This is a genomic window from Candidatus Paracaedibacteraceae bacterium (genome assembly GCA_019636055.1).
Classification (GTDB): domain Bacteria; phylum Pseudomonadota; class Alphaproteobacteria; order Paracaedibacterales; family Paracaedibacteraceae; genus Paracaedibacter.
The window spans coordinates 519,043-730,068 of record JAHBYH010000001.1; the positions used below are offsets into that span (position 1 = coordinate 519,043).

The 211,026-nt window shown below is 42.1% G+C and carries 189 protein-coding genes, 5 tRNA genes and 2 other RNA genes (1 of these 196 only partly in view); 90 read left to right on the forward strand and 106 right to left on the reverse strand.

Annotated features, from left to right (window positions below; translation table 11 throughout):
• The 6 genes from KF820_02510 to KF820_02535 all read left to right on the forward strand — a co-directional run.
• Positions 1-2,550, forward strand: the 3' portion of a protein-coding gene (locus KF820_02510; protein ID MBX3457219.1) for a hypothetical protein. It extends 435 nt beyond the left edge of the window; only the last 2,550 of its 2,985 coding nucleotides appear in the window; its start codon lies off the left edge, out of view; it ends in the stop codon at positions 2,548-2,550.
• 80 nt (positions 2,551-2,630) lie between these two features.
• The gene (locus tag KF820_02515; GenBank protein ID MBX3457220.1) at positions 2,631-4,157 is read left to right on the forward strand and encodes an acyl-CoA carboxylase subunit beta; all 1,527 of its coding nucleotides are present in this window, start codon (positions 2,631-2,633) and stop codon (positions 4,155-4,157) included.
• A 12-nt stretch (positions 4,158-4,169) separates the two neighbouring features.
• Complete coding sequence (locus KF820_02520; GenBank protein MBX3457221.1) at positions 4,170-4,475, forward strand: 2TM domain-containing protein; 306 nt, start codon at positions 4,170-4,172, stop codon at positions 4,473-4,475.
• A gap of 136 nt (positions 4,476-4,611) precedes the next feature.
• Positions 4,612-6,477, forward strand: a complete 1,866-nt coding sequence (locus KF820_02525; protein ID MBX3457222.1) for an acetyl-CoA carboxylase biotin carboxylase subunit — start codon at positions 4,612-4,614, stop codon at positions 6,475-6,477.
• A 195-nt stretch (positions 6,478-6,672) separates the two neighbouring features.
• Positions 6,673-7,668 carry a tryptophan--tRNA ligase gene (gene trpS / locus KF820_02530; protein ID MBX3457223.1) on the forward strand — a complete coding sequence of 332 codons (996 nt, stop codon included), beginning with the start codon at positions 6,673-6,675 and terminating at the stop codon, positions 7,666-7,668.
• A gap of 159 nt (positions 7,669-7,827) precedes the next feature.
• The gene (locus KF820_02535) at positions 7,828-8,664 is read left to right on the forward strand and encodes a hypothetical protein (GenBank protein ID MBX3457224.1); all 837 of its coding nucleotides are present in this window, start codon (positions 7,828-7,830) and stop codon (positions 8,662-8,664) included.
• 74 nt (positions 8,665-8,738) lie between these two features.
• On the opposite strand, the gene KF820_02540 is transcribed toward KF820_02535, so the two are convergent.
• From KF820_02540 to recF, 9 genes are all read right to left on the reverse strand, one after another.
• Complete coding sequence (locus tag KF820_02540; GenBank protein MBX3457225.1) at positions 8,739-9,725, reverse strand: hypothetical protein; 987 nt, start codon at positions 9,723-9,725, stop codon at positions 8,739-8,741.
• A gap of 103 nt (positions 9,726-9,828) precedes the next feature.
• A complete protein-coding gene (locus KF820_02545; protein ID MBX3457226.1) occupies positions 9,829-10,665 on the reverse strand; it encodes a mechanosensitive ion channel in 837 nt (278 codons plus the stop codon).
• Complete coding sequence (locus tag KF820_02550) at positions 10,658-13,093, reverse strand: ATP-binding protein (protein ID MBX3457227.1); 2,436 nt, start codon at positions 13,091-13,093, stop codon at positions 10,658-10,660. The genes KF820_02545 and KF820_02550 overlap by 8 nt, the downstream gene beginning before the upstream one ends.
• A gap of 207 nt (positions 13,094-13,300) precedes the next feature.
• Entirely contained in the window at positions 13,301-15,229 is a 1,929-nt protein-coding gene (rpoD, locus tag KF820_02555) for an RNA polymerase sigma factor RpoD (GenBank protein MBX3457228.1), read from the reverse strand.
• 20 nt (positions 15,230-15,249) lie between these two features.
• The gene (gene dnaG / locus KF820_02560) at positions 15,250-17,031 is read right to left on the reverse strand and encodes a DNA primase (GenBank protein ID MBX3457229.1); all 1,782 of its coding nucleotides are present in this window, start codon (positions 17,029-17,031) and stop codon (positions 15,250-15,252) included.
• Complete coding sequence (locus tag KF820_02565; protein MBX3457230.1) at positions 17,018-17,908, reverse strand: folate-binding protein YgfZ; 891 nt, start codon at positions 17,906-17,908, stop codon at positions 17,018-17,020. The genes dnaG and KF820_02565 overlap by 14 nt, the downstream gene beginning before the upstream one ends.
• 11 nt (positions 17,909-17,919) lie before the next feature.
• On the reverse strand, positions 17,920-19,047 hold the full coding sequence (dnaN, locus tag KF820_02570; protein MBX3457231.1) for a DNA polymerase III subunit beta: 1,128 nt from the start codon (positions 19,045-19,047) through the stop codon (positions 17,920-17,922).
• Positions 19,048-19,051: 4 nt separating this feature from the next.
• Complete coding sequence (gene dnaA / locus KF820_02575; GenBank protein ID MBX3457232.1) at positions 19,052-20,452, reverse strand: chromosomal replication initiator protein DnaA; 1,401 nt, start codon at positions 20,450-20,452, stop codon at positions 19,052-19,054.
• A gap of 99 nt (positions 20,453-20,551) precedes the next feature.
• Positions 20,552-21,694, reverse strand: coding sequence for a DNA replication/repair protein RecF (recF, locus tag KF820_02580; protein MBX3457233.1), 1,143 nt, complete (start codon positions 21,692-21,694; stop codon positions 20,552-20,554).
• Between the two features lie 471 nt (positions 21,695-22,165).
• Here recF and KF820_02585 point away from each other — a divergent pair, with 471 nt between their 5' ends.
• Complete coding sequence (locus tag KF820_02585) at positions 22,166-23,389, forward strand: hypothetical protein (GenBank protein ID MBX3457234.1); 1,224 nt, start codon at positions 22,166-22,168, stop codon at positions 23,387-23,389.
• A gap of 16 nt (positions 23,390-23,405) precedes the next feature.
• Here the strand turns inward: KF820_02585 and trmB are convergent, their stop codons facing one another.
• Positions 23,406-24,086, reverse strand: a complete 681-nt coding sequence (gene trmB / locus KF820_02590) for a tRNA (guanosine(46)-N7)-methyltransferase TrmB (GenBank protein MBX3457235.1) — start codon at positions 24,084-24,086, stop codon at positions 23,406-23,408.
• 107 nt (positions 24,087-24,193) lie between these two features.
• On the opposite strand from trmB, the gene KF820_02595 reads away from it, so the two are divergent.
• Positions 24,194-25,450 carry an RsmB/NOP family class I SAM-dependent RNA methyltransferase gene (locus KF820_02595; protein ID MBX3457236.1) on the forward strand — a complete coding sequence of 419 codons (1,257 nt, stop codon included), beginning with the start codon at positions 24,194-24,196 and terminating at the stop codon, positions 25,448-25,450.
• On the opposite strand, the gene KF820_02600 is transcribed toward KF820_02595, so the two are convergent.
• Positions 25,437-26,009, reverse strand: coding sequence for a DedA family protein (locus KF820_02600; GenBank protein ID MBX3457237.1), 573 nt, complete (start codon positions 26,007-26,009; stop codon positions 25,437-25,439). The two genes, KF820_02595 and KF820_02600, sit on opposite strands and share 14 nt — an antisense overlap.
• Positions 26,010-26,103: 94 nt before the next feature.
• Positions 26,104-27,456, reverse strand: a complete 1,353-nt coding sequence (locus KF820_02605; GenBank protein MBX3457238.1) for a trypsin-like peptidase domain-containing protein — start codon at positions 27,454-27,456, stop codon at positions 26,104-26,106.
• 185 nt (positions 27,457-27,641) lie between these two features.
• On the opposite strand from KF820_02605, the gene KF820_02610 reads away from it, so the two are divergent.
• The 5 genes from KF820_02610 to KF820_02630 all read left to right on the forward strand — a co-directional run bounded on the left by KF820_02610 (position 27,642) and on the right by KF820_02630 (position 34,619).
• Positions 27,642-28,964 carry an MFS transporter gene (locus tag KF820_02610; GenBank protein MBX3457239.1) on the forward strand — a complete coding sequence of 441 codons (1,323 nt, stop codon included), beginning with the start codon at positions 27,642-27,644 and terminating at the stop codon, positions 28,962-28,964.
• A gap of 48 nt (positions 28,965-29,012) precedes the next feature.
• Positions 29,013-29,219, forward strand: a complete 207-nt coding sequence (locus tag KF820_02615) for a hypothetical protein (protein ID MBX3457240.1) — start codon at positions 29,013-29,015, stop codon at positions 29,217-29,219.
• Positions 29,220-29,377: 158 nt separating this feature from the next.
• On the forward strand, positions 29,378-30,736 hold the full coding sequence (locus tag KF820_02620; GenBank protein ID MBX3457241.1) for an efflux RND transporter periplasmic adaptor subunit: 1,359 nt from the start codon (positions 29,378-29,380) through the stop codon (positions 30,734-30,736).
• Positions 30,737-30,756: 20 nt separating this feature from the next.
• The gene (locus KF820_02625) at positions 30,757-33,831 is read left to right on the forward strand and encodes an efflux RND transporter permease subunit (protein ID MBX3457242.1); all 3,075 of its coding nucleotides are present in this window, start codon (positions 30,757-30,759) and stop codon (positions 33,829-33,831) included.
• An 8-nt stretch (positions 33,832-33,839) separates the two neighbouring features.
• Entirely contained in the window at positions 33,840-34,619 is a 780-nt protein-coding gene (locus KF820_02630; protein MBX3457243.1) for a methyltransferase domain-containing protein, read from the forward strand.
• Here the strand turns inward: KF820_02630 and KF820_02635 are convergent.
• Positions 34,599-34,907 (reverse strand): DUF167 domain-containing protein, encoded by a 309-nt coding sequence (locus tag KF820_02635; protein MBX3457244.1) that lies wholly within the window; start codon positions 34,905-34,907, stop codon positions 34,599-34,601. The genes KF820_02630 and KF820_02635 overlap by 21 nt on opposite strands.
• A 72-nt stretch (positions 34,908-34,979) precedes the next feature.
• Between KF820_02635 and KF820_02640 the strand changes: the two genes are divergently transcribed.
• A complete protein-coding gene (locus KF820_02640; protein ID MBX3457245.1) occupies positions 34,980-36,188 on the forward strand; it encodes an acyl-CoA dehydrogenase in 1,209 nt (402 codons plus the stop codon).
• Here KF820_02640 and KF820_02645 read toward each other — a convergent pair.
• Both KF820_02645 and KF820_02650 read right to left on the reverse strand, forming a co-directional pair.
• Complete coding sequence (locus KF820_02645) at positions 36,185-36,688, reverse strand: hypothetical protein (GenBank protein ID MBX3457246.1); 504 nt, start codon at positions 36,686-36,688, stop codon at positions 36,185-36,187. The two genes, KF820_02640 and KF820_02645, sit on opposite strands and share 4 nt — an antisense overlap.
• 9 nt (positions 36,689-36,697) lie before the next feature.
• Entirely contained in the window at positions 36,698-38,011 is a 1,314-nt protein-coding gene (locus tag KF820_02650; GenBank protein ID MBX3457247.1) for an amino acid carrier protein, read from the reverse strand.
• Positions 38,012-38,249: 238 nt separating this feature from the next.
• Between KF820_02650 and KF820_02655 the strand changes: the two genes are divergently transcribed.
• The gene (locus tag KF820_02655; GenBank protein ID MBX3457248.1) at positions 38,250-39,119 is read left to right on the forward strand and encodes a pirin family protein; all 870 of its coding nucleotides are present in this window, start codon (positions 38,250-38,252) and stop codon (positions 39,117-39,119) included.
• 5 nt (positions 39,120-39,124) lie between these two features.
• Here the strand turns inward: KF820_02655 and KF820_02660 are convergent, their stop codons facing one another.
• From KF820_02660 to ispH, 3 genes are all read right to left on the reverse strand, one after another.
• Entirely contained in the window at positions 39,125-39,712 is a 588-nt protein-coding gene (locus KF820_02660; protein ID MBX3457249.1) for a DUF2497 domain-containing protein, read from the reverse strand.
• Positions 39,713-39,731: 19 nt separating this feature from the next.
• Positions 39,732-41,471 (reverse strand): TolC family outer membrane protein, encoded by a 1,740-nt coding sequence (locus KF820_02665; protein MBX3457250.1) that lies wholly within the window; start codon positions 41,469-41,471, stop codon positions 39,732-39,734.
• Positions 41,472-41,580: 109 nt separating this feature from the next.
• Complete coding sequence (gene ispH, locus KF820_02670) at positions 41,581-42,522, reverse strand: 4-hydroxy-3-methylbut-2-enyl diphosphate reductase (GenBank protein ID MBX3457251.1); 942 nt, start codon at positions 42,520-42,522, stop codon at positions 41,581-41,583.
• 239 nt (positions 42,523-42,761) lie between these two features.
• Here ispH and KF820_02675 point away from each other — a divergent pair, with 239 nt between their 5' ends.
• Positions 42,762-43,808 (forward strand): rod shape-determining protein, encoded by a 1,047-nt coding sequence (locus KF820_02675; GenBank protein ID MBX3457252.1) that lies wholly within the window; start codon positions 42,762-42,764, stop codon positions 43,806-43,808.
• A 24-nt stretch (positions 43,809-43,832) separates the two neighbouring features.
• A complete protein-coding gene (gene mreC, locus KF820_02680) occupies positions 43,833-44,717 on the forward strand; it encodes a rod shape-determining protein MreC (GenBank protein ID MBX3457253.1) in 885 nt (294 codons plus the stop codon).
• Here mreC and KF820_02685 read toward each other — a convergent pair.
• From KF820_02685 to rph, 3 genes are read right to left on the reverse strand one after another with little or no spacing between them, the layout of a single operon-like run.
• Positions 44,695-45,099, reverse strand: coding sequence for a hypothetical protein (locus tag KF820_02685; GenBank protein MBX3457254.1), 405 nt, complete (start codon positions 45,097-45,099; stop codon positions 44,695-44,697). The genes mreC and KF820_02685 overlap by 23 nt on opposite strands.
• The gene (gene rdgB / locus KF820_02690; protein ID MBX3457255.1) at positions 45,099-45,701 is read right to left on the reverse strand and encodes an RdgB/HAM1 family non-canonical purine NTP pyrophosphatase; all 603 of its coding nucleotides are present in this window, start codon (positions 45,699-45,701) and stop codon (positions 45,099-45,101) included. The genes KF820_02685 and rdgB overlap by 1 nt, the downstream gene beginning before the upstream one ends.
• Positions 45,702-45,733: 32 nt before the next feature.
• On the reverse strand, positions 45,734-46,450 hold the full coding sequence (gene rph / locus KF820_02695) for a ribonuclease PH (protein ID MBX3457256.1): 717 nt from the start codon (positions 46,448-46,450) through the stop codon (positions 45,734-45,736).
• A 152-nt stretch (positions 46,451-46,602) separates the two neighbouring features.
• On the opposite strand from rph, the gene hrcA reads away from it, so the two are divergent.
• Positions 46,603-47,643, forward strand: coding sequence for a heat-inducible transcriptional repressor HrcA (hrcA, locus tag KF820_02700; protein MBX3457257.1), 1,041 nt, complete (start codon positions 46,603-46,605; stop codon positions 47,641-47,643).
• Between the two features lie 68 nt (positions 47,644-47,711).
• Here hrcA and KF820_02705 read toward each other — a convergent pair whose 3' ends face one another.
• Together KF820_02705 and KF820_02710 are read right to left on the reverse strand one after the other, a co-directional pair.
• Complete coding sequence (locus KF820_02705; GenBank protein MBX3457258.1) at positions 47,712-48,557, reverse strand: hypothetical protein; 846 nt, start codon at positions 48,555-48,557, stop codon at positions 47,712-47,714.
• 32 nt (positions 48,558-48,589) lie between these two features.
• A complete protein-coding gene (locus KF820_02710; GenBank protein MBX3457259.1) occupies positions 48,590-50,536 on the reverse strand; it encodes a hypothetical protein in 1,947 nt (648 codons plus the stop codon).
• A gap of 149 nt (positions 50,537-50,685) precedes the next feature.
• Here KF820_02710 and KF820_02715 point away from each other — a divergent pair, with 149 nt between their 5' ends.
• Positions 50,686-52,176 carry a CoA-acylating methylmalonate-semialdehyde dehydrogenase gene (locus KF820_02715; protein MBX3457260.1) on the forward strand — a complete coding sequence of 497 codons (1,491 nt, stop codon included), beginning with the start codon at positions 50,686-50,688 and terminating at the stop codon, positions 52,174-52,176.
• Between the two features lie 3 nt (positions 52,177-52,179).
• Positions 52,180-53,061, forward strand: coding sequence for a 3-hydroxyisobutyrate dehydrogenase (mmsB, locus tag KF820_02720; protein MBX3457261.1), 882 nt, complete (start codon positions 52,180-52,182; stop codon positions 53,059-53,061).
• Here the strand turns inward: mmsB and KF820_02725 are convergent.
• From KF820_02725 to dksA, 11 genes are all read right to left on the reverse strand, one after another.
• A complete protein-coding gene (locus KF820_02725; GenBank protein MBX3457262.1) occupies positions 53,029-53,619 on the reverse strand; it encodes a thermonuclease family protein in 591 nt (196 codons plus the stop codon). The genes mmsB and KF820_02725 overlap by 33 nt on opposite strands.
• A gap of 86 nt (positions 53,620-53,705) precedes the next feature.
• Complete coding sequence (locus KF820_02730; GenBank protein MBX3457263.1) at positions 53,706-54,209, reverse strand: CBS domain-containing protein; 504 nt, start codon at positions 54,207-54,209, stop codon at positions 53,706-53,708.
• A 60-nt stretch (positions 54,210-54,269) separates the two neighbouring features.
• Positions 54,270-55,067, reverse strand: a complete 798-nt coding sequence (locus tag KF820_02735) for an ABC transporter permease subunit (GenBank protein ID MBX3457264.1) — start codon at positions 55,065-55,067, stop codon at positions 54,270-54,272.
• Entirely contained in the window at positions 55,064-55,975 is a 912-nt protein-coding gene (locus KF820_02740; GenBank protein MBX3457265.1) for an ABC transporter permease subunit, read from the reverse strand. Before KF820_02740 ends, KF820_02735 begins: the two co-directional genes overlap by 4 nt.
• A complete protein-coding gene (gene potA / locus KF820_02745; GenBank protein ID MBX3457266.1) occupies positions 55,972-57,114 on the reverse strand; it encodes a polyamine ABC transporter ATP-binding protein in 1,143 nt (380 codons plus the stop codon). Before potA ends, KF820_02740 begins: the two co-directional genes overlap by 4 nt.
• Positions 57,115-57,124: 10 nt before the next feature.
• Positions 57,125-58,252: an extracellular solute-binding protein gene (locus KF820_02750; GenBank protein MBX3457267.1), complete on the reverse strand. Its 1,128-nt coding sequence runs from the start codon at positions 58,250-58,252 to the stop codon at positions 57,125-57,127.
• Positions 58,253-58,554: 302 nt separating this feature from the next.
• Positions 58,555-59,196: an ATP-dependent Clp endopeptidase proteolytic subunit ClpP gene (clpP, locus tag KF820_02755; GenBank protein ID MBX3457268.1), complete on the reverse strand. Its 642-nt coding sequence runs from the start codon at positions 59,194-59,196 to the stop codon at positions 58,555-58,557.
• Positions 59,197-59,198: 2 nt separating this feature from the next.
• Positions 59,199-60,623 (reverse strand): trigger factor, encoded by a 1,425-nt coding sequence (gene tig, locus KF820_02760; GenBank protein ID MBX3457269.1) that lies wholly within the window; start codon positions 60,621-60,623, stop codon positions 59,199-59,201.
• A 35-nt stretch (positions 60,624-60,658) separates the two neighbouring features.
• Positions 60,659-60,743 (reverse strand) — tRNA-Leu (locus KF820_02765).
• Positions 60,744-60,815: 72 nt separating this feature from the next.
• Positions 60,816-63,119, reverse strand: a complete 2,304-nt coding sequence (locus KF820_02770) for a PBP1A family penicillin-binding protein (protein MBX3457270.1) — start codon at positions 63,117-63,119, stop codon at positions 60,816-60,818.
• A gap of 193 nt (positions 63,120-63,312) precedes the next feature.
• Complete coding sequence (dksA, locus tag KF820_02775; GenBank protein MBX3457271.1) at positions 63,313-63,729, reverse strand: RNA polymerase-binding protein DksA; 417 nt, start codon at positions 63,727-63,729, stop codon at positions 63,313-63,315.
• 207 nt (positions 63,730-63,936) lie between these two features.
• On the opposite strand from dksA, the gene KF820_02780 reads away from it, so the two are divergent.
• Positions 63,937-64,422 (forward strand): hypothetical protein, encoded by a 486-nt coding sequence (locus KF820_02780; GenBank protein MBX3457272.1) that lies wholly within the window; start codon positions 63,937-63,939, stop codon positions 64,420-64,422.
• Here KF820_02780 and KF820_02785 read toward each other — a convergent pair.
• On the reverse strand, positions 64,419-65,246 hold the full coding sequence (locus KF820_02785; protein MBX3457273.1) for an AAA family ATPase: 828 nt from the start codon (positions 65,244-65,246) through the stop codon (positions 64,419-64,421). The genes KF820_02780 and KF820_02785 overlap by 4 nt on opposite strands.
• 210 nt (positions 65,247-65,456) lie before the next feature.
• Between KF820_02785 and tolQ the strand changes: the two genes are divergently transcribed.
• Genes tolQ through KF820_02810 form a run of 5 tightly spaced genes read left to right on the forward strand, consistent with a single transcriptional unit; the run spans position 65,457 to position 70,116 of the window.
• Positions 65,457-66,206, forward strand: coding sequence for a protein TolQ (gene tolQ / locus KF820_02790; protein ID MBX3457274.1), 750 nt, complete (start codon positions 65,457-65,459; stop codon positions 66,204-66,206).
• A gap of 1 nt (position 66,207) precedes the next feature.
• Positions 66,208-66,840, forward strand: coding sequence for a protein TolR (gene tolR / locus KF820_02795; protein ID MBX3457275.1), 633 nt, complete (start codon positions 66,208-66,210; stop codon positions 66,838-66,840).
• A 6-nt stretch (positions 66,841-66,846) separates the two neighbouring features.
• A complete protein-coding gene (locus KF820_02800) occupies positions 66,847-67,809 on the forward strand; it encodes a hypothetical protein (protein MBX3457276.1) in 963 nt (320 codons plus the stop codon).
• A 13-nt stretch (positions 67,810-67,822) separates the two neighbouring features.
• On the forward strand, positions 67,823-69,160 hold the full coding sequence (gene tolB, locus KF820_02805; GenBank protein MBX3457277.1) for a Tol-Pal system protein TolB: 1,338 nt from the start codon (positions 67,823-67,825) through the stop codon (positions 69,158-69,160).
• Positions 69,145-70,116: a trypsin-like serine protease gene (locus KF820_02810; protein ID MBX3457278.1), complete on the forward strand. Its 972-nt coding sequence runs from the start codon at positions 69,145-69,147 to the stop codon at positions 70,114-70,116. The genes tolB and KF820_02810 overlap by 16 nt, the downstream gene beginning before the upstream one ends.
• A 204-nt stretch (positions 70,117-70,320) precedes the next feature.
• Here the strand turns inward: KF820_02810 and KF820_02815 are convergent, their stop codons facing one another.
• Complete coding sequence (locus tag KF820_02815; GenBank protein MBX3457279.1) at positions 70,321-71,595, reverse strand: hypothetical protein; 1,275 nt, start codon at positions 71,593-71,595, stop codon at positions 70,321-70,323.
• 161 nt (positions 71,596-71,756) lie between these two features.
• Here KF820_02815 and KF820_02820 point away from each other — a divergent pair, with 161 nt between their 5' ends.
• Complete coding sequence (locus tag KF820_02820) at positions 71,757-72,668, forward strand: hypothetical protein (GenBank protein MBX3457280.1); 912 nt, start codon at positions 71,757-71,759, stop codon at positions 72,666-72,668.
• 58 nt (positions 72,669-72,726) lie between these two features.
• The gene (locus KF820_02825; protein MBX3457281.1) at positions 72,727-75,054 is read left to right on the forward strand and encodes an AAA family ATPase; all 2,328 of its coding nucleotides are present in this window, start codon (positions 72,727-72,729) and stop codon (positions 75,052-75,054) included.
• 168 nt (positions 75,055-75,222) lie between these two features.
• On the opposite strand, the gene KF820_02830 is transcribed toward KF820_02825, so the two are convergent.
• The 3 genes from KF820_02830 to KF820_02840 all read right to left on the reverse strand — a co-directional run bounded on the left by KF820_02830 (position 75,223) and on the right by KF820_02840 (position 76,816).
• Positions 75,223-75,705 carry a hypothetical protein gene (locus KF820_02830; protein MBX3457282.1) on the reverse strand — a complete coding sequence of 161 codons (483 nt, stop codon included), beginning with the start codon at positions 75,703-75,705 and terminating at the stop codon, positions 75,223-75,225.
• Positions 75,706-75,732: 27 nt separating this feature from the next.
• Positions 75,733-76,079: a transfer-messenger RNA gene (gene ssrA / locus KF820_02835) on the reverse strand.
• Between the two features lie 5 nt (positions 76,080-76,084).
• Positions 76,085-76,816, reverse strand: a complete 732-nt coding sequence (locus KF820_02840) for a tetratricopeptide repeat protein (GenBank protein ID MBX3457283.1) — start codon at positions 76,814-76,816, stop codon at positions 76,085-76,087.
• Between the two features lie 156 nt (positions 76,817-76,972).
• Between KF820_02840 and KF820_02845 the strand changes: the two genes are divergently transcribed.
• From KF820_02845 to KF820_02880, 8 genes are read left to right on the forward strand one after another with little or no spacing between them, the layout of a single operon-like run.
• Positions 76,973-77,521: a prepilin peptidase gene (locus KF820_02845; GenBank protein MBX3457284.1), complete on the forward strand. Its 549-nt coding sequence runs from the start codon at positions 76,973-76,975 to the stop codon at positions 77,519-77,521.
• Positions 77,518-78,333, forward strand: a complete 816-nt coding sequence (gene cpaB / locus KF820_02850) for a Flp pilus assembly protein CpaB (protein ID MBX3457285.1) — start codon at positions 77,518-77,520, stop codon at positions 78,331-78,333. Before KF820_02845 ends, cpaB begins: the two co-directional genes overlap by 4 nt.
• A gap of 15 nt (positions 78,334-78,348) precedes the next feature.
• Entirely contained in the window at positions 78,349-79,728 is a 1,380-nt protein-coding gene (locus KF820_02855) for a type II and III secretion system protein family protein (GenBank protein MBX3457286.1), read from the forward strand.
• A 10-nt stretch (positions 79,729-79,738) separates the two neighbouring features.
• Positions 79,739-80,413 (forward strand): hypothetical protein, encoded by a 675-nt coding sequence (locus tag KF820_02860; GenBank protein MBX3457287.1) that lies wholly within the window; start codon positions 79,739-79,741, stop codon positions 80,411-80,413.
• Between the two features lie 11 nt (positions 80,414-80,424).
• Entirely contained in the window at positions 80,425-81,645 is a 1,221-nt protein-coding gene (locus KF820_02865; GenBank protein MBX3457288.1) for an AAA family ATPase, read from the forward strand.
• Between the two features lie 11 nt (positions 81,646-81,656).
• Positions 81,657-83,054, forward strand: a complete 1,398-nt coding sequence (locus KF820_02870; protein MBX3457289.1) for a CpaF family protein — start codon at positions 81,657-81,659, stop codon at positions 83,052-83,054.
• A gap of 3 nt (positions 83,055-83,057) precedes the next feature.
• Positions 83,058-84,038: a type II secretion system F family protein gene (locus KF820_02875; protein ID MBX3457290.1), complete on the forward strand. Its 981-nt coding sequence runs from the start codon at positions 83,058-83,060 to the stop codon at positions 84,036-84,038.
• A gap of 9 nt (positions 84,039-84,047) precedes the next feature.
• On the forward strand, positions 84,048-84,992 hold the full coding sequence (locus KF820_02880) for a type II secretion system F family protein (GenBank protein MBX3457291.1): 945 nt from the start codon (positions 84,048-84,050) through the stop codon (positions 84,990-84,992).
• Here KF820_02880 and KF820_02885 read toward each other — a convergent pair.
• The 8 genes from KF820_02885 to KF820_02920 all read right to left on the reverse strand — a co-directional run bounded on the left by KF820_02885 (position 84,976) and on the right by KF820_02920 (position 93,662).
• The gene (locus tag KF820_02885) at positions 84,976-85,701 is read right to left on the reverse strand and encodes a hypothetical protein (protein ID MBX3457292.1); all 726 of its coding nucleotides are present in this window, start codon (positions 85,699-85,701) and stop codon (positions 84,976-84,978) included. The genes KF820_02880 and KF820_02885 overlap by 17 nt on opposite strands.
• Positions 85,702-85,897: 196 nt before the next feature.
• Positions 85,898-86,512, reverse strand: a complete 615-nt coding sequence (locus KF820_02890; protein ID MBX3457293.1) for a prepilin-type N-terminal cleavage/methylation domain-containing protein — start codon at positions 86,510-86,512, stop codon at positions 85,898-85,900.
• Between the two features lie 50 nt (positions 86,513-86,562).
• Positions 86,563-88,017: a F0F1 ATP synthase subunit beta gene (atpD, locus tag KF820_02895; GenBank protein MBX3457294.1), complete on the reverse strand. Its 1,455-nt coding sequence runs from the start codon at positions 88,015-88,017 to the stop codon at positions 86,563-86,565.
• Positions 88,018-88,036: 19 nt separating this feature from the next.
• Positions 88,037-88,903: a F0F1 ATP synthase subunit gamma gene (locus KF820_02900; protein ID MBX3457295.1), complete on the reverse strand. Its 867-nt coding sequence runs from the start codon at positions 88,901-88,903 to the stop codon at positions 88,037-88,039.
• 18 nt (positions 88,904-88,921) lie between these two features.
• Positions 88,922-90,454: a F0F1 ATP synthase subunit alpha gene (gene atpA / locus KF820_02905; GenBank protein MBX3457296.1), complete on the reverse strand. Its 1,533-nt coding sequence runs from the start codon at positions 90,452-90,454 to the stop codon at positions 88,922-88,924.
• A complete protein-coding gene (atpH, locus tag KF820_02910) occupies positions 90,454-91,020 on the reverse strand; it encodes an ATP synthase F1 subunit delta (protein ID MBX3457297.1) in 567 nt (188 codons plus the stop codon). The genes atpA and atpH overlap by 1 nt, the downstream gene beginning before the upstream one ends.
• Before the next feature lie 70 nt (positions 91,021-91,090).
• Positions 91,091-92,350 (reverse strand): MFS transporter, encoded by a 1,260-nt coding sequence (locus KF820_02915; protein MBX3457298.1) that lies wholly within the window; start codon positions 92,348-92,350, stop codon positions 91,091-91,093.
• Between the two features lie 61 nt (positions 92,351-92,411).
• Complete coding sequence (locus KF820_02920) at positions 92,412-93,662, reverse strand: MFS transporter (protein MBX3457299.1); 1,251 nt, start codon at positions 93,660-93,662, stop codon at positions 92,412-92,414.
• 106 nt (positions 93,663-93,768) lie between these two features.
• Here KF820_02920 and KF820_02925 point away from each other — a divergent pair.
• The 3 genes from KF820_02925 to KF820_02935 all read left to right on the forward strand — a co-directional run bounded on the left by KF820_02925 (position 93,769) and on the right by KF820_02935 (position 94,944).
• Positions 93,769-93,858: transfer RNA gene (locus KF820_02925), tRNA-Ser, on the forward strand.
• Between the two features lie 217 nt (positions 93,859-94,075).
• On the forward strand, positions 94,076-94,309 hold the full coding sequence (locus tag KF820_02930; GenBank protein ID MBX3457300.1) for a sel1 repeat family protein: 234 nt from the start codon (positions 94,076-94,078) through the stop codon (positions 94,307-94,309).
• Positions 94,310-94,623: 314 nt separating this feature from the next.
• On the forward strand, positions 94,624-94,944 hold the full coding sequence (locus tag KF820_02935) for a multidrug efflux SMR transporter (protein ID MBX3457301.1): 321 nt from the start codon (positions 94,624-94,626) through the stop codon (positions 94,942-94,944).
• A 205-nt stretch (positions 94,945-95,149) separates the two neighbouring features.
• Here KF820_02935 and KF820_02940 read toward each other — a convergent pair whose 3' ends face one another.
• Positions 95,150-96,418, reverse strand: a complete 1,269-nt coding sequence (locus KF820_02940) for a hypothetical protein (GenBank protein ID MBX3457302.1) — start codon at positions 96,416-96,418, stop codon at positions 95,150-95,152.
• 506 nt (positions 96,419-96,924) lie between these two features.
• Between KF820_02940 and KF820_02945 the strand changes: the two genes are divergently transcribed.
• The 3 genes from KF820_02945 to KF820_02955 all read left to right on the forward strand — a co-directional run bounded on the left by KF820_02945 (position 96,925) and on the right by KF820_02955 (position 99,464).
• Positions 96,925-99,024 (forward strand): PBP1A family penicillin-binding protein, encoded by a 2,100-nt coding sequence (locus KF820_02945; GenBank protein MBX3457303.1) that lies wholly within the window; start codon positions 96,925-96,927, stop codon positions 99,022-99,024.
• Between the two features lie 67 nt (positions 99,025-99,091).
• Positions 99,092-99,167, forward strand: a tRNA-Phe gene (locus KF820_02950).
• Positions 99,168-99,251: 84 nt separating this feature from the next.
• Complete coding sequence (locus KF820_02955) at positions 99,252-99,464, forward strand: YdcH family protein (GenBank protein ID MBX3457304.1); 213 nt, start codon at positions 99,252-99,254, stop codon at positions 99,462-99,464.
• A gap of 186 nt (positions 99,465-99,650) precedes the next feature.
• Here KF820_02955 and KF820_02960 read toward each other — a convergent pair whose 3' ends face one another.
• The 3 genes from KF820_02960 to KF820_02970 are packed head-to-tail and all read right to left on the reverse strand — an operon-like array spanning position 99,651 to position 103,554.
• Entirely contained in the window at positions 99,651-101,012 is a 1,362-nt protein-coding gene (locus KF820_02960) for a phosphomannomutase/phosphoglucomutase (protein MBX3457305.1), read from the reverse strand.
• Between the two features lie 54 nt (positions 101,013-101,066).
• Positions 101,067-103,025, reverse strand: a complete 1,959-nt coding sequence (locus KF820_02965) for a response regulator (GenBank protein ID MBX3457306.1) — start codon at positions 103,023-103,025, stop codon at positions 101,067-101,069.
• Positions 103,026-103,029: 4 nt separating this feature from the next.
• Positions 103,030-103,554: a cytochrome b gene (locus tag KF820_02970; GenBank protein MBX3457307.1), complete on the reverse strand. Its 525-nt coding sequence runs from the start codon at positions 103,552-103,554 to the stop codon at positions 103,030-103,032.
• An 84-nt stretch (positions 103,555-103,638) separates the two neighbouring features.
• Between KF820_02970 and KF820_02975 the strand changes: the two genes are divergently transcribed.
• Entirely contained in the window at positions 103,639-104,652 is a 1,014-nt protein-coding gene (locus KF820_02975; GenBank protein ID MBX3457308.1) for an alpha/beta hydrolase, read from the forward strand.
• On the opposite strand, the gene priA is transcribed toward KF820_02975, so the two are convergent.
• The 3 genes from priA to KF820_02990 are packed head-to-tail and all read right to left on the reverse strand — an operon-like array spanning position 104,649 to position 110,450.
• Entirely contained in the window at positions 104,649-106,607 is a 1,959-nt protein-coding gene (gene priA, locus KF820_02980) for a primosomal protein N' (protein ID MBX3457309.1), read from the reverse strand. The two genes, KF820_02975 and priA, sit on opposite strands and share 4 nt — an antisense overlap.
• Positions 106,608-106,635: 28 nt before the next feature.
• Entirely contained in the window at positions 106,636-109,980 is a 3,345-nt protein-coding gene (locus KF820_02985) for an FAD-dependent oxidoreductase (GenBank protein ID MBX3457310.1), read from the reverse strand.
• Between the two features lie 17 nt (positions 109,981-109,997).
• Positions 109,998-110,450 (reverse strand): NUDIX hydrolase, encoded by a 453-nt coding sequence (locus tag KF820_02990; GenBank protein MBX3457311.1) that lies wholly within the window; start codon positions 110,448-110,450, stop codon positions 109,998-110,000.
• Between the two features lie 139 nt (positions 110,451-110,589).
• Here KF820_02990 and folK point away from each other — a divergent pair, with 139 nt between their 5' ends.
• The 9 genes from folK to KF820_03035 all read left to right on the forward strand — a co-directional run bounded on the left by folK (position 110,590) and on the right by KF820_03035 (position 121,576).
• On the forward strand, positions 110,590-111,057 hold the full coding sequence (gene folK / locus KF820_02995; protein MBX3457312.1) for a 2-amino-4-hydroxy-6-hydroxymethyldihydropteridine diphosphokinase: 468 nt from the start codon (positions 110,590-110,592) through the stop codon (positions 111,055-111,057).
• Positions 111,058-111,113: 56 nt separating this feature from the next.
• A complete protein-coding gene (locus KF820_03000; GenBank protein ID MBX3457313.1) occupies positions 111,114-112,001 on the forward strand; it encodes a DUF2971 domain-containing protein in 888 nt (295 codons plus the stop codon).
• Between the two features lie 71 nt (positions 112,002-112,072).
• Positions 112,073-112,399, forward strand: a complete 327-nt coding sequence (locus tag KF820_03005; protein ID MBX3457314.1) for a type II toxin-antitoxin system RelE/ParE family toxin — start codon at positions 112,073-112,075, stop codon at positions 112,397-112,399.
• Entirely contained in the window at positions 112,392-112,673 is a 282-nt protein-coding gene (locus KF820_03010; GenBank protein ID MBX3457315.1) for a helix-turn-helix transcriptional regulator, read from the forward strand. The genes KF820_03005 and KF820_03010 overlap by 8 nt, the downstream gene beginning before the upstream one ends.
• Before the next feature lie 54 nt (positions 112,674-112,727).
• Positions 112,728-112,803: transfer RNA gene (locus KF820_03015), tRNA-Thr, on the forward strand.
• Positions 112,804-113,563: 760 nt separating this feature from the next.
• Positions 113,564-120,247, forward strand: a complete 6,684-nt coding sequence (locus KF820_03020) for a DUF637 domain-containing protein (protein ID MBX3457316.1) — start codon at positions 113,564-113,566, stop codon at positions 120,245-120,247.
• On the forward strand, positions 120,244-120,537 hold the full coding sequence (locus KF820_03025) for a hypothetical protein (protein MBX3457317.1): 294 nt from the start codon (positions 120,244-120,246) through the stop codon (positions 120,535-120,537). The genes KF820_03020 and KF820_03025 overlap by 4 nt, the downstream gene beginning before the upstream one ends.
• Before the next feature lie 92 nt (positions 120,538-120,629).
• Positions 120,630-121,331, forward strand: coding sequence for a hypothetical protein (locus KF820_03030; GenBank protein MBX3457318.1), 702 nt, complete (start codon positions 120,630-120,632; stop codon positions 121,329-121,331).
• Positions 121,328-121,576 (forward strand): hypothetical protein, encoded by a 249-nt coding sequence (locus tag KF820_03035; GenBank protein ID MBX3457319.1) that lies wholly within the window; start codon positions 121,328-121,330, stop codon positions 121,574-121,576. Before KF820_03030 ends, KF820_03035 begins: the two co-directional genes overlap by 4 nt.
• Here KF820_03035 and KF820_03040 read toward each other — a convergent pair.
• The gene (locus tag KF820_03040; protein MBX3457320.1) at positions 121,568-121,750 is read right to left on the reverse strand and encodes a hypothetical protein; all 183 of its coding nucleotides are present in this window, start codon (positions 121,748-121,750) and stop codon (positions 121,568-121,570) included. The two genes, KF820_03035 and KF820_03040, sit on opposite strands and share 9 nt — an antisense overlap.
• On the opposite strand from KF820_03040, the gene KF820_03045 reads away from it, so the two are divergent.
• Entirely contained in the window at positions 121,725-122,390 is a 666-nt protein-coding gene (locus KF820_03045; protein ID MBX3457321.1) for a hypothetical protein, read from the forward strand. The two genes, KF820_03040 and KF820_03045, sit on opposite strands and share 26 nt — an antisense overlap.
• A 19-nt stretch (positions 122,391-122,409) precedes the next feature.
• Positions 122,410-122,718 carry a hypothetical protein gene (locus KF820_03050; GenBank protein MBX3457322.1) on the forward strand — a complete coding sequence of 103 codons (309 nt, stop codon included), beginning with the start codon at positions 122,410-122,412 and terminating at the stop codon, positions 122,716-122,718.
• A gap of 353 nt (positions 122,719-123,071) precedes the next feature.
• Here the strand turns inward: KF820_03050 and KF820_03055 are convergent, their stop codons facing one another.
• The 7 genes from KF820_03055 to KF820_03085 all read right to left on the reverse strand — a co-directional run bounded on the left by KF820_03055 (position 123,072) and on the right by KF820_03085 (position 129,538).
• The gene (locus KF820_03055; protein ID MBX3457323.1) at positions 123,072-123,491 is read right to left on the reverse strand and encodes a flagellar assembly protein FliW; all 420 of its coding nucleotides are present in this window, start codon (positions 123,489-123,491) and stop codon (positions 123,072-123,074) included.
• A gap of 14 nt (positions 123,492-123,505) precedes the next feature.
• Positions 123,506-124,417 (reverse strand): hypothetical protein, encoded by a 912-nt coding sequence (locus KF820_03060; protein MBX3457324.1) that lies wholly within the window; start codon positions 124,415-124,417, stop codon positions 123,506-123,508.
• Between the two features lie 9 nt (positions 124,418-124,426).
• Positions 124,427-126,262, reverse strand: a complete 1,836-nt coding sequence (locus tag KF820_03065; GenBank protein ID MBX3457325.1) for a hypothetical protein — start codon at positions 126,260-126,262, stop codon at positions 124,427-124,429.
• 9 nt (positions 126,263-126,271) lie between these two features.
• Positions 126,272-126,697, reverse strand: coding sequence for a hypothetical protein (locus tag KF820_03070; protein ID MBX3457326.1), 426 nt, complete (start codon positions 126,695-126,697; stop codon positions 126,272-126,274).
• A complete protein-coding gene (locus KF820_03075) occupies positions 126,694-126,996 on the reverse strand; it encodes a rod-binding protein (protein ID MBX3457327.1) in 303 nt (100 codons plus the stop codon). Before KF820_03075 ends, KF820_03070 begins: the two co-directional genes overlap by 4 nt.
• On the reverse strand, positions 126,996-128,117 hold the full coding sequence (locus KF820_03080) for a flagellar basal body P-ring protein FlgI (protein ID MBX3457328.1): 1,122 nt from the start codon (positions 128,115-128,117) through the stop codon (positions 126,996-126,998). The genes KF820_03075 and KF820_03080 overlap by 1 nt, the downstream gene beginning before the upstream one ends.
• A 668-nt stretch (positions 128,118-128,785) precedes the next feature.
• Positions 128,786-129,538 carry a hypothetical protein gene (locus tag KF820_03085; protein ID MBX3457329.1) on the reverse strand — a complete coding sequence of 251 codons (753 nt, stop codon included), beginning with the start codon at positions 129,536-129,538 and terminating at the stop codon, positions 128,786-128,788.
• Between the two features lie 175 nt (positions 129,539-129,713).
• On the opposite strand from KF820_03085, the gene rnpB reads away from it, so the two are divergent.
• Positions 129,714-130,091, forward strand: an RNA gene (gene rnpB / locus KF820_03090) — RNase P RNA component class A.
• Between the two features lie 259 nt (positions 130,092-130,350).
• Here rnpB and KF820_03095 read toward each other — a convergent pair.
• A complete protein-coding gene (locus KF820_03095) occupies positions 130,351-131,247 on the reverse strand; it encodes an ion transporter (GenBank protein ID MBX3457330.1) in 897 nt (298 codons plus the stop codon).
• A 147-nt stretch (positions 131,248-131,394) separates the two neighbouring features.
• Here KF820_03095 and KF820_03100 point away from each other — a divergent pair, with 147 nt between their 5' ends.
• Both KF820_03100 and lipB read left to right on the forward strand, forming a co-directional pair.
• Entirely contained in the window at positions 131,395-131,829 is a 435-nt protein-coding gene (locus tag KF820_03100) for a hypothetical protein (protein ID MBX3457331.1), read from the forward strand.
• The gene (lipB, locus tag KF820_03105) at positions 131,822-132,430 is read left to right on the forward strand and encodes a lipoyl(octanoyl) transferase LipB (protein ID MBX3457332.1); all 609 of its coding nucleotides are present in this window, start codon (positions 131,822-131,824) and stop codon (positions 132,428-132,430) included. The genes KF820_03100 and lipB overlap by 8 nt, the downstream gene beginning before the upstream one ends.
• 62 nt (positions 132,431-132,492) lie before the next feature.
• Here the strand turns inward: lipB and KF820_03110 are convergent, their stop codons facing one another.
• Positions 132,493-133,728, reverse strand: a complete 1,236-nt coding sequence (locus tag KF820_03110) for a hypothetical protein (GenBank protein ID MBX3457333.1) — start codon at positions 133,726-133,728, stop codon at positions 132,493-132,495.
• Positions 133,729-133,900: 172 nt separating this feature from the next.
• On the opposite strand from KF820_03110, the gene KF820_03115 reads away from it, so the two are divergent.
• The 6 genes from KF820_03115 (at position 133,901) to KF820_03140 (ending at position 141,410) form a co-directional block, all read left to right on the forward strand.
• A complete protein-coding gene (locus KF820_03115; GenBank protein ID MBX3457334.1) occupies positions 133,901-135,661 on the forward strand; it encodes a M3 family oligoendopeptidase in 1,761 nt (586 codons plus the stop codon).
• Positions 135,662-135,720: 59 nt separating this feature from the next.
• Positions 135,721-136,986 (forward strand): AarF/ABC1/UbiB kinase family protein, encoded by a 1,266-nt coding sequence (locus tag KF820_03120; GenBank protein MBX3457335.1) that lies wholly within the window; start codon positions 135,721-135,723, stop codon positions 136,984-136,986.
• 96 nt (positions 136,987-137,082) lie between these two features.
• Entirely contained in the window at positions 137,083-138,342 is a 1,260-nt protein-coding gene (locus KF820_03125; protein ID MBX3457336.1) for a serine hydroxymethyltransferase, read from the forward strand.
• The gene (nrdR, locus tag KF820_03130) at positions 138,342-138,818 is read left to right on the forward strand and encodes a transcriptional regulator NrdR (protein MBX3457337.1); all 477 of its coding nucleotides are present in this window, start codon (positions 138,342-138,344) and stop codon (positions 138,816-138,818) included. Before KF820_03125 ends, nrdR begins: the two co-directional genes overlap by 1 nt.
• The gene (locus KF820_03135) at positions 138,815-140,593 is read left to right on the forward strand and encodes an ATP-binding cassette domain-containing protein (protein ID MBX3457338.1); all 1,779 of its coding nucleotides are present in this window, start codon (positions 138,815-138,817) and stop codon (positions 140,591-140,593) included. Before nrdR ends, KF820_03135 begins: the two co-directional genes overlap by 4 nt.
• Before the next feature lie 97 nt (positions 140,594-140,690).
• Positions 140,691-141,410, forward strand: a complete 720-nt coding sequence (locus KF820_03140) for a thioredoxin domain-containing protein (protein ID MBX3457339.1) — start codon at positions 140,691-140,693, stop codon at positions 141,408-141,410.
• Between the two features lie 2 nt (positions 141,411-141,412).
• On the opposite strand, the gene KF820_03145 is transcribed toward KF820_03140, so the two are convergent.
• Positions 141,413-142,204, reverse strand: coding sequence for a uracil-DNA glycosylase (locus KF820_03145; GenBank protein ID MBX3457340.1), 792 nt, complete (start codon positions 142,202-142,204; stop codon positions 141,413-141,415).
• Between the two features lie 115 nt (positions 142,205-142,319).
• Here KF820_03145 and KF820_03150 point away from each other — a divergent pair, with 115 nt between their 5' ends.
• The 3 genes from KF820_03150 to KF820_03160 all read left to right on the forward strand — a co-directional run bounded on the left by KF820_03150 (position 142,320) and on the right by KF820_03160 (position 145,390).
• The gene (locus KF820_03150; GenBank protein MBX3457341.1) at positions 142,320-143,918 is read left to right on the forward strand and encodes an electron transfer flavoprotein-ubiquinone oxidoreductase; all 1,599 of its coding nucleotides are present in this window, start codon (positions 142,320-142,322) and stop codon (positions 143,916-143,918) included.
• A gap of 3 nt (positions 143,919-143,921) precedes the next feature.
• Complete coding sequence (locus KF820_03155) at positions 143,922-144,800, forward strand: 4-(cytidine 5'-diphospho)-2-C-methyl-D-erythritol kinase (protein ID MBX3457342.1); 879 nt, start codon at positions 143,922-143,924, stop codon at positions 144,798-144,800.
• Positions 144,801-144,934: 134 nt separating this feature from the next.
• Positions 144,935-145,390, forward strand: a complete 456-nt coding sequence (locus tag KF820_03160; protein ID MBX3457343.1) for an OmpA family protein — start codon at positions 144,935-144,937, stop codon at positions 145,388-145,390.
• Between the two features lie 388 nt (positions 145,391-145,778).
• On the opposite strand, the gene nth is transcribed toward KF820_03160, so the two are convergent.
• The 4 genes from nth to KF820_03180 all read right to left on the reverse strand — a co-directional run bounded on the left by nth (position 145,779) and on the right by KF820_03180 (position 149,569).
• A complete protein-coding gene (nth, locus tag KF820_03165; protein MBX3457344.1) occupies positions 145,779-146,411 on the reverse strand; it encodes an endonuclease III in 633 nt (210 codons plus the stop codon).
• A gap of 84 nt (positions 146,412-146,495) precedes the next feature.
• A complete protein-coding gene (locus KF820_03170; GenBank protein ID MBX3457345.1) occupies positions 146,496-147,518 on the reverse strand; it encodes a GDP-mannose 4,6-dehydratase in 1,023 nt (340 codons plus the stop codon).
• 105 nt (positions 147,519-147,623) lie between these two features.
• Complete coding sequence (locus tag KF820_03175; GenBank protein MBX3457346.1) at positions 147,624-148,250, reverse strand: NUDIX hydrolase; 627 nt, start codon at positions 148,248-148,250, stop codon at positions 147,624-147,626.
• 2 nt (positions 148,251-148,252) lie between these two features.
• A complete protein-coding gene (locus tag KF820_03180) occupies positions 148,253-149,569 on the reverse strand; it encodes an adenylosuccinate synthetase (GenBank protein ID MBX3457347.1) in 1,317 nt (438 codons plus the stop codon).
• Positions 149,570-149,707: 138 nt separating this feature from the next.
• Here KF820_03180 and KF820_03185 point away from each other — a divergent pair, with 138 nt between their 5' ends.
• The gene (locus tag KF820_03185; protein MBX3457348.1) at positions 149,708-150,304 is read left to right on the forward strand and encodes an exopolysaccharide biosynthesis protein; all 597 of its coding nucleotides are present in this window, start codon (positions 149,708-149,710) and stop codon (positions 150,302-150,304) included.
• On the opposite strand, the gene KF820_03190 is transcribed toward KF820_03185, so the two are convergent.
• Both KF820_03190 and KF820_03195 read right to left on the reverse strand, forming a co-directional pair.
• A complete protein-coding gene (locus tag KF820_03190; GenBank protein ID MBX3457349.1) occupies positions 150,285-151,775 on the reverse strand; it encodes a hypothetical protein in 1,491 nt (496 codons plus the stop codon). The two genes, KF820_03185 and KF820_03190, sit on opposite strands and share 20 nt — an antisense overlap.
• 79 nt (positions 151,776-151,854) lie before the next feature.
• Positions 151,855-152,610, reverse strand: coding sequence for a 3-deoxy-manno-octulosonate cytidylyltransferase (locus KF820_03195; protein ID MBX3457350.1), 756 nt, complete (start codon positions 152,608-152,610; stop codon positions 151,855-151,857).
• A gap of 116 nt (positions 152,611-152,726) precedes the next feature.
• Between KF820_03195 and KF820_03200 the strand changes: the two genes are divergently transcribed.
• From KF820_03200 to KF820_03225, 6 genes are read left to right on the forward strand one after another with little or no spacing between them, the layout of a single operon-like run.
• Positions 152,727-153,242, forward strand: a complete 516-nt coding sequence (locus KF820_03200) for a cytochrome c family protein (GenBank protein MBX3457351.1) — start codon at positions 152,727-152,729, stop codon at positions 153,240-153,242.
• A 9-nt stretch (positions 153,243-153,251) separates the two neighbouring features.
• The gene (locus KF820_03205) at positions 153,252-155,213 is read left to right on the forward strand and encodes an ABC transporter substrate-binding protein (GenBank protein ID MBX3457352.1); all 1,962 of its coding nucleotides are present in this window, start codon (positions 153,252-153,254) and stop codon (positions 155,211-155,213) included.
• A 15-nt stretch (positions 155,214-155,228) separates the two neighbouring features.
• Complete coding sequence (yejB, locus tag KF820_03210; GenBank protein MBX3457353.1) at positions 155,229-156,320, forward strand: microcin C ABC transporter permease YejB; 1,092 nt, start codon at positions 155,229-155,231, stop codon at positions 156,318-156,320.
• A gap of 2 nt (positions 156,321-156,322) precedes the next feature.
• Positions 156,323-157,351 (forward strand): ABC transporter permease, encoded by a 1,029-nt coding sequence (locus KF820_03215; GenBank protein ID MBX3457354.1) that lies wholly within the window; start codon positions 156,323-156,325, stop codon positions 157,349-157,351.
• Positions 157,348-158,934, forward strand: a complete 1,587-nt coding sequence (locus tag KF820_03220) for an ABC transporter ATP-binding protein (GenBank protein MBX3457355.1) — start codon at positions 157,348-157,350, stop codon at positions 158,932-158,934. Before KF820_03215 ends, KF820_03220 begins: the two co-directional genes overlap by 4 nt.
• A 59-nt stretch (positions 158,935-158,993) precedes the next feature.
• Positions 158,994-159,773, forward strand: a complete 780-nt coding sequence (locus KF820_03225) for a hypothetical protein (GenBank protein MBX3457356.1) — start codon at positions 158,994-158,996, stop codon at positions 159,771-159,773.
• On the opposite strand, the gene KF820_03230 is transcribed toward KF820_03225, so the two are convergent.
• Positions 159,763-161,769, reverse strand: coding sequence for a glycosyltransferase (locus KF820_03230; protein ID MBX3457357.1), 2,007 nt, complete (start codon positions 161,767-161,769; stop codon positions 159,763-159,765). The two genes, KF820_03225 and KF820_03230, sit on opposite strands and share 11 nt — an antisense overlap.
• Positions 161,770-161,772: 3 nt before the next feature.
• Positions 161,773-162,963 (reverse strand): HlyD family efflux transporter periplasmic adaptor subunit, encoded by a 1,191-nt coding sequence (locus KF820_03235; GenBank protein MBX3457358.1) that lies wholly within the window; start codon positions 162,961-162,963, stop codon positions 161,773-161,775.
• A gap of 81 nt (positions 162,964-163,044) precedes the next feature.
• On the opposite strand from KF820_03235, the gene KF820_03240 reads away from it, so the two are divergent.
• The 3 genes from KF820_03240 (at position 163,045) to KF820_03250 (ending at position 165,124) form a co-directional block, all read left to right on the forward strand.
• Complete coding sequence (locus KF820_03240; GenBank protein MBX3457359.1) at positions 163,045-163,974, forward strand: ATP/GTP-binding protein; 930 nt, start codon at positions 163,045-163,047, stop codon at positions 163,972-163,974.
• A gap of 49 nt (positions 163,975-164,023) precedes the next feature.
• Positions 164,024-164,308 carry a 50S ribosomal protein L28 gene (rpmB, locus tag KF820_03245; GenBank protein ID MBX3457360.1) on the forward strand — a complete coding sequence of 95 codons (285 nt, stop codon included), beginning with the start codon at positions 164,024-164,026 and terminating at the stop codon, positions 164,306-164,308.
• 657 nt (positions 164,309-164,965) lie between these two features.
• Complete coding sequence (locus KF820_03250) at positions 164,966-165,124, forward strand: hypothetical protein (protein MBX3457361.1); 159 nt, start codon at positions 164,966-164,968, stop codon at positions 165,122-165,124.
• Positions 165,125-165,270: 146 nt separating this feature from the next.
• On the opposite strand, the gene KF820_03255 is transcribed toward KF820_03250, so the two are convergent.
• The 4 genes from KF820_03255 to petA are packed head-to-tail and all read right to left on the reverse strand — an operon-like array spanning position 165,271 to position 169,004.
• Positions 165,271-166,335 (reverse strand): hypothetical protein, encoded by a 1,065-nt coding sequence (locus KF820_03255; protein MBX3457362.1) that lies wholly within the window; start codon positions 166,333-166,335, stop codon positions 165,271-165,273.
• 41 nt (positions 166,336-166,376) lie between these two features.
• Positions 166,377-167,171, reverse strand: coding sequence for a cytochrome c1 (locus KF820_03260; GenBank protein MBX3457363.1), 795 nt, complete (start codon positions 167,169-167,171; stop codon positions 166,377-166,379).
• Between the two features lies 1 nt (position 167,172).
• A complete protein-coding gene (locus KF820_03265; GenBank protein ID MBX3457364.1) occupies positions 167,173-168,369 on the reverse strand; it encodes a cytochrome b N-terminal domain-containing protein in 1,197 nt (398 codons plus the stop codon).
• On the reverse strand, positions 168,366-169,004 hold the full coding sequence (gene petA / locus KF820_03270) for a ubiquinol-cytochrome c reductase iron-sulfur subunit (protein MBX3457365.1): 639 nt from the start codon (positions 169,002-169,004) through the stop codon (positions 168,366-168,368). The genes KF820_03265 and petA overlap by 4 nt, the downstream gene beginning before the upstream one ends.
• A 262-nt stretch (positions 169,005-169,266) precedes the next feature.
• Between petA and KF820_03275 the strand changes: the two genes are divergently transcribed.
• Positions 169,267-170,550, forward strand: coding sequence for a replication-associated recombination protein A (locus tag KF820_03275; protein ID MBX3457366.1), 1,284 nt, complete (start codon positions 169,267-169,269; stop codon positions 170,548-170,550).
• 298 nt (positions 170,551-170,848) lie between these two features.
• On the opposite strand, the gene KF820_03280 is transcribed toward KF820_03275, so the two are convergent.
• The 3 genes from KF820_03280 to KF820_03290 form a co-directional block, all read right to left on the reverse strand.
• The gene (locus tag KF820_03280) at positions 170,849-171,598 is read right to left on the reverse strand and encodes a hypothetical protein (protein ID MBX3457367.1); all 750 of its coding nucleotides are present in this window, start codon (positions 171,596-171,598) and stop codon (positions 170,849-170,851) included.
• Positions 171,599-171,934: 336 nt separating this feature from the next.
• Positions 171,935-173,176 carry a nucleoside:proton symporter gene (locus KF820_03285; GenBank protein MBX3457368.1) on the reverse strand — a complete coding sequence of 414 codons (1,242 nt, stop codon included), beginning with the start codon at positions 173,174-173,176 and terminating at the stop codon, positions 171,935-171,937.
• A 115-nt stretch (positions 173,177-173,291) separates the two neighbouring features.
• Positions 173,292-176,120, reverse strand: a complete 2,829-nt coding sequence (locus KF820_03290) for a sel1 repeat family protein (GenBank protein MBX3457369.1) — start codon at positions 176,118-176,120, stop codon at positions 173,292-173,294.
• Positions 176,121-176,383: 263 nt separating this feature from the next.
• Between KF820_03290 and KF820_03295 the strand changes: the two genes are divergently transcribed.
• Both KF820_03295 and KF820_03300 read left to right on the forward strand, forming a co-directional pair.
• On the forward strand, positions 176,384-176,743 hold the full coding sequence (locus KF820_03295; protein MBX3457370.1) for an IS630 transposase-related protein: 360 nt from the start codon (positions 176,384-176,386) through the stop codon (positions 176,741-176,743).
• Positions 176,667-177,209 (forward strand): IS630 family transposase, encoded by a 543-nt coding sequence (locus tag KF820_03300; GenBank protein MBX3457371.1) that lies wholly within the window; start codon positions 176,667-176,669, stop codon positions 177,207-177,209. Before KF820_03295 ends, KF820_03300 begins: the two co-directional genes overlap by 77 nt.
• 79 nt (positions 177,210-177,288) lie before the next feature.
• On the opposite strand, the gene KF820_03305 is transcribed toward KF820_03300, so the two are convergent.
• Complete coding sequence (locus KF820_03305; protein MBX3457372.1) at positions 177,289-177,825, reverse strand: rhodanese-like domain-containing protein; 537 nt, start codon at positions 177,823-177,825, stop codon at positions 177,289-177,291.
• 26 nt (positions 177,826-177,851) lie between these two features.
• Positions 177,852-178,151 (reverse strand): winged helix-turn-helix transcriptional regulator, encoded by a 300-nt coding sequence (locus tag KF820_03310; GenBank protein MBX3457373.1) that lies wholly within the window; start codon positions 178,149-178,151, stop codon positions 177,852-177,854.
• A 62-nt stretch (positions 178,152-178,213) separates the two neighbouring features.
• Here KF820_03310 and KF820_03315 point away from each other — a divergent pair, with 62 nt between their 5' ends.
• The 5 genes from KF820_03315 (at position 178,214) to KF820_03335 (ending at position 180,680) form a co-directional block, all read left to right on the forward strand.
• Complete coding sequence (locus KF820_03315) at positions 178,214-178,573, forward strand: carboxymuconolactone decarboxylase family protein (protein ID MBX3457374.1); 360 nt, start codon at positions 178,214-178,216, stop codon at positions 178,571-178,573.
• A gap of 115 nt (positions 178,574-178,688) precedes the next feature.
• Positions 178,689-179,123 (forward strand): 30S ribosomal protein S16, encoded by a 435-nt coding sequence (gene rpsP / locus KF820_03320; protein ID MBX3457375.1) that lies wholly within the window; start codon positions 178,689-178,691, stop codon positions 179,121-179,123.
• A 233-nt stretch (positions 179,124-179,356) separates the two neighbouring features.
• The gene (gene rimM / locus KF820_03325; GenBank protein ID MBX3457376.1) at positions 179,357-179,893 is read left to right on the forward strand and encodes a ribosome maturation factor RimM; all 537 of its coding nucleotides are present in this window, start codon (positions 179,357-179,359) and stop codon (positions 179,891-179,893) included.
• A gap of 123 nt (positions 179,894-180,016) precedes the next feature.
• Positions 180,017-180,103: transfer RNA gene (locus KF820_03330), tRNA-Leu, on the forward strand.
• Between the two features lie 25 nt (positions 180,104-180,128).
• The gene (locus KF820_03335; GenBank protein MBX3457377.1) at positions 180,129-180,680 is read left to right on the forward strand and encodes a DNA-3-methyladenine glycosylase I; all 552 of its coding nucleotides are present in this window, start codon (positions 180,129-180,131) and stop codon (positions 180,678-180,680) included.
• On the opposite strand, the gene scpA is transcribed toward KF820_03335, so the two are convergent.
• The 3 genes from scpA to KF820_03350 all read right to left on the reverse strand — a co-directional run bounded on the left by scpA (position 180,673) and on the right by KF820_03350 (position 184,363).
• On the reverse strand, positions 180,673-182,748 hold the full coding sequence (scpA, locus tag KF820_03340; GenBank protein MBX3457378.1) for a methylmalonyl-CoA mutase: 2,076 nt from the start codon (positions 182,746-182,748) through the stop codon (positions 180,673-180,675). The genes KF820_03335 and scpA overlap by 8 nt on opposite strands.
• Positions 182,749-182,795: 47 nt before the next feature.
• Positions 182,796-183,215, reverse strand: a complete 420-nt coding sequence (locus tag KF820_03345; GenBank protein ID MBX3457379.1) for a (deoxy)nucleoside triphosphate pyrophosphohydrolase — start codon at positions 183,213-183,215, stop codon at positions 182,796-182,798.
• Between the two features lie 179 nt (positions 183,216-183,394).
• Positions 183,395-184,363, reverse strand: coding sequence for a hypothetical protein (locus KF820_03350; GenBank protein ID MBX3457380.1), 969 nt, complete (start codon positions 184,361-184,363; stop codon positions 183,395-183,397).
• Positions 184,364-184,528: 165 nt separating this feature from the next.
• Here KF820_03350 and motA point away from each other — a divergent pair, with 165 nt between their 5' ends.
• Both motA and KF820_03360 read left to right on the forward strand, forming a co-directional pair.
• Complete coding sequence (gene motA / locus KF820_03355; GenBank protein ID MBX3457381.1) at positions 184,529-185,389, forward strand: flagellar motor stator protein MotA; 861 nt, start codon at positions 184,529-184,531, stop codon at positions 185,387-185,389.
• Positions 185,390-186,373 carry an OmpA family protein gene (locus KF820_03360; protein ID MBX3457382.1) on the forward strand — a complete coding sequence of 328 codons (984 nt, stop codon included), beginning with the start codon at positions 185,390-185,392 and terminating at the stop codon, positions 186,371-186,373.
• Between the two features lie 36 nt (positions 186,374-186,409).
• On the opposite strand, the gene KF820_03365 is transcribed toward KF820_03360, so the two are convergent.
• The 4 genes from KF820_03365 to trmD form a co-directional block, all read right to left on the reverse strand.
• On the reverse strand, positions 186,410-187,096 hold the full coding sequence (locus KF820_03365; protein MBX3457383.1) for a hypothetical protein: 687 nt from the start codon (positions 187,094-187,096) through the stop codon (positions 186,410-186,412).
• Positions 187,097-189,304 (reverse strand): hypothetical protein, encoded by a 2,208-nt coding sequence (locus KF820_03370; GenBank protein MBX3457384.1) that lies wholly within the window; start codon positions 189,302-189,304, stop codon positions 187,097-187,099.
• 274 nt (positions 189,305-189,578) lie between these two features.
• Entirely contained in the window at positions 189,579-189,971 is a 393-nt protein-coding gene (gene rplS / locus KF820_03375) for a 50S ribosomal protein L19 (GenBank protein ID MBX3457385.1), read from the reverse strand.
• 9 nt (positions 189,972-189,980) lie between these two features.
• Positions 189,981-190,685 (reverse strand): tRNA (guanosine(37)-N1)-methyltransferase TrmD, encoded by a 705-nt coding sequence (gene trmD / locus KF820_03380; protein MBX3457386.1) that lies wholly within the window; start codon positions 190,683-190,685, stop codon positions 189,981-189,983.
• 111 nt (positions 190,686-190,796) lie between these two features.
• Here trmD and KF820_03385 point away from each other — a divergent pair, with 111 nt between their 5' ends.
• The 3 genes from KF820_03385 to KF820_03395 all read left to right on the forward strand — a co-directional run bounded on the left by KF820_03385 (position 190,797) and on the right by KF820_03395 (position 192,293).
• Complete coding sequence (locus KF820_03385; GenBank protein MBX3457387.1) at positions 190,797-191,561, forward strand: hypothetical protein; 765 nt, start codon at positions 190,797-190,799, stop codon at positions 191,559-191,561.
• A 131-nt stretch (positions 191,562-191,692) separates the two neighbouring features.
• Positions 191,693-192,004, forward strand: a complete 312-nt coding sequence (locus tag KF820_03390; GenBank protein ID MBX3457388.1) for a hypothetical protein — start codon at positions 191,693-191,695, stop codon at positions 192,002-192,004.
• Positions 191,997-192,293 carry a hypothetical protein gene (locus KF820_03395; GenBank protein MBX3457389.1) on the forward strand — a complete coding sequence of 99 codons (297 nt, stop codon included), beginning with the start codon at positions 191,997-191,999 and terminating at the stop codon, positions 192,291-192,293. The genes KF820_03390 and KF820_03395 overlap by 8 nt, the downstream gene beginning before the upstream one ends.
• Here the strand turns inward: KF820_03395 and KF820_03400 are convergent.
• On the reverse strand, positions 192,274-192,732 hold the full coding sequence (locus KF820_03400) for an adenylyltransferase/cytidyltransferase family protein (GenBank protein ID MBX3457390.1): 459 nt from the start codon (positions 192,730-192,732) through the stop codon (positions 192,274-192,276). The genes KF820_03395 and KF820_03400 overlap by 20 nt on opposite strands.
• A gap of 297 nt (positions 192,733-193,029) precedes the next feature.
• Between KF820_03400 and KF820_03405 the strand changes: the two genes are divergently transcribed.
• Positions 193,030-193,362, forward strand: coding sequence for an FKBP-type peptidyl-prolyl cis-trans isomerase (locus KF820_03405; GenBank protein ID MBX3457391.1), 333 nt, complete (start codon positions 193,030-193,032; stop codon positions 193,360-193,362).
• Between the two features lie 88 nt (positions 193,363-193,450).
• Here the strand turns inward: KF820_03405 and KF820_03410 are convergent, their stop codons facing one another.
• The 16 genes from KF820_03410 to KF820_03485 all read right to left on the reverse strand — a co-directional run.
• Positions 193,451-193,810 carry a hypothetical protein gene (locus KF820_03410; GenBank protein MBX3457392.1) on the reverse strand — a complete coding sequence of 120 codons (360 nt, stop codon included), beginning with the start codon at positions 193,808-193,810 and terminating at the stop codon, positions 193,451-193,453.
• A 370-nt stretch (positions 193,811-194,180) separates the two neighbouring features.
• Positions 194,181-194,480, reverse strand: a complete 300-nt coding sequence (locus KF820_03415; protein ID MBX3457393.1) for a GTP cyclohydrolase — start codon at positions 194,478-194,480, stop codon at positions 194,181-194,183.
• 44 nt (positions 194,481-194,524) lie between these two features.
• A complete protein-coding gene (gene secF, locus KF820_03420; GenBank protein ID MBX3457394.1) occupies positions 194,525-195,460 on the reverse strand; it encodes a protein translocase subunit SecF in 936 nt (311 codons plus the stop codon).
• Between the two features lie 15 nt (positions 195,461-195,475).
• A complete protein-coding gene (gene secD, locus KF820_03425) occupies positions 195,476-197,065 on the reverse strand; it encodes a protein translocase subunit SecD (GenBank protein ID MBX3457395.1) in 1,590 nt (529 codons plus the stop codon).
• A 6-nt stretch (positions 197,066-197,071) separates the two neighbouring features.
• Positions 197,072-197,449, reverse strand: coding sequence for a preprotein translocase subunit YajC (gene yajC, locus KF820_03430; GenBank protein ID MBX3457396.1), 378 nt, complete (start codon positions 197,447-197,449; stop codon positions 197,072-197,074).
• 29 nt (positions 197,450-197,478) lie between these two features.
• Positions 197,479-198,348, reverse strand: a complete 870-nt coding sequence (locus KF820_03435; GenBank protein ID MBX3457397.1) for a M23 family metallopeptidase — start codon at positions 198,346-198,348, stop codon at positions 197,479-197,481.
• On the reverse strand, positions 198,335-199,111 hold the full coding sequence (gene surE / locus KF820_03440) for a 5'/3'-nucleotidase SurE (protein ID MBX3457398.1): 777 nt from the start codon (positions 199,109-199,111) through the stop codon (positions 198,335-198,337). Before surE ends, KF820_03435 begins: the two co-directional genes overlap by 14 nt.
• Before the next feature lie 72 nt (positions 199,112-199,183).
• Positions 199,184-199,879: a hypothetical protein gene (locus tag KF820_03445; GenBank protein MBX3457399.1), complete on the reverse strand. Its 696-nt coding sequence runs from the start codon at positions 199,877-199,879 to the stop codon at positions 199,184-199,186.
• A 212-nt stretch (positions 199,880-200,091) separates the two neighbouring features.
• Positions 200,092-201,381 (reverse strand): serine--tRNA ligase, encoded by a 1,290-nt coding sequence (gene serS, locus KF820_03450; GenBank protein ID MBX3457400.1) that lies wholly within the window; start codon positions 201,379-201,381, stop codon positions 200,092-200,094.
• Complete coding sequence (tatC, locus tag KF820_03455; protein ID MBX3457401.1) at positions 201,374-202,156, reverse strand: twin-arginine translocase subunit TatC; 783 nt, start codon at positions 202,154-202,156, stop codon at positions 201,374-201,376. Before tatC ends, serS begins: the two co-directional genes overlap by 8 nt.
• Positions 202,143-202,343 (reverse strand): hypothetical protein, encoded by a 201-nt coding sequence (locus tag KF820_03460; protein ID MBX3457402.1) that lies wholly within the window; start codon positions 202,341-202,343, stop codon positions 202,143-202,145. The genes tatC and KF820_03460 overlap by 14 nt, the downstream gene beginning before the upstream one ends.
• Positions 202,343-202,519 carry a twin-arginine translocase TatA/TatE family subunit gene (gene tatA, locus KF820_03465; GenBank protein MBX3457403.1) on the reverse strand — a complete coding sequence of 59 codons (177 nt, stop codon included), beginning with the start codon at positions 202,517-202,519 and terminating at the stop codon, positions 202,343-202,345. Before tatA ends, KF820_03460 begins: the two co-directional genes overlap by 1 nt.
• 110 nt (positions 202,520-202,629) lie before the next feature.
• Positions 202,630-205,329 (reverse strand): DNA mismatch repair protein MutS, encoded by a 2,700-nt coding sequence (gene mutS / locus KF820_03470; GenBank protein ID MBX3457404.1) that lies wholly within the window; start codon positions 205,327-205,329, stop codon positions 202,630-202,632.
• A 769-nt stretch (positions 205,330-206,098) separates the two neighbouring features.
• Positions 206,099-208,327 (reverse strand): DNA topoisomerase IV subunit A, encoded by a 2,229-nt coding sequence (gene parC / locus KF820_03475; protein ID MBX3457405.1) that lies wholly within the window; start codon positions 208,325-208,327, stop codon positions 206,099-206,101.
• A 156-nt stretch (positions 208,328-208,483) separates the two neighbouring features.
• Positions 208,484-209,716: a hypothetical protein gene (locus KF820_03480; protein ID MBX3457406.1), complete on the reverse strand. Its 1,233-nt coding sequence runs from the start codon at positions 209,714-209,716 to the stop codon at positions 208,484-208,486.
• 187 nt (positions 209,717-209,903) lie between these two features.
• Positions 209,904-211,026, reverse strand: a 1,123-nt coding sequence (locus tag KF820_03485; GenBank protein ID MBX3457407.1) for a hypothetical protein, incomplete at its 5' end; no start/stop codon positions are given.

Here is a 211,026-nt window from a genome sequence, read left to right on the forward strand (position 1 = left end):
CTTAAGAATAAACTCCTTGAGGATTATAATGAAGAGCTCATTAAGCGTTATAACAAAACCTCAGAGGCAATCATACAAGCTAATGCTGATTTGATCGCCAATTGGAAAGATCAAATTACTGACACCACAATCCAAAACCTATCAAGAGAAATCAAAAAGCATATAATTGCTCGGGATAAACTCATCAAACAACTACAGCAAAAACTAAGAGCTCGCTTATTCACAGTTTCAACAGACTCGTTAGCGTCACTAAAAACTGCAGTCAAAACAGCAAATTGCCCGGCCATTAGAGATATCGGGCAAACCAATGATCCCAACATGATAGCTTGCTTTGTTCAAGCATTAACAAAAAATCCGCCGATTCAAAATGAAGAATGTCAACCCATTATCATTCCCGGAGCACGCTCTAAAAAACAAGCCATTGATCCGTCACGCCCATTAGATGCGTATCTAGCATGTGCAAAAAGTGTTACTCAAGGAAAAGCACAGATTTCAACCATAGCACAATCAAAAAGAACCCCCTTGAGGATCCTCTTAGATCTCGAGGAAAATCGTCGGATTTTACAGGATTTATCATCGCAGGAACGAACAGGCATGGCAAACACATCCAGAGCCACCGTTGATAGGCAACGCCAAGAAAATCAACTTCAACAAGCTTATAAAGATTACCAGACCAGTCTAGAACCGCTTCGTGAAAAACTAAGATCTCTTGACAAACAACTGTCAACAATCATCGATCTCGCCAGAGCCCACCTAAACAGCATTCTTGATCAAACTTACGTTTTAGAACAGGATAACACTGAATTGACAGATGCACTGATGCAGGAAGGTGGTGCTGATAAAATACAAGATATTGTCATCGCCATGGTTCAAAAATCACTGACGGATAAAGCAAAAGAGTTCGCACTCTACCTGTTAAATCAAATTCCGGGATCAACTTTTGTACTGCAGATTGACCCAAAACACATCCAATCTGCTTTACGCCAAGTCATCGATACAGCAACACGAGATCGAATTCTGGCCCGTCAATTCATGAAGAGTCAAATTCTATCCGCCCCCATGGAACAAGCGTTGAAAATACTAGAAACTAAATACCCAAACTTTGAAGTTGATCAAGCAATATTAAGAGTCCATGACAAACAAGGTGTTTTTGCTAAAGTTTGCAACATCGGCAAAGGATTTACCGAGGCAATTTCACGCGGCGCAAATGCTGTCATAAATTTCTGTACAAGGGGGCAACCCTCACAAAATTCAATTGATGAGCCAATAAAATCCCAACGGGAAGTCTATAACACTAAAATACTCGAAGAAGGCCTAGCAAAAACATCACTCCAAGCTCTAGCCCCTCGTAGTAAAATTACCCTTACAAATACACGCACAGATATTACCGCATTAGGATGTCCATATATTACAGGATTAGGTAACTTAACTCAGTCCAATATAGAAAAATGTGCTCGCTGGGCTCTCGACCCTATCCCCAAAAAAACACAAGATCAATTCCCGTCATGCTATCCTTGGTTAGCTTCCGGACACATGCAATGTGTTAAGGATATACAACAGGGAAGGCCCGTATCTCCCCAGATTCAACTTGGCTTTTTAGTTAATCAGTTACAAACCGGTATTTTGGCTCAGACAGGATTAGCAACAGCCGATAAAACCGTCAGATCCTCAAACAGTATCATCAATCAACTAAAACTTACAAAAAGAGATTTAGCAAGTGCTATAGAAAAGTTAACGACTTTTCAAACATCTTGGATCGAAAAACGTCGCCAGCAGATTCAATCATTAAAAGCCCGACGCGATGAAACACAAAAAAATTATGATGAACTGAGCAGTAAACTAACTCAAATTCAGGAAGGCTGGGTACACTATCTACTTAGTCTCACAAAAATGAACGATATGGTCACAGCCGTCATGTCTTTGATGACAACATCGATTATGATCAGTACAGTTCCGCAAGAAAATCCTAACCTTGCTAAGGATGTTAACACATTAAAAGCCCTTCTCGGCAACTTAAACAGAGGTATTAGTGATCTAGAGGAACGGATGAATAATTTTGATTCTGACAGTCGCTATCAACGAGATTCAAAACGCCTCAGAGAGTCCATCAACAAACTTTTAAATACGCTAGAAACACTACAAATCCAGCTTGATACGCTATTATCCCACGGGACTGACGTCATGGAAAAAGCAGATAATGCGATCAAATTACTTAATTGTCAGTGGTTTCCGAATATTGGCGCAGGTCAACGCGGGTTAAGTCAATGTCTCTCAGCAATTGGTGATCGCGTTCATCAACTCGGACAACAATTAAAGAAACCTGAATGTTTGTCTCTTGATTTTAAATCACGGTATATCCAAAGTGATCTGGACAAGTGTGCGCATCGCCAAAACTATACTGTGAATGAGGGAGATATTATCAAAGGGGGCAACATCATTAAGGGCATGGATGCAAAAAACACTGACGCCATGCTTGACAAACTCATGCTCGACGGTGGCTATTCCCGAGATCAAGCAACAGAAATTCTGAAAGGAATGATGATCTTATAAAATTCATTCTTAGATGCGACATCCCCCCTTTTATTATCTATAATTTCTGATAAACTATAGATAAACAAAAGGGGTACGTCATGCGTGAAGCCACAGCTAAACTCAAAGAACACTTAGAAAAATCAGAACTCGGTGGCGGTGCTGATCGTATGGAAGCTCAACACCGACGCGGCAAATTAACAGCTCGCGAACGGATCAGCATACTCCTTGATCCGGACTCGTTTGAAGAATGGGATCGTTTTGTTGAACATCGCAGCCATGATTTTGGTCTCGACCAACAGAAATATCTTGGCGACGGGGTCATTACAGGTCATGGAAAAATTAACGGACAACTCGTCTTTGTCTTTTCTCAAGACTTTACCGTCATGGGGGGCAGCCTCAGCGAAATGCACGCCATGAAAATTTGTAAAATCATGGATAAAGCTATGGACGTTGGCGCTCCTGTCATTGGACTTAATGATTCAGGGGGGGCCCGCATTCAAGAGGGTGTTTTATCCTTGGGCGGATACGCCGAGGTCTTCAAACGCAATGTTATTGCATCCGGTGTTATCCCACAAATATCCCTTATCATGGGCCCCTGTGCCGGTGGCGCTGTCTACTCCCCTGCCATGACCGACTTTACCTTTATGGTCCAAGACACATCGTATATGTTCGTGACTGGCCCTGACGTGGTTAAAACTGTCACGGGCGAAATCGTCACATCAGAAAACCTAGGCGGCGCTAATGTTCACACGAGCCAGTCTGGTGTCGTGCATGGGCGATTTAGGAATGATTATGATGCCCTAATGGAAATTCGACGCCTGATGAATTTTATCCCGCAAAACAATCGCCCTCAACCAGCCCCGCAACAACCGACCGCTGCAACGCCCATCCCGTCACTTAATAAACTTATACCTGAAAACCCGCAACATCCCTATGATATGAAAGAACTCATCCTCAAAATCGCCGATGATGGGGCGTTTTTTGAAATCCACAAAGATTGGGCTGAAAACATCATAACGGGATTTTGCCATATCAATGGCCAAAATGTTGGGATTGTCGCTAATCAACCAATGGTATTGGCTGGTTGCTTAGATATCAGCGCATCCCGAAAAGCTGCGCGATTCGTGCGTTTTTGTGATTGCTTTCATATTCCGATCATCACATTTGTTGATGTCCCAGGCTTTTTGCCGGGTGTTGACCAAGAAAAAAATGGCATCATCACACATGGATCAAAACTCCTATTTGCTTTTGCCCAGGCAACAGTTCCTAAAATTACGGTTATTACCCGCAAAGCCTATGGCGGTGCCTATGATGTCATGAGCTCTAAGCACATCGGCGCCGATGTCAATTACGCTTGGCCTTCGGCAGAAATTGCCGTTATGGGCGCCAAAGGAGCCGTTGAAATTATTTTCCGCAAAGATATTAGTGACTCTGAAAAAATTGATACTCATACCAATAGTTACCAGGATAAGTTTGCAAATCCGTACATTGCTGCTAAACTTGGTTACATTGATGAGGTCATTTTACCCCAAGATACGCGCACAAAAATTGTACGATCCTTGGAGATGCTGCAAAATAAGCAGATTATGACCCCATGGAAAAAACATGATAATATACCGCTATAAAGGAGGAAACTTATGGCACATCATGAAGAAGAAATTAAAGAACGCATTCGTGAATTACGGGATTACTATACAAGCCTTGTCATCCATGGCGTTGTCGTTATCGTTTGCTTTCTCATTTGGCTGACAACTGGTGGTGCCTTTTGGCCCTTATGGGTTTTAATTTCTTTGGGCGCTGTATCCATTATCAAAGGAATACGTCTGGGTCTTTTCCCACAACTCAGCGATTATTTCCCGTTCTTGTCAAAAGAATGGGAAGACGAACAATATAAAGCTGCTGTTGATGAATCCAAGGAAAAAAAATCTAAGAAGTCTGAGTAATTTTTTCACCTCTCCCCTTGTGGGAGAGGTGGAACCTCTGACCACAAAACCTTAGAACCGCTAAAGATGCTCTTCACATTAACACCCCTCACCCGCCCGCTGGCCGACCTATCGCACATCGACACAGGATAATCCCATGAAAAAGATTTTGATCGCTAACCGTGGTGAAATTGCTTGCAGAATCATTAAAACAGCAAAAATCATGGGGCTTAAAACTGTTGCTATCTATAGTGATATCGATAAACTATTACCCCACGTTGATATGGCGGATGAAGCTTACTGTTTAGGAGCAGCCCCCTCAAAGGAAAGTTATCTCAATATCAACAAGATCATTGAAATTGCAAAAACAAGCAAGGCAGATGCTATTCATCCTGGATATGGTTTTTTATCTGAAAAAGCTGAATTTGCTCAGGCTGTACAGGATGCAGGATTACGCTTTATCGGACCAACACCTCAAGTAATTCAACAAATGGGGGATAAATTAGAGGCAAAAGCGCTGGCTGAATCAGCAGGCGTTAACCTTGTCCCGGGCAGCACAACGCCAATAACAGCCATAACCCAAGCCCAAGATTTCGCACGCCAAGCAGGGTATCCTATCCTCTTAAAAGCAGCCGCTGGTGGTGGGGGCAAAGGAATGCGGGTTGTCTATGATGACTCAGGTCTAGCCGAGGGGCTTGAGCGTGCTCAGAGCGAAGCTTTATCTGCCTTTGGCGACGACCGCGTTTTTATCGAGAAATACATTGAAACACCCCGTCATATCGAAATTCAAATCCTAGCAGATAATTACGGAAACGTTATCCACTTAGGTGAACGAGATTGTTCGTTGCAACGTCGCCATCAAAAAGTTGTCGAAGAAACACCAAGCCCGTTTGTCTCAAACGAGATTCGCCAAAAAATGGCTAACCAAGCGGTTGCTTTAGCAAAACAAGTCGGATATACATCTGCAGGAACTGTTGAATTTATTGTCTCTCCCAACGAAGAATTTTTCTTTCTTGAAATGAATACCCGCTTACAAGTTGAACATCCCGTAACAGAAGCGGTTAATCAGATTGACCTTGTGGAATGGATGATCCGCATCGCAGATGGGGAAAAGATAACCTTCACGCAACCTGATATAAAACCGTCAGGACACGCCATTGAAGTACGTCTTTATGCCGAAGATGCAGCCGAAGGATTTTTACCCAGTGCCGGTCGACTGATTGATTTTTATTGGCCCGAGAGCACCACAATCCGAATTGACACAGGATTTACCGAAGGCGACACTATTTCTATTTATTACGACCCAATGATTGCAAAAGTTATTGCCCATGCGTCTAATCGATCACAAGCAATCGATGCTCTTACAGACTTTCTTTCCCGCTGTATTATTCGGGGCATAACAACAAATCAAGATTTTCTGGTTCGTTTATTACAAGATCCGGCGGTTCTTTCCGGGCAATACCATACCCATTATATTGAACAAAACCTTGAATCCCTGACTCAAAATCAACTATTAGATTGTATTTTTATCCAAGCAGCTCTTGCCTATCATGGGACAGCAACAAGCCAGACTGTCATTTTGGATCAAATAATCCATAAAGATCAACACCCTAACGCTAATTTTAATTGGATAAAAAAACCGAATCTATTTGAGTTAGACACTAACGGTCAAACATATGTCTGCCAAGCTTTCAATCACGATCAAACACTTCATTTAACGCTTAAAGGCATAACCCGTCAGGTCAAAGTTATTGACAGCCGTCATTGGGAAAAAGTTCAGCATCTTAATTTCAATAAAGGAATTGAGGATCAAAATATCATCAAGGCACCTATGCCAGGGACTGTTATTGCCCTGCCAATACAGCAAGGACAACACGTAAAACGAGGCGACCCACTGGTTATTATCGAAGCCATGAAAATGGAAAATATTTTAAAATCCCCCAAAGAAGGTATTGTTAGTGAAATACTCGTAAACAATGGGGATAACCTTACAAGAGATCAGTTGATTGTAAAACTAGGGTAATAACGTTACCTTATAAAGAAAAAACCCGGTGATTGGCCAAAAGTATAAGGCGTAAAATGTGCAAGCAACCTATAACCAGTTTAGAAAAAGTTGACAATAAGCATCAGCTTACAGTTTATTTTCTGAGGCAAAGCTATTTTATTTCACATCAAAAACACGTATAATTTCCATAATTCATAACGCAGGACTAGAGCAATGCAGCGTATTTTATCAGGTGTACGCCCCACGGGCGGGATTCATTTAGGAAACTATTTAGGAGCAATCCGCAACTGGGTCACCATGCAACACCAATCGCAAGAAAACCTGTTCTGTATTGTTGACATGCACGCACTCACAACTCTTGACGCCTCAGAAGATTTAAAAGAAAATACGTATACGATTGCAGCTGCTTATTTAGCGGCAGGGATAGATCCTGCAAAATCATCCATTTTTGCTCAAAGCCATGTGCCTGCTCATACTGAATTATCTTGGATTTTTAGCTGTATTACACCACTGGGGTGGCTCAACCGCATGACCCAATTCAAAGAAAAGGCTGGCAAGCACAAAGATTTAGCATGTCTTGGATTGTATGCCTACCCTGTTCTGATGGCCGCTGATATTTTGCTATATAAAGCCACTCATGTTCCTGTTGGTGAAGATCAAAAACAACATCTTGAATTGGCACGCGACATTGCCGGCGCCTTTAATCGACGTTTCGGTGAAGACTTATTCCCGATCCCGGAACCCATGATTTTAGGGGCCGCAACCCGCGTCATGAGCTTAAGAGATGGGACATCTAAAATGAGTAAATCAGATATTTCTGAATATTCCCGTATCGAACTTCTTGATACTGCCGATGCTGTTACCCAAAAGATTCGTAAAGCAAAAACGGACATGGACCCCCTACCTGAAAAATTTAACGACCTAGATAACCGCCCCGAGGCACAGAATCTTGTGAATATTTACGCAACTCTTGCAAACATGTCACCAGATACCGTTTGCCAAGAATTTTCTGGCGCCAACTTTGCCCCGTTCAAACAGAAATTAGCAGAGCTGATGGCAGAAACCATTGTTCCCATGGGGGATAAAATGCGTCAGTACCTAACTGACAAGGGTGAACTCGATGCTATCCTGAAACGTGGTGCGGGCCGAGCCAATGAGCTGGCGTCAGCTCATATGAGCGATGTGCGTCATGTTATTGGAATGGTATAGACTCTCTGCAATGAGCGGGTTTTGATCCCACTTCCGTTGTCGGAGGGGCACTTCCTGCCTCATCAAGATTCCACATTTATATTTCATTAACACCTCCTTGGTTATAATAAAAATATCTGATAAAATTAAATAAAGTAATAATATTGCCAGGAGGTATACATGCTACTTGGATTATTGCTCCTTATTTCTCCATGGCTGAGTTACGCTCAAGACATTACCCTCCACCAAAACCCTTTATATGCCCAACTGAACGAATTTGCTAAACCAGATAACGTCACTTTTGAAATTTGGCATCACCCTCTATCATCATATGATGCCGAAGCCATCGGCAAAATGATTGCAAACAAGAATAGCGTCCATATGGTTTCAATCCCGTTCTGTCAACTCAGCGACAGCAACTCACTCCCCTTATTGCACGCCTTAAGTCAACGCCATGATCTAAGAGTCCTTGACCTTAGAAGTAATGAATTATGTAAAAAAGCCACGGAACAACTCGCTCTGATTACACTGAATAATCCTGAGCTTAGAGAACTTAATTTATCCGGGAATTTCTTTGCCACAGATGAATTCACAGATGTTATTGGCAACTTAAGGCTAAACGGGAATCTAAGGTCGCTTGACTTACACGGTATTTCTCTATCAAAAAAAACTGTAGAAACGCTCATCGTAACGTTGCCAACACTTAAAGGATTACAGAACCTAAACCTGACATTCACCCAAATTCCCCCTGATCTTCGTCTTCCTTTATTGCGTGAGATTGCATCCCTTTCAACTCTGGAAACCGTATCCCTTGCCTATGAGAACATAATGGGGCTTGGCGCCGAACTTGCTACAATTATCAGACAGTGCCCAAAACTTAAAAAATTAGATCTTAGTCAATGCAGATTACATCCTGAAGATATCATAAAAATACAACTGGCCTCCTACCAACCTAAAAGCAAAGGCATTTTTAAGAAAAAACAAGAAAAACCAAAACACACTCGGTTTATCTTGTAGCGTTCTATAGCTAGTTGTTCACGTTGAGTTTGGAAGCAGGCGTCCAAGGCTCAAATGGAATGGCTATACCATAATTATCCCCCAACATCCCAATCCTTATTCAGCAGCTTGCGAATATAGACCAGAGGGGTTAAATTGAGCAAAGCCCAAGAGGATAATTTCTTATAACCATCACCAGTTGCAATAGCAGGCTCCGCACCGTAAACTGTATACCATGGTTTAAGTTGCGAATGTCGTCCCGCTTTTCTATGGAACCAAATAAAATACTTATCGACATCATCATAACGGACCAGCTTAATGGCATCCCGATTTTTATAATAGACTAAACTTAAAACTGACTGATCATAATGATGCCACTTATACTCAGGAAAGTTCGGAACATATTTCATGCCGGTCCCTGATAAGATCTCAATATTCTCACAGGCCTCTAACCATTGTTTTATTATCTTTCGGCTTTGGGGAGAATTACGAATAACAATCAAAGCACTCCAAATATGGGAGCTTTGACGACAGCTATCCTCCATACAATTCATTAAATGAAACGTATCCCCTTTAACATAGGCGCCATTCAATCGATCTTGATCTTGTACGAGCATAATATCTTTATCCCCCAGTTGGTCCAAAAACCGAGGAACGGGCTTCCTGATTTTAAACGCTGAATCCAGATATAAAACGATAGACCCCTCAGGGGCAGATTCTAACGTCCTCAAGATCACATAGGGTTTCCAAACCCACATGCCGGCACCAACTTTTTCATTGAAAATTTCTCGGTTTTTATCAAAAAATTTAACATCAATGTGGGATTTGCGATAATTCAAGATAAAATCAATCCCTTTGTTAACCGCAAATTGGTTCACCGCATTTTGGTTTCGAAAATATTGTTCGCCACCGGCAGCATACGTCACAAGAAAAACAGGAGGACGGCCTGTTGGCTCAGGAGCCTCGAGGTCCGGCGCACTAAAACGATTGACAGGCTGAATCGACATGTCATTGATGTACCCCTGATGGGCATATTCAAAAACAATCAACACGGATAAAACAACAATAATAGCACCAACAATTTTAAGGGCAGAACGTTTCGTCAAAGTCAGACACTTTCGTAAAATTTTCAACTATTTTAACTTATAATACCAACATACGGCTCAGCCTGTCAAAAGCCAATTCTTAGGCGGATTTCAACAATTTTGGGTGCTCTGGTTTATAGAGAAATGCCGTACTTATTCCATTTTTAATTAATTCCTTAATCCCGCGATTATAAATATCTGTTTGGAATACACGTTCAAAAGTTGCATTGGTTACATGAGCCTTGACTAAAAACTTAGCAGCCACAACATCTGCAAATGTCACATGTTCGACGAGAACCTCAATAATTTCACCTAGATGAGCATACGGACTCGTCACAACAACCTCTTTGAGAATTGCAGTAGCTAATTCAACGTCTGTTGCAACATTTAAGAAAAAGGGTGTAACAACATTTAAGTGGTTTTTATTGGGGTTCTGACATATAACAACATCCGTTGTAAAACTAGAATTTGGAATTGTAACAATTTGGTTGTCAATGGTCATAATTTTAACAGAACGTAATCCAATATTTTTTACTTCACCATAGTGTTGATGAAAATAAATACGATCCCCAATCCGAAAGGGGGGATCGAGAATAATAGTAATACCAGAAATTAAAGAAGCAACGGTTTCTTTCAAAGATAACCCAACTGCAACCGACGCACTTCCTAAGACAGCCAATATAACTTCCCGTGACGGCTTTAACCCCCAGTATAAAATAGATCCAGTCCCGACCATACTGATTGCAAAATTAATCAATGCCGATATCTGGAGAATCGTATTTTTATTACGCGGGAATCTGGCGGATAATTGCCGTCCGACCTTTTTCAGAACATGAATGATCCCATACAAAACAATGAACAAAACAATCAGAGTTGTGATCTTCTCAACCCTAAATATTTCGGATAAAACCGTGGCATAATCTAAACTTTCAGTCATTAATTAAATTCAATCGCCTTAAAGTGGATAAACAGTCCCAATAAAACGTGCTTTCAATCTGGAAAAAATGATATTCCATCTCTTCAATGAACCCACGCTTGAATAAATCATACAAATAATAACGCACATCAGACTCTGGCCACATACCAAGCTGACACAAAGAATTTAGTGACATTTTTTGATGTCGCATAATCCATGACAACAAAGACCAATGAATATAAGTTAACCGACGAATATCATCCTGAGAAATATCATCTGGCAATCCAACCATATAAATAGTATCCCCCGAAACGCGATAAAGGGATTTCGCCCAGTACAACAAAGCCAATCGAGGTATACCATGCGATTTGAGCGCAAGAGCTTGATAGTACCGATTCTCAACAACAGACAAATCATTATCAACGCCTAAAGCAAGCCCCAAATCCTCAAAAGAATACTCAACCTGACTTCGCTCGGCTCTGAATTGGATAATGCGCTTAATATAGTTGATATCCCATGATTGAATCTCAATTACTGCATCGCCTACAGGGGCTTTGGAACTAATCTTTCGGATATAATCAAAAGAACGACTGTTACAGGTCAACATGAGAAAAACACGATCATGTTTTTTACTCGCAAAGGATAGAATTTCCTCTAGAAGCTTAAACCCGCCGGGATAGGACAAAAACATGTTATGAAGGTTATCAATCACAAGTATTGTTTTTTCAATAGCAGTGTCAGGACTCTTGAAAATTTCGCGAAGCGTTTGACCCTTATCATAATCGGCCACAGTGATATCTTTCAAAAGATCATCCATGTTGACATATTTTTCACGGACATTTACAACTACCTGTCGCAAATGAGTGCAACGACGCACAATTTCGTCAATAACAGTTGTTGCCCCTGCGCCGCGTTCTCCCGTTAAACACACTGAAGAGAGTGCTTCTTCGCCCCGATCCCACGCTAATATTCGCCCATATATCGTGTCAATCTCAGGGGTATCAACAGCAAACAACCGTTCGGTACCCGGTTCGAGAATATTCTGCAAAACATCGTCACTTAATCGCTCTTGTCCTTCTTGGTCTTGACTCAAACGAGCCACCATTTTTGCTCGGTGAACAAAAATTTGAGAGGATAACCTAGCGCCCACCTTGGTTCCGGAAGCCAAACGCGCAAAGAGGGATAACCCCAAACCACAGCAAAGCAAAACTAGTTGCAAATAGGGTAAAAAATATATCGCAAACTGATTATTCCAAGAAAGTTTTTTAAAAACCATGGACTGGCTGACCAGTTTATCATACGCAGAAGCGATACTCTCACGCCATAGATAAATTTCCCAAACAAGTAACACAGTAATAATCAGAATAAAAAGTGTTTCCGATAATTCGTAAACCAAGGCCTTGCCAACAACAGAATCAATAGCCTTCAAAACCATAAAATAAATAAGGAAAGTTAAGCTTAAGTGTTTAATTGAGTTTAAGAGTTTCTTATAAAATTCATAGGAAAAGGAGATAATATTATCAACACGCAAACGCGTACTGCCATAAGTTACAAGAGCAAGAAACCATCGATAGTAAAAATAGTAAATGACAAGATCAATCAACTCTGACAATTCATCAACTGTCGTAAATTTAATCAGTTTTTTCGAGATATACCCGGCTGTAATCACCAAAAACCACGGAATGGATCGATACACCAGATACAATGTGAATCGAACATAACGGCTTTTCATGCCCCACGCATCAGTTTGTTTTGAAACCCAGTTTTCTAAGAGCTCTGATAGCCTTTCAAATCGTCGATACGTAAAGAAAATCATGTATAAGATTAACGCAAGGACACCGGCTTCGGAAAAAATAGATTTCATCCCACGCCAGCCTTGAGCTATATTCCGTTTCCAATCGTAAACTTTACTAACAATGGTTGCAGCCCACCGCGTTGGGATAACACGAATTTCGTCTGATACATTTAAAAAGTATTTCTTGCTGTATTTTCGAATCGGATACACATTCCGTTGAGTCAACTCTTGATACAATTTAGATCGAACCTTACCAGACAAAAGCAAAACACGATTATACAAGTTTTGATCTAATTCCAATTGCGAATCCAGCCAGAAATCAAATCGATCGATTCTTTTCGATAATGCTATTGTTTCAGGGTTATTTGAGTTCAACAATAAAAGTTGGGATTTAATATTAGGCAAGTCATCTTGTAAAAATTGAGAGGATATACTAGAAAAAGACCGCTTAACGAGTTCTTGCCAAATAGACTGCACTTGCTCAAAGCTATCAAAAAGCTGTTTTGTATCCATGCGATAGCGCGCCACATTGATTGAGGAAAGTGTTTTTAAATGGCTTTCAAGAAAGGAGTGCCTAAGATTGATTCGTTCTTCAATTTTTTGTCGAGATTTATTAATATCCTCAATCTGTCGAGCAACATTTTGAGTGATCATTCCGGAATTATCATTTGAGACAGCGACGGAATAGACCCCAATAAGAATAAATTGGATCAACAATCGAATACTAAGGTTTGGGATTAATTTCACAATAAGATTGATCAACGATAAGAAGTTCTATCTGTACGATAACAACCTTATGGCAATGAAGTCAACTCCACCCCACAAAAATGAAAAAGGCTAGATTTCTCTAGCCTTTTTTGATTACGTATCCAAGAAACTCCGCAATTTACGGGAACGACTAGGATGCTTAAGTTTACGAAGCGCTTTAGCTTCAATCTGACGAATACGTTCACGCGTCACGGCAAACTGTTGCCCTACTTCTTCTAAGGTATGGTCGGTGTTCATACCAATCCCAAAACGCATCCGAAGAACACGTTCTTCGCGTGGCGTTAACGTTGCCAATATCCGAGTCGTTGTTTCACGAAGATTACTTTGAACAGCCGATTCCACAGGAAGAATCGCATTTTTATCTTCAATAAAATCACCCAAATGACTGTCTTCTTCGTCCCCAATCGGTGTCTCTAAACTAATTGGTTCCTTAGCAATTTTCATTACCTTACGAACCTTTTCAAGGGGCATAGCCAACTTTTCAGAGAGTTCTTCCGGTGTTGGCTCACGACCAATTTCGTGCATCATTTGACGCGATGTGCGAACCATTTTATTGATGGTTTCAATCATGTGAACCGGAATACGAATAGTCCGTGCTTGGTCAGCAATTGAGCGTGTAATCGCCTGACGGATCCACCATGTCGCATAGGTTGAGAACTTGTATCCACGACGATATTCAAATTTATCAACAGCTTTCATCAACCCAATATTACCTTCTTGGATCAAATCCAAGAATTGCAAACCACGGTTTGTGTATTTTTTGGCAATCGAGATAACCAAGCGAAGGTTCGCTTCAATCATTTCTTTTTTTGCTCGTGACGATTCACGTTCACCGCGTTGAATAACAGTGACAATACGGCGAAATTCTGAAAACTTCAAACTCGTATCTTCTTCGATTTCTTTGACAGTTTCAACAAGATCATCAATATCCTTTGAATGCTTTTCAAGAAACTTATCCCACCCTTTACCGGATTGAGATTTTAGTTTTTCCGCCCAAGCATCGTCAAAATCAACATCGGTCAAAAAGTCAAAAAACTTTTCACGCTTAACACCACAAGCATCTGCATTGGCCATTAAGTTGCGCTCTAGGTTCGCAACAATACGATTCATTTTGTTGTGCAGGTTCAACAAAAACTCAACGCTATTCGGGTTCAGTTTTAATTCATCAACAATTCCAATCAAGGATAGTTTTAAATTCTTATACTTATCGTCAGCTGCAATCTTTTCACCAGATTTGCCCTTAGCAATCATCTCTTGGTGATGTTCCCAAAATTCAGAATAAGTCTGGGTATAACTTTCCAACAAGTTAATAACTTTTGGAAGCATAACCTGTTCAAAAGCTGACAAGGGTTGACTCTGAGGCGCGTCCGTTGAAGCTTCACCACTCTCGCTGGCCTCGGAAGAACTATTATCGCTGTCATCTTCTTCGACGTCAGCCATGCCTTCTTCTTCATCAAAACCACCACTCGTATCGATTGAGATGATTTCACGCAACAACATCTTACCAGCCTCAAGGTCTTCACGCCACATATCAAATGTTCGCGCCGTCAATGGGCTTTCACACATACCGCCCAACAACATTTCCTTACCGGACTCAATGCGTTTAGCAATATTAATTTCGCCATCACGGGTCAGCAACTCAACGTTCCCCATCTCACGCAAATACATGCGGACAGGATCATCTGTGCGACCAGATAATGTATCTTCTTCTTCGGATTCTTCTTCGAAATCTTCGAAGTCACGACGTGTAAATTGCGAGTCGAGAGCCCCTTCCTCAACATCATCCCCATCAACAATACTGATCCCCATTTCAGAGATCATGTTCATGGATTCATCAATTTGATCAGATGAAAGTTGATCTTGTGGAAGTGCTTCGTTTAGCTCGTCATAAGTGATATAACCACGAGTCTTCCCACGATTGAGTAACCGCTTAAGGGCCGGATTAGATTTGCTTAATTCAATCAAAGGAATTTCATCAAGAGTTTCAGAAAGATCGTTGGTTTGAGTACTTTTACTAGCCATACTACTTATTGCCCCTTTGCTTAAGTTAGCTGGGTTTGCTGTCGCTTCACTGACTGCAAACTCTGCCATGAACGTTGATTTAATTCAGTTTTTAACTCAAGAGAAACCTCGTCAGCAGCACTTTTAAGCTGACTATTCCGCTCAAGGAATCGCCATATTTCTTGCCAACCGGATCTCGCCTGATCAATCTCAGAACTAGTGTGTGCAAATCTTGCCCGCATGTAAAGGCTTTGTGTCATTTCTTGATCGACAAAGTTAGCGTGTCCTGAATCGCACAGTAATGAAACTATGTTATTATATTTATGGTGATCTTCGGCTGAAATGTCTAACAAAAAATTACGAATTGCATCAAGTTTTTCATCGACAATTTCCAGAGACATCAACTGTTCGGCCACCTCTGCTAGTAATGTGGGGTGATTTATTAATGTTGCCAATAATATTTTCTGCCCGTCCGTAATTTTTTTCATTAGGTCCGGTTTTACCCCCTGATGAATTAAGACTTTTTGAGCCTGCATATTCTCCTTAGTTTTCTGTGCCATGGCACGTTGAAGTTTTCCATTCAGATCCTGAAGATAAAAATGACGGACTTCCGGATCATTAATTTTATAGGATAGCTGTACCAAATCTTGTCGGGCCTTAGCTTTATCCTCGGGGTTTACTAAACTACGACCATCCATAAAGACTTGCCATAAGACATCTGTCAACGATGTTGTATGACGTAATAAATCCCGCATATCAGCTGAAGAGTTCTTTTTTAAAAAGGAATCGGGGTCTTCGCCCGCAACCATAAAGCTAAACTCAATGGTAAAACCAGGCTTTAAAACTTCTAAGGCAACCATTGCTGCCCGTTGAGCTGCCTTACGCCCTGCATTATCCCCATCAAAACACAAGATGGGATTCTTACACGTCCGCCACATTAGTGAAATTTGTTCAGCTGTTAAAGCTGTCCCAAGAGGTGCCACCGCCACTGTAATTCCCGCTTGAAACAAAGCAATTACATCCATGTATCCTTCGACAACAACAAACTGTTGACCTGATCTGACAGTTGAGACTGCCATATTATGAGCATACAACTGCCGTCCTTTGTGAAACAATGGCGTTTCCGGTGAGTTGAGATATTTAGGCTCACCTGTCGTCGTGATGCGCCCGCCAAAGGCAATAACCCGACCACGACTATCTTGAATTGGAAACATAACACGGTCACGAAACCGCTCGTAAACATGCCCGTCATCCGCCCTGATCAGCAACCCTGACGTTACACCGTCAGCATCACTGAACCCACGCTGCCTTAAAACAGAAACAAGCCCGCGGGCTGGGGCATAACCTAATCGAAACTTTGCAGCAACCTGACCAGACATCCCACGATTTTTCAGATAATCCCGTATGTTTTGAAAATCCGGATGACGTAACTGCTCTTCATAGTAAAGACAAGCAACTTCATTAATATTGTACAGAGATTCTTTGGCATCTTTGGCTTCTTCGGACGATTTAGATTCTCCCTCTTTTTCAAAGCGAGGCATCACCAACCCAGCTTGTTTTGTCAGTGTTTCCACCGCATCCATAAAGGGTATATGCGTTTTTTCTGTTATAAAGGAAAAATGATCTCCATGGGCTCCACAGCCAAAACAATGATAAAATCCTTTTTCATCATTAACATTAAAGGACGGCCCCTTTTCATTATGAAAAGGACATAAACCAATCAGCACCTTACCACGTTTCTTCAACGCGACATAAGGCGCGATCACCACAGAAATCGGCAAGCGGTCTCTGATTGAATCTAAATGATCTTTAAGCTTCGTCATTATTTTCCGGTATTATCATCCAAGGGGGTCGACCTATCGCGACAGGTTTACCACCACACGTTATTTCTTGTCCTAACGCTTCGAGTCTTACCATGGCCAAGGCCGATCCACGGGCAACTGCAATCCAATGCCCGACATCTCGATCTTGACTCAGGAGATGCTGATCTTTGTCATAATCGCGCCACTCTACAGGAAACACTCGTTTGCGAACCAGACCACGATATTTTGTCCGAGCCGTCAACTCCTGCCCCATATAGCATCCCTTTTGCCAATCGATCGCGTTCAGTTGATCTAGACCATACTCCAAGGGAATAGCTCGGTCAAACTCGAGTTCTTGGGATGATTCAGGTACACCCAAAGCATACCGATGTTGATTATACGCATCAACATCCACAAGAGTAAAACCCAAACAGTCTTTGACTTTATCTTGAGCATCAGAGGACACAATAACCCGCGCCCCGACATCAGCAAAACGCGGGTCATTAAAACACGTCCATAGAGAAGCGGAGAGACACGCCCCTGATTCCTGGGTCAACCCAAGGTTCGTGGCCACGTCATCCCCCCAGAGAGACAAGATAGTTTTATCAGTCACAAGATCAAGTGTGACATTAGATCTTAGTTTAAAAATTGTCAGACGCTTAATAAGGTCTTGCAACCGATCAAGATCCGCCTCAATATACCAATCATCCTGAGATTGATGAAGGAGCATATCGTACTGAATCCGACCTTGTGGTGACAAAAGCAGGGCATAAATCGCTCGATCAGCCGATATTTTTGATACATCATTCGTCAGCAATCCCTGAAGAAAAGCTAAACGATCAGCCCCCCCAACTTTTACAAGTCCGCGATGGGACAGGATGCAGGCAGATATCCCCATCCTCTCCCTCCTTACACGCGCATCGGCATCAAGACAAAAAGTGCCTCGGAATCGTTCAATCCCTTAATCATGGCTGGTGCAGATCCATCGGACAACAATATTTCTGCCCCCTCATCGCCAATCTGCGAGGTAATATCAACCAAATAGTTTGCATTAAAACCAATCTCAACAGGCTGATCAAATGGAAAGTCGACTTCCATTTCTTCCGTTGCATCACCTAATTCACTGCTCGCCGCCATAAGGGTTAACTTGTTATTAGCAACGATAATTTTAATGACCGGCAATTTGTCTGTTGTAACAGTCGCAACGCGATCAACCGCCTTAGCAAAATCTTTAGCATCAACAATAACGGGTTTATCATTACCACGTGGAATGGCTTGTTCATAATCAGGGTATGTTCCATCTACAAGGCGTGAGCTCAAGGTTGCTGTTGGCAACTTAAACTCAATCCGTTGAGAAGAAGCGCTGATTAAAATTTCAGTTTCAGGATTTGCATCATTGATCAACTTCCGAATTTCAGTAATCGTCTTACGCCCGACAATAATTCCCGGGATAGCTTCAGCCCCTTGCGGCACCGGTACCTCAATACAGGCCAAACGATGAGCGTCTGTTGCAACAGATCTAAATACTTTCTGCCCGTTAACTTCATGAGCATGGAAATAAATTCCGTTCAAGAAATAACGGGTCTCCTCAGTTGACATCGCAAAGCGAGACCGATCAATCAAATAACGTAGTTTTTCAGCTGTCAGTTTAAAACTAAATGGCAAATCATTTTGCGTTAGTTTCGGGAACTGCTCTGCTGGCAGCGTTGCAATATTAAAGCGTGACTTACCTGCCTTAAGCGTGAGTTGGTCATTTTCTGGATTTAAGGTTGCCTGAATTTGAATCCCGTCCGGCAGTTTACGTACAATTTCCAACAGCATATGAGCAGACACCGTAATCGCACCCGGCACTTCAACCACCGCCGGAACCTCTTCGACCAAGGCCAAGTCCATGTCTGTTGTGGTCATATGAATGGCCCCGCCTTCCCCTTGAATATGGACATGGCTCAAGATCGGAACAGTTGTCCGTTTTTCGACAACACTACTGCCATGGGATAGAGCCTTTAAAAACTCACTGCGTTCAACGGAAAACTTCATCGTACTAGACCTCCAATGTTCGTCTTAAAATAGTTAAATCTTCTAAAAATTCTTTGTCGCTGCCCATTAGTTCTTCAACTTTCTTAACAGCATGCAAAACAGTCGTATGATCCCGGCCACCAAACTTACGGCCAATATCAGGCAAAGAGCGGGATGTTAAAACTTTTGACAAGTACATAGCAATTTGACGCGGACGCGCCACATTTTGCGATCGGCGGGATGATTGCATATCAGACAGTTTAATGCTGAAATATTCGCACACCCGTTTTTGAATATCATCAACCGTCACCCGACGATCATTTGCTTTCAGCAAGTCACGCAAAACATCCTGAGTCATCTCAAGATTAATCTCACGTCCAACCAAGGTCGAATGCGCAATAATACGATTCAAAGCCCCTTCTAATTCGCGAACATTAGAAGCAATCTTAAATGCTAAAAATTCCAAAACATCCTTAGGGACAACGGCATGAAGAGTCTCAGCTTTTGACTGTAAAATACCCAAGCGCAATTCATAGGATGTGGGATGAATATCAGCAACCAAACCCCAACCTAAACGGGATTTTAGACGTTCTTCCATTCCTTCAAGATCTGATGGTGATTTATCAGCTGATACAATAACCTGATGATTACGATCAACTAACGCGTTGAATGTATGAAAAAACTCTTCTTGCGTCGTGTCCTTACCGCTAATAAACTGCACATCGTCAATCATCAGTACATCAACGGAACGGAATTGTTCCTTAAAGGCAACAGTGTCTTTGTACCGTAATGCCCGAATAAACTGATACATAAACTTTTCAGCAGACAAATAAATAACACGACGTTCAGGGTGACATTTCTTAATATGCCATGCAATAGCGTGCATCAAGTGAGTTTTACCAAGACCAACACCCCCATATAAAAACAAGGGATTAAACTGCACAGTCGCAGATTCAGCCACGCGCAAGGCCGCCGCATAAGCCAACTCATTAGGCTTACCTACAACGAAGTTCTCAAAAGTAAAACGCGGATCTAAGGTTGAGCCTATAAAGCTACCTTCGATGTCAATTTCTTCACCCTGTGTCACAACCATCGGATCCGGCACTGCAGCCTGAGCTATAGGAGCGACAGCGGGCGTTGACGTCTTCACAATTAAGTCAATTGTATCGATGGTCGGATTTAAATCTTGCCAGTGGTTACGGATTTTTTCGAGAAAGTTCGAGGCAACCCAATCTCGCATAAATCGAGTCGGAGCCGCCAATTGCACAAGACCACTCGCTGCACTGGTTAAAACCAAAGGAGCAATCCAACTGCGAAACGTAGCATCCCCCAATTCAGCCTGCAATCGCTGACAAACTAACGCCCATTCTTGGGGGATTCCCCCTTGATCTGATGCACGCGATTGAGATTGTTGAGCAAACCCCACGTATGAACCCTCTGAATTAAATGAAATATGTCTTCACATCATGACACAACCAAAACCATTTTGTCATTATTTTACATTGGCGTCACGGAGTTTTTTTGGTCAAACCTCAATTATCTGGACACCAGAAATTTGACTAAATTCATCGACACTGGTTCCTGTCATAAAAATCTGAAGATTTGCCCCATTTGCCAAGATACTCGCTACTTCTTGAAACAAGTAACCTCGATGATCTGCATCTAAATGCGCAACTACATCATCCAACAAGAGTAAAGTCAAACGGTCCCGGTATGAATCAAGCAACCGAATAAAGGCCAATGTCATAGCATGCAACAACATTTTTTGCTCTCCCGTGGAACACATCTCACCCGGCATATGCTTACCCAAATGGGTCACGTTAAGATCAGAACGATGGGGACCAATGGCCGCCCCTCCTGTTTGGGCATCCTGTAATCTTGATTGAGCCAGCGCTGCACGAATCTTATCTTCAACATCGACAGCAGCGCCATCACGACACCACTCATCAATATCCCCTATCATTTGCGCAAAATACCGTGGGAACGGAGAATTCGGATCATCGGACTGAGACGCCGTCAACTGACGCACCAACTGTGCCCGCGCAATGGTAATTGCGATACCATCTTCGGATAGTTTTCGCTCAATACTCGATAACCACTGTGGTTCCGCCGTTCCCTGACGCAACAATTGGCTCCGCTCTCTCAGATAATGTTCATAACGATTCAAACGTTCAGAGTGGGAGGGATTCAAGGCCATCACCATGCGATCAATGAACTTACGGCGAAGACTTCCGCCTTCTTGAAACAACCGCGCCATCGAAGGAATAACCCACACAATATTCAACCACTCGGACAGAGTCACCTGACTTTTAACCGGAACCTGATTAATTTTGATAAGACGGCGCTCTCCGCCAGACGGGCCAAAATCTAAGGCTGTGCCAAAGGGAATAGTCATGCCGCCCATATCAAAGGTTGCAGCAACAACCCACGGCTGCTCTTGCCCCACTTGACGCATTTCAGACAGTTTAGTGGATCGCAAGCCTCGTCCCTGGGAAAAAAGCGAGATCGCCTCTAACACATTAGTTTTACCAATACCATTATCCCCAACCAACGCAACTAAAGGAGATGTAAAAACAAACGATCGTTGGCTATAATTACGAAAGTGCACCAAGCTAAAAGCCTGGAGCATCGACGTCGGCTGGACAGATAATTTTTCACTAGTGATCATGTACCTAAGCTAGCATGAATTGGACTTTTCCTGAATCCTTTTGTCGACAAAACATCTTGACAATTTTAAATAAAATATCGCATAACTTGCGTAACCTAAGGGGGACTGTCATGAAGCGCATTATCTTAATCTTGTCTTTTTTTATCTGCTTGCCAACAACTTCCGTCTAAAACTGATTTTGCAGAACCCAACACCATTGCCGAATTAAAATCCGAGCCCATCACTATCAAACCATCAAAGCCAAAAATTCGTAAAAAGAAAGGGATTCACCCCGCGATACCAGCCTCTCTTAAACAGCCTGTATCGATCTCGATTGGTGAACACCTCTCCCTAAGTTCAGCTCTCCTGACCCTCGCCCAATCCAACAACATTGATATTCAACTTGCCCCAAATCTAGATCAACCTGTCGTTTTTTCTGCTCAAAGACGTCCTTTTATCAATGTCGTAGAAGATTTATGTGACCTAGCTGACTTGCGTTACACGATCAAAGGCAATGCCATTAAGATTGAGAAAGATACACCCTACCCCCACAACTATAACGTACAACACCTGAACTTAGCTCGGTCAACAGATAACCATACATCCATTGCCACAGATGTTTTTGCCAGCGGAACTGAGTTGAATGCGCCCTTAGACAACGGATCTAACAGCAACGTCACAGCCAAAGTTGAAAATGATTTTTGGTCGGAACTAAAAAGCAATCTCGAGGTCATTTTAGGGGAAACAGGAACATTTACTCTGCATCGCCAAGGCGGCATCATTACAGTTCGCGGCACATCTAAACACCACAAAGCCGTGGATAGCTACCTGAATAAACTCAAACAATCAACAACAACCCAAGTCCTGATTGAAGCCAAAGTCATTGAAGTTGCTCTTAAAGATGAATTTAAGGCCGGTATCAACTGGAGGCAACTGACAGGTGGTGTTTTCCGCGCATCAGCCCCTCTTGGCAAAATCGCCCAAGAAGGTAAACTGACCTCGCCCATGCACGCTCATCAAGATATCTTAAGTCTCGGCATTGACACCGGCGATTTCTCTGCCATTTTAAATGCCATAAAACAATTTGGCGCAACAAATACCCTATCCAGCCCTCGCTTAACTGTTCTTAATAACCAAAGTGCCATTCTTAAGGTCGCGCAAAATCAAGTTTATTTCCGCCTCCGCTATGACAAACAATACAATTTGAATATCAACCGCGAGTCCATCAATGTGGCCAGCGATATCCAAACAGTGCCGATTGGACTTGTGATGGCAGTTCAGCCCTCGATTGATGAGGACACAGAGGAAGTTATTTTATCATTGCGTCCAACAATTTCTCGCCTTAATCGATCCGTTTCCGACCCTGCTGTTGATATTGCTTATCAAGCCAGTGGTGGTGAAGGAGAGAGCCCTAAACCCTCGTTAATTCCTGTGGTTGAAGTTCGAGAAATTGATTCAGTCTTGAGGGTAAAGTCAGGCAAGATTGCGGTGTTAGGCGGACTCATGGAATCTCGCAAAGCGTTAGAAGATTCAAAGCTTCCTTGGTTTGGCGATATTCCTGGCATAGGCAAACTCGGGTCCGCTCGCTCTGACACCGATGAGGTTGTTGAATTAGTAATCCTACTCAAGGCAACGGTAATTGATGGCGACGAAGAATTATCCCCTGCGGATGAACGCCTAGCCTATAGCGTAGTTGATGATCCACGGCCACTTTAGGTTGCTTGAGAAAGATCTATTTTTTCCGATAAACTAAATAACTAGCCTGACGACCGGCATCAATTCCTTTTTGCTCATACCGCGTGATAAGCCATGGATCAAGACGATCATAAACAGAAGAACGACCTTGCATGTCCATGGAAAATTCAGGCCGCTTTGATAAAACATCCTGCATCCAATCAGCATAATCCTGAATATCCGTTGCCAGAATCAAATCGCCACCTGAACGCAATACCCTTGACAAATCATCAATCGTTGAATCACTGACAATTCGGCGTTTGTGGTGACGTTTTTTATGCCATGGATCAGGAAATAAAATATAAATTCGAGACAAACTCGCAGTTGGTAACGATTGCAATAAAACCCGTGCATCATCAATCACAACACGAACATTTTCCAAGGCATGGTCTTCCATATGCCCCAACAATCCGGCAACACCTGTAATGAAAGGCTCACACCCAACGAAACCAACATCTTCAGACTGACGCGCGCGCCAAGCAAGATGTTCTCCGCCGCCGAAACCAATTTCAAGAATGTAGTTATCATACCCAGGCATAACAGTAGGCAGATCAAGCGTTTTGCCAAAATCAACATGGAGCTGCAGTTGCGGCAACTCTTCCTCAAGTAATCGTTTTTGATTTATCTTTAACGGACGAGCTACCTTACGCCCCCATACTTTTCTATGTTGGTTAGTCATGAATTTATAATCCTATATTTTTTTGAAAAGTATCATACCTCTTGAATTTATTCGATGATTTTTTAGTAAAAAATCAGTATCATACAAAAAACATAAGGATAATAAACATGAAACCCGCAGCACGCATTCAAACAGCCATCGAGATACTCATTGAAATTTACACCAGTCAAACCCCTGCGGATGCAATTGCTCATTCCTATATAAGAGAGCGACGTTTCATCGGCTCTGGCGATCGCCGGGAAATCATGGAAATTGTGTACGGCGTTATGCGAAAGTTCTGGTATCTCGAAGGACTTTTAGATACTACGTTCAGTAACCCAGGCAACGACCCCATCCAATCTGCACGTCGTCATGTCATTGCCTATTTAATCAAGATCAAAAGCGAAAAAAATATATCGGATATTTTCTCAGGCGAAGAGTACGCGCCAAAACACTTGACCGCAGCTGAATTGAGCCTTGTTGAAAGATTATCAACAGAAAAAGTTGAGGTCGCAGAAAATGCTCAGTTATCAGCACCGGAATGGATTGTTGCTATCCTCAAAGAAACCCATCCCGAGACCTATCAAGGTATTTTAAAGTCACTGCAAACAGAGGCAAATGTTGACTTGCGCGTCAACACATTAAAAAATAACAGGGATACTGTCTTGCATAAACTCAATAAGTCAGGCGTAAAATGTACAATCACACTCCATTCACCTTGGGGGATTCGCCTCGCAGAACGCGCACCACTGGCACAGCACCCATTGATGAAAGATGGATCCATTGAAATCCAGGATGAAGGGTCTCAACTGATTGCCCAGTTATGTGATCCAAAGCCCGGCATGGCTGTCTGGGATTATTGCGCAGGCGCAGGCGGGAAAACTCTAGCCCTAGCTGCTATGATGAATAACAAAGGACGGATTATTGCAACGGATACAGTTGCTTGGCGTCTTAAAAATGCACCACAACGACTGCGTCGTGCTGGCGTTCATAACGTTGAAACCCGCATCTTAGACGAAGAATCTGCAAAATGGGTTAAACGTCAAGCTGGCAAGTTCGACTGTGTTTTGGTCGATGCCCCGTGTTCGGGATCCGGAACGTGGCGTCGTAATCCTGAACTGCGCTGGAGAATGGATGAAACCGGTTTTGGCGAATTGCTCGCTAAACAACAAGATATCCTGACTAAAGCAGCTAAACTCGTTACAGCAGGCGGGCGCTTGGTTTATGCAACATGCTCTATTTTATCCCCCGAAAACCGTGGACAGATCGAAGCATTCCTAAAAAAACACCCCGACTTCAAACTAGACAACGATAAAATTCTCGAGCTTAATCCTTTTGAGCACGGAACCGACGGCTTTTTTGCTGCTGCACTCATTCGCCATTAGACGGGTGCAGCTTTTTCCAAGCAAAATACCCTCCGGTAACTAACGTCACTAGTAATCCGGCAGATATTAGGAATATATATTTTTCGACAACAGCAAATTCAATCGCATCAATCAGGCCACCCAGTAAATACCCACCGGTACAACTGATTGATGTCCATACCAACGCCGCAATAAAGTTAAGCGGGATAAACCGACGTGGCGGAACACCAGCAGTACCAATCACAATTGGACTAACAATCCGAATACCGTAAATAAATCGGAAGCTTAGGATAAACCAAATATCCCATTTATGAAGTAACTGAAACGCTTTTTCTGACGGGGCTTTTAACTTAGGAAAACGATTTATAATTTTGTGACCATACAACCGTCCAACATAATACAAACCTTGATCAGCAACAAGTGTCCCCATAAACGCAATAGCAACAATCTTAGCAATGGAAAGATATCCCATATACGCCATAACACAGGCGGTTAGGATCACACTCTCTCCTTCAACCATAGAGCCCAAAAGGACAGCTATATAGCCCCATTCTTTAACGATTTCGATAAAATGTTCCAAAGCAAAACCCCACTCTTTACATATACTTAAGGTATGGGGCTTTTACGAAAAAAAATCAAGAAAATCTAAGCGTTACTGACAGGAAAAAGAGATCTCATCCAACCTTAAATGTTAAACGTTGGTTACCACGGCGCACAACCATAGATTTCATCCCATCTTTGACGAGTCGCCTAAAATCATCCACAGACTTTACTGTTTCTCCGTCTGTTTCTTCAATGATATCCCCAGCTTGAAACAAAGATAAACCGAAACCATTGGCCCGCGCAGCACCTTTGACGATAATAACGCCCGTTAACATAGAATCCAGCCCTAATTCACTGGCCATTGCTGGCGTAAGGTTGGCAATTTCACATCCGGCCAAAGGATTACGACCAGCTATTTTAATTGGTTTTTCTTGTTTATCACCAGGAGGAAGAATCGCTTTGGTTTTTATTTTCTTTTCTTCGCCTTTGCGATGAACTGTTAAAGTTAATTCCTGATCAGGTTTCATTTCCAGCATCTTAAGATCAAAAGCATCCTTAGATTCAATAGAATTATCATCAACAGCACTGATAACGTCCCCCTGTTGCAGCCCTTCTTTCTTTGCAGGGCTCAGATCATGAATTGCCATCACAAAAATCCCCTTAACCCCCTTAAGGCCAAAAGATTCCGCTTTATCTGCATCAAGGGTCTCAACTTTAAATCCGATCCAAGGTCGTATGTATTTACCATCTTTGGCCGACAACCCTAATAACGGTTTAATTGTCGAAACAGGAATAGCAAACCCAATACCAAGATTAGCCCCGGTCTTCGATAAAATTGCATTCGGTATGCCAATTAACTCACCCTTCATATTAATCAAAGCACCGCCTGAATTCCCTGGATTAATTGGTGCATCTGTTTGCAAAAGCACTCGCCCGTCCACGTTACGTGTTTTGGCTGAAATAATTCCATTCGTTACGGTGTGACCGATTCCAAACGGATTCCCAAAAGCTAAAACTAAATCGCCAGACTCAGAGTCATCTTGATTAACCAAGGAAACAAAAGGGATTTTCTCACTAACTTTTTCCAAAGACAAAATTGCAATATCATTTTGTGTATCAACCACATTTATTTTTGCTGGAAACTCTCGATTATCCGATAGCTTCACTTTAATTTCTTTTGAATTATGAACAACGTGAGCACACGTAACGATTGTTCCTTTGTCATCAATCATAACGCCAGATCCCATCGATTTCGCCATCTCTTGCCGCGGCAGCTGCGGATATAAAAAGAATTGGTTAAAGAAATCTTCGTCAAACAAGGGATTGATCTGACGTTCTACAAGTTGTGTAGTATAAATGGATACAATGGCAGGCTCAATCTTCTTAACAATAGGGGCAAAACTAAGATTAATCTCCTGTTTTGATACAGGAGCACCGGCATGAACACTATTAAGACTTAGAATAATTAATATAAAATATAACATTCCCCCTCCAATTCCTTGATATAGTCGTTCCAATTTGGAATGATTACAGTGTAAACAGTACTTATTAATAGTCTACTAAATTAGAGAAAGAATATCTTCCTTAACTTTTTCTTAGTTTTTTTCTGATAATTTCATTATAATTAACATTAGCATGACCTTAGTGCCTTGATTTTTAAGAATTAGATGTGAAGAATCCTACCCCATTAAATCATTCTCTAAAAGATTTTTACACCCGCATTGACCGCAAGGTTCTCAGGATCTTTGCTCTCGGTTTTGTAAGCGGCCTCCCCTTTCTATTGACGCTATCAACGCTCAGCTATTGGTTAGCTGAGGAAGGCATCAGCAAGACAGCCATCGGCCTTTTTATGATTGTAAGCCTCCCTTATAGTTTTAAATTTATCTGGGCTCCGTTGACCGATCATGTGGCAATCCCATATCTGACTAGACGTATTGGCAATCGACGCTCATGGTTACTGTCTTCTCAAATCTTACTAACGCTCAGCATTTTCATCATGGGTTTTTGTGATCCCAGCAAAAGTCTATTCGCTCTGGGATGTCTTGCTACCTGCGTTTCTTTTTTTTCAGCAACACAAGATATCGTGATTGATGCTTATCGCATTGAGACCATCTGTCAAAAAAATTGCGGAACAGCTGCTGCCTTTGAAACGATTGGGTTTCGTTTCGGCATGTTAATCTCGGGAGCAGGAGCTCTCTATCTCGCCCACTTAGTTGACTGGAAAACAGCCTATCATGCCATGGCGTGTCTTAGTGCTTGCACGATATTACTCACATTGTCTATCCCGGAACCAACAGTAAAAAACTTGGTCAAAATAGACTTCCAAAAATCTTATAGGAAGCTCTCTGAGCGTCTCACCGCGTACTTACTTCTTCCCATACGCCAATTTAACGCAGAAAATAATTTGAGCACGATTTTGTTGTTCATTTTCTTCTTTAAGCTTACCGATACAATCCTTAACTCCATGAGCGCGCCTTTCTTATGTGATATTGGCTTTAGTAAAATTGAATTTGCCAATGTCTCAAAGGTTTTTGGCATCAGCCTTATGGTCATCGGTGGTCTATTAGGTGGTCTCATGATCCAACGGTTAGGCATCTATCAATCCGCAGTTATGTGCGTAGCCCTTCAGGCCATGTCAACATTAATGTTTACGATCCAAGCTCTTGTGGGCTATGATACATCCGTTTTAATTATTACCGTAGGCGCAGAAAGTTTGTGTTCAGGCATGACCTCAACCATTTTTATTGCTTTGCTCTCCGGATTCTGCATGCAACCACACACAGCATCGCATTTTACCCTTCTCTACTCTTTTGGCTCGTTATCACGAGTTTGCACATCCGCTCTTGCTGGGTGGTTGGCCGATCACATCGCGTGGCCCCTTCTGTTTTTAGGGTGTTTTGGCGTTTTAGTCCCGACAATTCTATTATTAAACAAAATTTTATTACCAGAAGAATCCCTAGCATCCTCTCAATCAAAACAATCTGTGGCTTGATTCTTAATCACCATGACCTACCCTCTTTACTACAACTAGGGGGCTATCATGAAAACTTTTTTACTCTTAGGCCTTGCCTTTGCGCTTTCAGCCTGCGTTGTCGAGGAACGACATCGCCCTTATGTTTCACGCTATGACCAACGGGATATTGTTGTCTATGGTGGACCACGGTATGTTGAGCCACCCCGTCATCAGGGTTGGTATAAACATCATAAACACCATCGTCACCGGGATCACGTCATTGTTCGGTATTAAACTGAGAAAAAACCTATAGGCCATATACTCTAAATATGGTATGTATTAAGTACACTTATACTCAGCAAGAAAACTGTTTTTCTGTACATTAATAGATTGTTAAATCTAAATTGTTTAAAATCAAAGTACAGTAATTTTGGTTTGTTAATGGCGATAGAATGAAAAAAATAAATTTTAATGACCTAGTCTCAAAGGACAAAGTCCCCTACATTATTGGCGGTGTTTTAGCTGGCGCATTGGGTTTATGGGTTATCGGAAAAGTAACAGGGCCTCTTTTTAGCCCCTATATCAAGGATGCTTGTCGTAGTTATTTAGGCGAAGATTCAGCTCGATCTGCCCGCCAAAACCAACCCGTTATTGTTGAGATGACCCGCATAAAACGGGGCAAAATCACACGTCGTATTGATACCGTTGGCCAGCTAAGAGCCAACAACGAAGTGACGCTGCGCTCTGAAATGGCAGGACGCATTAATGAGATTAAATTCAATGAAGGTGAGCATATTGATAAAGATGCTGTTCTGATCCAATTCGAAGATGCCGACTTGCGTGCAGAACTCGAAGCAGCTCGAGCAGAACTCACTTTGCGCGACGCCGACCATCAACGGTTAACCCAACTCAGAGAAAAACGCATTGAAAGTATCAAGAAATACGATGAAGCTAAAGCTGCATTCGAAGCTGCCAAAGCACGGGTTGATAAAGCGCAAGCTGCCCTTGATAAAGCTACGATCAAAGCCCCGTTTGAAGGCACAATTGGTTTAATTGATATTGATCCGGGAGCATTTGTCCAAGCTGCACAAGATCTCGTTAAACTTGTTGATAATACGCCAATTTATGCTGATTTCAAAGTGCCTGAAAAGTATCTCCACGACATATCCGTCGGACAATTAGCAGAAATCAAAGTTGACGCATTTCCGGATCAAAAATTTGTCGCAACCGTTGAAGCCATTGATTCCAGTGTCGACGGACAAAGCCACTCGATTGCTTTACGAGCAACCATTCCTAATGATGACGGACGACTCAGGTCAGGATTATACGCGAATGTCAGCCTTATTATTGGTGAAAAACCGGATGCACTCTTAATCCCCGAATCAGCATTGATCCGTGACGGCAACAAAGAAATGGTCTATGTGGTTCATGAAGGAAAAGCTCACCCGATTAACGTTCTAACAGGAACACGTGAAAATGGTATGGTGGAAGTTTTGACGAACCTCAAAGAAGACCTGAACGTCGTTACTGCAGGACAAATCAAACTCGTCCCGGGCCGTGCTGTCATGACCCAAGGTCCAAAGCCGGAAGATGCGCTAAAAGCCCTTGCGAGTGGACTTGAAAAAGCAAAGAAAGAGGCGCAAAAAACGACATCTGACGATAAAACAAAAACAGACCAAAAACCTGTAGACAAAGAAACATCTCAAGATGAGAAATCGTCTGGCGCCAAAGCTTCAGGAGCTAAAGATAAAAAAGAAGTAACATCGTCTGAAGATAAAACAAAAACAGACAACAAAAAAGAAGAGAAGTAAACCGGGAAAGGGTACCAACCATGAGTTTATCAGAAGTTTGCATTAAACGACCCGTTTTCTCTTGGGTTATGACCTTGGTTTTGATTTTGCTCGGGATTGTTGGATACTCTCGTCTTCACTTGTTGCACAAACCTGCGGTTGATGTGCCTTATGTTACAATCGAATCCCATTTAAATGGTGCAGCCCCGGAAGTTGTCGAAGCCCAAGTTACCCGTGTCATAGAAGAAGCCATTTCAGGGATCGAAGGGATACAGCACTTTGAGTCGACAAGCTCACCTGAAACATCAAAAATTTCCATCGAGTTCATGCCAACACGTCGTATTGATGATGCTGTCAACGATGTACGCGACCGCTTAGCCAAAATTCAAAACCAGCTCCCTCATGAAATGGAAGCTCCCACATTAACGCGTTCAAAGAATGATGACCGACCAATCATGACAATCGCTCTTACAAGCGACAAAACTGAACCGAGCGAACTCCAAGATTTTGCCAAAAATGACATTGAAAAAGAACTCGAAGCCATTGACGGTGTCTCCAACGTTGAAGTTGTGGGTGGTGGTCTTTATAAAATGCGCCTAAAACTAGACCCTGTAAAAATGTCAGGGTATGGCATTACTGTAACTGAGGTTATCCAAGCTATTCGTCAGCAGAACGTGGAAAAGCCCGCAGGAAAATTAATCAGCAAGGATCGTGAATATCTAGTTACAACCGTCGCCGGATCCGAAACCCCCGAAGAATTTGCTCAATTACCAATTGCCAATAAAGACGGTACATTGATCATGCTCAAAGATATTGGTAAGGCTGAAATGAGCACGATGGACACCAAGACGAAGACTTATTTCAATGGAAAGTTAGGCGTTAGCATCAGTGTCTTTAAACAGTCGACAGCCAACCCGGTTGATGTCGCTCGCCGACTCAGAGCCGCCATGCCGAAAATTCAAGAACACATTCCGGATGACATGACCTTGCGCATCGGATCAGATACAGCACGCTTTATCGAAGATGCCTTGAATCGGATCCAACAAACACTGTTCGAAGCTTTTATTTTCGTGACGCTTGTGGTCTTTTTGTTTTTGCGTTCAGCACGTGCGTCAGTGATCCCGCTTGTCACGATTCCAATCTCGTTGATTGCAACATTCTTTGTGATGTACTTGTTGAATTTCTCCATCAACACCTTAACATTGATGGCAATGGTCTTAGCCATTGGTTTAGTTGTTGACGATGCAATTGTTGTTTTAGAAAACATCTATCGTCGGATTGAACAAGGTGAAAAGCCACTCATTGCCGCAGTCAGAGGGATGCGTGAAATTACCTTTGCGGTTATCGCCATGACCCTAACATTAGCAGCCGTTTACACACCTTTTGCCCTGATTACAGGAACTGTCGGAAAAACCTTTACGGAATATGCCATTACCCTAGCAGTCGCCGTTATTTTCTCTGGCTTTGCAGCCTTGACCCTGTCCCCAATGATGTGTTCCAGACTCTTAGGCCATGATGAAGACACGATCGGCAGTAAATCAGCCAATTGGTGGACGTCATTCAAAAATAAAATCCGCACAGATATCTGGCTTGATAAATCAGAGGTTTTGTACAGAGACTATCTAGCAAAAGCGATTGATAAACCTAAAAACCTCCTCATAACAACAGCAATCTTTTGCGCCCTTGGTATCGCAGCATTTTTTTCCTTGCCCCGCGAATTCTTTCCCTACGAAGATCAAGGAAAAATCTATATTGATGGCCAATCCAGTCCGTCATCAACCCTCGAATTTACAGATCGCTATGTAAAGCAAATCGATGATATTCTCGCTCAGATCCCAGAAGTTGTTCGCCGCGTTGTGAATATTAAAAACCCAACATATGATATCGTTGTTGAGCTTGATCGTAGCCGTGGTCGATCAACACAACAAGTTGTGGAAGAAATTCGTAAAAAGCTGGAAATTGTTCCGGGTGTCTCGGTTAAATTCGGAAGCATGGGTGGAGCCGCTGAAACAAACAATACGGTACAGTTTATTGTTGGCGCTAACAAAACAATTAAGGAAATAAAAGGGTATGCCGAAGTTATGAAGGATAATCTGTATGCCAACCCGGATATTGTTCAATACATCCTGAGCACGCCTCTTCCTGATACCGAAGAGTATAAACTAACGATTCGCCGGAATAAGGCATCATCTCTCGGGGTTGACCCCGGTGCCATTGCGGATACAATCGATGCCCTTGTCCGAGGCCGAAAAGCAGGGACATTTAAACGTCAGAACCGCCTCTATGACGTCATGGTTGAAGTGATCGACGAAGCCCGTCAAACACCCAACGATATAACCAATCTCTTTATGAAAGCCAACGACAAAAAGGGAACGCTAGTACCAATTTCAGAATTGATCGATGTGAACTCTGCGACAGGGTCATCACAAATCTTTAGGTATAATAAGAATCGTTCCGTCAGTATGACTGCTGTTCTAAACCGCGGTATCGGTCTAACTGAAGGAATTGGGCTTGTCAGCCAAATTCGCAAAAATGATTTACCCAAAGATGTTCGTGTTGAATTCATTGGTGAAACCCGTAAATATATTGATGAATCTCAAAGTATCTTATTAATTGTCGGCCTTGCACTTGCCTTTATTTACCTTGTGCTTGCTGCCCAGTTTGAAAGTTGGGTTGATCCGTTTATTATCCTGCTATCTGTTCCTTTATCTGTTGCTGGGGGATTGATAACTCTTGCCCTAGTTCAAGATGGGACACTGAATGTTTATAGTCAAATTGGGCTTGTGACGCTTATTGGTTTAATTACAAAGCATGGCATTTTGATCGTGGACTTTACGAATAAATTACGTGACGACGGCCAATCAAAAGTTGAGGCGTTAATCCACGCTTGCGAATTACGTTTACGCCCAATTTTGATGACAACATTCGCCATGGTCTTAGGTGCTGTCCCCTTAGCTTTGGCTACAGGTGCCGGATCAGAAAGCATTCGTCAAATCGGCTTTGTTATTGTCGGAGGGATGAGTTTTGGTACAATCTTTACATTGTTCATTCTACCCTTGGTTTATTTAATAATTTCCCCCAACAAACGTAAAATCATCTCAATTGCTGAGGCTTAAGGTCATCGATGACACACCTGTTTAATCGGTCATTGCAACTTAAGCGCGGACTGCGGCATTCAAATCCTGATGATCCTATACATCAATATCTTGCTGCTTTAATCAAGGATCGCCTCGCTTATGTCTTAAGAGAATTTTCACAAATTTTGATTATTGGCGATCTTAATCTTGATTTTCCTAAAGCTTCTGTTTTTCGCATTCCACAGGATATCTGCGCAATATCTGATTTCCTCCCCTTTGGCGAGGCAACTTTTGATCTTGTAATCAGTTACATGGATTTACACCACGCCAATGATATTCCTGGTATCCTTAGACAAATTAATTATTCGCTTAAACCGGACGGCTTATTCTTAGGGTGTTTTCTAGGCGGGAATTCACTATGGCAAATTCGAGCCGCTGCCCAAAAAGCAGAACTTCTCGTTCGCCAGGGGTGCAGTCCACGTGTTGCCCCCATGATCTCATTACATGATGCGGCATCCTTGCTCCAACGTGCAGAATTTGCTATCCCTGTTCTGGACCACGAAACAATCACTATCACTGAAGCAACAGGGGTTAAGCTCCTAAAACGCATACAAAAACTTGGGTTGAGCAATTCACTTCATAACGGATACAAAGGCTTAAGCGGTAAAGATTTTATGGCTAACTTATATTCAATCCTTGAAAAGGAACATCATAACTCTGTGGAATTGGATTGCCTATTTTTGTCAGGCTGGGCGCCTGCCCCCAATCAACAAAAAGCCCTACCCCGTGGAAGCGGCCAAATCTTCTTAGGGAGTATCCTTAATTAAAGGGGACAAATTAACCAGAACAATATCTTCGTCTATTCTCAGAATTTTATTACGACTTGTCTGTCCTTGAACAATCTTAATCCCGGATTTCGGTACTTTAAGTTGCTTAGCTAACAAAGCAATCAAAGCTTTATTAGCCTTGTTATCCTCTGGAATAGCCGTCACTGAAACTTTCAAATAGAAAGTACCATCCATTTCAAAAACACCATTTATTCCTGCTTTTTTAGCACTCGGTGTCAGTCGGATATTCAGCAAAATATGATCGTTAAAAACTCGATAAAATGTCATTGATTTTCTTGCGAACCCCGTAAGCACACTATAGACTAAAACTATATTTAGATTATCTAAGAGAGCTGCCCCATGTCTACAGCAACCTCACCCAAACAGAAAACAACAACCTCTTTGCGTTCAACTCCTTGGCAAGACCCACTTTTACTAGACAATCAGCTAACTGATTTAGAACGGATGAGCCGCGACACAGCTCATGCTTATGCCCAAGAAAAATTAATGCCACGGATCTTGATGGCCAATCGCAAAGAAGAATTTGACCCAAACATTATGAAAGAAATGGGCGAGATGGGATTACTTGGTATTACCATTGACGGCTACGGGGGTGCCAATGCTGGGTATATTAGTTATGGGCTTGTTGCTCGTGAAATTGAACGGGTTGATTCTGCCTATCGATCAGCCATGAGTGTTCAGTCCTCTCTGGTTATCTACCCCATTTATGCGTATGGATCTGAAGAACAGCGTCAGAAATATCTGCCAAAACTTATTAGTGGGGAACATATCGGGTGTTTTGGTCTAACCGAGCCAGATTCCGGATCGGATCCCGCTGGCATGCGCACTCGCGCTAAAAAGGTGGATGGGGGGTATATCTTACACGGCAGCAAAATGTGGATTACCAACTCACCGTTAGCCCAAGTTATGGTTGTCTGGGCAAAATGTGATGATGATAAAATTCGTGGATTTATTCTGGAGCGCGGTATGGATGGACTAAAAACACCAAAGATTGAAGGTAAGATGTCCCTTCGAGCTTCTGTCACTGGCGAGATTGCTATGGACAACGTGTTTGTGCCTACAGAGAATTTACTCCCCCATGTCGAAGGAATCAAAGGACCCTTTGGTTGTTTAAACAATGCCCGTTATGGAATCGCTTGGGGCGCCTTAGGCGCTGCTGAATTCTGCTGGCATGCGGCCCGCACGTACACCATGGAACGCAAACAATTTGATCGTCCCCTGGCATCCAATCAATTGATCCAGAAGAAGTTAGCTGACATGCAAACAGAAATCACCTTGGCACTTCAAAGCTGTTTACAAGCTGGCCGTCTAAAAAATGATGGTTATGACATTCCTGAAGTAATCTCTATGATCAAACGTAATTCATGCGGCAAATCATTGGACATCGCCCGGACGGCACGTGATATGCACGGTGGCAACGGTATTGTTGATGAATACCATGTTATCCGTCATATGGTTAACCTTGAAACCGTCAATACTTATGAAGGTACCCATGACATACACGCCCTCATTTTAGGGCGATACCAAACAGGATTGGCTGCGTTTTAGAAATAGCTTCGCTTCAAATTCCTGAACGCGCAGGGGATAAAGGCAACGGACGAGATGAATCCCAAAAGACCTTGTACTAAGGGGTTTTCATAGCCCAAAGCAATAGATATCCCTAAATAGCTAAGCAGATAAAAACCTTGCGCTATGGGTCCTAACCACATAAAGGCTTGAGGAAGAGCATCCTCGTCAATACGAAATCCTTTAAACGGAATATTAGGCAAGCGTTTTATAGCAACAGATAAAACAAAAAGATAAATAAGACAATTGCCACCTTCTGTAATTAATAATCTGGGGATCGATAACCGCTCGAGTGATTGCACCTCTGACAAACCAAAAACAGTAAAAATAAGCTCTCTGAGCTGCGGAATTAACCCCTGAGAAAGGCAATATAAGATAATCCCACTCAAAACCATCAGAACGTATAATTGTATCGTAAAAATATAGAGATTGGTCCTCCAGAATAAGGAGAACCATATTTTAAAAAGGGTTTTAATCCCCATATCAGATCCTTATTTGAATTCGATGTGCTTTCTAAGCTTAACAATCCCAGCCAAGTTCAGCAACATCAATAATCCACCAGATAGGCTCATGATCAAGATAACTTTACTTTGGTCAAAGAACGAGAAAAAGCTAAACGCAAAAACCCCATACAACAAATAGGCTTTTTCGCCCCATTCAGCAGAGATAAAACGAGCACACTTCATCCCAACTGTAAAGAAAGCAATAATTGTGGTAAAACCAGCAAGGAAGAAAAATACAGCCATAAAATAGTTCATGTAGGGAAAATACATCGACAAAGCCGTTGCCACATATTCCGAGGGTAAAAGCGCCGGGGTTTGATGCCACAATCCTGTAATCAAGACAACGATCATACTCATGGTACAAACAATACTATCACTTAATAGGGCAAAAATCGCAAGACGTGCTTGTCGTTCCGGGTGAACTGTCTTAGTCTCGCATTGAATCGTTGAGTCATACCCAATCCCGATATCCCCGGAATAAACAGCACGTGCAATCCCATTTTGGGCTGCCAAAATCATGGTACTTCCCGCAAAAGCACCCAAGGCTGCATGACCGGAAAAAGCAGATTCAAAAACAGTTTTTAAAACAGGACCCAAGTTATCAAAATTAATGCCAACAATATAAAGACACATGGCAACATACAGAATCATAAAACCCGGCATCAAAACAGAACAAACTTTTGCTAACCGATTAACACCACCCAGAGCCGTATATCCAACCAAAAGGATTAATGAAGCGATAACAGCAATCTTATTCAGACTGAATGTATTTGTTAATGTGTCCGTGATAATAACGAACTGATAAACCTCAACGCCATATATACATAATAAAATCGCGGAAATGAACGGGATTGCTTTTAAAGAAAATGCTTGTTGTAGGTAGTACATCGGACCACCATCATAGCCACCCCGGTCATTTTTAACACGGAACTTAACACCCAGATAAATTTCAGCATACTTAATCAGCATCCCAAAGATAGATGCCATCCATAACCATACCATGGCTCCGGGACCACCAATCAGAACAGCCGTGACAACACCAACAACATTTCCAAGACCGATCATTCCGCCAACTGACGCAAAGTATAAACGAACAGGATTTACACCCTGATCGTCATGCCCCTTTGAACAATACAATTCTTGAAAAGTTTTTTTAAAGTTAAAAAGGGTGCGGAATTGGAAAAATTTCGATTTAACTGTAAAATATAAACCTAAGATAACAACAATAGAAAAGCCGATATGACTCCAGAAAAAGTCATCAACAACCATCAGCAGGTTAAAAAATTGGTCAACAATACTCATTTTATTTAGAACATCTCGTTATGAATTAATATACAGGTGGATTTTGGGTATAAAAAAGTATTAGCGCGCGCTGCGCTTGAGATGTTTAGATTTTAATTTCAACTTTTCTATCATGTTCTTATTAATGGCGTTTAACAAATCAAGAGTCAAGAAAAAGTTTTATCTTTTGGGTCGAAATAACAAGCGGTTCTTGTTTATAATTTTTATATAACTCAATACATCTTGAGGATTGTAACACATGAAAAATCTCGTTGATCTAACAATTTTACCACGCACACATGACATCGGTGGTTTTGAAGTAAAACGCGCATTGCCATTTAAAGACCGCAGAATGGTAGGACCGTTTATCTTTTGGGATCAAATGGGACCGGGAGAGTTTGTCACAGGACAAGGCCTAGATGTTCGTCCTCACCCGCATATTGGCCTATCCACCGTAACATATTTATTTGATGGCACCCTTGATCACAAAGACTCACTTGGAAATAACATAAGAATAACACCGGGCGATATTAACCTGATGATGGCAGGAAAAGGAATAGTTCATTCTGAACGCACAGGCTTAGGTATTCGCCAATCACCATCAAAATTGTTTGGCATTCAAAGCTGGCTTGCCCAACCTAAAAACTATGAAAATGGTGAACCTAATTTCGAACACACCTCAAAAGAAAAACTACCCGTTTTTTATGACAAGGGAATTGGAGGAACGGTAATTTTAGGGCAATTTGAGGGGATAACCTCTCCCGTTCAAACTCAGTGGGAAACACTATACATTGACCTTCATATGAACGCAGAAGAAAAATTCAATCTTCCTCCTATTGTTGAAGAGCAAGCTCTTTACCTTGCAGCAGGCACTATTGAAATAAACGGGATAATCTATGATCAGAACCAAATGCTTATTTTGGCTCCCGGTGAAGACATTACAATAAAAGCTTGTCGTACAACGCACCTCATGATCTTGGGCGGTGCCCCTATGGACAGCCCTCGATACATTTGGTGGAATTTTGTCTCGTCATCTCGAGATCAAATAGAGCAAGCCAAAGAAGACTGGAAAAACAAAAGGTTTCCGTCCGTCCCTAGTGATGAAAACGAATTCATCCCCTTGCCATAATAAGCTTACTTACTACCTGTCATCTTGGCAATTTCTTGGGCAACCATTTTCTCAACAATTGTTGTCATATGTTGATCTAACCATTTTTGAATCATTGGTCGCGCCAAATCACTAATCAGCTGATCAAGTGTCAAAGCATCTTTTCTTGATTCGGCAGACATCATTTTTGCTGATTCCCGGTTTTTTGTCGCCTCGGACAACTTTGCAAACGGATTTGTGGTTGACACAGCAGTATGATCTCGGGCTGACAATTCTTCAACAACAGGCTTCGTCTTTAACACGTCTCTCGTTACAGCAAACTCCTCAATGTTGCTTGGGTGACCTGTATTTCCAAACAATGCGCTATCCTCAAACGTATTTGATGGCGATAACTCAGATACCGTTTCATCACTATGCCGAGACTGAGCACGCAAACTAGACTCACTCCGATACGGAGAATCCATAACCTTGACAGTATCTTGGAACGGCTCTGGCTCCTTTGGTGCCGTTTCTTCTGAAACGTACTTGCGAATAGATGCTAAAATTTCTTCCATGGACATATCGTCATCATCATGATGTGTTTGCACTTTTTTACTTCCCCAACCTAATACCATTTTCTATCTACCCCTTTAACTAAAACCGATTTGCTGTTTCTTGATAGTGAACATCCGGATCGTACAAACTGACGTGCAGGCCAAGCGATTTTGCTGTCAATTGTCCTGTAACAAACAAGACTTCATAAGCTGCGGACAAATAATCTTGTTCAGCACGAACTAAGTTAACCTGAGATTGGACAAGTCGACTAATAGCATTCAATACATCCAAAAGGATTTTTGATCCAACCAACAATTCTTGTTGTGTACCATCAAGACTAACCAAATTAGCCTGAACTTGTTTTTTATACTCAATAATCCGTGATTCAGCCGACTTATACCGATTCCATGCCCCGACAGCTCTCTCAACAATCTCACGGCGCGCTTGTTCGATTTGAATCCGCGATTGTTCAGCCGCCTCACTTGCCTCACGACGTTGGGAACGCGTCCGACCGCCTTCATATAACGGGATAGACATTTGAACTTGAACCGAATGATTGACAGATCGATCATTCCGAGGATTAACTGTTAGCGCATTTGATGAATTAACATATTTATTTTCGAACCTATCACGCGAAGCCGAGCTTGAGCCCACCAAATCAATGGAGGGAAGCAGCGCACCCGTAGCACGGTCAACCGCATATCGGGATGATTTTTCAGCATACATAGCCTTAGACAGTGTCGGAGAGAAAACGCGGGACTTCTCAATAACTTCATCAAGAGTCTTTGGCATTGTTTTCGGAATATCAGGTCGAGTCAATCGCCCTGCCTTGCGGAATGTTGTTTTCTCAAATGTTGCCTTGATTTGTTCCAGCTCTGCCTCTGCGTTAATCCGCTGAGCTATACCATCCGCCAACTGAGCTTCGGCTTGCGCAACGCTGGTGCGTGTTTCTTCACCCACATCAAATTTATCCTGTGTTGCCTTAAGCGTTTCATAAAGATTGACTTCGTTACGCTTTAACAATTCAATTTCCGCATACTTAGACATAAGCTGCATGTAAGACGTCGATACCTGTAACAAAACGTTCTGCTCTGTCTCTGTCAATGTTGCTTTTGATGCTTGGTACGCAGCCTCAGATTCTTTCACCTGATAAACCGTCTGACCACCAGCAAACAAATTTTGACGCAATTCTAATTTGGCTGATGCGTTAGCATCTTTTTGGGATTTACTAACGCCTGTATTGCTACTTTGAACCTGTTGATTAATAGTATCGCCCTTGTTATTGGCCTGAGATAACCCTTGGGACAACGTAGCCGTAACGCTAGGACGCCAGCCGGACTTAGCCTGCACAATTTTTTCAACAGATGCACGAACGGCAGCAACCTGTTGCTTAATTTGAGGGTTAGTCTTATAAGCATCTGACATGGAACCGAACAGCGAATCTTTTGGAAGATGTGGCATCGTATCAAATATTTTTTTCGTCAAGGATGCTATATCATCTGCTTTTTGAGTCAAATAACCTTCTGCACCAGTATAACTCGATCGTGACGCAAGATCTGCTTGAATATCAGTATTGGCAACCGTTGCTTCTGTCTTTGCCCGCAAAGATTGCATATCCGACTCGTCTGCCTTATCATCAGCAATTTTATCATCTTTACGTCCCGATGATTCAGTTTTCTTTGCTGCAAGCAGCGTATCAGTGCCCGAATTAACAGTCAATGCAACGTTACTTGACTTAACTGCACTTTCCTGTTTTTTCTCTAATCCTGATATCTTTGGTTCAGGCGGTGTCACCGCTAATGCAACACTCGATAACAGAATTGATATTAATCCAACCAAGATTTCCTCGACCTCTCATAGTCCCTCTTAGCTATCAGGTTAATACTTTTTTAAGATTTTAACAAGGCGAAAGCGTTAATAATTAGAAAAGCCAATACTTTTAAATCAGCTATCGTAGCCTTGCCGGGACATGAAAAACGACGTTTTCTTCTTTGACTTTTATTTCCTCAACTGAAACGTCGAAACCATTTTTCAAGCAAGCTATTACTTCATCAACCAGAATTTCCGGCGCAGATGCACCCGCAGAAATCCCCAATCGAGAAACCCCTTCAAGCCAACCAAAATCAAGATCAGCTGCCCGCTGAAACAATCGAGCCTTTGAACATCCGGCCAACAAAGCAGCCTCGACAAGACGGTTTGAATTAGATGAATTCGGCGCCCCAATGACAATCAACGCATCAACTTGCGCAGCTATGACTTTAACAGCCTCTTGACGATTTGTCGTCGCATAACAAATATCTTCCTTACGTGGCACTGCAATCGACGGAAAGCGTCGACGTAAAATAGCAAGAATTCCCTTAACTTCGTCCACCGACAATGTCGTCTGCGTTGCATAAGCTAAATTGTGCGGATCATCCACATGAATTGTTTCTGCATCCTGCTCTGTCTCGATGAGAATAACACTCCCCTCCGGCACCTGCCCCATGGTTCCGATGACTTCAGGATGTCCTTTATGCCCCACAAGCAGAACCGTCCGACCATCCGCATGATGATGCTCAACTTCACGATGCACTTTACTGACCAACGGACACGTTGCATCCAAATAATCCAGCATAGCTGTCTTAGCATATTCCGGCACAGACTTTGGAACACCGTGCGCCGAAAAGACGACCTTTGCCCCCTCAGGAACTTCATCCAGCTCTTTTACAAAAACAGCCCCTTTTTGACGCAAAGAATCAACCACAAATTTATTGTGAACAATCTCATGGCGCACATAGACAGGGGCTCCGAATTTCTCAAGAGCTTTCTCAACAATTAAGATCGCACGATCAACACCTGCACAAAAACCGCGAGGTGACGCTAGTAAAATTTTCAACGCGGGTTTATTCATTTTAAGTTTTTAACACCTGTTCATCCATCACAAAATAATAATAAATAAAGGCCCATAAGACAAGATAATTCACTTAATATCTACAGGATAAAATAGCCATCCTCATAAGTTTTTTAAAAAACCAAATCAAACCAATAATATTTTTTATCTCTTTCACCTGAAAACACTTGCAACAACCATCAAAAGTCTACTAAAAACATAGTAATAGGTATTTTTATTCAGATTCAGGGGCAGTATTAATGAAAATTTTCCAACGCCTAATGGGTGCTCTTTCCGCAGACATGGCCATCGACCTTGGCACAGCAAACACACTTGTTTATGTCCGCGGTCGTGGTATCGTCCTTAATGAGCCATCCGTTGTGGCCATAGCAACGTCCAAAGGAAAGAAACAAGTCCTAGCGGTTGGAGAAGAAGCAAAACTCATGGTAGGACGTACCCCGGGCAACATTCAAGCAATCCGCCCTCTTAAGGATGGCGTGATCGCTGATTTCGAAGTCGCCGAAGAAATGATCAAACACTTTATTAGAAAAGTCCATAATCGCAGAAGTTTTGCAGCCCCACAAATCATCATCTGCGTCCCATCCGGATCAACCGCCGTTGAACGTCGTGCAATCCAAGAATCAGCCGAAAGCGCAGGGGGGCGTCGCGTATTTTTGATCGAAGAACCCATGGCCGCTGCAATTGGTGCAGGCCTCCCCGTTACAGAACCAACCGGATCCATGGTCGTTGACATTGGTGGCGGGACGACAGAAGTTGCTATCCTATCCCTTGGTGGTATCGTCTACGCAACATCTGTTCGCGTTGGCGGTGATAAAATGGACGAAGCGATTATTAGCTATATTCGACGAACACATAATTTATTGATTGGAGAAAGCACGGCTGAAAAGATTAAAAAGGAAATTGGATCAGCAACTGTCGACACAGACAGCAAAAACACAACCATGTCTATCAAAGGACGCAGCCTATTAAACGGCGTCCCACTTGAAGTTGAAATCAATCAAGCCCAAATCGCTGATAGCCTTAGCGAAGTTGTTGCAGCCATCGTCCAAGGCGTCAAAACCGCACTTGAAAACACAGCTCCGGAATTATCTGCTGATATCGTTGATCGCGGAATTGTCATGACCGGTGGTGGCTCGCAACTTAAAAATCTTGACCGCGTTCTAGCAAAAGCGACAGGTCTGCCTGTATTTTTAGCAGAAAATCCACTGGACTGCGTTGTCAATGGAACAGGTCGCGCCTTAGAAGAAATGAATACCCTTCAGAGCGTTCTCGTCAACATGTATTAATAATATTGCTTATAAGGACTTTAGATGCGACTCCTTTCTGTCGTTGGCATGAAAACAGGCAAAGAGCACAGAACAACAATCGTTTCTGACTCTGAACTTGCCCCAACAAGTCGCTTAAAATCCTTTTTTAGAACATCAAAATCGCTTGTCATTATTATGTCGGCAATTGCATTAGTTCTGTCACAAACCTATGATTTAGAACCCTTATCCAAAATAAGCCAGACTATCACAAAAACATTTACACCTATTGGTCACTATATTTCAGCCCCTTTTAATTGGGTTAACACTATAAAAATTTACTTTAAAAGCAAAAAAGATCTTGTTGACCAAAATAAGTTATTAAAAGAACAACATGACAAGTTAATCCGAGAGCAACTAAATTTAGCTCATGTCCAAAAAGAAAATAATATCCTTCGCGAAGCCTTAAATGTCCAATCTTCATTAGTAGATGACATTACAACTATTCGAATTAGCCACCATATCTATGATGGTTATACAACTATGTATTATAGCCCTTATCCATCGTTCGCAGGTGTCTCAAAGGATGATCCCATCATAACAACAACAGGCTACTTAGCTGGACGTGTAATCAGCACAGACTTAGATTACATAAAGATTATGCCCATCACAGATGTAACATCACGCGTACCTGTAAAGGTTGAAAAAAATAACCAACAAGGCGTTTTAGCAGGAGATGGAACACGCTTACTAAGATTATCTCATGTTGAAAATCCTGCAGCGGTACAAGTTGGCGATTTACTTGTTACAAGTGGTGTTGGCGGCGTCTTCCCTGAAGGCCTTCCTATTGCACGCGTCACGGACACAAGCGAACCCATTCGATGCGCCCCTCTAGGATCAATCAATGATCAAGATTTTGTCCTAACGATTAACCACAACAAACCCGAATAATACCCCCAGAGATAATCAAAGCAGGCAACATAGGGTAACGTTCCATCCGGAAATAATAGTGCCATAATAGTGCTGTCATCAAGGCAAGACAACCAACCAGCATAAGGTAAAATCCAAAATCAACCAAGGGGATACTCAAAGCAATAATTGGCAGAAGAATTTTATCTGCCCACCCCAAACATATCTTTGAAGAATAAAGCTCCCATAATGCAATACCACAAAGTATGCTGCTAGCAAGAATAAATGTATTAATATGCAAAGATTGCGTTTCAGCAATAACAATAATTCCATATAAACCGATCGCCCAGACAGAAACATTTAAAGAACGTAAATCAGAATGAACCAATACAAATTCAAGCAACAATCGAAGAGCAAAAAGCATCAGGCCTGACGCAAAAATTGTTTCAATTCTTCAAAAGCATAATGACGATGAGAGATCCCATATTTAAAATCCTTTTCCATTTCTGCAAAGGTTTGGGAGTATCCTTCAGGCGTAAAAATTGGGTCATAGCCAAAACCGTATTCTCCGCGAGCAGGTAAACTTACGTGGCCATGAACTTGCCCTTCAAATGAATGAATACGACCATCCGGGAAAGCTAATGTCAAAACACAAACGAAATGGGCTTTATGAGATTGATGAGGGTCAAGTATTTGAAAAATTCGATCATAAGCAATCTTAAAATCTCGTGTTCCATCTTGTTTTTGCGCCCAGCGTGCTGAATAAACACCCGGGTCGCCGTTGAGATCATCAATAGCAAGACCTGAATCATCTGCTAAACAAGGCAAATTGCAATGTTTCATCACCTCGACAGCTTTAAGAACTGAGTTTTCAATAAAAGACGTCCCAGTCTCTTCGGGTTCAGGTATACCTAAATCCGCGGCTGAAATAACATCAAAATTAAAAGGCTCAAGCAAAAGTTTAATTTCATGAATTTTGCCCTGATTATGACTTGCAATTACTAATTTATCATTTTGTTTTAGCATTTTTAGCCCTCATAAACCTCACGACGATGACCCTAAATTTTAAGAACTTGCTTTTGCAAGGCAATCAACTCAGCAATCCCCCCCTTGGCAAGATCCAACATCGTATTAAATTCCTTATCGCTAAAGGGGTCCTTTTCTGCTGTGGCTTGGATTTCTACAAGTTTACCGCTGCCCGTGATCACAAAATTGGCATCGACTTCTGCGTTAGAATCTTCAACATAATCAAGATCTAAAACACCCTCACCTTTACTAATACCACAGGAAATTGCTGCTACTTGATCCGTGATCGGAAGTGCTTTAATTGCCTTTTTATCCACAAGTTTTTGCAGCGCCTGATGTAGAGCCACATAGGCCCCTGTAATACTAGCTGTCCGCGTTCCGCCATCAGCTTGGATAACGTCACAATCGATCTTAATCTGACGCTCACCCAAAGCTTTAAGATCAATAACAGAACGCAAAGCACGACCAATCAAACGTTGAATTTCTTGGGTACGACCACTTTGCTTGCCTTTGGCAGCTTCACGATCAACACGATCATGGGTTGCCCGTGGCAACATACCATATTCGGCTGTTACCCAACCTGACCCTGTATTCCGCAAAAAGGGTGGGACTTTTTCCTCGATTGTAGCTGTACAAATAATATGAGTGTCACCAAACTTAACAAAACAAGACCCTTCAGCATGTTTAGAAAATCCCGGACCTAAGAAAACTGATCGTAATTCGTTTGCATTTCTTTTATCGTGACGCATTTTTGTGTAAACTATCCTTAAGAGTTAATTATTTAAATTATACTATATGAATAGACCGCCCCCGCAAAGCGAAATAAGAAAATATCCCCCTCACCCGCTCATCGAGCGACCTCTCCCACGTGGCGGAGAGGTGAAAAATAAGGATCAAAACCATGACATCCATTCGTGATTTAAATAACCGCTCTCTCGAAATTTTCAAAGAACTTGTCGATGCTTTTATGGAAACAGGCGAGCCGATTGGATCAAGAACACTATCTCGACGATTGACGACCTCTCTATCCCCAGCAACGATTCGTAATGTCATGGCTGATCTTGAAGAAGCCGGATTATTATATGCACCTCATACCTCAGCAGGTCGCATTCCGACCGAAGAAGGCCTTAAACTATTTGTCCATGGCTTATTGCAAGTTGGGGATATTGGCGATAAAGAACGGCTTGAAATTGACCGTCAATGCCAAACCCAAGGTCGCAGCCTCAATGATCTCTTAGAAAGTGCTACATCCGTGTTATCAGGCCTTTCCCAATGTGCAGGTCTTGTCATGGCGCCAAAATCTGAATCGGCTTTAAAGCATATTGAATTTGTCCCCTTAAGCCCAACTCGAGCTCTCGTGGTCATAATCACTCAAGATGGGGTCGTTGAAAACCGAGTTCTTGAGTTTCCAGAAGGCATTCCTGCATCTGTTCTTGTTGAAGCAACCAATTATCTGAATGCCTATATGGTTGGCCACACGTTATCAGAGGCTCAATCCATCATTAATCGTGAACTTGTCAAAGACAAACAAGAACTCAACACATTATCTCGCAAAATTGTCTCGGATGGTGTCGGCATCTGGAGCGGAGATAACGCATCAGGATCCCTGATCATCAAAGGCCAAGCAAACCTCTTGAATAATGTTACTGTTGTTGAAGAAATTGATCAGATTCGCAATTTGTTTAACATCTTGGATACAAAAGAAAATCTTAAAAATCTTCTGGATGCGTCAGTTCAAGCTGATGGTGTCCAAATTTTTATTGGCGCAGAAAATCCTATGTTTTCTCAATCTGGATGTTCCATGGTGATCGCCCCTTATAAGGGATCAGGTGACAGAATTATTGGCGCTCTGGGGGTTGTAGGTCCATCCAGAATGAATTATGGCCGCGTCATCCCCTTAGTGGATTACACGGCCAAGTTGGTCAGTAGATTGCTAGGTTAACCGCAGGCACAACGAGGAGGAAATCTACCATTATTTCGTGCCTTGATAGAGTCCTTTATTAGGCTGCATCAATGTTCCTGTATAATATTCAAAAGTCCCTTAGCTTTTTCGTAAGCATCTGTTTTCTGAGCCGCAGCTGTACAACTAGCTATTTTTTTAGGATCACAATTTACCATACATTTTGCTGTAAGAGCAGCACTTTTACCACAAGAACCGGCGCGGCATTGCAAGTTGCAAAGCATTGCTTTGCTGACCCCTTTAGTGCCAGCAACAGCATTTGCTTTTTTAGGTGTAGTTTCAATTACATGTTGAAGTGTATTCCCCTGACCAAAAATATTTTTATAATTCAAAAGAATGCCATTCGCGTATTGACGAAGATCCCCAAGGGTAGTGAATTTTTGCTGATTCAAAACATGCGTGGCTCTTAATGCCTTTTCCAACATTGATTTAATTTGCATTACCGCATCAACATTTGATCCATTTTTTTTAGCTAAAAACTCGATATTCATCACAAATTTTGCAGCATGAGCGCCAAAGCGCTGGAGGTATTCTTTTGTATCGACAACAAGTTGCTTGTCAATAGGACTATTGGATTGAGTACCTGTAAAGACTGGTCCCTCGTTTTCGATGACACTTTGTACCGTAGGGATAGATTCAAACAAACTTGCTTTGAATCCTTTAAACATCTCTGACCCATAATTATTTGCATCTGTAGGGGACTTTATCACTGGAACAACCGCCTGGCATGCACTTGTATCAACAACACCTCGACAATTCTGCAAACAACGCTGCCTTGGTTGCATATCCTGACACCGTGAACAAGAAATCCTGCATTGTTTCGCATCATCAGGAAGAGCAGCCTGAACCATAGAGCCAAGACTCGCTATTAAAACTAAACCATAAAATAAATTCATTATTTTTCTCCTATTTTCCTCATTAAGTATAACTAGCGCTTCTTTCTAGAAAAAAATCCAGATTTTTTCTTGGGGGCTAATTTTTTGCGCTCTGCTGCCATTGCTTTCTGCTCAGCTTTTTTAGCAGCTGCCTCCCTTTTCTTCAAAGCTGCCGCTTCTTTTTTTGCCTCTTTTGCTCTAGCTTGCTCAGTTTTCTTAGCCGCAGCCAATTTTTTTTGCTCTGCTTTTCTAGCAGCCGCTTCTTTCTTTTTCAAAGCATCAGCTTCTTTCTTTGCTTCTTTTGCTCTAGCCTGCTCAGCCTTCTTAGCGGCAGCCAATTTTTTTTGCTCTGCTTTTCTAGCAGCCGCTTCTTTCTTTTTCAAAGCGTCAGCTTCTTTCTTTGCTTCTTTCGCCCTAGCTTGTTCAGCTTTCTTAGCTGCAGCTGCTTTTTGTTTGGCAGCCTTAGCTTCTGCCGCTTCTTTCTTTTTCAAAGCACTTGCTTCTTGTTTAGCTTCTTTCGCCCTAGCTTGTTCAGCTTTCTTAGCGGCGGCTGCTTTTTGTTTTGCTTGACGAGAGGCAGCCTTAGCTTCTGCTGCTTCTTTCTTTTTCAAAGCATTTGCCTCTTGTTTAGCTTCTTTCGCCCTAGCTTGTTCAGCTTTCTTAGCTGCAGCTGCTTCTTGTTTTGCTTGACGAGAGGCAGCCTTAGCTTCGGCCGCTTCTTTCTTTTTCAAAGCACTTGCTTCTTGTTTAGCTTCTTTCGCCCTAGCTTGTTCAGCTTTCTTAGCTGCAGCTGCTTCTTGTTTTGCTTGACGAGAGGCAGCCTTAGCTTCTGCTGCTTCTTTCTTTTTCAAAGCATTTGCCTCTTGCTTAGCTTTTTTAGCCTCTGCTTGTTCAGCTTTCTTAGCTGCAGCTGCTTCTTGTTTTGCTTGACGAGAGGCAGCTTTCTGCTCTCTTTTAGCGGTAGCAGCCTCTTGTTTAGCCTGTTGACGTTCTAGACGAGCTTGCTCTTTAGCTTGTTGAGCCTCGGGATCCATAGATGCAGATCTCCGTCCTGGAAGCTTATTTCTGATCCCACTCAAAAGGCCACCAGATGATCCTCCTGTATTCTCACCCATCATTGATGACTGATCATCCGTCTCATAACCTTGATCGTAGTTTGAGTTAGTATCTTGGCGCCCCTTAAAACCACCTATGATCCCACGCGCTTTACTCCCAACACTTCCCGCCATTGTCGTTTGTCCATCCATCCCATAATCTGGGCCCTGTACAAACCCACCAACAACCCCCGTAGCTCCACTTACAATTTTTGACTTCATCGATGGCGGCTGTTGCATTGGATACATTGCTCCATCGCCCGGTTGGCCGTAACCTTGCGACATCATGCTAGGGTCTTGATAACCCTGCTGAGCATATCCTTGATCATAACCACCCTGTTGACTCATGTTGGGATCTTGATAACCTTGCTGAGCATATCCTTGGCCATAACCACCTTGTTGCATCATACTAGGATCTTGGTAACCCTGCTGAGCATATCCTGGATCATAATAACCGCCTTGTTGCATCATGTTGGGATCTTGATAACCTTGCTGAGCATATCCTTGACCATAACCGCCTTGTTGCATCATGTTGGGATCTTGATAACCTTGCTGAGCATATCCTTGACCATAACCGCCTTGTTGCATCATGTTGGGATCTTGATAACCTTGTTGAGCATATCCCTGCTCACCATAGTCACCTTGTTGCATCATGTTGGGATCTTGATAACCATAACCACCTGATTGATCATAACCCCCACCTTGCGGCATCATACCTGTATCATCTCCGTCATTACCTTTTTGTCGTTGCATCATCCCCCCGAACATTTGAAACAACTGACTTGGGTCAAACCCTTGGGCACCTTGAGCTTGAGCTGCAGCAGCAGGATCTACCCCCTGAGCACTAGGATCCTGTATTGAAAAAGAGGGACTGATTAATAAGGATAGTAGGGTTAATCTCAACATTAGCTTAGGCCTTTCATCTTTATGTACCAAAAATCATAAACCATCTCGGTAAACAAATCGTTAAAACCAAGAAAATCCGTCAAAATAACTTGATTGATTTTTAGTAAAATGCTTTGATTTAAGAAAGGATCATTTATATAACAAATCCCATGACGAAATACCCTCATCTTATCGCAGGCACAGAAGTCCAAGGAAAATCCCAAGATTCACTTCCGGTCATAAACCCATCAACTGAAAAAATAATTGGTTATGTTCCTTTAGCGAATCAGGCAGATGTGGATACCACAGTCAAAGCCGCTAAAGATGCCCTTCCCGCATGGGCAGACACCCCGCCCGCTGCCCGTGCTAAAATTCTATTTAGATGGAGACAACTCATTGATGACCATATCGATGAATTAGCCCACTTAATCTCTGAAGAACACGGCAAGTCAAAAATTGAGGCTGTCGGTTCCATTCAACGTGGCGCCGATGTTCTTGAGTTCGCCTGTGGGATTCCGTCTGCTCTCAAAGGGGAATTCAGTTCGAATGTTGGGCGTCAAGTTGATTCGTATAGCGTTCGTCAACCTGTTGGTGTGGTTGCAGCAATCACCCCATTCAACTTTCCAGCTATGATTCCTTTGTGGATTGGTTCAGTTGCCATTGCTTGTGGCAATACCGTAGTTCTAAAACCATCAGAACGCACACCATCTGCCGCATTATTTCTTGCAAATCTTGCCCTAAAAGCAGGCCTTCCCAAAGGTGTTCTAAACGTTCTCCATGGCGCCAAAGATGCCGTTAACGGACTTTTAACACATCCGGATGTAGCTGCCATTAGCTTTGTTGGACAAACATCAACTGCAAAGTATGTCCAAGCAACAGCCATTGCCCATGGCAAGCGTGTCCAAGCTTTTGGCGGCGCAAAAAACCATGCACTGGTTATGCCTGATGCTGATATAGATTCAACTGTTGATGCCATATTAGGAGCCGCCTATGGTTCTGCTGGCGAACGCTGCATGGCCATTTCCGTTGCGGTTGCAGTTGGGGATAAAATAGCAGACAGTCTGATCGAAAAACTCTCGCCCAAAATTAAAGCCTTAAAAATTGATGCTCCAACCAATGCCGCAGCTGAAATGGGGCCATTAATTACCAAAGAACATCACGAAAAAGTTCGTGCCTTTATTGACACAGGTGTTAAAGAGGGGGCCTCGCTCGTTATTGATGGACGGGATATCTGTTCAAATAAGACAGGGTATTTCTTAGGGGGATGTTTATTTGATCACGTCAAAACAACTATGTCTATCTATCAGGATGAAATTTTTGGGCCCGTCTTATGCGTTGTTCGTGTCCAGTCTTATGAAGAAGGGCTTGCTCTTATTAATGAGCATTCCTATGCCAATGGCGTTGCAATTTTCACTCGTGATGGTGATAGTGCACGTGATTTTTGCCATCGCATTCAAGTAGGCATGGTTGGCGTCAACGTCCCTGTTCCTGTCCCTGTTGGATTCCACAGTTTCGGCGGGTGGAAAGATTCCGTTTTTGCCGATCATGGTATGCACGGCATGGAAGGCGTTCGTTTCTTCACAAAACTTAAGACTATCACAAGTCGTTGGCCATCAGGCATTCGCCAAGGCGTCGAATTTTCACTACCTACCGTGGAGTAAATCATGGCAAATATTGGTTTTATTGGATTGGGTCACATGGGAAATCCCATGGCACGAAACCTCGCAAAGAAAAAACATAAAGTCCACGTTTTTGATCTTGATTCTGAATCTATACAAACAGCGGTGGCTGCGGGCTGTATTGAAGAAAAATCAGCTCTAGATGCTGCAACAGGACGTGATTTTGTGATCACGATGCTCCCTGCTGGCAAGCATGTTAAAACCGTTCTTCTAGGTGAAACCGGATTAATGGAACTCGTGCCAGAACCAAGTTTTTTTATTGATTGCTCAACTGTTGATATTCAAACCAGCCTTGACATGCACGATTTAGCAACAATCAAAGGGCATCACGTCTTAGACGCCCCGGTCTCTGGTGGCGTCTCTGGTGCAGAAGCTGGCACACTTACCTTCATGGTCGGTGGTCTTGCTGATGCGTTTGACAAAGCAAAACCAATTTTTGAATGTATGGGAAAAAACATTTTCCATGCAGGTGCTGCAACCCATGGGCAAGCAGCCAAACTTTGCAATAACCTGATGCTTGGCATCCACATGATTGGGACGTCAGAAGCTTTTGTTCTTGCTGAAAAGTTAGGGCTCGCTGCTGCTACACTCCACCAAATATCCAACGCATCTTCGGGGCAGAGTTGGACATTGTCTAAATACTGCCCTGCCCCTGTTCTTGAGGGCACCCCCGCTATGAATAACTATAAGCCAGGATTTACAAGCGCGATGATGCTGAAAGATCTAAAACTTGCAACAGATGCAGCTCATCACAGTGATCTCTGTCTTCCTTTAACCGAAAAGGCAGAGGATCTCTATGATGATTTTTGTCGCGACCATGCGGACGTTGATTTTTCAGGGGTGATCAACTTTCTGAGAAGTCGATAAATCAGGCACTGACTTGGACTTAACAGGTGCGGGTAGTAAATCTGGATCGAGACGAGATAGATGCTCAAGGCTTTGAGCAACAGTGACAGCATCCAACAGGCGGCCTGATCGACGATTTATTTTTTTCCATACCCGTGGATGAACGGCATCCTTATCAGCCCATAGTCCTCGACCCTCTTCACACGCAACAGCCAGAGCCGATACCAACACGTCAATTCCGCTTAACTGGCGATCTAACCAGACACAACCATTTTCAACCATTTGTTTATTTACATGAACATATCCCTGCATCAGATCAACAATAGAATTTCCTCTGCGATCGTAAGACTTCACGGTAACCTGAACTTCTTTATCAGTCACAAGTTGTTGTAAGAATTCCTGAGATTGTGGTCCGTAGGGTTGGTCTATTTCAGGAGCATCACAGGCCCATAATCGTACAACCTCAAGTTTTTGTGTATCATTATTAAAGATGGTCATGACATTTCCATCTCGAACCTCTGTCACGGTTCCAGTCCAACCAGAGAGCATCAAGGCTATTGGCACCAAAATTTTCTTCATAATATTCACCTGAAAATAACTACTGAATATTATAAGTATATTTGAATATAAATTAATTAGAAATTAAACATATAATTTATTAAAAATTAGAAAAATAATATTTTTGCCAATATAATATAAGCAACAGGACCTAGAATGAGTAACCACAATTGCGAATTCGTCAAAAAGGATAGCTTGGTGTGATGACCGACTCGACTCATTAAATCTGACCACGTATAGGCGACGAAATCTCCCTGAGACAATAACCCAACCAGATTTTTATCATTATCGACAATTGGTAAATGGCGGAATCTCCCTTGACTCATGCGACGTAAAGATTCGTTCACATCATCCTCTAATTTGGCCGCGTGAGGGTTTTTTGTCATAACATCCGCAACCACAAGATCTTTAATAGACTTTCCTTTACCGACCACCTTTACCAAAAGATCACGTTCGGTGAAAATACCAACAACCTTCCCGTTCTTAAGAACGACAGCAGACCCAACATTCCGTCCAGCCATCTCTGAAATCGCCTGTTCAAGCGGAGATTCAGGCTCAACCGTCAAAACATTAGTTTTATCTTTAAACTCGGGCACATCCATTATACGCATGATCGCCTCCTCTATTCTCATCGAATGAATATAGAGCATTTTTAAAATAAGTCACTGGTCTTATTTATTTTTTCGCCAACTTAACAAACCTGCGATCATCACCCCAATTGCGATAATGAAAACGATAATACTGGCCAGTGCATTAATCTCAGGACTAACGCCTAAACGAATACTTGAGAAAATAAGCATGGGCAACGTTGTTGCTCCCGGCCCTGACAGAAAACTCGCAATAACCAGATCATCCAGTGACAGGGCAAATGCAAGCAACCACCCCGAAATAAGACTCGGCGCAATAATTGGCAACGTGATCACCATAAAAACTTTAGCAGGGCGCGCTCCTAAATCTTGGGCAGCCTCTTCTAACGATTGATCAAAATCCGACAATCGGGCTTGAACAATGAGGTAAACATACGCTGTTGCCAAGGTTATATGGGCAATTGTTATGGTCATAATACCACGATGGGATGGCCAGCCAATTAATTGTTCGGTTGTGACAAACATCATCAACATGGCTAAACCCGTCATAATATCAGGCATAATCAACGGTGCAGAAACCAATCCGCTAAACAGAGTTCGCCCTTGAAAAGCGCCAAAACGAACCATCACAACAGCAGCCAATGTTCCCACTATCACAGCCATACTTGCTGTCATACTAGCTATTTTCAGACTGGCAAGAACAGCATCGATCAGTCCTTCATTTTCCAATAGAGATCGGTACCATTTTGTTGTAAAACCCGTCCACGTAGTTACTAACATGGATTCATTAAACGATAAAACAACCACAGTTAGAATTGGGATATACAAGAATGAATATCCTAAAAGCAGCCCCGTAATATTAAAGGAAGATAACCGTCTCATCCATTTACTCCCTTACGAATCTGTCGACGTTGCATCACCATAATGGGAACAATGAATATCAACAGCATCACAACGGCAACCGTTGATGCAACAGGCCAATCTCGGTTATTAAAGAATTCAATCCAGATAATCCGGCCAATCATCAAATTATCTGGCGCACCCAACAGTTCGGGAATTACAAACTCACCTAAGGCCGGAATAAAAACCAAGGCTACTCCCGACAAAATCCCCGGCATAGACAAAGGAACAGTCACCCGCCAAAAGGCACGCCACGGTGTGCATCCCAAGTCATACGCCGCCTCAAGATAAGATTCATCAATTTTCTCTAACACCGAATAAATTGGCAAAATCATAAACGGCAAATAGCAATAAACAATACCAATCATCACAGAAAAATTATTATAGAGAAACTGCTGGGGCTCGTGGATAATTCCAAGATAAAGCAACAGTTTGTTCAACAACCCATCCTTGGCCAATATGCCCATCCAAGCATAGACGCGCACAAGAAAAGATGTCCAGAACGGTAAGATTACGAGTAAGAGTAAGACAGTTCGCCAATGGCTTGGTGCCCGTGAAATACTGTAGGCAATGATATAACCAAAAACAAGACAGCAAACCGTTGCCCCAAACGCGATCGCAATCGATGTAACAAGCCCTGTTACATAGAACGGATCCATTACCATACGAAGGTAATTACCAATATTCAAATGGATGTTTAAAAATCCATCTCTTGTCCACTCAAAAATCGACAAGTACGGCGGGACAGCCACCACTGATTCACTCAAAGAAATTTTGAAAACCAAAAGAAATGGAATCAAAAAGAAGAGGATCAACCATAGATAGGGCACACCTAAAACAAGGCGTCGGTCTCGCATCAGATGTTTCAAGGCTCGGCTTAAGTGCTTCATGATGTTAGAATGACTCCATTTTCAGCACGCCAGAACAAATAGACTTCATCTTCCCATGTTACCTCACGCTCTGAGAATCTCAAGAGATTCGGGCGTGTTGCTTGGATAATCTTACCCGATTCCAATTGCACATAATAAATTGAGACATCCCCCAGATAGGCAATTTCTTTGACAATACCTTTTGCCGAGTTTCTATTTCCGGCAGGTGGCGTAGTTGACAACATAACTTTTTCTGGACGAATAGCAACCGAGATATGGCTTCCTAAGGGGACAGCGGCTGTGTCCGTCACATAAAGATGACAGCCTGCTTCTTCAGAATCGATCAAGACAAAGTCATCTTCATTTTCAATGACGACCCCTTCGAAAATATTCATAGACCCAATAAATTCCGCTACATAACGTGAATTTGGGAATTCATAAATATCATGCGGTGCACCAACTTGGCGAATACGACCATCTTCCATAATACCCAGTCGTGTTGACATGGTCATGGCTTCCTCTTGATCATGCGTCACCATAACAAAAGTAATCCCCACCCGCTCTTGGATATTCACAAGTTCAAACTGAGTTTGCTCTCTCAACCGTTTATCAAGCGCACCTAACGGTTCATCCAGTAATAATAGTTTTGGTTCTTTGACTAGGCTTCGAGCCAAAGCAACACGTTGACGCTGTCCCCCGGATAATTGTGATGGTTTTCTGTCCCCATAATCCCCCATCTGCACCAAATCTAAGGCCCATTTGACTTTATCCTGAATTGTTTTCTTAGCCATCCGTTCTTGGCGCAACCCAAAGGCAATATTCTGACTGACTGTCATGTGCGGAAACAAGGCATAGGACTGAAACATCATATTTACAGGACGTTCATAGGCTGGCCAATCAGTAACATCTGTCTCATCGATAAAGATTCGCCCTGACGTTGGTCTCTCGAATCCAGCCAGCATCCGCAACAATGTTGTTTTACCACTACCAGATCCCCCCAAAAGCGAAAATAATTCACCTTTATAAATCTGGAGAGAAGCCCCCTTCACCGCCTGAACGGCGCCAAAGGATTTTGACACATTCTCAACAATGATATAGGGCTTTGCCTTTGGATCTTGCCAAGGGCTTAATGCTTTTAAAGGTTGCGTTATGGGTGGCATAGCATCCTCCTTATTGTGTTTTTGTCAGTCGAAACTCAGTCCATAGCCGAGTCCGATAGCGTTCGTACGCTGCATTTTGTGGTTTATCCAGTTTCAGCTTAGCCATAACATCTTTTGACGGATAGATTGTCGGATCGTGCTTGATCTTTGGATCGATGTACGGCAAAGCACCCTTATTCGCGATAGCAAGTTTAATCGCATTGGCAATCCGCGCACTAATGTTAGGTCTCAACAGAAAATCGATAAATTTATGAGCATTATTTAAGTTAGGCGCCCCTTTTGGAATAGCGATACAGTCAATCCAGATCGTCCCACCCTCTCGAGGAACAATATAACGGATATGGATATTCTTCCCCACTTCATTAGCACGATCTTGTGCAAGTTGAGCCTCACCGGACCACGCTTGCGCAAGACAACTCTCGCCGCCGACCAATTCGTTCACAAACCGAGATGAACTAAATCGTTTCACTGAGGGACGGATTTTCTGAAGATGTGTTTGTGCCTCTTTTAAATCATCAAGACTATCACTACGAGGGTCCTTCCCTAGATAGGTCAGAACAGCCGGATACACATCAACAGACTCGTCAAGCAATGTTACACCGCAGCCTTTAAATCTCGAGACAACGGATGGGTCAAACAACATTCGGTAGCTTTGTGTTGGGGCATCAGGCATTCGCTTAAGAATCTCTTCCTCTACATAGGAAAACCCAAAAGTCCCCCAATAATAAGGAATTGTATACTCTAAGTCCGAATCAGCTAACCGCATTTGGTCATAAATAAGAGGATCAACGTGCACTAAATTCGGAATCTGACTTTTATCAATTTTTTCATAGACCCCTGCTTGGATCTGGCGCACCGCATAGGGTGAGGCCGATGGAAAAATAACATCATACCCAGAATTACCAGCAAATAACTTGGCTTCTAAAATCTCATTATTATCATATAAATCATAGCGGATTGAAATCCCTGTTTCAGTTTCAAATTCTTCCAACACATCTTTGGGGATCATCCCATACCAATTATAAACATTAAGGTATTGGGCTGGCTTTTGATTTTCAGACTTTAGATATAAAAATGCCCCCCCACACCCAAAGAGGAACATCAGGATTTTCAAGATGTTATTTAATCTAACCGTCATAAATTAGTTATGACTGAGAATAGGGGGAAATTCAAGAAAAGCTTGAGATTTCTTTACGGATGGTTAAGGAGAATGCCAGAGTCTAATATCATCAATTTGACTCAAAAAAGTCTACGAACTATTAAAACCCATCATTCTTAGCTAGAAATTCTTGGCTTTTAAAGGAAACGGTAAGAATCTCTTGATTAAGAAACTCAGAAATACAGAATAAATCAGGGTCTTTAATCATCTAAAACTAAGACTTTCTTGATGCTTCTTCCATCAAACTCACATTATGAAAAAAGCCCCTTTCGGGGCTGTTCTTACTTTTCTTTGTCTGCTTCGAGTGCTAATTCACTCGGACGTTGGGTTACAACGTGATCAATCAAACCAAAGGCTTTGGCTTCATCGGCAGACATGAAATTATCCCGTTCCATGGCCCGCTCAATCACGTCAAGCTTTTGACCGCTATGGTCAACATACATTTGATTTAAACGTTCACGCATCTTTAAGATTTCGCGCGCTTGGATATCGATATCCGTTGCTTGACCTTGCGCACCACCGGATGGTTGGTGAATCATGACACGAGCATTTGGCAAACTATAGCGTTTTCCCTTAGTTCCCGCTGTCAATAACAAGGACCCCATAGAGCAAGCTTGCCCCATACACAACGTTGCGATGTCACACTTAACATATTGCATGGTGTCATAAATAGACAACCCGGCTGTCACAACACCACCCGGTGAGTTAATATACAACGCAATATCTTTATTTGGATTTTCAGATTCTAGGAATAAAATTTGAGCGCAGATCAAACTTGCCATTTCATCAAAAACTTGACCTGTGACAAAGATAATGCGCTCTTTAAGAAGACGAGAGTAGATGTCGTAAGACCGCTCCCCCCGGTTAGTTTGTTCAACAACAATTGGAACGAGTTGGCTAACGAGGGAACGATCAAATGACATATTTACTCACCTTTTGCTTTAGAAGACTTTCCTTTCGAAGTTTTCTTGGCAGGTGTTTTTCCTTCTGATTCATCTTCAAAACCTGGCACAACACCACGGATTGCTTCGATCAAACCTTCAGGAGAAACTTTTTTCTCTGACAATTTAACTTCATTTAATATAAAGTCTACCACTTTATCTTCTAAAATGGGAGCAGCAATTTGATCAACTGCAGCAGGATTTTTCTGGAAGAACTCAAAAACCTGCTTCACTTGCTTTGGATAGCGCATGGCTTCTTGAAAAATTGCTTGGCGAATTTCTTGTTCTTCGACCTTAATCTTTTTCTCACGAGCCACTTCAGAAATCACAAGCCCCAAACGAACACGGCGCTCAGAAATTTCACGGTATTCTTTTTTCAAGTCATCTTCGGAGCGGTTATCATCCTCATCCAAAGTGCCCTGAGCTTTTGCTTGATTCAATTCTTCTTGCAAACGAGCCCAGATCGCATTGAATTCGTTTTCAACCATAGATTCAGGCAATTCAAAAGAATATTCTGTATTCAATGCGTCCAACAAATGACGCTTTAAGCGCATACGGGAAAGGTTTGTGTATTCACCTTCCATGGATTCTTGGACACGCTTTTTAAAATCAGTAACATCTTCACAACCGAATTCTTTGGCTAATTCGTCTGTCAATTCAACCTTTGCCGGCTCTTCAATCTTTGTAACGTCCAAAGATAATTTCAGATCTTTACCGGCAATCGCTTTGTCGCCAAAATCAGCAGCAAACTTTTCACTCACATCAACAGTTTCACCTGACTTAGCCCCCTTGAGAGCAGCCTCTAAGGCACCTGATAATAGGTGTTCATCGGCCCCAACAATCACATGCACATGTTTATCAAAACCTTTGAATGGCTTGCCATCAACAGTTGCAGTCACAACATCAAGATGGACCAAATCCCCCTCTTTTGCCGCACGTTCTTTAGCCAATGGCTGGAATTTTTTGTGTTTTGAGACAATTTCGTCGATCTTTGACTTTACTTCTGTTTCAGGCAAATCAACAATCAACTTTTCCAATTTAATTTTATCAAAACCCTTAAGATCAACAGAGGGCAAAATTTCGAATTCAACTTTGAACTCAACATCTTTACCCTCATCAAATGTATCAACAGACACTTTTGGTTGAGCGGCTTGACGGATATCATTCTCTTTTGAAATTTGCTTAACAGCAGAGTTAACAACATTTTCCAACGCATCTTGCATTGCATCCGCACCATAGCGTTGCTTTAGAATTGTTGACGGAATCATTCCTGGGCGAAAACCAGGCATCTTAACCTTTTTACCAATTATGGTTAGACGCTCATGAATCTTGGTTTCCATATCTGCGGATGGAACAACAACGCTATATTCTTGCTTTAAGCCCTTGGCTGATGTGCGGGAGATTTTCATTACTTACTCTGCCTAATAATTCGATTTTATATGAATGGTGCGGGCGGAGGGACTTGAACCCCCACGGCTCTCGCCGCCAGAACCTAAATCTGGTGTGTCTGCCAATTTCACCACGCCCGCTTAAGACGCTATTTAATAGTGATAACTATGTTTAACCTATCTGAAGAGACTTTTCAACAGTTTTTTGTAGACCTAGCCATCAATAATATCGGTAATCTCTTGCAGACCATCTAAGGAATCATCTTCTTCCTGACTTTGCTCAAACACCTCTTCAGCAATCACAATGTCATCATTAACAATATCGCTATCGATCTCAACAATCTGCTGATTTAAATAAAATTGCGGTTTCTCACGCTCCTTATAAACACTCTCAATAAAATCACGGAAAATTGGTGTTGCAACACGCCCCCCTGTTTCATGCTGACCCAATGTACGAGGTCGCGGAAACCCGACAAAAACACCAACAACCAAGTCTGGTGTATATCCAATAAACCAAGCATCATTATAATTATTAGTAGATCCAGTTTTTCCCGCCACAATAAAACCCAAGGTCGCCAAAGATTTAGCCGTTCCACGTTGAGTCACTCCAATCAACATATCCGTTAACTGGGCGACCAATAAGGGCGACACCAGAACAGGTTTGTCCTGCGTTGGGCGATAAATCGTCTCCCCATATCGATCTTGCACCCAATCAACAGTCGTTGGCGTTACTTTATACCCCCCATTAGCCAACACAGCATAGGCAGCTGTTAGCTTAAGCACAGTTGTCTCACCCGCCCCCAGCACCATAGCTAATTGTTTTGGCATATGGTCAGCAATACCAAATTGCTGAGCACAATCAATAATCTTTTTCATACCAACCCGTTGAGCTAAACGAATCGTCATAACATTGCGCGATTGCTCCAACCCCGTTCGCATAGAACAGAGCCCCAAATAATTACGACTATAATTCTGAGGAGAATAATAGCCATTCCGTCCCAAACTAATCCTAATTGGTGCATCAAGAATTTTTGTCTCCGGCGTCAAACCACTTTCAAGACCAACCAAATAGACAAAAGGTTTAAAACAAGACCCAGATTGACGCAACGCCTGCAAGGCACAATTATATTGGTTCATCTCAAAATCATAGCCCCCAACCAAGGCAAGAATACGTCCAGTTTTTGGATCCATAGCAACCAAAGCCCCTGTAACGTTGGGTATTTGCTCTAGTCGGAAACGATCTGAATCCACTTGAGAAACCAAAATAACATCGCCCACACCAACAACATCAGACATGCGCGTTGGTGACTTACCCAGTCGTTGACCCGTCAAACACGGTGCCGCCCATCCACATTCAGATAGAGGCAAATAGCCTATAGCACCATTGGAAAAACCAATTTTGGCCTGACTTGCGTCGACATTGAGCACAACAACATGTTCCCACCCCGTACTTCCAGCCGGTTTTTGTGTTTTTCTCAAAGCATCTTGCCACAGTTTCTTGTCTTGCATGACACCACTTTCCAACTTAGAAAAAGCGCCCCGCCAACCGTGCTTGCGATCATACGCAATCAAACCTTTCTTTATAGATTTCTCAGCTTGCTCCTGTAACTCGACATCCATGGTTGTCCGAACCGTAAGCCCTCCCTGCTTGATGGAGAGATCACCAATTTTCTGCCCAATATCACGGCGCACAGCATCCGTAAAATAATCTGCCTTAACGGGTTTTTCACGATATTTCTTAAAGGATAACGGTTGGCTTTTTGCTTCCTCTGCCTCATCAAGACTAATCATATCCTCTTGTATCATCCGATCAATAACCCAATCACGGCGCGCTTTGGCTCGGCTAACATCCTCGGTCTTAGTCAATGTCGTTGGGGCTTTGGGCAAAGCCGCTAAAAATGCGGCTTCATCAATCGTTAATTCGTCGAGTTCTTTATCAAAATAAACAAGCGCGGCAGCAGCAACCCCATAAGTTCCGGCCCCCATATAGATTTGATTTAAATAAAGTTCAAAAATGCGATCCTTTGGCAAGGTATATTCAAGGCGCATTGCCAGTATCGCCTCTTTTATCTTCCTTTCAAAAGATCGCTCGTTGCCAACCAAAAAATTCTTGGCAACTTGCTGAGTTATTGTCGATGCACCAATCGGACGGTTTCCCCATGAATTCGATAGCGTATTTGTTAAAAATGCCCGGAATGTCCCGACGATATCAATACCAAAATGATAGTAGAAATTACGATCTTCTGCCGCCATAAATGCTTTTTTTACAAGATCCGGAATCTGATGAAAGGGAACGAACAACCGTCGCTCAGTCGCATACTCTTGTAACAACTGCGCATCACTCGTATAAAGACGACTCATCATTGGCGGCTCATAGTCGATCAAATGATCATACCTTGGTAAGTCTTGTCCGTATCGAATAAAAACAAATAAACCTATCGAGATGATGATTGCGATACACAGGCTAATAGCCGAAACAATCTTAATAACAGTTTTTAGCCATGACGATTGAAGCATTATTTGCTCACTTGACGGTATCTTAAATATCGAATTATACCCATTATCAGAAATAAGTCATACGGATAAATTTGAACACAAGGTTGTACAAACGTCCATAGGACATGTATGTAAAGCCGGTATTCCGCAAAGTTCCGCAGGACTTATTGATCATAAGCAGTATTATGGCAAGATTCAGCTTCCAGGAAAAGGCTTAATAATCCCGCTGCAATCTTTCTTTGCGCTCATGTCGTTCTTGCGCTTCGATCGTTAATGTTGCAATTGGGCGCGCATCAAGACGACGAACCCCAATAGGGTCACCTGTTTCTTCACAGAAACCATAGCTCCCATCTTCAATGCGACGCAAAGCTTCTTCAATCTTATTGATCAATTTACGCTCGCGATCTCTCGCCCGCAATTCAATCGCTCGATCAGCCTCGTTCGCTGCTGAATCAATAATATCAGCTTCCGCAACAGCTTCTACTTGCAGATTCGAGATTGTTTCTGAGGATTCGCGTAAGAGTTGATCGCGCCAAGACATTAATTTCTGACGAAAATATTCCTTTTGAACCGGATTCATAAATTCTTCGTCATCCGACGGGCGGTAATTTTCAGGCAATGCTGCTTTCATATTATGCTCCAGAATAAAGCACTCTAGTTCTATTAGGATACTTAAAATTTTAGTATTAGTCTACATAAATATTTAAAGCAGTTTTTTTAATGCAATTTTACCAAAATTTAACTCAGAGCACCTTATATTATAGATATGATGAAAGACCATGATGATTACTACTTCAATCCGTATCAGCCCGCACATCGCAGCGGCAAGGGGGAGAGCATGTCCAGCGTAAGAGCATCTTTTGTATTTTCATTCGCCATGTTAGCAAGTGTTGGCGCTGTCCTTTTATACCTAGATTATGCAGATCGTTTTGAAATGGCACCAGCTCGGCAAGGCCTCTATATCTTTGACAGAAAAACCACAGCAACAAATTTTTGCGATACATTTCGCTGCATTGGAATCAGCCCTGAATTTATTCTCCCAAAAAAAGTTGAGATGACTCAAATTCCAGGCGTGCCTGTCACCACCCAAATTCATCAGCCAACACCAACAATTGCATCCTTAATGATGCCGCAAAATCAAGTCCCCATGCCAATTCCATCGATACAAACAGCACCACTCACAGCAAAACCAGGGCCAGCAGCGACACCCGTTCAGCAAGCACAACAAAGAAGTCACCCCGCTGAAGACAAATACACGATCCAAGCAGACGAAGACATGGGCGGCTTTATCGATGCGCCCGATCAGCCTGACAATAATGCTTAAGCTGCGCGCTTATCCCTTAAGTTTTGCGGCAAATTCAACCCATTAATCAAATCTGTCAACTCTTGCTTAGCTGATACATGAGACAACGTCATTGACATTCCCATCTCACGCATATCTAACAAGGTCAAACCATTCAAAAATAATTCGCGAAAAATAACACGCTCGCCAAACCCCGGCATCAATCGGAAACCAATTCGTTTTGCCAGAGCACTCAAAACTTTTTCCATTTCTTCACGATTGCGGGAATGAATACTCGCCAGACGATTGCGTAGAACAATCCAGTCAATTTTACCGCTATCACGCATGGCCCGTTGTTTTTTCTGATCCCAAACCATCTCAGAATAGGTACTGGGACGCAAAATATTCAAAGAATCAGGATCGACACGTACCAACATGTCTAAATCAATAAAACTATCATTGAGTGGTGTTATAAGAGTATCCGCGTAGGAATGAGCCAACCTTGACAGATAGGTATCACTTCCCGGGGTATCGATAACGATAAAGTCACAGTCGCGGTGTTGCTCTAATACCCTAGAGAATTGAGTCTCCTCTTCCTCTTTGGCAGCGCTGACACTCTCAAGATTACTCCGAAATACCGCCGCATGTTGAGAAATTGGCAAATTAAGACCTGATTCCTTAATTCGATGCTGGCGATTTTCAATATATCTCGACAACGTTCCTTGACGAGCGTCAACATCAATCGAGCCAACCTTATACCCTTGCCATAGCAAAGAAGAAATCACGTGCATGGTCACGGTAGATTTACCCGTCCCCCCTTTTTCATTCCCCAAAACGATAATATATGGCTTATTTTCTTGACTCATAGGACTTCCCTCAACTCATTGTTATTTTTAGTTTATGATAAAAATCTCACAAAAAAAAGAGTCTTAATCTATATCAGAAACAATAGGATCTAACAAGGATTTTAGATCTGAACTTAACTAACTGCGATGTATTAAGCGATACTTGCTTAAAATTATGAGTTCAGGTATTTTTAGAAATATATAGATTAAGTATAATGAGAGTCTGTCTAAATGGATCCACAAACATTACAAGCCGTCAATAGTCAAGTCCTTGCAGCAACGCCTGCTACGACTGACCATAGTTTATCAATGCTCGATATGTTTTGGGGCGCCGATCCCATTATTAAACTTGTAATGCTGGCCTTGATAGCAGCGTCATTTTGGTCTTGGACGATCATTTTTCAAAAAACCATGCGTCTGCGCAAATTAACAGAGGCCGCTGATCAATTCGAAGATGCCTTCTGGTCAGGGGGTGCCTTAGATGATTTGTACGATCGGATTAACAATCGCCCACAAGACCCACTCAGCTCAACATTTTGCGCAGCCATGAAAGAATGGCGTCGCTCTGTATCTAAGGGGCTCGCCAAAGCATCAGATTCTCGCGGCACCATGCAACAACGAATTGAACGTGTCATGGGACTCACTATCAACCGCGAAATGGAAGACCTAGAGCGTTATCTGGGTTTCTTAGCGTCAACAGGGTCCACTGCGCCGTTTGTTGGTCTGTTTGGTACTGTTTTGGGGATTATGAATAGCTTCCAGTCCATTGCTGTCCAACAAAACACAAACCTTGCCGTCGTCGCACCGGGTATTGCCGAAGCTTTATTCGCAACAGCAATCGGTCTTGTTGCCGCAATTCCTGCTGTTATAGCTTACAACAAATTATCCAGCGATATGAACCGTTATGCCAATCGACTCGAAGCATTTGCCGGCGAATTTTCTGGCATTATTTCTCGCCAATTAGAAGAAGGAGCTGCCTAATATGGCAATGGGATCCATCCACAAGTCATCATCTCGCGGGCGACGCAGACACGGTGCCGGTTTTTCTGAAATTAACGTTACCCCCATGGTTGACGTTATGTTGGTTTTGCTCATCATCTTTATGGTCGCGGCCCCCATGATGACAGTTGGCGTCCCTGTTGATTTACCAAAAACCAAGGCTGCACAAATGAATGATCAAATTGAGCCGATTATCATTTCAGTTGATTCTGCAGGAAAAACATATCTTCAAGAAACACCAATTGATGGTGAGGAACTCGTTGCTCGCTTGATGGCCGTGACATCAAATAACCCAGAAGCCCGCATTTATGTGCGCGGAGATCAAGCTTTGGCTTATGGTCGCGTCATGGAGGTTATGGGAGAAATTGCAGCCGCCGGCTTTACAAAAGTTTCCCTGATTGCTGAAATGCCAAAAGGAGCAGCGCCAATCCAGCAAAAATCAGGAAATAAACAAACGTCAGGGACTCAACGTCCTCAAGCAAACGTCCCAACGTTACAACAAATGATTCCACAGCCGGCACGCCCTCAAAGACCAGTGCAAACAGGATCCAGAACACCTAAAATGAGTCCAGATCAATACCCAACAGGCATGCTTCAGCAGCCTCCAAAAAGGTAGTTCACAATGAAACGCGCGGCGATCCTATCCGGTATCCTTCACGTCCTGATCTTAATTTTTATGATCGTCGGGATTACAGACCCATTTTCGCGCAATCTGGAAGACCAAAAACCATTAATCATCGATTTTGTTGATATTTCAGATATCACCAAAGCCCCCGTCATTGCTCCCTTAGATGTAAACGAACCTGAACCAGCTGTTGAAGCTCCCCAACAAGAGCCACAACAAACACCACTCCCTCCTGTAGAGCAACCACCACAACCAGCCCCTCAACCTGAACCAACACCACCGCCTCCTGCACCTACAGAGCAACCTCAACCACAGCCTGAGCCGGTAAAACAACCGGAACCAGAAGCTATGCCGTTGCCGAGCCCGAAAAAAGAAGAACCAAAAAAGCCGGAACCTAAAAAGGAAGAAAAGAAACCTGAGCCTAAACCAGAAGAACCGAAAAAACAGGAACCTCCGAAAAAAGAAAAGGTCGAGGTGAACCTGAAAAAGGATCAACCCAAGGCAAAAAAAGATGACTCTAAGGAAAAGAAGAAAGTTGATGACGCCTTTGATAACCTCTTGAGTGATGTTGTCAAAGACAGCAAAAAGAAAGACACAACCAAAACCAGCGGTCGCACCAAGGGTGCCCCGGCTGAACAAGTGGGTGAAGTAGTTACCGCTTCAGAAATTGATGCGATTCGCCGGAATTTTGAACCCTGTTGGATTGTTCCGAATGGTGTGCGTGGCGTTCGAAACCTTCAAGTTAAAATAAATATAGAAATTAGCAAAGAAGGCAAAGTTCTTAAAGCTAGAACAGTTGATCGGGGTAGAATGGCAACTGATCCTGTGTTTCGTGCAGCAGCTGAAAGCGCTGAACGAGCCGCCACAGACCCAAAGTGCAGCACCCTAAAATTGGATCCCGCTAAATACTCCCAATGGAAATCCATCAATATAACATTTGACCCTGAAACTATGCAATAGAGAGCGCAACACAATGATTAGATTATTAAAATTCGTGATAGTAATGGTTATAGCAACTCTTAGCAAAAGTTACTCGGTCCTTGAAGTCACCATTAACCAAGGACAAATTAAAGCAACACCGATTGCTGTTACAAATTTTACGGATAACAGCGGCGAGACTTACGGTAAGGATCTTGCTGAAATTATCGCCGAGGACTTACGATCATCCGGATTATTCGCACCGATCGATCAAAAGGCGTTTATTCAAGATATCAATTCAATTAGTCAAATGGGGCCTCGTTTTGCTGACTGGCGTGCCATTAATGCTCAATGTTTGCTTGCAGGTGATGTTGATCATAGTGGGGGGAAAATAACGGTTCGATTCCGATTATTTGACGTTTTCCGCGGCACTCAAATGCTAGGGTTAGAATTAACCGTTGATGAAAAGAAATGGCGCCGCCTTGGGCATATGATTGCTGATGAAGTCTATAAACGCGTGACCGGCGAAGATGGGTATTTTAATACCATGATCTCCTTTATTGAGGAATCAGGTCCCCATGGTCGCAGCCGTGTTCGTCGACTCGGAATTATGGACTATGATGGTGCCAATGTTCGCTACTTAACCGATGGCAAACATATGGTTTTAACGCCGCGCTTTTCCCCCAACAATCGAGATATTGCCTTTTTATCCTTTGAAAAAGGGGGACTTGCCCAAGTTTATGTGTATAATTTGGCGAATGGATCAAAAAAATCCCTTGGCCAGTTTGAAGGCATGACGTTTGCCCCCAGGTTCTCAGCCGATGCAACAAAGCTTGTGATGAGCCTTGAGAAAGCAGGGAACTCTGCCATTTATGTTAAGGATCTAGCAACAGGCACGCTGAAACCATTGACTCAGCATACGTCGATTGATACATCACCCTGCTTTTCCCCGGACGGCAATCAAATCGTCTTTACCTCTGATCGTGGTGGCATTGAACAGATCTACGTCATGAATGCGGATGGATCCGACCAAAAAAGAATTAGTTTTGGGGGCGGTAAATACTCGCAACCCGTCTGGTCTCCTCGCGGTGATCTCATTGCTTATACAAAACTACAACAAGGTCAATTCTATATTGGGGTTATGCGCCCTGATGGGTCAGATGAACGCCTCATTTGTTCTGATTATCTAGTCGAAGCCCCAACTTGGTCCCCTAACGGCCGAGTAATCTTATATACCAAAGAACGCAAATCAGGCAAAACTCGCTTTAGCAAAATATGCGCTATTGATGTCACAGGACGAACAAAATACGAACTGAAAACCCCTCGTGAAGCAACTGATGCTGCTTGGTCTCAACTATTAGATAAGAGTGTAACCGGATGTCCCGCAAAATAATTTATTCTATACTATCATGCCTCTCTTTATCCCACGCCATGATTCTAGATGCGACAACATGGGAGAAACGGCAAGGCCCTGATAAACCTGCTGAAACCCCCGCAATGGAATCCGCCCGCCGAGGCACGACAGAAGAGTTTGCTCGGGCTGTAGGGCGAATAACCGTTAACCTCGGTCAAAGCAAGCAGTCAATTAGCACTGGAACACTGATTGCCCCCAATATTGTTCTAACGGCGGCTCACTGTGTTGATAGAATTAATAAATTAACCCCAGGATATTTTGAGCTGAATGGCGTCCAATCCAAAATAATTGCCGTAGAGATGTCCGCATCCTATCTGTTAAAATTACTCAGTTCAAAAGCTCTAAATTTTGAAGAAGATGATATTGCTGTTGTCCTATTAGAAACGCCTATAACACGAGAATCTTATCCGGAATTGTTTTATGAGGATAATCCTGCAACACTCGTATCAAACACCATTGATTCAGGACGTGTTCCTAAATTTATTGGAGTTTCTGCTGGCATCTTGACAAAAAATGGAGACTCGTCTACCACATACTCTGGTCGCCATATCGGTATCTTTGCTATGCGTAAAACTCAAAATTCTTCGTCCGGGCGTCTTGAGGCTGAATCCTGGATTCCTGTTGATTACCAACCACAACCTGTTAAGTTGGGATTGGACGGGAAAATTTACGTTCCAGAGTTTAGCTATGACTTCAAAAGAGATCAAACTTTTCTTCACGCAACGCTCCGGGGTGGCGATAGTGGAGGACCATTATTTGCCAAAATTGATGGGAAGATGCGGATTGTTGGTGTTGCTGGCGGACAACTGTTTCAAGATGCATATAACAGTAAAACGCAAAGTTTTGTTCCCGCTAAAACATATCGTGACTGCTGGACAAGCCTTTATAATCACCGATTTTTTATACAATCAGCCATTGAAAAGTTTTCACAGTAATAACCGTATACCTATTCCAGTTGAGTATGGAAGTTCATCACATCGTCCCTTCTTGTTCCTGCTTCCAAACTCAACTTGAACAACTATATATAATCATTCAGGTTGATTTTCCGACAAGGAACAAGAAACGAACCCCGCAATGAGCACAAAGATCCAGCACAGTGATACGATCAGGATAAATGATAAATCAACTGACTATAGTTGTTATCCCATACCGATGAACTTTGGCTGTTCTTGGACAGGTGCTTGGTTATAGCCATAGGGCTGAGATGCACCATACGGTTGAGACACCACAACCGGAGGCTGTTGATATCCTTGTGGCGGTGTGTAAACAGGTTGTGGCGCATAAGCTTGTGGTTGAGGTTGTACTTGCCCATATTGTGGTTGATAACCATAGGCCATTGGTTGCTGAGGTTGAGCATAACCCTGAGCCTGAATCGGGGCTGACTGAGGTGTCGCCATCGCTTTATCGTAAACTTGCCCAGCCTGTTGAAACGACTTTTGACTTGGGTTTAACTGGTGCATAGACGGGGGTTGCCCTGCTGTAATTGGTTGAGATTGTGGCGTTCCAAAAATAGGATGATAAGCCGGAGGTGTTGATGTAGCCACTTGTGCAGGCGGCGGTGGTGGTGGCGTATCGCCAAAACGGGATGGTCTAAACGCTCCTTTGATGGCTCGACCGCCAGATGAAACAACAGCTTGCGAACTTTGAGCAAATTTATTTTGCATTTGCAGAGCAAAGGGTTGGAGTGATGGCGGGACCTTCTCAACAGCTTTGTTCAAGAAACCACCGCCAAGTTTACTTTCAATCGATGCAACCTTTTGATCAACAAGTGTTGAGGCAACGCCACCGGCAGCTTTTAAAAACGGGTTAGGTTTCCCCCCACCACCACTAGCAGTGTGACACGCACTCGCCTGCTGCCAATTTGGATGACTGGTTGGCTTTTCTTGGACATTAGAAACAGCCGCGAGAAAACCCACTCCAAAAAACACAGTCCCCAGTAGCATTAATATTAGGAATAATCCAAATAATGACATTTTACTCATGATAATCGCAAGCTCCTCTAACCAATGCCAAAAACCACGTTTATACTGACGTTGAGTTTTTTTTACTACTTTTTTTGCTGCAACCGATGCTTCACGCTGTCCTTGCAACGCTACTTGTTGCTTTACTGACTTTTCCTTAATAAGATTAAGTCGTTTTGATTTTTTTAAAGGTCGTTTTGTTTTTTCAGGTGTCTTCAGTACATTTAAGTCACGATCCGTATTCGCAACATCAAGAGCCATCGGTGTCGGGGCATACGTTCGTTTTGACTCTTGAATAATATCTTGATCTACCAAAAACCGCGGTATCTCCGCCGAGCTAACCCCTGTCTTGACAAAGCTGATATTGGGACGGCTCTCTTTCAAGCGTTCCAAGGCTTTGATCATGGCATTTAAATCACCAAGGTTCTTATGATCTAAGGATTGAGCTGACACCGCAAACCAACAAACAACAACATCTTAACCCATTATGACATCAGAACCGACTAAGTTCACAGCATTTTCAAAAAAATTTTACTATTTTTTGCTGAACCTTAACGTTTTTTTTACCCAACAGCCTTAAAATTAAACTAGGATCGACATAGTTTAGGCCAATTATGCGCAGATTTATAACCATATTATTTCTATTATTTATCTCGGGGCAAACTTATGCATTCCCCGGATCAAGCCTAATCCATAAAATTACCGGCAAAAGCTCAAGCAGTTCACAAAACCAGAACCAAAAACCAGCAGGAGCTCCCGGAACACCACAAAAAAAGAAAAGTTTTTTTGGTAAAATTAAGAGCGGTGTATCCCATGCTATTTCTGCTCCTCAATGCACCCAATCAGTATGTTCAGACCCTTATCAATTTACCCCCCAAAAAGCAAATTATTGCTTAGGGACAGAAGGCAAAGCCAGAACAAACATAAACTGCGCTAAAGTGTTTTTAAATGGCCCCTTAAGCAAAAACCCTGCTTATTCCCAAGCCGTCCATTTCGCACAAATTGCTATGCAAAAAGGCGGCAGTGGGCTTGGAAAAGTAACTGGCGCAGTATCGAAAGTACATGCTATAGCAACATGTACTGCACAGAAATGCGGAAGTCCCAACGTGGGGCGGAATGACCTTGTTAGCTGCCTTGGCACCCCTCAAAAAGTGATGCAAAACCCAAATTGTGCCACAGCTTATTATAATACCCACTGCGCGAAATTACATTTCCCACAATATGGGACCATGCCACCCGTTTTACCGCATGGCGTTGAGTTTTGTAACACAATCTCACAAGCTCGTGGTCTACCTCAAGTCATCCCACCACGACCAGGAATGATGCCATATCCGGGAATGATCCCCCATCCAAACATGACACCCATGATGAATAATACAGGCGGGTGTCATGGGATCCTCACGTACATGCTTCCCCCCGGAGCATCAGCACAACCCACAGGCGGACAATCATCGTACGCTCCGAATAGAGCCTCAATATCAGCGAATCCCTATGATACAGACGATGACTCTGATACCTCCTATTGATTATAGATAAAATTAATCATACAATTAAGGTATAGTTAAATTACGCTGGGATGTCTTGATGACAACAAAAGCTCTCTCTTATGCAGATGTATCTTTGCCTAAATTTCCAATTAAACAAGACGACTTAACATCAGACCCGGCAAGTGTCACCTATTTTGATCTGACTTCTCACTCACGAGCAAGCACAGCCATCTCGACTGCTCTTAAAATGCGCAAATATGGCGCAAATGTCTTTGTCATTGGCGGTGATCGCAGTGCGCGGATGCCTGCAACCATGCAATATCTTGAAGAGTACACCAAAAAAGTTCCCCCTTGCCTAGACTGGGTTTATCTCAATAACTTTGAAACAAATTACCGCCCTATCCCCTTTCAACTCCCACGCGGACAATCCGCAAAACTGAAAAAAGCACTCAATGATGTGATCGAAGCAGGCATAGATTTATTCAACAAAACACTAACGACAGGATCTTTTGCCTCACAAATCAACAGCCTAACAGCAGACCTTGAAGAAACAATCCAAGACCGTATCCAAGAAGTTCAAACTTTTGCAAGAACTAAAGGCCTAAAAGTCGAAACGGCAGAAGATGAGTTTACGATATCAACGGTTGAGGATGATGACTGCGATAAAGATAAAACATCTGAGTTCACACCTGAGGATATTCAATCCATCAAAGAACAGCTGAACGAAATAACCTCGCTCGCCCATTTTCAAGGGCGTGAGTTAACAGAGAAAATTCAGGAGTTAAAAACTCAGGAAGCAGAAAAAACCCTCAAACCCATCCTAAACCCCTTTCGAAAAGTATATGATAAATATCTGGGCAAGTGGATTGACACACTTCACGATGATATCATCCAACATGTTGACGATTTTATTATTGATGAGACAGACCCATCTAGACTCGAGGATCTCCGCGACCGTTATGCAGTCAATGTTCTCGTAAACAATAAAAATGCACTACATGCTCCCTTAATCTTAGATCCTGCCCCCACTTATGAAAGCGTATTTGGATGCATTAAATACAAAGCAGGCCCATCCGGATACTCAACTGATTTCACCATGATTCGCCCGGGGAATCTGCATAAAGCAAACGGTGGCATCCTTGTTCTGCGCGCAGAAGCCCTAGCCCAAGATATGACATTATGGAATGCGCTTAAAACAGCTCTTCGAGATAAACAAATCCGTATTGAAGAGTTCCATCGTGAAAATTCACTCCCCATGCTTGATGCACCAGATCCAAAACCCATTCCGCTTGATATTCAGATCTTTATCGTCGGTGCTCCCGTTTGGTTTTATAATTTCTTTTATCTAGATCCTGAATTTAAAACTTATTTCAAGATCAAGGCAGATATTGAGCCTGACTTACCCGCAAACGCCCAAAACATCAGTGTTTGCACCCGTCTATTTCGGCAGATATCCCTCAAACATTCCAATATGGATCTTGATAAAGGAGCCATTCAAACCCTTTTGGGCTATAGCTCTCGCTGGATTAACAACCGAGAATGGCTTTCATCAAAATTTGAACTTATTGCCGATATCATTAATGAGGCCAATGAGATTGCAACTGAAGAATCTGCAGAAGTAACAAAAGCAAATCACGTCAAACAAGCCCTTATGCACCGCCGCCTGCGGACAGCCGGCGTTGAAGATCGCACCCACCGCGAAATTGAACGCGATGTTGTCCTTATTGAAACTCATGGGAAAAAACTGGGCATTGTTAATGGGCTATCTGTTTTATCAACAGGTGATCATTATTATGGTCTGCCCAATCGTATTTCAGCACGTACCTATGCCGGCGAAGAAGGAATCATTAATATTGAGCGACTGACAGAAATGGCTGGCCCCATTCAACAAAAAGGGGCGATGATATTGGACGGATACCTTAAGGGTAAGTTTTCTCAAAAACACCCTGTTTCTTTTTCCTGCTCTCTAACCTTTGAGCAAAGTTATGAAGAAATCGAAGGTGATAGTGCGTCCGTTGCGGAACTTATTTCAATCTTATCATCGTTATCCGGCATCAGAGTTCGCCAAGATATTGCTGTCACAGGGTCAGTTAATCAATTTGGTCAAGTCCAAGCCGTTGGCGGACTCAACCATAAAATTGAAGGTTTTTTCCGAGTATGTAAATTCCGAGGATTAACAAGCTCTCAAGGCGTTGTTATCCCTGCCTCAAATGCAGAGCATATTGTTTTGCGTGATGAAATCTCAGATGCGATCAAAGCAGGCAAATTCCACATATGGACCGTGGAGACCATCGAAGAAGCCATTGGGTTCCTGATGGGACACGAGGCAGGAAAACCTGATAAAAATGGCAAGTATCCAAAAGGAAGCGTTTTCGGACATGTTCAAGAACGTCTACAGGGATTTGCTAAGGTGATCAAGAAATAGCTATAGCTAGATAATTTTAATGCCCCTACAAAAATAAGGGATGATGTGTTTTAAAGTCATCATACCCCCGGATAAAAATAGACTGGTTATATTAGGCAAAATTATAGCCGATTCTCTAGAGATCGGCTATGCATATTATTCTTGCTTGCCGCTAAAATAGGCAATCCCCTACTTACGACGAAATGCGTCCAAAGTAACAACATTCGACCCATCACTCTCAACAGAAATAGCAAGCTCTCTTACTGCTTTCTTTTTCCGATCAAGATGGACAAGTTCTGCCTCCCCATCCAGCTCAGCTGGTGCGAATTGAAGACCAAATTTAACCGAAGGATCGACAAAACTAACAACTGCACCAAAAGGAACGTTCAACCGTTCATGAACATCATTAAAGCACAGCGTCACACTAAACGCATCATTATGAACCTCTAGGTCCCAAAACTCATATTGTAACACAATTGTGATATCTTCAGGATATTCCTCAAGCAAATAGTCCGGAATATCAACCCCCGGATAATCAGTCTTAAACGAGATATAGAAATGATGTTTTCCCGGTAACCCATCCTTGGCTGCTGTTGTCAAGGTTTCTTTGATAACATTACGTAGCGATTCTTGAACTAAGGTTTCATAATCAAAGGTCGGTGTCTTACTCACGGATACTATCCTTTCTATAGTCAATTCAGTGGGGGCTTCTGTTGCCCGGTGCCCCCGAACCGCGACTAACTAAAGTACTTAATATCCGCTATTGCTAAGATATTAGGCAGCTACCGCAGCATAAGCGCGGTTAAAGTTAGCTACAGGTGCCTTGTTTGAGTTGGCATCTATAAAATTTGCCCGATAGCGGCGGCGCACACCGAACGAAAAACTTATCTTTACTACGCACGTCGATCCTGTTTCGTCCCCATAATATGGTGGAGACGCCGGGTACCGCCCCCGGGTCCGCAACGCTTATTCCATAAGCCGTTTATCGTCATAGTCAGTTACCTGACACTAATAAAATAGGACGTTTTTGTAAAAAATAAAAGGACTTAATTTAGTTGACATAATTTTTAAGATTTGCTTCAGCGTCTTTGGCAGAAATATCCGGCGCAAAATAGGCCTTGGCTTTATCTTTTTGACCATCTAAGGCATAAGCTACAGCTAAATTATGCCGAACATTAGCACTAGCTTGCGGACTATCTGCCAACGGAAGAAGTAACGTTATCGCTTCTTTGGTCTTCCCAGATAAGGCCAAAGATAATCCTTTATTCGATAAAATACGTCGATTGCCAGCTGCAAGTGACAATGCTCGATCATAATACTTAATCGCATCGTCATGCTTTTGCAATAAATCACAAGAAACACCTAATCCGTTAATAATCCAAGGGTCATTTGGCTTTTGTTGATCAAGTTTCCGGTACAACTTTAAAGCCTCAACACCATTGTTAGCAGTGATATAGGCTTTAGCAAGCTCTTCAGTTAAGTCAATTGATTCCGGGGTTTTGCGCAATTGCTCTCGGTAATACTGGATAACTTCGTTAGGATCTTTTGAATGGCGCAAGGTTTTGCCTAGCTTCTTTTTCGCTTTCTCGTTATTTGGATCCATTTCTAGAATTTGTTGATACAACCTTGAGGATGTTTCGTGGTCACCCGATTGATATAATGAGTCAGCAACACGCCCCAAAGCTTCTGGTGATTCAGAGTTTTGCTGCTGGCCGGAACAGGCCACGAAAACAAAGAGTGTCGTTATAAGGCACCCCATTTTTATTAACGTATTTTTAGTCATTTTCCCTCCCTTACAGCAGATTTCCTAGATTAACATCTCTAAATCTTAAATTAATTTAACATATTTTATGAATAATTTTATTTAAATATTTTATTAACCATTAACAAGCGATACTGAAGTTAAGTTGAAACCATCTATCTAACGGAGATTAGATACGTGTCCATCATTCTTATATTGGTTATCGTGATTGGCCTTGTGGCTGCTTTGTACGATTTTATGTTTTATAAGATCCCGAACATCTTAGTTTTATTGCTCTGCATGCTAGCTATTCCTTATCTTGTCTTTTTTGCACCAAGTGGGACAGTAATCCTGACCCTTGGCATTAGTTTTGCGTTGTTAACGATTGGTTTCGTTTGTAATTATTTTGGCTGGATGGGGGCTGGAGATGCCAAACTCCTAAGTGCAGCCTCTCTATGGATAGCACCTCATCATATCCCAGCAATGATTCTTGTAATGGCTTTACTCGGTGGTTTTCTCGCTCTTGTCTTTATCACATTATCCCCTGCTATTGATACATTACGAACAAAACTTATTACAGGGACGCGCCCAATCATGAGTCGTGTTCCTATTTTAACAGACTATTATAATGCTGATTTTGTCCCTGCGTATGCACAAGAAAAGTTAAAAACCCCCATTCCCTATGGTATAGCAATTGCCCTATCCCTGGCCTATATCTGTCTCATTAATATCGGAGCCTTATCATGAAGCGTACAAGCTCTAAACCCCTTTTCTTTTTCATTGCGATCGTCAGTATTTTATTGATTATCGTAATATCCGTAAAAACAGAGAAAAAACCAACAACAGCAACGACAACTGAGGTTATGGTTGCCCCTGCCAACATTCAAAATGGCGGCATCTTAGACACAGATAAGGCTGCTTGGAAAAAAATTCCAAATGACGACTTAAAAGACAGTTACATTAAGAAAACGGATACAGCCCTGATCCAAAGATTTGATAATGCTGTTGCAAAAAAACTGATTAATAAAGATGAGATTATTAATCAGAACGACCTGATTGACACCCATGGCAGAAGCTCTCTGTCTGCTGTCATCAAAGATGGCATGCGGGCCGTTGCTGTTCCCTATAGCAAATTGGCCAATGCCCCAACAATCATTTCACCTGGAGATATTATTGATATTATCCTGCCGAAAAGAGCAGCAGGAAAACAAAATGACTATTTCGGGGAAACAATCTTACAAAGCGTCAGAGTGCTTGCCGTTGATAAATCAATTAAAAATGACAACGATGCAGAAAATAGGTCTGGCCTCCCCAAAAGCATCACCTTAGAAGTCAGTTCTGACCAAGCAGAAAACTTAGCGGCCTCTATCCGTGACGGTCAAGTCGTCGTCAGTATGCACAGTGTTTTCTCAAAGGAAGAACCCCGAGGGAAAGTCAAAGATGTTAGCGAGAAATCCAATCGACCACCTGAACCACAAGTTGTGCAAATATATCGTGGCTCTGAAAAATCACAACAATCATTTGATGCTAATGATTTAGCGCCTCGAAGCTTGTCATAAGAAAGGGATAGAGAAATGAAGATCATACAAACCCTAGCTTGGATTATCCTTATCAGTCTATCAGCACACGCTGATCAGACCATTGTTGTTGAGGAAAATGCGTCAAAATTGATTGAGTTGAACGACCAGATTAAAGAAGTTTTTGTGGCTAATCCTCAAATCGCGGATGTTCAAGTCAGCGGAGGATCTGGTGTTAACATTCTGGGAAAACAGTCCGGCAACACAACGATTGTTGTGACAAACCATCAATACAAACCTATTGCCAAACTTAATGTGCAAGTTCGCAAAGATTTGACGCAACTTCAAAATACGGCCAAAGAAATATTCCCCAATGAAAATATCAAATTTGATGCAACCCCATCAAGTATTGTCATGAAAGGTGAAGCATCATCGCCTGCTGTATCACAAAAACTTGAAACCCTAGCATCCGACTATATCCAAAAAGGACAAAACGTCAGGAATATGGCATCTATCAACACATCAACACAAGTCTTGTTAAAAGTTAAAGTTGCTGAAGTTAAAAGAAGTCTGTTAAATAGTTTTGCCATAAACTGGTCCTCCATAATTAATGGGAGCAACTTGACATATGGCATATTCAATGGTCGCACGCCCTTTTCAAGCGGTGCATTTTCAAGAGCAACAAGCATTGGAGATGTCTCTCCCGGAGCCCTAGGCGCACGGTATGACAACGGATCTCATGGTAATTATACAGCCTTACTCGATGCTCTCAATTCAGAAGGTTTAGGGACTGTTTTAGCTGAGCCAAACTTAATTACCACGTCCGGTGAAACAGCGAGCTTCTTAGTTGGTGGTGAATTCCCCTATCCGGTTCCACAAAACCAGAATATTACCATTGAATTCAAAAAATTTGGTATCAGTTTATCCTTTACCCCAACCGTCTTATCATCAGATCAGATCTTCCTAAAAGTTCGCCCTGAAGTCAGTGAACTTGACAAAGAAAATTCGCTCAGCTTCCTTGTCGGCAATAATGCTACGGTAACACTGCCTGGTATTAAAACAAGCGTTGTCGAAACAGCGGTTGAGTTGGGCAGTGGTCAAGGCCTCGCCATTGCCGGCCTAATCTCGTCCAGCTTAGTCAACAACTATTCCGACCTCCCTGGGATCGCTGATATTCCGATTATCGGTACATTATTCAGATCATCAAGTTTCCAACGCAACCAATCAGAACTTGTGGTTATCGTCACACCCTATATCGTTAAACCAACATCTGACCCGAATGCGTTAAAACTACCGACCGATAATTTACATCAAGCATCCGCCCTTGAAGCACTCTTATACAAAAGGCTCAATCGCCCAAAAGTGGATGCCAATAATGTCAATATGATCAAGGCTGATCCGCTGTATGGTGACGCCGGATTCAATTTGGAAGACTAAGGAGACACTGATGAAAAACATTATAGCGACCTTCCTAACTTCCGTAGCACTCATTGCTTGCTCGAACATCCCTGATCATCGAGATCACCATGTTGAATGGCGTAGCGACGTCAAACGTGAAGGAAAAACCGTTGATTTGTTATTTGACCATCATCACACCCATTTAACAAAAGAACACAAGGCAGATATACAAGAACAATTAAACACATTTGGTTTATTGGATCATGTTTATGCGCGTGTCTTTGTGGACGCTTCTGAATCCGAACCACTAACGCCTCAACAATATGCTCGATTAAAAAAAGTGAAAGCTTATTTGACGCGCAAAGGCATCAAGAGCAAACACATCAAATTTTACCGATGGAAAGAATCACGTTTTGGACAAATCACCGAAAATACCATTGTTATTACTTTTGATAAAAACCAAACTGATCCGAATAAATGCTTGAATTGGAACACCAAAATCAATCGGAATGAAACCACAGATGGTACGCCTGATTTCGGTTGTGCAAATGCGTATAACCATGCAGTCCTTGTTGCGGATAAAAGCGACTTGATTGAAGGTAAAAAGTTAAGAGATCGAGATTCAGCCATGAAACTTAATGCCGTTAAAAACTATCAACAAGGTAAAACCAAGGAACTAAAAGTTATCAAATCAACCACAGCCGACAATAGCAGTTCGAATTAGAGGTAAACATTATGTCTGACATACAATCCACCCCGGTACAGAATTTAGCCTGCTATGTAAGTGATGAAGATTCAAAGTCTGTCCTCCAAGCAATCCCTTTCAAAGATCATGGGATCCATGCTGAAATTTATGATGGTGGAATAGCCTACGCACTTGAACATCTTAAAGGGCAACGATCACCTGATATTATTCTTGTAGATGTTTCAAAATCATCGATGGCTCTCTCTGATATGGCACACCTTGCTGAGATTTGTGAACCACGGGTAGAAGTTATCGTTATTGGCGACAAGAATGATATTGGCCTTTTCAGAAACCTCATCAAAATGGGAATTCGTGACTATTATGTAAAACCTCTCTTAGATTCAATTCTTGTCAAAGGGATCGAAGAAATCGTTCAACACGAAGAAACTACAACTTCGACAGGGCTCAAGTCAGGAAAAATTGTCTCGGTTATGGGATCTCGTGGTGGCGTTGGTACTTCTAGTATTGTGACGAACCTCGGGGTTCTCTTATCAACACAATATGATAAACGCGTCTGCATGATGGACATGGATATGCACTCGGGGACGTTCCCCCAATATCTTAACATCGAAACATCTGATGGATTTTCGCAACTATTTGAATCGCCAGATCGTATCGACAAAGTCCTTGTTGAACGATACATGACTTTTTATAATGAGCGGCTAGGCGTTTTATGTTCTGAACTGAGTCTTACGGATAAACCCGATATTAAACCTGATGCCATCGAAGCACTTTTTAATTTTATCTCACCCCAATTTCATTACACCTTAATCGATCTTCCTAGACATTTTTCAACCCAACTCGTCTCTAATGTTCTCTCCAGATCAACGCAACTTATTGTTATTTGCGATTATTCAATAACCAGTCTCAAAGATTGCTGTCGTATTATGCAATTAGCAAAATCCTTTCCGAATTTAAGTCATGGGATCCTGTTTGTTGCCAATCAAACGAATCTCTATAAAGATGGGTATATAGATAGGAGCACCTTTGAAGAGACCCTTCAACGTCAAATTTCGCTAGAAATACAATTTGACCACACCTACCCCATGACAGCTTTAACAGACGGCGATCCTGTCGTCCTGAATGCTAAAGGGGCAATGGCTGAAGGCATACACGAGCTTTGCAAAACAATTCTGGGCATTCAAACCAAAGCAAGTTTATCGAATAACTCTGCCGGTGGAATTTTAAAAAAACTCATGGGTAGAAATTAGGAAGAATCACGATGAGAAACAAGCGTTTTGGAAAAAAAGATTTCGATGCGAATAAAATTACGCCAAAGGAAAAAGAGCACAGCGTTAAGCTAGCCCAAGATAATGATATCGATGATCTATACAAAACAAAACTCGTTGCAGATGCCCCTGCTGTTGCTCATTTCAAAGAGAAAATATTTGACCTTTTAATTAAACATATCGATCTCAATGCTGCGGCGAAAATGGCAAGACCCGAATTACGCCGAGAGATTGAGCGTTATATTTATGAATACACTGAAGAATTCAGACTCCAAATCAACCATAAAGAACTTCAATATATGGTTGAAGATATTATTAATGACATGGTTGGGCTTGGTCCACTTGAAGCCTTGATTAATGACCCAACGATTAATGATATTATGATCAATAGTCCCGACAAAGTCTTTGTTGAAAGAAAAGGGCTGATCCAACAAACAGATGTTAAATTTCGCAACGAACGCCATGTCTTACAAGTTGCTCAACGTATCGCCAACCAAGTTGGTCGTCGCATTGATGAATCAAGCCCAATGGTTGATGCGCGATTAAAAGACGGCAGTCGCGTCAATATTATTATTCCTCCCCTCGCTTTGAATGGGCCATCCATTTCAATTCGTAAGTTTTCCCAAACGACAATTTATTTGAACGATATGGTCAATTACGAAAGTATATCGAAAAAGATGCACTTGTTCTTAGCCATGGCCGCCTATAGTCGGCTTAATATCATCGTCGCAGGGGGGACAGGCTCAGGAAAAACAACGCTTCTGAATGCACTCTCAGCACAAATTAACCCAAAAGAACGTGTCGTAACCATTGAAGATGCCGCAGAATTAAAACTTCAACAACCCCATGTTGTACGCCTCGAAAGCCGCCCAGCCAACATCGAAGGACAAGGCCTTGTCGAAATAAAAGATCTTGTAAAAAACGCACTTCGTATGCGCCCTGACCGTATTATCATCGGTGAGTGCCGAGGCGCCGAAGCTTTTGACATGATTCAGGCCATGAACACAGGACATGACGGATCAATGTCAACCATACACTCAAACAGCACTCAAGAAGCCATGTCACGACTTGAAAACATGATCGTTATGTCCGGGCATGAACTGCCAGCTTCTGCTATCAAATCTTATATTATTGATGCTGTCGATATCATCGTGCAAGTTTCGCGAATGCGTGATGGTAAACGTCGTGTTATTCAAATCAGTGAAATCGTCGGATTAGATGGCGATCGCATTAAAGTTCGTGACATTTTTAATTTCAAGCAAACTGAATCCAGTAAAACCAGTATATCCGGTATCTTTCAATATCACGGTTTATCCGAAACAATTATTGATAAATTTATTGATGCCGGTTTAACAAGTGAACTTCCACTCCTTGAAAAAAAGGAATTCTGATCAATGAACACGATGTCGATCTTCTTGAGTTGTATTGTTTTGATCTTAGGAATATATGGCTATCGTTATTTCTTTGTCAAACGCACCAAAGAAGAACATATTGAAAATCGCATTGAAAAAATCAGACAAAACCATCAAGGAAAAATGATCGATGTATTATCTGATAAAACCGCAGCTTTTAAAGAGTCACAATTAGAAAAAAGGCTTAATTCTTATTTAAGTCAAGATAGTTTTGGCTACGGTTATGTACGCCTTAAATTAATGCGTAGCGGGCTAAAACATACCCTTGATAAACTTGTTGGTATTTTCTTTATCATTTGGCTTGTTGTATTTGCCGTGATATTTTTTGTCTTCAAGGTCGATTTTAACCATGCTTTCTTGTATAGCTTAGCCTGTTCAATCTTAATCGCTCACTATGCCGTCAATCGCAGCGAAACTAAGCGGAAAAACCTTATCATTTCGCAATTAGCACCAGCACTAGAAATCATCCTACGTGGCGTGCGAGCCGGAAGCCAAATTGATAAAACCTTTCACATTGTCGCACGGGAAATTCACTCCCCTCTCAAAGAAGAATTTATTCAGATGAATAGCGAAGTTGATTTTGGCGTTGATTTTGACAAGGTCTTACATGCTTCAGCTATCCGCGTTGATATCCCGGATTATTACTTTTTTATAACAACACTTGTTATTCAACGACAAACAGGTGGAAGTTTAGCTGATGTCCTTGAAAATATCATAGCGACCTTATCAAAATCACAAGAACTCAGGATGAAAATTAAAGTATTCTCGTCAGAAGCAAAAACGTCCGGTTATGTTCTGGCAGCTCTTCCTGCGGTTATCATGTTTGTTTTATGGCACATAAAACCCGAACAGGTTTACTTCCTTCTTTATGACCCATTTGGCCATAAATTGCTTATCACGGCCATCATTATGGTAATTATAGCGATGACCATTATCAACCGCATGATTAAAATAGAGGTATAGAGGTTTAGCATGGAAAACAAACTCTTTATTATTCTCCCTCTTCTTATTATCGTTGTCGTGGCTTTTGGAATGGGACTTTATTCGCAACACGTTGCTATGCAAAAATACACGTCGAGAATTCGAAAGATCCAGAAAAATGCCTATGGTAGCTTAAGTGCAAACTTTGAAAATAGTGATTTAATTAGCTATCTAAAAAAAGCTGAGCAGAAAATTGCCAATAACTTTTCCGGATTTGTCCGCAACAAATCTTCCGGATATCGGCTCAAGTTTGAACAAGCAGGCCTGGATCCCACATATGCAATCTCATTGACGTTTCTCTTTAATATTTCTCTTGTCTGCGGATCAATCATCTCATATTTAGGGTTGGTCACGCTTACTAATTTTGCTCATGCCCCCCTTTTTCTAAAATTGGCAACCTTATTCTTATTTATTTTTATTTCTCTGAGGCTATTTGAATATATTATGGATTTTAAAATCAAGCGTCGATACAAACGAATACAGCGCAGCCTCGCTTTTTCCGTAGATATGCTTGCCATCTGCACACGCTCAAGTCTAGGGTTAGATCAAGCTTTTTCAAAAATTTCTGATGAAATGACAATTTTTAACACAGATCTGGCTAAAGAATTTGCGCGTATTGCCACAGAACTCAGGATCATCCCAGACCGCACTCAAGCCCTTAGGAATTTTGTGAATCGTGTCAATTTACCAATGACCCATCTTCTTGTTAGCGGTTTAGTTCATGCCATTGAGCATGGGGTATCCATTAGTCAAACCCTAACCAATTTATCTGCTGAATTTTCAAAACATCGCCTGATTGCTGTTGAAGAAAAGGCCGCAAAATTGCCTGTTCTGCTGACCATTCCACTGGCGCTTTTTTGTTTACCTGCCACTATGATTATTCTCATGGGGCCCATTTTTGCCACCTTACGGGAACTCCCTATTTTTGGGGGATAGGACCTTCTGCCCTCACCTCTTGGATGGCTTGATAAAAATGCATAGCCCGTACCTCTCTTGCCCTGAGAGATTTTTGTTCTGCAGTCAACTTAAGACCCTCTTTCTTAGACCTCAGGAACTCGTTGTAAATCGCTTCTTCCGTATTATTCGGGTGTTGACGGATATAATTAAGTTGCTCTTCCGTAAAAAATTGACCTTGTGATCTCTGAGGGTTTTCGATAACCAATTGTGGATATTCAGGTGACACTGACACAGTGTCACTAGGATTTTGATTAACATTTCGTAAAGATGATTGGAGTTGCAGAACATGATAAAGCGGTCGTTTTAGCCCTGCGTAATAGCTAATCATATCGTTGAATAATGACCTATAGATCAATAAATAATCATTACACCTATCTGGCAACACATACATTGTCCCCGTTAAATACTGATTATACAATGTATCATTCGCTACAATCAAAACATCTTTTACCGCAGGTGGAATGGAAAGGTTCAGGACTGAAAATATTAAGTCAATATATATATATCGGGCTCGCGAATTACACTGATAATTTATTGCCTCTACTACGTCATGAATTGAGGGTAGTGACCTGGATTGCTCTCGTTGATTTTGAGAAAGAGAAACATCAGCTACTGAGAGTAAAGGGGGTAATTCTTGCGCATTCAACAGAGTTATTGATTGGATTGCTATGGCTAATAATTTTATCACCTGATATTTTCCTGAAAATATTATATTTTAAGTAAGATAGTAAGAGTATGCTTAAAAACAAGGTTTTATTAAAAATTTATAACGGGGCTATATTCAAAGAAGCTGAAGCCGTTGATTTTCCAACAAGCAATCAGAAGCAAATGTATCATTGTACGTGAAAGACGCCTTTGTGATGTCCAATCGCTAATATAAATAACTATAGTTTCATCAGAACAATACACGCTGGATGACTATTTTTAATATTATAAGCCTGCCCCATAAGACAAGCAGAAGCATTATGGCCAGGGGCTGATTGAATGATAAACTGCCCTTCCTTGGGATGGTCTTCACCCGTCTTACCCTTAAAACGCATAGCTTGTTGCGGTGTTAAGGCTCCTGTAATCTGATCAGCATGCCCGGATAAAATAATATAATTCCCCTGTAATCCCACGGGGTTTCCAGTAATAAGGTAATTGCCACCAATCTTGGCACCCGAGTATGTTGAGTCAATCAAACCAGAAGCCCTAAGGTGCTCTAAAACTTGACTAGACTCATTCCCCTGGATTATGCCACGGCCTGACCCGCTGATAACACCGGTACCAAAACGCTGTTGAGCTCTGGAATCATTTCCTGGCCATTGTCCAAATTGATCACGATAATGGACAATAGACAATTTAAGTTGGTTCATCTCTTGAATTGTTGAATGCAGTCTAGCTGATTCGATTAAATCCTGACCTTTAAAAACAGCCGTTGTAATCAGCCCAATAATAATCAAAACAATTGAGATTTCAATCAACGAAAAGGCTTTAACGCGGGCATTTAAGTATTTCATTGTCATAAACTTTGATTCAAAAGAAATCCCCCTTTCGGGGGACTTTATAGTTACGCGGCTTCTAAACTCATTTTGCGGGCCTTTTCCAAAGCTTCATCAATGGATCCAACCATATAGAAAGCAGCTTCAGGAATATGATCATAGTCACCATTAACAATACCGCGGAAACCTGCAATGGTATCTTGCAACGAAACAAACACACCCGGGGATCCTGTAAAGACCTCAGCCACATGGAAAGGTTGAGACAAGAAACGTTGGATCTTACGAGCACGGGCCACAACAAGCTTGTCTTCCTCAGATAATTCATCCATCCCCAAAATTGCGATAATATCTTGAAGGGATTTATAGGTTTGCAAAACACGCTGAACATCGCGTGCAACTTGATAATGTTCTTCGCCAACAACAGTTGGCTCAAGAATACGTGACGTTGAGTCAAGCGGGTCAACCGCGGGGTAAATTCCTAGCTCAGCAATCTGACGATTCAAAACGGTTGTAGCATCCAAGTGCGAGAATGAAGCGGCTGGCGCTGGGTCAGTCAAGTCATCAGCGGGAACGTAAATCGCCTGAACCGATGTAATAGAACCCCGGTTAGTCGTTGTAATTCGTTCCTGTAACGCACCCATTTCTGTTCCCAAGGTTGGTTGATACCCAACCGCGGAAGGAATACGCCCCAACAAGGCAGATACTTCAGAACCAGCTTGGGTGAAACGGAAAATATTGTCGACGAAGAATAAAACATCTTTACCTTCTTCATCACGGAAATATTCTGCCATGGTCAAACCGGTTAGCGCAACACGAGCACGCGCCCCAGGTGGTTCACTCATCTGACCATAGACAAGGGCAGCTTTGGATTTATCCCCCTCAAGGTCAACAACCCCAGATTCAATCATTTCACGGTACAAGTCGTTTCCTTCACGGGTCCGCTCGCCGACCCCGGCAAAGACAGAATAACCACCATGGGCTTTGGCAACGTTGTTGATCAATTCCATAATCAAAACAGTTTTACCAACACCGGCACCGCCAAACAAACCAATCTTACCACCACGGGGATAGGGTGTTAGCAAGTCAATAACCTTAATTCCTGTTACTAAGATTTGGGTATCTGTCGACTGATCAATAAATTCAGGGGCTTCGCGGTGAATGGGTAACAGGGCTGATCCTTTAAGTTCACCGCGCTCATCAATCGCCTCACCGATCACATTGACAATACGCCCCAAGGTTTCTGGCCCTACGGGAACTTTAATAAGGTCACCTGTATCATGGGCTTCCATGCCTCGGACCAGTCCGTCAGTTGTATCCATAGCAATGGCTCGGACAACATTCTCACCAAGATGTTGCGCAACCTCAAGGACTAAAGTCGTACCATCGTCACGCTTAATGTGCAGGGCATTCAAGATTTCAGGGAGCTTGTCGGCAAAGTGAATATCGATCACCGCACCAATAATCTGGGTGATATGACCCACATTTTTGCCACCATCTATCGCTTTTAATTTTCGTGTTGACATGTTTATCCTCTCAACCTTATTAAAGTGCTTCTGCACCGGAAATAATCTCAATCAATTCTTTTGTAATATAGGCCTGGCGTGTTCGGTTGTAATTAAGTTCAAGACGCTTAATCACATCCCGAGCATTTCGGGTTGCATTATCCATTGCTGTCATTCGAGCCCCCTGCTCACTTGCATTTGTTTCAATCAAAATCTGATACATTTGCACAGTAAAATTCTTAGGAACAAGCTGCTCAATAAGAGCTTCCTGACTAGGTTCGAATTCAAATAACCCATGATCACTCTTACCCTCGATTGGCAAAGGAATAAGCTGACGCCGAGCAACTTCTTGGTTTAAAGCTGACTTAAACACACTGTAGATGACAGTCATCCCACCACAAACGTTTTCATCAAGCAATTCTTGTAATTTTTGACAAACCTTCTCTGATTCGTCGATTGTAATACCTTTACGACCAACGTCAGTAATAGTGTCAATAATCAATGAGCCATATTCACGTCGAAGCAAATCACGCCCCTTACGCCCAACACATAATATTTTGACAGGGACATCATTGGTCTGAAACCGTTTGACCAAATGTTTTACATCTCGGATAATATTAACGTTAAAACCACCACATAATCCACGATCAGATGTAACGACAACGATCAAATGCACAGGATTATCAGGATTTCCTGTTAGCAAAACAGAAGGACTAACCGTATCCGGCTGCTGCGCCAACGCATTAACCAGAAGTTGTTCTAACCCCAAAGCGTATGGCCTTGCAGCTTCAGCTCGCTCTTGGGCTTTCCGTAATTTAGCCGCAGCAACCATTTTCATGGCTGAGGTAATCTTTTGCGTTGATTTAACGCTTTTGATCCTGAGCCGTAAGTCTTTTAAACTCGGCATCGGTGGCCCCCTTCCCTTTTATACTGCAAAGTTCTTAGAAAACTTATGGGCAAAATCCTTAAGAAGATTTTCTTGATCCTCTGTTAATTTCCCTGTTTTATTAACTTCGGAAATTAATTTGGGATGCTCGACTTTCAATGCTGCTAAATATTCTTTTTCAAAATGATTAACATGTTTTGCATCAATCGTATCAAGATACCCACGAACACCGGCAAAGATTGAAACAACTTGTTCTCCAATGCTTAGGGGTGAGTACTGTGGTTGCTTTAATAACTCAGTCAATCGCGCACCACGGGCTAATAGTTTTTGCGTTGAAGCATCTAAATCAGAAGCAAACTGAGCAAATGACGCCATTTCACGGTACTGAGCCAATTCTAACTTAATCTTACCGGCAACTTGTTTCATCGCCTTTGTCTGCGCGGCAGAACCCACACGACTAACAGACAAACCAACGTTAATGGCTGGGCGAATCCCCTTAAAGAACAACTCGGTTTCCAAGAAAATCTGGCCATCTGTAATCGAAATCACGTTCGTTGGAATATAGGCAGACACGTCACCCGCCTGCGTTTCGATAATCGGGAGTGCCGTCAAGGACCCTGCACCATAGGCATCATCCAATTTAGCTGCACGCTCTAGAAGACGTGAATGCAAATAGAAAACGTCACCGGGATAGGCTTCGCGTCCTGGTGGGCGGCGCAATAACAACGACATCTGACGATAGGCCTGAGCATGCTTGGATAAGTCATCATAAATAATCAAGGCGTGCATGCCATTATCACGGAAATATTCACCCATTGCACACCCCGTATATGGTGCCAAATATTGCATCGGTGCTGCATCCGACGCCGTTGCCGCAACAACAATGGTATAATCCATAGCTCCTGCATCCTGAAGCGTTTTCACAATACGCGCAACAGAAGACCGTTTTTGACCAATGGCAACATAAATACAGTAAAGCTTTTGACTTTCGTCTTTGCCCTTGTTTGCTTCTTTTTGGTTGATAATGGTATCAATCGCGATCGCTGTTTTTCCTGTCTGACGGTCACCAATGATCAATTCACGCTGACCGCGCCCCACAGGAACCAGTGTGTCAATCGCCTTAATCCCAGTTTGCATCGGTTCATGAACGGATTTACGCTTAATAATACCAGGCGCTTTCACATCAACCAAGCGATGCTCTTCAGCCTGAATATCACCCTTGCCATCAATTGGATTCCCCAGCGCATCAACAACGCGCCCCAACAAGCCTTTACCCACGGGAACATCAACAATTTTCTTTGTACGCTTAACCGTATCCCCTTCACGGATATGTTGGTCCGATCCAAAGATCACGGCACCAACATTGTCCGTTTCCAAGTTCAAGGCCATACCAACAGCACCAGATGAAAATTGAACCAATTCACCTGCTTGAATATTATCCAAACCATGCACACGAGCAATGCTATCACCAACAGATAGCACACGACCAGATTCGGCGACATCAACTTTTGAGTCAAAGTCACTAATTTTTTGCTTTAAAATAGCGGATATTTCTGCAGCCTTTAGTTCCATTAGGCACGTCCTTTCATCGCGATGGCTAGATTTTGAAGTTTAGTAGCAAGACTCAGGTCAACGACCTGATTGCCCATACGCACAAGAATCCCCCCTAAAAGATCGGGATTTAAAATATAAGTCACAGCCACATCTCCGGCTGTATAATCGGACAGTATTTTCTGGAGAACCATTTGCTGGTCCGGCGTTAAGGTAGATGAAGACACAACGTCAATATGCGTCAATCCTTCAATTGCATCCACCATTTCTTGGAAAATTTCTTGAATTTCGAAAATAAGATCTAAACGTCGGTTTTCTGAGACAGTATCAAGAAAGCTTGAGAGAACCTTACTTAGGTTCAGTTTTTCACTTAATGTTTGAAAAATAAGTTGATGCTCTGATCGGGTTAAAGCTGGCGAATTCACAATCCCCAACAACTCCTCGTTTTTTGAAATTAATTGGCACAACCCCGTTAATTCTTGATAGATTTCTGTCAAATTCCCTGACTCTTGTGCCAAATCGAATAATGTCTTTGCATATCTCCCAGCAAGGGAGGTCAATTTTCCTGAAAATGGCACGTACGTCATCTGAACTTCCCAAAAATTTTAACAAACCTTTATTGAATCAATTAGCATAACTAGAAATTTTCTACAAGCATCATCTGCTCTCTTGCGGTAAATAGTCTGGATTTTTATCTGGCAAAAAGAACGCTAAAACAAACGATGTCAGGGATATAAAAATAACAACAATCATTGCGTTTTGATAATCCTCAACCCTGTACTGTGGCAACCCATTATCTGCCATTTGACCGTCCCACATGATCTTGATCAACCAACCGACAAACTGTTGAACAAAAGCAGCCCCTAACGTCACAATAAAATTCAAAAAACCTGTAACAGTTGCAGCCACTCGAACATCATTTTCCTGACACGTTTTAGAAAAACATAAAATCTCTGCTCCAACAGCAACACCTAAAGAAACCAACAAAACTGACAGCGTAGTCTGGGACAATTCAGGAGCAAAAACAATCACAGAAATCAGCGTCGTTACCAAAGCAGCAGCAGCGCCAATCACTAACCGTACTCCTTTTAAGAGATTACTCACCAACGCTACAAAAATCACACCGCCACATGTTCCCACATAAGCCCAAGACAGAATTGTTGCAGCAACATCCTTAGCCAAGTCATACTTTAATGTCAAGAACGGCACGCCCCATAAATCCGCAAAAACAGAAATAGGCAAATACATGCCCAAAGCTGTAATCGCATACATCCAAGCGAATCGACTTTTGAGAACATCTTTAATTTGCTGAATAACCTCAGACCGAGATACAACACGAACGCGCTCAACTTCCTTATCTCGCAGGAAGAATATATTAACAATTAAAACGATTCCCCCTAAAAGGGTCAAATACCATAACGCTGATCGCCAACCAACAGCATCTGTTAATTTTGCCAGTGGTGCATAGCCCAAGATTGCCCCTGCGGTTCCCATCAAAATTGTTAAAGCAAACCATGTTGCCTTTTGGGATACTGGAAACCAATCACTTGCAATTTTACTAACACAAATAAAACCAGCAGCACTTCCAACACCAATTAAGGCTCGGCCAGCAAACGCTACAAGCAGACTGTCAGTCATTGAGATCGCCCCAACCCCCAGAACACACGCGACAAGGGAATATAAAATCAACTTCCGCGCCCCAAACAAGTCTGACAAAACACCAATAGGCACCTGAACCAAAGCATAAAAGAATGTGGTCGTTGCCACCAGATATCCCAGCCATTTGGCATCCAGTGTAAAGGCAAACATAAGGTCATCGACCATGACACTAGGGGATACCCGAATCAAATACTGATAAAGATAATAGGAAACAGCAACAAACCAGACAATAAGACCGCGCTTATAAAGTAGTGTCATTTTTTTTCATCTGTAAAGACAAGTAGCTACATCTTACATGCGCCAGAATCGCCGGTCAATTTTATTTAACACGCCCTAGGTTTTTATCCGGCAAAATAAATGAGGTGACAAAGGCTATGACTGAAACAATAACAACGATTGTCAAAGAAGTCTCATAATCAGACACCCTATAAATCGGCGTCCCCATTTCATTAACCGTGCCATCCCACAAAAGCTTAATCACCCAGCCAACAATTTGTTGAGCAATCGCAGCACCAATATTGACCACAAAATTCAAAAACCCAGTGATGGTTGCGGCAACAGCAGGATCATTCTCTTGGCAAGCTTTAGAAAAACATAAAATCTCAGTGCCGACACAGACCCCCAAACACATCAACATAATCGACAGTGTTAACGGTGAAAGATCCGGGGCATATAAAACAATCCCCATAAATAAGGCAACAAGTCCGACCGAGAATCGGATAATGAGTCTCACACGCCCAATTAACTTGTGGAGCCACGCAATAAACAAAACACCCCCACAGGTCCCGACATAGGCCAGCGACAGAATATTCGCTGCCTCTTCTCGTGACAAACCATACTTTAGAATCAGGAACGAGACGCCCCACAGATCTGCAAAAGCTGAAATTGGAATATAAACACCCAAAGCCATAAAGGCATATAACCACGTAAATCGATTTTTGAAGACAGATTTAACCTGAAGAATCAGTGCACATCGATCCAAAGGTTGGTGGTGTTTGCAAGGCTCACGATCTTTTAAGAAAATGTGATTCAAAACATAAACAGCACACCCCGCGTAGACCAAATACATCAACGACTGACGCCATCCGACCATATCGGTTAACTTGGCCAATGGAGCATAGCCCAAAAGCGCCCCGGCCGTCCCAACGAGCATCGTCATAGCAAACCAAAATGCTTTTTGTTTGGGGGGAAACCATTCGCTGGCGATTTTACTGACACAAATAAAACCGGCGGCACTGCCCAAACCGATCAAAGCACGCCCAACAAAAGCCAAGGCGAGATTTTCCGTCCACGCCACCGCGCCAACACCAAGAACACACGCAAGGATCGAGTAAAGAATCATCCTGCGCGCACCAAATAGATCAGAGAAAAAACCGATGGGAATTTGAACAAGAGCATAGAAAAATGTGGTCGTTGCCACCAAATACCCTAGCCATTTTGCATCGAGTGAGAACGCTAACATCCAATCCCCAACCATCACACTCGGGGAAACACGTAACACATATTGATAGAAATAATAAATTACTGCCACGAACCACACAACGAGTCCGCGTTTATAAAGACCTGCCATACCTAATATTTAACTTGTTGAGTTTGGCAACTATGGTACACAGTATTATTGCTTAAGTCAAATTTAGTTGAATTTGGCTATTTCTAGGACTATACTAAGTCTCATCGGAGAGGTGCCGGAGCGGTCGAACGGGGCGGTCTCGAAAACCGTTGTGCGCGCAAGCGTACCGTGGGTTCGAATCCCACCCTCTCCGCCAAAATACCCCCCCTCAGGTTCGACAGTGAGAAGAAGTGCAGCTTTTTGCGTCAAAAATCAGCTAAGTCATCGAGGTGCAACACCAAAGGTGTAATCACCAAACAACATATTGAAACATCTAAGAAACATGTTATTCTCACCCAAGAACACCTAACAAAAATATCATTATCGCCTCTGACTAATTTATACTGGATATCCCAAACCAAAAAGGTCCAAAAATGAACATAAAACGCATCATCAAATTCCTAATCACTAGTCTCACCTCAATTGCCATAGGCTTTTTGTTAGGACAATCTTTTGAGCGTTTTGTGGATGAAATTGGTTGGTCGGATGCTTTGCATGTTTATCGTATGGATGCGGAACACGGGAACGCAGAGGCACAGTATTATGTTGGACTTTATACCCTAGAGGGTAAAGGGGCAAAACGAGATGATACCGAAGCGTTCCACTAGATATCTCGTTCAGCAAAAACAGGTTACATCCCCGCACAACTAAAACTTGCGTGGATGTACGAAACCGGCACCGGGACACAACAAGACAAAAGCAAAGCAATGTCAATCTACAAAACTGTGGCTGACAGAAAGCTTAGCAATTTATAGGACAAAATTAACGTCTTTTGACACAGTAATCCTCTAATAATTTCACTCAAAATAGAAATACAACAAATATCCCATTCTCTTGAATTCATGGACCACAAGATTTACCATAGTAGAATAAAGAGGGAGGTCGATAGAAAGATACCCCTATCTCAAAAGGAAAGATAAACATGGCTTGGTTATATCTTATTTTTGCAGGCATCCTAGAAGTTATATGGGCGTTCTTCATGAAGAAATCTGATGGGTTTATTCTGATAACCCCGACCATAATCACAATTATCACAATGATCGCCAGCCTTATATTATTATCCATTTCAATGAAAACATTACCGCTTGGCACCGCTTACACTGTATGGACAGGCATCGGTGCCATCGGGGCTTTCCTTGTTGGCATCACTATTCTTGGAGAAACCATAACCCCTCTACGTTTAACAGCAGCAGGATTCATTCTAACAGGCATTATCATGATGAAACTCTCTAGCACCCATTAAAATGACTGATCAACCCTGTCATACTTAAAAACTAACAACAAGTCAGAAGCAACGGATTTAAATGAGTGATACCAATTATCAGAAATATGTTCTCTGGGGCGATTCTTACGGACAACTCAGTTTTGCTGCCAAATACTTATATACGCTTGCGCAACATCGCTCTTAAATTCACCCATATTACTTATTTCTGAATTAGTATTATGATCTATGCCTTAGGTTTCTCAATTAGGTCATAGATTAGAATTTGAGCCAAAAGATCTTGTCCATCTGCCCCTAACTGGAATATCAAACTTAGGGCTTCTTTGACTTTTACTTGCAACGGAGCTCCATCAATTTTGAGAAAGAAATTTACCACAATAAAATGTGATAATTCTCTAAATTGGCTATCGGTTATAAATTTTGAATCAAATAAACTTTGGCAGATTTTCTGAGTCAACTTAGCATTCTCTAGTGTTATATGAACATCTTTTGATACAGTAACTTTTTGATTAATTGCCTCTAGAGCTCCCTTGACATGATCATAAACTTTCTGAGGTGGCAAAGACATGATCAATATTTTTAGCTGACTATCCAATGCTTTAAGATATTGCATAATATCACCACGTTCTAAAAAATCATCTGTTGTGGCATTTATTGCTGCAATACTAGCCTCTGAATAAAAGACCTTATTAGGGTCTAGAATAGAATCAACGAATTGCAGGAACTTATCCTTTGTATATTGATCCATCTTCTTGAATAAATCTTTTGAATGATCACTTATAAATACGCCCATAGATAGATATTTCCTAGAAAAAACTTCTTCGGAAAATCCTTGTTTTAGATCTTCATCAAAAAGTAGCTGTGCTAATCCTGAATCACCACTCAAACCCTCAATAAGCGATTCTCTTGTCACAGATTGATCAGGATGTTGTTGATACAGTCTTCTTAACTTAAGAATACAATCGGAAGCAAACATATTGAAAAATTTCTCCATATTGTAAGAAGAATGCAAATCTAACAAGCCTCGTATAAGATTAACAGCAGATGAAAAATCTTGAGCCTTATCTAATCCAGACTTAAAACGATCCCTAATAACAGGCAGAATGAAATCGCCTGAATATGTTGTGAAATCGGATTTAAAGCCCATGTACCGAGCCCCGGTCATTGACCATAAAGATGAAATAACGTCAGTATCATCTCTTTGATCAGCATCCACTAATCTTTTAAACTCATTCACATACAAATGCGCATCATGATCCACAAATTGTGTCATATGATTCACTGGGGAAGCATAATAGTTACCCACAATATCTATAGCCTGATCTAAAGTCTGAGCTGTTTTCAGATCAGCAAGGACTTGATCTGTATTAACAGGAGATATGGACTCAGATGAGTTATCAAGGATAGATTGACCTTGATCAGGAAGATCCGTTGCAGTACTTATCCCAACAACAGATACTGTCAACAAAGTTGATGCCATAAAGAGTTTTAACATACATCATTCTCCCTTAATTTTTTCGCAACTGGATTATCACTAGTCACAATATTAATCCAAACATATTAAAAAATCACTTACAACCACGTCATTTTTCATATAACAAGAGAAACTTTTTCTTCAGGCAAACATCATATTGACCTGAAATAAATTAACCCTACTTTATCCAAAAAATTCATACGCACGATCTTAAATGCGCAAAACCCCTTCCCAAACGATAAAACTATCACTTGGCTTACAACGAACTCTGAATTTCTCGTCAGGATAAGCATCCCGATGGATGATAATACGCAGTGGAGCGTTATTTTGCCCTTACCTCCTTTTCCTCCTGCAACTTCCCCGTCAGCATCGCCCTCGACAAAAAACAATCATACCATTGTTTTATATCATGTTTTTTTACAACAACTCCCTATTTTTACCAATTATTAAGGGCATTTTTTATTGTCACTGTGATTCACTTAAGCTATAAAGTTGAAGTAAGGCCTATTCGACTAAGCAGGAATACCGTGGCAGAACGCCCTCCAAAATTATATACGTCAGAACGACGATCAACTAAAAAATCAAAAAAACCAAAAGACACAACTTCTTGGATAAAAAAACTATTCGGCTTATTTAAACCGAAGAAAAAAATAGAAAAAAAGAAATCTCGGAATAAAATATCCATTCGTTGGGCGCTCTTTAAACTGTTTCTAACACTGGGTGCATGGATTTTTTCGTTTGGGATCTTGGCAATTCTGTGGTTTAGCTATGACCTTCCGGATGTAGACCAAATGATGGTTAGTTCTCGCAAACCCGGCGTGACCATCCAAGCTAAAGATGGAACGGTGATCGGCACGTATGGTGATTTGTTTGAGGAAATGGTTAAACTTAATGACCTTCCGCCGTATGTTCCTCAGGCATTAATGGCCGTGGAAGATCGACGTTTTTACAGTCATTTTGGGGTGGATGTTATTGGTTTGTTCCGTGCCGCCTATACAAACTATCGCGCAGGTCGTGTGGTTCAAGGGGGGTCAACCGTAACACAGCAGCTTGCTAAGAATTTTTTACAAAATCAGGGGAAATATTCGGTTCACGATCGATCATTCCGTCGTAAAATTCAAGAGGTTATTTTGGCCGTTTGGCTGGAGCTTAAATTCACCAAAGACCAAATTATGACAATGTATTTAAATCGTGTTTATTTTGGTGCAGGAACCTTTGGGATTGAAGCCGCGGCTCAAAAGTACTATTACAAACCAGCAAAACACTTGACTGTTTATGAAGCAGCAACAATTGCAGGGCTTCTCAAGGCACCATCCAGATATTCCCCAAAAAGTAACCCAGAAAGATCCAATGAGAGAGCAACCCTCGTACTGACATTAATGCAAGAAGCAGGCTATATTCCGTCTGTCAAAAAAGCATTGGAACAAAAACACGACGAAATCACCGAGAATTATGTCGATATTAAAAGTAACTCTTACTTTGGGGACTGGATTTACGAACAAATCCCATCGCTTATTGGCTCCTATGATGAAGATTTAGTTGTTGTGACAACTCTTGATCCGTTTATGCAGCAACAAGCAGAGATTGCGACAAAAGCAAAAATGGAAGAACTCGGTAAGAAATTCAAAACAACCGAAATGGGGCTTGTTGCTATGACACCAAACGGTGCCGTTCGCGCCATGATTGGTGGCATGACCTATGGTAAGGGGTTGTATAACCGTTCAACCCAAGCCCTTCGTCAGCCAGGATCAGCCTTTAAACCATTTGTTTATTTAGCCGGTCTGGAAGCTGGCATGACACCGGAGACACTGATTTCCGATGAACCCTTTAGCATTGGCGGGTGGACACCTAAGAACTTTCGGACATATAAAACTGTCGGTGAAATCACAATGGCTGAAGCGTTAAAGAAATCCGTTAATGCGGTAACCGTCCGCATTGCTGCCCATGTGGGCGGCCCTAAAATTGCCGCCGTTGCTCGACGACTAGGCATTACCAGTGACATGATTACGGACCTGAGCATCTGTCTTGGAGCTATGGAAGTCACCCTGCTTGAATTGACATCCGCCTATGCAAGTTTTGCCAACAATGGGAACTTTGTTACCTCCTATGGCATTGTTGAAATTCGCAATAAAAAAGGCGATATTCTGTACCAACATCAAGATCCCGATCCCATTCAAGTCATTAAACCGAATAATTTGAACGATATAAATCGTATGTTACAGAATGCTGTTGCTCATGGAACAGGACGCGCAGCCCAAACAGCCTATCCAACCGGAGGAAAAACAGGAAGTAACGGCGATAAGGATGCTTGGTTTGTCGGATATACATCGAATTTAGTTGTCGGTGTCTGGACAGGAAATGATAATAATGCACCAATGATCAAAAACTCTACGGGTGGTCGCATTCCCGCTCAGACCTTTGGGTTGTTCATGAAACCTGTCTTAGAGGCAAACCCACCAAGTACAGCCATTGTAACAGCCCCGATCCAAGCAGCGAATGATAATGCAGAAGTGTCATTAGATGAAGGAATTATCCTCGAGGGTGATTCAGGATCCATTGAAAAATCGGCTATTATTGAGGATTCATCAGAGATTGATGCCCTATTAAATCAAGTTGCCGAAGAATAATTTGCGCTTGAGTCAAAAAAACACTGGACAATATCGGTGATTTTTTTTATACATTGTATATGTGTTGGCCCGGATAGCTCAGTTGGTAGAGCAAGGGATTGAAAATCCCTGTGTCGCTGGTTCGAATCCGGCTCCGGGCACCACGTTGTAAGATCTCTTGAAAATTGATTTATCTCACCTATATTCTAATTGTAGTGCTTATAAACAACTAACGATGAGCAGGTTGAATGGGCGTAGATCCAGAAACATTTGTTGCTTTACATCATAAACTTGATGCCCTTAAAAAAAAGCATAACGAGCTTGACGCTCGCATTGATGAATTATTGCAACAACCGAATAGGGATGACCTTGCTATCCATCGCTTAAAGCGCGAAAAATTATCATTAAAAGATCAAATGGCAAAAATTGAAGCCGAGATGGTTCCCGATATTATCGCCTAAAACGTTCTCTCAACTAAAATATGGCCGATTCTTTATAAATCGGTTATGCAAGCAAAACAACATCACTCACGTACTAGGTGTATGCTTCGTTTCTTGTTTTTGTAGTTAAATTAAAATTATCTAGCTATATAAAGTATGATGATCCCCATATATTGAATAAAAGGGACGATATTGCCCCCTATTATATCATCCTTGAAAATGCTTAGACAAATTTTCATCCAGATTTTGCTTTAACGCTTTGAGTCCTTCCGGGGTTAAAGACTCACAACGACCAACCAAAGCCGGCTGAGTATTCGATGCACGAATTAACCACCACCCATTTTCGTCTTGATAGCGCAAGCCATCAATATCTGAAAAGTCAATGCCCCTAGCTTTGAAATCTTGAACCATAGCACCAATCACCGAAAATTTTAATTCATCAGGGCACTCAATACGCAATTCCGGGGTTGAAAAGAACACAGGCAATTGATCATATATCTCGGCACACGATTGACCTGCTCCCTGCAAAATATTAATAAAGCGGACAGCTGCATAAATAGCATCATCATAACCGTAATACTGATCGCTAAAAAAGATATGACCACTAACCTCACCGGCCAAAGCCGCTTGCTCTTCCTGTGCCATAATCTTGACAAAAGAATGCCCAGTACGACACATTAAAGCCTGTCCGCCCAATGCTGGAATCAAATCATAAAAAGCCTGACTTGTCTTAACATCACCAATAATTTTTGCCCCCGGCAATCGCGACAAAACCTCTCGGGCGAAAACCATCAGGATTTGATCCCCCATAAAAGCACGCCCTTGTTCATCAAGCACCCCAATACGATCAGCATCGCCATCAAAAGCAATGCCGGCATCGCAGTTATGCTCCTGAATAACGGCACGCAATTGCTCTAAATTCTTATCAACAGAAGGATCCGGGTGATGATTTGGGAAGTTGCCATCAATGTTACTATTAATAATGATATGATCAGCATCAATATGCTGAACCAGAAGTTCGACAATTTCGCCGGCAGCACCGTTCCCCGGATCCCAAGCTAACTTTAGCCGGCTACCAGGCTTAATATAATCCTGAACTAACCTTTTAACGTACGACTCACGCACATCAATATGTTCAACGTCGCCGAGTTGATCAGATTTAATAAAGGCCTGATGCGCCAAATCCCGAATCGCTTGACCAAAAAAAGGACGAGTCTTCAAGGTAATTTTAAACCCATTATCATCCTTTGGATTATGAGACCCGGTGATCATAATTCCAGCAAATGCTGGCGTTGTTTTAACTGCATAATATAACATTGGCGTCGGCCCAACACCAATATCAAGAATAGTCACACCTGCCTCACGCAGACCTTGGGTTAAATGGGCATGAAGTTCAGGGGATGACAAGCGACCATCTCTGCCTAAGCAAACTAAAGATTCACCTTGTTGGGATAACCATGTCCCAAATCGACGCCCTACCTCCAGGGCATCTTGAGCAGACAGATTTTTACCAATTGTTCCGCGAATATCATACTCACGAAGAATATGTTGATTAAATTGATAAGTCATAGATCAAGCCTTTTGCATGTACTTTGTGCTTTACACTTATCCTAATACAAGACTTCATAATTTGGCTACAAATGAATCAATATTCTCAAGGGAATGAGTAAAATTAACCCTGAGCTCTGAAATTAAATCTACAGGCCGAATATTCTCTTGCTTTGTCTTGAGCATGATGGACCGAGCCGTTTTCCCAACATCTTTAATCCCAAGATTTTCTGACATTCCCGCAAGCGTATGGGCAAGATTGTGTGTTTTCTGAACATCTTGTTCATGTTCGATCATACCAATCAGTTCATCTGCATCTGTTTTATAGACTTGCAATAGGTTCTGAATAGACTCAGAGCCCAATTGATTTAACAAACTTTTGATATATCCTTGGTCAATTGCTGAAAAGTCAAGATCTGATGTTGTTTTATCTGCAGCCGGTATTGATGCTTGTCCATGATCATCATGTGATAAAGGTTTTACCCCTCCACAGCGAGTCAATATATCAATAATATCTTGCTTAACAACAGGTTTACTCGCAACATCCGTAAAGCCCATATCAAGAAAATCCCGCTTAGACATTGTCATGGTATCAGCTGTGAATGCAACAACGGGCAGTTCTTTAGTTGCTTCAGATGCGCGAATTTTTTTCGTCGCTTCAATCCCATCCATTTCGGGCATATTAATATCCATAAAAACAAGATCAAAATTATTTTGCTCAATTTGTGAAAGCGCTTCGATCCCATTTCTAGCAATTGTGACAGTCTGGCCTAAATTCTGAAGGATTCCTTGAATGACTTGTTGGTTAATGATGTTATCCTCAGCAATCAAAATATTGAGCTGTGGGATACCCAGATCATGATCAGATTGCACAAGCCTTGCATTAGTCTCGACGGTTGGAAACGGCAGCGTAAACCAAAATGTAGATCCTTTTTCAGCACCGCTTTGAACACCAATATCGCCACCCATCAGTGCAACCAATTTCTTACAGATGGACAATCCCAAACCCGTTCCGCCATGAGTCCTTACAGTTGATACACTGGCTTGGGTAAAATCTTGAAATAATTTAGGGATAACTTCTGCAGGAATACCAATCCCAGTGTCACTCACTCTAAAATGCAACATAACATGATCGGATTCTATTGAACTTAACCGTACAGATACTCGAACATACCCCTGATCGGTAAATTTAATTGCATTGCTAATTAAGTTCACTAAGATCTGCTGTAGCCGAACTTGGTCACCAATCAAGTCAACAGGAACATCTGGGTCAACTTCGCAAGAGAAATCAAGACCTTTTGAAACAGCTAATGATTTAAGGATATGCTGAGTATTAGAAAGGATCGTTCTTAAGTTGAATTCAACTTTTTCGATCTCTAACTTACCGGATGCTATCTTAGAGACATCAAGGATATCATTCACAAGCGTTAGCAACATATTGGTCGAGGTTAAAATCGTTTCGACATATTGAAGCTGACGTTCATCAAGCTGTGTATCCATGAGTAAATTCGCCATCCCCATAACACCATTCAATGGTGTCCTGAGTTCGTGGTTTAACGATGCAATAAACTTAGATTTTGTCTGTGATGTTTTCTCAGCTTCTTCGATTGTACGTTCTAATTGATCTTGTAAAACACGATAGGAATTAATGTTAACAACAGTACCAAGAAAGTTATTCAGTGGCTTACAATCAGCTATATGTGATGTAACCAACAACGATAAATAATGACCTTGTTTATGCTTGAGTCGATATTCTATTTGGCGTTTATTGCTTTTACCTTCTCGTCGCTCTTGTATATAGGATAGAACCCGGTCCCTATCGTCAGCATGAAATAAACTCTCCCACCACCCTTGCGATGATAAATTGGGGTCAGTCATGTCATACCCCAACATACTAATCAAACGTTCAGAAACATAAAATTGATCTTCCTGAATAACATAAAATCCATCCAAACAACTTCTAAAGCCATTTAAAATCCATTCTTGCTTTATGTTATCAGGGGTTTTCTCTTCTTCCGAACGCCAAAATACCATGATGTTATCCTTTAATCATACGCCCTAACAAATTGTTCTTCAGGACTAATTGATGATATAGTGCAGCCAAGATATGTAAACAAATCAAAGTGATAAATACTTTCCCCGCATAACCATGGATTTGCCAAGCAACTTTACCCAAATCAGGGTTCTTATCAAAAATTGTTGGAACAGTATATTGCCCAAAAATTGAAATCGGATGTCCTCCGGCCTGAGACATAATAACCCCAGAAACCGGCATCGTGATCATTGCAAGATAGAGAATAGGCGCACTTAATCTTGATAACCACGATTTATCAGGCAGTTCAGGCGTCATAGTCATAAGTCGCCACATAATACGCAAGGTAACTAAGCCAAGAGCAATAATACCAAAGGATTTATGAAGACCGTAGAGCGCAAATTTATCGGGTGAATCCGGCAAATCCGCCATGTATAACCCAACAGATAAAAGCCCAATGATCAAAAGAGCCATAACCCAATGAAAGAGTTTAGACACTAACCCCCACTGATATCGATCATTTTTTAACATAGACCCTCCTTAGAATAGTTGCATTTTAGCTAAATTAGCCGTTATTCTAAGCCTAGATCAATATAGCGTTGAGTAAAATAAAAAATGGTTAAAAAATTTGTTTTTTTTCTACTATCCGTCATAACCTTAACAAACGGTTCGGTTGCAGAACCAGTTTTAGGATCATTCCAAACATCTGACGGACAAATGATTCGTACAGCCAAGTGGGAAGCTAAATCTAAAAAAAGGGGAACATTATTTTTCCTTCAAGGCATGGGTGGTTTTATCGAAGGCTACACCGATTTTGCTCAAAAGATGAATGATTTAGGTTTTGATGTATTTACACTCGACTGGCGCGGACAAGGTGGATCTAGTCGCATCACTGAAAAATCGACCCTTCTTCATATTAATTCTTTTGATGATTATGTTCGCGATTTAGAGGGTTATTTTGCTCAGCAAAAAGAATTTGCTCGCCCTGTTATTGTTGTCGGAAACTCCATGGGAGGGCATATTGCCTTGCGTTATATTTATAACCACCCCAATGCCGTGGATGGATTAATTGCTCTATCCCCTATGGTTGATGTCAATACGAACAAATACCCCTATTTTGTCGCACGAGCCTTAGCTAAATCTTTCAAAAATCTAGGCGGGGCAGAAAAGTTTGTATTCGGGTTCAAAAGTTTTGACTTAGACAAATGTATTGCTAGCTTTGACCCTGACAAGTATGGTGATCGAGGCAAATATATTTCTGACTGCGTCTTTTTGAGTAGCCATCAGGATTTAGCCACAGGGGGGCCTAGCTTCTCGTGGCTCGCTGCAGCATTTGATTCTTGTGATAAAATTAAAGACTATGATTTTGCATCCCGGATTTTAATTCCCGTTTTGATGGTCACCGTTCCAAAAGATCACTTAGTTGATGCGGATGCGCAGCGTGAACTTTGCGCGATTATGCCAAAATGTCGTCAAATTCTATACCAAGATGGGCATCATAACCTTCTCAAAGATCGGGATGAAATTATTGACCGTTTAGTCCACGACATTGACCGTTTCACAAAAGATTTACCATCACTGCAAAAGGGAATTCCACAATCTGTTCTTGTCATGAACCAGATGGACTAAACAAAGCTATAGGGATCTACATCAACAATCACCTGCACTGTTGACGGTAGGTCCTGTGATTGGAGCCAATTTGTTAGGACACGTTGAATTGGAAACAATTTAGGCGCCTTAAATAATAAGCGCCAACGGTGTTTGCCACGCACAAAAGACAACGGAGCTGGTGTTGGACCATACAGCGTAAGGTCGACATGGCGCGGGGCTGTTTGGCCAAGGTGCCGAGCCGTTCTCGCAACAAGATCGGGATTATTAGCAGCTAAGGTAATAGAAACTAAGCGGCCAAAGGGTGGCATACCATGTTCCTGTCGTTCTTGAAGTTCTAATTGGTTAAAATGATCTCGGTTTTGAGAAACCATAGCTTCCATTAATGGGTGATCAGGTTGAAAGGTTTGCATTAAGACTGTCCCGGGTCGCTCTTCACGCCCGGCTCGCCCTGACACCTGATGCAACAGCTGATAAGTCCGCTCAGCACATCTTAAATCACCACCACTAAGGCCTAGATCAGCATCAACAACCCCGACTAACGTAATTAGCGGAAAATGATGACCTTTGGCAAGAATTTGCGTACCGATCAAAATATCCACTTCATGATTGCGAATCTGGGCGACAAGATCATTTAAACCATCAACACTGGTAATTTCATCACTGGTGATAATACGACAGCGAGCATCAGGTATCAGCTTTTCAATAATCTCATGGACACGCTCAACCCCGGGTCCGCAAGGAATCAGTGTATCCTGCTTATGGCATTCCGGACATTCTTTAGGGGTATCTTGTTCATATCCACAATGGTGACAATGCAATTTGTTGGTACGTTTATGATCAACCATCCACGCATCACAGTTCAAACAATTAAAGCGATGTCCACACGAATGACACAACGTCAATGGTGCATAGCCACGGCGATTTAGAAAGAGTATCGATTGCTCTCCCCGAGCCAAAGTCTCATGCAAAGCTTCTAGGAGAGGGGGGGAGATCCATCCTCGAGGTTGCTTACGCATATCAATGGTTTTAATATCCGGTAACGTCGCACTGCCATGACGTGATGTTAAGGTTAATTCTTGATATCGTCCATCGATCACATTCTGAACAGTCTCTAAGGCAGGCGTTGCTGACGCTAAAACTACTGGACAAGATTCCAGGTGAGCGCGCAAAACAGCCATATCGCGGGCATTATAAATAATTTGTTCTTCCTGTTTAAAAGAACCGTCGTGTTCTTCATCAACAACAATAATCCCTAAATCTGGATAGGGCAAAAATAAAGCAGATCTGGCCCCCACAATAACCTTTGCCTCGCCTTTTAAAATCGCCTGCCACGTTTGACGACGAACAGATTCAGGCATATTGGAATGCCATTGTAGGGGGGGGCAACCAAATCGACGTTCGAATCGATCGAGCCATTGATTGGTCAAGGCAATTTCTGGTAGCAGAATAAGAGCTTGCTTGCCTGCTTCAAGAGCTGTTTGAATTGCAGCCAAATAAACCTCAGTTTTACCGGAGCCTGTTATCCCATCCAGCAAAAACGTTTGATACGAATGGTGGCTAACTTTTTCAGAGATTATATTGGCTGCCACCTGTTGCTCATCGGAGAGTAAAACCGCTTGCCTTGCAAAATCGGGCACACCAATTGTAATGGGTTTGCGTGTTTTCTTATCCTCAAAAAAAGGCGGGGAATAGGCAAGCCTCAGGGTGTTCCCCAAAGGCGTCATGGTATAATCAGCGAGCCGTCTTAAAAAATCCCGCGTCACGGCTGGCATTAGCGGCAAATCGTAAACACGCTCAATAGGGCGTGCTTTGCCGGTATAAGGCGTGTTGTCATTTTCCCAGACAATACCAATAAGGCTGCGACCGCGAAAAGGGACTTTAACAAAAGTCCCAAGGGGCAACGGTTCTGGATGGCTATAGGAAAAAACAGAATCCAACGCCACAGGTAATAAGACTGGAATCATCTGGGTCATGATTCCACTCTAGCAAATATCACGATCGTTACAAAAGCCTTTTGATCCATTGGGATGTAAGCTTTTCTTGCACACGATTTTGCCCAAGGCGTGTTGCAAGATTACCAAAATCAACCTGATCCAAATCTTGGTCTTGGTTGCGGCAGGAATAGACAATGGTTTCCTCGCCGGTAATTGGATCCACATGTCGCTGCAAACATTGGGCACAAATTTCCTTCATCATACATTGCATAGGCGAATTAATGCTGCCTACGGCCAAATGAGTTGTTTTAAGGAATGGGGATAATTGCAAATGACGCGCCATGGCAACCGCTGCCATCATTCGATCAGATCCGATTGCAATAATACGGTCAACATCCTCTAAGAGAATTGTATTATTTCCTAAAGCTCCGTGACCATGAGCTTCGATGGCTTGCACAATATTTCCCACAAAAGTTTTATCTTGAGGGCGTGTTGGTTTAAAGCCGGGCGCCTCATCACAACACCAAATGACTTCATCTGCAGCTTGCTCTATCTCATCAATCTTATATCGATCTTCAAGTTTCTTATAGCCAGCAAAGTATAAAACGCGACATCCTTTAGCGCCCATGGCCTGACCGATCGAGAATAAAACAGCATTGCCTAAGCCACCGCCAACCAGCATGACAGTTTCATTGCTTGGAATATGGGTTGGCTCGCCTGTTGGCCCCATCAGAACAACTGACTCCCCAGGGGTTAATTTGGTACACAATGACGATGACCCACCCATTTCTAGGACTATTGTCGATAGAAGGCCCTGTTCTTGATCAACCGAAGCCCCAGTCAAGGCCAAACCTTCCATAGCTAAACGCGTATGATCATTGATGACAGCATACTGCTCAAAGTTTTGGAGTCGATAAAACTGACCGGGTTTAAAATTACGTGCTTGGTAAGGTGCCTTGATGACAACTTCAACAATTGTTGGGGTAAGACGATTGACAGCATGGACCGTTGCCTTGAATAAATCTTTAGCGATTGACTGTCCGCCAGAAGCTTTCGCTAACGTTCTCGAGATCACAGGATAGCCTTGCTTTGCACTTGCCATAGCTTTAACCACATTCCCTGCATAAGACGGGTGCATGTCCCCAAAAAAGGACGCGTATTTCCCAGGGCGCAATTCTGTCATCAAGACATGAACATCATCAGGTTTACACAACCGTTCGGGTGATACAGGCTGCCCTGCCTCATCAATGGCTTGAAAGGTTTTGCCATCCAAAACAAAGCGATCTGGCTCATCATAAGTCAAGTTGATATTAGGCTTTGTGCCAGCTGCAACTAAAATAGTATGGGCTGGCAAAGTACGTGTTTTATCTTCACATTTTAAATCAATGGAAACAGCCTTATTGCGTGTATTGACATTAATTGCAAGGGGGGTCGCCTGATCAAGAATCCGAATTCCTTCTTCCAAGGCCTTGGTAATTTCCTCATGGTTCAGCGTATAGCTTGGCGCTTGTGTCAGATCGCGACGATAAGCCAACGTAACGCCGCCCCATTGCTTAACAAGAGGAGCAAAGTCAGGAAGTTCCCCAGACTGCAGAGCCCGTTGACGTTCAGCAATAACGGCTCGACCGTGCCGTAGATACTCTTGAACAAGTTCCTGTTCAGTTTCTGCAAAAGAGCTAAGAACCTGTGATTCAGAGGTCTCAGCTACAAGGATGTCAAAGCGCTTCGTAAATTTTTCCACTTGGATTGGATAATAAGCCAAGACTTCTGTTGCCGTATCGATCGCAGTCAATCCACCACCAATCACCACAGCCGGAAGTCGCACCTGAAGATTTGCCAAAGAATCCGCCTTGGCTGCTCCGGTTAACTGCAAAGCCATTAAGAAATCACTAGCTTGGCGCACACCAGCTGCCAGACTGTTTTTCACATTAATAAGAGTTGGACTCCCTGCCCCCATGCACAATGCCACATGATCAAAGCCTAGGTCTAACGCCTGATCCATCGTCAATGTTCCACCAAATCGCACACCTCCTGTAAGGTTAAATTGCTCACGACGCTCTAACAGCAATCGGATAATCTTGAGGAAATTTTTGTCCCATCGGACCGTAATTCCGTATTCAGCAACCCCACCAAATCCCCCAATAATCCGTTGATCCAGATCGTCCATCAACACAGAAACATCTTTAATAAGGGTGGTCGTGAGTGCCTCCTCTAAAGGCTCAATCTTTAAACCATCAATGGCCGTGACCCGATGACCATCATTCATCAAATGATGCGCTAGGGTAAAGCCAGCGGGTCCCATCCCCACCACTAATACATTTTTTCCTGTATCCGGCAATGGCAAAGGACGGCCAAAATTTAGAGGATTCCATCGTGTCAGCAAGCTATAGATTTCAAAACCCCACGGCAAATCCAAAACATCCCGTAAACTTTGCGTTTCAATAGCAGGAATATTTACAGGCTCTTGTTTTTGGTAAATACAAGATTTCATACAATCGTTACAAATGCGGTGCCCCGTCGCAGCGGCCATCGGGTTATCAATGGTGATAATCGCAAGAGCGCCCACCGCATACCCAAGGCTGCGCACCTCATTCATCTCTGATATTTTTTCCTCGAGTGGACATCCATTCAGTGTTGTCCCCAACGGGCTTTTTTGGAATTTATCAGGGCTCTCCCCCTTAGGCTTAAGTCCCTTTGAACAAGAATCTTTGCCCTGATGATGACACCAAATGCAATAATTAGCTTGATCTAAAGCCTGTAGGCGCGTAACACCGTCATCCGTCAACTTAAATCCGTCACGACGCCGAGCATGCTCTGGCAGGCCTTGCCAACAACCATCCGCATCTTTGATCATAGGCACCAGACTTTGGTAGTCCAGTTTATGGGGCAGCGCAAACAAAACCCAACCTTTGTGGGCATGCTGTCCTTCCTTCGAATGCACAGCCCAAGCACAATAGCGAGCCGCCAAATCTAAGAATTCCGCATGACCCTGTTCGTCTTGTTGCCAGTCTGTAATTTGTTGCGCCAAGGTAACGTCGTTAAAGTCAGGAATAAATTGAGTAAGCTTTCTACGCAAAGCTGTCCCGTCAAAAACCAAAACATCTTGGACAGAATATTTGCGGACGGCTTGACGTTGCACGAATAAACGCTTGACGGAAAAGACAGGGGCCAACGCATGATGAGCTTTTTGTAAAGCAGCCACGTCTTGTTTAATATCAAAAAGATCAGCGATAAAATCTTCGACAACAGGAGCCAGAGCGATCAATATATCGCTGTCATTAACTTTACTCTGACGTGCTTTGATATAGCGCTCATATAGATCAGAGTCAATGGACTGAACAAAAGATAAGAACTGTTGATCAATAGACTCAAGGCCTGCTTGGGAATATAAATTAGAAAAAGTTAAAGTCATAAGCGGGATCCTAAAAATTAGTCAAATAAATTACATTCAATATAAACTTGGTCAGATGTACTATTCTCCAACGCATACTTTACATGTGGAATTATCGGTATTGGCAGATTAGACACCGAAAACCATCCCATCTCCACAAATTTATCTGGTTCATTGTTGATAGGATTTTGATCACGAACAGCCGCCCCAAAATAAAAACAAACATCTTCCCATGCTTCCTGTGGATTGTGAATACTCGGAACTCTATTGTAGCAAACAAACTCTAGATTTAGGTCAGCGTTGATGCCAACTTCTTCAAGACATTCACGAACAGCCGCTTGCTTTGGACTTTCGCCATCGTCAATTTTCCCCGTAGGCAGATGCCAATAGCCACCAAAGACTTTTGCAGTTTCAGATCGACGCAACAATAGGATCTTGTCATCTTTGCGGAGAATAATCTGAGGAAAAGTTGGTTTTAAACTATGCAACATCAATACCTCTTTGAGCTGGGATGATTCACCTCTCCCTTATAGGGGGAAGATGGGTTAAGATCAAATCATCATTTTTTCTTTATTTCTTGTTAAGATAATGCTATTTACGGTAAGCATTCAATGAATTTATGTGGATAAGATGAGAGTTTTTATTGCCTTAGGCAGCAATCTGGGAGATGGCGCTGACAATTTATGCCAAGCAATTGATCAAATTGCAAAAAACTACCCTATTATAACCCGTTCATCTGTCTTGATAACCAAAGCAAAATACATTGAAGATCAACCGGACTTTTACAATCAAGTCATCGAAGTCCAAGGTCACGGATCAGCCTTGGAGATGTTAGCCTATCTGCATCAAATCGAGCATGACATGGGACGTGTTCGCACCATCAAATATGGCCCCCGAATTATTGATTTGGATATTGTGTTCTTTGGCAATCAAATTATCAATACAAACGAATTGCAAATTCCACACCCCGGCCTGTTTGAACGGGACTTTGTTCTATCCCCTCTTAACGAAATCGCCCCAGATTTTATCTGCCCGGCAACAGGTAAGACGGTCAGGGAATTGTATAGAAAAATAAAGATTGATAGTATTAAGATATAAGTATAGCAAAACAAATTAGCAATGTTTTGTATAAGGATTGAACCAATAGGTAATTTATGTTTCTGGTCAAGTTTCGTCCCCTAACAGCAAATACGTTAAATTCACTAATACAAAAAACTGTTAAGTTTTCAACAGTTTACGATTTTAATGATTTTAATGAGCTAAACTATGCAGGTTATGATTTTCTAAATAAAAACGATGAAATAGATTTGAAAATCAAAAAGAAAATTGAGACTTATCTAACATTCCCCAGCAACCGGGTTCAAATGTTCAGAAATGCTCAAGAGAGTGGTTCGTATTGTAAAGAGTATTTAGATGAACACAGCCATCATTTTCTACATTCTCCACATTTCACCTTAGAAACTACTCCTAGTCTTGATAGATTTGCATGCGAAAACGTTGTATATTCAAACATTGGTATTCTATCTCTCAGCGATATCTCTGTTTTCCAAGACAATGCTGCTCAAATCATGTTCGCCCATTATGCTGATAACCTTAAAGGGATTGCACTGATATTTGAGATTGAAGATAACAAGCCGCACAAAATTCAATACAAACAAGATCATGGCAAAGAATCATGGGTACAGTGTTATTCTGTAGACAACATTATAAAATGGATGGAAGGAACTTACGATGATATGCGTTGCTTTACTAAAAAATCAAAGTATTGGTCTTATGAAAAGGAATATAGGTTATTTAATAAACCTGGCCTAAACAAGTGTGAAAATGTTGGTTTAAATCTAAAAGCAATTCTTTACACCACCAGAACAAACCCTAATTTTATTGAAACTTTAAATGAGATCAACGATAAATTCTACAGTTCCTCAGTTATTATCAAAAAACTTACTCCTCCAGTAAGGCCCAAAGCATTTTCTATAATTGAGAATAAGCAAAGTGTTAAGGTTTATGAATGGTTAGAGAAAAACCTAAAAGACCATCAATAAAGATAATTTTATTTTAGCTAAACACAATAATACGCGCTTGACAAATATAGCATATATGCTATATTGTTTTTATGAAATGGAACGTGATTGTACACCCTAAAGCTAAAAAAGAAATCGAAGCTCTGCCGATAGATATGAGAGCGAAACTTGTACGCATATTAGAATTAATGCAAGCAACAAGCCCTTTTGAGATTAAAGAACCGCTCGTTAAAAATCTAGGAGGAAAGCTCATGGAAATTAGGTTACAAGGAAAAGACGGGATCGCACGCGTACTATATGTTCTTGTAAAAGAAAAACGTATTGCATTAATCCATGCGTTTGTAAAGAAAACACAAAAAACACCAAGAACAGCTATTGAATGTGCCTTAAGAAGAGCAGGAGAAATTGAACATGAATAAATTTCTGAATTTTGACGATTTAAAAAAAGAATGGATGCAAGACCCAAACTTTGAAAGAGAGTATAATAGCCTAGAATTAGAGTTTGAAATTGCTCTGGAACTTTTGAATGCGCGCAAGAAATCAGGGCTAACTCAAAAAGAAATTGCCGAACGAATGGGAACGACACAGTCTGTTGTGGCGCGTCTAGAGTCAGGCAAAGCTATCCCCAATATTAAAACACTAGAAAAATATGCACAAGCAACAGGCGGCCACATCCATTTTTCCATTACATAAATAGCATCACAAAATGATTGACTATTACCCTAATTTTGGTAATTTCTAAGTAGTGCTGAAGTAGCTCAGTTGGTAGAGCAACTGATTCGTAATCAGTAGGTCGCAAGTTCGACTCTTGTCTTCAGCACCATAAATCCCGTAGTTCTCAAGGGGCGGCCAAAAACCACAAAATTAATTCAGATACCCTATAGCTAGATCATTCTAATTCGGCTCTAAAACCTAAAAAAATCCGTATCCTTGGTTTAGAATGACGGAGTTTCAAAAACTATCGTCCTTGTATATAAAACAACTAGACATGAAGCAGCAGACAAGTCCGTCATCCTCGACTAGGAATTCTCGGTTTTCAACGAAAACCATGAGAATTTCTTGATCGGGGATCCAGGAAACACAGGAAATCATAAGAAATTATAGATCTCCAATCAATCAAAGCTAAGGTTTTCTAGCGAAACCCTAGCTTTGCTAGCCGGAGATGACGATTTCGTCTTGCAACCAGATCGATATTTGGGCTCAAACCCTTGGGTCATTTTAGGCATCGGAATGTGGGCAAGATTTCGCCATAAATCCCCCTAAAAAACTAAATTTTTACAAATATTTATCACAACGGATGTAATGACTTTTGTGGTCAAAAATTATTCCTTATAAAATTTATTATGGAATTTTTGGGCTTTTTTAAAAAAAGCACAAAAAAGTGTAAAAAACACAAAAAAACACGATTTTAGCTCTTGTAAAATGGTTAACAAGTTGTTAAAAAAATCACTAAGTTTTTGAATTGACTGGTAAATAAAATTTTAGCAACCGCTAAATTTTGACCGTCAATCCTGTAGGCAGTTTTGTTGTTCTTCCGCATCCCCTTGGGTTATGGCTCAAGGGGATTTTACTTTGAGGTAACTATGTTTAGTTTTCGTAAAATTATCAATATCTTGGTGCTGATCTCTTATGTCAAAATGACAATTGTCTCCTCCTTTGCGATGGATTCGGCGTATTTTGGTCTGAATGATAAAATCAGAATTCAGATTACGAAAAACCAAGCAGGTGGTGAACTGGAATCCATGGGCCTGCGTGTTTTCACTAAAGATAAAGCTTCATCCTCGAATTCTGACTATAAATTGCTTCAGCAAGACTCGGTTGATTTTGTGGAAGGACTGTTTTCCAATGGCGTTATGCCATTAACGGGTTTACAGCAGAATGTCATTCAGTGGACTATACCGGGGCTTGGCTCAGTCATCATTGACCCCAATGGTGAAGTTACCTTCAAAGAGATGACGAACACCCACAACACGATCAAAATTGTCACACCCGGTATTGTTGTGTTTCAGGCCTGTGCTTTGGCGAATGTTAGTCTAAGAGTACAGGGGGCTGCCATTTCAGATGGATCTCATATCGGCTACCTCAAGGCAAGATTATCAAACTTAGGGAGTCTGATGTTGGTGGGGAACGCTGAGCAAAGGCTTGGTCACTTGGATTTATTCTCCGGCCATCTTCATAATTTCAGCCAGCTGAGCATCCTTAGAAATTCGCGATGGAATTTGCATGGCAATGCCGCTATTAATTATGCCAATATCAGTATCGGCGCAAGAGCAAACTTTGTTGTTGATAACGCGCTTTTCTTTGTCAATTTGAATCGCATTACAGGAAATCGTTTGGTTCTGCTTGGTAGGCAAAATGCCATAACAGAAGACGATGTTGCAACGCAAATGGCCCTGATGACCAGCATGTCAACCCTTTTGCCACAGTTGCTGAGTACGAACCAATTCCCAAGTCTAACATCTGCTGCCTTAAATTACCTCGTTCCCGTTATTGGTCAAGGTTTAAATCTTGGGACAATAGACGTCCAAAACCTAGCCAGCAATAGAACAAAGATTAAAAATGCTGAAATCGGCTCAATCACGATTACAGACGGATCTCAGTCAAAAGTTGGCATTCTCAAAAACGAAGGGCTTTTTAAAACACTCGCCTCAACAGGTCCTGTTCCCCTCATGTTCCGAAAACTTAGCAATGACGGCGTTCTTGAGTGCGCCTCAAAACTGATTATTGTCCGGTCTAAATTTGGCACAGCCAGTCGCCTGATTACCAGAACAACCGAAGCCATTCAATTTCTAACACCAACAATCTTGCGCGGGACATTGGCGCAAGTAATGCCCATGACCCTGCAGGGGCGCGTCACTAATAAGGCAATTTTTGAGGTTCTTCCTGACTTGCTATCACCATCGTTCACCCTGAATGTCGATGGTTCCTTTGATAACCATACCTCCATGGACATGGCTTATGATTTATTTTTGACAGGGGGAGGACTCTTTACAAACTATGCTGAATTAAAGACCAACCGTTTTGTGGCGTCTGCTATGGTTGCAAACCGCAATTTAATCTCGGCAACGGATGTGCAAGTTGACTCACCTGTTTTCAGTAATAGTGATGGTCGAGTTATAGCATCATCCCAAGTTCAGATTACTGGGGATATTCTGGATAACAGCAACGGTCAAATTTTTGCCGGTGGTAAAGTCACCACGCAGATCAAAAGTCTAGATAATACAAACGGCGTTATTGATGGTGTCGGTGGCACGGATGTAACCCTAACAGGAACAAATTTCAATGGTTCAGGCGGTCGCATTGGAAATGTGGGCGAGACAAATCTGACTTTTGCCCAAGATACCACCGTTGAGGATATTGGGACAGTTGCCGGCGATAAAACGCGCCTTAAAGAAGACAAAACAGGACGCACCGTTACAATTAATAAGGGCGTCGTCGAAGGGAAAACAATTTCTCATATCTTGCTCTCGAACATTACGGCTAACGTTGATTTTGCAACGCCACTTTTATATATATCATCACCCAATTGGCGTTTCTCGAATCAGGCTCAGGTTGCACGGACAATGGTCTCTGTTTTACCAACCCAAAACTATCAGCTTATCAATGCTTATCGTACCAAGGGAACCCTAGAGTTATGGCAAAACGGCATTCACAGCTTAACCGACATTGAAAAGCATTGGGAAAGCTTGTACGGCGATAAAACAACAGAAAAACCGGTACCAACCCATACGGTCAGTATCTTAGCCAGCCTGCAAGCCGACAAGGGATTCAAATTCTACCTGCCCCAAGCAACGCTCCATATCAACGACAGTGGTGCAGAGAATATGACGGAACTGCTGTGTCCTGACAGCCAACTGCACATGCGTGTGGCAAAGTTCGATCTAGAGCGCGGCTGCGTTGCAGCCTTAACAGCGGACAGCTGGGCTGCCCACGGTCATCATATTGGTCGCCTTGTCGAAGATCCGACCCGCAAAGTTTTTGCGTCGTTTTTTGATCCGACATCATCCCATAATTTGGGAGAGTATATCACAAATGTTAGCCTCCGTTTTGACGGCAAAACCTATGAAGATGTTTACGATGGTCATCATCTGTTGACACTGCCATTCTTTGTGGCAAACGGTAGCCAATTTATCATACGTGACGGATCATCCTTACGCGGTCATGTTGTGCAGCGTGCTCTTTATAACGCCAGACAGACCACCTTAGACACGGACCAACCTTCAACCTTTGTCGGATCAACAAGCACCTTTGAAGATACCCTGCATCTTAAGAAGAGCGGAAATATTACATCCTCTCTGCCTATTGGTGTTGTCGACTTCACCTATAACGGCTCAGAGCAACGTTCTTATGAATTTCGTGTGGGTGCGGCTGACTCTTTCCGTGCCGGGGTTATGCAGTCCGACCAACCTTTGGAATTCTTGACTCTTGCTAGTGATAGCCACGTCGACCAATTCGTTGGCGAAGTCAGAAAGCCCTGCCATGAACATAACGCCCCGCTTAAATCCATTGTGGTAGATATGGCCGGTGATCAAGGAAAGACATATGCACGAGCGAGACGTAATGATTTCACTCAAGTACGTTATATGGATAGACTTTGGAATGTTTATACATCGCCTGATGGGACGGAATCTATTCGTATGCCCGGAAATGTTTCATCATGGCCGTATCGGAATTTTGAACCACTTCGTTCTCAGTTTTGTCAGCATTGGAGTCCCGTATCCTACGCGGTTTATTTTTACCATTATACCCAAGGTCTCAAGGGTGGCACTCACCTCCACGTTCCCCATTCCAGTTCTGTTGATGGGGGGATGACCCTTGTCGATACGAACACGCGTATTGAAGGGATCGTCCAAACCAGCCGTGCGCTTTTTGCAGTTGCTCAGGGCAGTCATTTTGTTCTCGGCACCAACAACCCGTACTTTATCCCAAAAGCAGACCCTGTTCGCAACTTGATGGAAGGCAAATTCCACAGCTTTAACATCCATCTGACACCGGATCTTAGAGCCATGTTGGATCGGGTCAACGCGCCACAATTCCTCTTTGCCATGCGGGCGCGGTTCTGGCACGATGACGCTGCCTCTCAAGAGTTTTACGCTCCGATCATCAACGATGTGGTTGTCTACCACCCTCGCGATGGTTTCCGCAAAATCCAAGGTCGCACTGTCTTTAGCCTATCGCCTGAGCTTTTGTTAGAACGTGTTCGCAGTGAAGCTCAGACTGTTCTCTTGCGCGGTTATGTGGATGATAACACGACCATTGATCCGGCATACCTGCAACAGTTGCACCGTAATGCAGCAGATTATTTGCGCGATTGCAACCTCGATGCGCCGTCCGTCTCCCGTGCTTTGGTCTCCGGTCATGCCAACACTTTGCCGGATGTGACAAAGCCTATGTTGATCTATACCAGCATGATCAATGAGCAAGGGGTCGAAGAACTCTCGCCGCGTTTGATTATCCCGCCGGCCATGATTGATGAGATGCGCAAAGCCAAGGGTGGATACGTCCGTACCAACGTTTTAGCCATTTTGGACAATACGGTAACCCTTGATGAAGCCCTGCACCTCTATCGGGATCAACCGAAATTGGTTGCCGACCTAAAGCAATATGCCGAGCAAAATCCGGACTCAGTCGCCCAGTGGGATGCTCGCGCCAAACGGGCAAAGGAACTTAAAGGCGATCCGCTTGCCACCGAAAAAATGCTCCAAGAGTTTGGCTCAACAACATTGTTGGGAACCATTAAGGTTGGTCAATTAGGCATCAACACCTCAACCCCGCTGTTCATCCGAGCCGACATCGACGCCCAAGATGCGTTCCTAAAAAGCTTGTGCGATATCATGATTCAGTCAGAGAAAGGACGTGTTTATACCTCTCGTGAAAATTTCTATGAAAAGATTACCACCCAAGCCCGAATTCATGTGGCCGGATTGCTAAAGATCATCACCGCCGAAAACCTAACCATGGAATCTGTCAAGACCCATTCAGGCTTAGGCACGGAAATGAAAGCCTTGGGCAGCATCTTTGATATCCCCATTGAATTAATTTCGCATTCGGTTATGGTTGAGCACGGTAAGAAAAGGACGACCCGCACCGAGACAACACGCACAACCAATGTGGGGTCGAATCACTCGTCTGATGCGACGATTAGTCAAACAGCAGGGGCGAACATACTCCACCAAAAAGTGCACTACGAAGCTAAAGAAAAACTCAGGTTCACCGCCGGAGAAAACATTGAGAGTCGTGACGCCCATGATACCGAGCAAACGAAACGTGAAACAACCAAAGAAGGAACCTTCCGTACCAAAACAACAACCGAGTGCTCAGGCAGTTCAACGTCAAAAAGCTCAACCTATAAGACAGCTGATGCGGGATTCAAAGCTGAAAGAGGCAACGCCACCTTCACCAATACAATCTTTGATTGCCTGACGACTAACATTGAGACGCTCCAAGGGCTAACCTCGTTCCTGTTGGGGGTTAACGACGCTTACTACAGCTGTGTCAAATCCTCTATGGGGGCGGCGTGGAGTCGCACCAGCATGATCAACGAACAGCATCGCACCTATGCTCAATCTAAGATTCTCGGCAAGATGCACGTGCACTCCAAGGAAACCTTGATTCAGCTGGTCGAAGGTCAATCCCAAGAGATCCTTGATCTGATTGAGGTCGATGGTGGCCCCGTCGTCAAGCAATTCCTTAAGGAAATGCACAAGCATGAACGCAAGGTCATACAAGGCCCCGGCCAAGCCCTTATGGCCATTATTGCGGTTGCCATGACGATTCTGACACAGGGTGCAGCAGCCCCCCTTGCGGCAAAGATTGGGTTAGGTTCAGGTCTGGTAGCCAAGGCTGTCATGGGCGCAGTACTTTCTGCTGTTGCAACGCAGCTGACGGCGGCGACCATGCAGAACAAAGGAAACCCGTTCAAGGCCGCCAAAACATTGGCGACGAAGGAATTCCTTAAGAGCCTTGCTATAAAAATGGCTTCGGCCGGCCTCACCGCCGGTGTTATGGCGCACTTTAAGATCGAAGTTCCCGATGCGTCTGCTACCGATAACTTATCAAATGCGGATCTTTTCCTAAAGCAAATGGCCTATAACGCCGTGCAAGAAACTGTTTGCATCGGCGTACGAGCGACTCTGGGCGGGGAAAAGCTTGAGGACTTGATCAAAGACGGCCTCATTAATATCGGGGTCGGCTCGATCGCCCAGTTCATAGCGACAAAGATTGGTGCTGCCCGCTATGCTCAGCTCAAAGCTGAAAACAACAGCCTCAGCGATTACATGCTCCACAAGATGTATCACGGGATCTTGGGTGCCGGTCGAGGGGCAGCACTTGCTGCTCTGCGCGGTGAAAACGTCGGATCCGCTGCCCTTGGTGGCTCCATCGGTGGTATCGTCGCTGAAGTTGTGGCAGAGGGGATGCGCGAGCGGATGTTGCGCCAAACATCTGAGCGGTTTAAAAGCGGTTCTGATGGCTTATCTCCTGAAAAGAAGATTGAGCTTTACAACAGAATCCGTTCAGAAGAACTTGCAAAAGTCCGTGGCTTTGGTGAAGGTGCCTCGATCATCTTTGCCACCCTATTCAAGAGCAGCATTGACCAAGCTCAAGGGGCAGCGCGCAACGCCATTGACAACAACGCCAGTCATGCCTTTGCTTGGGGGATGCCACCGGATGTGATGCGCTCCATCCAAACGGCCATGGCAGCAGGAGCAGCTGGTATTGTTGCAGCGGGTGAGGCTTTAGCCGCGGGAGCAGCTGCGGCCGGCGGGGCAGTTGTTGCGGTGTATGCAGGTGTGGCAATCATTGCAATCGGTGGTGTGTATTATTACGTGACCATGGATGCCGAACCTGAGGCTAGCAAACCCAAGGTCGAATCCTTCCCAGAGGCAGAAGCCCGCCCGCAAAGTTTTACAACACCAGCCCACGAGTCCAAACCGACAACGCACGCGACTCCTGCGCACGATCAAGCAAGCTCATCCAACGATAAAGGATTTGACACATACGAGGGTCCAGATGCTAGAGTATTTACGAGTGATCGAAAAGATAACTGTAGTAAGGGTGAAAGTCCAATTTGGAAAGGGTTTAAACCATATAGGGGTGCCGTTAAAACTAACGGTCTTAGTGGGAAAAGTAAGGAGTTTTACGAGTGGGATTTTACACATAGTGATATTGAGGTTTATAATAAAGACAGGAAACACATAGGGTCAATGGACCCTCAAACAGGAAAAATGTATAAACCCGCAGTTCCAGCAAGAAAGCTAAACATATGAGTGAAAAAATAAATCATTGTTGTTCTGAATTTGACTATTTTATAAAAAATGGCGAAGTGGCACTTTGTTACAATGATACTTATAGAGAGTATGGAATTAATGTCTTAGACGGAGGGTCATCCTTCATTCAAATTAAATATTGCCCTTGGTGTGGTAATAAATTTCCAAAAGATGTAGGGGATGAATTTTCTCAAATCATCTACGATGAATTAAACCTCGATGGTCCTGATGACCCTAAATTACCAAAAGAGTTTAAAAGTCGTGAATGGTGGGTGAAACGAGGGCTGTAAACTCTACGCCCTCACCCATCTAAACAACACGATCCAACGGTGAAACCGATGAAGGCAGGATCCGATCGGAAGAGCTCGTTCGGATCTCAAACATGGGACAAAGTGCTGCATCGAATGCCATTGAGAACAACTTTATCTTTGCCCTAATGCCGGTTATCACGGGGGCGATGAAGCTCTATGATATCCTGACGACGATTGATGGCGCAATTGAGGCCTATGACGAAGGAGGTCCTGAAGCCCTCGTTAAATATGGGATGGAGGAAGCGAGCATAAACTTACTCATGTCATCAAGCATGAAGTTTGTAGGCAAGATGGTCAACAAAGCCCGCCTTGCTGTCAAAGATACGTTCAAAGCAAGCTCATCCGGTGCATCATCGAGTGCGTCTTCTAGCGCGAAGGCTGCTAAGGATGTGCCTACTCCACCGAAAAAAACAGATAATTTTAGTGCAAAAAATGTGAATTCTTCTGCTAGTATAAAAAAGAAGCTAAGTGCGTTAGAAGGGGCTCAGGCTGAAGCCATAAAAGTAGTGAAATTACCTGATGGTAGAATTAGGTATTATGAAGCTGAAAGGGCTTCAACAAAACCAGGGGTAACTAGGGGGGCATCTTTTGTAACAGAACATAATCCTAAAACAGGTCAAGTTCGGCAGTGGAATGAGTGTTATGATCACAATGGGAAAGTGAATCGTGTTCATCCTAAATCCTTAGATGGTCATGATCTTAAAGGGCAGCATTATCCGCCAACCCAATCTGAACTCAATTCATTTTCAAAAACTAAGGGATATAAAAAATGAATTTACGGCAGATTTACGGTCTAGAATTAAAAAAATATGTTTTGTCTGAAGCACCCACTGAAAAAATAGGCGAATGGGCATTTTCATTTTATTGGAAAAATATAGAGTCAATAGATCTATCTTTTCGCAATTTATTATTAACTTTAAATAAGATGGAATTAGGTCCGGAGTTTGCATATAATTACGAGGAATTGCTTCAGATTGCAAATGACTTGATAGATGGCAAAGATGTCACTTTAGATTGAATAAGCAGGTCTGAATCTATAAGTCCGTGGCTTTGGTGAAGGTGCCTCGATCATCTTTGCCACCCTATTCAAGAGCAGCATTGACCAAGCCCAAGGGGCAGCGCGCAACGCCATTGACAACAACGCCAGCCATGCCTTTGCTTGGGGGATGCCACCGGATGTGATGCGCTCCATCCAAACGGCCATGGCAGCAGGAGCAGCTGGTATTGTTGCAGCGGGTGAGGCTTTAGCCGTGGGAGCTGCTGCGGCCGGCGGGGCAGTTGTTGCGGTGTATGCAGGTGTGGCAATCATTGCAATCGGTGGTGTGTATTATTACGTGACCATGGATGCTGAGCCCGAGGCTTGCAAGCCCAAGGTCGAATCCTTCCCAGAGGCAGAAGCTCGCCCGCAGAGTTTCACAACCCCAGCTCATGAGTCCAAACCGACAACCCACGCGACTCCTGCGCACGATCAAGCAAGCTCGTCTAACGATAAAGGATTTGACACATACGAGGGGCCAGATGCTAGAGTATTCACGAGTGATGGAGCAAGTATTAAATCAAGATTGAAAGATGCCGAATTACCAACAGAAGGTAAAATCCGATTTGTGCCAGACAAAAACTACAAACCTAGCTCTGCACTTAAAAGAGGACCAAACCATGGTTATATTGATAAATACGGAAATGAATGGACGAAGGGGCCCTCACGGACTTCAGGGCAGGATTTTGAATGGGATGTTCAGTTATCTAGAACTGGTAAAAACAAATTAGGCTGGGCTTCTAGGGATGGTAGTCATTTAAATGTTTCACTTGATGGTAAAGTTACGCATAAGTAGTAAGGATGTTTAGCAAAAAATGATTTTAGTAATTAGAACTATTTATAACAATCTTGCAACTGAGAAAGATTTTAACATCCTTGAAAATCATATTAATCAATGTGGAGCCTCAACTTGTAAAAAAATAATACGCCAATATTGGAAATTAGATACGGACATAGAGTATTTAATAGAATTTACTTTCTCAGAAGAAAGCCGATTAAATATAAGAAAATTATATAATATGCCAAATATGCAATCTGAATTTATTTATACGAATAAAGATATTGATCCTCTTATATACGGTAAAAATGCGTATTGGTCACACTTGGAGTTTATTGAAGACTAGGATGAAGCCGTCCGACGCATCCTCACGTTTCATCCAAATGTCCCTATCGAGATCCTTGAAAAACTCACCCACGACGAGTGGGATGAATGTGCTGAATCCGCTCAGCGTCATTTGACTGAAAGGTTGGCTCAAGAGAAATAGCCTTGGGTCACCAGCGGTGAATAAGACTAAGGCAGGATTCAATCCCTTTCATAAACTCCTGTTTAAATGAATTTTACTAAAAGGTCAATTAATATGCTCAACCGAAATAAATATGCAGAAAATATGTTGAATCATCTATCTGTTAGGTTTGGCCAACTTTCCCCACTCAAAAAACATAAAACCGTTCAAAGGGGGGGAGAGCCATTCTTTGTTTAAATCACCTGAGCAATAGGGTATTTGGGGTCTGCAAGAACGAGCTGCCATCCGCGATAGGATGCTGGATTATAGACAAAGGGAGCCCGCATGTTAACAGTCATTGATTTGGTACCGTCATCACTTGAGTCGATAGAGATGATTGTATAGACTTTTACATCATTTATGCCCAGATCAACAGCCGACAAAATGTTTGTGAAATCCGCTTTTTCATAGGAAATATTACCCAAAGTCAGATCAGGTAATTCCATCATGATAAACTTAATTGTATTATCTTCCACACTCGTTAATTCCCAGAATGGATCGTTGAGTTCCGATAGAATGTAATGTTTTAAATCATTAAATCCAATGATGCCGTTTGGCATGATGACACGATATTCATTTGTGTTTTTCTGGGCTTCAATTGATTGATGCTGCATTTGTGTCTCCGTTATTAAGATTTCATCTGGTTTATTAGATCTTTAATTGAGTTTAACTGGCTTGTTGTCACGAATCGGGTTAACTCAAGTTGGCTTTTGCTTTGCATATAGTCTTGTAACACCGCGGTTTGGGTTCGATAACCGATTTCCTTGATATTTTCAGTAATGCTTTGCGATAACTCTAAAAGTTCATCTTGGATATTGAGGAGAATATTCAAGTTGCTATCGAGTTTACTGTTTGTGATGACCATATCTTCGTGAGCTTGTAAAGCCATGTCATTTGCTCTGGCAAGGCGTGTGTCCATATCGGCTGAAGGGATGTTTGCACAGAGTCTAAGGGCAAAAATTAATTCGGATATACCCGTGTCATCGGCCCTGACAGGTGTTTCAACAATCGTATGATCATCGGCCCGAAAGGCAATGTTCTGGTTGTTTCCTTGGTAGTATGTCATGTCAATTGGGTCAGAGGCCCCAACAGCCGGTAATGCACCAAGATCAACAACAGCGGGAATATTTGTTGCGGTGCCTGATAGAAGATACTTTCCATCGAATCGACCGTTTAAAAGGGATGTTAATTGTTCAAGTTTATCATGGGACCATGTCATAAGTTCTTGGGGTTTAGCAAGAGGGGAGCTACGCAAGAGAGAGACCCTTGTCTGCAATTCAACGGCAATATCTCGTAATGTGGCCATTTGGTTTGAGACGAATGACATCCGTTCTTTGTTAAGAGTCGCACTTTCTTGATAGTTTTGGATGCCATGTAAAATCAATTCTTGGTTGATGAATTGGCCAACATTCTGGATATTTCCATAACCGGAAGAGATGCCACCACTTGTCATTTCAGCCGAAGAGTTTTGATAGTCACGTTCATTTCTTAAGGCTGTCAATTGGGTGTATTTTATAGGGCTAAGATAAGGGGTTGTCATGATAGTCTCCTATCGTCCAAGGGTGTTGATTAAATCTGTGTCCATGGACTGAACAATACTTAATGCTTTTGATGTTAGATTTTGACTTGTCGAGAGTTCAAAAATTTTCATAATTTCTTCTGACGGATCAACGGCACTTTTGTTTTGAGCAATTGTTGTCAGTTCATTAAAAACACGTTCATCCAAGGCTTGCGCACCTTTGGCTGATTTGATGTCACTTTGGATTAAGGCCATCATTCGTGTTGCGTATTCAGTGGTTGATACGATTGCTGGGTTGAGTGCACCTACGGCATTGAATGTTAAACTGCCTTGGATGAGGGTGTCACCAATTTCAAGGGCAATTGTTGCATCACCAGCGGTTACACCAAGGCCTGCGTTTGTGGGCGCAGGTGTTGCAGATGTTAATCTGCCCACGGATAGAGCATTGGTGTTACTGATTAAAACAGGATTAACTGAAATAGCATTGCTGATACCGATTTGTGGGTTTGGATTAGCTACTGAATTCCCTGTCAAGAACAAGTTATTCATGCCAAAGAAATGGGAAAATCCATAGGCTTGGGTGTTGTCATAGGTTGGAGTTGCTGAAATTGTTGCTTTTGGAGATCCGGCTGAGCCGATGGCAACATATTTGCCTGCAGTGGAGGTTATTTGAAGTTCACCTGTTGCAAGTTGAGTAACTGTGAAGTCACCTGTTACATTCCCGTTAGCGTAGGCTGTCCCTGAAATGGTTGCCAATAAAGATGTAACAGTCATGCCATCAGTCAGGGCAATATCTTTATAATCTAGCAATGTTCCATCAATATCCGTGACGCCAATTCTCAGGGTTCCTTGACCGGAAATGACTGTTGTCCCTGCCAGTGGTCCGACAACGTTTGGGGCATAGATTGATCCTGTTAAACTTGTCTCGCCACCCAGAGCAGATCCTTCGTTATGCAGGGCGTTTGCTGTATCCCGTAAAACGCGGGTAAGCTCATCGAATTCAGCTTGGATATCTGTTAGAATTGTATCGCGTAATTCAAGAAGACCGGCGATTTTACCTTCTTTAAATGTTGATGTGATGTCAACGCCGGTAAATGTTGTGATCGCAGAGAGAACATCCCCTGGTGCAACATAGGTACTGGCTGTATAGGATAGTTGGTATATATCAGACAGCGTTGTGATGATATCACCACTTTCAAGGGCAAGAGAGATATTGTTATTGTCACTTTCATAAATCTTAAGTCCAGATAGTTCTGCCATTTTGTGAATAGCGAGATCACGTTCATCCTCAAGATTTGTTGTGTCTAGGCCACCAATACCGAGTGAGACGATTTGTCGGTTCAGGTCTTGGACATTACTCATCATACTGTTGAAATTATTAATGGCTGTGTTAATCTCTTGGTCGACTTGAAAGCGCAGGTTATTAATTTTATCTGCCATATCATTAAGATGCGTGCATAACTTTTGTGCCTTTTGAATGGCTTCTCGTTTTTTATTCCCGTCAGTAATGGACGCAATTTGACTAATGGTCGTTGCAAAGTCATTGAGGACATGAACATAGGATGAGTCATCACCTTTATTGCCAAGCATTTGTTCTATACTTTTATAATAGTCATTGAGAATAGTCGTTTTACCAAAATCAGAGTTTTTATTACGAACTTCTTTTTGCAGAACGCGGTCAATAACTCGGCTAATTTGGCTTTGTTTAATGCCAGTAAGCGTATCCTTTGATACAAGTTTTTCAGCATAAGCTTCTTTGCGGGTATAGCCATCAACGTCAGCTCGGGCAATGTTGGCGGAAGTGAGTCGTGTTTGGTCTCGATCAAATTTTATCTTAGATAAAAGGGTGGAAACAGAAAGAGCCATTGCTTCCTCCTAGATTTGTCGATTAAGCGCCAGCATGGATACGGGCGACGAATTTGTTGAAAACCGAGCTGATTTTGTGTACTGGCAGACTGGTGCTTGTTGCTCTTTGACAGCAGCTGAAATTTTATCGACAATTGACGACCGCACTTTGTAGGCTAAATCAATGGCTGCTTTATTTTCAAGAAGCTGATTATGTAAATTATCGATGGTTCCCTTCAGTATTTTTAAGTGTTCAGGCGAACATTGCGCCAATGTATTTTCTGCTTCAAATAACGTGCACGAGCTCTGGTGGAGGTCGGCTGCATGTTGTTTTTCTTTTAAAAGGGCATTGGCACCTGCAATATTATTAGCATTCAAGAGTTCTGTTTCTTTTGACAGAATGCTCATAAAATGGGTGCACGATAGGATGAGGTTATCAAAAGTTGTGTTGGTCATGATTTTACCTCTTGCCCTTTGAGTAGAATTGGATAAACGCTTTCGGCAATACCAAACATTCCTGGCATCGAATCGGCAATTTTTTCCGCCCAGATGGATCTGAACATAACTTCTGTTTGCCCACCACCGAATAGCCCTGTATCATTATGGGCAAACATTTGCTGAATGATATGGCTGGTAAATGTTGCTTCGAATTTTTGTGCTGCTTGCCAAGCCTTTTCCGGGGTGTTGCTTGGGGCTGAGCTCAAGGGAGCTCTTGTTTGGGCGATGTTGGCGAAATCACTTGCTTTGACTGTCATTAGATCACCTCTATATCTGCTTGGATAGCCCCAGCTGCCTTAATACTTCTGAGGATGGAAATGAGATCGCGGGGCGTCACACCCAGTGCATTTAACCCATTGACCAGGTCTTGAAGGGAAACGCCTGAGCGTAAAACCGCCATTTTCCCTGTTTCCTCTTTGACACTAACATTTGTCCGATCAACAACAGTTGCCTGTTGGACTTGGGTAAAAGGGTTGGGTTGAGATACTTGTGGGTCTTCGGTGATCTTGATCGTGATGCTGCCTTGTGTGACGGCAACTGTTGAGATTCGAACATTTTCACCCATGACGATGACACCGTCTTGATCATCGATGATAATTTTTGCCGGTTGATCAGGTTCGACAGTTAGCTGTTCAAGGTGAGTTAGGAAGGTCACCAAGTCCCCACGGTATTGTTCCGGAATGGATACGCCAACTGTTGTTGGGTCGGATGCACGCGATAGGGCGCCAAATTTTTCGTTAATGACGGTGCTGATGCGCTGCGCTGTTGTGAAATCAGGATTTTTAAGGCTCAGGTTCATGTGTTGAAGCGAGGCGAGTTGGAACCCTACTTCTTTTTCAATAATGGCACCATTAACAATTTTGGCTGAGGTTGGCACACCTTTGACAACCGATGTTCCGGATTTGCCAGAAGCATTAAATCCATTTGTTGCGACAGCACCTTGGGCAACTGCGTAAACATCACCATCAGCCCCAAGAAGCGGTGTGACGAGAAGGGTGCCGCCACGCAAATCCTTGGCATCGCCTAAGGCCGATACAGAAACGTCAATGTTTGTTCCGTGACGGGCAAAGGCAGGCATGGTTGCGGTTACCATAACAGCGGCAATATTTTTCCCGGCTAACATGATTTCTCCTGATGAATCACGGACGTTGACGCCTAAGCGTTCCAGCATGCCGGCCAGGCTTTCTTTTGTATAAGGAATGCTGTTAATAGAATCACCTGTGCCATTTAAACCGACAACAAGGCCATAGCCTACGAGTTGGTTGTTTCTGACGCCTTCAAAACTAACGATATCTTTGATCCGCACAGGATTGGCTGCATGAACAGCAGGGAAAACCTGGAGCCAAATAAAGATAAGAGTCAGGAGTCTATGTAACATAATAACCTCAATAAATTCTTCACTCATAAGACAGCAAAAACTATGCCAAGTCGATTTGTTGTCTTATTATGTATTTTTAGAATCGCAGAGATTGATTAATAAACATTCAATTTATCTAAAATTATTTAAATATTCTGATTTTTGAGGGCAGATTAATTATAGTCATTCCCATTGAAAATCCGACAGTTAGAAACGCATTTTTACCCTCAACCTCAACCCTATTAAAACCTGTCACGTTCGCCTAGGAAATCTCGATTTTTGTAAAAAATCGCCAGAGTTTTTGAACGGGGGTTCCGCAAACCATAAGAAAGCATGGACCTCCAATCAATCAAAGCTAAGGTTTTCTTTGAAAACCTTAGCTTTGCTAGACGGAGATGACGATCACACACTTCAGCCAGATTTGTATTATGGCTATAAGTCTTTGATTTTCAACTGGAACAATTATAGATCTGAATTTTATAGTTATTCTATTTGAGCTTGGAAGGTCGTCACATTGTTGCTCGTGTACTCATTGTACACGTCATTTCTTATTCCTGCTTCTGGACTATAGCTCAAAGTGTCGGATTCTCAATGGGAATGAATCGTTTGCTTGAGGGTTATGTAAGATTCTGATCATAAAAAACCCTCGCGATTGCGAGGGTTTTTTGTTTAATGCTACAAAATTAAGCTTATGCTTTTGCTGTTTTTTCAGCAGGAGCTGCTTCTTTGTGTGCTTCAGCTTTGTGTTCAGCTTTAGCTTTCTTTGCATGATGCTTTTTCGCGTGGTGTTTACGCTTTTTGCTATCCATGTGGTCTGGCTTAACCATACGGTCATAATCGCCTTCGTCTGTTGGTTCCATTTGTTGGTAACGTGTTGCACAGAAGAATTTTGATCCTGTGTCATTCTTGTGACCCAATAGAGCAGCAGAGTTAACAGCAAGAAGTTCAAACTTTTCTTCAGCTGCTGAACCTTGGCGTTCATTGATAACACCAGGTGTTGTTTCAACGAAGTTAACAACAGCATAACCGTCTTTTGAATTCTTCAAAGCATTGACGACTTTTTCTGTCATCGGCATGCCTTGACCATCGCGCCATACGTCAGCACCTGACATGGAATCGCGACCAACTTTGCGGGGATCCATTTGGTTAACAGCGTATTTACCGTTTTCGATACAAACGATTGTTGCTTTACCATCATCTGATTTTGTCAATTCTGCCCAACGAAGACCAGCTTGGTTTTCGCGGTTTTTACCTTGACCAGCATGATCGTGACCATTCAAGAAATTGAATGTGTTAAGACCCATATCTTTGAATGCTTCTTTCAGCATTTCTAGACGGTCTTTTGCTTCACCGGCTGTTTGGTGGTTTCCATAAGCATTTACAACGCTTGCGCCAGCAACAAGAGAAGCTGCTACTAGTGCTAATTTCAATGTCTTTTTCATACCCATATTCTCCTTGGGGGAAATTCATACACAATATCAGTTTAATAGCAAAAAACCATCAAAACAAACCTTTTAGTTAAAATTTTTAATAAATTAAGAAAGTGTGAACATTTTTGCAACACTTATGAGGATGCTCTTGCTTTTTTTGAGATTTGACCTAATATAACCAATAGAGTCGATCAATCGGATGGTCGCGGGTGTCATAACTGACTCTCGAGGAAAGTCCGGGCTCCACAAGGCAAGATGGCGGATAACGTCCGCCGGGGTTAGCGTTAAGGCTGACTTTAGGGAAAGTGCCACAGAAAATATACCGCTCGTCAGAGTAAGGGTGAAAAGGTGCGGTAAGAGCGCACCGCGCTTTGGGTAACCAAAGTGGCAGGGTAAACCCCATCCGGAGCAAGACCAAATAGGAGTGAACGCCCCCTTGGGGCATCTGCGCCTTGCAGATCACTCGGGTAGGTTGCTTGAGGTGACTGGTAACAGTCACCCTAGATGAATGACCATCCAGTAGTAGTACTATGGACAGAACCCGGCTTATAGATTGATCGACCCTCCCCAATCATAATACATAAGTCCTACAGCGAATTCTGCGGATCGTCGGCTTTGCGCACGTACTCTATGTACGGTTGCGCAGCGTTGTCCTTGAATTCATCTGTATTCCTTATTTCTGATGATTGGAGTTAGGCGTTTCAGTTGATCCTAAAAGTTCGTCACTGCATTGCTCGTTTGTAGGGGGGCTTACGCTTACGCTAATGATGAAATTCATAAGATACCTCTTTCGAGGTAGCTATATCGACATTTCTGTTAAGATTCTATTCCTTTTTTGTCTTTGTTTCCGTGGTCTTTGATTGTAAATCCATAAGATCTGCTTTCAACTTATGAATCTCGTGAAGAATGATTTTTGTGTCCGCAGAAAGGGGCGAGTCATGATGGTTTTTATTTTTCCCTGTTAACCATCCTAAGATGAATGAATGCTTTTTATGTTCTTGTTCATTGACATGTTGAAAATGAAGAGCGTTAATGATGACACCTAGAACCATTTGCAAAAGCAGGAAGTTTAAGACAACAACCATCGGATAGATAAAGAAGCCAACGTCTGGGTCAACTTTTACCATGACATCATAGACTTCTGACCATGTGTGTCCTAAAAGAACGGCGTGAAATATGGTGCCAAACGCGGCGGGAAGATCACCAAACCAAACAGGGAATGTTGCTGAGTACTCAATAACGCCCCAAACTGCAAAAATATAAATGGCTATTAATAACAACATCATTGTTGAAAATATTCGTGGGATAGCTTGGCCTAGGGCGGTTAATAAGTGTTGGAAATTCGGAAATACTGCAAATGTTCTCAAGAAAAGAAAAAGCCTAAACGTACGAATAATTTGAAAGTAAGAACCAACTGTTAACAGGGATAACCCAACAATGATAAAATCAAATAAGTTCCATCCAGATTTAAAATAATTCCGACCAAACGTTATCACTCGGGCAACGATTTCAATCGCAAAGATATATAATATATAATTGTTGATGTGCCCTAGTAATATTGCCATTTTTTGTGCTTCTGGCGTTTCATGATAGCGAATGGTAATTTCCCAGCTGATTAAAATAGCGCTTAATAACAGTAAGCTTGCGATCAAAATTTGCATTGCTCTTGATGTAAAAACGTCTTGTGCTTTTTTGCGGAAATTAGCGATGGATGAGGTCATGATCTTACTCAAGGTGAAAGGTCGTATTCTATTCCTATAGTGTATTAAAAAAGGTTAACAAACAGTTAACGATTAACGATTTGTTAATGTGTGTTGTTATCTTGTCACAGTGATTTTTTGTTGGAAAATTCACATCAAGGTTTAAAGATGGGGGGGAATCTTGTAAGAATTTTTGCACGAACAAAGATTGAGTGCAACAAGAAAACTCGCTATTCTGACCATAAGATACCGTTTCAAGAAAAAGCTTATAGGTTTATGGTAGGTCACCAAGTCGTTATTTCAAGTGCCAATGTCCCAGAATTATCTGGGGATACCTTACTAATTGCTTGTCCCATTATGATTCACAATTATGGCTTAGAATTTTATTTAGGGGTGTGGCGAGATGCTCAAGATAAATATCCTGAATATGACGTCCAATTGGCTGTGCCTTGTGGTGATAATTTAGGTTTAGCTTTACGGGCTATTTTTAGTGGAGTAACAATTATTTATTTATTGGTAAATGTGCCAGCTTTTAACCAAATTATTGAATTGGCTCAGTTACACGGGATTGAAGTTTTGCCTCAGGGGAAATTAAATGGTTAAGTGGCTTGCCTCTGATGGTTTTATTGCTTACCCGGACGCTTTAGACACAATGCAATCTATTACGCGTGATATTCATCAAGGAGGGCAAGAGTGTATTTGGTTGCTGGAACATCCACCTTTGTATACGGCAGGGACAAGTGCGAAACCTCAAGACTTATTGATGGCTGATCGATTTCCCGTCTTTGAAACAGGACGAGGAGGGCAGTATACCTATCATGGGCCCGGACAACGCGTTGCCTATATTATGTTAGATCTGAATCAACGTAAACCTGATCTTCGTTGGTTTGTTCAGGAATTAGAAAATTGGATTATTCGCATCTTGGCTGAATTTGGTGTGACGGGATTTCAACGAGAGGGTCGTGTTGGGATTTGGACAGATACGCCTAACGGAGAGGCAAAGATTGCAGCGATTGGGGTGCGTGTTTCCAAATGGGTGACCTATCATGGGATCGCGATTAATGTGCATCCGGACTTATCTCATTTTAGTGGGATTGTTCCGTGTGGTCTTCCTCAGTTTGGGGTGACCTCGCTACATGATCTGGGCATCAACGTCACGATGGAGCAGGTGGACGAAGCTCTTAAACAAACATGCTTGTTTTAATCGGGCGTGGTTATAGCCCCCCCCATACACATGGGAGAGGCGGTTCTTATATCGAATTCACCCTATTCAGGTTGTGCCTCATCTGGTTGAGCGCCAATATGTGGCCAAATCTGTTCTTGCAAGTACAGACCGTTATTAAGAAGTATAATCAAATTCAGGTGTTCTTGTGTTAAGTAATCTTGGCTTGCTGTTGACGGTGCTGAAACATACCATTCCGTGATGGAATCAATTTGAGGAAAAGACGGGTATTTAATTTTTGTGTCTAAGGCGAGATGTAAGGCTTTCATTAAATCTATCATAAGCTCAGCATTAGGATGAAATGCCGGTATTCTTTCTTGTAATTGATTGAGTCGCTTAATAAAGTGAGCCGGAGTACTTTCTTGAGAAAACAAAGCGTTAAGGTGATGCAATATCCCATTTACAAAATTAAGCGTAAATGTTGTGTCTTCATCTTTGTGCTTTTTGATATATTCCATGACTTTAGTTTGTGTTCGATTTAGGAATTTTTCAAAAGCTGTTAGCGGTACTGTGAAATCATAATTTGAATGCTCTCTATTATTAATCTTAACGATTTCTAGTCTTCGCAATAATGACATATTGTTATTAGCAATTCTTTTTAGGTGTAGTGTTACCAGGTTAGAAACAGACTTTTTAAAATCTTGAACATTTGCTGAGATATTAGATAATGCAGCGTCAATTATTTGTTGTATGTTAGTTGCTGTTGCATCCAGAGAATAGTTTGCTTTTGAAAGACTGTCTAGCTGTTCTGCTATAATGCCAATAGCTTCAGCTTCTATCCCATTTTCACTCAACGAATCCAATGCCAATGTTACTGAGTCAGAATACTCTTTGTGTGCGTTTTCTATGTCATCTTGAGTAGGTTGATCTGAGTAAACCTTGATGGTTCGCCCTTGTTCTAGGCCAAAGAATCTGTAGAGAGGTGGTAAAAGTTTTTCGTCACAATATTCGATGAAATCGAATGGATTATCAAATCTGATCGCCTTAGAGGTCTTAAGAATGATGGACTTCCCATCAGAAATAGTTCCTGTTTCATTTATGGTCAGAGTGTTGCTCCATGTTTTTGTTGCTAGGTCACTTGCGCCAGAAACCCATAAGGATCCATCTTTACCTTTTGCATATGCAACAATATATCCTGAGCTATTGGCGTTTCCAGGAGTGATATCTTGCCATCCGTTTGGAGTTCTGCTGTACAAAGTTAAGGATTCCAAGTCTTGTATTGACGTTTCTAATCCGTAACTAAAGGTTACCATGGTGACAAATGATAATATTTTTTTCAAAATTACTCTCCGGTTGTAAAAGGCGTTTCTTAAGGTGTTATAAACATTTGATTTTAAAAAACAAGTATTTTCTGTTTGAGTTGATCTAATTTGACTTTTAACCGTTGGATTTAGCACAACTGTGAGTTATCCTAGCTATAGTTTAGATACAACGGGACAAAGAGAGTTTCAAATGACCTTAGCTAATTTGCCTAGATGGGATTTAACGGATTTTTATAAAAATACACAAGATCCAACTATTCAACGGGATTTAAATACTACCAAAGACAAGGTCTCTAAATTTGTTGAGAACTATGCTGGGAAATTAACGTCTGGTCAAAGTATTTTGTCTGCTATTAAGGACTATGAAGTTATTGAGGATTTAATGGCAAAGCTCATGAGTTATGCTTTTCTAAATTCAACAACTCAGTTGAAAGAAGCTGAGCCGCAACAATTTTTGCAGCATATCCAAGAGCAAATCACGAACCTAGCAACGCCGTTAGTATTTTTTAATTTAGAGGTATCAAAGTTGGACGATGCTGTTCTGACCCAAGGATATGCGGATATGCCGGATTTAAAACGTTATCAATCATGGCTTGATAATGTCCGTTTGTATAAAGACCATCAACTCTCTGAAGACCAAGAACGCTTAATGATGGAAAAGGCTTTAACCGGCCGTTCTGCTTGGAATCGATTGTATGATGAAACTTTGGCTGGGATTCAGTTTGATTGGCGCGGCGACAAAATTGGTATTAGTGAGATTGTTGATAAACTTAGCGATAAAGATGCTAAAATCCGTGAAGAGGCTGCTCAATCCATGAGCGCAGGGTTGAAAACACAACTTAGTATTTTTACCATGGTAACGAATGTTTTAGCTAAGGATAAGGAAATTGATGATCGTTGGCGCAAATACAGTCATGCTGTTGCTTCTCGGAATTTAGCGAATCAGGTTGAAGATGAAGTTGTTGAGGCGTTGGCTATAGCAGTAAAGGAATCTTACAAAGACTTAACGCATCGCTATTATGCCCTAAAAGCAAAGTGGTTAGGACGTGATAAGATTGAGTATTGGGATCGTAATGCCCCATTACCCTCAGCCGATGATCGCACGATTGCTTGGGATGAGGCAAAGAAAACAGTATATGAAGCATACCATCGCTTTAGTCCGGAATTGGCTGAAATTGGGCAACGTTTCTTTGATAATCCTTGGATTGATGTGCCGGCCAAACCCGGGAAGCGATCAGGGGCGTTTGCTCATCCAACAACGCCAAGTGTTCATCCGTATTTGATGCTCAATTACCAAGGTAAATTGCGGGACGTTATGACATTGGCTCATGAGTTGGGGCATGGTGTCCATCAGGTTTTAGCCTCAGATCAAGGCCCCTTGTTGGCGGATACGCCGTTAACCTTGGCAGAAACAGCATCTGTGTTTGGTGAGATGTTGACGTTCAGATCGTTGCTCGAGGGCTGTTCAACAAGAGACCAACGTCGAAATTTGATGGCGGCAAAAGTTGAGGATATGCTCAATACAGTTGTTCGACAAATTGCCTTTTTCGAATTTGAAAAACGCGTACATGACATGCGTCGTCAAAAAGAATTAACCGCGGATGACTTGGGTAATATTTGGATGGAAACCCAGAGAGAAGCTTTGGGTAATGCCGTGAATTTGGATGAGAGTATCCGCCCGTACTGGTCATATATCTCTCACTTTATTCACGCGCCATTTTATGTTTATGCTTATGCTTTTGGTGATTGCTTAGTTAATTCTTTGTATGCGGTTTATCAACAAGGGCATCCTAAATTTGCTGAGAAATATCTCGATTTATTACGGGCAGGCGGCAGTAAACGCTATCCGGAATTATTGGCACCTTTTGGTTTAGATGCAAAAGATCCAGCATTTTGGAGCCAAGGTCTTTCTATGATTTCGGGGATGATTGATGAACTGGAACAACTCTAAATAGTTAGTTTTTAACACCAAGTTCTGAGAGAAAAGCTTATAGGGAGGATCTCATTGTAATGGATGATTCAACGTTGACAGGACGTCTTAAACGTTATGCGCAAGTAACCTCAGCCATGACGGGCTTAGCGGGTCGCCTTGTGGGGGAGAAATACCTCGGTGTTGCTATTAACCGAGAAACCCACGCTGAAGACTTAAAGCGATTATTAGGGGGATTGAAAGGCCCTTTGATGAAAGTGGCACAATTTTTGGCCACTGTGCCGGGGGCACTTCCTCCTGAATACGCCGAAGAATTACTGGAATTACAATCGAATGCGCCAGCTATGGGGTGGTCGTTTGTACGGCGCCGCATGATGACGGAATTGGGGGCTGATTGGCTTTCAAAATTCAATGAATTTGACCAAAATGCAACAGCAGCAGCGTCCCTCGGGCAGGTGCATAAAGCGCAATTAACGACGGGTGAGTGGGTGGCGTGTAAATTGCAGTATCCGGATATGCAGTCGGTAATTGAAGCAGACTTAGCTCAATTGAAGTTGCTGTTTTCTGTTTACGAATCTTTTAATAATGCGTTGAAAACCGATGAGATTCAGCAAGAGATTGATGATCGCTTGCGTGAAGAGTTGGATTATGGTCGTGAAGCAAATAACCTAGATCGATTTTCTAACGTTTTTGATTGTGTTCCGTGGGTTAAAATTCCAAAGGTTTTCCGAGACTATTCAACGCAGCGCCTATTGACCATGGACTGGCTGGACGGTAAGAATGCTTTGGATTATGTATCCGCGGATCAATCAACGCGTGATGAGTTAGGTAAGAGATTGTTTCAAGCATGGTATACACCGTTATACAAGCATGGTGTTGTTCATGGGGATCCGCATCCCGGAAATTATAAGGTTCAGGATGATTTATCTTTGGTGATCTTGGATTTGGGATGTATTCGGGAATTCCCAAAAAGTTTTGTTCATGGGGTGATTGAACTCTATCGGGCCTTACAAAACAACGACCAAGCGCGTGCTGTTCATGCCTATGAGCAATGGGGTTTTCAGAACTTGACTAAGGAAGTAATCGAGATCATTACCCAATGGGCAAAGATGCTGTATGATCCTTTGTTAGATGATCGTGTGCGTCTTATACAAAATGATGTTTTGGGACAAGTTGGTTGGGAAACAGCAACCAAGGTACATGATCAACTCAGTCAAGCCGGTGGGATTCGCCCGCCGCGCGAATTTGTTTTTATGGATCGTGCTGCTGTTGGAATTGGATCTGTCTTGATGCGACTGCAGGCAAAACAAAACTGGCACCGGTTGTTCGAAGAGATGATTGCCTAGTTGATTATTATTGAGAGTCTCTGGAACAAATCCTTTGGACAACATTCTTGTTACCCTTTATACTCTGGTTAACGAATGAAAGAATAGGAATAGGCCATGACTCATTATTTATTTCAGCAAGATCCGGATCTTGCAAATTCCATACAGCAAGAGCTTGAGCGTCAACAGAATCAGATCGAATTGATTGCCTCTGAAAACATCGTTTCCGATGCGGTTCTTGAGGCGCAAGGGTCAATTTTAACCAATAAATATGCCGAAGGGTATGCCGGACGTCGCTATTATGGTGGGTGTGAGTTTGTGGATATTGCTGAAAATCTTGCCATCGACCGTCTAAAGAAATTATTTAATTGCGGGTTTGCCAACGTGCAACCTCATTCAGGAGCGCAAGCTAACCAAGCTGCTTTTATGGCGTTGATTAAGCCTGGCGATACAATTCTGGGGATGTCTTTGGATGCGGGTGGGCATTTGACGCATGGCTGTCCTGTTAACCAGTCTGGCAAGTGGTTCCATGCCATTAATTACGGGGTTCATGCGGACACGCACTTGATCGATTATGATGAGGTGGCACGTTTGGCAGATGAACATAAACCAAAACTAATTATTGCGGGTGGGTCTGCTTATCCGCGAATTATCGACTTTGCTCGATTCCGTGAGATTGCCGATTCAGTCGGTGCTTATCTTATGGTTGATATGGCGCACTTTGCTGGACTGGTTGCCGGTGGTGTTTACCCAAGTCCGTTGCCTCATGCTCATATTGTAACATCAACCACCCATAAAACCTTGCGTGGTCCGCGGGGGGGGATTGTGCTAACGAATCATGAAGATATTGCGAAAAAAATAAACTCAGCGGTATTCCCCGGATTGCAGGGTGGTCCGTTAATGCACGTTATTGCCGCCAAAGCTGTTGCCTTTGGTGAAGCCTTAAAGCCTGAGTTCCAAGAGTATGCAGCTCGCGTTGTGCAAAATTCTAAGGCTTTGGCTGACACGCTTGTGCTCCATGGGTTTAATCTTGTGTCCGGTGGAACGGATTCTCATTTAATGTTGGTGGATCTAACGCCAAAAGGTGTGAATGGTAAAGATACGTGTAACGCGCTAGAGCATGTCAATATCACCTGTAACAAGAATGGTATTCCGGGGGATCCATTGCCACCGACTATTACGTCTGGAATTCGCTTAGGGTCACCTGCTGCGACCAGTCGCGGCTTTGGCGAGGCAGAGTTTATACAAATCGGTCATTGGATTGCGGAAGTGTGTGATCATTTGTCAGCTGGTAAGGCTTCTCCTGATTTCATTAAGAATGATGTTGTTGCCCTGTGCCAGGGATTTCCGATCTATAAAAGTTTGAGGTATGTTTAATGCGCTGCCCCTTCTGCAGTCACAGTGATACAGCTGTTAAAGACTCACGGAACACAGACGATTTATCCGCCATTCGTCGCCGTCGATTTTGTCAAGAATGCGGAAGCCGTTTTACAACGTTCGAACGGATTCAACTCCGAGATCTCGTCGTGATTAAAAAAGATGGGAATCGTGTACCGTTTGACCGAGATAAATTAGCACGATCCATTGTAATGGCATTGCATAAACGTGCTGTCCCTGCTGAAAGGATTGAGCGCGTTATCTCGAGTATTGTGCGCCAACTTGAGACAAGTGGTGATGGTGAAATCGCAACTAAGGACATTGGGTCCATTGTCATGGAAGCCTTAATCAATTTAGATACGGTGGCCTATGTGCGTTTTGCCAGTATTTATCACGAATTCAACGAGGTTTCTGATTTTATCGATTTTATCTCCCAAATGAAAAATTCTGCTAAGAATGTACAAGAAGCCTTATGAGTCAACCACCCTTATTTACAATTAAAGACCTAAAATTAACTTTTGGCGGGAAGCCTTTGTTCGAGGGGCTTTCTTTGCAAATATGCCCGCGGGATCGGATTTGTCTTGTGGGACGCAATGGATGCGGTAAGTCAACATTACTGAAAGTTATTGCGGGGCTGATCGAATCTGATGATGGCGATTTTTTTACGCAACCGGGGACTAAAATTTCATATTTGCCACAGGATGCAGAGCTACCATCATCGATAACCATGCGCCAACACTTGATGGATGAGACAGGGTGTGCTGCATTCGAAGCTGAATCATGGTTGGGGCAAGTGCAACTCGATCCGGATCAAACTATGGAACGGTTGTCAGGGGGCGAAAAGCGTCGACTTTTGATCGCCCGATCTATGGTTAGTGAACCTGATATTGTTTTGCTTGATGAGCCAACAAACCATCTGGATATTCCTGCTATTGAGTGGTTGGAAGAAACCCTAAAGTCTTTCCGTGGCGCTATTGTTGTGATCAGCCATGATCGAAGTTTTTTAAAGCGTGTTTCTGCGCAAACATGGTGGATTGATCGAGGTGAACTGAAAGCAAATGATAAAGGCTATTCTGATTTTGATCGCTGGACAGAGGCTTTATTGCTTGAAGAAGAGCGGCAACTTGAAAAACTTAATGCAAAACTCAGATTGGAAGAAGATTGGTTGCACCGCGGTGTGACAGCCCGTCGTAAACGTAACCAAGGACGCCTACGTCAATTGATGACGATGCGGGATGAACGACGATCTCGTCTGCAAAATCGACCAAAAGCGGCGAGTCTGGGTGGTGTTTCCGGCGATGTATCGAGTAAGGTCGTCATTGAATGTCATAATTTAACTAAATTCTTTGGAGATAAATGCGTTGTCAAGGGATTCTCAACAATCATTCAACGTGGTGATCGTATTGGAATTGTTGGTGCGAATGGGGCGGGTAAGACAACCTTATTGAAATTGTTGCTCAAGCAAATTCCTGTGGACGAAGGAAAGTGTCATGTGGGTGCTAGCGTTGATCTTATTTATCTTGATCAAATGCGTGATGCTTTAGATCCGACTGAAACGCTTTGGGAAACTTTATGCCCGAATGGTGGGGATCAAGTTATGATTCAAGGAAAACCGAGGCATGTGATGGGATATCTCAAGGAATTCTTGTTCGACCCTAAGCAAGTCCGGAGCCCTGTTTCGATTTTGTCAGGGGGTGAGAAAAACCGTCTTGCCTTAGCCAAAGCCTTTACGCAACCGGGGAATCTATTGGTCTTGGATGAACCAACTAATGATCTGGATATGGATACACTCGATTTATTGCAGGAAATGCTCTATGAGTTCGAAGGGACGTTGTTGATTGTCAGCCACGATCGAGATTTCCTAGATCGACTGGTGACATCAGTGATTGCCGTTGAGGGGAACGGCGATGTCACTGAATATGCTGGTGGATATACAGATTATTTGGAAAAGCGTAAACCAAAGATTGTCACTGTTACTAAGTCGGAAAAGAAAGAGTCAGAGTTGATTCGCCCTAAAACGGAACGTAAGGTCAGCTTTAATGAAAAACATGAGTTTGATAAACTGCCCGGAATCATTGAATCCTTAGAGCATGAAATTGGTTTGATTGAGCTTAAACTGGAAGATCCGATGTTTTATCAGAATCATCCTCAAGAATTTACAACTCTGTCAGCACGTCTAGAGCAAGCAAAACACGAGTTGGAGGTAGCGGAGTTGAGGTGGTTAAAGTTATCAGAGAAAATAGAAGGGTAGTATCAATTATTAGAAATAAGTTCTATAACGAAACCCTCTTTTAACCCATTAATTTTTAATGTAGAATTAAGGGACGATAGTTTAAATTGGACGTGTTATGAGTAGTAAAATAGTTGCTTTTCTTTTCATCTTAGTAAGCTCGAATTTTGCGCAATCCAATGCGCCAATCGATATCCCTGGGAATGCCCATCCTTTGCCAGAGGTTGGTTTTGGGAGTCCAAAAGCCCTTGTTAAGGTTGTAATGTATCATTCTTTGACATGTCATCATTGTATTGATTTTAAATTAAATAAATTACCCGTCCTACAACAAAAATACATTGATTCAGGGCGCCTTTACTTTGTTCTAAAAGATTTTCCAACCGATGAGTTTTCGCTAAAATTAGCGATCATTTGTTGGATTGGTCGTGATGTTGCTAAGTATTTAGAACGTTCTCACTTAATCATGGTCAATTTTAATTTGGATAAGGATAAAACTGTCGAGTTTGATTGGGTTAACGCAGAGCACCCCACGGAAGTGATCGAAAAAATGTTGACGCCAACGGGGATAAGCTCTTCAGTTATTCAGCCTACATTTGATGACAAATCCATTGAGGATGCTATCCTCCATGATGCTCTGATAGCCGGACGTGATCTTAAATTAAATTTCGCGCCGGGTTTTACTGTTAACGGGAAGCTTGTTGATATGAAGGATCTGGATGAAGCGATTGCGGATGCACTGCAGGAGGCTTCTAAGAAAAATGTTCTGGTTGATAAACCAAAAGTTACCCATCAAAGAAATGGCTTGGGCCAATCTTTAAAAGCAGCAGCGGCGGCTTAGGTTTACCGCAATCCTAAAGCGTGCAGTTCGTCTTCAACCATCATCAAGTCTTTCCAGACAGCTGCTTTTTGTCCCGGCGATCGTAACAGATACGCAGGATGATAGGTCGCCATGGCTTTGATCGGCTTTGCTGATTTTGCCGATTGATAGGTATACCATCGTCCGCGAAGTTTGGTTATGCCTTCGTTGGTGTTCAGAATGGACTTTGTTGGTACGCCGCCCACTAAGATCAAAATTTCAGGAGCAAGCAGTTCAATGTGCCGTTTAATGAACGGTTCACATAGAGCGACCTCATGGGGGGTTGGTGTGCGATTTCCTGGTGGTCGCCACGGGATAATGTTTGAGATATAAACGTTGTCAGAACGCGTAAGGCCGATGCTGGCTAGTGCTTTGTCTAATAGCTGACCGGAAATCCCGACAAAGGGAAGGCCTTGGCGATCCTCATCGGCACCGGGGGCTTCGCCAATGACCATAACTTTTGCTTTCGGGTTACCGTCGCAAAAAACCGTATTGGCTGCAGTCATTTTAAGGTCGCATCCCTCAAAATTTAGAATTGCTTGATGCAGTTCATCGATAGAGTTGCAAGCGGCTGCAATCGCGGTTGTATTTAGAGCAGCTTTAGGTTGTGCAGGTGTAGGCGGGAGCGGATCCGGTTGTGTAAATTTCCGAGAGGTTTCACGGGCGCTAGACACAGTTTTAGGTTGTGTTTTTGTGTGATCAACGGGGGTGTCACCAATGGCAACAGTCATACCAATGTCTGTGTACCAAACTAATAAATCGTTTACAGAACTCATGATGCCTCCTTTGGCTTACTCTACCATGCTCACCAAGTTGATAAAATACATTTGTCGTTTATTTCCTCTATCTTTTCACGTACTCTAATATTAAGTGAAATCGGAGGGTTTTTTTATGTCAGAGTCAATGGATTATGATGTCGTTGTTGTTGGTGGTGGTCCGGCAGGGTTAAGTGCTGCGATTCGATTAAAACAACTGGATCCTAATGTCAGTGTTTGTTTATTGGAAAAAGGATCTGAGATTGGAGCCCATATTTTATCCGGTAACGTGTTTGAACCGCATGCTTTGAATGAATTGATCCCGAATTGGCAAGAACTTGGCGCTCCTCTTAAATTGCAGGCCAAGGAAGACCATTTCTTTTTCTTAACAGAAACATCTAAATTCCGTTTGCCTACGCCACCGCAAATGCACAATCACGGAAATTATATCATTTCATTGGGGGCTTTGTGCCGTTGGTTAGGCGAGCAAGCCACTAATTTGGGTGTTGAGATTTATCCGGGTTTTCCTGCTGCACATCTTGTTAAAGATGAATCTGGGGCGGTTGTGGGTGTTAAAACAGGGGATATGGGTGTTGATAAAGACGGTAAGCCCACAGACCAGTATCAGCCCGGCATTGAAATTTTTGCAAAACAAGTGTTGCTTGCTGAAGGATGCCGTGGCTCTTTGTCAGAACAAGTGATTAAAGATTTTGAATTGCGCCAGCCAGATTCACCGCAAACTTATGGCATCGGCTTTAAAGAGATTTGGCAAGTAGACCCGTCTAAGCATAAAGAAGGTTTAGTTGAGCATGCTATTGGTTGGCCGATGGATCATAAAACTTACGGTGGTGCCTTTATTTATCATGCCGAAAATCATCAAGTTTTTGTGGGCTATGTTATTGGTTTGGATTATCAAAATCCGTATTTGTCTCCATTCGAAGAGTTTCAACGCTTTAAATCTCATCCAAAAATCCGTGCTTTATTCGAAGATGGTAAGCGGATCGCTTACGGGGCGCGTGCGTTGAACGAAGGGGGTTGGCAAGCGGTCCCCAAACTCACGTTCCCGGGGGGGGCTTTGATTGGCTGTTCTGCGGGATTTGTTAATGTTCCTAAGATTAAAGGATCCCATACGGCAATGAAGTCAGGGATGCTCGCGGCAGAGGGTGTCATTGAATTTTTCAAGACGGGCGTTAACCCCTATGATGATTTGCTTGATGCCAGTTGGATTGCCGATGAGCTTAAAGCGGTTCGTAATATCCGCCCCGGTTTTAAGTGGGGATTGATTCCAGGTTTGGTCAATGCTGCATTTGAAACCTACATTACCCGTGGTAAATCGCCATGGACATTGTCCAATCACAAAGATAATGAGTCTTTGACGTTGGCAGCTCAATCCCAGAAAATTAATTATCCAAAGGCTGATGGTAAGATTACATTTGATCGACTTAGTTCCGTTTATCTGTGTAATACTAGCCATGATGAAAATCAGCCGAGTCATCTAAAGTTGCGTCAACCTGATATTGCAATTAGTCACAACTATAAGCTCTATGATTCGCCTGAACACCGTTATTGTCCTGCGGGTGTTTATGAAGTTGTGACGGCGGGTGCGGAACCGTATTTGCAAATTAATGCTGCCAATTGTATTCATTGTAAAACCTGCGATATCAAAGACCCATTACAGAATATTGAGTGGACGACGCCAGAAGGGGGCTCTGGTCCTAATTATGGAGGGATGTAGCCGATGGCGATCAAGACGATCAAGGCTCATGCCAAAGTGAATTTGATGTTGCATGTCACGGAAAAGTTGCCTAATGGGTATCATTCCTTGCAATCTGTGTTTGCTTTTACAGATCTCGTTGATGAAATTTCTTTAGAGGAATCCAAGGTAGCAAATATTTCTTATCAAGGGGAATTTTCCGGTACGATTGACGTTGGTCAGGATTCAGTAACAAAAGCTCTTGCTTGGTATTTTGCTCATACAGGGCTACCTCCTCGTCATTATAATGTGAAGGTTCAAAAAAATATCCCAATAGCAGCAGGCTTAGGTGGGGGGACCAGTGATGCGGCGGCTATCTTAGCGTGGTTGTATCGGCAAGATTTTATGTCTTCTCTTGAGGCGGCTAAATGGAATTTTGTCAAAGCTAGCGGTGTTTTAGGGGCTGATGTGCCGGTAAGTTTAGCCTTTCATTTGGGACTAGGGAAAATTTTCTGGGTCGAAGGGAGCGGTCAAGAGGGGGAAATCACACCCCTTACGCCTAAAAATCTATCACGACAGGTCGTGCTTGTTAATTCTGGGGTTCGCTTGTCAACAGCTGATGTTTTTGCGAAACTTAGTGGGCGATATGATGAAAGAATATCTGCTCCTGACATTTTAACGGATCAGTTTATGCAATCAACCCGTAATATTCTTCAGGCAGCAGCTTTGCCCCTTTGTCCTGATATTCCCAAGATCTTTATGCTCTTTATGCTCAATACATCGTGCAAGTATTTTCGAATGTCTGGTACTGGGGCTACGTGTTTTTCTATGTTTCGTAATAAAAGCATGGCGCAGGCTATGGCCGATAAAATTGCTTCAAATAACCGGGGATGGTGGGTCAAAAGGACCGATATTTATGTCTAATGTTGCAAAAACTCTACAGGTATCGAAAATCTTATTAGGATTTTCTCAAAATAATTTTGTTTGTTTTAAAGTTTTGTTAACCTGAAGATGGTTTAATAAACTAGTAATTAACCTATTTTTAGAGGCTTATAGTTATGCGTAACAAGTTACTTTCTGCTATCGCTCTCGGTGTTCTACTTGCCGGTTGTGAATGCTCACCTGAATCAATGGAAGCAGGTTCTGCTCCAGTTCCAGGTTCTGCTGATGATTTCAAAGCAAACGTAAAAGATCGCGTTTTCTTTGCATTCAACAAGCACAATATCTCTGCTGAATCCGATCGCGTATTGGAAGCTCAAGCAGCTTGGTTCAAAACCTATCCAAACACATCAGCAACAGTCGAAGGACATGCTGACGCTCGCGGAACACGCGAATACAACTTGGCTCTAGGTAAGCGTCGTGCGCATGCAGCAATGCATGGTCTAGGTAAGCACGGTGTTGAGAAGAAGCGTCTCAGGACAATTTCTTACGGTAAAGATAAGCCATTTGTTGCTGATGCTCAAACCGAAGACGCACACGCTCAAAACCGCGTTGCAGTTACAGTTGTTAACTAAAGTTAGCACCGGTAAACAAAAAGCCCTGCATATGCAGGGCTTTTTTTATTTGTCATCCTATTTATAGCTAGTTCATTTGAGTTTAGAAGTTCATCACATCGTCGCCCCTTGTCCTTTATCGAAAAATTAGCTGTAACGACTATTAATACTAACGTGAGCTCGATATAAGAAAGTCTATCAAGCAATAGAATCCGTCATTCCCGGCTAGAAATTCTCGGTTTTCAAAGAAACCCGCTAAGAATTTCTTGATCGGGAATCTAGGCAACCATAAAACAAACATAGATCTTCAATCACTCAAAGCTGGGGTTTTCTAGCGATACCCCCCTAGCTTTGCTCGTCAGAGATGATGAGCCTGTCTGATCTTTCTTATGTCGAACTGACGTTAATACTACGATGGATCCAAAACAAACTCACACAAATCACGAACGGGACATATCGTGCACTGAGGTTTTTGCGCTTTGCAGATATAACGCCCATGCAGTATCAACCAGTGATGGGCATGTTGACGAAATTCAGCAGGGATGACCTTTTCCAATTGCAATTCAACAGCCAAAGGGGTCTTTCCCTTAACCAAGCCTAGACGATTGGATACGCGGAAAATATGTGTGTCAACGGCAATCGTTGGTTCACCAAAAGCAACATTCAGAACAACGTTGGCTGTTTTGCGACCAACACCAGGGAGTTTTTCAAGAGCTTCACGGGTACGGGGGATTTCACCTTGATGGTCGCGCACAAGGATCTCAGCTGCGGCTATAATATTCTTAGCTTTGGTGTTGAATAGGCCAATTGTTTTGATATAGCTTTTTAATTTTTCTTCACCCAAGCCCAGCATTTTTTGTGGAGTATCAACAATGGCAAATAAATCTTTGGTTGCCTTGTTAACGCCAATGTCTGTCGCTTGCGCTGACAAGGCTACGGCAACAAGCAGCGTATACGAATTGGTGTAATTTAGCTCTGTTTGGGGATGAGGGTTGGCCGAGTGAAATCGTGAGAAAAGTTCGTATGTTTTTTCAGGGGACATGGCTATGATCGATATAGTTTTTTGTATCTTAATCAGAAAGAAAAGAGATGTCTAGCCTGTTGCAATCAATATTGTTGATTTCCGTTATTGTGCCACCTTTTTAGGATGATGTGTCGTATAGTAGTCCTGAACATGCCAGCGAATAGTTTTTATCAGACCCTCTTTTAAGAAGGTGGTTGGACGCCAGCCAAGTTCATGTTGGATTTTTGAACTATCGGTGCCATGACGATAATGATTAGAGCAATCTTTTGCTTGTGTTATTAATGTGCGATAGGCTTGTCGTGCAGGATAATACTGATCCATGAGGTCACAAATATGATGTATTAGGTCAACATTTCGTTGTTCGCAATCTCCGCCAATCATATAAGTATTGCCGATTTTACCTTTTTCCAGAATAGCTAATAAAGCATCGACATGATCATCAATATATAACCAATCACGGATATTTTGGTCATTTCCATCGACGAGAATAGGTTTGTGTTCTAAGCAATGGCGTACAATGGTTGGAACTTGTTTTTCATGATGTTGAAATGGACCATAATTATGACCACTATGACTGATTGTAATGGGGAGGTCATAGGTTTTGTGCCAAGCACGAACAAGGTGATCAGAAGCTGCCTTCGACGCGGCGTAGGGTGAATAGGGGGCATAATTTGATGTTTCTGACAATAAACGATCACCAGTTATCCTGCCAAAGACTTCATCTGTTGAGACATGGTGCAGTTGTAAATGCGGAACATGTTTTTGCCATAACTCAAGGCTTGCTGTCAGTAAATTATAGGTTCCAATAATATTGCTATGAATAAAAGGATCGGGTTGCTTTATAACGTTATCTGTAGGGGTGTCGGCTGCAAGGTGAATGATTGCATCGGGTCGATACATATCGAGAGTGTGTTGGATTGCTTGAAAATCAGCAAGATCTGCTTTGATATGATGGTGTCGCGGGTTTTTATTGAATTCCATTAGGGACTTTAAAGAGGCAGTATATGCTAATTTATCAAAATTGATAATTTCTGTTTTTGGAAGGCGGAGCAGGCGTCGGATTAAAGAGGATCCAATAAATCCACATCCACCTGTAATCAGATAACGTTTTGTTGTTTTAAACATTTAGGTAAACTCCGGACAGTATCATATATATCCAGAATAAAAATGTTTTATTTAATTTTTAGTAAAGCAGTAATCCTTAATCGGTCAACAGCCGTTTGAAAAACTCTATTGATCGCCAATTTCTGTGACGAGCGATCGGATTTCTTCGTTTGACATTGTTTGAACTCGATCAAAGCCAAGCCCTTCGAGTTTTTTATACCACACCTTATTTTTGTAATGATCTTTATAGATATCAGGCAAAATCAGGAGAAGTAAACCGTTGTAATGGGGGAAAGCTCCTGTGATAAACTCAAACGGCGTTAACCATTTGCAATCACCTTCACCTGCTTCTGGAATAAGCGGTGGGCGTTCTAAGAGAAGCCCTTCTTTTAGGACAAAAGTTACAAAATCAAAGGGGCCATCTTTTGTCACAAAGATGGGGGCAAGCTGCTCCTCAAGAATCAAAACACCCGTTTCTTCTTTTGTCTCTCGCGTTGCTGCCATAAAGGACGTATCGCCTATTTCCAGTTTGCCACCAGGTAGACCAAATTCAGTGCGTCGATCTTTACGAGAACATCCAAGAATCATCCCTGACTTATCCATGATAAAAATACCTGAAGCCATTTTCTGAGCGGTATTTTGTCGGCTCTGTTCTGCTATGGATGTTAGTTCCTGATATGAGACGGGGTTTGCAGATTCCGTATCACTGGCAAGAAATGATGCTAAAGCTAAATATCTGACGAATTTTTTCATTGTTATCCTAATACACGTTTGAAAATAACATTAACGTTTTGGCGATAATAGGCGAGATCAAAGATTTTGTCTAGATCTTGTGGACTCAATTTATCTGTGATTTCTTTAACGCTTCTGACTTCATCCCTAAAGTCTTTACCGGAATCAAGAGCTACATGAGCCGTTTTTTGAATGATTCGGTATGCTTGATCTCGCTGTATCCCTTTATCAACAAGGCGAAGCATAAGCTGCTGCGAGAAAAATACATATTTTGACTTATTAATGTTTTTTTGCATGCGAATCATTTGCTTTAAAGTGACTAGATCTAGCCAGCCTGTATCACGCGTTCGACCTGTAACGGCGCCAAATTCGTGACCAATTTCGCGAATTTTTTCACCGGTTGCATCGTTCAAAAGTGTCGGAAAGGGGCCGTTGCCAACGCGGGTTGTATAGGCTTTGACCAAACCCAAGACAAGATTATTTTTAAGGCGTATGCCGAGACCTGAATCTGCAGCTGTTGCCAACGTGTTAGAGCTGGTAACAAACGGATAGGTTCCGTGGCTGATGTCTAGCCATACACTTTGAGCTCCTTCGATAAGGATTTTTTTGCCTTGTTCCTGAAGTTTTGCGATCTCTGTTGCAACATCAGCAACAAACGGGGCAACTTTCGGGGATATCTCTTTGAGATAGTTGATGACGTCTGATTTCTCAATTTCCGGCTCACTAAAACCTCGACGTAAGGCATTGTGATAACTTAATAGTTTGTCGACTTTTTCTTCCAGCGCAGCAAGATTTTCCGGGTGGTCAAGGGCAACGAGGTCGCCGGCTCGAATGGCGCGACGTCCGGCCTTATCTTCATAGCTTGGCCCAATGCCTTTTTTTGTCGTGTTGAGATTATTAACTTTCTCAGCAATCAGTTCAATTTCTTTGTGAAGGGGGAGGATAAGCGGTGCATTGGCTGTAATTTTAAGGTTTCTTGGTGAAATCTCAGCGCCGGCGTCCTGAAGTTTTGCTATTTCTTTTAAGAATGCTTCTGGGTTAATGGTTGTACCTGCGCCTAAAAAACAGGTAACATTCTTATGAAAAATACCTGATGGGATTAAGCTTAGTTTGTGTTTAACGCCATTGATAACAAGGGTGCGGCCTGCATTGTCCCCGCCATTGAAACGGCACACGGCCGCTGGGTTGCGATTAGCAAGAAGATCGGTGATTTTTCCTTTTGATTCATCCCCGAATTGGGCACCAATGACTGTTACGGTCTGGGCTTGTGTCGCGCTAAATGCCGGAGTCAAGGTGCTGGTTATTGATAAAAGAGAAATGCCTAAGAGAACTTTTTTCATCTGAAATCTCGCGTTTAAATTTGGACACATTTTCCGTTGTAACAATGTGTTTAATTTAAGGCAATATTATTGTTTTGTTGTTATAGTGTTGTTTTTTAAGATATAATAGTGGAAATAGGTAATGATTGATTAGGTATTATGCGTCCCTCGATTTCCCATATATTTATTGATTTTCTTGAGTCTCATCCGGCTTCTAAGGTTAGGCTTGGTGACCTGGTGGATGCGCTGGGGCATCGAGGTCAGGCTATCTTGTTGTTATTATTGGCTTTGCCAAATGCTCTGCTCTTAAGTGCAATTCCGGGGGTGTCGACGATATTTGGGTTGCCAATGTGCTTTGTCGCCTTGCAAATGCTAATAGATCTGCCGAATCTATGGTTGCCATCGACTTTGAGGAAGAAAGAAATAGATCGATCTGTTTTGGATCGGATCGTGAGGCGAAGTTGCACCTATTTAGTTAAAATTGAACACTATATTCAGCCAAGATTTACCTATTTTACCTATGGGTTTTTTAGTAAAATAATTGCATTTTTTTTGCTGCTACTTTCTGTTATAATTGCGCTTCCTATCCCATTTGGAAATTTCTTTGGCGGATGGGGCGTTGTTTTGCTCTCCATGGCTGTTATTGAGCGCGATGGCATTGTTGCCGTCTTAGGCATGATTTACACTCTTATCTTTTGCGTGCTTTTATATCATCTGGCGGCTAAAATCGGTGGTTTTATTTTGGGGTTGATTTAGGCGTCGTGGTATCTGTTGTTCCTTTGCGCGTTTGGTTTTCCCAAAAGGCTTGTAGCTTACTCATATTCCCTGGTTTGATCGACATGTTTTCAACGTGTCGATTGCTCATGGGTGGTTCCGTTGGAACAGATTTGATCGGGGGGATTGCCGGCTGTGTGGGTGCGGATGATGATGCTTGCACTTCGCTAGGGTATGCTGGGCGATAGCGTTGTTCAATCGTTCGTTTTACCATATCCAGAGAAAGCGTGTTTTTACTAGGCCGAGGGTTTATTCTATGGGCAAAATCGCGTTGTGGCGATGAATTTGGAAATAACTTGTCGCGCTCTTGTTTTAATGCGTCGGCTATTATTCTTGCTCCTTCAATGCGTCCTGAGCCAAATCCTTTTTTGATCTTAAATTTCTCGAATAAATCTGTAAATTTAATGTTTTTTGTGTTTTTTAGGCAATATATTAGGTAATCATAAACGCCTTTGCGTTCATCTTCCGGGTATACAGAGATATAAGCTTTAAACATACTCAAAAAAGGTGTCCAGTTATCGTCCTTCATGTAGTCCCCAAATTTTTTTGAGGACATCAATAGCATGTAAAACATATCATAAAAAATTGGACTATTAGGCGTTCCATTAGTATCTAAGCTATTAGCCATGGTTTCAACGTCGATCAATGAAAGTTGTCCTGTTGTTTTATCATAAAAGACGTTATCTCCGTGTAAGTCTCCATGAGATACAACAGTTACATTAATAAAATCACTTAATGTTTTGGGGGAACCTTGTCCTGTGAAATGCCTGATCTTTACATGAAGATTACCCAATGCTTTCCCTAAAGCTGAAAATGCTAAATTAACAGTCTGGCCGAGGTCTTTTTTAACTAGAGATGTAAAGCTTTCCCCTTTGGCGGAAGGGATAACCATAAAGACTTTTTTTCCGTACTGAAACGTCGCTATGGGGAGCATGATATCAAATTGTTCTTGAGCTGTTGCAAGTGTAGGTGATTTTGAAAGGCTATCGAGGTTAATTTGTTCGCCTAATACTCGACCTTTTGAGACCAAGATGGGTTTTGTTCTCAGGTATTTGATGTAAAAGATCTGTTCATTGGATGTTTTTGTATTGTATGTTGTAACACGATAAATTTGTCCACTGACAAAACCCCCTTCTAGAGCATTAACATCAGTTACAATATTTTCGGGTTTTATCTGAAAAAATAGAGGCTGAGTTGCCTCTACAGTCGAAAATTCATTGTTGCTTGACCATTCTTTGAGTACGGTTATGAGTTTTTGCGGAAGTTGCGGCGTTTCATTCCATGTTGATTCTTCAAAATCTTTGCTGAGATCGACCCGATGTTGATTATAAATAGCTAAGAGATCCCTGACCGTGTCATAGCGATGTAATTTTTGTGACTCTATGTTCTCTGTTGACCCTGCCGGAAAGAATAAGCTGACTAATATTGCTGCTTTGATTAAGGTCTTGTTCATTAAAATATGCCCGAATAAAAAACATTTCAACAATGAAATAGTGTTTATTCAGTATTATTCAAGTAAAGATTACGCGAATTTAAGTACAGTAGCTTTCTGTATATGCAGATCTAACACATTCTAGATCTTCGGGAGTGTCAACACTCAAGGGAACCTCATCGACGAGTCCAACGCCGATTGTCATGCCAGCCTCAAGAGCGCGGAGTTGTTCTAGTTTCTCTGTCAGCTCTAGATGAGATGGGGGAAGACTGACAAAACGCTCAAGAGCATTTCGTTTGTAAGCATAAATTCCAATGTGGTAGTAATGGGTTTCTGCATTAGCCGGGATGGGAAGGCGGCTAAAGTATATGGCTTTTGCCAAAGCTAAATCATTGTGTTTTTCCCAGGCAGAAGTCGCAATTTTTACAACATTTGGATTTTGTGCATCTTCTTGTGAGTTAATTCGTGCTCCCAGAGTGCCAACGTCAAAGCCATGTTCTGTAATGGGGACGAGAGATGCTTGGATGACAGTGGGGGCAATAAGAGGGAGATCGCCTTGCAGATTGATAATATTCTCATAGCTATTACTCGGGTCATATTGTCGCAGGGCCTCAACAATTCGATCGCTTCCTGAGGGTAAATGAGGGTCTGTTTCGATGGCAATTCCCCCATGAGATTCGACAATATTGCGGATTTCTGGACCACAACAGGCAACCAAAACAGGGCCTAAATCAGCTTTGTAAGCCTGTTCCATCACGCGAATAATCATAGGTTTCCCGTTGATGTCAGCCAAGGGTTTATTGGGGAGGCGCGTTGATGCTAAACGGGCAGGAATAATTGTAATAGTTTTTGTCATTCTAGGGGCAACTATTAATGGTTTTTTATAGTTATACCGTGCTTACAACCCCATTGGCAAATGGAATAAATTCAGATTATAATCAACTCAAGGTTAGGTAAAATTTCTGGAAAATTATGAATAGCTTTGAATTCAACAAAATTGCTGGAGCCGTTCTCTTTGCTCTAATTATTTCTATGTTAGGCAGTTTAATGGGGGATGGTTTGATCCATCGTGACAGGTTAGAAAAGAATATCATTGATATTGAAGTTGCGCCTGCGGGTGGTGGAACAGAAGAAGCTAAGAAAGAAATTGCACCCATAACACCACTTTTAGACAAAGCAAACGTTGCCAATGGCGAAGCAATTGCTAAGAAGGTTTGTTCTCAGTGTCATATTTTTGCCAAAGGGGCAGCAGCTCTTCCAACGGGGCCTGATCTATGGGCTATTATTGGTCGTGCTCGCGGTTCAACAGAATTTGCGTACTCCAAAGCCATGAAAGAAAAAGGCGGGAATTGGGACGAGGAAGAAATTAATAAGTTTATCATTAAACCTCGTGATTACCTGCCGGGGACAAAAATGTCTTTTGCCGGCTTAAAGAAAGAAGAGGATCGTGCGGACTTAATCGCCTATCTTCGAACATTGAAAGGTTAAGGTTTTATCTTGTTGGTTTTAACGGGGAAAGCTCGTATTAGGCATGGGCTTCTGTCTTTCTTTTATTTTTTTAGATTTATCATTTCTTTTGTCGTTTTGGCTGTATTTTTGTACGCAAAACCCAACACAGGACATCTGCCCCCTCAGGCGACTGAGGGTTTTTCTGTTTTTGAAAAGCGAAAGTACCCCGACGGATTCCAAAATTTTGAGTACGTGAACCCCAAAGCCCCTAAGGGTGGACGTGTTAATTTAAGTTCTGTCGGAACGTTTAATAGTTTGAACCCCTTTATTGTGCGTGGTGATTATCCGGCTGGAATTGGTCTAACCTTGGGAATGTTAATGACTGATGCAAAAGATCGGGCTGGAGAAACCTATGCTTTTGTCGCAGAATCGATTGAAGTTGATCTTGCTCGTAAGTATGTTATTTTTCGAATTAATCCTAAAGCTCAATTTGATGATGGTGTCAAAGTAACGGCTGATACGGTTATTTGGTCTTTTAATACGCTCAAGGAAAAAGGCCTTCCGATGTTCCGGACCTATTATAAAAACGTTCCAAAAGTTGAAAAAATCGGGCCTTTAGCTGTTAAGTTCCATTTAGATGACACAAAAAACCCTGAACTTCCCTTGATTCTTGGGCAGGTTTATATTTTTCCTAAGCATTTCTATGAGAAACAACCCTTTGATCAAACGACATTAACTATTGCGCCGTCTTGTGGCCCGTATCGGATCAAAAAAATTGAGCCGGGCCGGAGTATTACCTATGAACGGGTAAAAAATTGGTGGGGTGAGGATATTCCAAGCCAGCGCGGCAAGAATAATTTTGATGAAATTCATTTTGATTTTTATTTAGATCCGAACTCTCAATTTGAAGCATTTAAACGCGGGCGGATTGATATTCGCAGCGAGCCTTCTATGAAAACGTGGAAGATGGGGTATGATTTTCCTGCGGTTGCACAAAAATTGGTTATAAAAGAAGAGCTTGTTTATAAAACCACCCAGCCAACCTATGGTTTCTTTTTTAATACCCGCCGTTCTATTTTTCAAGATATTCGGGTCAGAGAAGCGTTGACGATTTTGTATAATTTTGACTGGGTCAATAGGAATGTTTTTTATGGGGGGTATACCCGTAATCTGAGTTATTATGCCAATTCATGCTTTGCCGCACAGAATTTGCCGAGCGATGAAGAACTTTCAGTATTAAACCCCTATCGTAATCAACTTGATTCTCGGCTTTTTAATCAGGAGTTTGTCTTAAATTCGCTAAAGAAAAATGCGGACGTTCGAGCGGCACTGTTGAGAGCGACTGAATTGTTTAAACAGGCAGGATGGGCTATTGATAATGGCGTTATGCGCCAAATCGGCACAGGTGTGCCCTTTGAGTTTGAAATCTTGATTGATGACCAGTCCAAAGAAAAATTATGTATTCCCTATACTGAGTTTCTAGAGCGATTAGGCGTCAAAGCAATTATTCGATCTGTTGACAAGGCGTCTTATACACAACGTGTTGAATCCAAAAATTATGACATGGTGCTCGAGTCTGTTTTGCAAAGTAATTCACTGGGCAATGAACAGCGTGATTTCTTTGGGTCAGGGCGTGCAGATGTACCGGGGTCGCGGAATTTTGCAGGGATTAAAAACCCTGTGGTGGATGGTTTGATTGAGGCGTTGATCCAAGCTGATTCATATGGTCAGCTGTGCCAAAGAGCGCGTGCCTTGGATCGTGTCTTATTATGGAACTTCTACATGATTCCCGGTTGGTCAAGTGGAACAATTAAGGTTGCTTATTGGGATAAATTTGACCATCCGGAATTTACCTCGCCGTTTAGTCCTTTTGATATCCAAACATGGTGGTTTGATCCGCAAAAAGCAGCAGATTTGGATGCGAAACTCTCATCAACACCCAGTGGTGGATTTTTTAGATCACTTTGGGGTAAGGTAAGAGGGATGTTTGATGATTCTAATTCCAATTAATTTCTAGTGAGATTTATGCCCACTTATATTTTAAAACGTTTGTTATTAATTATCCCAACGTTGTTTGGGATTATGCTTATCAATTTTGCGATTATCCAGTCTGCCCCGGGGGGGCCAATCGAGCAAATAATTTCCAAAGTACGGGGTCAGTCCGGCGATGCTGAATCCCGGTTAGGTGGTGGAGATGGCGGTAGTCAATTTGATAAGATGTCAGGGAATGAATCTATGTATCGCGGGGCTCAGGGGATTGACCCAGAGTTCATTAAAGAATTAGAAAAGCAATTTGGTTTTGATAAACCAGCCCACGAACGGTTTTTCAAGATGATTAAAGACTATATTCACTTAGATTTTGGGAAAAGCTATTTTCGAGATACACCCGTTTTGACTTTAATTCAGCAAAAACTGCCTGTTTCAATCTCGCTTGGCTTGTGGACAACATTATTGATTTACCTGATCTCAATTCCTTTAGGAATTCGCAAGGCTGTACGCGATGGTAGTCGCTTTGACATGTGGACCAGTGCTGTGATCGTTGTCGGCTATGCGGTTCCAAGTTTTCTATTTGCTTTATTTTTGATTCTATTTTTTGCCGGTGGAAGTTATTTTACATGGTTTCCATTGAAGGGCTTAGTTTCTGATGGATGGGATACATTTAACTGGTTTCATAAAATAACTGACTATTTATGGCATATGATTCTACCCGTGTCCGCCATGGTTATTGGTGGTTTTGCTAAGTTAACGTTGCTGACTAAAAATTCGTTTCTTGAAGAAATCAATAAACACTATGTCATCACGGCGCGCGCAAAGGGCGTCAGTGAACGTGGTGTTCTCTATTCTCATGTGTTTCGCAATGCCATGCTGATTGTGATTGCGGGGTTCCCAGCCGCTTTTATCCACATTTTCTTTACGTCATCGTTGCTGATTGAATTTTTATTCTCATTGGATGGGCTGGGATATATGGGATTTGAGGCTGCTTTGAGTCGAGATTACCCCTTGATGTTTGGAACGTTGTTTATTTACACGTTAATTGGTATGTTTTTGCAATTAATTGGGGATTTAACCTACATGTTGGTTGACCGCCGTATTGATTTATCTGCGAGTCGGGGCTAATCATGAAATTAACACCACTAACTCAGCGCCGCTTATCGTTATTCAAAGCTAATAAGCGTGGTTATATATCTTTATTTATCTTTGCCTTTATTTTTATTATAACGACCTGTGCCGAATTTATTGCGAATGACAAACCCCTGTTGGTCTATTATGATGGGGCAATCTACAGCCCTGTTCTCAAAGCCTATCCGGAAACTTTCTGGGGAGGAACCTTTGAAACTGAAGCTGACTACCGTGATCCTGTGGTACAGGATTTGATTCGACAAAAAGGGTGGTATCTGTTTCCTTTAATTCCCTATAGCTATAATACGGTCAATTATAATTTAGATTCTCCGGCACCATCTCGCCCGACTTCAGATAACTGGTTGGGAACAGATGACCAGGGGCGAGATCTGTTGACACGCCTGATTTATGGGACGCGTATATCTATCTGGTTTGGCCTTATTCTCACGTTTTTTGCTATGTTGATTGGTATAACCGTGGGCGGAATCCAAGGATATTTTGGCGGTAAGGTTGATCTTTATGTGCAGCGATTTATTGAAATTTGGGCCGGGTTGCCGATCCTCTATTTATTGATGATTTTGTCTAGTATGGTACAGCCGAGTTTTTGGTGGTTGTTAGGGATTATGTTGCTCTTTGGTTGGATGAATTTGGTTGCTGTGGTGCGTGCAGAGTTTTTCCGAACACGGTCACTCGATTATGTCCGTGCGGCTGAATCTTTAGGAGTTTCCAACTTTAATATCATGCGCCGTCATATTTTACCCAACGCTATGGTTGCAACCATCACGTATCTTCCCTTTATTATTAACGCATCGATCACAACGTTAACTTCTTTGGACTTTCTTGGGTTTGGATTGCCACCGGGGTCGCCATCCTTAGGGGAATTGATTACGCAGGCTAAAAATAACGTGCATGCAACTTGGCTTGTGATGGCAGGGTTTATGTCCCTTGCGATTATTCTTAGCCTTTTGGTCTTTATCGGAGAAGCCGTCCGTGATGCTTTTGACCCACGAAAGGCGGTGGCGAAATGACATTATTGCACGTCAAAGATCTAAGTGTGCGGTTTAGTCCTCATGGGGCAGAAACGGTGGATGTTGTAAAGTCCGTCTCATTTCAGTTGGATCGAGGGCAAACACTTGCACTTGTTGGTGAAAGTGGCTCAGGCAAATCAATTTCTGCTTTATCGATTATGGGGTTGCTGCCTTATCCGGTTGCTAGTCATCCAACAGGATCTATTCTTTTCGATGGTGAGGAATTATTAGATCGGGGTGAGGATTTTCTCAGAAATTTCCGTGGCAATAAAATCGGCATGGTTTTCCAAGAGCCGATGACCGCTCTCAATCCATTGCATACTATTGAACGTCAGATTGCTGAACCTCTGCTGATTCACAAGAGAATGACGCCACAGCAAGCACGTCAACGGGTTTTAGAATTGCTGGAACTTGTTGGATTTCGCGATGGTCACAAGCGTCTTGATGCTTACCCCCATCAACTTTCCGGGGGACAGCGTCAACGGGTTATGATTGCCATGGCGCTGGCTTGTGAACCAGAGCTCTTGATCGCTGATGAGCCAACAACAGCATTGGATGTGACTATCCAAGCTGGGATTATCGATCTGATTAAGTCATTGCAGAAAAAATTTAATATGGGTTTACTACTGATTAGTCATGACTTGAATATGGTCAAAAAGATTGCGGATAATATTGCGGTTATGAAAAACGGCGTATTGGTTGAGCAGGGAACATGTGCTGATGTTTTGGCATCGCCGCAGCATCCTTATACTCAAGCTTTAATTGCAGCAGAGCCCCACGGGACTCCTTTGACTCAGCCGAGCCCAGATGTGATTGTTGAGGCGCAGAATTTAGCTGTCTACTTTAAGAGAAAACCTGATTGGTTCTGGCAGAAACCAGAAATCTTCAAAGCTGTTGATGGGATTGATTTAACGCTTCATAAGGGCGAAACATTGGGAATTGTTGGGGAAAGTGGGAGTGGTAAAAGTACGCTTGCCTACGGTCTTTTACGACTTGTGCCAAGCCAAGGGCGCATTATTTATGCGGGTGATTCTGTTGATCTCTTATCTGTGAAGCAAATGCGAACTATGCGTAAGCATTTGCAAATCATTTTCCAAGATCCGTTTGGTTCCTTAAATCCACGCTTTTCAATTCAGCAAATCATCGGTGAGGGGTTAGAAGTTCATACCAATTTAACGCCCGATGAAATTGATGCGGCTGTGATTCAGAGTCTAAAGGAAGTTGGTTTGTCAGAAGAGGCGCGTCACCGCTATCCCCATGAATTTTCAGGAGGACAACGTCAGCGCATTTGTATTGCCCGTGCTTTAGTCCTAAAGCCCGATGTTTTGGTGCTTGATGAACCAACTTCAGCGCTGGATCGATCAATTCAGGCGGAAGTGATTGACTTGCTGCGTCAGTTGCAACAGAAATACACGCTGTCTTATTTGTTCATCAGTCATGACTTAAAAGTCGTCAAAGCCATGAGCCACCGCATCATGGTCATGAAAGACGGAAAAGTTGTGGAGCAAGGGGAAACCGATCAGATTGTCTACCATGCTCAATCTGATTATGCCAAGAAACTCATGGCTGCTGCTTTTCAGTAAACAAAATAAAACTATATCGTTCGTTGAGTCACTAATCTTCAGTAAATATGAGGTTGATTATGAAGGTCGAACGAACTCCTTTCACAACATATGATTTCATTGGATATTTTATTCCGGGATTCATATTTTTGTACATGATGTATTTAACTTTTGACGTTGATTTATATCAGATTTTATCTGATGAGCGCAAAGAAATAGTCGCACATGAATATATTATGTTTTCAATATTTCTTGTTCTTATGTCATTTGTTGTGGGCCATTTTTTATCCATGGTCAGTCATGTGCTTCAAACAGTGGCTATAAAAAAGTTTGATGGGTGCAGTTGTGAGAAATGTTGCTGTAAGAATTGTATAAATATTCTTGATTATTGGAATCAAGGGGGTAGAAGAATTTTTCCCGAGGATAAGGATAAATATAAAAATCTTGTAGATAAGATTTTTAGGAAATATGAAAAGGAAATAGGCGAAGAACTAAGCATAAAAGAATATACTTTTGATAATAACCTTTTCTTAAAAGGGATGGCCGCTTATTTGCAAGAAGATAAATTCAAAATTGTTTATAATTATATGGTTATTCAAGGGACATTTAGAGCGTTTTCTCTCATTTTTCTAGTGCATTTAATGGTGGTATCTTCTGGGATGATTTTTTTTCCTTCGTTATTAGAATGTATAGTTAATCAACATTGGGGAAGGATTTTATTATTTGACTTTATGTCTGCGTTGATTTCATGGAATATTTACCTAAAGTATTTTAGGCGCCAGATAGAAGAAACTGTTTTGCTCTTAATCTATGACCAGTTGGAACGTAAACAGAGTTGTAATGAAAAACTCACTTCTTAAAATGATTTTTGAAGTGATCGTGGTTGCCTGACAACCGTTGCCAGATTTTAGAAAAGAAGGTGTCCGTATGACCTTCTTGCCACAGATTCTTATATTTACCTGTATAGACGTGTTGAATTAAGTTCTCACGAATAGCAGCTTCAGGATGGTCAAAGGCGATGTGAATGTGATCCTTAAGGCGGCTCACCACATGGCCCGGATAGTCTTTGAAATGGTCAAAGCTGACATAGACAGGATCCCCCGTGGTTAGGTCTTCGCAGTTTGGGATAATAACCTGAGTTCCTGTGACTGAGATATCGACCATATGTCCTGCAATATGTTTATGCTCTAGATCAAAGCGGATATCAATTGGCATGTTGACATCAAAGCGTTCTTCTATTCTATAACGTGGTCGTTCAATACTCATCATAGCCATTAAAACAAGAATAGCGATGTTCATGAATGCCCAGGCAACCGACACAGGAAAAAATCCTTCTTGGGATACCACTTGAAATTGAGGCAAAGAATTAATCAGGATGCCAATAACGGTCAAACCTAGAAGTGTCAGAGTAATATACAAGGATATTGGATGATATTGACGTTGTTTGCTGCCTGCTCCCTTGGGTGTTACTTTAAACGGGGTACCATAGGGGCGAACAAGGGAGTGTAAAACGGTCGGCAACATATTGATGGCTGAGAGATTTTCATAGGCTGTTGTGAAGATTGGAATCCACCGCCAAGGGCCAAGCCACATGGTTGCTAAATAGGATGCGGCAAAAACAGGCAGTTGGTAGCGAATGATATCGACGTAACTGCCGACAATAAAGGGTGGGGCATCAAAAAAGAAATAGATGATGGGGACCAATAGAATCATTAAACGAATGATCGGATGAATGATCCAATGGAGTGGGAGGAAGAATAATTTTTTTATAAAGGATAGTTGGGGATTAAATATCCCGTGTTCGGCATATAACAATTGGACACCACCACGAGCCCAGCGTTGTCGTTGAATGGCATAGGCATCGATAGATTCTGTGGCAAGGCCATGACAGAGAGGTTCATTTAAATAGCGGGTCACGTAACCTTTGGTGAGTAACTTAACCGACAATAAAATATCTTCGGTAATCGAGTCAAAGGACAGTGCTCCGTGATGGACTAGAAGTTTGCGCCGCCCAATGGCTGCTGTGCCACAGAAAAAGGCTACGTTCCAGGCATCGCGGCTGGGCATGATGATATCATAAAACAACCGTTGGTCATCGGGGATATGATTGTGTAATCCCATGTTTGTTTGGACAAAGTCATGATTGAAAAATGTATGGGGCGTTTGAACAATTGCAGTCTTTGGGTCAAAGAAGAAACCAATTGTTCGGTAGAGAAAATTTCGGTGCATGACAAAGTCAGCATCGCAAAAGGCAACAAGGTCGCCATTTGTTAGGGGAAGGGCATGGTTTATATTTCCGGCTTTTGCCCCAATATTGTTCGGGCGGGTGATATAGCCTACATTTTTTGCTTCGCAGTATTCCTTGAGCCAGTCACGCTTGCCGTCATCTAAAACGTAGACATTGATTTTTTCTTTTGGCCAATCCACATAAAGAGCCCCTAAGATTGTACGTTCTAGAACATCGAGGCCTTCATTGTAGGTTGGGATGTATATGTCAACAGAGGGGAGTTGTTCAGGCTTAACGGATCTAAGTTTTTCTTCGCCGTTATCAGCAATGGGTTTGTTATCTCTATATCTACTCATCAAGAGCATAAAAATACTATTTTCAATCCAGCCTAAGAATTCGATGGAGAAGCAAAACCAGACCCAAAAACCATACAAAGAATTACTGTCAACGGGTAGAACTGTGAAGATAATTCGCCAGCCTAAGTAATAGGTGCTGATGGCAATAACTGTGCCTAAGACAACACGTCGCCATAGGGTGGATGTATTGGGTAGCAAGGGGAGGAAAACTAAAAAGCCGAGCGTGATAAAGAGAAAAAGCTGAAAGAGATCGACATAGGACTCTAAGAGCATGGTTTATAATCCTTGGAAACGAACTTGTCCGGTGCGTCCTACGTGACAGAAATCGCCAGGTACTTGCTTTAAGGATTCTTCGTTGAATTTGACCAAAACTTGGATTTCTCGTTGACGCTGAACATTGGGTAGGCCAACCATCAACCCCGCAACACGTGGATCAATAGATCCGCCGCGAACATAGGATATTTCTCCTTCAACTTCGGTGGATGAGCCATTTAATTTGATATATGCTTTTTGGCCAGGCTTTATTTTTTCAAAAAGACGTTCTGGTAGGGCAACATCAACAAAAACATTTGAGCAATCCAAAATTTCCATGATCGGTGTGTTTTGTTCAACAAATGTTCCCTTAGCACTAAAAAGTCTCCATATGGCACCGTTAACGGGGGATTTAACCTTTCTGTTTGCTAACAGTGTTATCCGTGCTTCTTCTGCTTTTTTTACATCAGCAATATTCGTTAGTTTGACTTTATATTCGTCTATCCGAGATGAAATATCATTTATTTTCATCTGAATATCATCCATTTTTTGCTTTTGTCCTGGGTAATCAGAGCGACCATCGGTATTTACACTCACGCCTTGGCGGATCGCTTCTACCTGAGACAGGTATGTGCGAATATCGTTTTCGGCTTGATCAACGGCTTCTTGAGCCTCTTGGTACCGTGATTTGGACGTATCAAATTCAGAGCGAGAGACAAATCCCCGGTCAGCTAAGTCTTTTTTGCGATTGTAATCGCGCCAAGCCATGTCAAGAGATGCTAGGAGTTGTTGTTGTCTATCTTCTGCTTTATTGAGCGTGAGAATTGTCCGTTGCTCCATGGAGCCGAGGTATGTTTTCCAACTTTTAGCAAGGTCATCAAATAACTCTTGATTCTTCTTAATTTCAGTCTCAGAGGCTGTGATTCTCTCTTTATAATATTTCTGGTCAATTGATAATTGTTCTAGTTTGACTTTGTCAACGGTTGGATTTGAAAAAGAGGCAATCTCTTGCCCTTTTTTAACTTCTTGTCCAAACAAAGGAAGGTCAAAAGTTATTTCCCCAGGGATCGGGGCAACGATCTGGACTGTACGTGCACTCACTGCAGCATTAATACTGTATGTATAAAATAGTCTTGGTAAATAGACAAATAAAAGCAGTCCTAGCAAGAACGTTGCCAGAATAAGGCGTGTTATTTGCCCTCGTGATAATGTCATTTACATTAATACTCAGAATCAGACTATTATATTTTATAGTATGTAGTATAAACTGCTAATTAAAGATTAATTTTTTATAAAATGAGCGATATTTTGGATTTTTCTAAATTAGCTTTACATCGTCGGGATCTTGCTAAGACAATTTCTGTGTTGGAATCTGACGCTGCAGCAGATAAAGCCATTGCGGATGATATTGTTCGACAAGCGTTTGATCATGTGCAGAATCATTATTCAGGACGTGTAATTGCTGTAACCGGTATGCCGGGGGCCGGGAAGTCTACGTTCATTGATGTTTTTGGTCTACATCTTGCGCAACAAGGCCATAAAGTTGCCGTTCTTGCTGTTGATCCATCATCGCAATTGACATTCGGTGCGATTATGGGGGATAAAACGCGGATGTTAGACCTTGGTCGACATCCGAATGCTTATATTCGACCAAGTCCGTCGGGGGCCGGTTATTTGGGTGGTGTCTCTGCAAAGACGGAAGATGTTGTCTTACTGCTTAAAGCCGTTGGGTTTGATTACATTTTTATTGAAACAATTGGTGTCGGGCAAAATGAGAGCGATGTGAGTTTGTTTGCCGATCAAGTCATTATGCTTGTCCCCCCTGCAACAGGCGATGAGATTCAGGCTCTTAAGCGTGGGAATATCGAGTTTATCGATTTGATTCTGATCAATAAACATGATGGTGATACGCGAGCAAGCGCAGAAGCCGCTGCTAGTTCGTATCGCTCCAGTCTGGGGGCTAATGCCAAAATTATATTAATTTCGAGTCTTGAAAAGACAGGGTTAGATGCTGTGGCGTTGTCTTTACAGGCAATGCCCTGTCGCTTAAAAAATGAGCGGTCTCTAATGCGGTATCGGTTGGAACGTTCGTTACTATCTGAGCTTTTAGACGTGCCGGAAGTATGTGCAATCTATGATGAATCTTTGGGGGTGAATGTCCCAACTCGCGATAAAATGAGAATATTTATGAATAACCTAAAGAAGTTATTGACGAAAGCCTGTTAATTATAGTAAATATGAACCAAGTAATTTTTTATTTTGATGGAGTATTACCATGGCACGTCGTTGTGCAATTTCAAAAAAAGGTGTGCTTGCTGGGAATAACGTAAGCCACGCAAATAACAGAACTCGTCGTCGCTTTTTGCCGAACCTACAAAACGTTAGCTTTATGTCCGAAATACTCGGCCGTTCAGTAAGCCTGCGTCTATCAACAAACGCTGTTCGTACAATCGAATTCCACGGCGGTCTTGATGCTTACTTGACAAAAGTAAGCTCAGTTGGTTTGGATGCAAAAATCGCAAAGTTGAAAAAACTTATTGCTGCAAAAGCATCTGCCTAAGATCTCTTTCGAAGATTTAGAAAACCCCGCCGAGTGCGGGGTTTTTTATTGGGGCTAATTTTGTATTCTAGCATGAAGCGTCGGGTTCGTGTTTCTATTCAAAATTGATTCGATCGTCGTTGGAATCCGGGCATGATATAGCTAGATAATTTTAATTCGGCTACAAAAACAAGGAACGAAGCGTACACTGAGTACGTGAGTGACACTGTTTTGCATAGCTGAGTTATAAGGAATCGGCTATATAACAAGAAAACTTACAGTTCTCTTTGATGGGTTTACTCATTTGTGGATCATTTTAGGTGGTACAGTTATCCCTTGGTTGTTTGTAACTTGGTGACATGTATCGCCCATCTCTATGTTGAGTAAATCGTCTAGAACATAAAAAACTGCTTAGTTTTTTCATGATAATGTTTTAATTCAGCTGTCCCTGCAGGCCTCTTTTAAAAAGGTGAACAGATAGTGGGAACATCTATGTTGAAAATCCAAATATAATTAACCTTAAACAACGCAATAAAATACTCTAGATTTGCTTATATAGTCGTTCAGATTAATTGTCTGACAAAAAACGAGAACCAGGACCTACACCTAAGTGTAACACTGTCGGAGATTGAAACTGGATGACCATATAGTTAACATGCGAAAGGAGATTTTTATATCATGACTGCTTTATTGACTGACTTCTTTATGAAATTAATTGGGAGCAATGGCAACAATTTTGAACATCGTAAGAATAGAGATTTTCAACAACCCTATAGTAGCGATAATGAATTTTGGGCAGAGGGTTATTCTCTCGACTGTTGGGATCCGGATATATAGTTCTGATGGGGAATCCCCTTCGGCTAATCATTAGATAGAAACGATTTGTTTGGAGGGAAGGCTTAACGAATAGATGCGACAGAACATCTGGATGCCTTCTTTCTATCTAAAAATTCCTTTAATACCGTTTTCTTAGATGTTTCGAATTATTGCTGTTTCTGGTAAATTACTTTATCTAACCATTTGATGATATATTCAGGGTATATCTTAAACCATTCATCAACTGAATAATTGCCGAGGTCTGTATCAATATCAGAAAAGTAGGGGCCTTGCTGAGCAAACCAATTATAGAACGCTTGCCAGAACCCCATACCATAGTTAGGAATTTTCTTCGATATATATGCTCGGTCGCTAAAAGCGCTGTGCTGAACGAGTGGAGACCAAACGGTGCTGTTTGGTATTTTTATTAATTGGTCGCCCACGTCTTCTTGATATTGCATCATTCCTCGAATGAATAGGACAGGTTTTTTATCTGGATTAGGAGGGGGGACACCAATATGCCCGAAAACTTCTCTTTCTGTTATTTTAGAATCAATATCGACAATAGCTTTAATCCGTTTATCTTTGAATCCTTTGATATGGGTAATATTTCCACCAATACTATGTCCCAGTAAAATAATTTTGTTTGTGTCAAAAGAATCGGATAATTTTCCAAAAAGATGTAAGTTTTCAAGGGTGAAATCAATATCTTTTATTGCAGATGCAATGACTTCATCATCGTATTGATATCTATAATCCCGATCGTGTCTAAGATACCAAAGATCTTTAAATGTTAATGTTATTTTTTCGCCAGCAGGAAATTTAACGAAATTGGCTACATAAGGTTGATCCATTGTAATCACGATATAGCCATGAGAGGCTAAAGCTTCGTATAGGATTGTCTCACCTTGACGTTCGCCACCGCGGCCAGGAAATGCTAAGATGATTGGCAGTTTACGACTCTGGATAATAGGGGTATCTGGAATAGAGTGGCCTAAAATTTTTACTCCATAAATAGTCCCATCAATAAGTGTCCCGAACATATAAGGGGACGTTGCATTCGTTTTTCTTGTTGGGTAGAACACAGTTGCCATCCATCGACGTTCTTTGGTATCGCGGAGTTGGGTGCGGCTTGTGTCTTTAAGTCCAATATTGGCTGTTCCAACACCATAAGGGCCTGTCGGTTCTGGTAAAAGTAAAATGCTGTCATTTGCATAAACAACTGACAGCATAGAAAAAACGAGGCAGAGAGCCCTTTTTAGGAGGATCAATTTTATTTTACCTCAGCCCAGATGCGGCGCTTGCTCAGGTACATAACAATACTCATGATCAAGAGATAGAATATGACCTTGATTCCCATTTGTTTGCGATCATCAGATTCAGGTTCCGATGCCCAAGCAAGGAATGCTGTAACGTCATGGGCCATTTGCTCAACCGTTGCTTTTGTCCCGTCAGAATAGGTGACTTGACCTTCGGTATGTAAAGGCTGCGCCATTGAGAGTTGGCCACCGGCAAAATATGGATTGTAATGGCGGCCTTCCCCAATTTCAACACCTTCCGGTGCTTTTTCATAGCCCGTTAAGAGGGAGTAAATATAGTCTGGTCCAAATTTGCGAGCTTTTACAACCATAGATAGATCCGGCGGATAGGCGCCATTATTGGCCGCGCGAGCGGCTTTTTGGTTTGGATACGGCTTTGGAAACTTATCAACAGCCGTTGCTTTGCGCTCAATTGGCTCACCGTCTGCGTTTAAGTCCGGAACTTTATACTCAGCAGCAAGGGCTGTGACTTCGTCTTTTGTCAATCCAAGGTTTGATTCACGGATTTCGTGAATAGTTTTCCCTTTCCCTTGAAGATTACCAAAACGTAAATGTTCAATAGCATGACAAGATGCGCAGACATTTTTGTAAACTTCAAATCCACGTTGTAGTTCAGCACGTTTAAAGGTGCCGAGAGGGCCTTTGAATGAAAAGTTTACATCTTTAGGATGTTTTGCATCCGTGCTCGAGAAAGCTGTACCGATTGTCATCATTCCAATAATTAAGGAAGAAAGTAATGTATTCTTCATCTTATTTCCCCGCTTTCAATACTGGGTTGCTAATGCTCATCGGTAAGGGCGGTACCGGTTCATACTTGTTTAATAGGGGTAACAGAACCAAGAAATGGAAGAAGTAGTAAGCGGTACACAATTGGCCGATGGCAACGAACATTCCTTCAGGTGGGTTTGCGCCGACCCAGCCTAGCACGATGCAGTCTAGGAATAAAACCCAGAAAGCTAGGCGATAGTACGGACGGAACTTTGCGCTGCGAACAGGATGCTTGTCAATGAATGGCAAAGCAAACAGAACAATGATCGCACTAAACATCGCAATAACACCGGAAAGTTTGTCAGGGATGGAGCGTAAAATTGCATAGAAAGGTAAGAAGTACCACTCCGGGACAATGTGAGGTGGCGTTACCAATGGGTCCGCTGGAATATAATTATCTGGTTCACCAAAGAAGTTTGGAGCAAAAAAGACAACGCCTAAGTAAAACACCAAGAAAATACTCAGACCAAAGGCATCTTTAATCGTATAGTAGGGGTGAAACGGAATGCTGTCTTCCGGCCCCTTGCGGTCAATGCCAAGAGGATTGTTTGAGCCAAATTGGTGCAAGGCAATTAAGTGCAACATACTGACGGCTGCAATAATGAATGGCAATAAATAGTGTAGCGCAAAGAATCGATTTAGGGTTGGATTGTCGACAGAAAATCCCCCCCATAACCATTCAACGATTGACTCACCAACAACAGGGATGGCTGAGAATAAGTTGGTGATCACGGTTGCTCCCCAGAAACTCATTTGTCCCCAAGGAAGAACGTATCCCATGAAAGCTGTTGCCATCATTAACAATAAAATGACCACCCCGAGGATCCAGAGTAGTTCACGTGGCGATTTATAGGATCCATAATATAATCCGCGGAAAATATGGATATACACGACGATAAAAAACATCGAAGCGCCATTCATGTGAAGATAACGAATGAGCCAGCCATAGTTAACTTCACGCATAATGCGTTCAACAGAATCAAAGGCAAGGGCTGTGTGTGGGGTATAGCTCATGGCCAAAAAAACACCGGTCAAAATCATGACAACAAGCATAATGCCGGCAAGTGAGCCAAAATTCCAAGCATAGCTTAAATTTTTTGGGGTTGGATATTCACGAAGTTCGTGGTTAACCATTGTAAAGATCGGCAGGCGATCATCAATCCATTTAATAATACTCACGCTTTTTCCCCAATTCTGATGACTTTATTATCATTAATGAATGTATATGCTGGAACTGGTAAGTTCAGTGGAGCTGGCCCGCTGATGATTCGTCCAGATGCGTCATATTTTGACCCATGGCAAGCACATAGCCAACCATCTTCACCTTGCTTTATTAAGTTTTTGCGTTGGGTTGGGATGCACCCTAAGTGGGTACAGACGCCGATGACGACCAACCAGTCGGGTTTTTGAACGCGAGATTCATCCGTTTGGGGGTCTTTTAGATCTTTAAGTGGCCAAGCGCGAACTTCTTTTACTTCTTCTTCTGTGCGTCTTTTTATGAAAATCGGTTTGCCGCGCCACATGGAAACGATAGAATCGCCGGGGTTAAGTTTTGAAACATCAACGTCAACGGTTGAGGAAGCAAGTGTATCATCCGCCGGGTTCATGCTTTGGATAAAGGGAACAACAACAGCTCCTGCGCCAACAGCAGCAAAGGCTCCTGCTGAAATGTGAATAAAATCGCGGCGTGTTGCCTGTGGTGTATTGTCAGTTGTTTTCTTACCCGTGGCCACTCCGAACCCCTTTAATAAAATTATTCCTATCCCATTAAAGCCTGATTTTCTGTCCTTTTTGAATGCGACAGCATGACGCATCAGGTCTAATATTAACGAACTAAAAAAGATTTAGCCTTATAATAAGACCCTTTCCGATGCTTATCATGCAATAATTGATTGGAGCCTCATAAAGGGTGGTGAGTTTATGAAGAAAAAACTCAGAAGAGAGAGTAGGATGGGTATCTCATTAAATCATCTTTCTTTTTGCTGGAGAAGGTGTTTAAGTGATGCTTTGTTTTTGTAGCCGATTTGAAATTGCCTAGGTATAGTGATAAAAGTTGATCCTTATCTTGAAATTCAAATGTCAGACCTTTTATCCTCTATTCACAATCCCAATGCACCTCTTGCTGAAAAATTGAGGCCATCAAGTCTTGATGAGGTTGTTGGCCAGCCACACTTGACGTCATCTAATGGAATTTTGGGGCAATTATTTCTATCTAAGAAATTGCCATCCCTTATTTTGTGGGGTCCTCCTGGAACAGGGAAGACAACATTGGCTCGGCTGATCGCCAAACAAACTAATCGTGAGTTTGTTCAAATATCCGCGGTTTTTTCTGGGGTTGCTGACCTTCGTAAGGTTTTTGATCAGGCGCAAGGGCGGGGCAGTATTATTTTGTTTATCGACGAAATCCATCGCTTTAACAAGGCGCAACAAGACGCGCTGCTTGGCCCCATTGAAAGTGGCTTGATTATATTGATTGGCGCGACAACTGAAAACCCATCTTTTGCCTTGAATTCGGCGTTACTTTCAAGGGCACGGGTGCTGACTCTAAATTTGTTGGATGATGCGGCGTCTGAACAATTGTTGCAGCGTGTTGAACTTTATCAAAAAAGTCCCCTAAATTTATCGCCAGAAGCAAGGACGGCCTTGATTGATATGGCTGGAGGAGATGGGCGTAACTTGCTGAATTTAGCTGAATCAGTTACTGATTATAGTGATGACCATCCATTGACTGCAGAAGAATTAGGAGAACGTTTACAAAAGCGTTTTGCTTTGTACGATAAATCTCAGGACTATCATTATAACATCATTAGTGCATTTATTAAATCTATGCGTGGGTCTGACCCGGATGCTGCACTGTATTGGTATCAGCGTATGATTCAAGCCGGGGAGCCACCTCTATATATTGCGCGACGGATTGTTCGTTTTGCCTCAGAAGATATTGCCTTGGCAGACCCCCAAGCCCTCATTCATGCCATGGCGGCGCATCAGGCTTATGAGCGATTAGGCAGTCCAGAAGGGGAACTTGCTATTGCCAATGCCGTTGTTTATTGTGCAACAGCGCCGAAATCGAATGCCGTTTATATGGCGTTTAAAGCAAGTGCTTCATTTGCAGGTCATCATAATACTCACGTTCCGCCAAAGCATATCTTAAATGCACCGACAAAAATGATGAAAGATCAAGGATATGGGGCAGGGTATCAATATGATCACGATTGTGACGATGCTTTTTCGGGGCAGCGATTTTTCCCTGATGACTTACATGAAGAAAACTTTTATAAACCCGTCGAGCGTGGTTTTGAGCGAGATATTCAAAAGCGTCTTGACTATTGGCACCATCTGAGACATAAGCGGAGAAATTAAAGGGAAACGATGACACATAGCTGTTTTTTATAACGAACTATGTTCGTTTCATTTATGAGCTAAGTTGACGTGAGTTCGACATAAGAAGGTCTATCCAGCAATAGAATCCTGCATCCTCGACTAGAAATTCTAAGTTTTCGTTAGAAAACGCTAAGGATTTTTTGATCGGGGATCCAGGTAACCATAAAAAACGTAGATCTCCAATCAATCAAAGCTAAGGTTTTCTAGCGAAACCCTATCTTTGCTCGTCGGAAATGACGAGCGTGTCTGATCTTTCTTATATCGAACTCTCGTTAAGTTAGATCCCTAGATATTGAGTAATTTTTGCCTCATTCAATTCAATGACTTCATAAAGCTTTTTTGTGCCAATGACTTCCCAGTCATAATTTTCTTGAGGAATAGACTGGATTGCTTGTCTCGTTTTTTCAAAGGAACGTTGAGCAAACCCCATGGCTATATTGCCGGCTATCCCATTCATGTTAACGGCTGCCCAGTAATAGAATTGTCCCGCTGACATATAGCCATCCATTAATAATTCAGGGGCAACATTTTGAGATACAGCAATTTGTTGGTCAAGAGCCCGTTCAAGCTTATTTCCGGCTATTAGAAAGCATTGGGCCATCAACGTTTTTCTTAATTCTATTGCTGTTTTTGATAAAAAGTGGCCTGGGATATCTTTAATAATCAGGCCAAGTTTTTCTAATTTAAATGATTGAAAGTAAGGTGAGTCTTGAGGGCTTAATTGGGCCATCAGAATAAAATTAGCCGGTATGTTCTTGTAAACATACTCTGGGATTAAATGTTTAATTTGTTCTAGAGCCAATTCTTCTGGGGTGGGCGTTACTGTAATGTCGAGATCTTTTGCGAGATCGAGTAAGTTAATATTCGTATTGTTTTGTTGGTTTTCTCTAAGCTCTTGGCGCATTTCTTGAACACTGCCGAACCCTGATTGTATATGGGATGGAATTCCATATTCCCTTAGTTTTTTGTCCATATCTTGTGCTGCACATAAGGATGTAACGGATAATATGCTGAGTAAAGTTCTCATAACTGCCTCCTGTTTGTATTTATATTTCAAAACAAGCATCACAGTTATAATTAAAACATACTTTTATTAATAAAAAACTATTTTTATTTCTTTTTGTTGTGATTATCAGAGTTAATTTTAAGAGTATATCGTAATCTTATAATCGATAGTTTGAGTTTTTATTCAGCCGTGAAAAGGGGGTAAAAGATATGTAGTTATTCAAATTGAGATTGATACCACTAAAAAATGGTTTTGGGTCTTGAAATAGAGAGGGACTCTGCTTCTTCCTTAGGGGGGGGGAATGAGGCGACCTTGATTTATTGCTCTTGGTTAGAATGACTTATCATCTATAAGAAATTATAAGAGTAATCCCGCGAGCGTTGCTGAAAGGCATGTTGCAATTGTGCCTGATATAACAGATTTTAACCCCAAGCTGACGATCATGTCGCGGCGTTCCGGAACCATGGCGCCAAGGCCACCGATAACAATCCCGATGGCAGAAAAATTCGCAAAACCGCACAGAGCGTACGTCATAATTGTGGATGTGTGATCGCTCAGGGTTCCTTGAGGGAGGGCTGCTAAATCACTGAAGGCTACAACTTCATTGACGACTGTTTTTGTGCCAAGCAATGCGCCAGCTGCTGCGGATTCGTGCCAGGGAATACCCATGAGCCATGTGACCGGAGCAAAGAAATATCCAAAAATGCGTTGCAGCGAGATTGGTGATCCGTCAACGTTTGGCAGAAGGCCAAGGATGCTGTTCGCTAGATAGACCAATGCCAGAGCAACAATGAGCATTGCTGTTATATTTAAAAAGATATTGAGCCCGTCAGATGTCCCTTTGCTAACAGCATCCATCCAACCTGTGAATTTGTAGGGCATAACAAGATGGCCTTCAGTTTGGGTGCTGCCTTGAGGGACCATTAAGCGGGACACAGCTAAGGCTGCGGGGACTGAAATAATTGAACACATTAAGATGTGAGCAATTGGATTTGCAATGGTGTCCTTCAATATATAGGAATACAAAGCCATAACTGTGGCTGATGTCGTGGCCATGCCACAGGTCATCACAGCAAACATTTCAGAGCGTGTGAAATTTTTAAGATAAGGGCGGATCAAGAGAGGGGCATCAATATTCCCTAGTAAAACTTTTGCGCCTGCAGCAACACCTAAAGCTCCGCCAATATTCATTGTCCGTTGTAAAACCCAGGATGCGCCATTGACGATGATTGGCATGATGCGCCAATAGAATAGAAGCATAGATAGAGCACTTACAACCATGATCATTGGCAAGGCCTGAAGGGCGAAAATAAATGTATTTTGAGCAGACTCTGGGTTCATTGCAAACGGGATTTCACCACCGCCGATGTAACCGAAAACAAACTGTGTTCCTTGTTGGGTGGCTGTTTTTAAGGCTGTTACAACATTGCTGAGGCTGCCGAATCCGTCGCGGACAAGATCAAATTTCATCAGGATAAAGGCTAGAGATATTTGCAGAGCGAGAGCGGATAGAATCGGACGGAGTTCGGTCTTTGATCTATTTTCACTGAGGAGCCAAGCAAACCCTAAAAACGTAAAAATTCCAATTATTCCCTGCATTGATTGGTTAACTCCGCCTAATATTTTTATCAGAATATCCTAGTTGTTAGCCAAGCGGAAGCAGAAAAATAAAGCCCTCAACTTTGAGGGCTTTAGCTTAACGGGGGCACTTTAGTTATTGGTTCATTGCGTTTTGAATGAAGTCTCTTAAAGAAGATGCTCTGCCTGGGTCTAGGTTCACATTTGAACTTTGGCCGGATCTGTGCATCCGATGGACGCCTGTTTTTTGTCCGTTTAAACTGACGTGAACCCCTGATCCTTTACCGTTCGTAACGGATCCACCTAGATGTGTGACTATTCTTTGGAAATCCTGGAACGTGATATTGTTTTGTGGGTCTAAGAAAACCTCAAGGTCCTGCATGAGGCGTTGTTCAGGGGCAGAACTAGGTGTTTTTTCTTCCGGAATGTAGCTCTCTATTTGTTTTGTTGTGCTGACTTGCGCTTGCCTTGCATCTTGAAGGACTTGGCGTGCCTCTTCTTTTTTCCCGGCTAATAGTTTTTTTGCAATTTTTTCTTCTTGACTCTGGTTGAGGGAGATATTTCTTCGTAAAATACGGTTTGCTGATTTTGCTAGTTCAAAACCGGCATCTTCTGCATTTTGTAAGAAAATAAATGCTTCTTTTCGCATAGCTAACTTGCGATCATCCTTAAAGTTCGACGATGTTATGTATAGATATAGACCCAATGTGTATTGGGCTTGAATGACGCCGGATGTTGCAGCAGAAACAAGTAAGTTAATTGCGGTATCTGTAGCTTCAGTATTGATCAAGACAGTTGCTGTAACGTACTGATGATATGGCTCATTCAAATCAAGCTGGTGGGTTAGCTGAATCAAGTCTGATAGTTCTTCTGTCGTTCTTAGCCGTGAGAGACCGTATGATATGTATTGAACTGTTGCATCAGCATCCCCCATTTCAGCTCCTTGTCCGTAATACATTTCTGCGAGCTCATCATCTTTTTCGACGATGACACCGTTTTGATAAAGGGCGCCGAGATTATTAGCTGCAATCGGATTACCCAAAGCTAAGGATTTTTTGTAAAGTCCAACGATTTCATCTGATGCTGTGCGGCCTTGTGTCTGTTCAAGGCAGAACCCTAAATTTGTTTGTGCTCCATGGTGATCCGGTGCAAGGCGATAATACTTAATTGCTGTCTCTAATGACAGTTCAAAGCCCCATAGACCTTGTTCATAAGCGTAGCCAAGATTGCAATAGGCAAATTCTGATTTTTCTTTTTCTAAGAGCACTAAGTACTCGTGAATTTTCTCATCACAATTCTCAAAGTGATTTTTGAAGTTTTCGATCATCAAAAGACATAGTTGCTCAATATTTGTGGTGTTGTTTTCCTTGGCTAAAGTTATAACAAATTTAATTAAAAGTTCTTGATCTGAAGGGGGTAGAGTCTCACGCTGATTTAGGTTCTTTGCAACCCAATAGTTTTGTGCATCTTTATCACCTTCTTGTGCTGCTTCTCTCAGAAGTCTTGCGGCTTCTTGCTCATCTTTGGGGATATTGAACGTATCAAAACCAGGATGGACATGGGCGAGTAATCCGGATAAAAGATATTTTGCTTCCGGAAGGTCTTTTGCTCGCTTCAGATAGCCAAAAGCTAAGATCTGATTTTTGGGGTATACGTCACCAGATCCGTTGAGATAGCGTTTTGCTAACAATAACGATGTGTTTTGATCGCCTTTGTTTGAGGCGCGTTCAAAATACTTTTTTGCAGCAGCGGGGTCAATTTGGGTTCCGCGTCCATTATCAATCATGCTTCCTGTATTATAGAGTGCAGTCGGATCTTCGTATAGCTCTGCGGCTGTTCTGAAGTAATCCAAAGCTTTACTTTCGTCCACCTCTATGCCACTTAATCCTTTGTCATATATAGTTCCAAGCATTTGAAGACATCGAGAGTGGGATTTTTGGTGTGTGGTATAATTCAGATCTGTGGGTTGTATGGCTTTGAATGATTCAAGTGCCCTTGTAAACCAATAGATGCTTCGATTGATATCCGGAGCAAAGCTGCTTTCGGGGTTTTCGCTAAAAGCCTCTCCTAGTTTATGTTGAGCATCAAAGCTGCCGGATAATGCAGCAAGATAAAACCATCTTAATTGCTGAGGCGTTTCGGCTGACGGGATAGATGGCAAGTCTATACTGAGTTTGTTGGCATAGTAACTAAACATAATTTGTATGTCGGCGTTCCCTTTTTGGGCTGCTACAAATTGCCATTGTGCTTTGCGATGTGCGTTTTTAGGAAGCGTTACAGGCGGTGTGCCTGGTAGTTTTCCGCCAGCTGTATAAAGTCTGGATAGTGTTGTCTCTGGAAGTCCTGATTCGGCGTTAACTGATAATATCCCTTGGCTTTTTAAATACTGTGCTTCATGCAAATATGATTTTTCTATTTTAATATTGTGCTTGCCTGCAACGCTTTTAAGGCGGTCAAGAGCGAGAATTGAGTAAGGATCTGCGTATTTGGCTGCCTTCAAGTATCCTTTGATAGTAGTTTTTATCTGGCTATTGCTTGGTTTTTGGCCTAATTTTGCTTCTTGATAACGAGCTAAGATAAAATAACCATAACCTGTTTGGTATTGATTACTTAATGATTCAATTTGACTGGCTATATCTTTCTGGTTTGTATCTAGACTCTGGGCAAGTAGGGATATTTTTAAAAATACATCGCCGCCCGGATAACCTGTTGGCGCGAATTGGGCGTGGTCGAGTCGTTCAACCCAATCAGATTTTGTTTGGCCTTCAAGTGCATCTGGGTCTATAAGGTTATTTTCTTGGCAATATTGCAGGAAAGGAAAGACGCGTGCATCATTGATTTGCGTGTCCCTTAAGAATGTCGTGACAGCGCCTGTATAATCTTTTTTTTCGAATAACAATTCAGCTTGATCAAAAGCTTGACTGGAAAGGTTGAGGAGGAGGGAAGATAAAAGTCTTTTGTGCATGTATTTTGATCCTATTACATTTTATAATTTTATATATGGGTTTATTTGGTATAAATACAATTTTTATTTTCTTGGTGTTATTTGTATTTAAATAAAATAGGAATATGGAATCAGATTATGGGTTTTGATGTAAATGCGATACAGAACTTGTTTGGGGAAAAAGGGGGATTTTTATAGCCATTCATATTACTCAGTGGGCATCATATAGTCAAAACAAAATAAAAAGGCTATAATTTTAGAAAAAGGTTTGAGTAATTTTCTAAATGACGTATTCAATAGATTTTCGTATAAAAGTATTTGAGGTAAAAGCAAGAGAAGGTTTTACCTACGAGGAAACAGCAAAATATTTTGGGATAGGAAAAACGACATTAGTAAGATGGCATCGAAGGCTATCCCCCTTACTGAGTCGTAATAAACCTGCCACAGCCATTAACATGGATCTCTTGAAACAAGATGTGGAGAAGTATCCAGATTCGTACCAATATGAGCGAGCAGAACGATTCAAGGTTAGTCAAATGTGCATTCACTATGCCCTTAAACGATTAGGTGTTTCCTATAAAAAAAACTCTAAACCACCCAAGGGCGAATCCCGAAAAGCGGTCTATGTTTTGTCAAACAATTGAGGAGTTAAGAAAGGATGAACTTCCTTTAGTCTTCATAGATGAAAGTGGGTTTGCCCATGATATGCCTCGCACACATGGATATTCATCGAAAGGACAGAAATGTTATGGTCTGCAGGATTGGGGAGCAAAAGGAAGAACGAATGTAATCGGGGCTTTGTGTAAAGGGGTTTTGCTAACAGTCACTTTACTGAACGGCAGTGTGAATACAGAAGTTTTTAATGCGTGGGTGGATCAAGATTTGATCCCAAAATTACCACCTAAAAGCGTTGTAATTATGGATAATGCCACATTTCATAAAAGTCCGCTTATATATGAAATGCTAGAAAATGCAGGGCATAAGTTATTATATTTGCCACCCTATTCCCCAGATCTCAATCCTATCGAGAAAAAATGGGCTCAAGCAAAAAAATTAAGACGTAAAACAGGACTTTCATTAGAACAACTCTTTTTAACGACTTATTTATAACCGGTTTATTTTGTTCTGACTATAATAGCGTCACTCAATGTACTAAGGGTACGCTTCATACCTGTTGCTTGTCTAATCACTAATCTAACTGGCTATAGGATTTATTCCATGGCATTAATGCCATTAGATAAGTTAATCCGCATGTTCCGCTGAGGCCGGCATAAATAAGACCGATTCCGGGAATTGTTGCGAGTAAGGCCAAAGTTGGGTTGACAGTTAGGGCGAGGGTGACGCTGATTAAGGTCCAGATTCCTATGGTAAGTTGTGCCTGTTGAATCAATGACATTCTGGGTAACTGTTGTCCGGTAATAGGCAGGCCGGCCTCTACCCAAGCAGATATCCCGCCTTCAAGATTGTAGAGCGTGTTCTTGTCTAATTCAGTTTCTAGCTTCTGACAGGCTGCTAATCCACGCATACCCCGTTGGCAGTTGATGACGATTTTTTTGTTGGGATATTCGGGTAATGCGGTGATACAGACTTGAGATAAGGGTATTGATACTGCATCCATAATGTGGCCACTCGCATATTCGCTCGGGTCGCGGACATCGATTAGGATCACTTCATCTTGATCTAACCATTGTTTTAGTGTTTCTGGGGGCACTGATTTATAGGGCATGAGAATCTCCTTTATATTAGGGTTATCTAATCTGAACAGTAGATTAAGTGGAGGGTTGATATGAGCGCTATTACTTTCATATTGTTCAGTCTATAAAATACTTGGCGACCTATTTTTCTTGATACTATGATGCTTTCGCTTTTAAGTTTGGCGAGATGCTGTGAGACAGAAGATTGTGATAATTTTGTTGCCTCAATAAGATCACTTACATTCTTTTCGCCTGAGATAAGGGTGCACAATATCATTAAGCGATTTCTGTTGGCCAGTTGCTTTAATAATGTTTCTGCCGCTGTAGCTTTTGTTTGAAATAAATGGTCTTGTGTCATCATCATATCTATAATATATTATAAGTATCTAATGTATTCAAGTGCCGACTATGGAGTTTATTATGCAAAAAGATTATATCGCAATTACTCAGCGAATTTCAGGGAATATGAAAACCTTGCGTTCTGATATTTCTGAGACGATGCAGGGGTTTTCTTCTATGGCTCAGGCTGCTTTGAAAGATGGTGCGTTGGATAAGAAAACCAAAGAGTTGATTGCTTTGGCAATTGGTGTTGCAACCCGTTGTGACGGATGTATCGGGTTCCATGCAGAAGCCTTGGTGAAACTGGGGGCAACAAAGGCGGAAGTCGAAGAAGTTCTTGGTATGACTATTTACATGGGGGGTGGCCCATCCTTAATGTATGCAGCTGATGCAATTGCAGCTTTTGAGCAATTTTCAGCCAAGTATAATGCTGTTGCTTAAGGGCGAAATCAAATAAAAATCAAAAACTTGGGTGAATGCTCAAGTTTTTTATTGCAGATGTGCTGTGAATAATGTAATTATATGGACAATTGTATTTTTTTATAGAGATAAAATAATGGCTTTAAAAATTCGTCTAGCCCGTGGTGGCGCAAAAAAGCGTCCTTTTTACAGAATCGTTGTTGCTGAAGCGACAGCTCCACGCGACGGTAAATTTATTGAAAAAGTTGGGACATATAACCCACTTTTAGAACAAGGTCACGCTGAACGCATCGTTATTAATGCGGATCGTGCGAAATACTGGTTGTCTGTTGGTGCGCAACCGTCTGATCGTGTTGCTGGTTTCTTGGCTGCTGCCGGTCTTGTTAAGGGTGCAGAAAAAGCTGAGCAAACAAAGAAATCTCAACCAAAGGCAAAAGCTCAAGAACGCCTAAGAGAACAAGCTGAAGCGGCTGAGGCTGCACGTTTAGCTGCTGAAGAAGCAAAAGCAGCTGCTGCAGCTCCGGCTGTTGAAGAAGCTGCTCCTGCAGAAGAAGCGCCTGCTGCTGAGTAATTTCTTGCTCTAGAAAAATTTAGCCCTGACAAGTAGTCAGGGCTTTTTTATGGGATATAACTATCCAGTCTATGACCGCCTACTGCTGAGAATCTGCGCTTCAGGTGCTCTCATGTACATAAAATCCTGTTCACCAAAGCCTTAGCAAAGGTTGGGGTCTCGATTTTTACCAGTATTCGGCTCATATCTTGAATAGTTTAGAATAATATCTTGATATTCACGGGAATATAACAATGGCACTCAAAAAAATAACTGATCCAACATTAAAAAATCCAGTCTGCTTGGCGGAAATTACTTCACCACACGGTGTTCGTGGGGCCGTCAAAATTAAGACCTTTACTGAATATTCTGAAGATTTATTCGATTATGAAACATTACGGGATGCGTCTGGCAAACCCTATGAGTTAAAATTATTTGCCCCAAAGCATAATGACCTATTAGTTGTGACTATAGACGGTGTTAATGATCGTGATGCCGCTGAGGAGTTGCGTGGAACTCAATTGTTTGTTGATCGGTCTGAATTACCGGAAACCGATGAGGATGAGTTCTATTATGAAGATTTGGTGGGGTTAAAGGTAGAGGATGTATCCGGAAATTTAATCGGTGAGATTTTGTCTGTTCAGAATTTTGGTGCGGGTGACTTTTTCGATATTAAAACACCAACAAGCGAAATCATGACATTACCATTTACAGCCGAGGCTGTTCCTGATGTTAAGATAACCGAGGGTAAGATCATTATTGATCCGACATTCCTATTGAGCGGTAAGTAAAAAATGCCTCTTTTGCAATGGTAGGGGGGGAGGCATCGATAATACCTACTAGCGTTCTTTTTCTTTTGCTGATAATACTCCTTGCTAAATCAGCGTGGATTTGATATTTATTGTACATCATTTGCGGTCGTGGCGGAATTGGTAGACGCGCAGCGTTGAGGTCGCTGTGGGAGAGATCCTGTGGAAGTTCGAGTCTTCTCGACCGCACCACAATCATCATCGAAAGTTATATAAAGTGAATCGTTGTTCTTGGGTTCCCTTGGATAAGCAAGATTACGTTGCCTATCATGATCATGAGTGGGGCGTCCCTGTTTATGATGACCGACATTTGTTTGAAATGCTGATTCTCGAGGGGGCTCAAGCCGGGCTTAGTTGGTATACAATACTGAAGCGTCGTGATGGATATCGTCAAGCTTTTCATAACTTTGATCCAATTAAATGTTCAGCCCTGTCTGATGCTGAGTTAGATCTGATTCTACAGACTGGTGACATTATTCGCAATCGCCTGAAAGTGTATTCTGTGCGTAAGAATGCCCTTGCTTTTATGGCTATCCAAAAAGAGTTTGGTCGTTTTGCTAATTACCTGTGGAATTTTGTAGAAGACAAGCCTATTGTCAACCATCCTCGGTCTATGGCAGATGTAAAGGCGACATCACCTGAGTCGGATAAGCTCTCAAAAGATCTCAAAAAACGGGGGATGTCCTTTGTTGGTTCAACCATTATGTATGCTTTTATGCAGGCAGTTGGAATGGTCAATGATCATTTTACGGATTGTAACTTCAGATAATATCAAGTGTTTTCTTGACAACCTCAATCAATGGGCTGCCAGGGGTGAATAACGCTGATACGCCGCTATCAATCAAGAATTGATGATCTGCCGGTGGTAGGATCCCTCCGCAGATGACTTTTATATCATCCGCCTTAAAGGATTTTAATTCTTGGATTAATTCAGGGATCAAGGTTTTATGTCCTGCTGCTAACGATGAGATGCCAATCACATGAACGTCATTTTCCACGGCCTGTTTCGCGGCTTCAGCAGGAGTTAGGAATAGGGGAGCCAAATCCACATCAAAGCCCGCATCAGCAAAGGCCGTTGCAATGATTTTGATGCCACGATCGTGACCATCTTGTCCGAGTTTTGTTAAAAGGATACGGGGTTGACGACCATTTTTTTTAGCAAAACTTGCAACATCTGCTCGTAATTTAATGAACTCAGCATCGTTAATCATAGACTTTTGCCAGACTCCGGTTAAGGTTTTTACAGGGGCTTGATAGCGACCAAATACATCTTCTAATGCTTGAGAGATTTCACCGAGTGTTGCTCTGGCTCTGGCTGCTTTTATCGCAATATCCAGTAAATTATCTGATGATTTTGCTGCATCTCTTAGGGCTTGTATTAGTTGATCAACTTGTGTTTGATTTCGGGATTTCTTAATAACCTTAAGAGACTGGAGTTGTTGGTTGCGAACTTTTTGAGTATCAATGTCCAAAACATCAACATTAGGGATATCTTTGCTTTGATATTTATTGACTCCCACAACAATGTCTTCTTGGCGATCTAGGCGAATTTGTCGCCCTGCCGCTGCTTCTTCAATACGTCTTTTGGGAAGACCTAATTGGATTGCTCTTGTCATGCCGCCAAGATCTTCGATTTCTTTCATGTATTCCTTGGCCTTATCAATGAGGGATTGAGTTAAGGCTTCGACATAGTGACTACCACCGAGGGGGTCGACGACTTTTGTGACATTTGTTTCTTCAGCAAGAATCAGTTGGGTATGCCGCGCTACCCGAGCACTCTGCGGTGTGGGAAGACCGAGAGCTTCGTCAAAGGAGTTTGTATGGAGAGATTGAGTACCACCCAGGACAGCTGCTAACGCTTCGATGGTTGTGCGTACAACATTATTCAAGGGATCCTGATAGGTTAGGCTGACCCCTGATGTTTGGCAGTGAGTTCGCAGCATAAGGCTTTGCGGATTTTCTGGTTTAAATTCAGTCATAATATCATGCCATAGAGTCCGAGCCGCACGAAGTTTTGCCACTTCAGAAAAGAAATCCATGCCAATCCCAAAAAAGAAAGACAAGCGAGGCGCAAAATCATCGACGTTAAGCCCCATAGACAGGGCTGTCCTTACATATTCAAGACCATCTGCTAGCGTATAGGCTAATTCTTGAGCAGGTGTTGCGCCGGCTTCGTGCATATGATAGCCAGAGATCGAAATGGGGTTAAAACGGGGGATGCTTTTTGAACAATAGGTGATGATATCGCCCACGATTCGCATGCTGGGGGCAGGGGGATAGATAAATGTATTGCGGACAAGGAATTCCTTGAGGATATCATTTTGCAGGGTGCCTGATAGTTTGTCTTGGTCAATGCCTTGTTCTTGGGCTGCGACAATAAAAAATGCCATAACTGGAATAACGGCCCCGTTCATGGTCATGGAAACGCTGATTTTGTCAAGAGGAATACCGTCAAACAAGCGTTTCATGTCATCCACAGTATCGATGGCAACACCGGCTTTACCAATATCACCTGTTACACGCGGGTTATCAGAATCATAACCACGATGGGTGGCAAGGTCAAACGCAACAGACAATCCCATTTGTCCGCCTTTAAGGCACTCGTGATAAAAAGCATTGGTCTCTTCCGCTGATGAAAACCCAGCATACTGGCGGATTGTCCAGGGACGGTTGGTGTACATGGTGGCGCGTACACCGCGCGTATAGGGAGGGAATCCTGGTAAAGAATCTTGGCCATAAACGGGAGATATAGCAATATTGTCTGTTGTATGCCACGTCAAATCTCCAAGAGATTGTTCTTTAAGCTCCTTTGCTGCAAGTTTTTGCCACTGCTCCATATCGAACTCCAGCTCCTAATCTTTGAGATTAGTATACATCATAAAAATTAAGATAAAATAGCCGTTTTATTAAAATCGATTAGTCGATCTAATATTTTATAATTCCCTTCGGGCATTTTTAGGGTGTGGATTTGATCAGCCTTAATCCATACATATCCCGGTTGGCCTTCATTCATTTTAAGTTCCCCCTCATAGGTTGTACAATTGAATAATAAAATTGTCACATGCGCATGAGGATATTGATGGGTCGTAAAGGCAATGGGGGTTAAGTCTTTTTCATGAATAGTCAGGTTTATTTCTTCCATAATTTCACGACATAGGGCTTGTTCTGGTGTTTCATTAGGATCAATTTTTCCACCCGGAAACTCCCAGTACCCTGAATAATAAGTTGTATCCGGACGTTGAACGATCAAGACTTCATTTTTAGAATTTCTAAGGGCAAGAGCAACAACAGTGAAATATTTCATTTTTTAATCTTAACTAAATTAATTTTGGATATGATCTCATGTTTTTACGTTAAAGTTAAATTAAATCATGGGAAGAAGACATGAAATTACATTTTCTTGCGATAATGATGAGTCCAAGATCCGCAGGCGCGGCGGTTTGGATCTGACCATGCCGCCGTTTCTGCAAGATTTATAGTGTCTTAATGATACATCCCTGGTCTGCCAGAAGATGCGCCTGATTTCATGGCTGCTGCTGTGATGAAACGGTTCAATGTTTGCATAACAAGAGATTCAAATTCTGAGATAATATCACTTAGGCCTGTTTGCGATGTTACTCTGCGGTCACCTAAAGTTGCTCTTTCTGTTGCTGCTGATGATGAGAATTGAACAGAAATTGTACCTAGGCTATTTTGTTGAACCACATAATTTAGGCTGCTATTGCCAAATCCTATTTCTTGTTTTGCCTTTTTATCCGAAAAAATACCATCAGTCCGAGGAAAAGCAAAGCTGAATGTGAAGGCAGCATCTGACTCAAGAACCTTCTTTAATAATGCTCGATCTAGGGCATTTTCTTCTTCCTCGAAGGTTGAGGGGGCCGTGAATGCGCCTTGTAAATTTGTCTGAATGAATTGATCAACTCCACCATCACCAAATAGTTCAGGATGAGCTTTAAAGAAATCGATTTTTTTAGGGTCGCTGAGGGTTTTTAAGGCGACTGTCTGGCTAGTTACAAGACGGGTACGTTGTGCTCGTGATTCAACAGAGTTATCGCCTTCTGGAAAGAACGCTACTTGTAAGACAGTGCTTATTGTTCCGCTCAATGACTCTTCAATGCTTCTAAATGATTCCATCGTGGGTGTTATTTTTGCTGCAGGATCATAGTTTATTCCAACGGTTAGAATTTTTTCACCAGTGTGCCAACCATAAGAGAACTTCCCACCGTTTTCAAAAATTTGCTTCAGCTTGTCTGTTGAATCGGATAGAGGATCGCTTGGAATCTGTTGAAGTAGGTAGCTAGAAATTTTTGGTTGTTGAGTTTGATTGCCACCACCAAATAAGCTAGAGATATCAACTCCCCCGCTTTCACCTTCATCATCTGAGGCAAAAGTTGGTGTTAGAATAAGCGTAAAGCACGTCGTGGTGAGAATTACTTTTAAGAAGTTATACATCACATCATTCCTTTGTTAAGTTCTTACACATGAAGACCATACGATTTGGTAAAAATTTAATCAATATTTATTTATAATTAGGAGTTAAAAAAAATGAAAGTTTACTCTTTTTTTACCCGAGCGGGCGCAAACTTAGACTAAGAACGAGTTCGCCTTGGTGAGTAAATGTTATTTATTGTCGGTATAGTTGTTGTTTTCGGGTGCGTTATTGGAGCTTATGCAGCTCATGGCGGGCATGTTGGTGTCCTATGGCAGCCCCTTGAATTTGTGATTATTTTTGGTGCGGCAACTGGGGCGATGGTGATCGCAACGCCGAAACATCTTTTGGGTAAGATTGGGGCTGCCTATGGCCGGGCTTTTAAAGGAGCCAAATATACAAAGGCAGATTTTCTTGAGCTTTTGACGATGCAATATACAATTTTTAAATTGATAAAAACAAAGGGAATGTTGGAGCTCGAAGCACATTTGGATAACCCTCATGATAGTTCTCTCTTTAGTAGGTTTCCTGTTTTTGTCAACGATCATCATGCTACTGACTTTTTTTGTGATTATATGCGGATGTTAACAATGGGCGCAGAAAATGTTCACCAAATCGAAGACTTAATGAACGAAGAATTAGACGTCCATCATCAAGAACAGCACGCGGTCAGTGGAACATTAACGACATTTGGGGAGTCTTTTCCTGCTCTTGGAATTGTTGCTGCTGTTTTGGGCGTGATCCACACAATGGGATCTATTAATCAGCCACCTGAAATATTAGGTCATTTGATTGGTGCTGCTTTGGTTGGTACTTTTGCGGGTATTTTGATTTCATATGGCGTCATGTCTCCCCTAGCGAGTTGTGTGAAGATCCTGCAGGAAGGCGAATCGCGGTATCTCAGTTGTATGAAAGCCGGTATTTTGGCGAGTATGAATGGTTATGCGCCGGCCATTTCTGTTGAATTTGCTCGTAAAAGTATTGAGACAGACTTTCGACCATCTTTTGCGGAAATGGAAGAGGCTATTCAAAATTTGCCGGGGGCCTAGATGAGTGATAAGCCCGTTCAACCGATTATCAAGAAAATAAAAAAAGTTTCTGGGCATGGCCACCACGGTGGTGCCTGGAAAATTGCTTATGCTGACTTTGTAACGGCAATGATGGCATTTTTCTTATTGATGTGGTTGCTGAATGCAACATCAGAAGAACAGCGTCGAGGGATTGCTAATTATTTTGATCCGTTTGCTTCAACATCAAAAGGGGGTGGATATGAAGGAGTCATGGGGGGGACATCCATCAAAGAAACTCAAGGAACTATGGATGATACCCCGCAAAATATCATAAAAGTTAAACCGATGCCCCCTACTGAAAGAGGACAAGGCGGTTCTGCTGCGGGTGAAACGGAGCATCCCGATGTTAACGCAAATGATAATGGCGGGCGGACTGAGGATATCAAAAAACAGGAAGAGGATTCAGCCAAGAAAGACATTGAGAATAAGCTTCTTAAAGCATCGCAGGCTCAGACCTATAAATCGCAACAGGAAGAAGAATCCAAACTAAACGAAGTTAGTGAACAAATTAAACAGAGTCTTGAGAAAATGCCGGATCTAAAGGAACTTAATAAAAATATTAAAATTAGCCTAACAAAAGATGGGCTTAATATTGAGGTTATTGATCATTTGAGGAATGCTATGTTCCCGAGTGGCTCAAGTCGTATGTATAAACAAATGGAAGATATTCTAAAGGTTATAGCGTCAGCCATTAAAGGGGTGCCCAATAAACTTAATATTATTGGGCATACCGATGCGAATCAATATTCCCAGCGATCTCTTTTAACAAACTGGGAATTGTCGACAGATCGGGCTAATGCAAGTCGACGGATTCTGGTTAATAATGGTGTTGATAAAAGCCGGATTAACGCTATAGAAGGGAAAGCCGATACGGATCTTGCTGATCCACAAAATCCGATGGCTCCTGAAAATCGTCGTGTTGTTATTACATTGCTGCGACAGGTAAAAGTTAACAAAGAATAGATTAAAAAAGAGGGCTATCGCATGCCCTCTTATTCCTTAAAAAACGTACGAGACTTTGACCAACGCCATGTAACGCGTTGGTTTTGTTTTCAGCTTTGTAATATCTTGAGGCGCATCAAAAAAACGCTGTGTTTGTCGGATTGTTCCGTTTTTGACATAACGACCTTCTAAACCGACAAGAAACGATCCTGCCCGTTTTTCAAGCCCAAAGCCGATACCCTTTGCAATCACGTGATTGTTTTTACGACGATTGTTAATTGGCGTTGTTACGTCATCCATATACATAATTTTAGTTTCAAAACGGTCTAAACCGATCATGGGGCGAAGGTATATAGTCATTCCTTCGGTGATCGCATATCCGATTTTCAGGCCAAAGTTATAGCCACCAAGATATCGGAGGTCACGTTTATAAACTTTAGATTGGCCAATAACAGAATCATCAAGTTGTTTTGTTGTTGTTTGCTTTGACTGTGCAGCAAAAACTTCAACATCAGCCCCAATGACAAATTTTGATGCTTGCGTCTGGGCGCCAATGCTGATGCCACCCAGGAACCCTCGGCCTTTATTTTTCTGACCAAAGGCATAATTGTCTGCCGGCATAGTGACGGATTCTGCTATTTTGCTTTTTTCGTGTGCGCCGCCAAGAAGAAGTCCTGCTGTGACATCAATTTTAGCCATGCTGGATGATAGGATAAGAGCGGAAGGTAGAATTATTTTTTTCATTTAGTTTAATCCCAGTTTTTGTTTTAATTCTAAAGCGTTTGGAATGGTTGCATCGGCATATTTTAAGTTTGTATTAACCAGACCAGTCAACAAATCCACCGTCTGTTGTTTTGACTTTGGATCTAATTTTAAGTGTTGATTTAGTGCTGACTGTAATCGCGGCCACGAGTATGCTGATGGGGGTGGCGGTGGTGGTGGCGTAAACCCATTGTTGGCCTGTTCTGTTGTTTCTTCAGTTAAAATAGCCTCAAATCCGGGGAGTTGAAATGACTCTCCTTCATCATACTCGGGTAAGGCAATGTTTGCTATTTTTTTGCAAGATGTCACATAGGCATCGCGGGCTGCTGTAAATAAAGCTTGTGCTAAATCTCTAGCCTCATCACTCCAGATTATGGGATCTAACAGTGCATTTAGTGTATGCGTATATAGGTCTGCTCTTTCAGAGGAAGGGAGAGTCATATAATTATTTTCAGGTCTAAGCATTTCTGTTAGAAAGAATTGGGTTTTTACAATTCCTGTATCGCTGTTGGATCTAAATGTTAAGGATGTTAGATTGGCCCGAATATTTTCAAGCGCTGTAAGGAAGGCTTGGTGAGCTTGTTGTGCTTCAACAATAGAGGTGATGAGTGCGTCAGTTTGAGCTGAATCTTGCACTGAAACCTGCTCGTTTTTAAACCAAGCAAGATCCTCAAGCAGAGAACCTCTCGTCGCTGTTTGGAAGTATTGGCCAAAATTTGCTTCTAATACGTCGACACTTATACGGCCAGGTTTGGTTGCAAGAAAGCTTTCAATGGCTTCAGCAAATTGATTTGCCGTTGTTAAATCTAAAGTGGGTGTTTCATCGAGTGATTTTAATATTTTAAGGATTGGTGCTAATGATTTTGCCCTATCCATAAAATCTGATGACATTCTTATTAACCGTCTTTTAATGTCATCAAGTCTTTGTGTCTTTGCCTGCGCTTCCTGATGAGACTTGCTGAAATCAGCCCTTGTTTGCAGAATGTTAAGTCGCATGAATGCTCTTTGTTTTATCCAACGGCTCAAGTTAGAATCGGCATCTTTGTATGTTAATGTGATACCATCGTTGTGTTCGTGTTGCTCTGCAAGTCTTTGAGCAACAAGGCGTAGCTGTTGGTTGTTTTGGCAGAGTAGGTTAATGGTGTGTTCATTTGTAAGTCTAGGGGACTCAGATTGTGTGATAAGTCTTGAGATGGCTAGAAGTTGTCCCCGGTATGCGATCAGTTGCTCTTTTATGGTATCCTCTAGGTTGCATCCCAGAATGATATTATAGAGGCTTGGGGTTTGAGGGTAAAATGTATCAGTTGATCCAAATTCATAACCGCCAATAAGCGCTTCTAACCGTGTTAAACCTTTTACCCCTGTTTTCCCAGAACGGTGATGTGCAATATCGTAATCAGCGGTTTTTATGGTTGAGAGTAGATTTTGAATGCTGAGATACGTTGCTTCTGGTGCTTGCTCAGAAAGAAATAAGGTTGCTCGCTCAAGTAATTCAGGGACAGATCCTTCTTTTGTTCCTTTTAAAGCTGTTTTGGGGGCAATTGCAAGAGATTCGTCTGAAATAGAATCTAAGAGTTCTTGGATGCCTTTCAACGTAGGAATAAGGCGATTAATAATACTGACGACTTGAATATTAATCTGATCATTGGGTTGCTGAGTTGGCCGTTTGTATCCGATGTATGTTGATAGAACCGGGATAGTGGCATCAGCTGTGATGCTCTTTGAGTGGGCAAGAAACTGGTTTAACCGATTTTGAATGTTAGTTAAACGTTCTAATTCCTCTTCAGAGATGCCGAAGCATTGGTGGATTCCTAGGCCTAGCTCTTCTTCAATAAATTTCGCTCGTTTGTTCAGGTTTGATCGATCAGGGGCTTGTTCTCGAATGGCTCGACGTTCTTGGATTTGTCTGTGATACATCTGAGCTTCTTGATAGTTTTGAACAGGGCGCATGTGACCATTTTGATCTAGCATAATATAGCATACATCCGGGATACCTAGAGTTATTGCTTTTTGAATCTCTTTTTTCCAGCGATCTAGCTCCGGATGGATAGATTGCCCTCTTACGCTTTGTAACTCTGGAATACCCTGCATTGTATCGTGGAAGCGTTTTTTTGATGGGGCTCCATGATCATCGGTATCCATCCCGGTTGCTGTAGACAGCAATAGGGCACTTAATAGTAGTTGTTTCATGACTCTCCTCCTAGTCAATTTTTTATTCTTATTTTTTGTTTACGAATTCATATGAAAGATTCGATAGCATAAGTGAATGAAAAATATCACTGTTATTAAGCAGCCTAATAAGACCCTATTACTGGCGTGACTTAATAGTTTTTAGTGAACTAACGATGCTATAAATCTGTTTGAATGACGTGATAAAACAAAAATTCTTATTATTATTCTTTTAATTTGTTTAATCTTGGCATAAAAAAGGGCGACCGAGATCGCCCCTTGAGTATGGTAAAGCTTATTCAGCTGAAGCTGTTGCTTGTGCGACAACTCTTGGCTTTTTAAGCTCTGCGATACGAGCTCTTTTACCTGTGCGTCCACGCAAGTAATAAAGCTTTGCTCGGCGAACACGACCAGAACGAACAAGTTCTACGGTAATGTTTGGTGAGAAGAGGTGGAATACACGCTCAACGCCTTCACCGGATGATAATTTGCGAACGCGGAATGTTGAGCGAACGCCTGCATTGCGACGACCGATGACAACACCTTCGTATGGCTGAACGCGAGTACGTTCACCTTCGACAACTTTAACATTTACACGGACGGTGTCACCGGCTTTGAATTCTGGGATCACCTTGCCTTCGGACAATCGAGTTTGTTGCTCGTGTTCCAACTTTTGTAACAAGTTCATGAATAACTCCTAAATACGAGTTTTGAGAAACGCTTGCCATAAATCTGGCCGACGCTCTCGCGTTATTCTTTCTGCTTCTTCCTGGCGCCATTCGGCAATTTTTTGATGATCGCCTGAGAGCAGCACACCAGGCACGATCTTATTTTTCCAGTTTTGAGGTTTAGTATACTGCGGATGTTCTAAAATTCCAAGCTCAAAACTCTCATTTTCTAAAGATTTTTTGTTTCCCAAGACATCGGGAAGGAGTCGAACCGTTGCATCAAGTAAAATTTGAGCGGGTAATTCACCACCGGTCAAGACATAGTCACCAATGCTGACCTCTTCCATGTCCCATTCTTCAACGACGCGATGATCGACACCTTCGTAACGGCCGCACAGTAAAATTAGTCCGTCAGTATTAGCATAATCATGAGCCATGGCTTGACAGAAAGGTTTACCGCGGGGGGTTAGATAAATCAGCTTACGGTTAGGAGATCCCTTTTCTTTTGCGGCAGTCAGGGCGCGATCCACCACATCCGGTTTCATGACCATCCCGGCTCCCCCGCCATAGGGCGTATCGTCAACGGTAAGGTGTTTATCTTGCGCATGGTCGCGGATTTGCACTGTGTCAAGATGCCATTTGCCGTCATCCAAAGCTTTTCCCGTTAAGGATCTCCCCAAGGATCCGGGGAACATTTCGGGGAATAGGGTTACAACAGTTGCATGAAATGTCATGATAAATCTAGTATAAGGTGTATTTCTTACTAAAATAGGGCGAAATCTTGGAATTTCCTATTGTTTTTTATTCATGACTACTTATTTCTATCTAAAAAGAAAAGACAGACAATGAAAATAGTTTTACTTTATATTTCTCTCGCTCTTGGGCTGCAAACCCAAGATGTCCGGAATGTGGCTGAATTTAAAGATTTTTATGCGTGGGCACAAAGTCCTGATTTTGATGATTTTATTCAAGATACGGTTAAGGCAACTGAAGGGCAAGTTATTTTAAGGTTTGATGATGTGCTCTTTACGGGAACTAAAAGCTTTAGAGATTTTTTTGAAAATGTTGCAAACCAATATAAAATTCGATTTGACCGCATTGAGTTAAAAGGTAGTGACTTAAGTGTTATGCGACCCGAAGACCTGATGTTGTCATTGGCAAATTTGACTCGAATGATTCATTTATGGAATCATATTTTTAAAAACCTTGCTGATAATCAAATAACAATGTATGAACGGATCAATCGCATTGACTCTCCTGAAATACGTACCCAGATGTTGAGGGGGTGGGGAGATAATCTAGATCAGATTATTCGTTATTATTCAAGGTGGATGCCCAAAATCGCCCAGTTTTATTTCGCTGAGAAGTCATGGGTTCGGTTGATTAAGGGATCGGGCATGTTATCCTCTTATGCTGAATCAGCGATCAAACCTGAGTTGTTCAGTGATGATATTTATGGTTCAATCGATCAGTTTGTTCCGACACTTCGTGGTTTAAGAATAGCGTTTAATGCGACAGCGTCCCTTCAGCGTAGCAACTCAAGTCCTATAGGCAGGGTTCCAACGGGTCATCAAGCCGCTAGGAAAGCGTCGGCTACGAATATTAGTTAATACTTATTTTTGAGGTTGGGGATAACTATACGGTTTATTAACCATACTCTTGATCATTTGTATATCAACTCCCTGTTAACTTTTTTCTGAGATTCTGATAGTACATATCAACCCTTTTAATCAGGATGATTATGAACTATCAGGACTCAAAGAACTTCTATAAAGATCAGTGGCACCGACCATTTGGGCGCGTGCGTAAAACTGTTCTTCCAATCCTTGTATCTATGATTGCTATTTTGCTGATAGGCGGGGTGTCGATTGTTTTTATATCCTATTTTGGGGATGGCCATTATTTATATAATTCAGATTTCCTTCAATTGTTGAGGGCTGTGATTGGTGGGACAAGCGTTAGTCTGATTGCGCATTATTTTAGACTTTATAAATCGAGTCAATTTCAATTAATTAAAGTGAGACTTAATTCACAGGAGAAGTACCGTGACTAAGCATATATTTGCATTTATCCGCACATTTATCGTGTCTTCAGTGCTTTCTTTTTTTCTGGGAGCCAGTGCCCTTATCGCCTGTGCTTATTTTCAAGTCATTGATTTTTATCATCAGTTAGATCCGATGTTAATAACCTTTATTTTGATATCAACACTTGTTGGAATGATTCAAGCTGTCCGATCAATATCCTATGATTCTGACTTAAATATGCCTGTTGGTGCGGAATTTGTTCCTGTACGCAATTTGCCTTCGAATATGTCAAGGCGACCTAGAGGTGGGTCGCTCTGATTAAGCTGCTAGATAGCCCTTCAATTAAGGTGTTTACGACGATAACTTTGGCTCCGATAGCTTCGGCCTGACGCATTTTATTTTTAACTTGGGGGTCTCCCTCTGTAACTGCGAGGGTTGCCGGCTTTACCTTTTGAACAAGGTTAAGGTAGTCTTCAAAATTCCTTAGGACCGGTGGCAGGCAAATAATTTGATGGACACATCTGAGTTCACTTAATATTTCGGCTCGTTGGTGTTGTGCGTGAATTGGAGGGCTTTTCTTATTAACACGTATTGATTCATCTGGTTCAAGAGCAACAATGACAGGTCCATGTTCAGCTGCGGCTCTTAAAAAACAAAGGTGACCATAATGCAAAAGATCGAAACACCCCCCAACCAAAACTGAATCTTTTATCGGGGCGTATGGGGTAAAATTATGGATGATTTTGGGAGGGATCATGATGATTTTCCTTGAGTTGTTGAGTTAATTTTAACAGAGAGAAACTTTTTGTGAAGACAGAATCCATTTGATAATCTATGCAAGTGATTTTTGTGTATTAAAATGTTGACTAACTTGTCGATTTTTATTGCATTTTATAGGCCATCTCCGTAACCATAGTAAAGATTATATAGTCAATTTGGGAAGTGGAAGATGATTAAATTAATGGCACTTATGGGACTTGTTGCAAGCGCTTATGCAGATGTGCAGGCTGATAGTCAGCTAAACGTAAAAGAAGAGAAAAAACAGGAGACAAAAATGACAGATAAACTTGTTATTAACGATGAAAAAGTTGGTGATGGTATTGAGGCTTTAGCTGGTAAACTCGTTACAGTTCACTATACAGGCCGACTAACCGATGGTACAAAGTTTGATTCATCTGTTGATCGTAACCAACCATTCCGCTTTATGTTGGGTGTTGGTCAAGTGATTAAGGGGTGGGACGAAGGCGTACAAGGTATGAAAGTTGGTGGTAAGCGTACTCTGCTTATCCCATCCAACATGGCATATGGTGAACGCGGTGCTGGTGCGGTTATCCCACCAAATGCAACTTTGGAATTTGACGTTGAGTTAATCTCAGTCGAGGGATAATTGATCTTATCTCATTTATTAAAAAACCTTCTTGATTTAAGAAGGTTTTTTATTGCCTTTTATCTCCATAATCATTCAGAGAACTTTTCTAGCGCCGTATTGCCGGAAATTGAACTAAAACTCCTTGCTCAGACCAAAAAAATGAATCATTGAAACTATCGAGGATATAATCAGCTTTTGTATATAAATCGGAGAGAAAATCATTTTCTTCTCTTACTTTTTCTAGAAAATCTTTGAAGTGTTGTTCATTTGCCGTGATCTTCAAATGCTGCATGATGATTAAACCATATTTTGTTTGAGATGGATCTTGAATGTTTGAACGATGAATATTTTCTAGAGTATTATACTGAACAAAAATTTGTTTTTGTTGTTCAAAGGTGGGCTCATCATTGGCGCTAACATGACCATTTGCGCAAAGAATTGTTAAAAGAGAGATGGTTTTTTTCATCGAAATATTTTATCTTTTATAAGTTTTTAATAAATTAAATTTTTATTATAGATTGATTAGAGCTATTGTCAATCGTTAAAAATATTGCGTTGCCATCCAAAAAGTTATCCAAAACAATTCATCCTAACGTGAATTCGTTGTATAGCTATTCGGTTTGAGCTTGGAAGTTCATCACATCATTTTCGGCTAGGAATTCTTATTTCTCTAATAAAACGGTAAGAATTTCTTTGTCGGAAATCTAGGAAGTCGTTAGTAAATCTATATCTCCTATCAACCAAAGTTAGGGCTTTCTAACGAAAACCTAATTTTGTTAATCAGAGATGATGTTTTATTCAAGCTGCTCTTATATCGAATTCACATTAGCTTAATGCTATTTCAGCCAGTCTTTGATAGTATCTATGCTTTTAACAGCTTCAAATCTAGTTAACTCATATTCAATTAAACCATGAATCGTAAATGGATCGTTTGCCATTAACTTATCAATATCTGATTGAGACGATCCTTGCGCGATGATAATCCCTCCTGTTCGAGGAATTTGAGGACCAGATACTAAGTAATGCCCATGTGCATAGCATTGATCTAAATAGGCACGATGGTCGGCTAAATGTATGTCTATTTCTTCAATAGGGGCTGTATAGGTGATTTTGATAATAAATAAATTGGTGGACATTAGTTCCTCTTTTGAAAAAAGGACTGATTTCTCAGTCCTTTCGGTTAGTTGCTGTTGGCAGGTGCCCCTACCTCTGTTCCTCTCTTTAGGTTTAAATAAAGCAAGAGAGGGGACGCCAAAAAGATGGATGAGAATGAACCAACCATAATACCAATGAGGATTGGTAAGCTGAAAGATGAAATCACACTGCCACCAAAGAAATAAAGAGCCAGAAGAGACGTCAATGTTGTTGTTGCTGTAAGAACTGTACGGGACAACGTTTCATTCAAGCTTTTATTAATCAATTCACCAAGTTCCATTTTCTTGTATTTACGTAAATTCTCACGAATACGGTCAAAAATAACAATTGTGTCATTGATCGAGTAGCCTGCTGTGATTAGAATCGCAATAATGGCTGTTTCATTGAATTCAAAAGGTAATATCGAAAACAAGGCTAAGATTGCAACGGTGTCGTGCATCAAGGCAACGATACCGCAAACGGCAAACTGCCATTCAAATCGAACTGCAATGTAAATAAGCATGGCTGCCAAGGCAAATAGAACAGCTTTCATACTGTTGTGAACCAGCTCTTCTCCGACTTTTGGGCCAATGGTTTCGATCCGGCGGTAATCTTGATCTTGACCAATTGTTGCTTTAACGCGATCGATCACGGTCTGTTGCGCTTCGTTTTCTGACATGCCTTCGACTGTTTTGCGCTCAACGCGGATGAGAACATCCGTATCCCCGCCAAACTTTTGAATGGCTGTTTCTCCTAGATTTAGGGATTCAAGTTTTTCTCTGAGTTCAGGGACGTTGGGTGTTTCTTTTAAGCGAACTTCAAAGATGTAACCGCCTTGGAAATCAATGCCGTAGTTTAATCCTTTTGTGCTGATCGTAAATAAAGTCGCTAAAATAACCAGTGATGATATGATAAATGTAATAAAGCGAATGCCAACAAAGTTAATGTTAACGTTGCTTGGTACTAAACGAATAAGTGCCATGTTATTAACCTCTTCTTAGATTGGCAAGTTGCTGATAGCACGTTGACGACGTGCCCAAACAATGATGATCAGACGTGTAAGGGACAGGGCCGTAAACAAGGATATAACAATACCCAGAGCCAGAGTGACCGCAAATCCACGGATTGGCCCGGATCCGAACTCAAACAAAACTGCTGAACCGATTAATGTTGTGATGTTCGAGTCAAGAATTGTCATCAAGGCTTTTCTATAGCCGGCATCAATCGCCATGACGGGCTTTACATTGTGCCTGAGTTCTTCTTTTATCCGTTCATAAATCAAAACGTTCGCATCAACAGCCATACCGATGGTGAGTGCGATACCCGCAATACCAGGCAGGGTTAAGGTTGCGCCCAACAAAGACAGTGCTGAAAACAATAAGATCAGGTTAAAGATCAACGCAACGTCAGCAAAGGCACCGAACAAGGAATAGTTCAAGATCATAAAGATTGCCACAAAAATAAAGGCATAGATCGTTGCACGTTTTCCGTCCATAATTGAATCTGCCCCGAGGCTCGGCCCAACGGTTCTTTCTTCAATAACATTTAATGGGGCTGGTAAGGCACCTGCACGCAAGAGAAGGGCTAGTTCTTGAGCTTCTGCGGGTTTAAATCCACCACTGATAAAGGCTGATCCTCCCATGAGAGGCTCTTTAATATTTGGATGGCTGATAACCACATTATCCAAGATAATGGCAAACTGACGATTAACATTGTTTGCTGTGATTTCAGCGAATTTTTTTGCACCGACTGCATCGAATGTGATGGATACGCCCGGAGTTGCTTCGTGGAAGTTAAACTGAGCATCTACGAGGCGGTCGCCCGTTATGGCCACTTGTTTTTTGACAACAACATAACCCTCACGGTCACCATGTTCGCGAGAGCGAAGGACTTCAGACCCCATAGGGACAGCACCTGTCGGTCGACCATTCGCATCAAGTCCAATATTCCCTGCATCATGATCAACCAAACGGAATTCCATTTTAGCTGTTTTACCGATAAGTTTTTTAACTTCAGCAGGATTATCGACACCTGGAAGCTGTAAGATGATGCGATCTGTTCCTTGACGTTGAATCAGGGGTTCTTTTGTTCCGGATTCATCAACACGACGACGAATGACTTCGATGGATTTCTCCAAAGCCTTGGCTTTGACTTTTTGTTCAACTTCATCAGATAACGAAATCGTAACTTTTCCGGATTCATCATAGTTTGTGATTAAATCTGCTGTTGCTTTTCTTAAGGCTGATTTGGCCGTTGTAAGTTGATTTGGATCTCGAAGAGTTACAGTAACACCTCTGCGATCCGGCGTCAGAACAAGGGATGTATATCCAAGTTTTTCTGATCGCAACGCTGTTCTGACTTCGTCAAGTAAGTTATCAGCATAATCTTTTAGAACTGTCTTCATATCGACTTCGAGTTGAAGGTGTGATCCTCCTTGAAGTTCAAGTCCTAGGTTGAATGTACTTTGCATCCATTCTGGCAAGTTTTTACGAGACTCGTCAGAAACCATATTGGGGATAGAAAATACTACCCCAAGGATGCACACAAGAACGATAAGAGCTGATTTCCAGCGTGCGATGTTTAACATGGGATTTTAGTCCTTTTTAACAACGGTCTTGGTTGCTTTCTTAGCCGGAGCCTTTTTGGCCGGGGCTTCGGTTTTTTCTGCTTTTGGTTCATCAGAATTGACAGCTTCTGTTTTTGTCAAGACTTCAGCGATCATGCTACGCGCAACGCGAACTTTTACATTGTCTGCAATTTCAACAAGAAGTTCAGAATCAGATGTTACCTTGTTCACAAGGCCAATTAACCCGCCGTTTGTGACAATACGATCGCCACGGCGAATTGCAGATAACATGGATTGATGTTCTTTCATTTTCTTTTGTTGAGGACGAATCAACAGAAAATAGAAAATCACAAAAATCATAATCAACGGCATAAATGCCATAATATCAAAGCCACCTTGAGCCATTTTTTTCTCCTCTAATAATAAATTCTAGCTTAGTCCAGCATGGTTGCAGGGTCAACAGGGGTTTTCCCCTTATTGATTTTAAAGTGTAGTTGTGGTTCCTTGACGTTACCTGTTTTACCAACCGTGCCAATTTTTTGTCCTGCTTCGACGACATCGCCGCGTTTGACGGTAATTTGGTCTAAGTGAGCGTAAACTGTAATCATCCCTTTGTCATGACGAATCAAAATAACTTTTCCATAACCGGGAATTTGTTCTGTTCGACTAACGACACCATTGTTAGCAGCCTTAACTGGCGTACCTTTAGGGGCTGTAATATTAATACCAGAATGTCCGCCTTTACCCGATGAAAATCCTTTGGCAATTTTTCCGCGGACGGGCCAGCTAAAGAATGCGGCTGATTTTGGTGATTGGCCTAATGGTTTATAGGTTTTTTCTGAATCGTTGGCATTTTGCTGAGTGATGGAATCGTCTTCTGATGTTGATGTTACCTCTTCTCCTTGCTCTATACTTTGAGGGGCACCTAATTCTTCGTGATTTTCAGGTGTTTCTTCTGTTCCTGGTAGAGGGGCTAGTGTGTTTACCTGAACATCACCTTGTTGGGGGGCATCCTCGGCTGGGGAATAAAACTCATCGTGACGTTTAGCTGAGTGAGCGCCAACCAACAGCTTTTGGCCGACAACAATACGATAAGGGGGTTTCATGCCATTTAGACGAACCAATTCACGTTTATCAATATGATATGATTTTGCAATGCTGGCGATTGTCTCGCCACGCCCCACAACGTGATAGGGACTTTGGTAGGTGTCGTATTCAACATCGGCTGGTCCGCCTTTTCTGGTTGAACATCCAGTTAAAGCACTGGCTGCCAGCATGACGATCATCAAATTACGCAGCTTCATTATTATATTCCTTTGAAAATACTTCGTTCAGTTTAGTTAGAGATTTTTCGTGAGTAAAGTCAAGCGATAATGGTGTGATTGAAATAAAACCATTTGCGATAGCATCCAGATCTGTTCCTGCTTCACCTGAACCGTCGTGGTTGACAATCCCCACCCAGTAGTATTTTTTTCCGCGTGGATCGACGCACTCATGAAGTTCGTCTTGGTAGGTTCTCTGACCTTGACGAGTAACGCGGATGCCTTTGACGGAGAGGGCAATAACATCAGGAACATTAATGTTAATTAACGTATATGGATCAAGTTGAGTCTTGATAAGGTGTGACAGGATATCAGGAACATGCTTTTCTGCTGTTGACCATTTCGCAGGATGCCCTTTATTCACACACAAACTGATAGCAATCGATGGAATGTGGAGAAGAGATCCTTCCATCGCGGCCGCTACGGTTCCTGAGTAAGTGATGTCTTCGGCAAGGTTTGCACCGTGGTTGACCCCGGACAAAACGAGGTCAGGAGCTTTATCTTTTAAAAGGTGATTGACTGCGAATAAGACGCAATCAGTCGGCGTTCCTGATAAGGCATATTTCTTGTCAGAAATTTCTCTCACACGAAGGGGGTCTCTTAATGTTAACGAATGAGCTGCCCCGCTTTGGTCAAGTTCGGGGGCGACAATCCACACATCGTCCGTCAATTGACGAGCAATGGTCTCAAGGGCTTTAAGCCCCGGGGCATTAATGCCATCATCATTACTTAATAAAATGCGCATAATGACATTATATTGCCCTAAGACATTGTCGTCAAGTTTCGGGAAATAATGAATAAGGGTTGACTTGTTGTTCTAGTCAAGCGCAGGATTTCTCATCGGATTTTGGCTTAGAGATCCATCTTCTGGTGTCGATGATGAACTGCTGCTAGCTTTATTCATATTGTCCAGAAGAGATGGTGTTGGAAATGAATGACTTGATATAGATCGGCTATGTCTGGGTTCTTGGGGAAAGCTGATGGTGCAGAGTTTATTTAGTGCTCTGATTAACTCTGGTGGAACATCATTGCTATTTTGTGTGTGCTTAATTTTTTCAAGCAACTCGCGGATTTTTTCTTTACATTCTTTTCTACTGGTTAATCCCTCTAGAAAACCATCACTGGACATATGGTAGGTATCGAGTATGTCGTTATCCGCGTTTGACCAAACCGGCTCACTTGAACGAGGAGAAGAGTCTGGAGATGGGGTGCTGGATTGTTGTGATGATGTTGATGCGGTGTCGGAAGATGTTGCTTGGCTTGATCGTTTTGAATCAAATGTTGTGTGATTAATCGGATGTTGTTCTTCACAGAGCTTGTTCGCTAAAATTTGAATGGCTCCGCAGTTAATAGCCGCTACTCCCCTTTTTTCACGCTTTTTATTTTCTTTGGTGCATGAGTCAAATTGTTTTTGAGCTTTTTTCATACAAGCTGCATAATCGTCTTTTTTTGCATGGCCATTTGTTGATAGAGCTATTGTTAGGATGAAAAGAGCTGAAGCTTTGTAAGTCATATCGAATCTCATAAGTAGGTTACATATTCTACACCTATTATAATTGCTCGATGATTAATGAGGCGTTAATTTTGATGAAAGTATTGTCATTCATATTAGCCATTGGACATGGTAACTGCGTCGCTCACGTACTAAGTGTACGCTTTGCTTCTTGTTTCTGCTTCTAATCTCAACTTGAATAACTATAATATCAAAAATAGGGGGGCCTGTTTCTAGTTCTTTTGGATAACGTCAACCCCGCCCATATAAGGAATTAATACGTCCGGTACTTTGATGCTTCCGTCTGCTTCTTGGTAGTTTTCTAAGATTGCGACCATCGTGCGACCAATCGCTAATCCCGAGCCATTTAATGTATGGACAAACTCATTGGCTGGTTTCGGGTTATCAGCTGTGGCAGCTGGTTTGAAACGAGCATTCATACGACGGGCTTGGAAGTCCCCGCAATTCGAACAACTTGATATTTCGCGGTATGTGTTTTGACTTGGTAGCCACACTTCAAGATCATAGGTCTTTTGTGCTGAAAAGCCCATGTCGCCTGCACAGAGTGTTAGAACGCGATACGGCAATTTCAGAGCCTGTAAAATGTGTTCTGCTGCCTGAGTCATCCGTTCATGTTCTTCTTGCGATTTACTTGGGTGAACAATGCTAACCAACTCAACTTTTCCAAATTGATGTTGGCGAATCATACCACGGGTATCACGACCGGCGGCTCCTGCTTCTGCGCGGAAACATGGTGTGTAAGAGGTAAAGCGAAGAGGGAGTTTATCTTCAGCGAGAATTTCTTCAGCCACAAGGTTGGTTAAGACCACTTCGGCGGTTGGGATCATCCAATAGCCGCTTGTCGTTTGGAATTGGTCGTCTTTAAATTTAGGAAGCTGGCCTGTACCAAACATGGTTTTATCGTTAACTAAAATTGGGGTATAGACTTCGGTATAATCAAACTTTGATGTGTGTACATCGATCATGAACATAGCCAAAGCTCGTTCCATACGCGCGAGTTCTTGATAGAGGACGACAAAGCGAGATCCTGTTAGTTTTGCAGCAACTTCAAAGTCCATTTTTTCAAGCGCTTCGCCCAAATCATAATGGGCTTTAGGCTCAAAATCAAATGAACGGGGTTCGCCAACTTTGCGAATTTCAACATTAGCGGATTCATCCAGTCCATCCGGGGTATCGGCACCGACTAAGTTGGGAAGACCGGAAACTTCGTCGTGAAGTTGTTGGCTAAGTTCAGCTGATTTTGCCTCAAGCTCTGTAATTTTTGATTTTATGGTGTCGGCTTCGGCTGCAAGAGCTGTTGTATCTTGGCCTGTGCGCTTGGCTTCGCCAAATGACTTTGCAATCTGGTTGCGTCGAGACTGGAGTTCTTGCAATTCTGTTGTGATCGCTCGGTTGGCTTCATCAATCTTTAATATGCTTCCTGAGACGGGATCTTTTCCTCGGCGTTTCATGGACGCATCAAGAATTTCAGGATTTGATCGAATTAATTTAAGATCATGCATGGTTCTGTTCTTTCTTTTCACGAATTGCTTGAACCCGTGCAACCGCAATGATTGACAGGCCGTACAAGAGTACTAATGGTGCTGCAAGTCCAACCATGCTTAAGATGTCAGGCGGGGTAATAACAGCGGCCACTGCAAATATACTTACCACAGAAATACGCCATTTTTCAATGAGCCCTTTTTTTGTTACCATGCCGAGACTCGCTAAGACGGTCAATAAAACAGGGAGCTGAAAGCTAATGCCAAAAGCCATAATCAGGCGCATTACAAAACTTAGATATTCTGAGACTCTTGCCTCTAATTGAATGGGGATGGTACCAGCACTGCCGGCAACTTCAAAGCTTAGAAAGAACTTATAGGCGTTGGGAAATATGACCCAATAGGCAAATGAGGCTCCCATTAAGAAAAAGAAGGGGGTGGCGATAAGGACTGAACTTAAGATTTTCCGTTCATGGAGGAATAAACCAGGTGAGATAAAAAGCCAGATCTGACTAGCTAGATAGGGGAACGTGATAAAAAAGCCAGAGAATAAAGCAACCTTAATATAGGTTAAAAAAGCCTCGGTTAATCCGGTATAGATGAGTTTGCGTTCAAGTCCTAACTCGCTCAAAACATGGTGTAGGGGAGTTAGGAGGAAGTTAAAAATATGATCTGAGATACCGTAACAAGCACAAGATATAATAAAAAAAGCAACCAAGACACGAATGAAGCGTGTGCGTAATTCAATAAGATGGCTGACTATTGGTTGAGGTGCATCATGGTCAGGACTTGTCATCATCTTTGTCCTTTGGGGTATCTTGGGCAATATGGTCAATGTACTCGCGCCATTCAGAAGTCAGGATGCGAATTTTTCCAACCCAACGTCCAATAAAACGTAAGACTACAGGAATTTCTTTGGGGCCTAATAGGATGACAGCAACTATGAGCAATAGCGCATAATGAGACCAAGCAAAGTCAAACATTACTTTTCCTTATTGTCTTTCTTTATCTCGTCTTCTTTTTCGCCCTCTTTCATCCCATCCTTAAAGGCACGAATCCCTTTGCCAAGATCGCCCATGACTTGGGGGAGTTTGCCTACACCGAAAACAACCAGAACGATGATCAGCAGTAAAATTAAATGTCCAAAACTAAATCCCATAACGAATCCTTGATAGGGGGTGGTAGTTAATCTTGAGGCTAGTATAGCCTTGAAATATCAATAAAATAAAGAATTATTCGCTGTGTGTTCAGCGTCTGAGTAAGTTAATCTTACCTAGCTTGCTTTTTTAGCGCATACAACGTATCTAAAGCTTGTCGAGGCGATAGGCTGTCCACATCCAGGGACAAAAGTTGACGCTCTAACTGGCTGACCGTTGTTGTGGCTACAACAGGCGTGTCTGGTATGGTTATGTCGTTTCGTTCTGATTCAAGGCCTGACAATATGCCTGTTGCGCGGTGGATAACAGATTCGGGAAGACCGGCTAATGCTGCTACATGAATCCCATAAGACTTATCGGCTGAGCCTTCGATGACTTCGTGCATGAAGATAACTTTTCCATCCCATTCTTTGATGCGAACGGTGAGGCATTTTAATGTTGGAATCTTATCTTTGAGTTGAGTCAATTCGTGGTAATGGGTGGCAAATAATGTTCGGCTGTGGTTCGTCTGACAAATATGCTCTGTGACGGCCCATGCAATGGATAGGCCGTCATAGGTTGCTGTTCCGCGGCCAATTTCGTCTAGAATGACAAAAGAGCGTTCGGTTGCTTGGTGCAAGATTGCGGCTGTTTCAACCATTTCAACCATGAAGGTTGATCGTCCAGAGGCAAGGTCATCAGAGGCGCCAACGCGCGAGAATATGCGATCAACAATCCCAATCTGGGCGCTAGTTGCTGGGACATAGCTTCCCATTTGGGCTAAAATGGCAATTAGAGCATTTTGGCGCAAGTATGTACTTTTACCAGCCATGTTAGGCCCCGTGATCAAAAACATTTTTGTGTCATCATTGAATCTGCATGAATTGGCAACAAAGGATTCTTCGCTTTTTGCTTTCAGGAGATCCGCGATGACAGGGTGAAATCCGCCTTCCACATTAAAGGCAAGGGATTCATCGACAACAGGACAGCAAAAATTCTGATGTTCTGCTAATTGGGCTAAGGCTGCTGAGACATCGATGGCTGCCAAAGACCGGCAACAACGCAGGATATCGTCGGTTACTTGTTGGATATCTTGGACAAGATCGGCAAAAAGCCGGAGCTCAATTTCCATAACTTGTTGGGCAGCTCCTGTGATTTTCCGCTCGAGTTCAGCGAGTTCCGGTGTTGAATAACGCAGAGATGACGCCAATGTTTGTCGGTGGATAAAATCATCAGGGATTTTGTTGGCATGGCTTGGTGTCACATCGATGTGGTAGCCAATAATATTGTTATGTTTAATTTTTAGTGTGGTAATGCCTGTGCGTGCGACATAGTCCGCTTGCAGTTGAGCGATATGATCTTTAGTATTGTCTCGCAAATAGCGGTAAGTATCGAGTTCACCGTGGAATCCTTCGCGGATAAAACCACCATCGCGTGTATAAAAGGGGAGCTCATCAGCCAAGGCACGATTGAGTTTGTCAACAATAGGGGTATGATGACCTAAACGTTGCAAGTGTTTGCCTAAGCCAGATGATGTTTCAACACCATCAAAGTAATGACGGATCTGCATAGCCATGGCAAGCCCATCACGTAGACACGCGAGATCTCGCGGAGATCCGCGCATCATATTGATCCGAGACAAGGCTCGCTCCATATCCGGTGTCTGCTTTAGGCAATCCCGAACATGATTACGTTCATTTTTATTCTGGACAAAATACGTCACATTGTCTTGACGCTCTTGGATAGCGACAAGACTGAGGAGGGGGGCTGCCAACTGCATGCTAAGGAGGCGACTGCCCGCAGCCGTGACGGTATAATCGATTGTCTCAAGTAACGAGCCCTGACGTTGTCCTGACTGAGTCAGGTGAAGTTCAAGGCTTCGACGTGTCGGTGCATCGATTGTCATGATGGAGTTTGGTTTGATCTGACGCGGGCGATCCACCAGACGAAGGGACGCCTTTTGTGTGACGTGGATATAATCAATCAAGGTTCCGGCAGCGCGAATCTCTGCTGAATTAAATGTGCCAAAGGCATCAATTGTTTTGACTTTATAAGCACTTTCCAGACGTAATCGCCCATTTTCAAGATCAAATCGAGCAAGAGGCAGGGGCGAGAGTTTTTTCTTCCACTGGGCCAAGTGATCGTACAAAGTCGGTTCCATCATCAGGCGGTCAGGGATAATAATTTCTGCCGGATTAAGACGAGATAAAACACCGGGAAGGCCAGACATATCGGTTGATTCAACAAGAAAGGCTCCGGTCGAAAGGTCAATGCACGCAATCCCAATTTGATGATTGGTGACAGGAGAGATGGCAATTAGAAAGTTACTTTGCCGAGCTTCGAGGAGATTCTCTTCGGTAATTGTTCCTGGCGTGACAACACGAACGACATCGCGTTTTAGAGGGCCTTTGGCACCGCGCTTTTTAGCTTCAGCCGGGTCTTCCATTTGCTCGCAGACAGCAACCTTAAATCCTTTTTGAATTAATCGAGCCAGATACGACTCATAAGCGTGGGCAGGAACGCCGCACATGGGGATATCTTCGCCTTCGTTCTTGCCGCGTTTGGTGAGGACAATATCTAGAGCTTTTGCTGCGGTAACCGCATCTTCGAAGAACAACTCATAAAAATCTCCTAACCGAAAGAACAGCAGGGCATCGGGATACTCCTGTTTCATATCTTGATACTGCGCCATAACCGGGGTCAATTTGACGGTTTTTTCTTGTGGTTTTTGTTCAATTGGTTGTTGGGCAGGGGCAGAAAATAGATCGACTAGCACCTCTCCCCTTGAGGGAGAGGTCGCTCGAAGAGTGGGGGAGGGGGGCTTAAGTTCCATAATTTTTTTAAGATAAAGTTACTTTAGTTTAAGGTACTGAATCTAGAAAAAGAAGTCTAGGAATAAGTGTTTAAGTCCGTTTTATGTCGTCCTTAGGTTTGCGCGTGACATTGATTCTTGTTCCGAGAAGTGGGGTTTGTGTCCAAAGCAAGGTCATGACATGGGGGGTGATAAGAAAGATCGTTATCTGAACTATTGATGTGTTTGAATGCTGAGTTAAATAGGTACGTATTTCGCTGTAGGAAAAATACCGAAATATACTGAAATAAGATATAATATTGTGCTTAATGAGGTCGGGGCCTGTTTGGGATGCCAACGTGTAAGGAAATATGCAAATATTTTGCGCTATAAAAATTATGATTGAAAAATATAGATTTTTAATTGGAGTGATGTTTTTAAAGACGTAATGTTGTGTATATTCATTTCCGAATGTTGTTTTTACAGCATCATAAACTAAAACAAAGCTAAGGGTGTAGGTTGTATATAAAAAATAAGGTATAATCGATGAATGATCTAGTTCGAAGTAACTGTTTATGAGATTCAATATGCCAGCGAGTAAGGATGTTTCACTTAAAGGGTTCTGTGTGTTGCTGCGTCCTTCTCCCAGAGATAAAAATAAGCTAAGTACTAGAGCAAAACACGGGTATAGCATTAACAGTGATAAGGTATATAAAAATACCTTAGGCTAATCGCCCGTCCCAGGTTTAGGGCCTCCATGAACGTTATTTTTTCAGAGAGACTGAGTTTTTTCGTAGGTGTCATATATACTTTACCCCTCAAACTTATTACTGCGTGGGAAACCGATTGGTGCGAGGCGGCCTAGGGTTGCGCGGCGTCCTTTCCACATGAGGAGGTCTTTTTCCGTAGTACGCTTGCCATTTCTGCTCCAGCTAAGCCCTTCTGTCTCACTAAATATTTTAATATCGCTGAGGTTGCCTTGGCGGTATTTTTGGATCATGACGCCGCGACCACGGGATAGGGACGGCATATCAGAGACCGGAAAGACCAAGAGTTTACGGTTTTCACCGATACAGGCGATCATGTCGCCAGTGATCTCGAGGCAGGCCATGGCTTTTGCACCCTCATCCCCCAGGGTCATCACTTGTTTGCCTTGACGGGTCTGGGCCATCACATCGTCGGTTGAGACGATGAAGCCGCGTGAGTCCGTTGAGGCCAGAAGGTATTGTGTGTTTTGACCAGGCTTGACAACGCTGAGGTTTAAGATCTCTTCATTATTATCCAACTCGATCATCATGCGAATCGGCTCGCCGTGCCCGCGTCCACCCGGGAGTTTATCAACCCCAATGGTATAGAATTTACCGTTTGTCGCAAACACAAGAATTTTATCCGTTGTCTCGCCCTGAATGACGGATCCAGGACCATCGCCTTCTTTGTATTTGATGTCATCCGGGTTAACGTTGTGTCCCTTGATGCAACGAATCCATCCCATCTGAGAGCAAACAATCGTCACATCTTCGCGCTCAATGACAGCCTCGATTGGGATGATGACCGCCGATGGGGCTTCGGCCAAGGTTGTGCGACGTTTGCCAACAGGGGTATCAAGACCGTATTTCTTTTCAATGGCTTTGATGTCGGATTTAATGCGTTTCCATTGTAGATTTTCTGTTGCGAGTAACGTTTGTAGATCTTCGCGCTCTTTTGTTAAATCTGTGTATTCTTGACGGATCTCAATTTCTTGGAGTTTACGTAAAGCCCTGAGGCGCATGTTCAAAATCGCTTCAACCTGATTGTCGGTGAGGTTGAATTTTTCGATCATATAGGTTTTGGGCTCGTCTTCTTCACGAATGATGCGGATCACTTCATCAATATTGAGATAGGCAATCAAATAGCCTTCTAGGATTTCAAGGCGCGACGTAATCTGATCAATGCGGTGATTCGATCGGCGGACTAAGACATCTTGACGGTGGTTCAAAAAGGCCTGCAGCACGTCTTTTAAGGACATAACCTTTGGTGTACGCCCCCCATCAAGAACGTTCATATTGAGGGAGAATCGGGATTCAAGATCTGTTGCTTTGAACAGGGATTCCATCAAAACCTCAGGATCTACATTCCGGCTTTTCGGGACAAGGACAATGCGAATGTCATCGGCCGATTCATCACGAACATCATCCAGAAGCGGTAATTTCTTAGCGTTTAATAGTTCAGCGATTTTCTCAATTAGTTTAGACTTTCCAACCTGATAGGGGATTTCTGTAACGATAATCTGATAGGTTCCGGCCTTTTGTTGTTCGGTTTCCCAACGTGCTCGCATTCTAAAGCTGCCGCGGCCTGTCTCGTAAGACCTAAGCATGGATTCAGGGGATTCAACCAAAATTCCCCCTGTTGGAAAATCAGGGGCGGGGACAAATTGCATCAAGTCGGCAACTGTACAGTTTGGTTTATCAATCAGATGAATCATTGCTTGACACAGTTCAGCCAAGTTATGGGGCGGGATGGAAGTTGCCATACCAACGGCAATACCACTGGCGCCATTAGCAAGAATGTTTGGGAAGGCTGCCGGGAAAACCAAAGGCTCATCAGCTTCACCGTCATAGGTTGGGCGGAAATCAATGGCGTTTTCATCGATCCCTTCCATCAACATCACAGCAAGGTCAGTCAGGCGAGCCTCAGTATACCGCATGGCGGCGGCGTTATCCCCGTCAATGTTCCCAAAGTTGCCTTGACCATCAATCAAGGGGTATCGAACAGAAAAGTCCTGTGCCAATCGCACCAGTGCATCATAAATGGCTTGGTCGCCATGGGGGTGAAACTTACCCATGACGTCACCAACAACACGAGCGGACTTTTTAAATGGAGAGTTTGGATTTAAGCGCAATTGCTGCATGGCATAAATCAGTCGACGGTGCACAGGCTTAAGACCATCGCGAACATCAGGCAATGACCGTGAAATAATGGTCGATAAGGCATAGGCTAAATACCGGTCACCCAGCGCCTTTTCAAAAGGGACGTCATTAATTATCTCAGCTACTTTGGTCATGACTCATCCGTTCAGTAATGTACATATATTTAGTATATGCTAACTTACCCCCTATGAATCAAGAGTTTTGGTCGAGGTGTTTGGGGTGGTGGTGTGATAACGTCAATTCAATATAGGAAGATCCGGTGACTATTTGAACGCGTTATTTCCGTATGTTCAATTTAATAGGGTATTGTTCTTCAACGCCAACGTTTCTTTCCATCGCTCTTGCGCAGCTATGGCGTCACGTAAAGACAGGCCAAAAAACAAGTTTCCTATGAGTATACGTTCAAGTGAACTTAAGTTTTTAGTATTACGGTCAACTGTTTCATTCCCCCCAAAGACAAGCTTATTTAGAATATTGGACATAGTAGTTTTATCTTTACTATTTTCTTTTTTTATTTCGTGAAGAATAGTCCTGAATTGAACCTCATCGATTGTTTTGAAGTCTTTGAATTGTAATATATGTTGGGATATTTTTTTTAGTACATAGTTTATTTGCTCTAGATAAAGAGGGAGTAAATCATCTCTTTCTACGGTTATTGATGGAAAACTACCACCGTATTCATGAAAGTTAAGAAATAAGTATTGAACTAAATCATTGTCGATGACAAGATGATTCAAAATCAGCTCTGGCATTTTTAAAAACCAAGCAGGATTATTTTTAAATATCGAGAAATGATTACCTAAATCATGCCAAGTTGTACTAATAGGACCTCTGAATATATCTGCATCAGCAGTTGCATCTGGCCTGCTGACATACATGATTGGCCATACGCCGATAATTATTCCTGCATCAATAGTTGCTTCGCCATAAATGCCGTCAAAGTCAATGAATTTGGTGTGTAGAGGGAACGCAAATATTCTTTGCTCTGAGAAAGGGAAGCTTTCTTTTTGCGCATCAATATCTTGTTGTAGTATCATAAAATCACCAGTCGCTCCATAATCCACGTTCTCCGAAGCATAAACAAGCTTCCCCATGAATTCCAGATAGTCCATGCAGGTGTATGACTCTTGATTATACTCTTGAAAGAGGCGAGTCATCCGTTCTAAGATTTGTTGGCTCTTTTCCTGATCATTTCTGTAATACTGGGAAATTCCCATGCGAAAAACGAGAAAGTCGTTATCCATATATCTCTTTATAATCGGTAGTTTTTTTGTTCTATAGTTGTTTTGTAATTGTTCTGGATATTTTGGATCATCCATGGGGAGGTTGGGCAAGATATCCGGGAGAATATCTGTTACAAGTTTTTCTAACGCATCAAGGCCAACCTTGTATTTTTCATCAATTTTGGCATCTTTGAACTTTTGTATGACCGCAATTTTTTGTTGCATTTGGTCTTTAATAAAATCTGCATTAGCTAAGCCAATCATGAAAATAAAAGCTGATAACTTGATTAAGGTATTCATAGATGTAACTCCGGAAATTATTCAAGTAGTACAAGTATGGTGTATAAGTTTTAAAATTTGGTTAAGGTAACGTGAAATTAATCTCTATACTCAATCAAACGCAATCATCCTTTCCGACTAGCAAAGCTATAATTTAAAAGAAAACCTTAGCTGTACAGCCACATTGGTCATAGAGGTTGGAAATCTCTCACTTTACAGGTTGTATTTCGCTGCTTGAAAGGGCATCCTGTAAATGTCGTCCTACAAGCAATAAATCTATGAAAAATTTTTCTGATCGTGTTAGATTTTTAGAATTATGATCGATTGTTTGGCCATTTCCAAAGATTAAATTATTCAAAACGTCATAAACGGTAATTTGATTTTTATCTTTATGTTGTTGGGTTGCTGTTTCCTGAAGTATACCATTAAGCTGATTTTCATTAATTTTTTTAAGGTTTTTAAACTGGGGGATATGATGAGATATTGCTGTTAATACAGAGTTTATCCTGTCTATATAAAACGGAAATAAATCAACCCTATTAATTTTAATGTCTGAAAAGAGAAGATCTCCGTCATTAATACTACGCATTTGATCATGTATGGCGCTACCTAATCCCGTGCCCTCAATCAATCTGTCCATAAATCTTATTTCTGGACCAATTAAATTTGAAAGGGAATCGTCTTTCTTATAGATCAAGTTATCCAAAACGTCATAAAGGGTAATTTGATTTATATCTTTATGTTGCTGGGTTGCTGTTTCCTGAAGTATACCATTAAGCTGATTTTCATTAATTGTTTTAAGATTTTTAAACTGGGGGATATGGTGAGATATTGCTACCAACACAAAATTTATCATCTCTATATAAAAAGGAATAAAGTCAGTTCTATCAACAGTAAGATCAGAAAAATTAAGACCGTCTTCATGAGTTTTCTTGAATAAATATAATACCACGTCGTTGTCTATGGTCAGGTAGTTCAAGATAAAGTTCGGCATTTTTAAAAACCAAACAGGATTATTTTTAAATCTCAAGAAATGATTATCTAAATCATGCCAAGTTGTATCAATTGGACCTTTGACTATACCATCATCAGCAGTTGCATCTGGCCTGCTGACATACATGATTGGCCATACGCCGATAATTATTCCTGCATCAATAGTTGCTTCGCCATAAATGCCATCAAAGTCAATGAATTTGGTGTGTAGAGGAAAGGGTAGGACATACTGATCAGGGAAATTGTCTTTAGCTTCTTTTATGTATTTAATGGTATTGTGCGTGCCTGCATGCTGGCCCTGTTTATAATCCAGATTCTCCGAAGCATAAACAAGCTTT

What these genes read in the sequence shown, in the direction of transcription:
- KF820_02515 (MBX3457220.1), top strand. Translation starts at nt 2,631, where the DNA reads ATGCGTGAAGCCACAGCTAAACTCAAAGAACACTTAGAAAAATCAGAA.
- KF820_02520 (MBX3457221.1), top strand. Translation starts at nt 4,170, where the DNA reads ATGGCACATCATGAAGAAGAAATTAAAGAACGCATTCGTGAATTACGG.
- KF820_02525 (MBX3457222.1), top strand. Translation starts at nt 4,612, where the DNA reads ATGAAAAAGATTTTGATCGCTAACCGTGGTGAAATTGCTTGCAGAATC.
- trpS (MBX3457223.1), top strand. Translation starts at nt 6,673, where the DNA reads ATGCAGCGTATTTTATCAGGTGTACGCCCCACGGGCGGGATTCATTTA.
- KF820_02535 (MBX3457224.1), top strand. Translation starts at nt 7,828, where the DNA reads ATGCTACTTGGATTATTGCTCCTTATTTCTCCATGGCTGAGTTACGCT.
- KF820_02545 (MBX3457226.1), bottom strand. Translation starts at nt 10,665, where the DNA reads ATGACTGAAAGTTTAGATTATGCCACGGTTTTATCCGAAATATTTAGG.
- KF820_02550 (MBX3457227.1), bottom strand. Translation starts at nt 13,093, where the DNA reads ATGATCACTCAAAATGTTGCTCGACAGATTGAGGATATTAATAAATCT.
- rpoD (MBX3457228.1), bottom strand. Translation starts at nt 15,229, where the DNA reads ATGGCTAGTAAAAGTACTCAAACCAACGATCTTTCTGAAACTCTTGAT.
- dnaG (MBX3457229.1), bottom strand. Translation starts at nt 17,031, where the DNA reads ATGACGAAGCTTAAAGATCATTTAGATTCAATCAGAGACCGCTTGCCG.
- KF820_02565 (MBX3457230.1), bottom strand. Translation starts at nt 17,908, where the DNA reads ATGGGGATATCTGCCTGCATCCTGTCCCATCGCGGACTTGTAAAAGTT.
- dnaN (MBX3457231.1), bottom strand. Translation starts at nt 19,047, where the DNA reads ATGAAGTTTTCCGTTGAACGCAGTGAGTTTTTAAAGGCTCTATCCCAT.
- recF (MBX3457233.1), bottom strand. Translation starts at nt 21,694, where the DNA reads ATGATCACTAGTGAAAAATTATCTGTCCAGCCGACGTCGATGCTCCAG.
- trmB (MBX3457235.1), bottom strand. Translation starts at nt 24,086, where the DNA reads ATGACTAACCAACATAGAAAAGTATGGGGGCGTAAGGTAGCTCGTCCG.
- KF820_02595 (MBX3457236.1), top strand. Translation starts at nt 24,194, where the DNA reads ATGAAACCCGCAGCACGCATTCAAACAGCCATCGAGATACTCATTGAA.
- KF820_02605 (MBX3457238.1), bottom strand. Translation starts at nt 27,456, where the DNA reads ATGTTATATTTTATATTAATTATTCTAAGTCTTAATAGTGTTCATGCC.
- KF820_02615 (MBX3457240.1), top strand. Translation starts at nt 29,013, where the DNA reads ATGAAAACTTTTTTACTCTTAGGCCTTGCCTTTGCGCTTTCAGCCTGC.
- KF820_02620 (MBX3457241.1), top strand. Translation starts at nt 29,378, where the DNA reads ATGAAAAAAATAAATTTTAATGACCTAGTCTCAAAGGACAAAGTCCCC.
- KF820_02625 (MBX3457242.1), top strand. Translation starts at nt 30,757, where the DNA reads ATGAGTTTATCAGAAGTTTGCATTAAACGACCCGTTTTCTCTTGGGTT.
- KF820_02630 (MBX3457243.1), top strand. Translation starts at nt 33,840, where the DNA reads ATGACACACCTGTTTAATCGGTCATTGCAACTTAAGCGCGGACTGCGG.
- KF820_02635 (MBX3457244.1), bottom strand. Translation starts at nt 34,907, where the DNA reads ATGACATTTTATCGAGTTTTTAACGATCATATTTTGCTGAATATCCGA.
- KF820_02640 (MBX3457245.1), top strand. Translation starts at nt 34,980, where the DNA reads ATGTCTACAGCAACCTCACCCAAACAGAAAACAACAACCTCTTTGCGT.
- KF820_02645 (MBX3457246.1), bottom strand. Translation starts at nt 36,688, where the DNA reads ATGGGGATTAAAACCCTTTTTAAAATATGGTTCTCCTTATTCTGGAGG.
- KF820_02650 (MBX3457247.1), bottom strand. Translation starts at nt 38,011, where the DNA reads ATGAGTATTGTTGACCAATTTTTTAACCTGCTGATGGTTGTTGATGAC.
- KF820_02655 (MBX3457248.1), top strand. Translation starts at nt 38,250, where the DNA reads ATGAAAAATCTCGTTGATCTAACAATTTTACCACGCACACATGACATC.
- KF820_02660 (MBX3457249.1), bottom strand. Translation starts at nt 39,712, where the DNA reads ATGGTATTAGGTTGGGGAAGTAAAAAAGTGCAAACACATCATGATGAT.
- ispH (MBX3457251.1), bottom strand. Translation starts at nt 42,522, where the DNA reads ATGAATAAACCCGCGTTGAAAATTTTACTAGCGTCACCTCGCGGTTTT.
- KF820_02675 (MBX3457252.1), top strand. Translation starts at nt 42,762, where the DNA reads ATGAAAATTTTCCAACGCCTAATGGGTGCTCTTTCCGCAGACATGGCC.
- mreC (MBX3457253.1), top strand. Translation starts at nt 43,833, where the DNA reads ATGCGACTCCTTTCTGTCGTTGGCATGAAAACAGGCAAAGAGCACAGA.
- KF820_02685 (MBX3457254.1), bottom strand. Translation starts at nt 45,099, where the DNA reads ATGCTTTTTGCTCTTCGATTGTTGCTTGAATTTGTATTGGTTCATTCT.
- rdgB (MBX3457255.1), bottom strand. Translation starts at nt 45,701, where the DNA reads ATGCTAAAACAAAATGATAAATTAGTAATTGCAAGTCATAATCAGGGC.
- rph (MBX3457256.1), bottom strand. Translation starts at nt 46,450, where the DNA reads ATGCGTCACGATAAAAGAAATGCAAACGAATTACGATCAGTTTTCTTA.
- hrcA (MBX3457257.1), top strand. Translation starts at nt 46,603, where the DNA reads ATGACATCCATTCGTGATTTAAATAACCGCTCTCTCGAAATTTTCAAA.
- KF820_02705 (MBX3457258.1), bottom strand. Translation starts at nt 48,557, where the DNA reads ATGAATTTATTTTATGGTTTAGTTTTAATAGCGAGTCTTGGCTCTATG.
- KF820_02710 (MBX3457259.1), bottom strand. Translation starts at nt 50,536, where the DNA reads ATGTTGAGATTAACCCTACTATCCTTATTAATCAGTCCCTCTTTTTCA.
- KF820_02715 (MBX3457260.1), top strand. Translation starts at nt 50,686, where the DNA reads ATGACGAAATACCCTCATCTTATCGCAGGCACAGAAGTCCAAGGAAAA.
- mmsB (MBX3457261.1), top strand. Translation starts at nt 52,180, where the DNA reads ATGGCAAATATTGGTTTTATTGGATTGGGTCACATGGGAAATCCCATG.
- KF820_02725 (MBX3457262.1), bottom strand. Translation starts at nt 53,619, where the DNA reads ATGAAGAAAATTTTGGTGCCAATAGCCTTGATGCTCTCTGGTTGGACT.
- KF820_02730 (MBX3457263.1), bottom strand. Translation starts at nt 54,209, where the DNA reads ATGCGTATAATGGATGTGCCCGAGTTTAAAGATAAAACTAATGTTTTG.
- KF820_02735 (MBX3457264.1), bottom strand. Translation starts at nt 55,067, where the DNA reads ATGAGACGGTTATCTTCCTTTAATATTACGGGGCTGCTTTTAGGATAT.
- KF820_02740 (MBX3457265.1), bottom strand. Translation starts at nt 55,975, where the DNA reads ATGAAGCACTTAAGCCGAGCCTTGAAACATCTGATGCGAGACCGACGC.
- potA (MBX3457266.1), bottom strand. Translation starts at nt 57,114, where the DNA reads ATGCCACCCATAACGCAACCTTTAAAAGCATTAAGCCCTTGGCAAGAT.
- KF820_02750 (MBX3457267.1), bottom strand. Translation starts at nt 58,252, where the DNA reads ATGACGGTTAGATTAAATAACATCTTGAAAATCCTGATGTTCCTCTTT.
- clpP (MBX3457268.1), bottom strand. Translation starts at nt 59,196, where the DNA reads ATGTCATTTGATCGTTCCCTCGTTAGCCAACTCGTTCCAATTGTTGTT.
- tig (MBX3457269.1), bottom strand. Translation starts at nt 60,623, where the DNA reads ATGAAAATCTCCCGCACATCAGCCAAGGGCTTAAAGCAAGAATATAGC.
- KF820_02770 (MBX3457270.1), bottom strand. Translation starts at nt 63,119, where the DNA reads ATGCTTCAATCGTCATGGCTAAAAACTGTTATTAAGATTGTTTCGGCT.
- dksA (MBX3457271.1), bottom strand. Translation starts at nt 63,729, where the DNA reads ATGAAAGCAGCATTGCCTGAAAATTACCGCCCGTCGGATGACGAAGAA.
- KF820_02780 (MBX3457272.1), top strand. Translation starts at nt 63,937, where the DNA reads ATGTCCAGCGTAAGAGCATCTTTTGTATTTTCATTCGCCATGTTAGCA.
- KF820_02785 (MBX3457273.1), bottom strand. Translation starts at nt 65,246, where the DNA reads ATGAGTCAAGAAAATAAGCCATATATTATCGTTTTGGGGAATGAAAAA.
- tolQ (MBX3457274.1), top strand. Translation starts at nt 65,457, where the DNA reads ATGGATCCACAAACATTACAAGCCGTCAATAGTCAAGTCCTTGCAGCA.
- tolR (MBX3457275.1), top strand. Translation starts at nt 66,208, where the DNA reads ATGGCAATGGGATCCATCCACAAGTCATCATCTCGCGGGCGACGCAGA.
- KF820_02800 (MBX3457276.1), top strand. Translation starts at nt 66,847, where the DNA reads ATGAAACGCGCGGCGATCCTATCCGGTATCCTTCACGTCCTGATCTTA.
- tolB (MBX3457277.1), top strand. Translation starts at nt 67,823, where the DNA reads ATGATTAGATTATTAAAATTCGTGATAGTAATGGTTATAGCAACTCTT.
- KF820_02810 (MBX3457278.1), top strand. Translation starts at nt 69,145, where the DNA reads ATGTCCCGCAAAATAATTTATTCTATACTATCATGCCTCTCTTTATCC.
- KF820_02820 (MBX3457280.1), top strand. Translation starts at nt 71,757, where the DNA reads ATGCGCAGATTTATAACCATATTATTTCTATTATTTATCTCGGGGCAA.
- KF820_02825 (MBX3457281.1), top strand. Translation starts at nt 72,727, where the DNA reads ATGACAACAAAAGCTCTCTCTTATGCAGATGTATCTTTGCCTAAATTT.
- KF820_02840 (MBX3457283.1), bottom strand. Translation starts at nt 76,816, where the DNA reads ATGACTAAAAATACGTTAATAAAAATGGGGTGCCTTATAACGACACTC.
- cpaB (MBX3457285.1), top strand. Translation starts at nt 77,518, where the DNA reads ATGAAGCGTACAAGCTCTAAACCCCTTTTCTTTTTCATTGCGATCGTC.
- KF820_02855 (MBX3457286.1), top strand. Translation starts at nt 78,349, where the DNA reads ATGAAGATCATACAAACCCTAGCTTGGATTATCCTTATCAGTCTATCA.
- KF820_02860 (MBX3457287.1), top strand. Translation starts at nt 79,739, where the DNA reads ATGAAAAACATTATAGCGACCTTCCTAACTTCCGTAGCACTCATTGCT.
- KF820_02865 (MBX3457288.1), top strand. Translation starts at nt 80,425, where the DNA reads ATGTCTGACATACAATCCACCCCGGTACAGAATTTAGCCTGCTATGTA.
- KF820_02870 (MBX3457289.1), top strand. Translation starts at nt 81,657, where the DNA reads ATGAGAAACAAGCGTTTTGGAAAAAAAGATTTCGATGCGAATAAAATT.
- KF820_02875 (MBX3457290.1), top strand. Translation starts at nt 83,058, where the DNA reads ATGAACACGATGTCGATCTTCTTGAGTTGTATTGTTTTGATCTTAGGA.
- KF820_02880 (MBX3457291.1), top strand. Translation starts at nt 84,048, where the DNA reads ATGGAAAACAAACTCTTTATTATTCTCCCTCTTCTTATTATCGTTGTC.
- KF820_02890 (MBX3457293.1), bottom strand. Translation starts at nt 86,512, where the DNA reads ATGAAATACTTAAATGCCCGCGTTAAAGCCTTTTCGTTGATTGAAATC.
- atpD (MBX3457294.1), bottom strand. Translation starts at nt 88,017, where the DNA reads ATGTCAACACGAAAATTAAAAGCGATAGATGGTGGCAAAAATGTGGGT.
- KF820_02900 (MBX3457295.1), bottom strand. Translation starts at nt 88,903, where the DNA reads ATGCCGAGTTTAAAAGACTTACGGCTCAGGATCAAAAGCGTTAAATCA.
- atpA (MBX3457296.1), bottom strand. Translation starts at nt 90,454, where the DNA reads ATGGAACTAAAGGCTGCAGAAATATCCGCTATTTTAAAGCAAAAAATT.
- atpH (MBX3457297.1), bottom strand. Translation starts at nt 91,020, where the DNA reads ATGACGTACGTGCCATTTTCAGGAAAATTGACCTCCCTTGCTGGGAGA.
- KF820_02915 (MBX3457298.1), bottom strand. Translation starts at nt 92,350, where the DNA reads ATGACACTACTTTATAAGCGCGGTCTTATTGTCTGGTTTGTTGCTGTT.
- KF820_02920 (MBX3457299.1), bottom strand. Translation starts at nt 93,662, where the DNA reads ATGGCAGGTCTTTATAAACGCGGACTCGTTGTGTGGTTCGTGGCAGTA.
- KF820_02930 (MBX3457300.1), top strand. Translation starts at nt 94,076, where the DNA reads ATGAACATAAAACGCATCATCAAATTCCTAATCACTAGTCTCACCTCA.
- KF820_02935 (MBX3457301.1), top strand. Translation starts at nt 94,624, where the DNA reads ATGGCTTGGTTATATCTTATTTTTGCAGGCATCCTAGAAGTTATATGG.
- KF820_02940 (MBX3457302.1), bottom strand. Translation starts at nt 96,418, where the DNA reads ATGTTAAAACTCTTTATGGCATCAACTTTGTTGACAGTATCTGTTGTT.
- KF820_02955 (MBX3457304.1), top strand. Translation starts at nt 99,252, where the DNA reads ATGGGCGTAGATCCAGAAACATTTGTTGCTTTACATCATAAACTTGAT.
- KF820_02960 (MBX3457305.1), bottom strand. Translation starts at nt 101,012, where the DNA reads ATGACTTATCAATTTAATCAACATATTCTTCGTGAGTATGATATTCGC.
- KF820_02965 (MBX3457306.1), bottom strand. Translation starts at nt 103,025, where the DNA reads ATGGTATTTTGGCGTTCGGAAGAAGAGAAAACCCCTGATAACATAAAG.
- KF820_02970 (MBX3457307.1), bottom strand. Translation starts at nt 103,554, where the DNA reads ATGTTAAAAAATGATCGATATCAGTGGGGGTTAGTGTCTAAACTCTTT.
- KF820_02975 (MBX3457308.1), top strand. Translation starts at nt 103,639, where the DNA reads ATGGTTAAAAAATTTGTTTTTTTTCTACTATCCGTCATAACCTTAACA.
- priA (MBX3457309.1), bottom strand. Translation starts at nt 106,607, where the DNA reads ATGACCCAGATGATTCCAGTCTTATTACCTGTGGCGTTGGATTCTGTT.
- KF820_02985 (MBX3457310.1), bottom strand. Translation starts at nt 109,980, where the DNA reads ATGACTTTAACTTTTTCTAATTTATATTCCCAAGCAGGCCTTGAGTCT.
- KF820_02990 (MBX3457311.1), bottom strand. Translation starts at nt 110,450, where the DNA reads ATGTTGCATAGTTTAAAACCAACTTTTCCTCAGATTATTCTCCGCAAA.
- folK (MBX3457312.1), top strand. Translation starts at nt 110,590, where the DNA reads ATGAGAGTTTTTATTGCCTTAGGCAGCAATCTGGGAGATGGCGCTGAC.
- KF820_03000 (MBX3457313.1), top strand. Translation starts at nt 111,114, where the DNA reads ATGTTTCTGGTCAAGTTTCGTCCCCTAACAGCAAATACGTTAAATTCA.
- KF820_03005 (MBX3457314.1), top strand. Translation starts at nt 112,073, where the DNA reads ATGAAATGGAACGTGATTGTACACCCTAAAGCTAAAAAAGAAATCGAA.
- KF820_03010 (MBX3457315.1), top strand. Translation starts at nt 112,392, where the DNA reads ATGAATAAATTTCTGAATTTTGACGATTTAAAAAAAGAATGGATGCAA.
- KF820_03020 (MBX3457316.1), top strand. Translation starts at nt 113,564, where the DNA reads ATGTTTAGTTTTCGTAAAATTATCAATATCTTGGTGCTGATCTCTTAT.
- KF820_03025 (MBX3457317.1), top strand. Translation starts at nt 120,244, where the DNA reads ATGAGTGAAAAAATAAATCATTGTTGTTCTGAATTTGACTATTTTATA.
- KF820_03030 (MBX3457318.1), top strand. Translation starts at nt 120,630, where the DNA reads ATGGGACAAAGTGCTGCATCGAATGCCATTGAGAACAACTTTATCTTT.
- KF820_03035 (MBX3457319.1), top strand. Translation starts at nt 121,328, where the DNA reads ATGAATTTACGGCAGATTTACGGTCTAGAATTAAAAAAATATGTTTTG.
- KF820_03045 (MBX3457321.1), top strand. Translation starts at nt 121,725, where the DNA reads ATGCCACCGGATGTGATGCGCTCCATCCAAACGGCCATGGCAGCAGGA.
- KF820_03040 (MBX3457320.1), bottom strand. Translation starts at nt 121,750, where the DNA reads ATGGAGCGCATCACATCCGGTGGCATCCCCCAAGCAAAGGCATGGCTG.
- KF820_03050 (MBX3457322.1), top strand. Translation starts at nt 122,410, where the DNA reads ATGATTTTAGTAATTAGAACTATTTATAACAATCTTGCAACTGAGAAA.
- KF820_03055 (MBX3457323.1), bottom strand. Translation starts at nt 123,491, where the DNA reads ATGCAGCATCAATCAATTGAAGCCCAGAAAAACACAAATGAATATCGT.
- KF820_03060 (MBX3457324.1), bottom strand. Translation starts at nt 124,417, where the DNA reads ATGACAACCCCTTATCTTAGCCCTATAAAATACACCCAATTGACAGCC.
- KF820_03065 (MBX3457325.1), bottom strand. Translation starts at nt 126,262, where the DNA reads ATGGCTCTTTCTGTTTCCACCCTTTTATCTAAGATAAAATTTGATCGA.
- KF820_03070 (MBX3457326.1), bottom strand. Translation starts at nt 126,697, where the DNA reads ATGACCAACACAACTTTTGATAACCTCATCCTATCGTGCACCCATTTT.
- KF820_03075 (MBX3457327.1), bottom strand. Translation starts at nt 126,996, where the DNA reads ATGACAGTCAAAGCAAGTGATTTCGCCAACATCGCCCAAACAAGAGCT.
- KF820_03080 (MBX3457328.1), bottom strand. Translation starts at nt 128,117, where the DNA reads ATGTTACATAGACTCCTGACTCTTATCTTTATTTGGCTCCAGGTTTTC.
- KF820_03085 (MBX3457329.1), bottom strand. Translation starts at nt 129,538, where the DNA reads ATGAAAAAGACATTGAAATTAGCACTAGTAGCAGCTTCTCTTGTTGCT.
- KF820_03095 (MBX3457330.1), bottom strand. Translation starts at nt 131,247, where the DNA reads ATGACCTCATCCATCGCTAATTTCCGCAAAAAAGCACAAGACGTTTTT.
- KF820_03100 (MBX3457331.1), top strand. Translation starts at nt 131,395, where the DNA reads ATGGGGGGGAATCTTGTAAGAATTTTTGCACGAACAAAGATTGAGTGC.
- lipB (MBX3457332.1), top strand. Translation starts at nt 131,822, where the DNA reads ATGGTTAAGTGGCTTGCCTCTGATGGTTTTATTGCTTACCCGGACGCT.
- KF820_03115 (MBX3457334.1), top strand. Translation starts at nt 133,901, where the DNA reads ATGACCTTAGCTAATTTGCCTAGATGGGATTTAACGGATTTTTATAAA.
- KF820_03120 (MBX3457335.1), top strand. Translation starts at nt 135,721, where the DNA reads ATGGATGATTCAACGTTGACAGGACGTCTTAAACGTTATGCGCAAGTA.
- KF820_03125 (MBX3457336.1), top strand. Translation starts at nt 137,083, where the DNA reads ATGACTCATTATTTATTTCAGCAAGATCCGGATCTTGCAAATTCCATA.
- nrdR (MBX3457337.1), top strand. Translation starts at nt 138,342, where the DNA reads ATGCGCTGCCCCTTCTGCAGTCACAGTGATACAGCTGTTAAAGACTCA.
- KF820_03135 (MBX3457338.1), top strand. Translation starts at nt 138,815, where the DNA reads ATGAGTCAACCACCCTTATTTACAATTAAAGACCTAAAATTAACTTTT.
- KF820_03140 (MBX3457339.1), top strand. Translation starts at nt 140,691, where the DNA reads ATGAGTAGTAAAATAGTTGCTTTTCTTTTCATCTTAGTAAGCTCGAAT.
- KF820_03145 (MBX3457340.1), bottom strand. Translation starts at nt 142,204, where the DNA reads ATGAGTTCTGTAAACGATTTATTAGTTTGGTACACAGACATTGGTATG.
- KF820_03150 (MBX3457341.1), top strand. Translation starts at nt 142,320, where the DNA reads ATGTCAGAGTCAATGGATTATGATGTCGTTGTTGTTGGTGGTGGTCCG.
- KF820_03155 (MBX3457342.1), top strand. Translation starts at nt 143,922, where the DNA reads ATGGCGATCAAGACGATCAAGGCTCATGCCAAAGTGAATTTGATGTTG.
- KF820_03160 (MBX3457343.1), top strand. Translation starts at nt 144,935, where the DNA reads ATGCGTAACAAGTTACTTTCTGCTATCGCTCTCGGTGTTCTACTTGCC.
- nth (MBX3457344.1), bottom strand. Translation starts at nt 146,411, where the DNA reads ATGTCCCCTGAAAAAACATACGAACTTTTCTCACGATTTCACTCGGCC.
- KF820_03170 (MBX3457345.1), bottom strand. Translation starts at nt 147,518, where the DNA reads ATGTTTAAAACAACAAAACGTTATCTGATTACAGGTGGATGTGGATTT.
- KF820_03175 (MBX3457346.1), bottom strand. Translation starts at nt 148,250, where the DNA reads ATGAAAAAATTCGTCAGATATTTAGCTTTAGCATCATTTCTTGCCAGT.
- KF820_03180 (MBX3457347.1), bottom strand. Translation starts at nt 149,569, where the DNA reads ATGAAAAAAGTTCTCTTAGGCATTTCTCTTTTATCAATAACCAGCACC.
- KF820_03185 (MBX3457348.1), top strand. Translation starts at nt 149,708, where the DNA reads ATGCGTCCCTCGATTTCCCATATATTTATTGATTTTCTTGAGTCTCAT.
- KF820_03190 (MBX3457349.1), bottom strand. Translation starts at nt 151,775, where the DNA reads ATGAACAAGACCTTAATCAAAGCAGCAATATTAGTCAGCTTATTCTTT.
- KF820_03195 (MBX3457350.1), bottom strand. Translation starts at nt 152,610, where the DNA reads ATGACAAAAACTATTACAATTATTCCTGCCCGTTTAGCATCAACGCGC.
- KF820_03200 (MBX3457351.1), top strand. Translation starts at nt 152,727, where the DNA reads ATGAATAGCTTTGAATTCAACAAAATTGCTGGAGCCGTTCTCTTTGCT.
- yejB (MBX3457353.1), top strand. Translation starts at nt 155,229, where the DNA reads ATGCCCACTTATATTTTAAAACGTTTGTTATTAATTATCCCAACGTTG.
- KF820_03215 (MBX3457354.1), top strand. Translation starts at nt 156,323, where the DNA reads ATGAAATTAACACCACTAACTCAGCGCCGCTTATCGTTATTCAAAGCT.
- KF820_03220 (MBX3457355.1), top strand. Translation starts at nt 157,348, where the DNA reads ATGACATTATTGCACGTCAAAGATCTAAGTGTGCGGTTTAGTCCTCAT.
- KF820_03225 (MBX3457356.1), top strand. Translation starts at nt 158,994, where the DNA reads ATGAAGGTCGAACGAACTCCTTTCACAACATATGATTTCATTGGATAT.
- KF820_03230 (MBX3457357.1), bottom strand. Translation starts at nt 161,769, where the DNA reads ATGCTCTTAGAGTCCTATGTCGATCTCTTTCAGCTTTTTCTCTTTATC.
- KF820_03235 (MBX3457358.1), bottom strand. Translation starts at nt 162,963, where the DNA reads ATGACATTATCACGAGGGCAAATAACACGCCTTATTCTGGCAACGTTC.
- KF820_03240 (MBX3457359.1), top strand. Translation starts at nt 163,045, where the DNA reads ATGAGCGATATTTTGGATTTTTCTAAATTAGCTTTACATCGTCGGGAT.
- rpmB (MBX3457360.1), top strand. Translation starts at nt 164,024, where the DNA reads ATGGCACGTCGTTGTGCAATTTCAAAAAAAGGTGTGCTTGCTGGGAAT.
- KF820_03250 (MBX3457361.1), top strand. Translation starts at nt 164,966, where the DNA reads ATGACTGCTTTATTGACTGACTTCTTTATGAAATTAATTGGGAGCAAT.
- KF820_03255 (MBX3457362.1), bottom strand. Translation starts at nt 166,335, where the DNA reads ATGCTGTCAGTTGTTTATGCAAATGACAGCATTTTACTTTTACCAGAA.
- KF820_03260 (MBX3457363.1), bottom strand. Translation starts at nt 167,171, where the DNA reads ATGAAGAATACATTACTTTCTTCCTTAATTATTGGAATGATGACAATC.
- petA (MBX3457365.1), bottom strand. Translation starts at nt 169,004, where the DNA reads ATGCGTCATGCTGTCGCATTCAAAAAGGACAGAAAATCAGGCTTTAAT.
- KF820_03275 (MBX3457366.1), top strand. Translation starts at nt 169,267, where the DNA reads ATGTCAGACCTTTTATCCTCTATTCACAATCCCAATGCACCTCTTGCT.
- KF820_03280 (MBX3457367.1), bottom strand. Translation starts at nt 171,598, where the DNA reads ATGAGAACTTTACTCAGCATATTATCCGTTACATCCTTATGTGCAGCA.
- KF820_03285 (MBX3457368.1), bottom strand. Translation starts at nt 173,176, where the DNA reads ATGCAGGGAATAATTGGAATTTTTACGTTTTTAGGGTTTGCTTGGCTC.
- KF820_03290 (MBX3457369.1), bottom strand. Translation starts at nt 176,120, where the DNA reads ATGCACAAAAGACTTTTATCTTCCCTCCTCCTCAACCTTTCCAGTCAA.
- KF820_03295 (MBX3457370.1), top strand. Translation starts at nt 176,384, where the DNA reads ATGACGTATTCAATAGATTTTCGTATAAAAGTATTTGAGGTAAAAGCA.
- KF820_03305 (MBX3457372.1), bottom strand. Translation starts at nt 177,825, where the DNA reads ATGCCCTATAAATCAGTGCCCCCAGAAACACTAAAACAATGGTTAGAT.
- KF820_03310 (MBX3457373.1), bottom strand. Translation starts at nt 178,151, where the DNA reads ATGACACAAGACCATTTATTTCAAACAAAAGCTACAGCGGCAGAAACA.
- KF820_03315 (MBX3457374.1), top strand. Translation starts at nt 178,214, where the DNA reads ATGCAAAAAGATTATATCGCAATTACTCAGCGAATTTCAGGGAATATG.
- rpsP (MBX3457375.1), top strand. Translation starts at nt 178,689, where the DNA reads ATGGCTTTAAAAATTCGTCTAGCCCGTGGTGGCGCAAAAAAGCGTCCT.
- rimM (MBX3457376.1), top strand. Translation starts at nt 179,357, where the DNA reads ATGGCACTCAAAAAAATAACTGATCCAACATTAAAAAATCCAGTCTGC.
- scpA (MBX3457378.1), bottom strand. Translation starts at nt 182,748, where the DNA reads ATGGAGCAGTGGCAAAAACTTGCAGCAAAGGAGCTTAAAGAACAATCT.
- KF820_03345 (MBX3457379.1), bottom strand. Translation starts at nt 183,215, where the DNA reads ATGAAATATTTCACTGTTGTTGCTCTTGCCCTTAGAAATTCTAAAAAT.
- KF820_03350 (MBX3457380.1), bottom strand. Translation starts at nt 184,363, where the DNA reads ATGTATAACTTCTTAAAAGTAATTCTCACCACGACGTGCTTTACGCTT.
- motA (MBX3457381.1), top strand. Translation starts at nt 184,529, where the DNA reads ATGTTATTTATTGTCGGTATAGTTGTTGTTTTCGGGTGCGTTATTGGA.
- KF820_03360 (MBX3457382.1), top strand. Translation starts at nt 185,390, where the DNA reads ATGAGTGATAAGCCCGTTCAACCGATTATCAAGAAAATAAAAAAAGTT.
- KF820_03365 (MBX3457383.1), bottom strand. Translation starts at nt 187,096, where the DNA reads ATGAAAAAAATAATTCTACCTTCCGCTCTTATCCTATCATCCAGCATG.
- KF820_03370 (MBX3457384.1), bottom strand. Translation starts at nt 189,304, where the DNA reads ATGAAACAACTACTATTAAGTGCCCTATTGCTGTCTACAGCAACCGGG.
- rplS (MBX3457385.1), bottom strand. Translation starts at nt 189,971, where the DNA reads ATGAACTTGTTACAAAAGTTGGAACACGAGCAACAAACTCGATTGTCC.
- trmD (MBX3457386.1), bottom strand. Translation starts at nt 190,685, where the DNA reads ATGACATTTCATGCAACTGTTGTAACCCTATTCCCCGAAATGTTCCCC.
- KF820_03385 (MBX3457387.1), top strand. Translation starts at nt 190,797, where the DNA reads ATGAAAATAGTTTTACTTTATATTTCTCTCGCTCTTGGGCTGCAAACC.
- KF820_03390 (MBX3457388.1), top strand. Translation starts at nt 191,693, where the DNA reads ATGAACTATCAGGACTCAAAGAACTTCTATAAAGATCAGTGGCACCGA.
- KF820_03400 (MBX3457390.1), bottom strand. Translation starts at nt 192,732, where the DNA reads ATGATCCCTCCCAAAATCATCCATAATTTTACCCCATACGCCCCGATA.
- KF820_03405 (MBX3457391.1), top strand. Translation starts at nt 193,030, where the DNA reads ATGACAGATAAACTTGTTATTAACGATGAAAAAGTTGGTGATGGTATT.
- KF820_03410 (MBX3457392.1), bottom strand. Translation starts at nt 193,810, where the DNA reads ATGAAAAAAACCATCTCTCTTTTAACAATTCTTTGCGCAAATGGTCAT.
- KF820_03415 (MBX3457393.1), bottom strand. Translation starts at nt 194,480, where the DNA reads ATGTCCACCAATTTATTTATTATCAAAATCACCTATACAGCCCCTATT.
- secF (MBX3457394.1), bottom strand. Translation starts at nt 195,460, where the DNA reads ATGGCACTTATTCGTTTAGTACCAAGCAACGTTAACATTAACTTTGTT.
- secD (MBX3457395.1), bottom strand. Translation starts at nt 197,065, where the DNA reads ATGTTAAACATCGCACGCTGGAAATCAGCTCTTATCGTTCTTGTGTGC.
- yajC (MBX3457396.1), bottom strand. Translation starts at nt 197,449, where the DNA reads ATGGCTCAAGGTGGCTTTGATATTATGGCATTTATGCCGTTGATTATG.
- KF820_03435 (MBX3457397.1), bottom strand. Translation starts at nt 198,348, where the DNA reads ATGAAGCTGCGTAATTTGATGATCGTCATGCTGGCAGCCAGTGCTTTA.
- surE (MBX3457398.1), bottom strand. Translation starts at nt 199,111, where the DNA reads ATGCGCATTTTATTAAGTAATGATGATGGCATTAATGCCCCGGGGCTT.
- KF820_03445 (MBX3457399.1), bottom strand. Translation starts at nt 199,879, where the DNA reads ATGACTTACAAAGCTTCAGCTCTTTTCATCCTAACAATAGCTCTATCA.
- serS (MBX3457400.1), bottom strand. Translation starts at nt 201,381, where the DNA reads ATGCATGATCTTAAATTAATTCGATCAAATCCTGAAATTCTTGATGCG.
- tatC (MBX3457401.1), bottom strand. Translation starts at nt 202,156, where the DNA reads ATGACAAGTCCTGACCATGATGCACCTCAACCAATAGTCAGCCATCTT.
- KF820_03460 (MBX3457402.1), bottom strand. Translation starts at nt 202,343, where the DNA reads ATGTTTGACTTTGCTTGGTCTCATTATGCGCTATTGCTCATAGTTGCT.
- tatA (MBX3457403.1), bottom strand. Translation starts at nt 202,519, where the DNA reads ATGGGATTTAGTTTTGGACATTTAATTTTACTGCTGATCATCGTTCTG.
- mutS (MBX3457404.1), bottom strand. Translation starts at nt 205,329, where the DNA reads ATGGAACTTAAGCCCCCCTCCCCCACTCTTCGAGCGACCTCTCCCTCA.
- parC (MBX3457405.1), bottom strand. Translation starts at nt 208,327, where the DNA reads ATGACCAAAGTAGCTGAGATAATTAATGACGTCCCTTTTGAAAAGGCG.
- KF820_03480 (MBX3457406.1), bottom strand. Translation starts at nt 209,716, where the DNA reads ATGAATACCTTAATCAAGTTATCAGCTTTTATTTTCATGATTGGCTTA.